The organism is Solimonas flava DSM 18980 (genome assembly GCF_000426685.1).
Classification (GTDB): domain Bacteria; phylum Pseudomonadota; class Gammaproteobacteria; order Nevskiales; family Nevskiaceae; genus Solimonas; species Solimonas flava.
On sequence record NZ_AUFV01000007.1, the window covers coordinates 1 to 230,686 of the forward strand.

Annotated in this window: 194 protein-coding genes, 4 tRNA genes, 1 other RNA gene and 1 pseudogene (1 of these 200 cut by a window edge); 135 read left to right on the forward strand and 65 right to left on the reverse strand. The window is 68.9% G+C overall.

Translation table 11 applies throughout. The features are described 5' to 3' along the window. Together K343_RS25285 and K343_RS0107480 are read left to right on the forward strand one after the other, a co-directional pair. The coding region (locus K343_RS25285; protein WP_043112297.1) for an ExbD/TolR family protein at positions 1-124 on the forward strand (124 nt) is incomplete at its 5' end. 392 nt (positions 125-516) lie between these two features. Then, complete coding sequence (locus tag K343_RS0107480) at positions 517-1,782, forward strand: D-amino acid dehydrogenase (RefSeq protein ID WP_028007535.1); 1,266 nt, start codon at positions 517-519, stop codon at positions 1,780-1,782. Positions 1,783-1,810: 28 nt separating this feature from the next. On the opposite strand, the gene K343_RS0107485 is transcribed toward K343_RS0107480, so the two are convergent. Beyond that, on the reverse strand, positions 1,811-2,776 hold the full coding sequence (locus tag K343_RS0107485) for a pyridoxal-phosphate dependent enzyme (RefSeq protein ID WP_051278037.1): 966 nt from the start codon (positions 2,774-2,776) through the stop codon (positions 1,811-1,813). A gap of 226 nt (positions 2,777-3,002) precedes the next feature. Beyond that, positions 3,003-3,087 (reverse strand) — tRNA-Leu (locus K343_RS0107490). Between the two features lie 84 nt (positions 3,088-3,171). Between K343_RS0107490 and rnr the strand changes: the two genes are divergently transcribed. The 8 genes from rnr to alr all read left to right on the forward strand — a co-directional run bounded on the left by rnr (position 3,172) and on the right by alr (position 11,047). Beyond that, positions 3,172-5,535 (forward strand): ribonuclease R, encoded by a 2,364-nt coding sequence (rnr, locus tag K343_RS21310; RefSeq protein WP_051278038.1) that lies wholly within the window; start codon positions 3,172-3,174, stop codon positions 5,533-5,535. Next, positions 5,532-6,227 carry a YiaD family glycine zipper/OmpA-like lipoprotein gene (locus K343_RS0107500; RefSeq protein WP_028007537.1) on the forward strand — a complete coding sequence of 232 codons (696 nt, stop codon included), beginning with the start codon at positions 5,532-5,534 and terminating at the stop codon, positions 6,225-6,227. Before rnr ends, K343_RS0107500 begins: the two co-directional genes overlap by 4 nt. A 154-nt stretch (positions 6,228-6,381) precedes the next feature. Beyond that, positions 6,382-7,137, forward strand: a complete 756-nt coding sequence (rlmB, locus tag K343_RS0107505; RefSeq protein WP_028007538.1) for a 23S rRNA (guanosine(2251)-2'-O)-methyltransferase RlmB — start codon at positions 6,382-6,384, stop codon at positions 7,135-7,137. Positions 7,138-7,332: 195 nt separating this feature from the next. Further along, positions 7,333-7,740, forward strand: a complete 408-nt coding sequence (gene rpsF / locus K343_RS0107510; protein WP_028007539.1) for a 30S ribosomal protein S6 — start codon at positions 7,333-7,335, stop codon at positions 7,738-7,740. A gap of 3 nt (positions 7,741-7,743) precedes the next feature. Then, positions 7,744-7,974, forward strand: a complete 231-nt coding sequence (gene rpsR / locus K343_RS0107515; protein ID WP_020648393.1) for a 30S ribosomal protein S18 — start codon at positions 7,744-7,746, stop codon at positions 7,972-7,974. Between the two features lie 12 nt (positions 7,975-7,986). Further along, positions 7,987-8,448 carry a 50S ribosomal protein L9 gene (gene rplI, locus K343_RS0107520; RefSeq protein WP_028007540.1) on the forward strand — a complete coding sequence of 154 codons (462 nt, stop codon included), beginning with the start codon at positions 7,987-7,989 and terminating at the stop codon, positions 8,446-8,448. A 110-nt stretch (positions 8,449-8,558) separates the two neighbouring features. Further along, entirely contained in the window at positions 8,559-9,935 is a 1,377-nt protein-coding gene (gene dnaB, locus K343_RS0107525; protein ID WP_028007541.1) for a replicative DNA helicase, read from the forward strand. Then, a complete protein-coding gene (gene alr / locus K343_RS0107530) occupies positions 9,932-11,047 on the forward strand; it encodes an alanine racemase (RefSeq protein WP_028007542.1) in 1,116 nt (371 codons plus the stop codon). The genes dnaB and alr overlap by 4 nt, the downstream gene beginning before the upstream one ends. Before the next feature lie 52 nt (positions 11,048-11,099). Here the strand turns inward: alr and K343_RS0107535 are convergent, their stop codons facing one another. Genes K343_RS0107535 through K343_RS0107545 form a run of 3 tightly spaced genes read right to left on the reverse strand, consistent with a single transcriptional unit; the run spans position 11,100 to position 15,283 of the window. Then, a complete protein-coding gene (locus tag K343_RS0107535; protein WP_028007543.1) occupies positions 11,100-11,771 on the reverse strand; it encodes an FHA domain-containing protein in 672 nt (223 codons plus the stop codon). Positions 11,772-11,790: 19 nt separating this feature from the next. Then, the gene (locus K343_RS0107540; RefSeq protein ID WP_051278039.1) at positions 11,791-12,612 is read right to left on the reverse strand and encodes a Stp1/IreP family PP2C-type Ser/Thr phosphatase; all 822 of its coding nucleotides are present in this window, start codon (positions 12,610-12,612) and stop codon (positions 11,791-11,793) included. A 7-nt stretch (positions 12,613-12,619) separates the two neighbouring features. Continuing rightward, positions 12,620-15,283, reverse strand: coding sequence for a CHASE2 domain-containing serine/threonine-protein kinase (locus K343_RS0107545; protein WP_028007545.1), 2,664 nt, complete (start codon positions 15,281-15,283; stop codon positions 12,620-12,622). A gap of 91 nt (positions 15,284-15,374) precedes the next feature. On the opposite strand from K343_RS0107545, the gene radA reads away from it, so the two are divergent. Then, positions 15,375-16,733 carry a DNA repair protein RadA gene (gene radA, locus K343_RS0107550; RefSeq protein WP_028007546.1) on the forward strand — a complete coding sequence of 453 codons (1,359 nt, stop codon included), beginning with the start codon at positions 15,375-15,377 and terminating at the stop codon, positions 16,731-16,733. A 10-nt stretch (positions 16,734-16,743) separates the two neighbouring features. Here radA and K343_RS0107555 read toward each other — a convergent pair whose 3' ends face one another. Together K343_RS0107555 and K343_RS0107560 are read right to left on the reverse strand one after the other, a co-directional pair. After that, positions 16,744-18,042 (reverse strand): HlyC/CorC family transporter, encoded by a 1,299-nt coding sequence (locus tag K343_RS0107555; RefSeq protein WP_043112299.1) that lies wholly within the window; start codon positions 18,040-18,042, stop codon positions 16,744-16,746. 89 nt (positions 18,043-18,131) lie between these two features. Next, positions 18,132-18,914, reverse strand: a complete 783-nt coding sequence (locus tag K343_RS0107560; protein ID WP_028007548.1) for a cytochrome C assembly family protein — start codon at positions 18,912-18,914, stop codon at positions 18,132-18,134. A gap of 63 nt (positions 18,915-18,977) precedes the next feature. On the opposite strand from K343_RS0107560, the gene K343_RS21315 reads away from it, so the two are divergent. The 14 genes from K343_RS21315 to K343_RS0107630 all read left to right on the forward strand — a co-directional run bounded on the left by K343_RS21315 (position 18,978) and on the right by K343_RS0107630 (position 31,868). Continuing rightward, positions 18,978-19,748 carry a 3',5'-cyclic-nucleotide phosphodiesterase gene (locus K343_RS21315; RefSeq protein ID WP_043112301.1) on the forward strand — a complete coding sequence of 257 codons (771 nt, stop codon included), beginning with the start codon at positions 18,978-18,980 and terminating at the stop codon, positions 19,746-19,748. A gap of 64 nt (positions 19,749-19,812) precedes the next feature. Further along, positions 19,813-21,174 (forward strand): signal recognition particle protein, encoded by a 1,362-nt coding sequence (gene ffh / locus K343_RS0107570; protein WP_020648383.1) that lies wholly within the window; start codon positions 19,813-19,815, stop codon positions 21,172-21,174. A 4-nt stretch (positions 21,175-21,178) separates the two neighbouring features. Next, on the forward strand, positions 21,179-21,694 hold the full coding sequence (locus K343_RS0107575) for a TlpA family protein disulfide reductase (RefSeq protein ID WP_028007549.1): 516 nt from the start codon (positions 21,179-21,181) through the stop codon (positions 21,692-21,694). A 266-nt stretch (positions 21,695-21,960) separates the two neighbouring features. Continuing rightward, the gene (locus K343_RS0107580) at positions 21,961-23,976 is read left to right on the forward strand and encodes a TonB-dependent receptor plug domain-containing protein (RefSeq protein ID WP_043112303.1); all 2,016 of its coding nucleotides are present in this window, start codon (positions 21,961-21,963) and stop codon (positions 23,974-23,976) included. Between the two features lie 5 nt (positions 23,977-23,981). After that, positions 23,982-24,506: a hypothetical protein gene (locus K343_RS0107585; RefSeq protein WP_028007551.1), complete on the forward strand. Its 525-nt coding sequence runs from the start codon at positions 23,982-23,984 to the stop codon at positions 24,504-24,506. Next, on the forward strand, positions 24,503-25,771 hold the full coding sequence (locus K343_RS0107590; protein ID WP_028007552.1) for a di-heme oxidoredictase family protein: 1,269 nt from the start codon (positions 24,503-24,505) through the stop codon (positions 25,769-25,771). The genes K343_RS0107585 and K343_RS0107590 overlap by 4 nt, the downstream gene beginning before the upstream one ends. A 121-nt stretch (positions 25,772-25,892) precedes the next feature. Continuing rightward, a complete protein-coding gene (rpsP, locus tag K343_RS0107595) occupies positions 25,893-26,144 on the forward strand; it encodes a 30S ribosomal protein S16 (RefSeq protein WP_028007553.1) in 252 nt (83 codons plus the stop codon). A gap of 18 nt (positions 26,145-26,162) precedes the next feature. Continuing rightward, positions 26,163-26,684 carry a ribosome maturation factor RimM gene (gene rimM, locus K343_RS0107600; RefSeq protein ID WP_051278040.1) on the forward strand — a complete coding sequence of 174 codons (522 nt, stop codon included), beginning with the start codon at positions 26,163-26,165 and terminating at the stop codon, positions 26,682-26,684. Further along, positions 26,684-27,418 carry a tRNA (guanosine(37)-N1)-methyltransferase TrmD gene (trmD, locus tag K343_RS0107605; RefSeq protein WP_028007555.1) on the forward strand — a complete coding sequence of 245 codons (735 nt, stop codon included), beginning with the start codon at positions 26,684-26,686 and terminating at the stop codon, positions 27,416-27,418. Before rimM ends, trmD begins: the two co-directional genes overlap by 1 nt. A gap of 20 nt (positions 27,419-27,438) precedes the next feature. Continuing rightward, positions 27,439-27,792, forward strand: coding sequence for a 50S ribosomal protein L19 (gene rplS, locus K343_RS0107610; RefSeq protein WP_028007556.1), 354 nt, complete (start codon positions 27,439-27,441; stop codon positions 27,790-27,792). Positions 27,793-27,984: 192 nt separating this feature from the next. Beyond that, complete coding sequence (locus K343_RS21320) at positions 27,985-28,671, forward strand: CerR family C-terminal domain-containing protein (RefSeq protein ID WP_051278041.1); 687 nt, start codon at positions 27,985-27,987, stop codon at positions 28,669-28,671. 118 nt (positions 28,672-28,789) lie between these two features. Further along, on the forward strand, positions 28,790-29,782 hold the full coding sequence (locus K343_RS0107620) for an HlyD family secretion protein (protein ID WP_245585142.1): 993 nt from the start codon (positions 28,790-28,792) through the stop codon (positions 29,780-29,782). After that, a complete protein-coding gene (locus K343_RS0107625; RefSeq protein WP_028007558.1) occupies positions 29,779-30,717 on the forward strand; it encodes an ABC transporter ATP-binding protein in 939 nt (312 codons plus the stop codon). Before K343_RS0107620 ends, K343_RS0107625 begins: the two co-directional genes overlap by 4 nt. After that, positions 30,714-31,868, forward strand: coding sequence for an ABC transporter permease (locus K343_RS0107630; RefSeq protein WP_028007559.1), 1,155 nt, complete (start codon positions 30,714-30,716; stop codon positions 31,866-31,868). Before K343_RS0107625 ends, K343_RS0107630 begins: the two co-directional genes overlap by 4 nt. 31 nt (positions 31,869-31,899) lie before the next feature. Here K343_RS0107630 and K343_RS21325 read toward each other — a convergent pair whose 3' ends face one another. From K343_RS21325 to K343_RS0107650, 4 genes are read right to left on the reverse strand one after another with little or no spacing between them, the layout of a single operon-like run. Beyond that, positions 31,900-32,880 (reverse strand): FecR family protein, encoded by a 981-nt coding sequence (locus K343_RS21325; protein ID WP_051278042.1) that lies wholly within the window; start codon positions 32,878-32,880, stop codon positions 31,900-31,902. Positions 32,881-32,885: 5 nt separating this feature from the next. Further along, positions 32,886-33,422: an RNA polymerase sigma factor gene (locus K343_RS23310; protein ID WP_051278043.1), complete on the reverse strand. Its 537-nt coding sequence runs from the start codon at positions 33,420-33,422 to the stop codon at positions 32,886-32,888. 35 nt (positions 33,423-33,457) lie between these two features. After that, positions 33,458-34,354: an alpha/beta fold hydrolase gene (locus K343_RS23315; protein WP_028007560.1), complete on the reverse strand. Its 897-nt coding sequence runs from the start codon at positions 34,352-34,354 to the stop codon at positions 33,458-33,460. Between the two features lie 7 nt (positions 34,355-34,361). Further along, a complete protein-coding gene (locus K343_RS0107650; RefSeq protein ID WP_028007561.1) occupies positions 34,362-35,591 on the reverse strand; it encodes a metal-dependent hydrolase family protein in 1,230 nt (409 codons plus the stop codon). Positions 35,592-35,792: 201 nt separating this feature from the next. On the opposite strand from K343_RS0107650, the gene K343_RS0107655 reads away from it, so the two are divergent. Both K343_RS0107655 and K343_RS24765 read left to right on the forward strand, forming a co-directional pair. Then, a complete protein-coding gene (locus K343_RS0107655) occupies positions 35,793-38,345 on the forward strand; it encodes a TonB-dependent receptor (RefSeq protein WP_154662478.1) in 2,553 nt (850 codons plus the stop codon). 14 nt (positions 38,346-38,359) lie between these two features. Beyond that, the gene (locus tag K343_RS24765) at positions 38,360-39,709 is read left to right on the forward strand and encodes an MFS transporter (protein WP_028007563.1); all 1,350 of its coding nucleotides are present in this window, start codon (positions 38,360-38,362) and stop codon (positions 39,707-39,709) included. Between the two features lie 7 nt (positions 39,710-39,716). On the opposite strand, the gene K343_RS0107665 is transcribed toward K343_RS24765, so the two are convergent. Beyond that, positions 39,717-40,727 (reverse strand): dipeptide epimerase, encoded by a 1,011-nt coding sequence (locus K343_RS0107665; RefSeq protein WP_028007564.1) that lies wholly within the window; start codon positions 40,725-40,727, stop codon positions 39,717-39,719. A 158-nt stretch (positions 40,728-40,885) separates the two neighbouring features. On the opposite strand from K343_RS0107665, the gene K343_RS23320 reads away from it, so the two are divergent. The 3 genes from K343_RS23320 to htpG all read left to right on the forward strand — a co-directional run bounded on the left by K343_RS23320 (position 40,886) and on the right by htpG (position 46,525). Continuing rightward, positions 40,886-42,556 (forward strand): serine hydrolase domain-containing protein, encoded by a 1,671-nt coding sequence (locus K343_RS23320; RefSeq protein WP_051278044.1) that lies wholly within the window; start codon positions 40,886-40,888, stop codon positions 42,554-42,556. A 76-nt stretch (positions 42,557-42,632) separates the two neighbouring features. Beyond that, on the forward strand, positions 42,633-44,570 hold the full coding sequence (locus K343_RS0107675) for a S9 family peptidase (protein ID WP_028007565.1): 1,938 nt from the start codon (positions 42,633-42,635) through the stop codon (positions 44,568-44,570). 89 nt (positions 44,571-44,659) lie between these two features. Then, positions 44,660-46,525, forward strand: a complete 1,866-nt coding sequence (gene htpG, locus K343_RS0107680; RefSeq protein ID WP_028007566.1) for a molecular chaperone HtpG — start codon at positions 44,660-44,662, stop codon at positions 46,523-46,525. Positions 46,526-46,555: 30 nt separating this feature from the next. Here htpG and K343_RS0107685 read toward each other — a convergent pair whose 3' ends face one another. Then, a complete protein-coding gene (locus tag K343_RS0107685) occupies positions 46,556-47,287 on the reverse strand; it encodes a murein L,D-transpeptidase catalytic domain family protein (protein WP_051278045.1) in 732 nt (243 codons plus the stop codon). Between the two features lie 213 nt (positions 47,288-47,500). On the opposite strand from K343_RS0107685, the gene K343_RS0107690 reads away from it, so the two are divergent. Beyond that, the gene (locus tag K343_RS0107690) at positions 47,501-49,147 is read left to right on the forward strand and encodes a L,D-transpeptidase family protein (RefSeq protein ID WP_028007568.1); all 1,647 of its coding nucleotides are present in this window, start codon (positions 47,501-47,503) and stop codon (positions 49,145-49,147) included. 84 nt (positions 49,148-49,231) lie between these two features. Further along, positions 49,232-50,167, forward strand: coding sequence for a hypothetical protein (locus K343_RS0107695; protein ID WP_028007569.1), 936 nt, complete (start codon positions 49,232-49,234; stop codon positions 50,165-50,167). A 174-nt stretch (positions 50,168-50,341) separates the two neighbouring features. Here the strand turns inward: K343_RS0107695 and K343_RS0107700 are convergent, their stop codons facing one another. From K343_RS0107700 to K343_RS0107715, 4 genes are all read right to left on the reverse strand, one after another. Then, positions 50,342-50,806 carry a C40 family peptidase gene (locus K343_RS0107700; RefSeq protein ID WP_043112304.1) on the reverse strand — a complete coding sequence of 155 codons (465 nt, stop codon included), beginning with the start codon at positions 50,804-50,806 and terminating at the stop codon, positions 50,342-50,344. A gap of 2 nt (positions 50,807-50,808) precedes the next feature. Continuing rightward, entirely contained in the window at positions 50,809-51,435 is a 627-nt protein-coding gene (locus tag K343_RS0107705) for a glutathione S-transferase family protein (RefSeq protein WP_051278046.1), read from the reverse strand. Positions 51,436-51,550: 115 nt separating this feature from the next. Next, positions 51,551-52,507, reverse strand: coding sequence for a thioredoxin-disulfide reductase (trxB, locus tag K343_RS0107710; RefSeq protein WP_028007572.1), 957 nt, complete (start codon positions 52,505-52,507; stop codon positions 51,551-51,553). 103 nt (positions 52,508-52,610) lie between these two features. Next, a complete protein-coding gene (locus K343_RS0107715) occupies positions 52,611-53,204 on the reverse strand; it encodes a peroxiredoxin (RefSeq protein WP_028007573.1) in 594 nt (197 codons plus the stop codon). A gap of 245 nt (positions 53,205-53,449) precedes the next feature. On the opposite strand from K343_RS0107715, the gene phoB reads away from it, so the two are divergent. The 3 genes from phoB to K343_RS0107730 all read left to right on the forward strand — a co-directional run bounded on the left by phoB (position 53,450) and on the right by K343_RS0107730 (position 56,914). Then, positions 53,450-54,142 carry a phosphate regulon transcriptional regulator PhoB gene (phoB, locus tag K343_RS0107720; RefSeq protein ID WP_043112364.1) on the forward strand — a complete coding sequence of 231 codons (693 nt, stop codon included), beginning with the start codon at positions 53,450-53,452 and terminating at the stop codon, positions 54,140-54,142. 79 nt (positions 54,143-54,221) lie between these two features. Then, the gene (phoR, locus tag K343_RS0107725) at positions 54,222-55,583 is read left to right on the forward strand and encodes a phosphate regulon sensor histidine kinase PhoR (RefSeq protein WP_028007575.1); all 1,362 of its coding nucleotides are present in this window, start codon (positions 54,222-54,224) and stop codon (positions 55,581-55,583) included. 98 nt (positions 55,584-55,681) lie between these two features. Then, positions 55,682-56,914 carry a GGDEF domain-containing protein gene (locus tag K343_RS0107730; protein ID WP_154662480.1) on the forward strand — a complete coding sequence of 411 codons (1,233 nt, stop codon included), beginning with the start codon at positions 55,682-55,684 and terminating at the stop codon, positions 56,912-56,914. A gap of 196 nt (positions 56,915-57,110) precedes the next feature. Here the strand turns inward: K343_RS0107730 and pstB are convergent, their stop codons facing one another. The 4 genes from pstB to pstS are packed head-to-tail and all read right to left on the reverse strand — an operon-like array spanning position 57,111 to position 60,926. Beyond that, positions 57,111-57,929 carry a phosphate ABC transporter ATP-binding protein PstB gene (gene pstB / locus K343_RS0107735; RefSeq protein WP_245585143.1) on the reverse strand — a complete coding sequence of 273 codons (819 nt, stop codon included), beginning with the start codon at positions 57,927-57,929 and terminating at the stop codon, positions 57,111-57,113. 16 nt (positions 57,930-57,945) lie between these two features. Next, on the reverse strand, positions 57,946-58,803 hold the full coding sequence (gene pstA / locus K343_RS0107740; RefSeq protein ID WP_028007578.1) for a phosphate ABC transporter permease PstA: 858 nt from the start codon (positions 58,801-58,803) through the stop codon (positions 57,946-57,948). Between the two features lies 1 nt (position 58,804). Beyond that, positions 58,805-59,842 (reverse strand): phosphate ABC transporter permease subunit PstC, encoded by a 1,038-nt coding sequence (pstC, locus tag K343_RS0107745; protein ID WP_051278047.1) that lies wholly within the window; start codon positions 59,840-59,842, stop codon positions 58,805-58,807. Positions 59,843-59,876: 34 nt separating this feature from the next. Continuing rightward, the gene (gene pstS / locus K343_RS0107750) at positions 59,877-60,926 is read right to left on the reverse strand and encodes a phosphate ABC transporter substrate-binding protein PstS (protein ID WP_028007580.1); all 1,050 of its coding nucleotides are present in this window, start codon (positions 60,924-60,926) and stop codon (positions 59,877-59,879) included. Positions 60,927-61,251: 325 nt separating this feature from the next. On the opposite strand from pstS, the gene phoU reads away from it, so the two are divergent. The 8 genes from phoU (at position 61,252) to ffs (ending at position 70,310) form a co-directional block, all read left to right on the forward strand. Then, entirely contained in the window at positions 61,252-61,968 is a 717-nt protein-coding gene (phoU, locus tag K343_RS0107755; protein ID WP_028007581.1) for a phosphate signaling complex protein PhoU, read from the forward strand. A gap of 100 nt (positions 61,969-62,068) precedes the next feature. Beyond that, entirely contained in the window at positions 62,069-62,947 is an 879-nt protein-coding gene (locus K343_RS21345; protein WP_043112308.1) for a DUF2057 family protein, read from the forward strand. Positions 62,948-63,232: 285 nt separating this feature from the next. After that, positions 63,233-64,327, forward strand: a complete 1,095-nt coding sequence (locus K343_RS21350) for a porin (protein WP_051278048.1) — start codon at positions 63,233-63,235, stop codon at positions 64,325-64,327. A 150-nt stretch (positions 64,328-64,477) separates the two neighbouring features. Further along, the gene (mrcB, locus tag K343_RS0107770) at positions 64,478-66,778 is read left to right on the forward strand and encodes a penicillin-binding protein 1B (RefSeq protein WP_028007582.1); all 2,301 of its coding nucleotides are present in this window, start codon (positions 64,478-64,480) and stop codon (positions 66,776-66,778) included. A gap of 84 nt (positions 66,779-66,862) precedes the next feature. Beyond that, a complete protein-coding gene (locus K343_RS23325; protein WP_051278049.1) occupies positions 66,863-67,435 on the forward strand; it encodes a tetratricopeptide repeat protein in 573 nt (190 codons plus the stop codon). 34 nt (positions 67,436-67,469) lie between these two features. Next, positions 67,470-69,413 (forward strand): DNA repair helicase YoaA, encoded by a 1,944-nt coding sequence (yoaA, locus tag K343_RS0107780; protein ID WP_028007583.1) that lies wholly within the window; start codon positions 67,470-67,472, stop codon positions 69,411-69,413. Beyond that, positions 69,410-70,120 (forward strand): tRNA (adenosine(37)-N6)-threonylcarbamoyltransferase complex dimerization subunit type 1 TsaB, encoded by a 711-nt coding sequence (gene tsaB, locus K343_RS0107785; RefSeq protein ID WP_028007584.1) that lies wholly within the window; start codon positions 69,410-69,412, stop codon positions 70,118-70,120. The genes yoaA and tsaB overlap by 4 nt, the downstream gene beginning before the upstream one ends. A gap of 93 nt (positions 70,121-70,213) precedes the next feature. Further along, positions 70,214-70,310: signal recognition particle sRNA small type (gene ffs / locus K343_RS23950), an RNA gene on the forward strand. Between the two features lie 239 nt (positions 70,311-70,549). Here the strand turns inward: ffs and K343_RS0107790 are convergent. The 3 genes from K343_RS0107790 to K343_RS0107800 are packed head-to-tail and all read right to left on the reverse strand — an operon-like array spanning position 70,550 to position 76,121. Beyond that, the gene (locus tag K343_RS0107790) at positions 70,550-73,654 is read right to left on the reverse strand and encodes an efflux RND transporter permease subunit (RefSeq protein WP_028007585.1); all 3,105 of its coding nucleotides are present in this window, start codon (positions 73,652-73,654) and stop codon (positions 70,550-70,552) included. After that, positions 73,651-74,793, reverse strand: coding sequence for an efflux RND transporter periplasmic adaptor subunit (locus tag K343_RS0107795; protein ID WP_028007586.1), 1,143 nt, complete (start codon positions 74,791-74,793; stop codon positions 73,651-73,653). Before K343_RS0107795 ends, K343_RS0107790 begins: the two co-directional genes overlap by 4 nt. Continuing rightward, on the reverse strand, positions 74,790-76,121 hold the full coding sequence (locus tag K343_RS0107800) for a TolC family protein (protein WP_028007587.1): 1,332 nt from the start codon (positions 76,119-76,121) through the stop codon (positions 74,790-74,792). Before K343_RS0107800 ends, K343_RS0107795 begins: the two co-directional genes overlap by 4 nt. 237 nt (positions 76,122-76,358) lie before the next feature. On the opposite strand from K343_RS0107800, the gene dnaX reads away from it, so the two are divergent. Together dnaX and K343_RS0107810 are read left to right on the forward strand one after the other, a co-directional pair. Continuing rightward, positions 76,359-78,125 (forward strand): DNA polymerase III subunit gamma/tau, encoded by a 1,767-nt coding sequence (gene dnaX, locus K343_RS0107805; RefSeq protein ID WP_028007588.1) that lies wholly within the window; start codon positions 76,359-76,361, stop codon positions 78,123-78,125. A gap of 50 nt (positions 78,126-78,175) precedes the next feature. After that, positions 78,176-78,502: a YbaB/EbfC family nucleoid-associated protein gene (locus tag K343_RS0107810; protein ID WP_028007589.1), complete on the forward strand. Its 327-nt coding sequence runs from the start codon at positions 78,176-78,178 to the stop codon at positions 78,500-78,502. An 81-nt stretch (positions 78,503-78,583) separates the two neighbouring features. On the opposite strand, the gene K343_RS0107815 is transcribed toward K343_RS0107810, so the two are convergent. The 3 genes from K343_RS0107815 to K343_RS0107820 form a co-directional block, all read right to left on the reverse strand. After that, on the reverse strand, positions 78,584-80,713 hold the full coding sequence (locus K343_RS0107815; protein ID WP_028007590.1) for a phosphocholine-specific phospholipase C: 2,130 nt from the start codon (positions 80,711-80,713) through the stop codon (positions 78,584-78,586). Next, a complete protein-coding gene (locus K343_RS24420) occupies positions 80,710-80,919 on the reverse strand; it encodes a hypothetical protein (protein ID WP_154662481.1) in 210 nt (69 codons plus the stop codon). The genes K343_RS0107815 and K343_RS24420 overlap by 4 nt, the downstream gene beginning before the upstream one ends. A gap of 661 nt (positions 80,920-81,580) precedes the next feature. Next, entirely contained in the window at positions 81,581-83,212 is a 1,632-nt protein-coding gene (locus K343_RS0107820; protein ID WP_028007591.1) for an alpha-D-glucose phosphate-specific phosphoglucomutase, read from the reverse strand. Between the two features lie 50 nt (positions 83,213-83,262). On the opposite strand from K343_RS0107820, the gene K343_RS0107825 reads away from it, so the two are divergent. Beyond that, positions 83,263-83,739 carry a DUF1249 domain-containing protein gene (locus K343_RS0107825; protein ID WP_028007592.1) on the forward strand — a complete coding sequence of 159 codons (477 nt, stop codon included), beginning with the start codon at positions 83,263-83,265 and terminating at the stop codon, positions 83,737-83,739. An 87-nt stretch (positions 83,740-83,826) separates the two neighbouring features. Here the strand turns inward: K343_RS0107825 and K343_RS0107830 are convergent, their stop codons facing one another. The 7 genes from K343_RS0107830 to K343_RS21365 form a co-directional block, all read right to left on the reverse strand. Then, positions 83,827-84,324 carry a SixA phosphatase family protein gene (locus tag K343_RS0107830; protein WP_028007593.1) on the reverse strand — a complete coding sequence of 166 codons (498 nt, stop codon included), beginning with the start codon at positions 84,322-84,324 and terminating at the stop codon, positions 83,827-83,829. Between the two features lie 94 nt (positions 84,325-84,418). Further along, on the reverse strand, positions 84,419-86,818 hold the full coding sequence (locus K343_RS0107840; protein ID WP_051278050.1) for a TonB-dependent siderophore receptor: 2,400 nt from the start codon (positions 86,816-86,818) through the stop codon (positions 84,419-84,421). A gap of 500 nt (positions 86,819-87,318) precedes the next feature. After that, positions 87,319-88,011 (reverse strand): class I SAM-dependent methyltransferase, encoded by a 693-nt coding sequence (locus K343_RS21360; RefSeq protein ID WP_051278051.1) that lies wholly within the window; start codon positions 88,009-88,011, stop codon positions 87,319-87,321. A 3-nt stretch (positions 88,012-88,014) separates the two neighbouring features. Beyond that, positions 88,015-88,329, reverse strand: coding sequence for an SCP2 sterol-binding domain-containing protein (locus tag K343_RS0107850; protein WP_028007595.1), 315 nt, complete (start codon positions 88,327-88,329; stop codon positions 88,015-88,017). A gap of 91 nt (positions 88,330-88,420) precedes the next feature. Next, on the reverse strand, positions 88,421-88,699 hold the full coding sequence (locus K343_RS0107855) for a hypothetical protein (RefSeq protein WP_028007596.1): 279 nt from the start codon (positions 88,697-88,699) through the stop codon (positions 88,421-88,423). Beyond that, the gene (locus K343_RS0107860; RefSeq protein WP_028007597.1) at positions 88,696-89,142 is read right to left on the reverse strand and encodes a PaaI family thioesterase; all 447 of its coding nucleotides are present in this window, start codon (positions 89,140-89,142) and stop codon (positions 88,696-88,698) included. The genes K343_RS0107855 and K343_RS0107860 overlap by 4 nt, the downstream gene beginning before the upstream one ends. Beyond that, positions 89,139-89,594, reverse strand: a complete 456-nt coding sequence (locus tag K343_RS21365) for a PaaI family thioesterase (RefSeq protein ID WP_051278052.1) — start codon at positions 89,592-89,594, stop codon at positions 89,139-89,141. The genes K343_RS0107860 and K343_RS21365 overlap by 4 nt, the downstream gene beginning before the upstream one ends. A gap of 74 nt (positions 89,595-89,668) precedes the next feature. On the opposite strand from K343_RS21365, the gene K343_RS0107870 reads away from it, so the two are divergent. The 6 genes from K343_RS0107870 (at position 89,669) to K343_RS0107895 (ending at position 94,427) form a co-directional block, all read left to right on the forward strand. Beyond that, on the forward strand, positions 89,669-90,292 hold the full coding sequence (locus K343_RS0107870; RefSeq protein WP_028007598.1) for a CoA pyrophosphatase: 624 nt from the start codon (positions 89,669-89,671) through the stop codon (positions 90,290-90,292). Continuing rightward, on the forward strand, positions 90,289-90,669 hold the full coding sequence (locus tag K343_RS0107875) for a MazG nucleotide pyrophosphohydrolase domain-containing protein (protein ID WP_028007599.1): 381 nt from the start codon (positions 90,289-90,291) through the stop codon (positions 90,667-90,669). Before K343_RS0107870 ends, K343_RS0107875 begins: the two co-directional genes overlap by 4 nt. Positions 90,670-90,723: 54 nt before the next feature. After that, the gene (locus K343_RS0107880) at positions 90,724-91,668 is read left to right on the forward strand and encodes a DegV family protein (protein ID WP_028007600.1); all 945 of its coding nucleotides are present in this window, start codon (positions 90,724-90,726) and stop codon (positions 91,666-91,668) included. 104 nt (positions 91,669-91,772) lie between these two features. Beyond that, on the forward strand, positions 91,773-92,564 hold the full coding sequence (gene dapB, locus K343_RS0107885) for a 4-hydroxy-tetrahydrodipicolinate reductase (protein WP_043112310.1): 792 nt from the start codon (positions 91,773-91,775) through the stop codon (positions 92,562-92,564). Next, positions 92,564-93,058, forward strand: a complete 495-nt coding sequence (locus tag K343_RS0107890; protein WP_028007602.1) for a GNAT family N-acetyltransferase — start codon at positions 92,564-92,566, stop codon at positions 93,056-93,058. The genes dapB and K343_RS0107890 overlap by 1 nt, the downstream gene beginning before the upstream one ends. A 43-nt stretch (positions 93,059-93,101) precedes the next feature. Then, on the forward strand, positions 93,102-94,427 hold the full coding sequence (locus K343_RS0107895) for an amidohydrolase (protein ID WP_028007603.1): 1,326 nt from the start codon (positions 93,102-93,104) through the stop codon (positions 94,425-94,427). A gap of 16 nt (positions 94,428-94,443) precedes the next feature. Here the strand turns inward: K343_RS0107895 and K343_RS21370 are convergent, their stop codons facing one another. Further along, positions 94,444-96,591 carry a putative bifunctional diguanylate cyclase/phosphodiesterase gene (locus K343_RS21370; protein WP_051278053.1) on the reverse strand — a complete coding sequence of 716 codons (2,148 nt, stop codon included), beginning with the start codon at positions 96,589-96,591 and terminating at the stop codon, positions 94,444-94,446. Between the two features lie 228 nt (positions 96,592-96,819). Then, on the reverse strand, positions 96,820-99,876 hold the full coding sequence (locus K343_RS21375) for a CheR family methyltransferase (protein ID WP_084615767.1): 3,057 nt from the start codon (positions 99,874-99,876) through the stop codon (positions 96,820-96,822). Between the two features lie 155 nt (positions 99,877-100,031). Between K343_RS21375 and K343_RS0107910 the strand changes: the two genes are divergently transcribed. Both K343_RS0107910 and K343_RS21380 read left to right on the forward strand, forming a co-directional pair. Beyond that, a complete protein-coding gene (locus K343_RS0107910) occupies positions 100,032-101,105 on the forward strand; it encodes a PA0069 family radical SAM protein (RefSeq protein WP_028007604.1) in 1,074 nt (357 codons plus the stop codon). 46 nt (positions 101,106-101,151) lie between these two features. Next, a complete protein-coding gene (locus K343_RS21380) occupies positions 101,152-102,597 on the forward strand; it encodes a pyridoxal-phosphate dependent enzyme (RefSeq protein ID WP_051278055.1) in 1,446 nt (481 codons plus the stop codon). 7 nt (positions 102,598-102,604) lie between these two features. On the opposite strand, the gene K343_RS21385 is transcribed toward K343_RS21380, so the two are convergent. After that, the gene (locus K343_RS21385) at positions 102,605-103,135 is read right to left on the reverse strand and encodes a MarR family winged helix-turn-helix transcriptional regulator (RefSeq protein ID WP_051278056.1); all 531 of its coding nucleotides are present in this window, start codon (positions 103,133-103,135) and stop codon (positions 102,605-102,607) included. A 133-nt stretch (positions 103,136-103,268) separates the two neighbouring features. Between K343_RS21385 and hmgA the strand changes: the two genes are divergently transcribed. The 21 genes from hmgA (at position 103,269) to pnp (ending at position 126,836) form a co-directional block, all read left to right on the forward strand. Beyond that, positions 103,269-104,573, forward strand: coding sequence for a homogentisate 1,2-dioxygenase (gene hmgA, locus K343_RS0107925; protein ID WP_028007605.1), 1,305 nt, complete (start codon positions 103,269-103,271; stop codon positions 104,571-104,573). 5 nt (positions 104,574-104,578) lie between these two features. Beyond that, a complete protein-coding gene (fahA, locus tag K343_RS0107930) occupies positions 104,579-105,886 on the forward strand; it encodes a fumarylacetoacetase (RefSeq protein WP_043112311.1) in 1,308 nt (435 codons plus the stop codon). A gap of 165 nt (positions 105,887-106,051) precedes the next feature. Then, entirely contained in the window at positions 106,052-107,188 is a 1,137-nt protein-coding gene (gene carA, locus K343_RS0107935; protein ID WP_028007607.1) for a glutamine-hydrolyzing carbamoyl-phosphate synthase small subunit, read from the forward strand. 5 nt (positions 107,189-107,193) lie between these two features. Continuing rightward, a complete protein-coding gene (gene leuE / locus K343_RS0107940; RefSeq protein WP_028007608.1) occupies positions 107,194-107,841 on the forward strand; it encodes a leucine efflux protein LeuE in 648 nt (215 codons plus the stop codon). Between the two features lie 20 nt (positions 107,842-107,861). Beyond that, positions 107,862-111,110, forward strand: coding sequence for a carbamoyl-phosphate synthase large subunit (gene carB / locus K343_RS0107945; protein ID WP_028007609.1), 3,249 nt, complete (start codon positions 107,862-107,864; stop codon positions 111,108-111,110). A 146-nt stretch (positions 111,111-111,256) separates the two neighbouring features. Further along, positions 111,257-111,733: a transcription elongation factor GreA gene (gene greA, locus K343_RS0107950; RefSeq protein ID WP_028007610.1), complete on the forward strand. Its 477-nt coding sequence runs from the start codon at positions 111,257-111,259 to the stop codon at positions 111,731-111,733. Positions 111,734-111,806: 73 nt separating this feature from the next. Then, complete coding sequence (rlmE, locus tag K343_RS0107955) at positions 111,807-112,436, forward strand: 23S rRNA (uridine(2552)-2'-O)-methyltransferase RlmE (RefSeq protein ID WP_028007611.1); 630 nt, start codon at positions 111,807-111,809, stop codon at positions 112,434-112,436. Positions 112,437-112,472: 36 nt separating this feature from the next. Further along, positions 112,473-114,413 carry an ATP-dependent zinc metalloprotease FtsH gene (gene ftsH, locus K343_RS0107960; RefSeq protein WP_028007612.1) on the forward strand — a complete coding sequence of 647 codons (1,941 nt, stop codon included), beginning with the start codon at positions 112,473-112,475 and terminating at the stop codon, positions 114,411-114,413. A 63-nt stretch (positions 114,414-114,476) separates the two neighbouring features. After that, a complete protein-coding gene (gene folP, locus K343_RS0107965) occupies positions 114,477-115,313 on the forward strand; it encodes a dihydropteroate synthase (protein WP_028007613.1) in 837 nt (278 codons plus the stop codon). Then, positions 115,310-116,647: a phosphoglucosamine mutase gene (glmM, locus tag K343_RS0107970; RefSeq protein WP_028007614.1), complete on the forward strand. Its 1,338-nt coding sequence runs from the start codon at positions 115,310-115,312 to the stop codon at positions 116,645-116,647. Before folP ends, glmM begins: the two co-directional genes overlap by 4 nt. 32 nt (positions 116,648-116,679) lie before the next feature. After that, positions 116,680-117,450 carry a triose-phosphate isomerase gene (tpiA, locus tag K343_RS0107975; RefSeq protein WP_028007615.1) on the forward strand — a complete coding sequence of 257 codons (771 nt, stop codon included), beginning with the start codon at positions 116,680-116,682 and terminating at the stop codon, positions 117,448-117,450. A 7-nt stretch (positions 117,451-117,457) separates the two neighbouring features. Then, entirely contained in the window at positions 117,458-117,814 is a 357-nt protein-coding gene (gene secG / locus K343_RS0107980; protein WP_028007616.1) for a preprotein translocase subunit SecG, read from the forward strand. 55 nt (positions 117,815-117,869) lie between these two features. Next, a tRNA-Leu gene (locus K343_RS0107985) sits at positions 117,870-117,954 on the forward strand. A 129-nt stretch (positions 117,955-118,083) separates the two neighbouring features. Continuing rightward, positions 118,084-118,160, forward strand: a tRNA-Met gene (locus K343_RS0107990). Positions 118,161-118,255: 95 nt separating this feature from the next. Continuing rightward, positions 118,256-118,711, forward strand: coding sequence for a ribosome maturation factor RimP (gene rimP, locus K343_RS0107995; RefSeq protein WP_043112313.1), 456 nt, complete (start codon positions 118,256-118,258; stop codon positions 118,709-118,711). 8 nt (positions 118,712-118,719) lie between these two features. Beyond that, positions 118,720-120,210, forward strand: a complete 1,491-nt coding sequence (gene nusA, locus K343_RS0108000) for a transcription termination factor NusA (RefSeq protein ID WP_028007618.1) — start codon at positions 118,720-118,722, stop codon at positions 120,208-120,210. 40 nt (positions 120,211-120,250) lie between these two features. Continuing rightward, entirely contained in the window at positions 120,251-122,980 is a 2,730-nt protein-coding gene (gene infB / locus K343_RS0108005) for a translation initiation factor IF-2 (RefSeq protein ID WP_028007619.1), read from the forward strand. A 47-nt stretch (positions 122,981-123,027) separates the two neighbouring features. Beyond that, on the forward strand, positions 123,028-123,393 hold the full coding sequence (gene rbfA, locus K343_RS0108010) for a 30S ribosome-binding factor RbfA (RefSeq protein ID WP_020648310.1): 366 nt from the start codon (positions 123,028-123,030) through the stop codon (positions 123,391-123,393). A gap of 9 nt (positions 123,394-123,402) precedes the next feature. Continuing rightward, positions 123,403-124,329 (forward strand): tRNA pseudouridine(55) synthase TruB, encoded by a 927-nt coding sequence (truB, locus tag K343_RS0108015; RefSeq protein ID WP_028007620.1) that lies wholly within the window; start codon positions 123,403-123,405, stop codon positions 124,327-124,329. Positions 124,330-124,406: 77 nt separating this feature from the next. Next, positions 124,407-124,676, forward strand: coding sequence for a 30S ribosomal protein S15 (rpsO, locus tag K343_RS0108020; protein WP_028007621.1), 270 nt, complete (start codon positions 124,407-124,409; stop codon positions 124,674-124,676). 45 nt (positions 124,677-124,721) lie between these two features. Continuing rightward, entirely contained in the window at positions 124,722-126,836 is a 2,115-nt protein-coding gene (gene pnp, locus K343_RS0108025) for a polyribonucleotide nucleotidyltransferase (protein WP_043112316.1), read from the forward strand. 302 nt (positions 126,837-127,138) lie between these two features. Here the strand turns inward: pnp and phaR are convergent, their stop codons facing one another. Continuing rightward, positions 127,139-127,672 carry a polyhydroxyalkanoate synthesis repressor PhaR gene (gene phaR, locus K343_RS0108030; protein WP_245585145.1) on the reverse strand — a complete coding sequence of 178 codons (534 nt, stop codon included), beginning with the start codon at positions 127,670-127,672 and terminating at the stop codon, positions 127,139-127,141. Positions 127,673-127,717: 45 nt separating this feature from the next. Continuing rightward, positions 127,718-128,638, reverse strand: a complete 921-nt coding sequence (gene gluQRS, locus K343_RS0108035) for a tRNA glutamyl-Q(34) synthetase GluQRS (protein ID WP_028007624.1) — start codon at positions 128,636-128,638, stop codon at positions 127,718-127,720. Between the two features lie 154 nt (positions 128,639-128,792). On the opposite strand from gluQRS, the gene K343_RS0108040 reads away from it, so the two are divergent. The 4 genes from K343_RS0108040 (at position 128,793) to K343_RS0108055 (ending at position 134,356) form a co-directional block, all read left to right on the forward strand. After that, positions 128,793-129,602, forward strand: coding sequence for an HAD-IA family hydrolase (locus K343_RS0108040; protein ID WP_028007625.1), 810 nt, complete (start codon positions 128,793-128,795; stop codon positions 129,600-129,602). Positions 129,603-129,688: 86 nt separating this feature from the next. Beyond that, positions 129,689-131,281, forward strand: coding sequence for an FAD-binding oxidoreductase (locus tag K343_RS0108045; protein ID WP_028007626.1), 1,593 nt, complete (start codon positions 129,689-129,691; stop codon positions 131,279-131,281). A 4-nt stretch (positions 131,282-131,285) separates the two neighbouring features. Further along, on the forward strand, positions 131,286-132,800 hold the full coding sequence (locus K343_RS0108050; RefSeq protein WP_028007627.1) for a glycerol-3-phosphate dehydrogenase/oxidase: 1,515 nt from the start codon (positions 131,286-131,288) through the stop codon (positions 132,798-132,800). Then, a complete protein-coding gene (locus tag K343_RS0108055; RefSeq protein ID WP_028007628.1) occupies positions 132,797-134,356 on the forward strand; it encodes an FGGY-family carbohydrate kinase in 1,560 nt (519 codons plus the stop codon). The genes K343_RS0108050 and K343_RS0108055 overlap by 4 nt, the downstream gene beginning before the upstream one ends. Positions 134,357-134,458: 102 nt before the next feature. Here the strand turns inward: K343_RS0108055 and queF are convergent, their stop codons facing one another. After that, positions 134,459-134,884, reverse strand: coding sequence for a preQ(1) synthase (gene queF / locus K343_RS0108060; RefSeq protein ID WP_028007629.1), 426 nt, complete (start codon positions 134,882-134,884; stop codon positions 134,459-134,461). Between the two features lie 183 nt (positions 134,885-135,067). Between queF and smc the strand changes: the two genes are divergently transcribed. Genes smc through K343_RS0108080 form a run of 4 tightly spaced genes read left to right on the forward strand, consistent with a single transcriptional unit; the run spans position 135,068 to position 142,832 of the window. Continuing rightward, a complete protein-coding gene (gene smc, locus K343_RS21390) occupies positions 135,068-138,592 on the forward strand; it encodes a chromosome segregation protein SMC (RefSeq protein WP_051278058.1) in 3,525 nt (1,174 codons plus the stop codon). Next, positions 138,589-139,320, forward strand: coding sequence for a cell division protein ZipA (locus tag K343_RS0108070; RefSeq protein WP_084615770.1), 732 nt, complete (start codon positions 138,589-138,591; stop codon positions 139,318-139,320). Before smc ends, K343_RS0108070 begins: the two co-directional genes overlap by 4 nt. 21 nt (positions 139,321-139,341) lie before the next feature. After that, positions 139,342-141,648, forward strand: coding sequence for an NAD-dependent DNA ligase LigA (gene ligA, locus K343_RS0108075; protein WP_028007631.1), 2,307 nt, complete (start codon positions 139,342-139,344; stop codon positions 141,646-141,648). Next, positions 141,645-142,832, forward strand: coding sequence for a mechanosensitive ion channel family protein (locus K343_RS0108080; protein WP_028007632.1), 1,188 nt, complete (start codon positions 141,645-141,647; stop codon positions 142,830-142,832). Before ligA ends, K343_RS0108080 begins: the two co-directional genes overlap by 4 nt. 31 nt (positions 142,833-142,863) lie before the next feature. Here K343_RS0108080 and K343_RS0108085 read toward each other — a convergent pair whose 3' ends face one another. Genes K343_RS0108085 through K343_RS0108100 form a run of 4 tightly spaced genes read right to left on the reverse strand, consistent with a single transcriptional unit; the run spans position 142,864 to position 145,137 of the window. After that, a complete protein-coding gene (locus K343_RS0108085; protein ID WP_028007633.1) occupies positions 142,864-144,015 on the reverse strand; it encodes a BamA/TamA family outer membrane protein in 1,152 nt (383 codons plus the stop codon). Then, on the reverse strand, positions 144,012-144,299 hold the full coding sequence (locus K343_RS0108090; RefSeq protein WP_028007634.1) for a BolA family protein: 288 nt from the start codon (positions 144,297-144,299) through the stop codon (positions 144,012-144,014). The genes K343_RS0108085 and K343_RS0108090 overlap by 4 nt, the downstream gene beginning before the upstream one ends. Then, a complete protein-coding gene (locus K343_RS0108095; RefSeq protein ID WP_028007635.1) occupies positions 144,296-144,598 on the reverse strand; it encodes a YciI family protein in 303 nt (100 codons plus the stop codon). Before K343_RS0108095 ends, K343_RS0108090 begins: the two co-directional genes overlap by 4 nt. Before the next feature lie 8 nt (positions 144,599-144,606). After that, positions 144,607-145,137 carry a septation protein A gene (locus K343_RS0108100; RefSeq protein ID WP_028007636.1) on the reverse strand — a complete coding sequence of 177 codons (531 nt, stop codon included), beginning with the start codon at positions 145,135-145,137 and terminating at the stop codon, positions 144,607-144,609. A 108-nt stretch (positions 145,138-145,245) separates the two neighbouring features. Here K343_RS0108100 and K343_RS0108105 point away from each other — a divergent pair, with 108 nt between their 5' ends. The 9 genes from K343_RS0108105 (at position 145,246) to K343_RS21405 (ending at position 156,690) form a co-directional block, all read left to right on the forward strand. Next, positions 145,246-145,869: an L-threonylcarbamoyladenylate synthase gene (locus K343_RS0108105; RefSeq protein WP_028007637.1), complete on the forward strand. Its 624-nt coding sequence runs from the start codon at positions 145,246-145,248 to the stop codon at positions 145,867-145,869. A gap of 195 nt (positions 145,870-146,064) precedes the next feature. Beyond that, positions 146,065-146,751 carry a site-2 protease family protein gene (locus K343_RS0108110; RefSeq protein WP_028007638.1) on the forward strand — a complete coding sequence of 229 codons (687 nt, stop codon included), beginning with the start codon at positions 146,065-146,067 and terminating at the stop codon, positions 146,749-146,751. Then, the gene (trpS, locus tag K343_RS0108115; RefSeq protein WP_028007639.1) at positions 146,748-147,755 is read left to right on the forward strand and encodes a tryptophan--tRNA ligase; all 1,008 of its coding nucleotides are present in this window, start codon (positions 146,748-146,750) and stop codon (positions 147,753-147,755) included. The genes K343_RS0108110 and trpS overlap by 4 nt, the downstream gene beginning before the upstream one ends. A gap of 5 nt (positions 147,756-147,760) precedes the next feature. Beyond that, positions 147,761-148,231 (forward strand): GNAT family N-acetyltransferase, encoded by a 471-nt coding sequence (locus K343_RS0108120; protein WP_161628866.1) that lies wholly within the window; start codon positions 147,761-147,763, stop codon positions 148,229-148,231. Then, positions 148,228-149,112, forward strand: a complete 885-nt coding sequence (locus K343_RS0108125; protein WP_028007641.1) for a segregation and condensation protein A — start codon at positions 148,228-148,230, stop codon at positions 149,110-149,112. Before K343_RS0108120 ends, K343_RS0108125 begins: the two co-directional genes overlap by 4 nt. Continuing rightward, positions 149,109-150,011: an SMC-Scp complex subunit ScpB gene (gene scpB, locus K343_RS21395; protein WP_051278060.1), complete on the forward strand. Its 903-nt coding sequence runs from the start codon at positions 149,109-149,111 to the stop codon at positions 150,009-150,011. Before K343_RS0108125 ends, scpB begins: the two co-directional genes overlap by 4 nt. Before the next feature lie 121 nt (positions 150,012-150,132). After that, entirely contained in the window at positions 150,133-151,365 is a 1,233-nt protein-coding gene (locus K343_RS24910) for a pseudouridine synthase (RefSeq protein ID WP_051278061.1), read from the forward strand. Positions 151,366-152,096: 731 nt separating this feature from the next. Then, on the forward strand, positions 152,097-153,968 hold the full coding sequence (locus tag K343_RS0108145) for an NPCBM/NEW2 domain-containing protein (RefSeq protein WP_028007642.1): 1,872 nt from the start codon (positions 152,097-152,099) through the stop codon (positions 153,966-153,968). Between the two features lie 112 nt (positions 153,969-154,080). Beyond that, complete coding sequence (locus K343_RS21405) at positions 154,081-156,690, forward strand: glycoside hydrolase domain-containing protein (RefSeq protein ID WP_051278062.1); 2,610 nt, start codon at positions 154,081-154,083, stop codon at positions 156,688-156,690. Positions 156,691-156,914: 224 nt separating this feature from the next. On the opposite strand, the gene K343_RS0108155 is transcribed toward K343_RS21405, so the two are convergent. The 3 genes from K343_RS0108155 to wrbA all read right to left on the reverse strand — a co-directional run bounded on the left by K343_RS0108155 (position 156,915) and on the right by wrbA (position 159,311). Next, the gene (locus K343_RS0108155; RefSeq protein WP_028007643.1) at positions 156,915-158,006 is read right to left on the reverse strand and encodes an Acg family FMN-binding oxidoreductase; all 1,092 of its coding nucleotides are present in this window, start codon (positions 158,004-158,006) and stop codon (positions 156,915-156,917) included. Between the two features lie 557 nt (positions 158,007-158,563). Continuing rightward, positions 158,564-158,651 (reverse strand) — tRNA-Ser (locus K343_RS0108160). A gap of 57 nt (positions 158,652-158,708) precedes the next feature. Beyond that, a complete protein-coding gene (gene wrbA / locus K343_RS0108165; RefSeq protein ID WP_028007644.1) occupies positions 158,709-159,311 on the reverse strand; it encodes an NAD(P)H:quinone oxidoreductase in 603 nt (200 codons plus the stop codon). A 267-nt stretch (positions 159,312-159,578) separates the two neighbouring features. Here wrbA and K343_RS0108170 point away from each other — a divergent pair, with 267 nt between their 5' ends. The 3 genes from K343_RS0108170 to K343_RS0108180 all read left to right on the forward strand — a co-directional run bounded on the left by K343_RS0108170 (position 159,579) and on the right by K343_RS0108180 (position 162,179). Continuing rightward, positions 159,579-160,592, forward strand: a complete 1,014-nt coding sequence (locus K343_RS0108170) for a class I fructose-bisphosphate aldolase (protein ID WP_028007645.1) — start codon at positions 159,579-159,581, stop codon at positions 160,590-160,592. Positions 160,593-160,768: 176 nt separating this feature from the next. Continuing rightward, entirely contained in the window at positions 160,769-161,314 is a 546-nt protein-coding gene (locus K343_RS0108175; RefSeq protein WP_028007646.1) for a DsrE family protein, read from the forward strand. Between the two features lie 76 nt (positions 161,315-161,390). Continuing rightward, positions 161,391-162,179 (forward strand): SDR family oxidoreductase, encoded by a 789-nt coding sequence (locus tag K343_RS0108180; protein WP_028007647.1) that lies wholly within the window; start codon positions 161,391-161,393, stop codon positions 162,177-162,179. A 25-nt stretch (positions 162,180-162,204) separates the two neighbouring features. Here the strand turns inward: K343_RS0108180 and K343_RS0108185 are convergent, their stop codons facing one another. Both K343_RS0108185 and dapE read right to left on the reverse strand, forming a co-directional pair. Next, the gene (locus K343_RS0108185; protein ID WP_028007648.1) at positions 162,205-163,212 is read right to left on the reverse strand and encodes a YheT family hydrolase; all 1,008 of its coding nucleotides are present in this window, start codon (positions 163,210-163,212) and stop codon (positions 162,205-162,207) included. Beyond that, positions 163,209-164,351, reverse strand: a complete 1,143-nt coding sequence (dapE, locus tag K343_RS0108190; RefSeq protein WP_028007649.1) for a succinyl-diaminopimelate desuccinylase — start codon at positions 164,349-164,351, stop codon at positions 163,209-163,211. Before dapE ends, K343_RS0108185 begins: the two co-directional genes overlap by 4 nt. A 94-nt stretch (positions 164,352-164,445) precedes the next feature. Here dapE and K343_RS21410 point away from each other — a divergent pair, with 94 nt between their 5' ends. Beyond that, entirely contained in the window at positions 164,446-164,970 is a 525-nt protein-coding gene (locus tag K343_RS21410) for a DUF2721 domain-containing protein (protein ID WP_051278063.1), read from the forward strand. Positions 164,971-165,059: 89 nt separating this feature from the next. Here the strand turns inward: K343_RS21410 and dapD are convergent, their stop codons facing one another. The 3 genes from dapD to map form a co-directional block, all read right to left on the reverse strand. Continuing rightward, positions 165,060-165,875 carry a 2,3,4,5-tetrahydropyridine-2,6-dicarboxylate N-succinyltransferase gene (dapD, locus tag K343_RS0108200; RefSeq protein WP_028007650.1) on the reverse strand — a complete coding sequence of 272 codons (816 nt, stop codon included), beginning with the start codon at positions 165,873-165,875 and terminating at the stop codon, positions 165,060-165,062. A gap of 165 nt (positions 165,876-166,040) precedes the next feature. Continuing rightward, positions 166,041-168,722: a [protein-PII] uridylyltransferase gene (glnD, locus tag K343_RS0108205; protein ID WP_028007651.1), complete on the reverse strand. Its 2,682-nt coding sequence runs from the start codon at positions 168,720-168,722 to the stop codon at positions 166,041-166,043. Further along, the gene (map, locus tag K343_RS0108210; RefSeq protein ID WP_028007652.1) at positions 168,722-169,504 is read right to left on the reverse strand and encodes a type I methionyl aminopeptidase; all 783 of its coding nucleotides are present in this window, start codon (positions 169,502-169,504) and stop codon (positions 168,722-168,724) included. Before map ends, glnD begins: the two co-directional genes overlap by 1 nt. Before the next feature lie 196 nt (positions 169,505-169,700). Here map and rpsB point away from each other — a divergent pair, with 196 nt between their 5' ends. The 20 genes from rpsB to pyrG all read left to right on the forward strand — a co-directional run bounded on the left by rpsB (position 169,701) and on the right by pyrG (position 192,889). Continuing rightward, positions 169,701-170,525: a 30S ribosomal protein S2 gene (gene rpsB / locus K343_RS21415; RefSeq protein WP_043112318.1), complete on the forward strand. Its 825-nt coding sequence runs from the start codon at positions 169,701-169,703 to the stop codon at positions 170,523-170,525. A 139-nt stretch (positions 170,526-170,664) separates the two neighbouring features. After that, positions 170,665-171,597 (forward strand): translation elongation factor Ts, encoded by a 933-nt coding sequence (gene tsf / locus K343_RS0108220; RefSeq protein ID WP_028007653.1) that lies wholly within the window; start codon positions 170,665-170,667, stop codon positions 171,595-171,597. A 119-nt stretch (positions 171,598-171,716) separates the two neighbouring features. Continuing rightward, on the forward strand, positions 171,717-172,442 hold the full coding sequence (gene pyrH, locus K343_RS0108225; RefSeq protein ID WP_028007654.1) for a UMP kinase: 726 nt from the start codon (positions 171,717-171,719) through the stop codon (positions 172,440-172,442). A gap of 44 nt (positions 172,443-172,486) precedes the next feature. After that, entirely contained in the window at positions 172,487-173,044 is a 558-nt protein-coding gene (frr, locus tag K343_RS0108230; protein WP_028007655.1) for a ribosome recycling factor, read from the forward strand. A gap of 22 nt (positions 173,045-173,066) precedes the next feature. Continuing rightward, on the forward strand, positions 173,067-173,795 hold the full coding sequence (gene uppS / locus K343_RS0108235) for a polyprenyl diphosphate synthase (RefSeq protein WP_028007656.1): 729 nt from the start codon (positions 173,067-173,069) through the stop codon (positions 173,793-173,795). A 19-nt stretch (positions 173,796-173,814) separates the two neighbouring features. Next, complete coding sequence (locus tag K343_RS0108240; protein ID WP_028007657.1) at positions 173,815-174,651, forward strand: phosphatidate cytidylyltransferase; 837 nt, start codon at positions 173,815-173,817, stop codon at positions 174,649-174,651. Between the two features lie 17 nt (positions 174,652-174,668). Further along, positions 174,669-175,850, forward strand: a complete 1,182-nt coding sequence (dxr, locus tag K343_RS0108245; RefSeq protein WP_028007658.1) for a 1-deoxy-D-xylulose-5-phosphate reductoisomerase — start codon at positions 174,669-174,671, stop codon at positions 175,848-175,850. Beyond that, on the forward strand, positions 175,843-177,198 hold the full coding sequence (gene rseP / locus K343_RS0108250) for an RIP metalloprotease RseP (RefSeq protein WP_028007659.1): 1,356 nt from the start codon (positions 175,843-175,845) through the stop codon (positions 177,196-177,198). Before dxr ends, rseP begins: the two co-directional genes overlap by 8 nt. Positions 177,199-177,217: 19 nt before the next feature. Beyond that, positions 177,218-179,518, forward strand: coding sequence for an outer membrane protein assembly factor BamA (gene bamA / locus K343_RS0108255; RefSeq protein ID WP_028007660.1), 2,301 nt, complete (start codon positions 177,218-177,220; stop codon positions 179,516-179,518). A 68-nt stretch (positions 179,519-179,586) separates the two neighbouring features. After that, positions 179,587-180,099 (forward strand): OmpH/Skp family outer membrane protein, encoded by a 513-nt coding sequence (locus K343_RS0108260; RefSeq protein WP_028007661.1) that lies wholly within the window; start codon positions 179,587-179,589, stop codon positions 180,097-180,099. A gap of 134 nt (positions 180,100-180,233) precedes the next feature. Beyond that, positions 180,234-181,295: a UDP-3-O-(3-hydroxymyristoyl)glucosamine N-acyltransferase gene (lpxD, locus tag K343_RS21420; protein WP_043112321.1), complete on the forward strand. Its 1,062-nt coding sequence runs from the start codon at positions 180,234-180,236 to the stop codon at positions 181,293-181,295. Continuing rightward, positions 181,270-181,755: a 3-hydroxyacyl-ACP dehydratase FabZ gene (gene fabZ / locus K343_RS0108270; RefSeq protein ID WP_043112322.1), complete on the forward strand. Its 486-nt coding sequence runs from the start codon at positions 181,270-181,272 to the stop codon at positions 181,753-181,755. Before lpxD ends, fabZ begins: the two co-directional genes overlap by 26 nt. Then, entirely contained in the window at positions 181,752-182,537 is a 786-nt protein-coding gene (gene lpxA, locus K343_RS0108275) for an acyl-ACP--UDP-N-acetylglucosamine O-acyltransferase (RefSeq protein WP_028007663.1), read from the forward strand. Before fabZ ends, lpxA begins: the two co-directional genes overlap by 4 nt. Positions 182,538-182,573: 36 nt before the next feature. Beyond that, entirely contained in the window at positions 182,574-183,125 is a 552-nt protein-coding gene (locus K343_RS0108280) for a peroxiredoxin (RefSeq protein ID WP_154662483.1), read from the forward strand. 19 nt (positions 183,126-183,144) lie between these two features. Beyond that, positions 183,145-184,293, forward strand: coding sequence for a lipid-A-disaccharide synthase (lpxB, locus tag K343_RS0108285; protein WP_028007665.1), 1,149 nt, complete (start codon positions 183,145-183,147; stop codon positions 184,291-184,293). 65 nt (positions 184,294-184,358) lie between these two features. Further along, a complete protein-coding gene (rnhB, locus tag K343_RS21425; protein ID WP_051278064.1) occupies positions 184,359-185,021 on the forward strand; it encodes a ribonuclease HII in 663 nt (220 codons plus the stop codon). Further along, positions 185,018-188,617, forward strand: a complete 3,600-nt coding sequence (gene dnaE / locus K343_RS0108295; RefSeq protein WP_028007666.1) for a DNA polymerase III subunit alpha — start codon at positions 185,018-185,020, stop codon at positions 188,615-188,617. The genes rnhB and dnaE overlap by 4 nt, the downstream gene beginning before the upstream one ends. 79 nt (positions 188,618-188,696) lie before the next feature. Next, positions 188,697-189,659 carry an acetyl-CoA carboxylase carboxyltransferase subunit alpha gene (locus K343_RS0108300; RefSeq protein ID WP_028007667.1) on the forward strand — a complete coding sequence of 321 codons (963 nt, stop codon included), beginning with the start codon at positions 188,697-188,699 and terminating at the stop codon, positions 189,657-189,659. Positions 189,660-189,830: 171 nt separating this feature from the next. Continuing rightward, on the forward strand, positions 189,831-191,135 hold the full coding sequence (gene tilS / locus K343_RS21430) for a tRNA lysidine(34) synthetase TilS (RefSeq protein WP_051278065.1): 1,305 nt from the start codon (positions 189,831-189,833) through the stop codon (positions 191,133-191,135). Positions 191,136-191,188: 53 nt separating this feature from the next. Further along, entirely contained in the window at positions 191,189-192,889 is a 1,701-nt protein-coding gene (gene pyrG / locus K343_RS21435) for a CTP synthase (RefSeq protein WP_051278066.1), read from the forward strand. Positions 192,890-193,131: 242 nt separating this feature from the next. On the opposite strand, the gene kdsA is transcribed toward pyrG, so the two are convergent. Further along, positions 193,132-193,980: a 3-deoxy-8-phosphooctulonate synthase gene (gene kdsA, locus K343_RS0108315; protein WP_043112323.1), complete on the reverse strand. Its 849-nt coding sequence runs from the start codon at positions 193,978-193,980 to the stop codon at positions 193,132-193,134. A gap of 103 nt (positions 193,981-194,083) precedes the next feature. Further along, on the reverse strand, positions 194,084-196,768 hold the full coding sequence (locus K343_RS0108320; RefSeq protein WP_028007669.1) for a M4 family metallopeptidase: 2,685 nt from the start codon (positions 196,766-196,768) through the stop codon (positions 194,084-194,086). Between the two features lie 280 nt (positions 196,769-197,048). Here K343_RS0108320 and eno point away from each other — a divergent pair, with 280 nt between their 5' ends. The 5 genes from eno (at position 197,049) to K343_RS0108345 (ending at position 200,669) form a co-directional block, all read left to right on the forward strand. Further along, positions 197,049-198,344: a phosphopyruvate hydratase gene (gene eno, locus K343_RS0108325; protein WP_028007670.1), complete on the forward strand. Its 1,296-nt coding sequence runs from the start codon at positions 197,049-197,051 to the stop codon at positions 198,342-198,344. Positions 198,345-198,359: 15 nt separating this feature from the next. After that, on the forward strand, positions 198,360-198,638 hold the full coding sequence (ftsB, locus tag K343_RS0108330) for a cell division protein FtsB (protein ID WP_028007671.1): 279 nt from the start codon (positions 198,360-198,362) through the stop codon (positions 198,636-198,638). A gap of 126 nt (positions 198,639-198,764) precedes the next feature. Beyond that, positions 198,765-199,502 (forward strand): 2-C-methyl-D-erythritol 4-phosphate cytidylyltransferase, encoded by a 738-nt coding sequence (ispD, locus tag K343_RS0108335; protein WP_043112325.1) that lies wholly within the window; start codon positions 198,765-198,767, stop codon positions 199,500-199,502. Between the two features lie 10 nt (positions 199,503-199,512). Continuing rightward, positions 199,513-199,992 (forward strand): 2-C-methyl-D-erythritol 2,4-cyclodiphosphate synthase, encoded by a 480-nt coding sequence (gene ispF, locus K343_RS0108340; protein WP_043112326.1) that lies wholly within the window; start codon positions 199,513-199,515, stop codon positions 199,990-199,992. A gap of 41 nt (positions 199,993-200,033) precedes the next feature. Then, on the forward strand, positions 200,034-200,669 hold the full coding sequence (locus tag K343_RS0108345) for a TetR/AcrR family transcriptional regulator (RefSeq protein WP_028007674.1): 636 nt from the start codon (positions 200,034-200,036) through the stop codon (positions 200,667-200,669). 13 nt (positions 200,670-200,682) lie between these two features. On the opposite strand, the gene K343_RS0108350 is transcribed toward K343_RS0108345, so the two are convergent. Beyond that, on the reverse strand, positions 200,683-201,231 hold the full coding sequence (locus K343_RS0108350; protein WP_028007675.1) for a Smr/MutS family protein: 549 nt from the start codon (positions 201,229-201,231) through the stop codon (positions 200,683-200,685). Between the two features lie 74 nt (positions 201,232-201,305). On the opposite strand from K343_RS0108350, the gene surE reads away from it, so the two are divergent. The 4 genes from surE (at position 201,306) to K343_RS0108370 (ending at position 204,358) form a co-directional block, all read left to right on the forward strand. Continuing rightward, positions 201,306-202,052: a 5'/3'-nucleotidase SurE gene (surE, locus tag K343_RS0108355; protein WP_028007676.1), complete on the forward strand. Its 747-nt coding sequence runs from the start codon at positions 201,306-201,308 to the stop codon at positions 202,050-202,052. Then, the gene (locus K343_RS0108360) at positions 202,049-202,720 is read left to right on the forward strand and encodes a protein-L-isoaspartate(D-aspartate) O-methyltransferase (RefSeq protein WP_051278067.1); all 672 of its coding nucleotides are present in this window, start codon (positions 202,049-202,051) and stop codon (positions 202,718-202,720) included. The genes surE and K343_RS0108360 overlap by 4 nt, the downstream gene beginning before the upstream one ends. Before the next feature lie 157 nt (positions 202,721-202,877). Then, complete coding sequence (locus K343_RS0108365) at positions 202,878-203,486, forward strand: DedA family protein (RefSeq protein ID WP_028007678.1); 609 nt, start codon at positions 202,878-202,880, stop codon at positions 203,484-203,486. Between the two features lie 26 nt (positions 203,487-203,512). Further along, complete coding sequence (locus K343_RS0108370) at positions 203,513-204,358, forward strand: peptidoglycan DD-metalloendopeptidase family protein (protein ID WP_051278068.1); 846 nt, start codon at positions 203,513-203,515, stop codon at positions 204,356-204,358. Here K343_RS0108370 and K343_RS0108375 read toward each other — a convergent pair. After that, positions 204,345-205,427, reverse strand: coding sequence for a fatty acid desaturase (locus K343_RS0108375; RefSeq protein WP_028007680.1), 1,083 nt, complete (start codon positions 205,425-205,427; stop codon positions 204,345-204,347). The two genes, K343_RS0108370 and K343_RS0108375, sit on opposite strands and share 14 nt — an antisense overlap. 282 nt (positions 205,428-205,709) lie before the next feature. On the opposite strand from K343_RS0108375, the gene alaC reads away from it, so the two are divergent. The 7 genes and pseudogenes from alaC (at position 205,710) to K343_RS0108410 (ending at position 214,363) form a co-directional block, all read left to right on the forward strand. Continuing rightward, positions 205,710-206,942 carry an alanine transaminase gene (gene alaC, locus K343_RS0108380; RefSeq protein WP_028007681.1) on the forward strand — a complete coding sequence of 411 codons (1,233 nt, stop codon included), beginning with the start codon at positions 205,710-205,712 and terminating at the stop codon, positions 206,940-206,942. After that, positions 206,939-208,252: a homoserine dehydrogenase gene (locus K343_RS0108385; protein WP_211226191.1), complete on the forward strand. Its 1,314-nt coding sequence runs from the start codon at positions 206,939-206,941 to the stop codon at positions 208,250-208,252. The genes alaC and K343_RS0108385 overlap by 4 nt, the downstream gene beginning before the upstream one ends. 2 nt (positions 208,253-208,254) lie before the next feature. Continuing rightward, entirely contained in the window at positions 208,255-208,875 is a 621-nt protein-coding gene (locus K343_RS0108390) for a GNAT family N-acetyltransferase (protein ID WP_028007683.1), read from the forward strand. Between the two features lie 38 nt (positions 208,876-208,913). Then, positions 208,914-209,946, forward strand: a pseudogene (gene thrC, locus K343_RS0108395) (threonine synthase); the annotation flags it as partial. A gap of 126 nt (positions 209,947-210,072) precedes the next feature. Beyond that, positions 210,073-211,764 carry a single-stranded-DNA-specific exonuclease RecJ gene (gene recJ, locus K343_RS0108400; RefSeq protein ID WP_028007685.1) on the forward strand — a complete coding sequence of 564 codons (1,692 nt, stop codon included), beginning with the start codon at positions 210,073-210,075 and terminating at the stop codon, positions 211,762-211,764. An 89-nt stretch (positions 211,765-211,853) separates the two neighbouring features. Beyond that, positions 211,854-212,276 carry a hypothetical protein gene (locus K343_RS0108405; protein ID WP_028007686.1) on the forward strand — a complete coding sequence of 141 codons (423 nt, stop codon included), beginning with the start codon at positions 211,854-211,856 and terminating at the stop codon, positions 212,274-212,276. Between the two features lie 71 nt (positions 212,277-212,347). Next, entirely contained in the window at positions 212,348-214,363 is a 2,016-nt protein-coding gene (locus K343_RS0108410) for a bifunctional 2',3'-cyclic-nucleotide 2'-phosphodiesterase/3'-nucleotidase (RefSeq protein ID WP_028007687.1), read from the forward strand. Here the strand turns inward: K343_RS0108410 and K343_RS0108415 are convergent. The 6 genes from K343_RS0108415 to K343_RS0108440 form a co-directional block, all read right to left on the reverse strand. Continuing rightward, on the reverse strand, positions 214,347-215,477 hold the full coding sequence (locus tag K343_RS0108415) for an ABC transporter permease (protein ID WP_028007688.1): 1,131 nt from the start codon (positions 215,475-215,477) through the stop codon (positions 214,347-214,349). The genes K343_RS0108410 and K343_RS0108415 overlap by 17 nt on opposite strands. A gap of 2 nt (positions 215,478-215,479) precedes the next feature. Further along, positions 215,480-218,212: a ribosome-associated ATPase/putative transporter RbbA gene (gene rbbA / locus K343_RS0108420; protein ID WP_028007689.1), complete on the reverse strand. Its 2,733-nt coding sequence runs from the start codon at positions 218,210-218,212 to the stop codon at positions 215,480-215,482. A gap of 4 nt (positions 218,213-218,216) precedes the next feature. After that, positions 218,217-219,296, reverse strand: coding sequence for an HlyD family secretion protein (locus tag K343_RS0108425; protein ID WP_028007690.1), 1,080 nt, complete (start codon positions 219,294-219,296; stop codon positions 218,217-218,219). Then, a complete protein-coding gene (locus K343_RS0108430; protein WP_154662485.1) occupies positions 219,296-220,780 on the reverse strand; it encodes an efflux transporter outer membrane subunit in 1,485 nt (494 codons plus the stop codon). The genes K343_RS0108425 and K343_RS0108430 overlap by 1 nt, the downstream gene beginning before the upstream one ends. A gap of 94 nt (positions 220,781-220,874) precedes the next feature. Next, the gene (locus K343_RS0108435) at positions 220,875-221,645 is read right to left on the reverse strand and encodes an SDR family NAD(P)-dependent oxidoreductase (RefSeq protein WP_051278069.1); all 771 of its coding nucleotides are present in this window, start codon (positions 221,643-221,645) and stop codon (positions 220,875-220,877) included. After that, positions 221,642-222,649: a quinone oxidoreductase family protein gene (locus tag K343_RS0108440; RefSeq protein ID WP_051278092.1), complete on the reverse strand. Its 1,008-nt coding sequence runs from the start codon at positions 222,647-222,649 to the stop codon at positions 221,642-221,644. Before K343_RS0108440 ends, K343_RS0108435 begins: the two co-directional genes overlap by 4 nt. A 90-nt stretch (positions 222,650-222,739) precedes the next feature. Between K343_RS0108440 and K343_RS0108445 the strand changes: the two genes are divergently transcribed. From K343_RS0108445 to K343_RS0108455, 3 genes are all read left to right on the forward strand, one after another. Next, entirely contained in the window at positions 222,740-223,660 is a 921-nt protein-coding gene (locus tag K343_RS0108445; RefSeq protein WP_084615775.1) for a LysR family transcriptional regulator, read from the forward strand. 263 nt (positions 223,661-223,923) lie between these two features. Continuing rightward, positions 223,924-224,781, forward strand: coding sequence for a hypothetical protein (locus tag K343_RS0108450; RefSeq protein ID WP_028007695.1), 858 nt, complete (start codon positions 223,924-223,926; stop codon positions 224,779-224,781). Between the two features lie 164 nt (positions 224,782-224,945). Continuing rightward, entirely contained in the window at positions 224,946-226,019 is a 1,074-nt protein-coding gene (locus tag K343_RS0108455) for an AI-2E family transporter (RefSeq protein ID WP_028007696.1), read from the forward strand. Positions 226,020-226,028: 9 nt separating this feature from the next. On the opposite strand, the gene K343_RS21440 is transcribed toward K343_RS0108455, so the two are convergent. From K343_RS21440 to K343_RS0108470, 3 genes are all read right to left on the reverse strand, one after another. Beyond that, positions 226,029-228,167, reverse strand: a complete 2,139-nt coding sequence (locus tag K343_RS21440; RefSeq protein WP_043112397.1) for an acetate--CoA ligase family protein — start codon at positions 228,165-228,167, stop codon at positions 226,029-226,031. 258 nt (positions 228,168-228,425) lie between these two features. Further along, complete coding sequence (locus K343_RS0108465; RefSeq protein WP_028007697.1) at positions 228,426-229,649, reverse strand: cysteine desulfurase; 1,224 nt, start codon at positions 229,647-229,649, stop codon at positions 228,426-228,428. Continuing rightward, a protein-coding gene (locus tag K343_RS0108470; RefSeq protein ID WP_028007698.1) for a SufB/SufD family protein crosses the window boundary here: on the reverse strand, positions 229,646-230,686 show its 3' portion. 252 nt of this gene lie beyond the right edge of the window; only the last 1,041 of its 1,293 coding nucleotides appear in the window; the start codon falls outside the window, past its right edge — the gene reads right to left on this strand; its stop codon occupies positions 229,646-229,648. Before K343_RS0108470 ends, K343_RS0108465 begins: the two co-directional genes overlap by 4 nt.

Below are 230,686 nucleotides of genomic sequence, written 5' to 3' on the forward strand. Positions count from 1 at the left end.
GCAGCCGGAATTCCACATCCGCCCGAACCGGCTGGTCGAGTACAAATACGTGGCCGCGGCGCTGGCCGACGCCCAGCGTCTGGGCGTCACCAACATCGGGCTGGTCGGTAACGAACAGCTTTAGGGAGGGTCTGAAGAAGCTCATACATCGTCGTTGCGAGGAGCCGCAGGCGACGAAGCAATCCAGCGGCGCGCCACGCAATGGGCGTCTCTGGATCGCCACGGCCGCAGCACGGCCTCGCGATGGCGAGCTTTTCAGACCTTCTTGGTTTTAGCGGGACGGGGGACCCGGTGCTGCGGGTTTCGTTGCGAAGGAAACGGGGCCCGAACGGCGGCTCTCGCAGCGCAAGGTTCTCCGGCCCCATTTTGATTCGGTGCGGCGCCCGTTGCGCCGCTCCTGCAGCAGGGCGGCGCGCTTGTGCGGCCTTGCCGGCAGGCGTGCGATGCACGGCGTGCGCGGGCTTGCGCGCTGCCGGTGACAGCTGATCGTCGGCGTCGCGGCTTGCGGAGTGTCGAATGAAAGTGATCGTGATGGGCGCCGGAGTGATCGGCGTGGCTTCCGCCTGGTATCTCGCCAGGGCCGGGCATGAGGTCGTCGTACTCGAGCGCAATGCCGGCGCGGCGCGCGAAACGAGCTTCGGCAACGGCGGGCAGATTTCGGTGATCCATGCCGAGCCGTGGGCGAATCCGGCGGCGCCCTGGAAGCTGTTGCGCTGGCTGGGCAAGGAAGACGCGCCGCTGCTGTTTCGCCTGCGCGCCGATGCGGCGCAATGGTCCTGGGGGCTGAAGTTCCTTGGCGAATGCACCTCGGCGCGCACACGGCACAACACGGTCCAGCTGTTGCGGCTGGGCCTGTATAGCCGCGAAAGCCTGCAGGCGCTGCGTGCCGAGACCGGCATCGAGTACGACCACCTCGAGCGCGGCATCCTGCAGTACTTCACGAGCGAGAAGGAATTCGCCAAGGCCGACGGCGGTGCGCAGCTGATGCGCGAACTCGGCTGCGAGCGTCTGCTGATCGACGCCGACGAGGCCGTGCGCATCGAGCCGGCACTGGCGCAGATTCGTCCGCAGCTGGTCGGCGCGACGTACAGCCGCGCCGACGAGTCGGGCGACGTGTATCTGTTCACGACCCGCCTCGCCGAGCGCTGCGCGGCGCTCGGCGTGCAGTTCCGCTACGGCGTGCGCATCCAGCGCCTGCATGCCGAGGGCGGGCGCATGCGCGGCGTCGAGTATGCCGACGAGAGCGGTGCGTATCAGGTCGAGAAGGCCGATGCCTACGTGCTGGCGCTCGGCAGCTTCAGTCCGCAGCTCGCGCGCACCGCCGGCGTCGATCTCGACATCTTCCCGGTCAAAGGCTACTCGGTGACGCTGCCGGTGCTCGAACCGGCGCTGGCGCCGACGGTCTGTCTGACCGATGAGGAGCACAAAGTGGTGTTCTCGCGTTTCGGCGACCGTCTGCGCGCGGCCGGTACGGCGGAGATCAACAGCTATTCGATGGAGCTGAATCGCGTGCGCTGCGAGGCCATCGTACGGCGCACGCTGGACGTGTTTCCCGGTGTCAGCCGCGCCGAGCTGGCGCAGTACTGGACCGGCCTGCGGCCGTCGACGCCGAGCAACGTGCCGTACATCGGCCGCAGCAAGGTCGAAGGCCTGTATCTCAATACCGGCCACGGCACGCTGGGCTGGACGCACGGCTGCGGCTCGGGCCGCGCGATCGCCGACATCATCGACGGCCGCCAGCCCGACTGCGATTTCGCGTTCTGCGGCACGGACCAGCCCTAACCGCTGCCGCGTCCAGCGGCTTGGTGCGCTACCAGGGCAGGCGATCGAGATCGACGTTGCCGCCGGTCAGGATCACGCCGATGCGGGCGCCCTGCAGGTTCAGGCGTTCGCGGTTCTCCAGCAGTGCGGCGAGCGCCACCGCGCTGCTCGGCTCGACGACGATCTTCAGGATCTGCCAGATCCGCCGCATCGCCTCGACGATCGCGCTTTCGCTGGCGGTCGCGAAGTCGTCGAGCAGCGCCTGCATGATCGTGAAGCCGTGGGCGCCGAGCGTCGTGCGCAGGCCGTCGGCGATCGTGTCGGGACTGCCGTCGCGCAGCCGCCGGCCCTGCCGCCACGAGCGGTAGGCGTCATCGGCGGCCGCCGGTTCGGTGGCGATGATGCGGATGTCCGGGCGCAGCGCGCGCGCCGCGACCGCAGTGCCGGCCATGAGCCCGCCGCCGCCGACCGGCGCGACGATCGCGTCCAGACCGGGCACGTCTTCGATCAGTTCCGCGGTCGCGGTGCCCTGTCCGGCGATCACCAGCAGGTCGTCGTGCGGGTGCACGAGGCGCGCGCCTTCGCGCGCGACCAGTTCGGCGGCCATCGCTTCGCGCGCCTGCAGCGTCGGCTCGCAGAACTGGATGCGGCCGCCGAGGCGCCGCACCGATTCGATCTTGGCCTGCGGCGCGTTGCTCGGCATCACGATCCAGGCCGGCACGCCGCGATTGCGGGCGGCGAGGCTCAGCGCGGCGGCATGATTGCCGGATGAGTGCGTGGCGACGCCGCGGCGCACGTCCTCGTCGTCGAGCGCGAACACCGCGTTGTGCGCGCCGCGCGCCTTGAAGGCGCCGATGCGCTGGAAATTCTCGCATTTGAAATGAAGCTCGGCGCCGAGCAGCGCGTCGAGCTGCGTCGAATGCAGCACCGGCGTGCGGTGCACGTAGGGGCGGATGCGCGCGGCGGCGGCCTGGATGTCGGCGTAGCGGACGGGAAGGGCGTCGAGCGGCGTCAAGGCGGGTTCCTCATGCGGGCGGATGCCTGGTGTACGCAGCGAGCATGCCAGCAGCGACCCGCATCGGGCCGCCACGCGGCCTTGCTGATGCGGCCGGCATCGAGCGCAGATCCGGCGCATGCCGGCCAGAGGAGTCGGGCGGCCGGCAAAAAACGACGGACAACAAAAAACCGCGCCGAAGCGCGGTTTTCTGCGTACGTTCCGGAAACCTCCCAGAACGCTACAATGGTGCCGAGAAGAGGACTCGAACCTCCACGGTGTTACCCGCCAGTACCTGAAACTGGTGCGTCTACCAATTCCGCCATCTCGGCATTTGAGCGGCTGCGCCTCCGCGTTTACAGACTTGCGGATGACGTCAAGGGCGCGCATTGTGGCGACGCCAACTACCTTTGTCAATGAAAAGAACGAAGTCCAAGGACCACTCCAAATCGGCGCACCGCGCCGCCCAGCCGGGCACCGCCTGGCAGACACAAGATGCCGAGTACGCGCAGGAACAGGCGCGCTACGCGGATCCCATTCCCAGCCGCAATCTGATTCTCGAGACGCTCGCCCAGCACGAGGGCCCGCTGACGCTCGACGAACTGGTCGGCGCGTTCGGGCTCGGCAAGCTGTCGCAGCAGGAGGCGCTGTCGAAGCGGCTCGTGGCGATGGTCCGCGAGGGCCAGCTGGTCGCCAACCGGCGCGGCGCCTACGGGCCGGTGACGCAGATGAATCTGATCGCCGGCGTGGTGCAGGCGCACCGCGACGGCTTCGGCTTCCTGATCCCGGATGCCGGCGGCAAGGACGTGTTCCTGGCGCCGCGGCAGATGCGTTCGCTGATGAACGGCGACCGCGTGCTCGTGCGTGTCGTCGGCCTCGATTACAAGGGCCGTCCCGAGGGCGTCGTCGCCGAGGTCATCGAGCGGGTCAGCCGCAGCGTCGTCGGGCGCCTGCACGTCGAGCGCGGCGTCTCGTATGTCATCCCGGACAATCCGCGCGTGCAGCAGGACCTGCTGATCCCGGCCGATGATCTGGCCGGCGCACGGCACGGCCAGATGGTCGTCGCCGAGATCGTCGAGCCGCCGGGCAACCGCACGCTGCCGGTCGGCAAGGTCATCGAAATCCTCGGCGAGCATCTGGCGCCGGGCATGGAGATCGAAGCGGCGATCCGCGCGCACAGCCTGCCGAACGAATGGCCGGACGCCGTCGAGCGCGAGGCCGCGGCGATTCCCGATACGGTGCAGCCGGAGCAGATCGAGGGCCGCGAGGACCTGCGCCAGCTGCCGCTGATGACGATCGACGGTGCCGACGCCCGCGACTTCGACGACGCGGTCCACGCGCGCCGCGAACGTCGTGGCGGCTGGACGCTGTGGGTCGCGATCGCCGACGTCTCCGCGTATGTGAAGCCGGAATCGCCGCTCGACAAGGAAGCGCTGCGCCGCGGCAATTCCGTCTACTTCCCGCAGCGCGTGATTCCGATGCTGCCGGAGAAGCTGTCGAACGGCCTGTGCTCGCTGAACCCCGAGGTCGAGCGCCTGTGCATGGTTTGCGAGATGCGCGTGATGCCGGACGGCGAGGTCGCCAAGTCGCGCTTCTACGAAGCGGTGATGCGCAGCCACGCGCGACTGATCTACGAAGACGTCGCGGCCATGCTCGATGAGCCGGCCGGCGAGCTTGCGCAGAAGCGCGCGACGATCGTGCCGCACCTGCAGGTACTCGACGAAGTGTTCTCGGCGCTGTTCGCGGCGCGGTTGCGGCGTGGCGCGATCGACTTCGAGTCGACCGAGACGCGCATCGTGTTCTCGGGCGAGCGCAAGATCGACCGTATCGTGCCGGTCAAGCGCAATCGCGCGCACCGGCTGATCGAGGAATGCATGGTCGCCGCCAACGTCGAGTCGGCGAAGCTGGTCGAGAAGCACAAGCTGCCGAATCTCTATCGCGTTCACGAAGATCCGGATGCGATGAAGGTGGGCACGCTGCGCGAATTCCTGGCCCTCAAGGGCCTGAGCCTCGGCGGCGGCGACAAGCCGAAGGCCGGCGATTTCGCGCGCGTGCTCGAGCAGGCCAAGACCCGGCCGGACCTGACGCTGATCCAGACCGTGCTGCTGCGCACGCTGATGCAGGCCCGCTACAGCCCGGCCAACGTCGGGCACTTCGGCCTGGCGCTGACCCACTACGCGCATTTCACCTCGCCGATCCGCCGTTATCCGGACTTGCTGCTGCATCGCGCCATCAAGCACGCGCTGATCAAGCGTCGTCTGCTGCGCCGCAAGCCCGACTTCATCTACGGCGCCGAGCAGATGGAAGCGTTCGGCACGCACTGCTCGATGACCGAACGCCGCGCCGACGAGGCGACGCGCGAGGTCGTGACCTGGCTCAAGTGCGAATACATGAGCCACCGTGTCGGCGAGGAGTTCGACGGCATCGTCAGCGGTGTCGCGCCGTTCGGATTGTTCGTCGAGCTGGAGGGTCTGTATGTCGACGGACTCGTGCACGTCGCCACGCTGAAGAACGACTACTACGAGTTCGACGATCGTGCGCACCGGCTCAGCGGCAGCCGCAGCGGCATGAGCCACGGGCTCGGTGATCGCCTGCGGGTCAAGCTGGTGCGGGTCAATCTTGACGAGCGCAAGATCGACCTCGAACTGATCCGTCAGATCTCGAAGGCGCCGGCCGCCCGGCGCGGGCCGCGTTCAGATTCGCTTCAGCCCCAGGCCAGACAATCGCGGCCGGAGAAGTCGCATTCGAAGCCGAATTCCAATCCGAGGAAACGTCGATGAAAACTGTTCGTATCGCCGTGCTCGCCGCGGTGACCGTCACGCTCGCCGCGTGCGCGACCGATGATCCGAACCGCCGCGCCAAGACCGGCGCCGTGATCGGTGCGGTCGCCGGCGGCGTGCTGGGCAATCAGGTCAGCCATGCCCGTGGCGCCCCGATCGTGGGTGCGGTGATCGGCGCGATCGCCGGCGGGGCGGCCGGCAATTACATGGATCGCCAGCAGGCGGAACTGAACCAGCAGCTCGCCGAGGAACAGCGCAACAACGAGTTGCAGATCACCAAGCTGTCCGACGGCTCGCTGAAAGTCGGCATCGCCAGCGATGTGAGCTTCGATCTCAACAGCGCCCAGCTCAAGCCGGAGGCGCTCGATACCTACGCCAAGATCGCCAACATCCTGAAGTCCTACGACAAGACGGTGATCCACGTCGTCGGTCACACCGACACGACCGGCAGCGATGAGTACAACATGCGCCTGTCAGCGAGCCGCGCGAACTCGGTGGCGACCTACCTCGCCAGCCAGGGCGTGCCGAGCCAGCGCATCCGTCAGGAGGGTCGCGGCGAGCGTGAGCCGCTGGTGCGCACCGCCGACAACGTCAACGAGCCGCGCAACCGCCGCGTCGACATCGTCATCAAGCCGGTCATCGAAGGGCAGGAGCAGCAGGCCTGGACGCCGCCGCCGTATCTCGGCGGCTGAGCAGGCGTCTGCGCCACGAAGAAAGCCCCGCCGATGCGGGGCTTTCTTCGTCGTGGCGCCCGGCGTTGTCCGCCGGGCGCGCCAGCGGATGGTCGCAGCGCGGCGCGCGAATCTGGGACAATGCCGCCCTGATCGGCAACACAAAGAGCGGCACGTGGCGAAATCGACATTGATCGGCGGCTTTCATGCGGTTCTGGCGGCGCTCGAAGACGCGCACGACAAACCCTTCGAGATCCTGCTCGCCGATACCCGTAACGACGATCGCGCCCGCCGTGTGCAGGCGCTGGCGCGGCAGTACGAGGTGCGGCTGCGCGTGGTGCCGCGCGCCGACCTCGATCTCAAGGCGCCCGAGTTGCGCCATCAGGGCGTGCTCGCCTACGTGCCGGAAAAGGCTTTCGATGCCGAGGACGCGCTCTATCAGCCGGCCGAGAAGGACCGCTGGTTCCTGGCCCTCGACGGCGTGCAGGACCCGCACAACCTCGGTGCCTGCCTGCGCACCGCCGAAGCCGTCGGGGTCAATGCCGTCATCATTCCGAAGGACCGCAGCGCCAGCCTGACGGCGGCGGCGCGGGCCGCCGCCGCCGGCAGCGCCGAGCGCGTGCCGCTGGTCGCGGTGACCAACCTCGCGCGTACGCTGGAGCGCCTGAAGGAACTCGGCTACTGGACCACCGGGCTGGCCGGCGAAGCGACGGAGACGCTCTACGAGGTCGACCTCACCGGTCCGACCGTGCTGGTCATGGGGGCCGAGGGCGAGGGGCTGCGGCGCCTGACGCGCGAGACCTGCGACCGTCTCGTGAAAATCCCGATGCAGGGCAAGACCGAGAGCCTCAACGTCTCGGTGGCCACCGCCGTGTGCCTCTACGAGGCGTATCGGCAGCGCCATCCGCCCGCGCCGCGGCGCCGCAAGTAGCCACGAGCGCCGGCTGTCGGGGCGCCGGGCGCCGGGGCGGGGCGTCGATTTCATTGCGCCAGCGGCACGATTCCCCTAATATGCGCGCCCCTCGTGCCATTCCGGTGCGGGGTTTCACTTGCTCCACCGTGACGCCGCAGCTGCGCCGGAACGGGGAGCCGCACGCAGAAATGCATGCGTCCACAAGGAGATGCGATGCGTCACTATGAGATTGTCGTCATGGTGCATCCGGACCAGAGCGAACAGGTTCCGGCCATGACCGAGCGTTACAAGAACATGATCCAGGCCGGTGGCGGCCAGGTTCACCGCCTCGAAGACTGGGGTCGCCGCCAGCTCGCGTACCCGATCGCCAAGGCGCACAAGGCCCACTACGTGCTGATGAACGTCGAGATCAACGACGCCACGCTGGCCGAGCTGGAGAACGCGTTCCGCTTCAACGACGCGGTCATCCGCAAGCTGGTGATCCGCGCCGAAGCCGCGGCGACCGAGCAGTCGCCCCTGTTCAAGGCGCCGGAAGAGGAAAAGAAGCCGGGCGAGTTCCGCTCGCGCGGTACCGACGCCGAAGGCGCGACCGAAGAAGCGAACGCCGAGGAAGGAGTCTAAGCCATGGCACAGCAGTTCTACCGCCGCAAGAAGTCCTGCAAGTTCAGCTCGGACAACGCGCCGAAGATCGACTACAAGGATCTTGCGTTGCTCAAGGGTTACATCGGCGAGAACGGCAAGATCGTGCCGGCCCGCATCACCGGTACGCGCACGCGCTACCAGCGCGAGCTGGCGCTGGCGATCAAGCGCGCGCGCTTCCTGGCGCTGCTGCCGTACACCGACAAGCACGTGTAAGGGAGCGAGCCCATGGAAGTCATTCTGCTCGAGAAGATCAAGAAGCTCGGCGACCTCGGCGAGACCGTGAAGGTCAAGTCCGGTTTCGGCCGCAACTACCTGCTGCCGCAGGGCAAGGCGCTGCCGGCGACGGAAGCCAACCGCAAGGTGTTCGAGGCCCGCAAGGCTGAGCTGGTGAAGAAGGCCGGCGACAGCATCAACGCCGCCAAGGCCCGCGCCGAGAAGCTGGCCGGCCAGACGCTGACGATCAAGGTGCTGGCCTCGGAAGAAGGCAAGCTGTACGGCTCGGTCGGCCCGGGCGAGATCGTCGAAGCCGCCGAAGCGGCCGGCCTCGACCTGAAGAAGAGCGAGATCGACATGATCACCGGCCCGATCCGCGCGATCGGCAGCTACGAGATCGCGGTGCGCCTGCACACCGAAGTCGAGACCTCGCTGACCGTGGTCGTCACCGAGGAACGACAGCAGTCTCGCTAAGACGCGATCCGCTTCGTGCTTCGTGAAACGGCCCGCCTCGCGCGGGCCGTTTCGTTTCCGTCGTCCCGCGGCCCCGTCCCGGCCGCATTCGCTGCATAATCTTCAGCCCGATGAGCACCCCTCTGAAACTCCAGCAGCAGCCGAAGGCACCGCCGTACTCGGTCGAGGCCGAGCAGTCGGTGCTCGGCGGTCTGATGCTGGAGAACCGGCATTGGGACGATCTGGCCGACAAGCTCAACGCCGAGGATTTCTACCGCGAGGATCACCAGCTGATCTTCCGCGCGATCGCCGAACTGGCCGGCAACCAGAAGCCCTGCGACTTTGTCACGCTCGCCGAGCATCTGAAGGCGCGCAGCCAGCTCGAAGCCGCCGGCGGCCTGGCCTACCTCGGCACGCTCGCCAACGACACGCCGAGCGCGGCCAACGTCCTGGCCTACGCGGAGATCGTCCGCGAACGGGCCGTGCTGCGCTCGCTGGCCAGCGCCGGCGGCGAGATCGCCGAGCTCGGCTACCGGCCCGACGGGCGCTCGTACGCGGAACTGCTCGATCTGGCCGAACAGAAGGTCTTCAAGCTGCGCGCCAAGGCCGATCGCACGAAGAACGACTATTACGCGATGCCGGGGCTGATCGACGCGCTCGAGAAGAAGATCGACATGCTGCGCTCGAATCAGGGCCAGCTCGCCGGTCTGTCGAGCGGCTTTTCCGATCTCGACCGCAGCACGACCGGCCTGCATCCGGGCGACCTCGTCATCGTCGCCGGCCGTCCGTCGATGGGCAAGACGACCTTTGCGCTCAACATCGCCGAGCACGTCGTCATGTACGAGAAGAAGCCGGCGCTCGTGTTCAGCATGGAAATGCCGGCCGAGCAGCTGGCGATGCGTATGCTGTCCTCGTTCGCGCGCATTCCGCTCGGCAAGCTGCGCAGCGGCGAGCTCGACGACCGCGACATGGACCGCCTCGTCTCGCAGAGCGGCTTCCTGCGCGAGGCGCCGCTGTACATCGACGAGACCGGCGCGATGTCGCCGCTCGACATCCGCGCGCGCGCACGACGCGTCAAGTCGCGCCATGGGCTCGGCCTGATCGTCGTCGACTACATCCAGCTGATGCAGGTGCCCGGCACGAAGGACAACCGTACCGGCGAAATCGCCGAGATCTCGCGCAGCCTCAAGGCGCTCGGCAAGGAACTCGAAGTGCCGGTGATCGCGCTGTCGCAGCTCAACCGCGGCGTCGAGCAGCGCGACAACAAGCGTCCGCGCATGGCCGACCTGCGCGAGTCGGGCGGTATCGAACAGGACGCCGACTTGTGCCTGTTCATCTACCGTGACGAGGTTTACAACAAGGAATCGCCGGACAAGGGCACGGCCGAAATCATCATTGCCAAGCAGCGTAACGGCCCGCTCGGCACGGTGCGGACGGCGTTCTTCGGTGAATTCACGCGCTTCGAGAATCTGGCGCAGGGCTACGGCGGCTTCGATCCGGGCGAATGATTCCACGCGTCACGGCGACGATCGACCTCGCGGCGATCCAACACAACCTGCGCGTCATGCGCGCGCTGGCGCCGCGGTCGCGCGTCATGGCGCCGGTCAAGGCGGATGCCTACGGCCACGGTGCGGTGCCGGTGGCGCGGGCACTGGAAGCGGCCGGCGTCGACGCGCTGGCCGTGGCCTGCCTCGAAGAAGCGATGGAACTGCGCCAGGCGCACATCATCGCCCCGATCGCGCTGCTCGAAGGCGTGATCTCGCAGGAAGAAGCCGCGCTTGCGGTCTATGAACGCCTGCAGGTCGTGGTGCACGACCACTGGCAGATCGAACTGCTCGAGGCGCTGCCGGACAGCGCGCAGCTGACGCTGTGGTTCAAGCTCGACAGCGGCATGCACCGGCTCGGTTTTCCGCTCGCCGACGTGCCGCGGCTGCGCGAGGTGCTGCATCGCCATCCGAACTGGAAGCTGGAGGGCTGGCTGACGCATCTGGCCTGCGCCGACGAACCCGGCAGCGAATTCACGCGCCGGCAGATCGAGAGCTTCGGCGCGGCGCTGGCCGGCGTACCCGGCCCGCGCTCGATCGCCAATTCGGCCGGCGTCATCGCCTGGCCGCAGGCGCGCGTCGACTGGATCCGCCCCGGGCTGGCGCTGTACGGCTGCTCGCCGTTGCCGGAGCTCAGCGCGGCGACGCTCGGCCTGCGTCCGGCGATGACACTGGAGAGCCGCCTGATCGCGATCCGCACCTTTGCCGGCGGCGAGAGCATCGGCTACAGCCGCCGCTACATCTGTCCGGAGCGGATGCCGGTCGGCGTCGTCGCGATCGGCTACGCCGATGGTCTGCACCGGGCGTTCCGCAACGGTACGCCGCTGATCGTCGACGGCCGCCGCGTGGCGCTCGCCGGACGTGTCTCGATGGACATGATCACGGTCGACCTGCGCGCCGCGCCGCAGGCGCGGGTCGGCGACGCCGTGCAGCTCTGGGGACCCGCGCTGTCGGCCGATGAAGTGGCCGCCCACGCCGACACGCTGTCGTACGAGCTGTTCTGCGGGCTCACGCAGCGCGTGCACTTCCGCCATCTGCACGGGCCCGAGGACACGCCGGCGTTCGCCGCGCACTGAGGCCGCGGCGGGGCAGGCGAGGGGCGCGCCGCGGGTTCGCGGCCGGGCGCGATCAGGCCGTGAAGAAGCTCATCTGCGTGCCGAGCAGTTCGATCGTGTCGCCGGGCTGCAGCTTGCGCGCCTGCGTGTTGATCTCCTGGCCGTTGACGAGGGCGCGCTTGCCGCCGCTGTCGCCGCCGACGTGGACGATGTAGTAGCCATCGGCGCGGCGCGTGATCGCCGCCACCTGGACGCCCGGTTTGCCGACCGTGGTCAGCGCCTTGGACAGATCCAGCTCCTTGCCGGCGTTCGGGCCGCTGGCGACGCGCAGCTTGCCGAGCAGCGGCTTGGCGGCCGCAGGGGCGGGGGCGGCCGGGCTCTGCAGCTGCGACTCGAAGGCGGCGCCGAGCTGGCCCGGACGCAGGATCATGGTCTTCTCGAAGTCATCCTCGGCGCCGGCGTCCGCTTCATAGCGCAAGCGGTTGCGGCCGATCATGATTTCGTCGCCGTGCGCGAGCGGGTGCTTGCTGATCGCGCGGCCGTTGACGAGCGTGCCGTTGGTCGATTCGAGATCCTCGAGGAACGAATCATGGAGGACGGTGATGATGACGGCGTGGCGGCCGGAGACGGCCTTGTCGTTGAGTGCGACGTCGTTGTCCGGGTGGCGCCCGATGCTGATGCGCTCGCGGTCCAGCGGAAATTCCTGCGACTGTCCGCTGCTGTCGGTGACGATGAGCTTGCCCATATGCCTTCGTGCCTAGAAATCAGAACCATTCCATCAGGCGCTCGTACCAGCGCCGGCCACGCGCGAACGACGCGTCGGCCCTCGCCAGCACGACCGAAATATTGTCTCTGCCCCCCGCATCGTTGGCGAGCTCGACGAGCCGGCGCGCCGCCGTTTCGAGGTTAGCAGTGTAGCGTTCCAGCGTTAAGCGGATGGTGTCGTCGCCGACCATGTCGGTCAGGCCGTCGGAGCACAGCAGCACGAGATCGCCGACTTCGATGGTGTCCTCGATCAGGTCGACCTGCACTTCGTTCTCGACGCCGAGCGCGCGGGTGACGATGTTCTTGCGGACCAGCCGTGTGGCGTCTTCGCGCGAGTAGTGCCCGCGTGCGACCAGCTCCTCGAGCAGCGAGTGGTCGCGGGTCAGCTGTTCGAGCGTGCCGTTGCGCAGACGGTAGAGCCGCGAGTCGCCGACGTAGGCGATCGCCAGGCGGTCGTCGTGCAGCAGGGCGACCACGATCGTCGTGCCCATGCCGGCGCATTGCGGCTGCGTCTGCGCGACCTGGTGGATCGTCGCGTGCGCGTTCTCCAGTGCGCTCTTCAGCAACATGGCCTCGCTGCTGTAGCCGCTGTGCGCGTCGACTTCGCCGCGCCTGAGCGAAGGCCAGCTGCGCTTGACGACATCGAGCACGGTGGTCACGGCGATGCCGCTGGCGATCTCGCCGGCGTTGTAGCCGCCCATGCCGTCGGCGAGCACCAGCAGGCCGATCTCCTCGTCCTCGGCGACCGCGTCCTCGTTGTTGCCGCGTACGCGACCCGGATCGCTGAGCAGCGCCGTCGCGACCTTGTCCTTGAGCGCCATCCGCGCTTCAGCCCGTCAGGCCGCCGGCGGCGGCGCGCAGGTCACGGGCGAGATCGAGGCCGCGCGCGTAGCGGCGCGCCGGCTCCTTGTCGAGCAGGCGCGCGAGAATGGCGTCGACTTCGGCGGGCAGGTCGGGGCGCAGCAGCTGCGGCGGCAGATGCGGCTCGTTCGCGATCTTGAACATCAGTGTCGCCATCGATTCGGCCTGGAACGGCAGGGCGCCGGTCAGCAATTGATACAGCGTGACGCCGAGCGAGAAAAGGTCCGAGCGGCCGTCGACCTTTTTGCCCGACAGCTGTTCGGGCGACATGTAGCTCGGGGTGCCGAGCACCAGCCCGGTCCTGGTCTTGCTGGCGTCGGTGATGCGGGCGATGCCGAAGTCCATCAGCTTCAGCGCTCGTGTGCTCTCGAGCAGCATCATGTTGGCCGGCTTGATATCGCGATGGACGATGCCGTTGGCATGCGCGTAGTCGAGCGCATCGGCGGCCTCGGCGGCGAGGCGCAGGACCTCGGCGACCGGCAGCAGATTGTTCGGCTTGGTATGCCGCGTCAGATCGTGGCCGCGGATGAACTCCATCGCGATATAGGCGAGATCGTGCTCCTCGCCGGCATCGTAGATCGACACGATGTGCGGGTGCGCGAGACGCCCGGCGGTCTCGGCTTCGCGGAAGAAGCGTTCCTTGACCCCGGCCAGCTCGTCGGGCTCGAACTCCTGAGACAGCGCCAGCGTCTTGATCGCCACCTGACGGCCGATCTTCGGGTCGCGCCCGGCGTAGACGACGCCCATTGCGCCTTTGCCGAGCTCGCGTTCGACCTGATAGCGGCCGAGCATCGGTTTTTCGAGCTGTTGCGTGGCGTCGAGCACCAGCGTGCCGCCGGGCGTCGATGCCGCATGGCTGCCGAGGATCACGGTCTCGGACAGCTTCTTGGCGCGCGACAGTTTCTGCTGCACGTCGCGGAACTCGCGCTGGAAGCCGGCGATGTACTGGTAGGCGACCTCCGCCTTGCCGAACTGGCGCTTGCGCTCGAAGTCGAGCGCGAGGTTGTAGACGAGGTCGAGCAGCTTGTCGTCGACCGGCTGCACGCGACGGAACTTCTCGAACGCCATGTCGAGCTGGCCCTGGCCCTGGAAGGCGAGGCCGAGCATGCGGTTCGACTCGGCGCTTTCGATGTCGCTGCTCTGCTTGAGGCGCTCGGTGATGTTGAACTTCTTGATGGTCATGAACAGATGGCCGACGGCGACAAACAGCGCGGCCAGCGTCAGCGGCAGCCAGAGGCCGCCGCCCACCATCAGCCCGAACTGCGTGCCGAGCAGCATCACGACCAGCGCCAGCGTCGCCAGCGCGGCGGCGGTCGCGCGCAGGCGCGGCAGCGCGAACGCGAGGTAGGCGGCAAGCAGCAGCAGCACCGCGAGCTGGGCCCAGCGCGACCAGGCCGGGCGCGTCAGGAAATCCTGCTGCAGTACGCTGGAGACGCTGTGCGCGAGCGTCAGCACCGGCGCCATCGCGGCGCCGACCGGTGTCGCGAAGCTGTCGCCGGTGCCGGCGGCGGTGGTGCCGATCAGCACGATCTTGTCGCGGTAGCGGTCCGGCGGCAGCTTGCCGGACAGCAGGTCGTAGGCCGAGTCGACCGGAAACGCCGGCCGGCCGTCGCGGTCGGCGTAGAACTGCGTATACATGCGCAGCGCCGGCGTCGTCGCGATCGACAGATCGCCCAGCTCGATGCCTTCGCCGAGGCGCACGACGATGTCCGCCGGCTTCAGGTTCAGCGCCGCCGCCGCCAGCATCAGCGACAGCGAGGGGTAGAACGCGTCGTAGTACTGCACGACCAGCGGCTCGTAGCGCACGGCGCCGTCGATGTCCGGCGTGACGTTCAGGTGTCCGATCGCACTGGCGCCGGCGCCGAGCTTCGCGATCGGCGCCTGCAGCGCGCGCGCCTGCAACGGCAGCGCGCCGACGGCGCGTGCGCCGACGCGGTCCTCGATCCGGGTCAGCGCATTGCGTTGCACGTAGTCGGGCAGCGGCGCGTCCGGCCGGCCCTGCGGGCGGCCGAGTTCGAACACCATCGGCAGTACGGTGCGGCCCTGTGCCGACAGCGCCGCGGCGAGCGCGTCGTCGCCGGCGCCGCCGGCCCTGGCGGCCGTCTCGATGCGCTCGGCGAGCGCGCCGATCAGCTGCCGGTAGTCGCGGGCCAGCGCCGACTCGCGATAGGACTTGGCGATCGCCGCGATCGTCGCGTTGCGCGGCGCGCCGTCGTCGAGCATCACGCCGAAGGTTTCGATCTCGGCCGGGATCTGCTGGCTCAGCGGCGACTGCCGCAGCTCGTCGGCCAGGGCCTGCAGGTCGTCGCTGCCGGCGCTGCGCTCGGCTTCGAGATAGAGCGCGGTGTTGCCGATCACCTTGGCGCCGCCGGCGCGCAGCCGCTCGATCAGCTGGGCCTGCAGCGTGCGCGGCCACGGCCAGCGGCCGAGGTTGCGGATCGAGGCGTCGTCGATGGCGACGATGGCGATCCGCTCGGACGGCGCGCGATCGCGCGTACGCACGCCGAGGTCGTAGGTGTAGCGTTCGAGCGACTGAAAGCTTTCGGCGAACACGCCGTATGCGAGCACGGCGAACACGACAGCAAATGCGAGCGCCGCGAACCAGTCTCTGGTCCACAGTTTTTCTTTCACCACCAAGCCCCCCGACCCGTGTGCTGCGGCGACACGAGCGACGATACTAGCGGTTCCGGACTTCGTCGTCCGCTACACGCGTCGCACTCGCATGGCCAAAGCCAAAACCCAATACGTCTGCCAGAACTGCGGTGGTACCAGTCCGAAATGGGTCGGGCAATGCCCGGATTGTGGGGCCTGGAACAGCCTGACGGAGACGATCGCGACGGCGGCGCCGAAAGTGCGCGGCGGCGGTATCTCCGGCTTTGCCGGCGGCCGCGTACAGAAGCTTGACGAGGTCGAACTGCAGGAAGAGCCGCGTGCGCATACCGGGCTCGCCGAGATGGACCGTGTGCTCGGCGGCGGCATCGTACCGGGCGCGGTGATCCTGATCGGCGGCGATCCGGGCATCGGCAAGTCGACCCTGCTGCTGCAGATGCTCGCCGAAGTGCACGGGCGCCTGCCGACGCTTTACGTGACCGGCGAGGAATCGCTGACGCAGGTGCACCTGCGCGCGCAACGCCTCGGCCTGACGCGGCTCGACCTGCCGGTGCTTGCCGAGACCGGCGTCGAGCAGATCATCGCCCAGCTGCAGGCGCTGCGGCCCGGCCTCGTCGTCATCGACTCGATCCAGACGCTGTACACCGAAACGCTCGATTCGGCGCCGGGCTCGGTGTCGCAGCTGCGCGAATGCGCGGCGCAGCTGGTGCGCTACGCGAAGTCGGCGCAGACGGCGGTCGTGCTGGTCGGCCACGTCACCAAGGAGGGCGCGATCGCCGGCCCGCGCGTGCTCGAGCACATGGTCGACACGGTGCTTTACTTCGAGCACGACCCGGGCTCGCGCTTCCGCATCATCCGCGCCGTCAAGAACCGCTTCGGCGCCGTCAACGAGCTCGGCGTGTTCGCGATGACCGACGGTGGCCTCAAGGAAGTCAGCAACCCGTCGGCGCTGTTCCTGTCGCGCCACGGCGGGCCGGTGCCGGGCAGCGTCATCACCGTCACGCGCCAGGGCAGCCGGCCGATGCTGGTCGAGGTACAGGCGCTGGTCGATCAGTCGACGATCGGCAATCCGCGGCGCGTGACGCTCGGCCTCGAAGGCAATCGTCTCAACATGCTGCTGGCGGTGCTGCATCGCCACGGCGGCATCTCGCTCGGCGACCAGGACGTGTTCGCCAACGTCGTCGGCGGCATGCGCATCCAGGAAACGGCGGCCGACCTGCCGCTGCTGGTGGCGGCGCTGTCGAGCTTTCGCAGCCGGCCGGTGCCCGGCGACTGGATCGTCTTCGGCGAGATCGGCCTGGCCGGCGAGGTGCGTCCGGTCGCCGGCGGCGAGGAGCGCCTGATCGAAGCCGCCAAGCAGGGCTTCCGGCGCGCGATCGTGCCGGAAGCGAACCGGCCGCGGCGCGGCACCAAGCTCGATCTCGACGTCGTCGCGGTATCGCGCCTCGACGAGGCGCTGGCGCAGCTTTGAGGCGCGGCGCTCAGGCGGCGCGCGGCCGGGTCGCGCTGCCGTTGCCGCCGTTCTTCGGCGGCCAGATGCGCGTGGCCTTGATGACGTTGGCGCGCGCTTCGGTGATCTCCAGCGTATAGCCGTCGACCACCACGCGGTTGCCGGTCTGCGGCAGCGCTTCGAGGTGTTCGAGCATCAGGCCGTTGATCGTCTTCGGCCCTTGCGTGGGCAGGTGCCAGTCGAGGTTGCGGTTGAGGCTGCGCACCGTCACCGAGCCGGACACGCGGTACGAGCCGTCGGCGTCGGCGTAGACGTTCTTCAGCCGTGTCGCCGGGTCCGAGGTGAATTCGCCGACGACTTCCTCGAGGATGTCCTCGAGTGTGACCAGGCCCTGGATGTCGCCGTACTCGTCGACGACGAAGCCGACCCGCCGCTTCTGGTTCTGGAAATTCAGCAGCTGCTGGTTCAGCGGCGTGCCTTCCGGCACGTAGTAGGGCTCGGTCGCCAGCGCCAGCAGGCTGTCGATGTCGAGCTTGTCCTCGGCGGCCAGGCGCACGGCACGGCGCAGATGGACGACGCCCTTGAGGTTGTCGATCGAGCCGTCGAACACCGGCAGGCGCGTGTGCTGGCTGCCGATGACGGCGTCGCGGATGCTCTCGCGGGAGTCGCCGATGTCGATGCCGACGATCTCGTTGCGCGGCACCATGATGTCCTCGACCGTCGCTTTCTCGAGGTCGATGATCGACAGCAGCATCTTCTGGTGGCGCTGCGGGATCATCGCGCCGGCCTCGAGCACCACGGTGCGCAGTTCCTCGGAGCTGAGGCTGTGCTGGGCGGCGTCCTCCGGGGTGATGCCGAACAGGCGCAGCAGGCCGTTGCTGACCAGGTTGACGGCCCAGACGAACGGGAACAGCGGCAGGCGCAGGAACCAGTAGACGTAAGCCGCCGGCAGCGCGACGCGCTCGGGATGCAGGGCGGCCAGCGTCTTCGGCGTGACCTCGGCGAAGATCAGCATGACCAGCGTCATCGCGCCGGTCGCGATCAGGATCGCCGAATCGTGCGAGAACAGCCGCGCCGTGATCACCGCGACGAGCGCCGCCGCCAGATTGTTGACGAAGGTGTTGCCGAGCAGGATCGTGCCGATCAGGCGGTCCGGGCGTCGCAGCAGGCGCCGGGCATAGCGGGCGCCGCGTTCGCCGTTCTGGGCGCGCGTCCGCAGGCGATAGCGGTTGAGCGTCATCAGCCCGGTTTCGGAGCCGGAGAAGAACGCCGATAGCGCCAGCAGGGCGATCAGCAGGCCCAGCAGGGCGGCGAGAGGTATGTCGTCCAAGTAGGATTGCGTCGAGAGGGCCGGGTCAGCGGCTTCTAGTTATCGAAGCGCGTCGGTCGCTGTCAACGGCCGCACATGAGAAAAGTGCTTCAAGTCCAATGCCGGCCTAGGATTTCTTCAAGGATCAGCTTGCTGCCGAAATACGCCAGAATCAGTGTCGCGTAGCCGGCGAGGGCCCAGCGGATCGCCGTGCGGCCGCGCCAGCCGTGCCGGACGCGACCCCACAGCAGCACGCCGAAGATCAGCCAGGCGGTGACCGACAGGATGGTCTTGTGGGCCAGATGCTGGGCCAGCCAGTCGCGGATGAACCACAGGCCGGACAGCAGCGTCAGCGACAGCAGCACGAAACCGATGCCGATCAGCTGGAACAGCAGGCGCTCCATGGTCTGCACCGGCGGCAGCGCGCGCGCCAGGCGGGTCAGCTGGCGGCGATGCAGCAGGCGGTCCTGCGCCGCCAGCAGGATCGACTGCACCGCGGCCAGCGTCAGCAGGCCGGCCGAGAACAGCGACAGCACGATGTGGATGCGGGCTTTCCAGTCGCTGACCATCGTGTCGCTGACCGGCGAAGGCCAGATGATCGCGGCCAGCGCCGCGGCGGCGGTCAGCGGGTAGACCGCCATGCCGAGCACGCGCAGTGGCTCGCGGAAGCACAGCGCCCACAGCAGCAGCGAGGACTGCCAGCTGAACATCGACAGCGCTTCGTTGAAGCCGATGGTGATGGTGCCGCCATGGAAGACGTAGCCGCTCAGCGCGATGCCGTGCAGCAGCAGTGCGAGCGGCGGCAGACTGCGCTCGAGGAGCGGTTGCGGCCATCGCCAGATCAGCAGCGCGGTGGCGACGTAGAGCGCGCCGGCGAGTACGGTCAGGATCATGGAGCGAGCATAGCATTGGCGCCCGTCGTGCTAGCATCGTCCGATCGGGTTTTCCGGAAAGCTATGCGTATCAAGATCCTCGGATGCAGTGGCGGCGTCGGTCCCGGCTTGCGGACCACCAGCCTGTTGCTCGACGAGGAAATCCTGATCGACGCCGGCACCGGCGTCGGCGACCTGACCTTGACCCAGCAGCAGCGCATTCGCCGCGTGTTCCTCACGCACTGCCATCTCGATCATGTCTGCGGCCTGGCGTTCATGGCCGACAATCTGTTCGACCGCATCGAGCAGCCGATCGTCGTGCACGCCAGCCGCGATACCCTGCAGGCGTTGCGCGAGCACATCTTCAACTGGCGGATCTGGCCGGACTTCTCGACGCTGCCGGACGAGTCGACCCCGCTGCTGCGCTGGCGCGAGGTGGCGATGGAAGAGCGCATCGATCTCGGCGAGGGGCGCACGGTCATTCCATTTCGCGTGCTGCATACGGTGCCCGCCAACGGCTATGCGATCGAGGCGCGCGGCGGCACCTTCGCATTCACTGGCGACACCTACGCCGACGATGCGCTGTGGGTGTTCCTCAACCGGCTGCCGCGGCTCGACAAGCTGATGATCGAGATCGCATTCCCGGACCAGGAAGCGGCGCTGAGCCATGCTTCGAAGCATTTCACGCCGGAGCTGCTCGGCGTCGAGCTGCGCAAGCTCGTGCATCGTCCGAAGCTGTACCTGACGCATCACAAGCCCGGAACCGAGGCGCAGATCGAGCGGGAATGCCGGCGCGCGCTGCGCGGCTGGGAATATGTCCATCTCAAGCGCGGCGACAGCATTGCGCTGAACTGAGCGCCGGCCGCCGGGCCGCGCGCCGCGCCGCTACAATAGGCCGATCCGACTTCCGTAGCCCTTCATGTTCGAAAATCTGACGACGCGCCTCGGGCGCGTGCTCGACTCCATCCGCGGCCAGGGCCGCCTGACCGAAGAGCAGATCAACGCCGCCAGCCGCGAGCTGCGCATGGCGCTGCTCGAAGCCGACGTGGCGCTGCCGGTCGTCAAGGACTTCGTCGACAAGGTCAAGGCGCGCGCGCTGGGCGTCGAGATCACGCAGTCGCTGACGCCCGGCCAGGAGTTCCTGCGCGTCGTCCAGCAGGAACTGACGGCGACCCTCGGCGGCGTCACCGAGCCGCTGAACCTGCGCGCGCAGCCGCCGGCGATCATCCTGATGGCCGGCCTGCAGGGTTCGGGCAAGACCACCAGCACCGGCAAGCTGGCGCTGTGGCTGAAGGAACAGAAGAAGAAGGTCGTCGTCGTCTCGTGCGACGTCTACCGCCCGGCCGCCATCGAGCAGCTGCGCATCGTCGCCGGCAACGTCGGCGTCGAATTCTTCCCGTCGCAGGTCGGCCAGAATCCGGTCGACATCGCCAAAGCGGCGCTCGCCGAGGCGCGCAAACAGTACGCCGACGTGCTGATCGTCGACACCGCCGGCCGCACCACGGTCGACGAGGACATGATGCAGGAGATCGCGGCGCTGCACGCCGCGCTCGATCCGGTCGAGACGCTGTTCGTCGTCGACAGCATGACCGGCCAGGACGCCGCGCAGACCGCGCGCGCGTTCGCCGATCGGCTGCCGCTGACCGGCGTGATCCTGACCAAGGTCGACGGCGATGCCCGCGGCGGCGCGGCGCTGTCGGTCCGGCAGGTCACCGGCAAGCCGATCAAGTTCCTCGGCGTCGGCGAAAAGTCCGACCGCCTCGAGGTTTTCCACCCGGACCGCATCGCCACGCGCATCCTCGGCCAGGGCGACGTGCTCAGCCTGATCGAGGAAACGGCGCGCAAGGTCGACCACGAGAAGGCGCAGAAGCTCGCCGAGAAGCTGAAAAAGTCGAAGAACTTCGACCTCGCGGACTTCCGCGAGCAGATGCTGCAGATGCAGAACATGGGCAGCATGCAGTCGCTGATCGAGAAGCTGCCGGGCGGCGCCCAGCTGCAGGCGCAGCTCAAGAACGTCGATGCCGAAAAGCAGGTGCGGCGCACGATCGCGATCATCAACTCGATGACGCCGCAGGAGCGCCGCTTCCCGGACCTCATCAAGGCCTCGCGCAAGCGTCGCATCGCCGCCGGCGCCGGCCTCGAAGTGCAGCAGGTCAATCAGCTGTTGCGCCAGTTCGAGACCACGCGCGACATGATGAAGAAGGTCGCCAGCGGCGGCATGGCGAAGATGATGCGCGGTCTCGCCGGGCGCCTGCCGCCCGGCATGATCCCCCGGCGCTGAGCCTGTGCGCCGCGCCTGGGTCGGCTTGTTGGCGGGCATGGCGCTGGCGCTCAGCGCGCCGGCGCAGGCGATCAAGATCGGCCAGCAGGCGCCGGAAGCCGCCGGCGTGGTCCTGCAGGGGCCGCAGGGCACCAAGCTCAGCGCGCTGAAGGGCAAGGTCGTCGTCCTCGATTTCTGGGCCTCGTGGTGCGGCCCGTGCATCGAGTCCATGCCGCAGATCGACGCGATCCACGGCCGTCTGAGAAAGCAGGGCTACGGCGAGCGTTTCGAAGTGCTGTCGGTCAGCATCGACCAGGAAGTCGACAGGGCACAGCGCTTCCTCAAGCTGCATCCGGTTTCCTATCCGGTGATCGTCGATCCGATCGGCATCGCCACGCGCTTCTTCGATCTCTGGCGCCTGCCGGCGACCTTCATCATCACGCCAAGCGGCGAGATCGACCAGATCTACTACGGCTTCGGCGACAGTTTCGCCGGCGACATCGAAAGCCGCGTGCTCGCGCTGCTCGGCGCGTCGCGTTAAGCGACAGCCCCTCCTGAACCCACGCTTCGCGGCGCGCGCCGGGCGGGCGCGGCTTGCCGCCGCCCGGGCATTGCGCTGGCGCATCTGCGGTTCGGGCCCTCGGCAAGCGGGCGAACGACCTATCGCGGGCCTTTGCGTTTCGTTATATAGTTAATTACATAACGACCGGTCCAACGACGCGCCGGCGCAACCGCGCAAGGCCGGCGGGCGTTCTTCGTCCCGGGCTCGGCGTCCTTGCGGAACCGAAAGACCTTGGGAGCAACGATATGAAACGGATGGTCACGGCCGGCGCGGCGCTGTGCGCGCTGTCGATGGCGGCGCAAGCGCAGCAGGATGAAATTTCGCCGTTCGCGCTCGGCGAGATCGTGGTGACGGCGCCGGGCGAGGGCGCGCCGCAGGCAGGCGGCAGTGAGGTCGATCAGGCCGAATTGCAGCGCTTCAACCGCGAGACGGTCGGGCGGGCATTGAGCCTGATGCCGGGCGTCGTCACCGGCGGTGTCGGCGCGCGCAACGAGCAGGCCTTCTTCGTGCGCGGCTTCGATCTGCGTCAGGTGCCGGTGTTCATCGACGGCATTCCGGTCTATATCTCGTACGACGGCTACGCCGACATGGGCCGTTTCAATACCTTCGACCTCGCCGAGATCCAGGTCGCCAAGGGTTTCAGTTCGGTGCTGTACGGTCCGAACACGCTCGGCGGCGCCGTCAACCTGATCAGCCGTCGCCCCGGCGCGAAGCTCGAAGGCGATGTCGGTGGCGGCCTGTACTACGACCGCGACATGAACGACGAGGGCTATCGCGCGAGCGTCAACCTCGGCAGCAACCAGGGCCTGTGGTACGCGCAGCTCGGCGGCTCGTATCTGGATCGTCGCCATTTCTCGCTGTCCGACGCTGACAGGCCGACGGCGGCCGAGGACGGCGGTGCGCGCGAAAACTCGTACAACACCGACCAGAAGCTCAACCTGAAGCTGGCGTATACGCCCAACGCGACCGACGAGTACGCGCTGAACTACGTCGTGCAGCGCGGCGAAAAGGGCAATCCGCCGTATGCCGGCAGTGCGGCCGGCGTCAGCGTGCGTTACTGGCAGTGGCCGAGCTGGGACAAGGACAGCCTGTACTACATTTCGAAGACGGCATTCGGCGATGCCTACGTCAAGGTTCGCGCCTACTACGACACCTTCCGGAACTCGCTGTTCAGCTATGACGACGCGTCGTACTCGACGATCACCAAGCGTTATGCGTTCAAGAGCTGGTACGACGATTACAGCTACGGCGGCAGCCTCGAAGCCGGCACGCAGCTGGGCGCTGCCAACACGCTGAAGGCATCCGCGCACTACAAGGCCGACTTCCACCGTGAGCACGACAACAGCGATCCGGTGCAGCACTTCGAGGATCGGACTTACTCGATAGGCATCGAGGACACGCAGCGCCTCGGCGCGCGCCTCGACGTCGTCGCTGGCGCCAGCTACGACCGCCGCGACGGCAAGCGTGCCGAGGATTACGGCAGCGCCGGCGGCCTTGCCGACTTCGAGCTCGGCAAGGCCTCGTCGTTCAATCCGCAGCTCGGGCTGTTCTACAAGACCGCGGACGACGGCAACGCCTACTTCACCGTCGCGCGCAAGAGCCGCTTCCCGACGATCAAGGATCGCTACTCGTACAGCTTCGGCACCTCAGTGCCGAATCCCGACCTGAAGGCCGAGTACGCGACGCACTACCAGCTCGGCATCGCGCAGGCCTGGCACGGCGTGCAGATCGATGCGGCGCTCTACTACAGCGATATCAGCGATCTGATTCAGGCCGTGTCCATCGATCCGTCGCGTTGCACCGACAGCGGTTCGAGCTGCACGCAGAAACAGAACGTCGGCAACGTATCGAGTCAGGGCGCCGACCTCGGCCTGCGCGGCCGGCCGCTCGCGAGCGTCGAACTCGGCGGCAACTACACCTGGCTCGACCGGCGCAATGTCAGCGACGATCCGGAGATTCGCAAAATCCGCCTGACCGACGTGCCCAGGCACAAGCTGTTCGTCTACGGGCAGTGGGATGCCACGTCTGCGCTCAGTGTGGTCGCCAGCGCCGAGTACAACGCCGATCGCCTCAACACGACGGACGGCCAGCGCAGCGTGTCCAGCTATACCGTCGCCAACCTCAAGCTGTCGGCCGCACTCGGCCGCGGCCTCAGCGTCGAGGCCGGCGCCAACAATCTGTTCGACCGCAACTACGCCTACACCGAGGGCTTTCCCGAGGCCGGCCGCAATTTCTTCAGCAACCTGAACTACCGCTTCTGAACGCCATGGCCCTTCGCACGCTGCTGCTTCGCGCTTTGCTGCCGCTGCTCGCGGTTTCCTGGATCACGGCCGCCCCGGCGGCGGCGCCCTGCGAGGGCTTCAAGTGGGACGTCGCCGATGTCCGCGCCGTCTTCGCCAGCGAGCCGCTGGCGCTGGCGGCGGGCCGCGCGCGCGACGCCGCGCCGCGGCTCGAAAGCGGCCGGCTCTACGCGCTGCAGCTGGCGCCGCAGGAAGCGGTGAGCCTGATCGCGCCGCCGGCCAAGAAGACGCTCGCCGATGGCGCCTCGGCCGGTTTGGCACGCGTGCGGATCGCGCAGGCCGGCCGTTATCGCGTCGCGCTCGACGTGCCGTTCTGGATCGACGTGCTCGCAGCGGGCCAGTCGCTGCCGTCGCTGGATTTCAACGGCGATCCGGCCTGCAGCGCGCCGCGCAAGATCGTCGTCTACGCGCTGCCGGCCGGCGAGGTCTGGCTGCAGCTGAGCGGCCATGCCGGCGAGACCGTGCGCCTGTCGGTGACCGCGGCGCCGTGACGCGCGCGCTGGCGTTCTTCGCCGCGCTGGCCTGCGGCAGAGCGGCGGCGGCCGACTTCGGCCGCCAGCCGCTCGCGGATCCGCGCGACCCGCCGGCGTATGCGCCGCTGTCGGGCGGCGAGGGCGCAAGCTACGAACTCGGACAGCGCGTGCTCAACACGCAGTGGGTCGTCGCCGGCGCGCCGCGCGCGGCGCGCATCGACGGGCTCGGGCCGCTGTTCAACATCGGCAGCTGCGACGGCTGCCACAACGACGGCGCGCGCGGCCGCGGTCCGGAAGGCGACGGCCCGGTGCCCGGTTCGCTGGTCCTGCAACTGCAGCGCGGCGCCGGGCCGGACCCGGTCTACGGTCACACGCTGAACGTGGCGGCGATCGACGGTCTCGAAGCCGAGGCCGCGGTGTCGGTGCACTACCGGGCGCGGCACGGCCGCTATCCGGACGGCGAGCGCTGGACCCTGCGCGTGCCGGCGTATCGCGTCGAGGCCCTGCGCGACGGCGCGCTGGCGGCCGACACGGTCCTGCAGCCGCGCGTCGCGCCGGCCTTGTACGGCGCCGGCCTGCTGGAGCGCATCAGCGATGCCCAGCGCCGGCGCTGGGCCGCCGATCCGGCAGCGCGTCGCGACGGCATCCGCGGCGAGCGGGCCGGACGGTTCGGTTGGCAGGGCGCCTCGGTATCGATTGCCGAGCAGACGGCGCGCGCGTTCTCGCGCGAGATGGGCCTGATGACGCGGCTGCTGCCGGCCGACGACTGCACGCCGGCGCAGACGCGTTGCCGCCTGGCGGACGGCGGTGTTCCGGAAGTCGACGATGCGCTGTTCGCGGCGGTGCTGGCGTTCCAGCAGAAACTCGCGGTGCCGGCCGTGCAGCGCCGGCCGGAGAGCGGAGAACGGGCGGGCGCCACGCTGTTCGCGGCGGCCGGCTGTGCGCTGTGCCACCGGCCGCGGGCGAGCGTGCGTCTCGACGATGGCCGCACCGTCACGATCGCCGCGTACAGCGATTTGCTGCTGCATGATCTCGGGCCGGGTCTGGCCGACCGCGACGCCGCCGGGCGGCCGCACACGCGGCGCTGGCGGACCGCGCCGCTATGGGCCGTCGGCCTCGTCCCGCGCACCGGCGTGCCGACGTATCTGCATGACGGCAGGGCACTTTCGCTGGAGCAGGCGGTGCTCTGGCACGACGGCGAGGCGGCCCGCGCGCGACTGCGTTTCGAGGCGCTCGACGCCGGGCGGCGCGGGCAGTTGCTGGCCTGGCTGGCGCGGCGCTGAGCGGCAAATTCCGCCCGCCTTGCGGAAGTGCTGGAGTTCTGTGAGGAAATCGCTAAAATACGCGGCCTTTCAGCGGCCTTAGCGGCCTGCTAGGTCGTCTAGAAAACAGGAATTTGCAAGCATGGTTACGATTCGTCTGGCTCGCGCCGGCGCCAAGAAGCGCCCGTTTTACCACGTGGTTGCCACCGAGAAGAGCAGCGCCCGCGACGGCCGCTTCATCGAGCGCCTCGGCCACTACAACCCGAACGCCAAGGGTCAGGAGCAGAAGCTCGTGCTCGACCTGGCCCGCGTCGAACACTGGACCAAGAACGGCGCGCAGCTGTCGGAGCGCGTTGCGTTCCTGGTCAAGACGGCGCCGAAGGCCGCCGCCTAAGCTGTGGAAACGCGCCGGGTGACGCTGGGCCGCGTCGCCGGCGTCTACGGCGTCAAGGGCTGGATCAAGGTGTACTCGGACACCCGGCCGGCCCAGAACATTCTGAAGTACCGCCGCTGGTGGATCGCCCGCGGCGACGGCTTCGAAGCGAAGCTGCTCGCCGGTCAGGTGCATGGCAACAGTCTGGTGGCGCAGATCAGCGACGCCAGCGGCGCACCGATCGAGGATCGCGAGATCGCCGCCGGGCTGATCGGCGCCGAGATCCAGGTCGAGCGCAGCGAGATGCCGAAGCTGCCGGACGGCCAGTATTACTGGGCCGAGCTGATCGGCCTTCGCGTCGAGAACGTTGAAGGACTGCCGCTGGGCACGGTCACCGACATGACCAGCAATGGGCCGCAGGACGTGCTGGTCATCACCGATCGCAGTGGCGACGGCGAGGATGCGACGACGCGGCTGATTCCGTTCGTCAGTCCGCAGATCGTCCGCGAGGTCGATCTGGCCGGCGGTCGCATCGTCTGCGAGTGGCAGCCGGACTGGTGATGAAGGTCGAGGTCATCACGCTGTTCCCGGAATTCGTGGAGCAGGTGACGCGGTTCGGGATGCCCCGGATCGCGGTCGAGCAGGGCCAGCTCGCGCTGTCGACGCGCAATCCGCGCGACTACAGCACGAACAAGTGGCGTCGGGTCGACGCCCGGCCGTACGGCGGCGGGCCCGGCATGGTGATGGAAGCCGAGCCGCTCGCGGCCGCGATCGACGCGGCGCGGGCATCGCTCGGAGCGGCGAAGGTTGTCTACCTGTCGCCGCAGGGCAGCCGCTTCGACCAGCGATGGGCGGAGCGCCTGAGCGCGGAGCCGGGCTTGATCCTGCTCTGCGGGCGGTACGAAGGCCTGGACGAGCGCGTGCTCGAGGCCGAAGTGGATTTTGAACTGTCGCTGGGCGACTTCGTGTTGTCCGGCGGCGAACTGGCGGCGATGGTGGTGGTCGATGCCATTGCCCGCCTGTTGCCCGGCGTGCTGGGCGACGAGCAGTCGGCGGTGAACGACTCGTTCTCCGCGGGGCTTCTGGATCATCCGCACTACACGCGGCCGGAAGTCTGGCGCGATGCCGTGGTCCCGGACGTGCTGTTGTCCGGCGATCATGCGAAAATCGCGCGCTGGCGTCGTCAGCAGGCGCTCGGGCAGACATGGTTGAAGCGGCCCGAGCTGCTCGACGGGCTGGAGCTGGACGAGGATTCAAGGGCGCTGCTGCGGGACTTCATCGCGCAGCAGCGGTAGGCACAACAGAGGTATCAGACATGCGTACGAACAAGATCATTGCCGCGGTTGAAGCGGAACAGATGAACAAGCAGGTTCCGGCTTTCAATCCGGGTGACACGGTCGAGGTCAAGGTCAAGGTCAAGGAAGGCGACCGCGAGCGTCTGCAGTCGTTCGAAGGCGTCGTCATCGCCAAGCGCAACCGTGGCCTGAACTCGGCGTTCACCGTGCGCAAGACCTCGCACGGCGAGGGCGTCGAGCGCGTGTTCCAGACCTACAGCCCGCAGGTCGCGGAGATCAGCGTGAAGCGCCGCGGCGAAGTCCGCCGCGCCAAGCTGTACTACCTGCGCAATCTGTCCGGCAAGGCTGCGCGCATCACCGAGAAGCTCGGCTAAGACGCGCTGTCCGGCCGCGGCGCGGCCGGCACCGGCCGTGATGTCGCCACGGCGGACCTTCAAAGGTCCGCCGTGGCTTTTTGTCGTCCGCGTTTTGGCGAGCGGCGCCGGACCACGCCGCGCCGGCGCTTGACCGGCCCGCGCGCCGAGCGTATTAAAGCGACTGTTTCAAACACTTGTTTGATAAAGTCGATGAATCTTCCGCGTCGCAGCGCCGCCACCCCGAAGAAGACCGCCGCCGGCGGCTCGCCCGAGGCGACGCGCGCCGCGCTGCTGCAGGCGGCGACGGCGGTCTTCGTCGCAGCCGGCTACGAGCAGGCGCGCGTGCGCGATATCGCCGAGCGCGCCGGCGCCAACGTCGCTGCGATCAACTATCACTTCGGCAGCAAGGAAGCGCTGTATCTGGAAGTGCTGCGCCGGCAGGCGAGCGAGCGCATCGAGCGCTATCCGCTGCCCGACCCGGCCAAGGCGGAAACGCCCGAAGCGGCGCTGCACGCCGCGCTGAGCATGCTGCTGAGCCGCTTCCTCGCCGACGACCAGCGCGCCTTCGTGCCGAAGCTGCTGATGCGCGAGCTGCTGGCGCCGAGCGCGGCGCTGCCGGCGATGGTGCAGGATGTCATCGCGCCGCAGTTCCGGCAGCTGTCGGCCGTCGTGGCAGCGCTGCTCGGACCGCGTGCGGACGCCGCCACGATCCAGCGCTGCACGTTCAGCCTCGTCAGCCAGTGCATGTTCTACCTGTTCGCGCGGCCGCTGGTGCAGACACTGGCGCCGCAGACCTATGACGACGGCGCGGTTGCGCGCCTTTCCGCCCATATCGCGCAGTTTTCGCTCGCCGCGCTGCGCGCGCAGCGTGAGGCCCTGGAGCGCGCCGATGCCTAGGGAAGGTCTGAATCACGCCGCCATCGCGAGGCCGCGTAGCGCCCGTGGCGAGCCGCAAACGCCCCTTGCATCGCGCGCCGCCGGATGGCTTCGTCGCTGGCGGCGCTTCGCCATGACGATGGATGAACTTCTTCGGAGGCTCCCCGGATCGTCCGCCGTCGCGGGCCTGCTGTGCCTGCTGTGCCTGCTGTGCCTGCTGGCCGTCGCCGCCTGCTCGGGTGGCGAAGGCGACCGCTACCAGGGCTATGCCGAAGGCGAGTTCGTCTACGTCGCCGCCTCGCAGGCCGGGCGGCTGGAGCGTCTCGAAGTACGACGCGGCGACGCGGTCCGCGCCGGTGCGCCGCTGTTCGCGCTCGAAGCGACGCTGGAGTCGGCCGCGCAGCGCCAGGCGGCGCAGCAGCTGTCTGCGGCGCAGGCGCAGTACGCGGATCTGCTGACCGGCAAGCGTGCCCCCGAGATCGCGGTGCTGCGCGCGCAGCTGGCGCAGGCCATGGCCGCCGACCGCAACGCTGCCGAGCAGTGGCGCCGCGATCAGGCGCTGGCCGGCAGCGGCGCAGTGTCGCTGGCCCAGCTCGACGCCAGCCGCGCCGCCGCCGAGGCCGCCGCCGAGCGCGTGCGCGAACTGCGCGACCAGCTCGCGGTTGCCGCGCTGCCGGGGCGCGAGCAGCAGATCGCCGCGCAGGCGGCGCAGGTCGAGGCGGCGCGCGCGCAGCTGGCGCAGGCGCAGTGGCGGCTCGACGAGAAGACGCTGCGGGCCGGGCAGGACGCGCAGGTCTACGATACGCTGTATCGCGTCGGCGAATGGGTGCCGGCCGGCAGCCCGGTCGTGCGCCTGCTGCCGCCGGGCAACGTCAAGGTCCGCTTCTTCGTGCCGGAGACCACGGTCGGGCGGCTGCATGCCGGTCAGAGCGTGCGCCTGCAGTGCGACGGCTGTGCGCGCGAGGTGGCGGCGACGATTCGCTACGTGGCGGGCGAGGCCGAGTACACGCCGCCGGTGATCTACAGCAACGAGACGCGCGACAAGCTGGTGTTCATGGTCGAGGCCTGGCCGACGCCTGCCGACGCCGGCGTGCTGCATCCGGGCCAGCCGCTGACGGTGACGCTGCCGTGAGCGCCGAGGCGCTGGCGATCGACGTCCAGGGCTTGAACAAGTTCTTCGGCGACAAGCACGTCGTCGCCGATCTCAGCCTGCAGGTGCGGCGCGGCGAGATCTTCGGCTTTCTCGGCCCGAATGGCAGCGGCAAGACCACGTCGATCCGCATGATGTGCGGCCTGCTGACACCGGATTCCGGCAGTGGCCGCTGCCTCGGCTACGACATCCTGCGCGAGTCCGACGCGATCAAGCATCAGGTCGGCTACATGACGCAGCGCTTCTCGTACTGGGAAGACCTGACGATTCGCGAGAATCTCGATTTCGTCGCGCGCCTTTACGAAATGCCAAACCGCCGCGCCGCCGTCGACGAGGCGCTCGAACGGCTCGGTCTCACCTCGCGCGCGCAGCAGCTGACCGGTGCGCTGTCGGGCGGCTGGAAGCAGCGTCTGGCGCTGGCGGCGTGCATGCTGCACCGGCCGCAGCTGCTGCTGCTCGACGAGCCGACCGCCGGCGTCGACCCGACCGCGCGCCGCGACTTCTGGGAGGAGTTGCACGACCTCGCCGCGCAGGGCATTTCGGTGCTCGTCAGCACGCACTACATGGACGAGGCCGAGCGTTGCCACAAGCTCGCCTACATGGCCTACGGCCAGCTGCTGGTGCAGGGTACCGCTGCCGAAGTCGTCGCCGCGCAGCGGCTGACGACCTGGGCCGTGCACGGCGAGCATCTGGGCGAGCTGTCGCAGCGCCTGCGCGAGGCGCCGGGCGTCGAACAGACCGTGGTCTTCGGCAGTGTCCTGCACGTGACCGGCGCCGACGCCGCGACGCTGGAAGCCAGCGTGCGCCGCATCGCCGGCGGCGCCGGTCTGCACGTCGAGACGGTGCCGACCAGCCTGGAGGACGTCTTCATCCACCTGATGAGCCGTGCGACCGACAACTATCAGGACCGGCCATGAAAGCCTGGCTCGCCAACTTCCGCGGCTTCTCCGCGGCGCGCTGGTGGGGGGTCGTTCTCAAGGAGTTCCTGCAGCTGCGCCGCGACCGCGTCACCTTCGCGATGATCGTCGGCATCCCGATCGTGCAGCTGGCGCTGTTCGGCTTCGCGATCAACACCGACCCGCGCCATCTGCCGACGGCGGTGATCAGCGCCGAACAAAGCGAGTTCAGCCGCAGTCTGGTCGCCGCGCTGCGCAACTCGCGCTACTTCGCGATCACCGAGGAACTGCCGGACGAGGCCGCCGGGCGTGAAGCGCTGGCCGAAGGCCGCGTGCAGTTCGTGCTCAGCATTCCGCCGGATTTCAGCAAGCGCCTGCTGCGCGGCGAGAAACCGGCCGTGCTGCTCGAGGCCGACGCCACCGATCCGACCGCGACCGGCATGGCGCTCGGCGCCGCCGAGCAGATCGCCGGCGCCGTCGCCCGCAAAGACCTGCGCGGGCCGCTCGCGGCGCTGGTGCCGGGCGAACCGCCGTTCGAGATCCGCGTGCACCGTCTCTACAACCCGGAGGGCGTGACCCAGTACAACATCATCCCCGGCCTGATGGGCGTGATCCTGACGATGACGCTGGTGATGATGACCGGGCTGGCGATGACGCGCGAACGCGAGCGCGGCACGATGGAAAATCTGCTGGCGACGCCGGTGCGGCCGCTCGAGGTGATCAGCGGCAAGATCGTGCCGTATATCGCGATCGGGCTGGTGCAGTCGACGATCATCCTGCTCGCCGCGCGCTTCGTGTTCGGCGTGCCGTTCTTCGGCAGCATCGTCGCGATCTACGTCGCCGCACTGCTGTTCATCGCCGCCAATCTGACGGTCGGCATCACGCTGTCGTCGCTGGCGATCAATCAGCTGCAGGCGATGCAGATGGCGATTTTCTATTTCATGCCGAACATGCTGCTGTCCGGTTTCATGTTCCCGTTCGCCGGCATGCCGACCTGGGCGCAATGGCTCGCCAGCGCGCTGCCGCTGACGCACTTCAACCGCCTGATCCGCGGCATCATCCTCAAGGGCAACGGCTGGGTCGAGCTGTGGCCGAACATCTGGCCGATCCTGGTCTTTACGGTCATCGTCATGGCGGTCGCCGTGCGCTTCTACCGGCGCACGCTGGACTGAAGGCGCGACCAGTCGTGGCCGCGCCGCGTGCTCAGCCCGCGGCCGGGGCGCGCCGGAACAGCAGGGTCCGGCTGCCGTCGCTGCGATGCTCGATGCCGTAGAGCTCGTGCAGTGCAAACAGCACGCTGTCGGTGTCGCCGATGCGGAACGTGCCGGAAATCGTCAGCTCGGCCAGCGCCGGGTCGTCGAGCACCAGCCGCGTGCGCGTATAGCGGTTGAGCTCGTCGATCGCGTCGTCGAGCCGGCTGTCGTCGAGCACGATCTTGCCGTCGCGCCAGGCGGTCTTGAGGCCGACCCCGGCATCGTTCTCGACCCGCGGCGGCGCCGCCGCCTCGAAGCGCGCGATCTGGCCGGCGCTGATCGATGTCGGCGGCACGACGGCCGCTTCGCGGTGGCCGCCGGCGTCGACGCGCACATGGCCTTGCAGCACCGCCACTTCGAGCGCGCCGTGCCGCTGGCGGACGTCGAAGCGGGTGCCGGTGACGACCACGCGGCGCTCGCCGGAGGCGACCACGAACGGCCGCGACGCATCGTGCGCGACATCGAAGAAGGCCTCGCCGCGCTGCAGCTCGACGCGGCGCTCGGTGCCGTTGAAGCGCAGGCGCAGCCGGGAATCGGTGTTGAGCCAGATCGTCGAACCGTCCGGCAGCGCCAGCATGCGGTTCTGGCCGACCGGCGTGCGGTACACGTCGGCCTGCTGCCAGACCAGCAGCGTCACGGCGAGCACGATGCCGGCAGCTGCCGCAAAGCCGAGCTGCCAGCGCCGCGCGGCCGGCATCGGCAGCGGCCGCTCGGCGAGCTGGCGCAGTTCGCCGCGGATGCGCGGGCTCGCCGCCAGGCCGGGGGCCAGGCCGGACACCGCCTGCAGGCGCAGGACGAGCGGACGCTGCTCCGGGTGCGCGGCGAGCCAGGCTTCGAAGGCCGCGAAATCGGCGGCCGTCGCCGTGTTCGAGCGCAGGCGCGCGATCCATTCCGGAGCGCTGCGCGGGGTTCTGTGGAAGAAGGAGCGCATGGCGGCTAGGGATCGGCGAGAAAGGGTTGCAGGCGATCGGCGCAGTGGCTCAGGGCGCGCGCCATTTCGCGCTCCACGGTGCGCGTCGTCACGCCCAGGCGGCGGGCGATCTCCGGATAGCTGAGATGCTCGAGGTGATGCAGCAGGAAGACCCGCCGCGTCGACGGCCGCAGGCCGTAGAGCGCCGCTTCGAGTTCGCGCAGACCCTGGTCCCAGTGCGCGGCCATGGCGGCGTCGGGGCTGTCGTCTTCGATGCCTTCGTCGCCGAGCGGCTCGTGCGTGTCGCTGTGACGTACCGCGTTGCGGCGGTGGCGGTCGCGCGCCACGTTCAGAGCCGTGGTGAACAGATAGCCGTGCGTCTCGCCGCGCAGCGTACCGCGCTGCTCCTGGCGCCAGATCTTCAGGAAGGTTTCCTGGATGCACTCGTCGATTTCGTCGCCGCTCTGCAGATAGCGGCGCAGGAAACGCCCGAGGTCGCGCGCGTGCGCGACGAACCAGGTTTCGACGATCGACTTGCCCTGCAGGGGTTCGTTCCCGGTCACGGGGAGGTCCGGCGAGTGTAGGGCAAGGCCGCTTTTCACGGCGCCAGCGTGTCGACGAACGCGAGGATCTGCCCGGCCAGCGCCGTCGCCGCCTCGCGACCGGTGAGGAGCGTGCCGTGCGTGGCGGCGTCGATCACCACTTGCCGGCCGTTCGCCGCCCGCGCCGCCGTCTCGCGGTGATGGCGCAGCGACGGATGCGCGTCGGCCGCCGGTGCGCGGCGGCGGCCGCGCTGGCTGGCACTGATCACGCGCAGCGGCAGCTGCGCGGGAAACGGCAGTGCGGCGAGCTCGGCCTGGATCGCCGGAATCGCGCGCAACTCGCGAATGAAGCCGGCGAGATGGCGCGGGTCGGCGATCGCCGCAAGCGCTTCGCGCCGGGCCTCGTCCGGCAGTCCGGCGACCAGCGCGGCGAACGGATGAAAGCGCCGCAGCAGGCCGGTACGGGCCAGGCCGCGCAGCACCTGCAGCAGCGGAATCAGCACCGGCAGCAGGCGTCGGTTGGCGCGGTCGAGCAGGTGCGCGTCGAGCGGCGTCGGATCGACCAGCACGAGGCCGGCCGCGCGCTTCGGGTGGGTCGCGGCGTAGTGCAGCGCGTAGAGCGCGCCGAGCGAATGGCCGACGAAGACGCAGGGGCGATCGATGCCGAGCGCGTCGAGCAGGGCGTCGAGGCGGGCGCCGACGGCGGCGGCGCTGACCGTGTCGGTCGCCCCGCTGGCGCCGAGTCCGGCGCGGTCATAGCGGATCGTCAGCGTGCGCGCGGCGAGCGGCGGCTGGACCCAGGCCCACCAGGCGCCGATCGCGCCGCCGCCGGCTTCGAGGACGATCGGCGGCAGGGCGCCGCGCGTGCCCTCGACGTGGACGTGCAGCGGCACGCCGTCGCAGTGCACCAAGCTTTCCGGCGGCGGGACGGCGGATTGGCGGTCGGAGGGCATGGCGGGCTCAGATCTGCCGCTTGTGGAAGCGGCCGGCCTTCATGATCATGGCCAGCGCGCCGCCGGCGGCGAGCGCTGCCGGATCGCGCAGCGGATCGCCGTCGACCACCAGCAGGTCGGCATGGGCGCCCGGCGCGATGCAGCCGAGGCGTCCCGGCTGCTGCAGCAGCGCGGCGTTGACGCTGCAGGCCGAGCGCAGGACGTTGAGCGGACTTTGCACCTGGCGGCGCAGCTGGAATTCGAGTTCGGTGTGCCGGTGCAGCGGGCCGATCAGGTCGGTGCCGAAGCCGATGTGCACGCCGGCCTGCTGCATGTGGTCGAGGCCGGTGAGGGCGTGTTCGGCGATGCGCGCGAGCTTGTCGAGGCTGGCCGACGGCAGGCCGAGCGCCGCGCCCTGCGCCTGCAGCGCCGCGCTGACGGCCAGCGTCGGCACGCAATAGCTGCCGTGCGCGGCGGCCAGCGCCGCGGTGTCCGCGTCGATCAGCGTCGCGTGCTCGATCGAGCGCACGCCGAGTTCGATCGCGCGGCGGATCGCGGCCAGCGGATGGCAGTGCGCGGCGACGTAGGCGCCGGCGCGCGCCGCCTCCTCGACGGCGACGCGGATTTCATCGTCCGCGTACTGGCAGCGATCGATCGGATCGGTCGGCGAGGTGACGCCGCCCGAGCTCATCAGCTTGATGTGGTGGGCGCCGCGGCGCAGTTCCTCGCGCACCGCCAGGCGCACCGCCTGCGGCCCGTCGACCACCGCCATGCCGAAGCTGCCGTGCGCGGCGCAGCCGCAGGCGGCGCCGTCCTCGTCGGCGCTGCGGAAATCGCCGTGGCCGCCGGTCTGCGACAGCACGCGCCCGCCGTAGAAGAAGCGCGGCGCATCGAGCAGGCCGTCGGCGATCGCCTGCGCCAGGCTGCGGTCGCCGCCGCCGACGTCGCGCACGGTGGTGAAGCCGCGGTCGAGCGCGTGGCGCAGGAAGCGGCTCGCGTAGTGCGCCGCGTAGCCGGCGCCGAGCCGCGCGTCGCGCGCGACGTCGAAGCTGGCCGCGTAGACGTGCACGTGCGCGTCGATCAGGCCGGGCATCAGCGTGCGGCCGCCGCAATCGATCACCTCCGCATCGCCGGCGCGCAGTGCGCCCGTCGACACCTCCTGGATCAGCCCGTCGGCGACGCGCACGGCACAGCCTTCGGCGCAATCGCCGCTGTGGCCGTCGAAGATCCGCGCGTTGCGGAACAGGATGCCCGTCATGTCTTGCCGCCCGAGTCGCTGCACTACCGATGGATACGCACGCGGGCGTGCCGACCCGACAGCTGTCGGGAAAGGCGCGGCCGGCGCGTAGACATCTGCAGCAGCGCCGTCATGCATCATCACCGGGGGGGACTCTCGATGCGCCCGCAGTCCATTGCCGTTTCGCGTCCTGCCGTCCGGCCGTTGTGGCCGGCCGGCCTGTTGTGTGTCCTCGCGATCCTTGCCGGCCTGCCGCGGCCGGCGGTCGCGCAGGCCTCGTCGTCCGCCGCCCTCGCGCAGGAGGCGCAGTTCGATCTCGACATTCCGGCCGGCAGCCTGGTCGCCGCGCTCGACGCCCTGCGCAGCCAGACCGGCGCGGCGATCGTGTATTCGCCACAGCAGCTCGCGCAGCAGAGCACGCCGGCGCTCGGCGGCCGCTACTCTGTCGCCGCCGCGCTCGGTCGTCTGCTCGACGGGACGCACTTCGTCTTCAGCGACGACGGCCGCGGCACGTTCGTCGTCAGGCCGGGCACTGCCGCATCGCCGCCGGCCGCGCCGCTGCGCAGCAGCGGCATCGAGGAGATCGTCGTCACCGCGCAGAAGCGCGAGGAGAAGGCCAAGGACGTCGCCGGCTCGCTGACCGCCCTGTCCGGCCAGGCGCTCGACAAGCTCGGCGCCAAGACGATCGGCGACTACGCCGCCTACGTGCCCGGCATGGGCTTCAACAGCGGCCAGGCGGGCCTCGGCCAGATCACGCTGCGCGGCGTCACGACCGGCGTGCAGCAATCGAGCGCGACGGTCGGCACCTATGTCGACGACACACCGTTCACGCCGTTCAGCCGCACCGCCAGCGGCACGACGCTGGTGCCTGACGTCGACACCTTCGACGTGCAGCGCGTCGAGGTGCTGCGCGGGCCGCAGGGCACGCTGTACGGCGCCGGCGCGATGGGCGGCCTGCTCAAGTACGTGACTACACCGCCGAGCTTCGCCGGCTGGCGCGGACGCGCGGAACTGGAGCCCGGCCGCACGGTCAACGCCGACGGCTGGAACTTCGGCGGCAAGGCCATGCTCAACGCGCCGCTCGGCGATGATCTGGCGCTGCGCGCCAGCGGCTTCAGCCGTCGCGACGCCGGCTTCATCGACGACGTCGGCACCGGCGCGGACGGCGTCAACCACAGCCGCTCGGACGGCGGACGTCTGGGCCTGCGCTTCGCGCCCGGCGAGCGTCTCGACGTGCGCCTGACCGCGCTGCTGCAGCGCAACGCCGCCGGCAGCGGCACCAGCGTCGACGTCGACCCCGATACGCTGCGGCCGCTGTACGGCGATCTGCAGCAGTCGCGGCAGATGCCGGAGCGCACGACGATGCGCTTCCAGGTCTACAACCTCGCGCTCAACTGGGATCTGGACTGGGCCAGCTTCGTGTCGTCGACGAGCTACGCCGACACCTCGGTCGACGCGCTCGTCGACTACTCGCAGAGCTACGGCTCGACCATCGCCCTGCTGTCGGCGCTGTACCTGCATCCGGTCGCGCAGTCGCCGCTGGTGTCGGCGTCGGCGGACGTCGGCGCGCGCAAGCTGACCCAGGAATTCCGCCTGACGTCGCCGAACAACCGCTCGCTGGAATGGATCGTCGGCGCCTTCTACACGCGCGAGACCACCGATACCGCGCAGGACATCCGCGCCTGGCTGCCGGACGAGAACGCCTTGCTGAAGCTGGCGCCGCAGATGGAGCGTCCGCTGGTGCTGTCGGTGCCGTCGCGCTACCGCGAGTACGCCGGCTTCGGCAGCATCGACTGGTATTTCACCGAGCGCATCGACCTGACGCTCGGCGCACGCTGGAGCGCCAACCGACAGTCGGCGACGCAGAACGCCTCCGGCGCGCTGTGGGACCTGACCTCGCTGCTCGCCGACGCCAGCTCGGTCGATCTCGCCGCGATCCTGGCCGCGCTGCAGGATGCGGGCGCGACCACGACCACGACCACGCACTCGTCCTCGTCGGACAACACCGCGACCTACCGCATCGCGCCGCGCTGGCGCGTGACGGACGACGTGACGCTGTACGCCGCCGCCGCCAACGGCTACCGCCCCGGTGGTCCGAACATGCAGCTCAGCCCGTCGGTGCCGGAATCGTTCGGGCCCGACTCGCTGTGGAGCTACGAGGCCGGCGTCAAGACGCAGCTGTTCGAGCGCCGGGTGTCGTTCGATCTGGCCGGCTTCTACATCGACTGGAACGACATCCAGCTCGGTTCGACGGCCGACGGCTTCTCCTACCTCGCCAACGGCGGCGCGGCGTCGAGCCGCGGCGCGGAGATGAACTTCGCGTGGCGCGTGTGGCCGAGCCTGGTGGTCGGCGTCAACGGCGCCTACACGCGTGCGCGGCTCGACGCCGATGCGCCCGACGTCGGCGGCCGTCGCGGCGACGCGCTGCCGACGGTGCCGAAGTGGAGCTATTCGATCGTCGTCGACCAGCTGCTGCCGCTGTTCGACGACTGGATGGCGAATTTCGGTGCCAGCTATCGCTATCTCGGCGCGCGCAACAGCAGCTTCGAGGCCAGCGGGAACAAGCCCAACGTCGTGATGCCTTCGTACCAGACGCTCAATTTGCGTGCCGGCCTGCTCAACGACGTCTGGGGCCTGACGCTGTTCGCCAACAACGTCTTCGACGAGCGCGGCATCGTCACCGTCGACACCAGCTTCGTGCCCGACGGCGGCGCGGCGCGCGCCAACGTCATCGTGCCGCGCACGATCGGCTTGCGCCTGTCGGCGCAGTTCTGAGCGGCGCCATTTCCATGCAAGCCTCTCAGGCCGGGCCCGGCGCGGGTCCGGCGCCGGCGCTCAGCGTCTGGCGCAAGCTCGGCTTCGGCACCGGCGCGGCCGGCATCGGCATCGGCAACGCGCCGATCAGTCTGCTGCTGCTCTTCTATCTGACCGAGATCGCCGGCCTGCCGCCGGGTCTGGCCGGCGTCGTCGTCGGTCTGCCGAAGATCTGGGACATCGTCATCGACCCTCTGCTCGGCGGCGCCGTCGACCGCCTCAGTCGCCGCCGCGGCCGCCGTGCGCCGCTGGCCTTCGTCTCGGCGCTGGCCTACGTGGTGGCGCTGTACGGCCTGTTCGCGATCCCGGACGGCCTGTCGCAGGGGGCGGTGATGGCGCTGGCGATCGCGCTGCTGATCGTCTCGTCGGTCGCGCACACTGCGTTCATGGTGCTCAAGCTGGCGCTCAGCGACGACATGAGCCCCGAGCCGCGCGCACGCACGGCGCTGCTCGCCTATTCGGGCGTGCTGTCGATGCTGCTGACGCTGGTGGCGACGGCGCTGGTGCCGTTCCTCGTCAAATGGGGCGGCGACGGGCGCGAGGGCTACGCGCGCATGGCGCTGGTGATCGCCGCCGCCGGCGCGGCGACCTTCTTCGTCTTCCTGCTGTCGACGCACCGCTATCCGGCATTGCAGCCGTACCGGAGCGGGGGCGAGCCGGCGCTGTGGCGCTCGATCCGCATGACGCTCGGCAACCGCCCGTTCTTCTGGCTGATCGGCTTCCTGATCTGTCTGGGCGTATCGAGCGGCCTGCTCAGCGCCTTCGTGCCGTACATCAACCAGTACGTGCTGCGCGGCGGCACGGCGAGCCTGTCGGTGCTCGGCTCGATCGTGCTGATCAGCACCCTGATCGCGATGCCATTCGTCACGCTGCTGGCGCGCCGCATCGGCAACACCGCGACCCTGCGTCTCAGCAACTGGATCTTCCTGGCCTCGTTCCCGCTGCTGTGGCTGGCCTCGTACGGGCCGCTGTGGGCGAGCTGGGCGGCGGTCGGCGTGTTCGGTCTCGGCGCCGGCGGCATGGCGGTGCTGCTGCAGTCCACCGTCATCGACCTCGCCAAGGCGGTGCTGCCCGGCGGCGTGGTCGTTTCGCTCGGCATCTACCTCGGCATCCTGATGGCGGCGCAGAAGCTCGGCCAGTCGGCCGGCAGCGCCGGCGCCGGCTTCGTGCTCGAACTGATCGGCTTCGTGCCGGGCCAGGCCGCGCAGAGCGACGTCACGCTGTCGGTGCTGCGCCTCGGCTACACGCTGCTGCCGTTCCTGCTCAGCCTGCTCGGCACGGTCTGCATCCGCCGCGTGCGCGTCACCGCGGAGCCGGCGGCCTAGCAGGATCTCAGGCGGCCAGCCCCCAGCCGCCGGCCTCGACCAGCGCGCCGCCGGCGTAACGCGTCGCCGGCTCGCGGTCGCGGCGCAGGAACAGCGGGCCGTCGAGATCGACCCAGTCGCAGAACTGCGCGAGCACGAAGGCCGGCGCGATCGACAGCGAGGTGCCGCCCATGCAGCCGACCATCACGCCGAGCCCGCGCGTCCGCGCCGCGGCGACGATCGCCAGTGCCTCGCTGAGACCGCCGGTCTTGTCGAGCTTCAGGTTGACGGCCTGGTAGAGCGCGGCGACGCGGTCCAGATCGGCGAGGCCCTGCAGCGATTCGTCGGCGGCGAACGGAATCGGCGAGCGGATCGAACCCAGCGCGTCGTCGCGGCCGGCCGGCAGCGGCTGCTCGATCAGCGCCACAGCGCAGCGCTGCAGCGTCGGCAGCAGCGCGCACAGATGATCCGGCGTCCAGCCCTGGTTGGCGTCGACGGTGAGCGTCGCGTCGGCGCGCGCCGCGCGTACCGCCGCGACCCGCGCTGCATCGAGCGCGCTGCCGTCGAGCTTGAGCTTGAGCAGGCCGAAGTCCGACAGCGCCGCGGCCTGCTGCGCCATCGTCTCCGGCGCGTCGACGCCGAGCGTCACCGTGGTCGGCCGCGCGCGCAGCGCGGCGAGGCCGAGACGCGTCGCCACCGCCACGCCGCTGCGCTGCGCTTCGAGATCCCACAGCGCGCAGTCGAGCGCGTTGCGCGCGCCGCCGCAGGGCAGCAGGCGTCGCGCGCCGTCGCGGTCGAGGCCGGCCTCGATTTCGTCGCGCACCGTTTCGAGTTGCGCGCGCAGGGTGTCGACGCTCTCGCCGCGGTAGTGCACGCCCAGCGCCTCGCCGCGGCCGCAGTGCGCGCCCTGGCGCAAGGTGACGACCACCACCGGCGAGCCGTCGACGACGCCGTTGCTGAGCCGGACCGGCTGCCGGAAATCCCATTGCTCGATGGCGAGGTCGAGCTGCAGAGGGGCGTGTGACGGGGAGGTGTTCATCGTGCTCGCGCGGTTTCGGAAAAGGGCTTTCTGCTGAAGCTCTACGCGCTGTCGGTCGCCGCCCCGACAGCTCGCCTGTCGGGATCGCGACCGGTGGCGCGTAGAGAAGGGACACGGGCACTGCGCCCGAGTCAGGAGGTCCGCTTTTCGTGAACGAGATGCCCGTGTCCGATCCCGCCGCGCTGCAGGCGCGGCTCGATGAGCTGTTCGCGCCGCAGAATCGCGGCGACGCGCCGGGGCTGACGGTCGCGGTCGCCCGGCAGGGCCGGATGCTTTACCGGCGCGGCTTCGGCCTGGCCAGCATCGAGCACGGCGTCGCCAACCGCCCGGCGACGCGCATGCGCATCGGCTCGACGACCAAGCAGTTCACCTGCCTGTCGGTCCTGCTGCTCGCCGAGGAAGGCCGCCTCGATCTGGATGCCGACGTGCGCGCCGTGCTGCCGGAGATGCCGCGCTTCACCGCGCCGCTGACGGCGCGCCAGCTGATGCAGCACAGCAGCGGCCTGCGCTGTCACCTGGACCTGTGGATGCTGGCGACCGGCAGCAAGGCGCGCCTGCCGGACGGCGAGCCCTACGCCCAGCTGCTGCGCCTGCGCGAACTCAACTTTGCGCCGGGCGAGCGCATGATCTACTGCAACGGCGGCTACGTGGTGCTCGCGCAGCTGATCGAGCGTCTGTCCGGGCTGTCGCTGGGCGCGTTCTTCGAGCGCCGCATTTTCAAGCCGCTGCGCATGCTCGACACCGAACTGCTGCCGCGCGACGGCCAGCTGCTGCCGGGTTGCGCCGGTCTGCACGTGCGCGCCGGCGACGGTTACGTGCGCGGCCAGATTCCGCTGCCGATGAGCGGCGACGGCGGCCTCGTCTCGACGGTCGACGATCTGCTGATCTGGCTGCGCCACATGGACGCGCCGGTGATCGGCAGCGCACGCAGCTGGGCGGCGATGCGGGCGCCGACGCGTTTCACCGGCGGCACCGAAGGCGACTACGGCCTGGGCCTGATCCGTCGGCCGTATCGCGGCGTGACGCTGCTCGGCCACGCCGGCGCGGTGATCGGCGGTCTGGCGGAATGCGTGAAGGTGCCCGAGCACGGCCTCGACATCGCGCTGCTCGCCAATCGCTCCGACGTGCCGACCGCCGAGCTGGTCAAGCGCATCGTCGATCTCGTGCTCGGCGAACGGCTCGCGCCGCCGCCGCCGCGCGCCACCGTCGCCGGCAGCGCCGCGTTCGAAGGGCTTTACTGCCATGCCTACAGCGGCCAGCTGCTCGGCGTTGTTGCCAGCGGCGAGCATCTGGCGGCGGATTTCGCCGGCCTGAAGCTGCCGCTCTGGCAGCGCGGGGATGATCTGGTCGCCGCCGGCAGCGTCGGCGATGTCGTGTTCCGGCGCCCCGCCGGCGCCGCCGATGCGCCGGGCGATCTGGACGTCATCGAATGCGGCATCGCGCAGCGCTTTCGCCGGCTCGGCGCGGCGCCGGACGCGCTGAGCGCCGGCGCGGCTGCGCTCGCCGGTCGTTACCGCAGCGCCGAACTGCCGGCCGAGGCCGAGATCTTCGAGGTCGACGGCCGCTGGCTGCTCGGCGTGCAGGCGCGCCACGGACGCACGCTGTACGCGATGACGCCGCTCGACGTCGACCTCTGGTCGATCGCACTCGCCGACGGCTCGCTGCCGTATCGCCAGCTGCTGACGGTGGCGCGCGACGGCGCGCAGGTATCCGGCCTGCAGCTGTCGTCGCTGCGCACGCGGCGGCTGGCGTTCGCGCGGGTCGGTGCCGATGCGGCGCCCTGCCTCGGCCGCGGCTGGCTCGAGGGCTTCACGTTCGCGCCGGCCTGAGCCGGCGACCGCTTCTTTCCCATTCCGAATTTCCGCGCCCCATTTCCGCGCCCAACTTCCGCACCAAGGTCCGCCCGTGACTGCCTCCGCTCCGCTGTTGCCCCGATCCCTGCTGCTCGGCAATCCGAGCCGTGCCGCGCCGCTGCTCAGCCCCGACGGCCGGCGCATCAGCTTCATCGCGCCGCTCGACGGCGTGCTCAACATCTGGATCGCGCCGGCCGACGATCCCGCCGCCGCGCGGCCGCTGACGCGCGACACCGGCCGCGGTATCCGCCAGCACGGCTGGGCGCACGCCGGCACGCATCTCTGGTATCTGCAGGACGAGGGCGGCAACGAGAACTTCCATCTGTACTCGGTGCCGATCGACGGCGGCGCCGCGCTCGACCTGACGCCGTACCCACGCGTGCAGGCGCGCATCGTCGGTTTCAGCCGCCGCTTTCCGCGCGAGGCGCTGGTGGCGGTCAATCACCGCGATCCGCGCTGGCACGACGTGCTGCGCATCGACCTCGGCGACGGGCGCACGACGACGGTTTGCGAGAACCACGGATTCGCGCAGTTCCTTGCCGACGACGCGCTGCAGCTGCGCGTCGCACTGCGCAACACCGCCGACGGCGGCCGCGACGTGCTGGTGCCGGACGGTGCGGGCTGGCGCGAGCTGTTCCATATCGGCCGCGACGACGTCATCACCAGCAGCCCGCTCGCGGTCGGGCCCGACGACAGCGGATTGCTGTACTTCCTCGACAGCCGCGGCCGCGACACCGCGGCGGCGGTGGCGATCGACGCCGCCAGCGGTGCCGTGACGGCGCTCGGCGCGCATCCGCGCACCGACGTGCTCGGCGTGGTCTTCAATCCGCAGACGCGCCGGCCCGAGGCCTACCGCACCGACGAGCTGCAGCCGGAATGGACCGTCATCGATCCCGCCGTCGAGGCCGACTTCCGCCATCTGCGCGCGCAGGCCTCGGGCGATTTCCGCATCGTCGATCGCAGCGCCGACGACCGCCGCTGGATCGTCGTGTTCTCCTGCGACCGCCTGCCCGGGCACTACTACCTGTACGAGCGCGACAGCGGCCGGCTCGCGTTTCTGTTCTCGGCGCGCCCGGATCTCGAAGGCTGGACGCTGGCGGCGATGCGCGCGGTGGCGATCGAGGCGCGCGACGGCCGGCGTCTGGTGTCGTACCTGAGCCTGCCGCCGGACGCGTCGCCGGCGGCCGGTCCGCTGCCGATGGTGCTGCTCGTGCACGGCGGACCGTGGTCGCGCGATCACTACGGCTACAACCCGGAGCACCAGTTCTTCGCCAGCCGCGGCTACGCCGTGCTCAGCGTCAACTTCCGCGGCTCGACCGGCTTCGGCAAGGACTTCGTCAACGCCGGCGATCTCGAATGGGGCGGCCGCATGCACGAGGACCTGCTCGACGCGGTCGAGTGGGCGGTGACGCAGGGCATCGCGCAGCGCGAGCGCATCGCCATCATGGGCGGCAGCTACGGCGGCTACGCCGCACTGGCCGGCCTCAGCTTCACGCCGGAGGTGTTCGCCTGCGGCATCGACATCGTCGGGCCGTCGAATCTCGAAACGCTTCTGTCGAGCTTTCCGGCGTACTGGGCGCCGCTGTTCGAGAACTTCGCGCAGCGCGTCGGCGATCCGCGCACCGAGGCCGGCCGCGCACTACTGCGTGCGCGCTCGCCGCTGCATTGCTGTGAGCGCATCGTGCGGCCGCTGCTGATCGCGCAGGGCGCCAACGACGTGCGCGTGACGCGCGCCGAGTCCGACCAGATCGTCGAGACCCTGCAGCGCAACGGCCAGCCGGTGATCTACGCGCTCTATCCGGACGAGGGTCACGGCTTCGCCAGGCCGCAGAACCGGCTGTCGTTCATGGCGATCGCCGAGGCCTTCCTGGCCTCGGTGCTCGGCGGCCGCTGCCAGCCGTACGGCGACGATCTCGGCGCTTCCAGCCTCGTCATCCTCGCCGGCGCCGAGCAGGTCGCGGCGATCAACGCGTCGGGTTGTTCAGGGTGAATTTCCGAGCCCGACGGCCCCTGGCCCTTGAAAAGATTCCGGAAAGGCCTTAACTACGCGGCCACCGAGTTCTCAGGGAGGTGATAGGAATGGCGGTCGAAAAGCGTGAATTCCAGGCGGAAGTGCGGCATCTGCTGCACCTGATGATCCATTCGCTGTACTCGAACAAGGAAATCTTCCTGCGCGAGCTGATTTCGAATGCCTCGGATGCCTGCGACAAGCTGCGCTTCGAGGCGATCGCCAGGCCCGAGCTGCTCGGCGGCGACGAGCTCGCAGTCGAGCTGATTCCCGATCCGGCGGCGGGCACGCTGACGATCCGCGACAACGGCGTCGGCATGTCGCGCGACGAGGTGATCGAGAACCTCGGCACGATCGCGCGCTCGGGCACGCGCAAGTTCATCGAGTCGCTGTCCGGTGACCAGAAGAAGGACTCGCAGCTGATCGGCCAGTTCGGCGTCGGCTTCTACTCCGCCTACATCGTCGCCGACCGGGTGACGGTGCTGAGCAAGCGTACCGACGCCGACGCGGTGCGCTGGGAATCGGACGGGCAGGGCGAGTTTTCCGTCGAGCCCTCGTTCAAGCTCGACCGCGGCACCGAGGTGATCCTGCACCTGCGCGAGGACGACAAGGAATTTCTGGAGCCGGTGCGTCTGGCGACGATCGTGCGCCGCTACTCGGACCACATCGGCCTGCCGATCAAGCTCAAGAACGACAAGGGCGAGCTCGAGACGCTGAATCAGGCGCGCGCGTTCTGGACGCGGCCGAAGTCCGAGCTCAAGGACGAGGACTACGCGAAATTCTACGAGCAGATCGCGCACGACTATCAGGCGCCGCTGGCCTGGGCGCATCACAAGGTCGAAGGCACGATCGAGTACACCTCGCTGCTCTACATTCCGTCGCACGCGCCGTTCGATCTCTGGGATCGCGAGCAGTCGCGCGGCGTGCAGCTCTACGTCAAACGCGTCTTCATCATGGACAAGGCGGCCGAGCTGCTGCCGCCGTACCTGCGCTTCGTGCGTGGCGTGGTCGACACGCCGGACCTGCCGCTGAACGTTTCGCGCGAGATCCTGCAGGGCAATCGCACGGTCGAGAAGATCCGCGGCGCGCTGGTCAAGCGCGTGCTCGATCTGCTCGACGACATGGCCGCCAACAAGCCGGACGACTACGCGAAATTCTGGGCGGCGTTCGGCGTGGTGCTGAAGGAGGGCATCGTCGAGGATGCCGCCAACCGCGAGCGCATCGCCCGCCTGTGCCGCTTCCATTCGACCGCCGCGCCGGATCAGCCGGAGGTTTCGCTCGAAGCCTACGTGGCGCGCATGCCGGCCGAGCAGGGCGGCATCTACTATCTGACTGCCGACACGCTGGCGGCCGCGCGCAGCTCGCCGCATCTGGAGGGTTTCCGCGCCCGCAACTTCGAGGTGCTGCTGCTCGTCGACCGCATCGATGAATGGGTGGTCGGCCATCTGAACGAATTCGGTGGCAAGAAGCTGGAATCGGTGTCGCGGGCGTCCAGGGATCTCGAAAGCAAGATCGAGACGCCGGACAAGGCGCGCCTCGAAGGCGAGTACAAGGACGTGCTCGAACACCTGCAGAAGACACTCGGCGAGCGCGTCGAGTCGGTGCGGCTGTCGTCGCGCCTGACCGAGTCGCCGTCATGCCTGGTGGCCGGCGAATACGCGCTGTCGCGCCGGCTCGAGGAAATGCTCAAGCGCGCCGGCGAGCAGGCGCCGTCGTCGCGGCCGATCCTCGAACTCAATCCGACCCATCCGCTGGTCGAGAAGCTGAAGGCGACCGCCGACGAGGCGACGTTCGCCGATCTCGGCGAGCTGCTGTTCGGTCAGGCGGTGCTCGCCGAAGGCGGCCAGCTCGACGATCCGGCCGGCTTCGTGCGCCGCCTGAACAAGCTGCTGCTTGGCGGCACCGGCGGCAACGCCGGCCGCATCATCGTCGGCTGAAAGACTGCGCCGCTGCCGCGCCCGCAGCGTTCAGGGCGCGGCGGCGGCGGTACGGATGAAGCTCGGCGTGCGCGTCTCGCGGCGCGCGGTGACCGTCGCGCAGTGCAGGAAGCGCGACGACGCCAGCCAGTGCGAATCCGGGTAGTACGAGAATAGCAGCTGGCCGTTCTTCATCGCGTCGATCAGCGGCCGTGCGATGCCGGCGCGCACCGCCGGGCAGCCCCAGCTGCGGCCGATGCGACCCTGCTTGGCGCCGAGCGCGGCGTCGACGTACGGAGCGCCGTGAATGACCAGCGCGCGCTGCAGCGCCAGATCGTTGACGCCCGGTTCGAGCCCGGCCAGACGCAGCGAATAGCCGTTGCCGCCCTGATAGCTGTTCAGGGTGCGGAACAGGCCGAGGCTCGACTGCAGGCTGCCGTCGCGGTTCGAGAAGCGTTCGGCGTAGCGCTCGCCGGAGTTGCGGCCATGCGCGACGAGTTCGCGGAACAGCAGCCGGCGCTCGCCGAGATCGAAGATCCACAGTCGCGGCTGTGTCGACGGCAGCGAGTAGTCGATCAGCGCCAGGCGCCGCGCGTCGCCGATCTCATCGGCCGACTGTGCGCAGCTCAGCGCGTCGAGCGCGGCCTGCAGGGCCTGCGGCTGCGCATCGGGCGCGGCGCGGTGCAGGTCGGTGTAGAGCGAGGAGGCGTCCGCGGCGTGTGCGCAGAACGGAAGCAACAGGGCAGCGCATGCGGACGCTACGGCCGATCGGAAAGACTGCATTTTCAAAACACCGTGTCTGGCGGTGCGGCTGGCGCCCGGGGCGCGACCGCAACCATGGGGGAAACAGGACGGGCATCCGGGGCGGCCATCGCGTCCGATGCGAAGATGCCGGACCGCCGGGTGCGCCTGCATGGTACCGGCTGGCGGCGGATTCGCCAAATGGACCGCGCCCGGCCGGGACGCTACCGTGACGGCCCTTCACGAGGACAGCACATGCACGGACGCGCACGCGCTCTGGCCGTCACCATCGTTTTCTTCTTCGTCTGCGCGCTGCCGGGACCGCCGGCGCGCGCCGCGGCGGCGGACGCCGCCGTGCTGGCCGACGCGCAGCAGCGGCTGGCGGCGCGCGCGGCACCGCTGCGCGCGCGCGCCGAGGCGCAGCTGGCGGCGGTGCCCGGCAGCGCCACGCCGCCGCTCGGCTTCGACGAGGCGATCGGGCTGTTCTACGACGCGCGCGGCGGCCGGCCGGCGTGGACCGATCCGCAGCGGCGCGCGGCGCTGGCGGCGGCGTTGCGCGGTCTTGCCGACGACGGCCTCGATCCGGCGGGCTACCAGCTCGCCGAGGTCGACCGCCCGGCGCCGGCGGCGTCGGGCCAGACGCTGGCCGACGACGACTGGCGGGTGACGCACAGTGCGATGCTGGCGCTGCTGCATCTGTATCGCGGCAAGGTCGAGCCCGGCACGCTCGATACGCACTGGAACTTCGTGCCGCGCGCGATCGATCCGCAAGCCGGCCTGCGCGCGTTCGCCGCGGCCGTCGACAGCGGCGATTTCGCCGGCCTGTTCGCGGCAGCGCGGCCGGCGCATCCGATCTACGCGCGCATGCGCGCGGCGCTGGGGCGGCTGCGCGCGCTCGATGCGGCCGGCGGCTGGCCGGCGATCGCGGCCGGTCCGTCGCTCAAGCCGGGCGCCGAGGATGCGCGCGTGCCGGTGCTGCGCCGGCGCCTCGCGCTCGACGGCGCGACGCTGACCGCCGACGCGCAGAGTCCGCTGTACGACAGCGAGCTGCAGGCGGCAGTGGAGGCTTATCAGGCGGCGCAGTATCTCGACGCCGACGGCGTCGTCGGTCGTGCCACGCTGCAGGCGCTGAACGTGCCGGTGGCGGCGCGCATCGCGCAGCTGCGCGCCAACCTGGAACGCGGCCGCTGGCTGCTGCATCGCGTCGACGGTGATTTCGTGCTGGTCGACGTCGCCGGCTACCGCATCGCGCTGTATCGCCACGGCCAAGCGGTGTGGCGCTCGCGTGTGCAGGTCGGCAAGCCGTACCGCAGCACGCCGATCTTCGAGTCGGCGATCAACATCGTCACCTTCAATCCGACCTGGACGGTGCCGCCGACGATCCTGCGCGAGGACGTGCTGCCGAAGCTGCGCAAGGATCTCGGCTATCTGCAGCGCAACCGCCTGCGCGTGCTCGATGCCAGCGGCCGCGAACTCGATCCGGCATCGATCGACTGGAGCCGGCCCGGCAACGTCACGCTGCGCCAGGATGCCGGCGCCGACAACTCGCTTGGCCGCGTCGCGATACGGTTCCCGAATCCGTACTCCGTCTATCTGCACGACACGCCGCATCAGGCGCTGTTCGACGTGCGGCGACGCGCCTTCAGCTCGGGCTGTATCCGCGTCGAGCGCGCGCTGGAACTCGTCGAGCTGCTGTTCGACGATCCGCAGCGCTGGAACCGCGCGGCGATCGACGCGCAGCTGGCGACCGAGCAAACCCAGAACGTTTCCCTGCCCAGGCCGGTGCCGATCCTGATCGCCTACTGGACGGTCGAGGTCGATGCCGACGGACGGGTGGCGTTCAGGCCCGACGTGTACGATCGCGATCCGGCGTTGATCGCCGCGCTCGATCGCGCACCCTGAGGCAGGGCCTGTCGGCGCGCGCTGACAGATTTCTGACATGGGCCCCGTTACCGTTGCGCCAAACCGGTCCTGCAAGGAGTTCCGATGAATCCGCGTCTACGCTTCGTTTGCCTGCTCGCCGCCGTTCTCGCCAGCGCCAGCCTGCCGGCGCGCGCCGCGTCGGTCGCCGACCGCGCCAAGGCCGTCACCACCGCTGCGCAGGGTGACGCCGACTGCAAGAAGCTCGGCGATTTCTACTGGGAGATCGGCGACGCCAAGGGCGTGCTCGCCAGCGGCGCCGTCGGCACCGAGTATTCGGCGAACAGCGAAATGAAGATCGCTTCGGCGTCGAAGTTCGTCTGGGGCGCCTACGTGCTCGAGAAGATCGGTCGCAACAACAAGCCGAGCGCCGAGCAGCTCTCGTACCTGGAGATGCGCGCCGGCTACACCAAGCTCAACCCGCTGTTCTGCATGTTCTCCAAGACTTCCGACGATTGCCTCAACAAGCGCGAGAACGGCATGCGCGTCGCTGCCGACGTCGGCAAGTTCTCGTACAACGCCGGCCATGACCAGAAGCTCGCGCAGATCCTCGGGCTCGGCGGCTACACGGCGCAGCGCATGACCGAGGAGGTCATGGGCTACATCGGCCGTGATATCAACCTTTCGTATTCGAGCCCGTCGCCGGCCGGCGGCATGCAGGGCACGCCGGCGGGATACGGCGCGTTCCTGCGCAAGATCCTGTCCGGGCAGCTGCGCATGCACGACTTCCTCGGCTACGAGCCGGTCTGCACCAAGTGCGCGAGCGCCGCCTTCAGCCCGGCGCCGTGGGCCTGGCACTACAGCATCAACCACTGGGTCGAGGACGATCCGCAGAACGGCGATGGTGCGTTCAGCAGCCCGGGCCTGATGGGCTTCTATCCGTGGATCTCCGCCGACAAGAGCACCTATGGCATCGTCGCGCGCCAGAAGCTGTCGACCAGCGCCTACGTCGACTCCGCGGTCTGCGGCCGCAAGCTGCGCGCGGCGTGGATGAAGTCCTGAGCGTACGCGCGGCGCCGGCCTGAGCGGCGGGCTGGCTTTACGCCGAAGCGGCCGGATCTGCAGCCGCAGGTCCGGCCGTTTTTGTCGGGAAGTTTCGCGCCGGCGCGCCGCGAAGAAGGCGAGCTCGGCTTGGCCTGCGGTGGCGAGCGCAGTGCGGCCGGGCTCGCCGCCGGTTCAGGGCAGCACGCGCACCGCGTCGACGAAGTGCTTCTGCCAGTAGGCGAGGTGCACGCCGGCGACGATCACCGAGCGGCCGCTCGCCGGCGCGTGCACCGCCTCGTCGTCGCCGAGATAGATCGCGACGTGATCGATGCCGCGGCCGCTGAAGCTGTAAAACAGCAGATCGCCGGGCACCGCGTCGTCGAGGTCGATCCGGCGGCCGGCGGCGTGCTGTTCGCGCGTCGTGCGCGGCACTTTCACGCCGACCTGCGCGTAGACGTACTGCACCAGACCGCTGCAGTCGTAACCGGCCGGCGTCGCGCCGCCGTAGCGATACGGCCGGCCGATCTGGCCGAGCGCTTCGAGCACGATCGCGCGCCGCGTGCCGTCATTGGCGGGGTCCGGCCGCACGCCGCCGCCGCAGGCGGCGAGCATCAGCAGCAGCGCCAGCGCCGCGCCGCGCCAGGCGGACCGGCGCATGGTCACGCTGCCTGCGGCGCCGTCTTCTGCATCGACGGGCGCTCGCTGAACTGCGCGTACCAGGCGGCGAGGGCGTCGTGGTGCTTGCGCCACTCCAGGTACGGCATGCGGAAATCCAGATAGCCGAGCGCGCAGCCGACGGTGATCTCGACCGTGGTCGGCGTCTCGGAATTCAGCTCGGCGGCCTCGGCATCGAGCTGATCGATCGCGCGGCGCATCGCCGCGATCTGACGGTCGAGGAAGACCTGATAGATGATGCCTTCGGGCCGCCGTTTCTCGTTGGTCGAGGCCACCGCCGCATCGATGATGCCCTCGGCCAGATACTGGCGGCGCAGCGCGCCCCAGCGGCGGGCGCCGCTCGGCAGCGCGGCGAGCCCGTGCCCGCGCGTGAACAGATAGCTCATGATCAGGTTCGAGTCGGGCAGTGCCTCGCCCTGCTCGGTGATCAGCACCGGCACCTTCGACAGCGGGTTGATCTTGAGGAATTCCGCCGGCGGGTTGTACGGATCGACGTCGATTTCCTCGATCTGCTCGCCGAGCCCCAGCTCCTCGATCACGGCGCGCACGCGGCGCGTGTACGGTGAGGCCAGGTTGCGATACAGCCGCATCTTGTTGTCGGTTTCGCTCATCGGCGCGCAGTCATGATACGGACCTGCGCATTATCGCCGCCGGTCTTGCGCGCACGCAAAGCAAAACGCCCCGGATCAAGGACCCGGGGCGTCGCTTGCGCAGCGTCGGTGGCGTTCAGACGGCGGCGAGCTTGTCCAGATAGCGCTCGGCATCGAGCGCGGCCTGGCAGCCGGTGCCGGCCGAGGTGATCGCCTGACGGTAGACGTGATCCATCACGTCGCCGGCGGCGAACACGCCGGGCACGCTGGTCGCGGTGGCGTCGCCGTTGGTGCCGGAGTGCACCTGGATGTAGCCGCCGTTCATCTTCAGCTGGCCTTCGAAGATCGCCGTGTTCGGCGAGTGGCCGATGGCGATGAACACGCCCTTGAGCGGCACGTCGCGGGTCGTATCGTCCTTGAGGTTCCGGACGCGCATGCCGGTGACGCCGGAGTCGTCGCCCAGCACTTCCTCGAGCGTCGAATCCCAGATGATGTCGACCTTGCCTTCGGCCTGCTTCTTGAACAGCTTGTCATGCAGGATCTTCTCGCCCTTGAACTTGTCGCGCCGATGCACGATGGTGACCTTGCTGGCGATGTTGGCGAGGTACAGCGCTTCCTCGACGGCGGTGTTGCCGCCGCCGATCACCGCCACTTCCTGGCCCTTGTAGAAGAAGCCGTCGCAGGTCGCGCAGGCGGACACGCCCTTGCCGCGGAACGACTGCTCGCTCGGCAGGCCCAGATACTTGGCGCTGGCGCCGGTGGTGACGATCAGTGCGTCGCAGCTGTACTCGCCCTGGTCGCCCTTGAGCGTGAACGGACGGCGCGAGAGATCGACCGCGTGAATGTGGTCGTAGACGAAGGTCGTCTCGAAGCGCTCGGCATGCTTTTGCATGCGGGCCATCAGATCCGGCCCCATCAGGCCTTCGACGTCGCCCGGCCAGTTGTCGACTTCGGTCGTCGTCATCAGCTGGCCGCCGACTTCCAGGCCGGTGATCAGCACCGGCTTGAGGTTGGCGCGCGCCGCGTACACGGCGGCCGTGTAACCGGCGGGGCCGGAGCCGAGGATGATCAGGCGGTGGTGCTGCGTGCTCATGGTGCGTCTCGGGTTCGGGGCTGCGATGGATCGCGGGTGCATCCGCAGATGGGGGCGGCGGCCCGGATTTCCAGAGCCGCCGCCCGCGGATGCGTTCAGCCGCTCAGAGCTGGGTGCCGTGCTTGGCCAGGTAGTCGGCGACGCCTTCGGCGGTCGCCTTCATGCCAGCCTCGCCCTTCTTCCAGCCGGCCGGGCAGACTTCGCCGTGCTCCTCGGTGAACTGCAGCGCGTCGATCAGGCGCAGGGCCTCGTCGACGTTGCGGCCCAGCGGCAGGTTGTTGACGGTGGCGCTCTGCACGACGCCGGCCTTGTCGATCAGGAAGGTGGCGCGGAAGGCGACGGCGTCCTGGTGCTCGACGCCGTAGGCGCGGGTGATCTCGTGGTTGACGTCGGCGACCAGCGGGAAGCCGACCGGGCCGATGCCGCCCTTCTCGATCGGCGTGCTGCGCCAGGCGAAGTGCGAGAACTGGCTGTCGATCGACACGCCGATCACCTGCACGCCGCGCGCCGCGAATTCCTTCACGCGATGGTCATGGGCGATGATTTCGGACGGGCACACGAAGGTGAAGTCGAGCGGATAGAAGAACAGCAGGACGTACTGGCCCTTGTAGTCGGACAGCTTGATCTGCTTGAAGCTGCCGTCGGCCATCACGGCGTTGGCCTTGAAATCGGGAGCGGGGCGGTTGACGAGCGTCATACTGGGGAATTCCTCAGGCGGCGGATGTGGAGAAACGCCCTGTGGCGGCCGGCGGGAACGGGCGGCGACAGCGCGGCCGACGCATGCTAAGCAGCGTCTTCCGATAGGTCAAAGCATTTGTTCATATTCGCCTCATAGCGGGACTCAATGCTTCATCGTGCTATCGCATTGTTTGCGGAGGCTTGTCATCGAAACGTCACCCATTGTTCATATGCTGCCGTTGTCATTAAATGGAAAGCATGTCGATGCAGGGAAAACTCATTCTGGTCGTCGATGACGAGGCGCCGATCCGCGAGATGCTGCGTTTCGCGCTCGGCCGCGCCGACTTCCGGGTCGTCGAGGCGTCTGGCGCGCAGGAAGCGCGCCTGCGCATTGCCGACGAGCGCCCGGACCTGATCCTGATGGACTGGATGATGCCGGGCATGTCCGGCGTCGAGCTGACGCGCGAGCTGAAGAGCCAGGCGATGACGCGCGACATCCCCGTCATCATGGTGACGGCGCGCGTCGAGGAAGAGGACAAGGTGCGCGGTCTCAACATCGGCTGCGACGACTACGTCTCCAAGCCGTTCTCGTATCCGGAGCTGATCGCCCGCATCCAGGCGGTGCTGCGGCGCGCGATGCCGGGCGGTGAGGAGGAGCGTCTGGCGATCAACGGCCTGGAGGTCGACGCCGCCAGCCAGCGTGTCACCGCCAAGGGCCAGCCGGTGCGGCTCGGGCCGACCGAGTATCGGCTGCTGCATTTCTTCGTCAGCCACCCGGAGCGGGTCTACACGCGCGAACAGGTTCTCGACCGCGTCTGGGGCCAGAACGTCTACGTCGAGGAACGCACGGTCGACGTGCACATCCGCCGCCTGCGCAAGGCGCTCGAGCCGTTCGGCTATGATGAAATGATCCAGACGGTGCGGGGCTCCGGGTACCGCTTCTCCGAAAAGATCTGATCACGCGACGATGACAGGGCCGGTGACAACAAGGCCGGCCACGAGTGCGCCGCAGCCGGGATCGGCGCCGCGCAACGGCGTGGCCGACGATTTTCCGTACGCCGAGCTCTGGTGGCGCGGCGTCGGCAAGCTGGCTGTCATCGCCCTGATCGGCGCCGCTGCCGGCGCGATCTTCGGCTATTCCGCGCTCGGTGCGCTGGCCGCCGTGCTGATCTTCGTGCTGCTGCAGCTGCGCCAGCTGATCCGCCTGCGCGCCTGGCTGCATGCCCCGAAGCGGCATTTCCTGCCCGATGCCGGCGGCATCTGGGGCGAGGTCTTCGACCTGCTGATCGACCTTCAGCGCAAGAACCGCAAGCGCAAGAAGAAGCTCGCGCTGATGCTGGCCGAATTCCAGGCGTCGACGGCGGCGCTGCCGGACGGTGCCGTGGTGCTCGCCGATCGCGGCGAGATTTCCTGGTTCAATACCGCGGCCCGCCAGCTGCTCGGCCTGCGCGCGCCGCAGGATCTCGGCATCCGCATTCCGAACCTGATCCGCCATCCGAGCTTCACGGAGTTCTTCGAGGCCGGCGATTTCGAGCTGGAAACCGAGGCGCCGTCGCCGATCAACCGCAACCGCATGCTGTCGCTGCGCATCATCCCGTACGGCAACGAGCAGAAGCTGCTGATCGTCCGCGACATCTCGGAGCGCCGGCAGCTGGAGGCGGCACGCCGCGATTTCGTCGCCAACGCTTCGCACGAGCTGCGCACGCCGCTGACCGTGCTGCGCGGCTATCTCGATCTGATGGAGATGGATACGCAGGGTGCCGGGCCGCTGGCCGGCTGGCGCACGCCGGTGCTGGAGATGCGCAACCAGGCGCTACGCATGGAAGCGCTCATCAACGACATGCTCAAGCTGGCGCGCCTCGAAGCCGACCGCGCGCATATGCGCGACGAGCTGTTGCAGGCGCCGACGCTGGTGGCGCGTGCGGTCGAGGAAGCCAAGGCGGTATCGAAGGGCCAGCATCGCTTCGAGCAGATGGTCGAGCCGGACCTGCTGCTGCTCGGTGGCGAGATCGAGTTCTACAGCATCATCATCAATCTGCTGACCAACGCCGTCCGCTACACGCCAGCCGGCGGGGCGATCCGCGTCAGCTGGGAACGCGCCGGCGACAGCGCACGTTTCGCCGTGGCCGATACCGGCATCGGCGTTGCGCCCGAGGATATTCCGCGGCTGACCGAGCGCTTCTACCGCGTCGACGTCGGCCGCTCGCGCGCTTCCGGGGGCACCGGCCTGGGCCTGTCGATCGTCAAGCATGCGCTCGAAGCTTTCGATGCCCAGCTCGAGATCGAGAGCGAGGTCGGCGTCGGCTCCACGTTCATCTGCCGCTTCCCGCCGCACCGCGTCCAGGACGCCGCCAGCGCCGCGCTGGCGGCCGCCGAGCGCGGCGCCGATCCGGACTGAGCCGGATCGATCCGGCCGGGCGTCGCCGTTGATCCGCCCGATCGTGCCGGTTGCAGGACGTGTTGGGCAAGGCCGCCGCAGCGGCCGAGAATGCGGGCATGCCGATGCTGCTCGACGCCCGCACCCTGTATCTGGAAATGTTCGCGACCTGCGTCGTGCTGGGCGTTGCCGAGCTCGTCTTCTACCTGCGGCGGCCGCAAAGCCACGGCGTCGGCTGGTGGGCGCTGGCCAATCTCGGCGCCGCGCTCGGCACGCTGTTGATCGGCCTGCGCGGCTACGTGCCGGCAATCTGGTCGATTGCGGTCGGTAACGCAGTGGCGGTCGCAGCGGTCGCTGCCGCCTGGTTCGGCATGCTGGCCTACGACCGGCGCCGACTGCCGCGTTGGGCCGCGGTACTGCCGGTGCTGGCGCTGTTCGCCGCGCTGGCGATTCCGTCGCCGCTCAGTGCCGACCTTGCTTCGCGCATCGTCGTCGTCGGCCTGGCGCTCGCCGGCTTCGAGCTGCTCATCGCGGCGGCGGCGGTGCGCATCGCTCGTCGCGACGGCTCGATCGCGGCCTGGATCTGCACGGTCCTGATGGTGCTGTGCGCGCTCGTCAACCTCGCGCGCGTCGTCGTGGTGCTGCGCTATGGCGCCGGCGACGACTACATGGGCCGCAACGCCCTGCATTCGCTGCTGCTGTTCGTGCTGATTCCAGCGTACGCCGGCTGGAACATGAGCCTGATGATGATGTCGATGGAGCGTACGCAACGCTCGCTGGCACGGGCCGCGCGTACCGACGCGATGACCGGCGTGCTTAATCGCGAGGGCTTTCGCGAGCAGGCCGAGGCGCGAGTCCGTGACGCGCTGCAGGCCGGACGGCCGCTGGTGATGGCGCTGGTCGACCTCGATCACTTCAAGCTCATCAACGACCGCGGCGGCCACGCCGCCGGCGACGCGGCGCTGTGCCGCTTCGCGCAGATCGCCGCCGTGCAGCTGCGCGGCCGCGACCTGCTCGGCCGCTACGGCGGCGATGAGTTCGCGATGCTGCTCGAGGACATCGACGCCGCCCAGGCCGAGCGCATCGCCGCGCGGTTGTGCCAGCGTTTCTCGGAGGCGATGCGCGGCGTGGTCGACGGCGCCAGCCCGACGCTGAGCATCGGCGTCGCCGTGCTCGAGCCGGACCTGACGCTGGACACGCTGATCGGGTTCGCCGACGTGGCGCTGTACCGCGCCAAGGCAGGCGGCCGCAACGGGGTGGCGCTGGTTCGCGACCTGCAGGCGCTGGGCGCGACGGTGCCGCCGGAGTCCCCGGCGCCGCGCCGCGACGGCGAGGCGCTGCTGTTCGACTGAGCCGGAAAGTCTGTGCCGCCGGCGTTTTCCGCCGGCGCCGCCTCGAATGCGGCCCGGTCTTGCGGCGCCGCGCGCCGGCGTCTGGCAGCGGACGCGTATTGCAGCGCAGGTCCTCCGGCACAAAAAAAGAGGCACGCGATGCGTGCCTCTGCTTGTGAATCGTCGCGCGATGCGCCGCGTTGCCGCGGCGTGGCGATCAGCCGAAACGGCCGGTGATGTAGTCCTCGGTGCGCGATTCGCGCGGCTTGGTGAAGACCTGGTCGGTGGTGCCGAACTCGATCAGCTCGCCGAGGTACATGAACGCCGAGAAATCGGCGGCGCGCGCGGCCTGCTGCATGTTGTGGGTGACGATCGCGATCGTGTAGTCGACCTTGAGCTGGTAGATCAGCTCTTCGATCTTGGCGGTCGAGATCGGATCGAGCGCCGAAGTCGGCTCGTCGAGCAGCAGCACCTGCGGGCGCACCGCCACCGAGCGGGCGATGCAGAGGCGCTGCTGCTGGCCGCCCGACAGGCCGAGGCCCGAGGCGTGCAGCTTGTCCTTGACCTCGTCCCACAGCGCCGTGCGCTTGAGCGCGTCCTCGACGCGGTCGTTCATTTCCGACTTCGGCACCTTCTCGTAGAGGCGGATGCCGAACGCGATGTTGTCGTAGATCGACATCGGGAACGGCGTCGGCTTCTGGAACACCATGCCGATGCGCGCGCGCAGCAGGTTGAGATCGGTCTTCGGGTCGAGGATGTTCTTGCCGTCGAGCAGCACCTCGCCCTCGGCGCGCTGGCCGGGGTAGAGGTCGTACATGCGGTTGAGGATGCGCAGCAGCGTCGACTTGCCGCAGCCCGAGGGGCCGATGAAGGCCGTGACCTTGCGGTCGTAGAGCGGCAGCGAAATGCTCTTCAGTGCCTTGTAGTCGCCGTAGTAGAAATTCAGGTTTCGCACGGAAACCTTTTCCTGCAGCGTTTCGGCAACGGGTTCGGTGAGCACGGTTTTCGTCAGTTCGACGTTGGGACGGGTTTGCATGTTTGCGTCCATGGTATCAGCGGTCACTGGCCCGGGGAGAAGAGAGGGTGCGGGCGATGATGTTGAGGCTGAGAACGGCAACGGTGATCAGCAGAGCGCCGACCCAGGCCAGCTGCTGCCAGTCTTCGTAGGGCGAAAGCGCGAACTGGAAGATGACGACCGGCAGGTTCGCCATCGGCGCGTTCATATTCACGCTCCAGAACTGGTTGTTCAGCGAGGTGAACAGCAGTGGCGCGGTCTCGCCGCTGATGCGCGCGATCGCCAGCAGCGTGCCGGTGATCAGGCCGGCGCGGGCGGCGCGGTAGCAGACCTTCTGGATGACCAGCCAGCGCGGAGCGCCGAGGGCGCTGGCGGCTTCGCGCAGGCTGTCCGGCACCAGCAGCAGCATGTCCTCGGTGGTGCGCACGACGACCGGCAGCACCAGGATCGACAGTGCCACGCAGCCGGCCCAGGCCGAGAAGTGGCCCATCGGCTGCACCATGATCTCGTAGACGAACAGACCGACCACGATCGAAGGCGCCGACAGCAGCACGTCGTTGATGAAGCGCACGACCGACGTGAGGCCGTTGTTGCGTCCGTACTCGGCCATGTAGGTGCCGGCCAGGATGCCGACCGGCGTGCCGATCAGGGTCGCCACCAGCGTCTGTATCAGGCTGCCGAAGATCGCGTTGAGCAGGCCGCCGCTGCTGCCGGGCGGCGGCGTCATTTGCGTGAACACCGCCAGCGACACGCCTGAGGCGCCCTTGAGGACCAGCGTCGCGAGAATCCAGACCAGTGCCACCATGCCGGCGCCGGCGGCGCCGCACGACAGCACCATTGCCGCCTGATTGCGACGCCGGCGGCGTTTGTAGAGCGTCATGCTCGAATCATTCATGTCAGTGGCCTTCCGCACGCTTCATGCGCAGCAGCAGCAGGCGGGCGCCGGCCAGGACGATGAAGGTGATGACGAAGAGAATCAGGCCGAGCGCGATCAGCGACGAGGTGTACAGCTCGCCGTCGGCTTCGGTGAATTCGTTGGCGATGCTGGCCGAGATCGTCGTGCCGGGCGCGAGCAGCGAGTGGCTGATGCGATGCGCGTTGCCGATGACGAAGGTCACCGCCATGGTCTCGCCGAGCGCGCGGCCGAGGCCGAGCATGACGCCGCCGATGACGCCGGTCTTGGTGAAGGGCAGGACCACGTGGCGGACGACTTCCCAGGTCGTGCAGCCGAGGCCGTAAGCCGATTCCTTGAGCATCGGCGGCACGGTCTCGAACACGTCGCGGGTGATCGAGGTGATGAACGGCAGCACCATGATGCTGAGGATCAGCGATGCCGTCAGGATGCCGATGCCGTACGGCGGTCCGGCGAACAGCGACGACAGTACCGGCACGTTCTCGAACGCGCCGATCAGCAGCGGTTGCACGTACTTCTGCAGCAGCGGGGCCAGCACGAACAGGCCCCAGATGCCATAGATGATGCTGGGAATGCCGGCGAGCAGCTCGATCGCGGTGCTGATCGGGCGCTTCAGGCGCGGCGGGCACAGCTCGGTGATGAAGATGGCGATGCCGATGCTGATCGGCACGCCGATCAGCATCGCGATCAGCGACGTGACGATCGTGCCGTAGACGGGAGCCGCGGCGCCGAACTTCTCGGTCACCGGATTCCAGGATTGGGTGTGGATGAACGAAAATCCGAAGGTCTTGAGCGCGGGCAGCGCGCCGTCGACCAGCGACAGGATGACGCCGGTCAGCATGACCAGCACGACGATGGCCGCGCTGCGCGTCGAAATGCGCAGGAGGCTGTCCAGCAACTTGTTACGCGCCAGCGTGGACGAGGTCCTGCCGGCAACGGCGGTGACGGCGTTATTCACGACACTCCCTGACACGCGAGCCTGTACGCAATTGTAATGTGACAGCGAGAGGAGGGGGCGCATGGCGCCCCCTCCTGTTTTCGCGACAGTCTACTTCTTACTTCGTCCAGACCGGCTTGCCGCCGTCACGGATGTTGTCCATCCAGGCCTTTTCGACCATGTCGACGACCGGCTTCGGCATCGCCACGTAGTCGAGTTCGTCGGCCATCTTGCCGCCGTTCTTGTACGCCCAGTCGAAGAACTTCAGCGCGATCAGCGAGTCGGCCGCGTTGACCGGCTTCTTGTACATGATGATGAACGTCGCGGCGGTCATCGGCCAGCTGTCGGCGCCCGGCTGGTCGGCGAGGATCAGGTAGAAGTTCTTGGTCTTCGACCAGTCCGCGTTGGCAGCGGCGGCGGCGAACGTTTCGCTGCTCGGCGAGACGATCTTGCCGTCCTTGTTCACCATCTTCGTGTACGTCATCTTGTTCTGCAGCGCGTAGGCGTACTCGACGTAGCCGATCGAGCCTTCGGTCTGCGTGACCGTGGCCGACACGCCTTCGTTACCCTTGCCGCCGATGCCGACCGGCCATTCGACCGAAGCGTCGACGCCGACGTTGACGCGCCACGATTCGCTGACCTGACCCAGGTAGTAGGTGAAGTTGAAGGTCGTGCCCGAGCCGTCCGAGCGGTGGGCGACCGCGATCGCGGTCTTCGGCAGGTTGACGCCCGGGTTCAGCTTGGCGATCGCCGCGTCGTTCCACTTGGTGATGCGGCCCTGGAAGATGTCGGCGAGGGTCTTGCCGTCCAGCGTCAGCTGGCCCGGGGCGATGCCCTTGACGTTGATGACCGGCACCACGCCGCCCATCACCATCGGCCACTGGATGGCGCCCATTTCGTCGAGCTCTTCCGGCTTCAGCGGCTTGTCGGACGCGCCGAACGTGACCGTCTTGGCCTTGATCTGCTTGATGCCGCCGCCCGAACCGATCGACTGATAATTCAGGCCGATGTTGGTCTCCTTCTTATAGGCGTCCGCCCACTTGGCGTAGATCGGATAGGGGAAGGTCGCGCCGGCGCCCGAGATATCGGCGGCCATCGCGGTGCCGGCGAGGGCGGCGCCCGCGAAGGCGAGCGACACGCGCGCGAGGGTCTTGCGGAAAACGGTCACTGGGGTGTCTCCGTTGTAGTGGATGAATCATCGTGGGTATCGATGAGCGGCGCGAGGTTAACGGCCCTGTTTTACAGTTTCGTTGCAATGTCCCGCCGGCGGCCGGATGGCGCGAGCCGGGCGACTTTATATCGCTCCGGCCGGCGTTTTCACGGAAATGCCGCCGACATGTCATTTGGCCGTCATAAACAGACCGCAGAGTGCCGCGCCTGCGCCACGCCCACCCGCCGGCGCGCCCGCCCCGCCACGCTGTGAAAACCGCGGACGGAATGTCTATAGTCACGAGCAGAGCCGCGGCTCACCAATCACCGGATCACGCAAGCACATGGACAAGCCGATTTTCCGCCAACACATTTCGAGCCAGTTCAACGCCGAGCTCGAAGACGTGCGCCAGCGCGTCATGGCGATGGGTGGCCTGGTCGAGCAGCAGATCGTCGACGCCACCACGGCGTTGATGGACCTGGATGCCGATCTCGCCGAGCAGGTCAATCTCAACGACTTCAAGATCAATCAGCTCGAGGTCTCGATCGACGAGGAATGCTCGCGCATCCTCGCCCGCCGTCAGCCGACGGCCAGCGACCTGCGCCTGGTCTACGCCGTGATCAAGACCATCACCGACCTCGAACGCATCGGCGACGAGGCCGGCAAGGTCGCGCGCATGGCCAAGGATCTGGCCGCGCAGGAGCGGATTCACGAGAACATGCGCGAGGTCCAGCACCTGTCGCGCCAGGTTTCGCAGATGGTTCGCGACGCGCTCGATGCCTTCGCCCGCATGGACGCCGAGGCGGCGCTGAACGTCGCCCGCCAGGACCGCGAGGTCGACCGCGAGTACGAAGCGCTGCTGCGCCAGTGCATCACCTTCATGATGGAAGACCCGCGCACGATCGGCCGGGTGATGGACATCATCTGGTGCGTGCGCTCGCTGGAGCGCATGGGCGACCATGCCAAGAACATTTCCGAGTACGTGATCTACTTCGTCAAGGGCAAGGACGTCCGCCACCTGTCGCTGGAGACGGTGGAAAAGGAAATCACCTCGAACTGATGGCGCGCGCGCTATCGAGGGCTTCGAAGGCTGCGGCGGTTCGCAGCCTTTTTTGTTCGGGTCGCCCGGCTTGCCGGCGGCCGCTTTTTTCGGAGTTGCCATGTTTCGTTTCGCGAAGTTGATTGCCCCGGCTCTGCTGCTGTCACTGGCGGCCTGCGCCAGTCCTCAGCTGCGTCTCTACGAGGGCGCGGCCAAGCCGGCCGCCCAGGTCGCCGTCATCACCATGCCCGAGCAGCTGGAGGTCGCCAGCATCAACGGCACCGAGGTGCCGGGCGCCAAGGGCATGTGGAGCAAGGGCGACAAGCGCCTCGAAGTCCTGCCCGGCCGCTACGAGGCCCTGATCTACTACCGCGAGGTCTGGCAGAGCGGCGACAACAGCGACGTGCTGCGTTCGCGCAGCCCGGCGCTGTTCGTGATCGATGCCCAGGCCGGGCACCAGTACCGCATCGGCTATCCGCAGCCGGCGAACTACGAGGGCGCCAAGCGCCTGGCCCAGGATTTCCAGGGGTGGGTCGATGACCAGACCGGCGGTACGCGCACGGCGTCGGTCGACAGCGGCGTGAAGTTCAAGGAAGGCGTGCTGGCCCAGGTGAGCGGTGACGGCGGCTTGGTCGCCGACCGCGGTGCGGAAGGTCCGCGCGCCGTCCAGCCGGTGCGGCCGCTGCCGCCCGCGCCGACGGTGGCGCCGGTCGCGCCGCCGGTATCGGCGGTGGCAGTCCCGTCCGTTGCGGCGTCCACTGCCGCGGGATCGGTCGCTCCGGCGGCGGGCGCCGCCGGGCGTGATTGGGTGAGTCTGATGAAGGGCTGGTGGAAGCAGGCGAGCGCCGACGAGCGCCGCGGGTTCCTGCGCTGGGTCGGCGGCGAGGACGGCAAGACCGTTGCCGGCGGCGACTGGCTGGAGACGATCAAGACCTGGTGGGCGCAGTCGGGCGACAGCCAGCGGCGCGAATTCCTGCGCTGGGTCGGCGAACAACCCTGAGCGCCGGCGGACGGCGCGAGTCCGACAAGGGCGGGTAAGCCGCGCTGAATCTCGGCTTTCGCGGCCTTCACGAACCAAGCCCCGGCATGCCCGGGGCTTTGTCATTTAAGCGTCACAAAGCTGCAAAGATTCAGTCACCAGCCGTCCCCATACTGCGCGCCGTCCGCAGAGCCATGTCGCAACGCACCTGCGCCGTGGTGCGAGGGCCGCAGGGAGTGCGGCCGAACCTGCGATGCAGTGAGCTGCGTCCAAATTCTTAATCGATATCCTGAAGGAGATGTTTGCGTGAACAAGAATCTGCTTGCGATCGCTGTGGGGGCCGTTTTCGCCATTCCGAGCGCGGCGTTCGCTGACACCAAGGTGTACGGCAAGTTCAACATCGGTCTGGACAGCCAGAAGGACGAGATCGGTCTCGACTTCAACAAGGACAAGACGGTTGCCGGCAAGGACAACACCTGGAAGTTCCGCGACAACAACAACTCCTCGCGCCTCGGCTTCAAGGGCGACCAGGATGTCGGCCTCGGCGATCTGAAGGTCATCTACCAGCTCGAATACGGCATCGATCCGGATGGTTCGGAAAACACCCCGTTCTCGGAGCGCAACATCTTCGTCGGCCTGAAGGGCGGCTGGGGTACGGTCAAGTTCGGCAAGTACGACACGCCGGTGAAGGTCGCCGGTGAGAAGGCCGACCAGTTCAACGACACGATCGGCGACGACACGAACCTGATGTCGGGTGAGACGCGCGCCAACAACATGATTCAGTACACCTCGCCGACGCTGGGCGACATGTTCTCGTTCAACGTTGCGGTCGCTCCGGGCGAAGGCCGCGCCGCTGCCGACGACAACAGCGACGTCGACAACGGTCTGGCCGACACGTACTACGCCTCGCTCGTGTTCGACATGAAGATGGTCTACGCCTCGCTCGCCTACGCCGGCAACGAAGTGTCGGGCCTGAAGGTCGACGGCTCGCCGTACGCGATCGACATCCTGCGCGCCACGGTCGCCGTCAAGCCGATCACCGACCTCGAGATCGCCGCGCTGTACCAGCAGGCCCAGGGCGTCGATCGCAAGGTCGGCGGCGTCAGCGACAACGCCAGCGACAAGCAGGACAACACCTGGATGGCGTCGGTCGGCTACTCGATCAGCGCCTTCAAGCTCAAGGCCCAGTACGGCCAGACCAAGGGCGACGCTTCGGACTACAAGCGCAAGGAAATGGCGTTCGGCGTCGACTACAAGCTGAGCAAGTCGCTCGTCTCGCAGCTGTACTACGTCGCCTACGAGCAGGACAAGCCGGTCACGCTCGGCACCGCGCCGGCGACCGAGACCATCAACAAGCCGAAGACCGACACGGTCGGCGTCGCGCTGGTCTACACGTTCTAAGCAACGCGCAGTTCCCAAGTGGTAGCAGCTCGGAGCCCGGCGCAAGCCGGGCTTCTTTTTTTTCTGAATGGAGCCTGAATCACGAGCTTGCGGCGGTTCGCCGCGGGCGGGGCGCGAAGGCCGGTCCGAATCCTCTAAACTTGCGGGCTTATGGCCGTCTCCTTCCGCTCCGTCAAAATCGTCGCGATTTCGGCGCTCGTGCTGCTGCTCAGCATCGGCGGCGTCTTCTTCGCCGGTTATCTCATCAAGCTCGACCGCGAAATCCGCGATCGCTTCGCCGGCGCGCGCTGGGCGCTGCCGGCCCAGGTCTACGCCGCGCCGCAGGAGCTTTACGTCGGTCTGCCGCTGAACGCCCGCGATCTGGTGCACGAGCTGTCCCGCCTCGGCTATCGCGAGGACGCCGAGCTGGGCATGACCGGCACCTACAGCGCCGGCGCGCAGCGCGTCGATCTGTACGCGCGCGCTTTCAGCTTCTGGGACGGCCCGCAGCCGGCGCAGAAGCTCAGCGTTACCTTCAGCGGCGACATCGTCTCGGCCGTCACCGATGCGAGCAGCGGCGAGGCCCGCGATATCGTGCGCCTCGACCCGATGCTGATCGGCAGCATCTATCCGAAGCAGGGCGAGGACCGCGTGCTGGTGCGGCTCGCCGATCTGCCGCCGCTGCTGCCGAAGGGCCTGGTCGCGGTCGAGGACCACGACTTCTACTCGCATTCCGGCGTCAGCCTCAAGGCGATCCTGCGCGCCAGCGTCGCCAATCTGCGCGCCGGGCATGTCGTGCAGGGCGGCAGCACGATCACCCAGCAGCTGATCAAGAACTTCTTCCTCAACAGCCGGCAGACCTGGAACCGCAAGTTCAACGAAGCGTTCATGGCGCTGCTGCTGGAGAGCCACTACAGCAAGGACGAGATCCTCGAGGCCTATCTCAACGAGGTGCACGTCGGCCAGGACGGCAACCGCGCGGTGCATGGCTTCGGCCTCGGCGCGCAGTTCTATTTCAACAAGCCGCTCAACGAGCTGCGCCCGCACGAGATCGCGCTGCTGGTCGGCATCGTCAAGGGGCCGTCGTACTACAACCCGCGGCGCAATCCGAAGCGGGCGACCGAGCGCCGCAATCTGGTGCTCGGCGTGTTCCGCGACGAGGGCCTGATCAGCGACGCCGACTACCAGCAGTACGTGCAGATGCCGCTCGGCGTGGTCGGCGGTCGCGGCGGCGGTGTCGAGCGCTATCCGGCGTTCGTGCAGCTGGTGCGCCGCCAGCTGGAGGCCGACTACAAGGAAGAGGATCTCACCAACGAGGGTCTGCGCATCTTCACCACGCTCGATCCGCGCGCGCAGGAGGCGCTGGAGACACGCGTCCTCGAACAGCTGCCGCTGATCGAGAAGATGCGCAAGATCAAGCCCGGCCTGCTCGAAGCCGCCGGCGCGATCACCAGCGCCGACCGCGGCGAGGTGCTGGCGCTGGTCGGCGGCCGCGACGTGCGCTTCCCGGGCTTCAACCGCGCGCTCGACTCGCGGCGTTCGATCGGCTCGCTGGCCAAGCCCTTCGTCTACCTGACGGCGCTGCAGCAACCGGACCAGTACAACCTCGAAACCGTGCTCGAGGACGAGCCGATCGAGCTCAAGCTGCCCGGCGCCGCGCTGTGGGCACCGAAGAACTACGACCGCCAGTTGCACGGTCCGCAGCATCTCTATATGGCGCTCGCGCAGTCGTACAACCTGCCGACCGTGCGCCTCGGCCTCGCGCTCGGCCCGGATGCGGTGCTCAAGACCATGCGGGCCGCCGGTTACCAGGGCGAGGCCAAGGCGCTGCCGTCGATCTTCCTCGGCGCGCTCGACGCCTCGCCGCTGCAGGTCGCGCAGATGTACGGCACGATCGCCTCCGGCGGCTTCCAGGCGCGGCCGTCGGCGATCCGCGAGGTGCAGACCAAGGAAGGCCAGCCGCTGCAGCGTTTCCCGCTGGAAGTGAAGCAGACGATCGCCGAGGGGCCGGTTTATCTGCTGACCTGGGCCATGCAGAAGGTCATGACGCTCGGCACCGGTCGCGCGGCGTACACGCAGCTGTCGCCGGACGTGGTCGTGGCCGGCAAGTCGGGCACCACCGACGACTACCGCGACGCCTGGTTCGCCGGCTTCGGTGCCGATCGGGTGACGGTGATCTGGGTCGGCCGCGACGACAACCAGTCGACCGGCCTGTCGGGCTCGTCCGGTGCGCTGCCGATCTGGTCGCGGGTGATGAAGGACCTGCACGTGCGCAGCATCGAGCCGATCCCGCCGGGCTCGGTCGAGGAAATCCTCATCGATCCCGACAGCGGGCTGCGCGCCGACGAGCACTGCTACAACGCCGTCACCGTTCCTTACCTGCGCGGCTCCGGTCCGCAGGACTGGGCGCCGTGCGCGGCGCAGGCGGAGCAGGGGCCGCTGCAATGGCTCAAGGACATTTTCGGGCACTGAGGATGGCACTCCGGCGCGCGCGGCCGCGCGCCGGGGTCCGCCGGCTACAATAGCGACGTCGACCGCTCCCCCGGATTGCTTCCCGTGCGTTCAAAGCTGATCGTTGCCGTCGCCGCCCTCGTCCTGGCGGCCTGCCAGACCACGCAGGGTACCCACCAGATCTATCCGCCGGCCTCGGGGCCGCAGGCCGAGCCCTTGCCGCCGCCGCCGGCACAGCCGGAGCCCAAGCCGCTCGAAGCGCCGGCCGTGGTCGAGCCGCCGGCGCCGCCGCTCGCCAGCTTTCCGAAGAGCGCCGAGCAGATCAGCGGCAGCGCCGTCACCGCACTGATGAAGCAGGCGCGCCAGTACCGCAGCGCCGGCCAGCCGGACCGCGCCGCCGGCGTGCTCGAACGCGCACTGCGCATCGAGCCGCGCAACTACTTCGTCTGGTCGGCACTCGGCCAGGCCTATCTCGCCCAGAAGAACTACCTGCAGGCCGAGTCGGTCGCGCAGAAGTCGAACGCGCTGGCGCGCGGCAACGTTTACGTCGCCGTCGAGAACTGGAAGACGATCGCCGCCGCCCGCGACGCGCGCGGCGATGCCATCGGCGCGCTGCAGGCTTCGGCGCAGGTCGAGGCGCTGCAGGCGCAGCTGAGCGCGGCGCCGGGCACGCCGTGACGGCCGGCCGGCCGGTCGCGCCGGCGGCGCGCGCGTGACGCCGGAGGAGATCGCCGGACTGCTCGGCGACGGCGGTCCGTTCTCGGGCCTGCCCGGCTTCGCGGCGCGCGAGCCGCAGCAGCGCATGGCGGCGGCGGTCGCCGACGCCTACGAGCGCGAGGCCGCGCTGGTCGTCGAGGCCGGCACCGGCACCGGCAAAACCTATGCGTACCTGGTGCCGGCGCTGCTGTCCGGCAAGCGCACGCTGGTCTCGACCGGCACGCGCACGCTGCAGGACCAGCTGTTTCATCGCGATCTGCCGCGCGTGCGCGATGCGCTGCGCGCGCCGGCCCGCGTCGCGCTGCTGAAGGGCCGCGCCAACTATCTGTGCCTGTACCGCATGAAGCGCGCGCGCGGCCTGCCGGCGCTGCGCTGGGCCTGGGACCGGCTGCGCGCGATCGAGGACTGGGCGCGGCGCACCGACGCCGGCGAACTGGCGGAGCTCGGACCGGTCATCGGCGAGGCGCGCGAGGACGACGGCCTGGTGCGGCAGATCACCTCGACCGCCGACAACTGCCTCGGCAGCCGCTGCGACGACTTCGAGCAGTGCTTCGTCGCGCGGGCGCGGCGCAACGCGCAGGCCGCCGATCTCGTCGTCGTCAACCACCATCTGCTGCTCGCCGACTTCGTGCTGAAGGACCAGGGCTTCGGCCAGATCCTGTCCGGCAGCGACGCCATCATCATCGACGAGGCCCACCAGCTGCCGGAACTCGCGGCCGAGTTCTTCGGCCGGCGCGTGTCGACGCGCCAGCTGCAGGAGCTCGCGCGCGACGTGCAGGCCGAGGCGCAGTTGCAGCCGGACCTGTCGGCGCTGGTCGAGGCGGCGCAGGTCTTCTCAGGCGACGTCACGCGCTTCGAGCAGCTGTTCGCCGGCCTGCCGCAGCGCCAGCCGCTGACGGCCTTCCTCGCCGACGACGAGCGCCGCCGCGTCGCCGAGCAGGTCGGCGATTCGCTGGCCGGTCTGCGCCAGATGCTGTCGCCGCTCGAGGAACGCGATGCCGAGTTCGCCGCCGCACTGGAGCGCGCCGTCGGGCTGCTCGAACGCTGGACGCATGTGCTGCGCGAGCCGCCGCCGCCCGCCGAGGCGGAGGCGGCGGCGCTGCACGAAGTGCGCTGGGTCGAGGCGCTGATCCGCGGCGGCAGCGTCAACGCGACGCCGATCGAAGTCGCCGACGATTTCCAGCGCATGCGCGAGACCTATCCGGGCACCTGGCTGTTCACTTCGGCGACGCTCGCGGTCGGCGAGGACTTCGGGCACTTCAGCCGCGCGCTCGGGCTCGACGACGCGCAGACGCTGCGCCTCGACAGCCCCTTCGATTACGCGCGGCAGGCGCGCCTGTACCTGCCGTCCGGGCTGCCGGAGCCGAACGATCCGCGCTATCCGCTGGCGGTCGCCGCCGCCGCGCAGCCGGTGATCGAGGCCGCCGGCGGCGGCGCCTTCGTGCTCTGCACCAGCCATCGCGCGCTGCGCCAGATCGCCGAGCGCCTGCGCGCCCAGCTCAAGCTGCGCGTGCTGGTGCAGGGCGATGACAGCCGCTCGGCGCTGCTCGACGCCTTCGCCGAGGACGGCAATGCCGTGCTGGTCGGCACCAGCAGCTTCTGGGAGGGCGTCGACGTCAAGGGCAGTGCGCTGCGCTGCGTGATCATCGATCGCCTGCCGTTCGCGGCGCCCGGCGATCCGGTATTCGAGGCCAAGCTCGACGCGATCCGCCGCCGCGGCGGCACGCCGTTCTTCGACCTGCAGTTGCCGGAGGCGATCGTGATGCTGCGTCAGGGCGCCGGCCGCCTGATCCGTGATCCGTCCGACCGCGGCCTGCTGATGCTTTGCGATCCGCGCATCAGCTCGAAAGCCTACGGCCGCCGCGTGCTGGCGAGCCTGCCGCGCATGCCGGTGCTGCGTGAGCTCGACGCCGTGCGAGAATTCCTGTCCACGCTATGAACCTGCTCGCGCTCGATACCGCCACCGAAGCCTGCTCCGCCGCCCTGCATGTCGGCGGCCGTACGCTGGTGCGCTTCGAGGCGACCGAGCGCGGCCATACCGCCAAGCTCGCGCCGATGGTGCAGGCGTTGATGGCGGAGGCCGGGCTCGGCTTCGCGCAGCTCGACGGCTACGTCTGCGGCGTCGGTCCCGGCAGCTTCGCCGGCGTGCGCATCGGCGTCAGCTTCGTCAAGGGACTCGCGCTCGCGCACGAGCGGCCGGTGGTCGGCGTCAGCTCGCTGGCGATGCTCGCGCAGCCGGCGATCGCCGCCGGCGCCGGGCGGGTGCTCAGTGCGATCGACGCGCGCATGAACGAGGTCTATGTCGCCGCCTATACGGCCGATGCCGACGGCCTCGCGCAGCCGCTCGGCGCGCCGCGGGTCTGCGCCCCGGCCGAGGTCGCGCCGGCCGACGCGCCGCTGGTCGCGGTCGGCACCGGCTGGCGCTACGAAGCGCTGCGTGCTGCGGTCGGCGAAGCCTGGCTGCAGTCGCTCGACGATGCGGCGTTGCCGCGCGCCGCCGATGCGCTGACGCTGGCGCTGCCGGCGTTTCGCGACGGCGGCACGATCAGCGCCGCGCAGCTGCTGCCGGTCTATCTGCGCAACAAGGTGGCGCTGACGCTGCGCGAGCAGCGCGAAGCGCGCGCCGCCAAGGCCGCCGCCGGTTGAGCGCCGGCGCGGCTGGCAGCGCCGCGTCGAATCAGGCACACTTCGCGTCCCTCGCAGGGACCTGCGGTCCGCGCGAGGCTTCGATGGTGGCCCGTGCCGGCCCTCCGCGACGGCAAACCGTGAACCCCGCCAGGCCCGGAAGGGAGCAACGGTAGCGGCGATGCCGGGTGCCGGGGTCAGCTGGTACGGGCTGCCGCCTTCGATCGCCGAAAGCTGCTTTCAGGCTTGGCGCGTTCGGCAGGCTTCTTCTGCTACGTCCTCTTCATGCTTCGGATGCTCGCCGGCAGCCGTGCTCGTCCGGGCAACGGCAGGGCGACTGGCCGTCGGCGCAACGCCGCCCGGCACTCGATCAGGCGCTCGCTTTCCTTGACTCGTGTCCGGAAAAACCGGCGCAGCAAGGCTGCTTTCTGCGCCGCGGCTACGGGACGATCAGGGCGCTGCGGTGGCGCCCGCGGCCTTGTTGGTCTTGCGCCGCTGCCAGCGCTCGCTCAGGCCCTCCATCGTCAGATAGAACGCCGGCGTGATGTAGAGCGTCAGCATCTGCGAGGTCAGCAGGCCGCCGACCACGGCGATGCCGAGCGGCTGTCGTGATTCGGCGCCGGCGCCGAGACCGAGCGCGATCGGCAGCACGCCGAGGATCGCCGCCAGCGTCGTCATCATGATCGGCCGGAAACGCACCGTGCAGGCTTCGAGGATCGCGTCGCGCGCGCTGACGCCTTCGCGGCGCCGGGCGATCGCGAAGTCGACCATGATGATGCCGTTCTTCTTGACCAGGCCGACCAGCAGGATCAGGCCGACGAAGCTGAACACGTTCAGTTCCGAGCCGAACAGCCCCAGCGCCAGCAGCGCGCCGATCGCCGCCAGCGGCAGCGCCGTGAGGATCGTCAGCGGGTGGATGAAGTGCTCGTAGAGGATCGCCAGCACCATGTAGATGACGGCGATGCTGAACAGCAGCAGCACCGGCAGGTCGACCAGCGATTTCTGGAAGGTCGCCGCGGTGCCGGCGAAGGTGCCGTTGACGTTCTCGGGCAGCACTTCGGCGGCGAGCCGCTCGATCGGGCCGGTGACGTCGCCGAGCGAAACGCCCGGCAGCAGATCGAAGCCGATCGTCACGGCCGGCAGCTGCGCGTAGTGGTTGACGGCGACCGGGCCGACGCTGCGCACCATCGTCGCCACGCTGCCGAGCGGCACGAGCCCGCCGGCGGCGGTCGGCACGTAGAGCGTGCTCAGCGCTTCGGCGTCGCGCTGGTAGCGCGGCTCGACCTGGACGATGACGTCGTACTGGTTGGTGCTGGTGTAGATCGTGCTGATCTTGCGCGTGCCGTAGGCGGCGTAGAGCGTGCGCTGGATGTCGGCGACCGAGACGTTCAACGCCGCGGCGCGGTCGCGGTCGATGCGCACGTCGATCTGCGGGTTGTTGAACTGCAGATCGCTGTTGACGTCGCGGATGCCCGGCACGCCGCCCATCTTCGCCTGCAGCTCGCGCGAGGCGGCGCCGAGCGTGTCGAAGTCGTTGCCCTGCAGCACGTACTGGTAGTTGCCGGAACCGCCGAAGCCGCCGATGCGGATCGCCGGGCGGTTCTGCAGATAGACGTGCAGCAGCGGCACCGCGCGCAGCGACTGGCGCAGCTGGGCGATGACCTCGTCGGCCGTCGCGTCGCGATCGTGCAGCGGCTTGAGGCGGATCATCAGGCGGCCGCCGTTGCTGCTCGATACGCCGCCCTGACCCTGGCCGACCGAGGATTGCACGCCCTGCACGTTCGGATTCTTCAGCACGATCGCGGCGACCTGGCGCTGCAGCTCCATCATCTCGTCGAAGGTGATGCCGTCCGGCCCCTCGACGTCGCCGGAGAACAGGCCGATGTCCTGGGTCGGGATGAAGCCGGTCTGCACGATGCGGAACGCGAACACCGTCGCCACCAGCGTCGCCGCGGCGATCACCAGCATCAGGCGGTAATGCTGCAGCGCCCAGCGCAGCGAGCGCGCGTAGACGCCGAGCGCGGCGTCGAAGGCACGTTCGGTGATGCGGTAGAAGCGCCCTTGCGGCTGCGCATGATGGTCGCCGAGGAAGCGCGCGCACAGCATCGGCGTCAGCGTCAGCGAAACGAGCGCCGACAGCAGGATGGCGATCGCCACCGTCATCGAGAATTCGCGGAACAGGCGGCCGATGATGCCGCCCATGAACAGAATCGGGATGAACACGGCGACCAGCGACAGCGTCATCGAGATCACCGTCGGGCCGATCTCGGCGGCGCCGACGCTCGCCGCGCGCGCGCCCGGCATGCCGTGCTCGCGATGGCGCGAGATGTTCTCGAGCACGACGATGGCGTCGTCGACGACGAAGCCGACCGACAGCGTCAGCGCCATCAGCGACAGATTGTCGAGCGAGTAGCCGAACAGGAACATCAGGCCGAAGGTGCCGAACAGCGAGGCGGGCAGCGCCAGCGCCGCGATCAGCGTGGCGCGGCCGTCGCGCAGGAACACGTAGATGACGCCGATGACCAGCACGATCGACAGCAGCAGCGTCAGCTTGACGTCGTCGATCGATTCCTCGATGAACTCGCTGCGGTCGAACATGATGTCGACCTTGGCGTCGCCCGGCGCCTGCTTCTCCAGCTCCGGCAGCAGCGCGCGCACCGCTTCGGCGATCGACACGGTGTTGGTGCCCGGCTGGCGCGAAACGGCGACGACGATCGACGGACGGCCGTTGAATTCGGTCGCCTGCTTGTCGTTGGCGATGCTGTCGACCGCGCGGCCGACGTCGCGCAGGCGCACCGGCGCACCGTTGCGGTAGGCGAGCACGGTGTCGTTGTAGGCGGCGGCGTCGCGCAGCTGGCCGTCGGCCTGCACCGTGTAGCTGCGCTGGGCGCCGTACAGAGTGCCGCTCGGCTGGTTGCTGTTGGCGCCGGCGATCGCGTCCGAGACCTGCAGCAGCGACAGGCCGCGCGCATTGAGCGCCTGCGGGTTGAGGTAAAGGCGCGCCGCGTATTTCTTGGAGCCGTAGACGACCACCTGGGCGACGCCGTCGACCTGCGACAGGCGGTCGGCGACGCGCGTCTCGGCGAATTCGTCGAGCTGCGTCATCGGGATCGTCGTCGCGCTCATCGCGATGAACATGATCGGCGAGTCGGCCGGGTTGACCTTGCGCAGCGTCGGGTCCTGCGGCATGTCGCTCGGCAGCTGGCGGCGGGCCTGGGCGATCGCCGTCTGCACGTCCTGCGCGGCGGCGTCGATGTTGCGTTCGAGCGCGAACTGCAGCGTGATGCGCGTGCTGCCGACCGTGCTGCTCGAGGTCATCGAGTCGATGCCGGGAATCTGCGTGAACTGGCGTTCGAGCGGCGTCGCGACCGTCGCCGCCATGGTGTCCGGATCGGCGCCGGGCAGCGAAGCGCTGACGCTGATCGTCGGGAAGTCGACATTCGGCAGTTCGGCGACCGGCAGCGAGCGGTAGGCGAAGATGCCGAACAGCACCAGCGCCACCATCAGCGTGGTGGTGGCGACCGGCCGGCGGATGAAGATTTCGGAGATGCTCACGGCCGGCCGCCCGGCTTGCCGTCCGTGTGCTGGCCGATGCCGATCACGGCAGTGCCCGGCTGCAGGTTGTGCGGGATCTTGGCGACGATCGTCTCGCCGGCTTTCAGGCCGTGCGTCACGACCAGTTCGCCGCCGACCTGGCGATCGATCGTGACGGTGCGCAGCTGGGCCTTGCCGTCGGCGTCGACCACGAACACGTACTGGCCCTCGGCGCCGGGCTGTACCGCCGATTCGGGCACCAGCAGGGCGCCATCCTCGACAGCGAGCTGCAGACGCACGGTGACGAAGGTGCCCGGCCAGAGACGGTGATCGGCGTTGTCGATCAGCGCCTTCAGCGCGACCGTGCCGGTGCTCGGATCGACGGCGTTCTCGATGAAATTGAGCCGGCCGCGCGCCAGCGGATGTTCGGCGTCGTCGCCGAGCACTTCGACCGGGACTTCGCCGCGCGTCAGTGCCTGCTGGACGTCGGCGAGCTGGCTCTGCGGCAGCGCGAACTGCACCTGCACGGTGTCGATCTCGTTGATGACGACCAGCGGCGTGCCGTCGCTGGCGCTGACCAGATTGCCGGTCTTGGCGGCGACGCTGCCGGTGCGGCCGGCGATCGGCGAGCGGATCAGCGTGTAGCCGAGATTGATCTCGGCGGTCTGCACCGCGGCCTCGTCGGCGACGACGCGGGCGGCGGATTCCTCGGCGGCGGCGCGCGCGTCGTCGTATTCCTGCGAGGTCACGTAGTCCTTCTCGGCGAGCGGCTTCATGCGCTCGAACTGCGCGCGCGCCGCCGACAGCGAGGCGCGATCGACGGCGAGCTGCGCGCGCGACTGCGCCAGCGCCGCCTGGTACGGGGCCGGATCGATCAGGAACAGCTTCTGGCCGGCGGTGACGCTGTCGCCCTCGCTGAAATAGATTTCCTTGAGCGTGCCGGCGACCTGCGGCCGCACGTTGACCGTGTGCGGGCTGACGACGTTGCCGACTGCGCCGAGCAGCACCGGCGCGGTGCCGCTGCGCACGGTCGCCAGCGCGACGGTGGCCGGCTCGTTGCCGTGCGGGCCGTGCGCGTTGCCGGTGTGGCGCGTGCGCCAGACGATCGCGGCGACGATGAGGACGAGGACGGCGACGAGCGCCAGGCGGCGAAGACTCAAGGCAACGCTCCGGTGTCGGGGCTGTCGACGGCGGCATGCAGGCCGCCGGCATCGTGGGCAAGGGTGGCGAGGGCCAGATACCAGTCGAGGAAGGCCTGGATGCGCGCGACGCGCGCCTGCGCCAGGGTCGATTCGGTGGTCAGCACTTCGAGGATGCTCGACAGGCCGTTCTTGTAGCGGGCCCGGATCGCCTCGGCGGCGCGTTCGGCGGATTCGAGCTGCACGCGGCTGGCGTCGAGGTTGCCGTACGCGGTATCGACCGCCTGATAGGCGCTCCAGACCTGCTGTTCGACCGTCAGGCGCAAGGCTTCGGTCGAGGCGCGGGCGCTGTCGAGGCTGGCGCGCGCGTCGTCGATCGCCGCGCGCAGCGCGAAGCCCTGGAACAGCGGCACGCTCAGGCTCAGGCCGGCGCTGTATTGCTCGCTGGAGCCGCGATCGACGATGCGCGTCTGTCCGGCGCTGCCGTTCAGGCGCAGCGTCGGCAGCGCGTTGCCGCGTGCGGCGCGGACCGCGGCCGAAGCGGCCTGCTCGCTGGCCTGCGCGGCGAGCAGTTCCGGACGCGCGCGGCGCGCGCGATCGAGCAGTTCGCCGAGCGACTGCGCCGGCCGCTCGATCGCGGCCTGCTCCGGGACCCAGTCGACGAGTTGCAGCGGCGTCGCCGGCGAGTAGCCGAGCGCGCCGGCGAGCGCGCCCTGGGCGATGCGATAGTCACCCTGCGCGCGTTGCTGCGTCAGCTGTGCGGCGGCGCGCGCCGCCTCGGCCTGATAGACGTCGGCGATCGTCGCCAGGCCGGCGGCGTGCTTGGTGCGAGCGGCGTCGAGATTGGCCTGCGCCTCGTCGAGCGCCTGCTGGCTGGCGTCAGCCAGCGCGGCGCTGCCGATCACGGTGTAGTAGCTGGACTCCACCGCCAGCACCACGTCCTGCAGCGTCTGGTTGAGACTGAATTCGGAGGCCATGCGCTCGGCGGCGGCGCGCTCGATGCTGCCGCCGCGCGTGCCGAAGTCGAACAGCAGATAGCTGAGGCTCACGCTCGGTCCGTAACGCGTCTGCGCCGGCACTTCGGTGCCGCCTGATGCGATCGAGCGCGAGCGCTGCGCGCTGTAGCTGGCGGTGATGGTCGGCCACCAGCCGGCGCGGGCGATGCGCTCGGCGGCCTGCGACTGCGCGAGCGTGGCCCAGGCGATGCGCGTGTCCGGATGATTGCGCAGCGCGATCGCCGTCAGTTCGGGCAGCGACAGCGGTCGCGCCGGCGGAGCCTCGGCGGCGGCCGCGGCACACGCGATGCACACGCCGATCAGGCCGGCGAGCCAGTAGGGGATCGTTTTCACGGCAGCGCGTGCAGGGAAGGTCATTCTGCGAATAGCCCCGGACGATAGCACCGCCGCGCGAACCGGAGGATAAAAGCTTTGTCAGCTTGCGGACGTGTTCGGAACCCTGGCCGGTGCGCACGCGCCGGACATGGGGCGTTCGACGGAGGGCCGGCGGCGCGCTGGTATCCCGCCCGCCGATCCGGGACAATCGGGGGCCGATTTTCTCCGTCCCGCTGTCGATCCGGACATTTCCCGATGAGCTATCTCGCACTGGCCCGCAAGTGGCGCCCGCGCCGTTTCGAAGACGTGATGGGCCAGGACCATGTCGTCAAGGCGCTGTCGCACGCATTGGCCGGCGACAAGCTGCATCCGGCGATCCTGCTGACCGGCACGCGCGGCGTCGGCAAGACCACGCTGGCGCGCATCATCGCCAAGTGCCTCAACTGCGAGACCGGCGTCAGCGCCCATCCCTGCGGCGTCTGCTCGGCCTGCCAGGAAGTCGACCAGGGCCGCTTCGTCGATCTGCTCGAAATCGACGCGGCGTCGAACACCGGCGTCGACGACGTGCGACAGATGATCGACAACGCCCAGTACTCGCCGGCGCGCGGCCGCTACAAGGTCTATCTGATCGACGAAGTCCACATGCTGTCGAAGAGCGCGTTCAACGCGCTGCTGAAGACGCTCGAAGAGCCGCCGCCGCACGTCAAGTTCATCCTCGCGACGACCGATCCGCAGAAGCTGCTGGTCACCGTGCTGTCGCGCTGCCTGCAGTTCAACCTGAAGCGCCTGCCGGTGTCGCTGATCCGCGACCAGCTCGCCAAGGTGCTCGACAATGAAGGCGTCGCCTACGAGCTGCCGGCGCTCGCCGAGATCGCGCGCGCCGCCGACGGCTCGATGCGCGACGGTCTGTCGTTGCTCGACCAGGCGATCGCGTTCTCTGGCGGTGCGCCGCTGGCGCGCGGCCCGATCGAGGACATGCTCGGCACCAGCGGCCGCGAGCGCTTGTTCGAGCTGCTGCGCGCGCTCGCCGCCGGCGACCATGCGGCGCTGTTCGCGAACCTGCAGAAGCTGGAGCAGCAGGCACCGGACTACGCCGCGCTGCTCAGCGATCTGGCCGCCTGTCTGCAGCGGCTCGCCGTGCTGCAGATGCTGCCGGCTGCGCGCAGCGATGAGGACGAGGAGGCGCTGGTCGCGCTCAAGGACGCATTCCGCGCCGAGGACCTGCAACTCGATTACCAGATTGCCGTTCACGCGCGCCGCGACCTGCCGTGGGCGCCCGATCCGCGTCTGGGCTTCGAGATGGCGGTGCTGCGCATGGCGGCGTTCCGGCCCGACGATGCGCCGCCGGCGCCGCTGGCGCCGGCCGGTGGTGCGGGCAGCGCTGCGGGCGTGCGCGGCAGCGCCGCGCCGGTTGCGGCGGCTGCGCCGGTGCGTGCAGCGCCCGCTGCGGCAGCATCGGCGGCTCCGGCTCCGGCTCCGGCTCCGGCTCCGGCTCCGGCTCCGGCTCCGGCTCCGGCTGCGGCTGCGACGGCGGGCGCGGTGGAGACGGTCGCGGCGCGCGCCACGCCGGTGTCGAGCGTCACGCCGGCTCCGGCCCTGCCGAGCGCGCGCCAGGAAGCGGCTGGCGGCGCGACGCTGACGGCGGCGCAGTGGGCGGCGCAGGTCGACCAGCTCGGCCTCGAAGGCTTCGCGCGCCAGCTGGTGCGCAACAGCGCCTGGGCCGGCCGTGACGGCGATGCCGTGCGTCTGGCGCTCGATGCGCGCGCCAAGCATCTGCTCAACGAAGAACGCCGCGCGGCGATCGAGCGCGCGCTGTCGGTGCAGCTCGGCGCGCCGGTGCGCGTTGCGATCGAGATCGCGATCGACGAGGTCGATTCGCCGGCGCAGCTGGCGGTGCAGCGCGAGGCGGCGCGCCAGCAGCAGGCCGAGAGCGCGATCTTCAACGACCCGGTCGTGCGGGCATTCCGCGAGCAGTTCGCGGCGACGATCAAGCCGGGTTCGATCCACCCGCTCGATTCCTGAAGGCACCGCCGCGCGGCGGGGCCGACTCTCAAGACTTTGGAGCCAAGACGATGATGAAAGGTGCGATGGGCAATCTGATGCGCCAGGCGCAGCAGATGCAGGAGAACATGAAGCGCGCGCAGGAAGAGATCGCGCGCATGGAAGTGACCGGTGAAGCCGGCGCCGGCATGGTCAAAGTCACGATGACCGGCCAGCACCAGGCACGCAAGGTCGAGATCAGCCCGGACGCGCTGAAGGAAGACAAGGAATTCGTCGAGGATCTCGTCGCTGCGGCGATCAATGACGCGGCGCAGAAGGTCGACGCGGCATCGAAGGCCAAGCTCGCCGCGGTCACCGCCGGCATGCAGCTGCCGCCGGGCATGAATCTCGGCCTCTGAGCCGCGGCTTCTGAGCCGGCCGCAGCCCGAAAGCGCGCCGCCGCCCCGGACTGCCGGCCGCGGCGGCGCGCTCCGTTTGCTTCAGGCGGCCGGGTCGCTGACCGAATGTGCGCCGGTCTCGATGCGGCCGGCGAAGCGGCGTGAGAATCCGCTGTCGGCGTGCGTCACGCTGAAGTCGTACCAGCGGAAGCTGTCGGCCAGCCCCCAGAGCCGGGTCTGCGTCTGGCCGGCCGCGACGTCGAGGCTCCAGCGTTCGGCGCCGAAATAGGCGTTCGGCACGATCTCGAAGCGCAGCGCCTGCGTGCCGCGGTTGTGCAGATCGAGCTGTACGCCGCCGAGCGCGAGGTCGTAGCAGACGCGGATTTCCGGGTCGACGCCGTTGCGGATCGCACGCGCGTCGCCGGCGAAGGCGCGATGCCAGCCGTTCGGGCCGAGCACCCACAGATCGTAGCGGCCGTCGTCGGCCGAGAGATCCCAGTCGTCCTGCAGGGTCTTGCCCGGCTCGACGCCGTAACGGCGCGGGATGCGGTCGAGGTGCAGGCGGTCGTAGACGTGGAACACCGCGGCGACGCGGCCGGTGTTGGCGAACAGCACCGTCAGGCGGTTGCGGATGACGTCGGCGCGTGCGGTCGCGTGCAGCTCGTAGGGCAGTGCGCGCGAGAAGCGCAGACTCTTGGGCTGTGCCGGCAGCTGCTGCTCGGTCTCGGCCGGCACCGGCACCTGCGACTTGAACTCCTGGCTGATGCGCAGGATGTCGGCGTCGGACTTGCTGCGCGTCGGCAGCGGCGGCAGGTCTTCGTCGTTCGGGTTGACGAAATTGAAGGCGGAGGTGAGGTCGCCGCAGACCGCGCGGCGCCAGGGGCTGATGTTGTCCTCGCGCACGCCGAAGCGCGCTTCGAGAAAACGCAGCACCGAGGTGTGGCTGAAGGTCTCGCTGCAGACCCAGCCGCCGCGGCTCCACGGCGAGATCACAAACATCGGCACGCGCGGGCCCGGGCCGTAGATGCGGCCGTCGCTGTGCGTCTCGCCGGCGAGGTCGATCGTCGACAGGCCGGCACGGCTGCCGTCTTCGTTCAGCGACGGTGCGCACGGCGGCGGCACGTGATCGAAGAAGCCGTCGTTCTCGTCGAAGTTGACGAGCAGCACCGTCTTGCTCCAGATCTCCGGATTCTCGGTCAGCGCATCGAGCACTTCCTGCAGGTACCAGCCGCCCTGCACCGGGCTCGACGGTCCGGGATGCTCGGAATAGCTGTCCGGCGCGACGATCCACGACACCTGCGGCAGCTTGCCGGCGTCGATGTCCTTGCGGAAATCGCTGAGCAGGTTCGGATTGGCGACGTTGCCGGCCGGCAGGGTGTTGGCGATGCCCTTGTACAGCGGATTGCCGTCGTTGTCGGCGTCCTTGTAGGCGGGGTAGGGAAAGCCGCTTGCCGCATTGCCGCGCGTTTCGTTGGCCTGCCGGTAGGTCTTGAAGCCGGCGAGCGGGTTATCGGTGAAGTTGTTCGGCAGGTTCTGGTAGAGCTTCCAGCTGACGCCGGCCTCCTCGAGACGCTCGGGATACGTCTTCCACGTATAGCCCTCGCTCGAGGCGTCGAGCGAGTCCCACTGATTGTTGATCGCCGGTCCGCCGTGCTCGCCGGCCGGGTCGTTGCTGCCGGTCCAGTGGAACAGGCGGTTCGGGTTGGTGCTGCTGTGGATGCCGCAGAAATAGGCATCGCAGATCGTGAAGGCGTTCGCGAGCGCGAACTGGAACGGCAGTTCGGCTTCCTGGTAGTGGCCCATCGACTGCGGCTGCTTGTAGGTGGGCCAGCGGCCGAGGCGGCCGTCATCCCAGGCGCCGTGCGCGTCGTCCCAGCCGTGCGGCGTGCCGTTGACGCGCTGCGCGTTGCCCTGGGTCTGATCGAGATGGTACGGCACGATGATGCGGGTGCTGCCATCCGCCTCGTAGCGTTGTTCCCAGACGCTGCGTCCGCCGTCGAGCGGTACGGTGATGCGGTCGCCGAAGCCGCGCACGCCGGGCAATGTGCCGAAGTAATGGTCGAACGAGCGGTTTTCCTGCATCAGGATGACCACGTGCTCGACGTCGCGGATGGTACCGGTGCGATTGTTGGCCGGGATCGCCAGCGCGCGGCGGATGCTGGCCGGCAGCGCGGCGAAGGCGACGGCGCCGCCGGCGAGGCGCAGGAAGCTGCGGCGGTCGGTGCGGCTCATGACAGCGCCTCCGGGGTGGGTGGGCAGGCGGTGGCCGGTACCGCTGCGCGCGAGGTGGCGCCGGCAGTGGGCTCCGGAGCGCAGTGCAATGTCGGCGGGACGGGCGCCGGCGTTTCGTCGACGTCGGAATGGCCGCCGCACGCCTGCAGCGTGCAACCGAGAACCGCGAGCGCAAGCCAGCGCTCCGGCGAATGCCGGGTCTTCATGGGATTCGCTTCCTTTCGAATGAGGCTGTGGCGCCGGCACCGCCGCCGTGGTGGTAGCGGTGCCGGAGGGCCGCGCAGTGTGCGTCCGGCGCACGGCAATTCGATGACAGCTTGTCAGGCTGCGAGGCCACTGGCGCCCTGGATGGTGACAAGTGTCAAAAAAATGGCGGATTCTGCTGGAATCCTTAAGAATTCTTAAGATTTCCTTCTTTTCTTGCGGTCTTGAAATGTTCCTCGTGATCCGGGTGGCGGAGTTCTGACGAAGTTGCGCCGTGACGGTCGGCAGTGACGGAATGCCGTCGCGGCGAAGTGCCGTGTCGCTGAAAAAATAAGGTATTCAGAGCAGAAAACGGCCGTTTTTCTACGGCAATAAATAATTTTTGACGTACTATGTGCGCCATCGGACGCAGGCTGCGTGCGTCCTGCCTTTTCCCCCAATCACATCGGCGGCTGATGTCGTGCCTTTACGCTATTACGATCAAGTCGGTAACAGGTGGCGGATCAAGCGGCGCTATGTATGGGCATTCTGGTCCGGTGCCTTCTTTCTGGTGACCGGCATCGCGCTCGGCGCAACGCTGTTCCGCTGAGCGGCAGACGCGCATGGCCCCCTGCGCGCGGCCGGTGCCGCCGCTGAGGGCGACGGGCTCGGCCCCGGATTCGCTCAGGTGATGACGTCGGGCGTCCGTCGCCCGGTCAGCTCGCTGATCCGCGCCAGCTCGTCGATCGCCTTGGTCAGCGGTGCCAGCGCTTCGGCGGGGTCCCAGTGCAGACGGCCGGCATCGCGCTGATAGCGTTCCAGGTACACGCGCAGCGTCGCGCCCTTGGTGCCGGTGCCCGACAGGCGCAGCACCGCGCGGGCGTCGTCGCCGCAGACGATGCGCAGGCCTTGCGCGGTGGCGATGCTGCCGTCGGTCTTGTCGTGATAGCTGAACTCGTCGGCGAGCGTGACCGGCAGCTCGGCGAAGCTGCGCCCGGGTAGCGTCGCCAGTTCCGACGATACGCCCTGCATCACTGCCTCGGCCTGCGGTGCGGCCAGCTCCTCGTAGTCGTGGCGCGCGAAGTAGTGGCGGCCGAAGTGCAGCCAGTGCTGGTCGGCGATCTCGCGTACCGACTTGCCGGTCGCGGCGAGCACGTTGGCCCAGGCCAGCACCGCCCACAGGCCATCCTTCTCGCGCGCATGCGACGAGCTGGTGCCGAAGCTTTCCTCGCCGCAGATCGTGACGTCGCCGGCGTCGAGCAGGTTGCAGAAGAACTTCCAGCCGGTCGGCGTTTCGTACAGGGGCACGTGCAGCGCCTTGGCGACCTGATCGGCGGCGCGGCAGGTCGGCATCGAACGGGCGATGCCCCTGACGCCGTCGCGATAGCCGGGCAGCCGCTGCAGGTTGGCGGCGAGCATCGCCAGCGAATCGCCGGGCGAGACGAACAGGCCGCGGCCAAGGATCATGTTGCGATCGCCGTCGCCGTCGCTGGCGGCGATCAGGTCCGGCGCGTCGTCCTGATAGGCGAGGTCGGCGAGATGTTTGGCGTAGATCAGGTTCGGATCGGGGTGGCCGCCGCCGAAGTCCTCGAGCGGCACGGCGTTCATCACGCTGTTGCCCGGCGCGCCGAGCATTTCGACGAAGATGCGTTGCGCGTACGGGCCGGTGACGGCGTGCATGGCGTCGAAGCGCAGGCGCGCGCCGCGCTTGAGCCAGTCGCGCAGGCGGTCGAAATCGAACAGCTGCTGCATCAGGCGGGCGTAGTCGTCGACGCTGTCGACGATCTCGACCACGCAGTCGCCGAGCGTCTGCTCGCCGCGACGATCAATGTCGATCGGCGCGGCGTCGAGCACGCGGTAGCGCGCGATCATCTTGCTGTACTCGAAGATGCGTGCTGTCAGACCTTCGCTCGCCTGGCCGCCGCCGGCGACGTTGAATTTGAGGCCGAAGTCGCCGTCCGGGCCGGCCGGGTTGTGGCTCGCCGTCAGCAGCAGGCCGCCGGCGGCCTGGCGCACGCGAATCAGGTTCGAGGCCGCCGGCGTCGACAGCAGGCCGCCCTGGCCGATGATCAGGCGGGCGATGCCGTTGGCCGCGGCGATCGCGGCGGTGGTCTGGATCGCGGCGCGGTTGTGATAGCGTCCGTCGCCCCCAATGACGAGGGTGCCGCCCCGGAGTTCGGGTACGCAGTCGAAGATCGACTGCAGATAGTTCTCCAGGTAATGCGGCTGCTGGAACACGGCGACTTTCTTGCGCAGACCCGCGGTACCGGCCTTCTGGTCGAGGTAAGGCTTGGTCTGGATGTCGCGGATCGCCATGTTCGTCGTTCTGTTTGGTTTGCTTTCGGCCGGTATCTTATAGTCCTCTCATGCAGGCTACTACGCATCTTTGCCCGTGCTGCGGCAAGCCGCGGCGCATCGCGCATCTGCTCGAGCTCTACGAGCGGAACTACCGCATGTTGCAGCGGCTGCTGCCGGCGCTCGACGGTCATGCGCCGCGCCAGCGCGTGGTCTCGCGCAGCGAGCGCGACTGTCCCCTGCATCTGGAGATTGTCGAGCGCGATCGTTACACGCAGACCTTGCGTCTGACTTACGAATTCGTCGACGAGGCCGGCGTGCGCCGGCAGCCGGACCTGTGGGTGCGCCTGTATCGCGACGCATCGGTCGCCGAAGCGCTCGAATGCAGCCAGCGCCCGCCGTGGGAGGCCGAGGACGACGCTGATCCTGCGGCGCATGCCTTCCTCTCGGCGCAGTGGCGTCGCAACCTGCTGCTCAACAAGTGGCTCGACTACCTGCTCGATCGCGGCCACGCCTTCGACGCCGCGCCGCTGCCGGAGCCGGCCTGAGCGGATCGTTGCCGGCGCTGCCGTGCCGCGTCGGTTTGCGGAATCTCGCGGCGGCGTCCTGTTGATGCCGGAGGATGCGCGCCCGGCTCAGTCACGCAGGCGTTTCGGGAACTGGTAATCGCGCAGCGCGCCGTCGTGCTCCACCAGCTGCGCCCAATGTTCGATCGGTAACGCGATCTGCGCGACCGCGCAGGTCGGCAGATCGTCGAACGGGCAGCGTGCCAGGGCGTGCGCAAGTTCGCTGAGCCCCGGGTTGTGGCCGAACAGCATGACGTGACGATCCGCGTCGTCGAAGCCGCGCACCAGGCGCAGCAGCGTCGGCAGTGCGGCTTCGTAGACGCGGGGCTGGATCAGCAGTTGATGGCCGTCGATGCCGAGGGCGTCGGCGAACAGGCGCGCCGTCGTGATCGCGCGCAGCGCCGGGCTGCTGACGATGCGGTCCGGCACGCCGAGCGCCTGGCGCGCCCACGCCGCCATGCGCGGCGCGTCACGGCGACCGCGGTCGTTGAGCGGGCGTTCGAAATCGCTGAGTTCGGGATTGTCCCACGACGATTTGGCGTGGCGGACGAGAGTGAGCAGGTGCATGGATGCGAGTATTCCGCATCGGTGACGCGCGCATCCACCGCGGCGGCGCGGAAGATCCGGTCGGCCCGGATCCGCCGCGCGGCTCGCGTTGTGCCTAGAACTGCCAGCTCAAGGTTGCGCTGACCCCGCGCGGGGCCGCGTAGTAGGACTGCGACCAGTACAGGCTGGTCAGGTACTTTTCGTCGGTGACGTTATTGAGGTTCACCGTCAGATCCATGAACTCGGTAATGCGGTAGGCGCCCATCAGGTCGAGCACCGCGTAGGCGTCCTGGCGGGTCTTGACCGGCGCGCCGCTGTACAGCGTGTCGATGCGGTAAATCTCGTCCTGCCAGCGCACGCTGGCGCCGAGCCGGAGCGCGTTGAGCATCGGCAGGCGGTAGCGGGTCGTCAGGCGCGCGGTCTTGCGGGGCACGAAGGTGCGTGCGTCTTCGCCATCCGGGCCTTCGATCTTCATCTGCGTGTAGCCGGCGCTGAGCGACCAGCCGGGCAGGATCTCGCCGACGACGTCGACTTCGAAGCCGGTCGAGGTCGCATCCCGGGCGACGTAGAACTGCCGGCCGTAGCTGTCGTAGCCGCCGGCTTCGGCGGTGTTGTTCTGTTCGACGCGGAACACCGCGAGGCTCGCGTTGAGGCGCCGGTCGAGCCACTCGCCCTTGACACCGCCTTCGAGGTTGCTGCCCTCGATCGGTTCGAGCACCTGGTGCTGCTCGTCGACTTCGGTCTGCGGATTGAAGATCTGCGCGTAGCTGGCGTACAGCGAGTAGTGCGGCGCCACGTCCCAGACGATGCCGACGTAGGGGCTGAGATCATCGGCCTGATACTGGTGCTGTACGTTGTAGCTTTCGCCCGACGTCTCGGCGTGCGTGAAGTTGGCGCCGGTCAGCAGCTTCAGCGCGTCGGCGAGGTTCCAGCGCGCTGCGGCGTAGAGGCTCTGACGGCGGTTCGCGAATTCGGCGCCGATCGAGGAGGCATCGTAGGCGTAGTGCGGGAAGCTGCCGTCCCAGCTCGCGAGATCCGGCACCGCGTCGCCGATGTGGGTGTTGTACTTCGACAACTGGCTGTTGTCGTCCTTCGACCAGCTGGCGCCCAGCATGAGATCGTGGCGGCGGCCCAGCAGCGTGAACGGGCCGCCGGCATAGACGTCGCCGATCCATTGCGTTTCGGTCGAGCTGAACTGCGAGGGGTAGCTGAACAGACCCGTGCCGTCGTTGGGGTCGGGTTCGCCGTAGACGTAGAAAAGATCGGAGTCGGCTTCCAGGCGTCGGCGCGTCAGCACGGCGGACGCCTTCCACTCCTCGCCGAGTCGCCGGCTCAGTTCGGCGAAGGCCGTCTGGTCGCTGTTGTCCCAGTACGACCAGTCGGCGGATGTGCTCGTCGAGCGATCGTAGTGGGTCGGCGTGCCGTCGCTGTGCCACAGCGGCAGCGCGCCCCACATCGGGCTGTCGGCATGCAGGCTCTGCTGCGAGAAGCCGAGCGTCAGCATCGTATCCGGAGCGAGGTCGGCTTCGACGATGCCGTAGCCGACGGTCTTGTCGCGCGAGTAGCGGTCGAGATACGAGTCCTTGTGCTCGGCGACGCCGACGATGCGGCCGCGCACGTGGCCGCCGTCGTCGAGCGCGCCGGAGACGTCGACGTCGAGGCGGCGCTGTCCCCAGGAGCCGAGCGTCGCGGCGATGTCGCCCTGCAGGCCCGCGGTCGGACGCTTGCGCACGAAGTTGATCGTCGCCGACGGGTTGCCGGTCGAGGACTGCAGGCCGTTGGCGCCGCGCAGCGCCTCGACGCGGTCATAGATCGCGACGTCGACGTCGCCCCACTGGTTGCCGTTGGCGAACGGCACGCCGATGCCATCGACCTGGAAGTTGGTGATGTCGAAGCCGCGTGCCGTGTAGTAGGTGCGGTCGGTCTCGACGCGTTCGACGTTGATGCCGGTCGCGTGCGTGAGTAGATCGTTGACGCTTTGCAGCGCGAAGTCCTGGATCTCCGCCTGTGTGATCACGCTGATCGACTGCGGCGTCTCGCGCAGCGACAGCGGCAGGCGGGTCGCGGCGCTGCTCGAACGCACGGCGTACTGATCGCCGAGGCGCCGGCCGGTGACGTGCACGACGGCGATGCCGTCGGCGTCCTCGCCGAGCTGCAGCCGATAGCTGCCGTCCGGCTGGGCGTAGGCCTGGAGGCCGGAGCCGGCGAGCAGTCGCGCCAGGTCCTCGTCCGGCGCATGACGGGCGGCGAGGCCGGCGCTTCTGCGCCCGGCGACCAGCGCAGGCGTGTACTGCAGGCGCAGGCCGGTGCTCGCGGCGTAGCGCTCCAGCGCCGTGCCCAGCGGGCCGTCAGCGATCGCCGGGCTCGCCGTCTCGGCGCCGTTTGCCGCCGGCGGTGCGGCGACGGCGATCGTCGGGATCAGCCCGATGCCGACGCTCAGCAGCAGGCCGCGCGCGGCGTCGGCCAGCGGAGCGGGGGCGAAGGTGCGGGCGGAGGCGGGGAAGGTTTGCGGCATGACGGGTCCGGATTCTTTGTGAATTTAAATAATAATAATTATCATTTGAATTAATGAAAAGGGTGACCGGACGTCCGGCTTGGCGAAGGCTGAGAACGGCCGCAGCGCTCAGCCGGATGTCAACGGGAGGAATCGGCCGGCAGTTGGCGCCGGCGTCGGGAATGCCGCGGGTTGGGGATTGGCCCTGTTCACGCCCATCGCGTCGTTGAGGCCGGCCCCGTTCCGCCACAGCGCAAAGAACGGGGAGCGACATGTACCGGGCATCCCTGAGCAACGGAGTCGTTCGCGCAGTGCACGGCCCCGCGAGGTGGCCACCGTCGTTTCATGGGGGGCTGCAGGGATGCCGTCCGGCGAGCCGCCGGGCGTGGGGCGGCCGTGCAAAGGGAAGGCGCGGGCCGCGCCGCCGGGCGATTCCCGAGAAACAGTCCGCAACGCCGCATCACGGCCAGCCAGACGAACCCGCGGCGACGCTATCGGCGTTGCTGTCGGCGTAACGGGCCCTAAGCCTCGGGCAGATAGACGTCGTAGCGCGCCTGCGTGCCGCTGATCTGGAACGCCGGCTTGCGGTCGGCGAGGAATGGCGCGGCGCTCGGTCGCTTGACGACGACGCGCAGGCGCGCGCAGGCGAGCGCCGGGGCGAGCAGCGCCGAAGCATCCGGATCGCTGCCGGTCAGCTCGCGCAGCAGCTGCATTTCCTTCTGCGGCAGGGCCTGCTTGCCGCGGTGCGGATACATGGGGTCGAGGTGTACGACATCCCAGCGCCGTCCGCTGCGCATCAGTGCGACGGCGTCGCCGGCGATCAGCTCGATGCGCGCGGCGGCCTCGTGCCAGTGCGGATCGGCGAGGGCGCGTGTGCGGGCATCCTCGAGGAGTGCGGCGAACAGGGGCTGGCGTTCGGCCATCGTCACCCGCGCGCCGAGCGCGGCAAGCGTGAAGCCGTCGCGGCCGAGTCCGGCGGTGGCGTCGAGCACCTCGGCCTGCGGATGCTTGTGCAGGCCGATCGCGCGCGGCAGCAGCTGCTTCTTGCCGGCGGCGACGCGGCGCGTCAATTCGGCGTCGGTCCAGTCACAGCGCACCGGCTTGAACTCGGGATGGTGGCGCGCGTGCAGTTCGAGCCCGCTGCTGCCGCGCTCCAGCGCAAACGAAAAACCCCGGGCCTCGGGGCCCGGGGTCGTGTCCTGCGTGTCCGACAAGACTTAGAGCTTGCTGGAGTCGAACAGGGCCGGCAGGCGCTGCGCGAGCATCAGGTCGCCCTCGACCTGCAGCTTGCCGGTCATGAACGCGGTCATGCCATTGAGTTCGCCCTTCATCAGCGCGACGAGATCGTCGTCTTCCATCGTGATCGTCACATCGGCGGTGCTGGACACGCCGTCGACGATCGAGCACGCGCCGTTCTTGACGACGGCATGGACCGGCTGCGAGCAGTTGAACTGGATCGTGCAATCGGTGCCGCTCGCCTCGGCGGCGTTGAAGGCGGACGGCAGGTTCTTCAGCAGTTCAGCAGCAGACATGAAACGCTCCGGAAATAGTGTGAGGAGGGCGCATCGTAAGCCCAGCCCGCCGCGCCGTACAACCCAAGAATGGACGAGATGGAAAGCCCGCTTACTGGTGCTGCGGCGGGGCGTCGCGCAGCGACGCCAGCAAGGCCGTGGCGAAATCGGGCGCGAGCAGCACGACGTTGATGCTGTTGCCGTGGATGCGACCCTGCGTGCGCAGCGTTGCGATCTCGGATGTGGCCAGACGATGATCGAGCACGCGGTAGTCGACGCCTTCCTCGCGCAGCGCCGCGAGCTGCTTGAAGCGGCGGAACGCGTGGCCCTTGGCGAGCCCGGCGGCGGCGTCGATCTCGCGCAGCGTCAGCCAGCCTCGGTAAGGATTCATTCCGACGTCGACAGCAGGAAATGAGCGCGCGCGATGGCGATCGGCCGCGCCGGATCGCTTTGCCAGCAGCGGATCTGCGTCTGCGCGACACGACTGCCGAGACGCGTGATCTCGCAATCCGCATACAGGTCCTCGGGGCGGCCCGACAGCAGGTAGTCGACCGCGAAGTCGATGCTCTTCGGCATGCGCTCGGCGTCGAGCTGCAGCAGCAGGTGCAGCAGCGCGGTGTTTTCCATGAACGCTGCGGTCACGCCGCCGTGCCATGCCGGCAGGCGCGGGTTGCCGACCAGACTGTCGCGGAACGGCAGGCGCAGGCGCGGCCGCTGCTCGTGCGTCTCGACCCGCATGCCGAGAAAGCGCGCGTACGGAATCAGCGCGACCAGCGGCGCGTAGTCGCCGCGTTCGCGCGCCGCGCGCCGGGCTTCAATCCAGGCGCCGCTCATGGCGCACCGCCGTGGCCGGGGCGCGGGGCGTTCGAGCGCATGAAGACCAGCTGCGCGCTGGCGATCGGCTGCCCCTCGTCGTGCTGCCAGACGGTGGCGCGGACGAAGGCGATGCTCTGCGTCAGGCGAAAGCAGCTGGTGCGGCAATGCACGGCCGCGCCGCGAAACGCCGGCCGCAGGTAATCCATGCGCAGATCGAGCGTGGCGATCGGCTCGCGCTGGCCGACGCGGGCCAGTACCGCGAGCCCGGCGGCGCTGTCGACCAGCACGGTGATGACGCCGGGATTGATGCGACCGCTCTCGCTGTCGCCGAGCCAGTCCTCGCGCCAGGGCAGGATCAGGACCGCGGCGTCGGCGCTGAGCGCGCCGACCTGCATGCCGCATTCGGCCATGTGCGGGGACAGCGCGAGATAGCGCTCGCGCAGCGCGTCGATGAAGTCGGGGTCGCTCATGGCCGCGATTCTAGGTCGAGCCCGGCGGCTCCGCTAAACTGGCGGCGATGAATGCTCCCGAACCGAACCGGCCCGTGTCTTCCCCTGAGCTTGAGCGGCGCCTGCGCGCGGCGCTGGCCGACACGCATCTGGAGACGCCGCGGCCGATCGCCACGCTCGAGACGCCGCTGCTCGACAAGCTGATTCCGGCGGCGATGCGCGCGACGCTGCGCCCGGCGGCGGTGCTGGTGCCGATGATCCGCCGCGGTGCCGATCTGCATGTGCTACTGACGGTGCGCGCGCCGAACCTGCGCACGCACGGCGGCCAGATCGCCTTTCCGGGCGGGGCCAAGGATGCCTCCGACATCACCGCCGTCGACAACGCGCTGCGCGAAGCGCAGGAAGAGGTCGGCCTCGATCCGGCGAGCGTGGAGATCGTCGGCTATCTCGACGATTTTCCGACGCTGAGCCGCTTCCTGGTCACGCCGGTGGTCGGCATCGTCGATCCCGAGCCGATGCTGTCGCTGCAGCAGGATGAAGTCGCCGAGGTCTTCGACGTGCCGTTCTCAGTGCTCGCCGATCCGGCGAGCTTCGAGCGCAAGCTGTTCGAGCGCGCCGGTTTCAAGGTTCCGATCTACGAGGTCAACTGGCAGGGTCGCCGCATCTGGGGCGCGACCGCCGGCATGCTCTGGGATCTCGCCGGGAGGATGCGCCGATGAGCGCCGACGCCGGCAAGGACGCGCTCGCCGAGGCGCTGCGCCTGCAGCGCGAGGCCGCCGGACTCGGCTTCGACTGGCGCCAGCTCGACGAGCTCTGGGACAAGCTCGACGAGGAAGTGGCCGAACTCAAGGAAGCGGCGACCCAGGGCCGCATTCGCACGCAGGAGGAACTCGGCGACGTGCTGTTCATGGCGGTGAACCTCGCCCGCCACCTCGGCGTCGACGCCGAGGCTGCGCTGGCCGGCACCAACGCCAAGTTCGCGCGTCGTTTCGAGTACGTCTGCGCCGCGCTTGAACAGCTGCCGCCGATCGGCGATCCTCGTCGACTCGACGCGATGGAAGCGCGCTGGCTCGAAGCCAAGCGCCGCGAAAAATAGAAAGCGTCGGTCACGGGCCGTCTTCGGCCCACTTGCGAGGGAGGAGGGAGCCTCATGCGCATCGGCCTTGTCGTCGATTCGGCCTGTGATCTGCCGCCGGAGTTCATCGCGCGGCACAAGATCCAGATCCTGCCGATCACCATCCACCTGGACGGTCAGGATCTGGTTGACCAGCGTGATCCCGAAACCACGCTGCGCTTCTATCGCGAGCGGCTCGGCGCCAGGGGCGACGCCGGCTCGTCGCCGTTCTCGGTCGAGCAGATCCGCGACGTGTTCCTGCGCAAGCTGGTGCTCGATTACGACTTCGTGTTCTGCCTGACCATCGCCAGCAGCCGCAGCCCGATCCACGCCAACGCCACGCAGGCTTCGTTCGCGATTCTGCGCGACTACAAGCCGATCCGTGCCCAGGCCGGCATTCCGGGGCCGTTCGCGCTGCGCGTGATCGACACGCAGAACCTGTTCGTCGCGCAGGCGATCAGCGCGGTCGAGATCGTGCGCCTGATCGAGGCCGGCACGGCGAACCCCAACAAGATCCGCGAGCGCGCCGAGTTCATCGTGCAGAACACCTATGGCTACATGGTGCCGCGCGATCTGCACTATCTGCGCGTGCGGGGCCAGAAAAAGGGCGATCGCAGTGTCGGCTGGGTCGGCGCGGCGCTCGGCACCATGCTCGACATCAAGCCGATCGTGCGCGGCTATCGCAACGAGACGGGACCGGTCGCCAAGCTGCGTCACTTCGACGACGCCTGCGCACGGCTGTTCGCCTACGCCGAGGAGCGCGTCCGCGCCGGCCTGCTGACGCCGACGCTGGGCCTGTGCTACGGCGGCGACCTTGCCGAGATGCGCGCGCTGCCGGGCTACGAGAATCTGGTGCGGACCTGCAGCGAGCACGGTGTCGAGCGCATCGAGAGCATGATGAGCGTGACCGGCGGCATCAACGTCGGGGCCGGTGCTCTGGGCCTGGCGTTCGCGGCCGAGCCGCACGAGGCCGAAATCTAGACCGGCGAGCGCGGCAGGCGGCCGCGCAGGGGATGGCGCCGGGCCGTGCTGCGGACGGCGCGGCGCGCCGCTAATCTATGCGCCCCTTTTTTCTACCGCCGACCATGACCGCTCGTCCCCGCATCGCCATTCTCGGCGCCACCGGCCGCATGGGCCGTGCCGTCGCCGCCGCCGTCGCTGCCTCGCCGCTGGTCGAGCTCGGTGCGGCATTCGAGCGCGCCGGGCACGCCGAGCTCGGCAAGCCGGTCGAAGGCAGCGAGGTGCGCATCAGCGCCGATATCGCCACCGCCGCCGCGCAGTTCGACGTGCTGATCGACTTCACCCGTCCCGAGGGTACGCTCGCCGCGCTCGAAGCCTGTGCCGTGCTCGGCAAGCGCATGGTGATCGGCACCACCGGCTTCAGCGCCGGGCAGAAGGCGCTGATCGAGGCGGCCGCGATACGTCTGCCGGTGCTGATGGCCGGCAATTTCAGCATCGGCGTCAACCTCTGCCTGAAGCTGCTCGAGGACGCGGCGCGCGCGCTCGGCGACGACTTCGACATCGAGATCGTCGAGGCCCATCACCGCCACAAGGTCGATGCGCCGAGCGGCACCGCGCTGATGATGGGCGAGGCGGTCGCCCACGGCGTCGGCCGCGATCTGGACGAGGTCGCGGTCTACGCGCGCCACGGTCACACCGGCCCGCGCGAGCGCCGCACGATCGGTTTCCAGACGATCCGCGGCGGCGACGTGGTCGGCGATCACACCGTGATGTTCCTCGGCGACGGCGAGCGCGTGGAGATCGCGCACAAGGCTTCGAGCCGCATGAACTTCGCCAACGGCGCCGTGCGCGCCGCGGCCTGGCTCGCCGGCCGCGAGCCGGGGCTCTACACGATGCGTCAGGTGCTCGGCTTCTGATGGCGACGATCACGATCCGCCCGGCGAGCGTCGCCGACACGGCACTGCTGCTGGCGCTGATCCGCGCGCTCGCCGAGTACGAGAAGCTCGCGCACGAGTGCGTCGCCAGCGAGGACAGCCTGCGCGAGCACCTGTTCGGCGCGCGGCCGTACGCCGAGGCGATCATCGCCGAGGCCGACGGCCAGCCGGCGGGGTTTGCGCTGTTCTTCCACAATTACTCGACCTTCGTCGGCAAGCCGGGCATTTACCTCGAAGATCTGTTCGTGCAGCCGGCGCGGCGCGGGCTCGGCGTCGGCAAGCGCCTGCTCGCCGAGGTCGCGCGCATCGGCGTCGAGCGTGGTTGCGGACGTTACGAATGGACCGTGCTTGACTGGAACGAGCCGGCGATCCGCTTCTACCAGAGCCTCGGCGCCGAAATGAAGCGCGAGTGGATCATCAATCGCGTCAGCGGCGCAGCCCTGAACCGGCTGGCGCAACTCGCCGGGCCGCGGTAGAACGGCAAAGCCGCCGTCCGGCGGTCCCGATTCCGGAGTCGCCATGCCGCGCCAGCGTCGCTTTGCCCTTTACGCCGCTTTCGTCGCGTTCGGTCTGGCTGCCACGGCCGCGGCGGCCGACGACGGCCTGGACGACGGTCTGGCGGCATTGATCGATCGCGCCGCGCCGGGCGTGATCGCCGACCGTCGCTGGCTGCACCAGCATCCGGAGCTGTCGAACCGCGAGTTCGAGACGGCCAAGTACGTCGCCGGCAAGCTGCGCGCGCTGAAGCTCGACGTGCAGACCGGCGTCGCCCACACCGGCGTCGTCGCCGTGCTGCGCGGCGGCCGGCCCGGTCCGGTGATCGCGCTGCGTGCCGACATGGACGCACTGCCGGTCGTCGAGGACGTCGACGTCCCGTTCAAATCGACCGTGCGCACCACCTACGACGGCCAGGACGTCGGCGTCATGCACGCCTGCGGCCACGACGGCCACATGGCGATCCTGCTCGGCGTCGCCGAGGTGCTGGCGGCGCGGCGCGGCGAGCTGCCGGGCACCGTCAAGTTCATCTTCCAGCCGGCCGAGGAAAGCGCGCCGCCCGGCGAGGAGGGCGGTGCCGAGCTGATGGTCAAGCAGGGCGTGCTGTCGCGCGAGCCCCGGCCCGAAGCGATCTTCGGCCTGCACCTGTTCGCCGGCTACGAGGTCGGCAAGGTCGGCTATCGCGCCGGCGGCATCATGGCCAGCTCCGACGATCTGCGCATCGTCGTCGACGGCAAGCAGACGCACGGCGCCGCGCCGTGGGCCGGCATCGATCCGATCGTTGCCGCCAGCCAGATCGTGCTCGGCCTGCAGACGATCGCCAGCCGGCAGATGGATGTGACCGAAGCGCCGGTGATCGTCACGATCGGCAAGATCGAAGGCGGCGTGCGCAACAACATCATTCCGGACCGTGTCGAGATGAAAGGCACGCTGCGTGCACTCGACGAGGACATGCGCCGGCAGTTGCACGAGCGCGTGCGGCGCACGGCCGAATCGACCGCCGCCGCCTCGGGCGCGCGCGCCAGCGTTCACATCGCCGAGACCCACGCCTACCCGGTGACCTGGAACGATCCGGCGCTGACGCAGCGCATGCTGCCGAGCCTGCAGCGGCAATTCGGCGCGCGCCTGTTCGAGGCGCGGCCGATGCTCGGCGCCGAGGATTTCTCGTTCTACCAGCAACAGATTCCGGGCCTGTTCCTGTTCGTCGGCGTGCGGCCGAAGGGCGCTGATCCGGCGACGTTCGCGTCGAACCACTCGCCGCGCTTCACGATCGACGAGTCGGCGCTGAAGACCGGCGTCGAGGCGCTGACGCGCCTGGCCTGGGACTACCTGCAGGGCCGCACGGCCTGAGCCGGCGCAGTGCGAGTCAGCCGGCTTGCTCCAGACGGGCGACCAGGGCCGCGAAATCCGCGGCGGGCACCGCTTCGCCATACAGGAAGCCTTGGGCGTGATGGCAGCCGCGCTCCTGCAGCATGCGCTGTTGCCGCATCGTTTCCACGCCCTTGGCGGTGACGTGGACCCCGGTGCTGTAGCCGAGCGCGATGATGGCATCGACCATCCGGTGTGCGTCGCGATCGTCGGCCATCGCGCGCACGAAGCTGCGATCGATCTTGACGTGATCGACGCCGAGTCGGGTCAGCATCGACAGACTCGTCGGCCCGGTGCCGAAGTCGTCGATGCCGAGTGTGACGCCGCAGGCGCGCAGCTTTTGCAGCACGGCGGCGCTGGCCTCCGGATTCTGTAGCAGGCTGGATTCGCTGACTTCGAGCGTCAGGGCCGCTGCCGGCAGGTCGCTGCCGTGCAGTGCCTGCCGGACGAGCGCTGGCAGCGCGTGGTGGTGGAGCTGGCGCGCCGACAGATTGAGCGTCAGCCGCAGCGGGCGCTGCATGGCCTTGCGCAGCGTCGCCGCTTCGCGGCAGGCCGTATCGATCACCCACTGAAGCAGCGGCAGCGAGAGCTGGCAGTCCTCGATGCAGTCGATGAAGGATTCGGGCATCAGCAGACCGCGCTGCGGATGCTGCCAGCGCAGCAGCGCTTCCATGCCCTCGGCGTGGAGGGCGCCGAGCGAGATCTCCGGCAGGTAGTGCAGCCGCAGCTGATGTCCGTCGATCGCGCGCTGCAGTTCATCGCGCAGGGATTCGTGCCGTTGCGACGGCTGCAGCATCGCCGGCCTGAACCATTGCGCGCCGGCGCGTCCCAGGTGCTTGGCGCGGAACATCGCGGCGTCGGCATGCCGCAGCAGCAGTGCGGCACTTTCGCCGTCCTCCGGAAACAGGGCGGCGCCGATGCTCGGCGTGACCTGGACCTGGCTGCCGTCGATCATCAGGGGCGTCGACACCGTGCGCACCAGTTCGGCGAGCATCGGGTCGAGTGCGTCGCGACCTTCGACTTCATTGAGAACCAGCACGAACTCGTCGCCGCCGAGGCGGCCGACGGTATCGGTGTCGCGCACCCCGCCGGCCAGACGCCGCGCGATGGCGACCAGAAGGTGGTCGCCGGCGGCGTGACCGAGCGTATCGTTGATGTGCTTGAAGCGGTCGAGGTCGAGCATCAGCACGGCCAGTTGGCGCCGATGCCGTTTCGCCTGGCGGATCGCGCCGTCGAGGCGCTCCATCAGCAGGGTGCGATTGGCGAGGCCGGTCAGCGGATCGCGGCTGGCCATCTGCCGAATGAAGGCTTCGCTGCGCTGGCGTTCGCTGCCGTCGTCCGCCATGTGCAGGTAGCCGATGAGGTCGCCGTCACGGCCGTGGATGGCGGCGACGCCGATGTTGACCTGCAAGGTGCTGCCGTTCTTGCGGACGTAGGTCCAAGCACCGTGTTCCGGGTGGGCGGTGACGATGTCGAAACCGGTCGGCGGCGCGTCGGTATGCGCGGCCAGTTCGGCACTGCGGCGTGCGAGGTCGTCGGGCGCGAGCAGCATCAGGTACGAATGACCGAGCAGCTCCTGGTTGTCATAGCCGAGCAGGCGCTGCGCCGCCAGATTGCAGCCGGTGATCAGTCCGTGTTTGTTGGTGGCGATCGCCGAGAACGGCAGGGTATCGAGCATGGCCTGGCGCAGTGCGCAGGCCTTGCGCAGCTTCAACGCCGATGCATGGCTCTGGCTGCGGGCGAGGTCGCAGGCGGAGATGACGGCGTAGCGTTTCGTCCCGAGCTGCAGGCGGCTGAACTGGATCTCGGTCGGTATTTCATGGCCATCCCGGTGCAAGCCGACTGATTCGACGACGCGATCGTTCGGATCAGCGCCGCGCTCATTCATGAAGCGCTCGAGCCGTTGCAGGGCTTCGGCCTGGGACCGCGGCGGAATCAGCTGCGTGATCGACTGGCCGCACAGTTCCGCAGCAGGGTAGCCGAACAGTTCGCTCAGGCGCCGATTGATCATCGTGATCTGCCCATGTCGGTCGACGATCAGTTTCGCTTCCGGCAGGGCATCGAACAGCCGCTGCAGGTCCGCTTGGCCGAGGCCGGCGGTGTCTGTCGAACGGGCACGATTTTTGTCGTGCGTCTCGGCTGTCATTGCCCCCCCTGGTGCTGCCCTGAGCCCTGAGCCAGAGAACGTCGGATGCCGCCCCGGCTGCAAGCCGGTGGCCGTTTTCATCGCGAACCGCCGGTGATCGCGCAGGCCCCGCGCCGCGCGACCGACTGTTTTTCAGCATAGGCCTGCAGGAGCCCCGGTGCGAACCCGCTGCATGGGTAAGAACTACTGAGCGGAGCTCATGAGCCGCCCAGCGGTGGGCTGGGCGAATCAACCGGGCGCGCGTTTGCCGATGGTTTCGGTCGCGGTCCAGATCAGGAACTTAGGATGTCCCTGGTGATCGGAGGCGCTGCTTTCGGACCATTGCAGCTGCAGCACGGCTCCATCACGGTGACGCCAGCCGCCGCCGCGCCGGTAAACCGTGCCGGGCCGCCGTGCAGCGAGCGCCGCGTGCAGGCTCGTCTGTTCGGACGCCGGAATCAATGGAAGATCCCAGACGCTGTGACCGTAGACTTCCTCAAAGCTGTAGCCGGAGGTTTGTTCGCAGCGCCGGTTGAAGCGCAGGATGCGCCCGTCGGGTGTCGTGATCATGATCAGCGCGTCGACGGCGTCGACGGCCGCCTGGGTCTGCTCGAATTCTTCCTGAAGCCGTTCGGTGCGCTCGGAGACCCGAAGTTCCAGCTCGCCGTTGAGCTGTTGCAAGCGCGCTTCGGCCTTCTTCTGTGCGCTGATGTCGGTGAAGGTCAGCACCGCGCCCTCGATGCGGTTGTCCGTCGTGCGGTACGGGGTGATCCGGCGCAGGTACCAGTGCTCGCTTTCGACCTGGACTTCCTTCTCGCGTGCGGCCAGCGATTCGATCGCCGCGGCCACGTCGGCGCTCAGGTCCTCATCCTCGAAGCGCCAGACGATATCGGTCAACGGCCGGCCGATATCGCCGGCGATGACGCGGAACAAGCGCGTCGACGCGCGCGTGAAGCGTTTGAGCGTGAGGTCGGCGCCGAGGAACAGGGTGGCGGTGTCGGTGCTCGCGAGCAGGTTGCCAAGATCATTGTTGGCATCTTCGAGCGAGGCCAGCTTTTCCTGCAGCTGGCTGTTGACGGTCGACAGCTCTTCGTTCAGTGACTGCAGCTCCTCGCGCGAGGTTTCGAGCTCCTCGTTGGCGGCCTGCAGTTCCTCGTTCATCGACAGGATTTCCTCGTTGGAGCCGCGCAGCTCCTCGTTGGCGTTCTCCAGCTCTTCGACGGTGATCTGCAGCTCTTCGCGCGCGCTCATGAGCTCGGTCTTGAGCTGCGCGACCAGGCCTTCATCGGCCGGGTCGGTGGCAGCCGTGCGGTGGCGCCGCGTCGCGCCCTCCGGCGGGTTGCGGAAAGTGACCAGAACCAGGTTTTCCGGCGATGGTGTCCCGACCAGCGGACGAGCGGACACCGTGACTTTCGGCAGCCCGGAGGCGCGCGTGCCGCGGCCGCTGCCCAACTCGATGCGCCGATGCTCTCGGATCGCCTTGTTGACGGCCGTGCGCACGTGGGCGCGCAAGCCGTCGCTGCACAAGGCCAGCAGATCGCGCGTCGGCTGTCCGCTCGGTTGCCGAAGGTAAGTGCCGGTGTTTCCGTGGAAATACAGCACCTCGAAATTCGGCCGCACCAGCACCGCTGCCGGCGCGTAGTCTTCGATCAGCGCGGCACGGGTCATCTCCGCGGCCGAGATCGCCGGCAACTGCGCCGCCGCCGGCAATGTGATGCGGGAGATCGGTGCCGGCGCGACCGGGAGTTCCAGGCGCAGTCGCTGGCGGTCGTACGGGCGTCGGCGGTATATGCGCCAGCGCTTGGCTACCGCTTCGAACAGATCGGCGCGGGCGCCGACCGTTTCGGACGGCCCGAGCAGCAGGTAGCCGCCGTCGTTCAAGGCGAAATGAAAGATGCCGACCAGTTGCTGCTGTACGTCGGGCTCCAGATAGATCAGGAAGTTGCGGCAGCTGAGCAGGTCGATGCGCGAGAACGGCGCGTCGCTGAGCAGGTTCTGCTGGGCGAACAGCACGGACTCGCGCAGATCTCTGCTGACCTGGTAGCGATGTTCGTCGATCTTGACGAAGTGTTGGGCCAGCCGCTTGGGGCTGATGTCGGTCAACTCGGTGTCGAGGTAGATGCCACGACGGCCGACATCGAGTGCGTCGGTTTCGAGGTCGGTGGCGAACACTTGCAGCGGATTCGAGCGCCCGGCGGCGGTGAGCTGTTCCTGCATGACGATGGCCAGCGAATAGGCCTCCTCTCCAGTGGCGCAAGCCGGCACCCAGATCCGCAGCGGCGCGTCTGCGGGTTTGTTGCGTAACAGCTCCGGGATGACCTGCGTCTCCAGCTGGCCGAACATTTCCGGGTCGCGGAAGAACTGCGTGACGGAAATCAGCAGGTCCTTGGCCAGCAGCCGCGCCTCTTCCGGCTTTTGCTGCAGCAGTGTCAGGTAGTCGGCGCCGTTGCGCAGGTGATGAAGCCCCATGCGCCGCAGCAGCCGGCGCCGCAGCATGCCCTTGCGATAGCCGCGAAAATCCAGCCGTGTCTGAGAGCGCAGCAGCGCAAGCACCTGCAGCAGCAGGTTGATGCCGACCGCAGCCTCCTTGGTGCCGTGCGCCCGGTCGGCGAACCGGTGCGCGGTATAGTCGAGCAGGGCCTTCGGCATCGCTTCCGGAGGCAGCACGTAGTCGGCGAGGCCGGTGGCGATCGCATTTTCCGGCATGTCCTTGTGCTCGGCGCTGTCCGGGGACTGCACGAGGATGACGCCGCCCTGGGCCTTGACCGCCTTGATGCCGCTGACGCCGGCGTTGCTGGTGCCCGAAAGGACGATGGCGATCGTCTGGTCCTGCAGGTCGGCGGCCAGCGAGCGAAAACCTTCGTCGATGACATTGTGCGGCCCGCTGCGCTCGATCGGTCCGTCGAGCCGCAGGATGCCGGCGCTGCTGGAGACATAGCGATTCGGCGGAATCACGTAGACATGGTTGGCGACGAAGGGCTCGCCGTCGCGCACCTCGGTAACCGGCATGCGCGTGTGCTTCTTGAGCACTTCCGACATCAGGCTTTCACGGTTCGGATCGAGATGCGGAATCAGCAGGAACGACATGCCGCTGTCGGGGGGCATCGCCTCGAAGAAGCGGATGTAGGCGCTCAGGCCGCCGGCGGACGCGGCGATGACGACCAACGGCAACGCAGTGGAGGCATCGGCATCGGATGCGGATGTGTGGGGGCTGGCCTCGGCCGGCGTGGCGCTGGCAGTCTCCGCTGGTTTCCCCAGGGCTTTCTTGCTGCGCGTTGAGGCTGGCGGTTTTTTGTTTCCGCGCATGAGTTTTTACCTCAAGTGAAGGTCGGCAGCGTACGCTCCGGCCCGATGCTTGGACAAGCGTGGGTCCGGGGTTTGTGAACGCCGTTGGCGGCGCTGCGCGGCTGGCCGCGAGGCTCGATCGGGACGACAATGGCGCCGGTCGGGATGCAACGAGCGTGGACAAGATCATCAAGGGCAGGGGTACCGCGGCGCGACCGGAGGGGCGTTTCGAATCGCGGCGCGTCGAACGCTTCGACGACGGCTGGCTGCTCGACGAAGAAGCGCTGCCGCGGCTGGCGACGACGCTGCATGCCGAGCAGGCGCGCACGATCATCGCGCGCAACGATTCGCCGGACCTGCCGTTCGCGCAGTCGATCAATCCGTATCGCGGTTGCGAGCACGGCTGCATCTATTGTTATGCGCGGCCGACGCATGCCTACCTGAATCTGTCGCCGGGCCTCGATTTCGAAACGCAGCTGTTCTACAAGCCGAACGCCGCGGCGCTGCTGGAGGCAGAGCTGCGCCGGCCCGGCTACCGCTGTTCGATGATCTCGCTCGGCGCCAACACCGATCCTTACCAGCCGATCGAGCGGGACTTGCGCATCACGCGCAGCCTGCTCGAGGTGATGGCGCGCTTCCGCCATCCGGTCGGCATCGTCACCAAGGGCACGCTGGTCGAGCGCGATGTCGATCTGCTGCAGGATCTGGCGCGCGACGGCCTGGCGATGGTCGCGGTCTCGATCACCACGCTCAAGCCCGAGCTCAAGCGCACGCTGGAGCCGCGCGCCGCCTCCGGCGCGGCGCGCCTGCGCGTGATCAAGACCTTGGCCGACGCGGGCATTCCGACGATGGTGCTGTATTCGCCGGTCATACCCTTCGTCAACGATGCCGAGCTCGAAAGCATCCTCGCCGCGGCGCACGCGGCCGGCGCGCGCCAGGCGGCGCATATCCCGCTGCGCCTGCCGTACGAGGTGAAAGACCTGTTCCGCGAATGGCTGGAAGCGCATCTGCCGCTGAAGGCCGCGCACGTGATGAGCCTGGTCCGGCAGATGCGCGGCGGCCGCGACAACGACCCGGCCTTCGGCAGCCGCATGACCGGGCAGGGCGAATACGTGCGCATCATCCACCAGCGTTTCGATCTGGCCTGCCGGCGTCTGGGCCTGAATGTCGGCGAGCGCAGCGCCTGGCTGTCGACGACGCAGTTCCGCGTACCGCCGCAGGCCGGCGATCAGCTGGACCTGGCGTTCTGAAGCGGGGCGCCCCTTATACTGGCTGCCTAAACGGGAAGGGGCTGCTATGACGGATCGCGGCAGTGTCAGGGTTCAGAATACCGGTGCGTTCTACGACGATCTGGAAAAGCTGTTGCTGCGCCAGATCGCCAGCCAGCCCACGGTCCTCGACCTGCGGCTGAAGCTGGCCGAGCTGTACTACGAGACGCGTCGGGTCGAAGCCTTTGTCAAACTGGCGCGGCAGGTTCAGACGATGATTCCGAATCTGCGACGCTCCCCGGACTGGGGGCGCATCGTCAGCATGGGGCGCATCATCGCGCTCGACGATCCGATGTTTCTCGAGGCCGAAGTCGCCGACAGGGTCGAGTACATCACCGCCAAGGCGTCCGTGGTGCGCGACTACAAGCGCATCGGCGAGGAAGAGCGTTTCCGCAAGCCGCTCGCCGCGGTCGCCGAGGCCTATGAGGCCGTGCGCAAGGATCCGCGCTTCATCGCCGAACTCGACGCCGAGTTGATCCAGAGTGCCGGCCACCCGACCTCGTTGCAGTTCGCGGCCGCGCTGTCGCGCCATGCCGGCGGCGCTCGCATCTATCTGAAGCGCGAGGATCTCAGTGCGCAGTCCTCGCATCTGCTCGCGGCGATCTACGGCCAGGCGATGCTTGCCAAGCGCATGGGCAAGAAGACCCTGGTCGGCTTCAGCACCAACGGCCGCAGCGGCGTGGTGCTCGCCTCGGTGGCGGCGCGGCTGGGACTCGATGCCGTGGTCTACATGGACAGCGGCCAGATGCAGCTGCAGGCGAGCAATCTGTTCCGCATGTGGATGATGGGCGCCCAGGTTCTGGAGGCCGGCACCGGGCCGAGCAAGACCGGCGACATCCGCAAGGAGGCCTGGGGGCACTGGGTTGCCAATCTCGGCGAATGTTTTCTGGTGATGGGACTCGATGCGGCGCCGCACCCGTATCCGATGCTGGCGCTGGAAATGGCGTCGGTGGCGGGGCGTGAATGTCGCCGCCAGCTGTATGCGATCAACAAGAAGGTTCCGGACCTGCTGGTCGCGCGCGCCGGCGACAATGCCGATGCGGTCGGCCTGTTTCCGCCATTCCTGCGCGCGACCGGCACGCGGCTGGTTTGCGTTGAAGCGCGCGACCATCTCGATGCGGCCGCCGAACGCGGCAACGGCGGGCCGCAGGCCTTGACGCTGCAGGAGCAGCAGCGCGCGGCGGTGATCCTCGAAGGCATGGATTACCCGCGCACGACGCGCGAACACGCCTGGCTGAAGGCCAGCGGCCGCGTCGAGTACGTGAAGGGTTCGTCAGCCGCGGCCAAGCGCGCGGTCTACGACCTCAGCAAGCACGAGGGCGTGATTCCGGCGATCGAGACGGCGTACGCGCTCGGCTGGGCGCTGCAGGAAGCCGCCAAGATGAGTGCCGAGCAGTCCGTCATCGTGATGGTCTCCGAGCAGGTCGACAAGAACATCTGGCAGATCGGCCGGGCCATGGGCGTGCCGCTGTAGTCCGGCTTCAGGGGCTTCGCGCCGCGCGGCCCGACGCTTTTCCGGCCACCCGCGATCCTGCGGGCTGGCCGGCCGGCGGGGCGGATTCGGCGCGCGGCAGCTGCAGCGCAGACTCAAGCCGTTCCAGTGCTTCGAGAAAGGCGGCGGCGAGGGCGGGTTCCAGCACGGCGAGCAGCTCGCGCTCGCGTGCCAGCGCCAGTGGCACCAGGGTCTCGTAGAGGCGGCGCCCGCGCGGCGTCAGTTGCAGCTGCGTCTCGCGGCCGTCGGCGGCGCCGGCCGCCACGCGTACGTGTCCCGATTCCCGCAGGAAGGCGACCGCGCGGCTGACGCGCGTCTTGTGCATGCGCGTCGAGGCGGCGATCGCCTGCGCCGTGCAGCGGCCCTCGGCGCCCAGCGTGGCGAGGATGCGCCATTCGGGAACGTCGATGCCGTAGCGCTGCCGGTAGATCTGCGCCAGATTCTGGCTGACCTCGGCGGCCAGCCGGTTGAGGCGGAACGGCAGGAAGCGCAGCAGGTGCAGTTCGGCGGCAGCGGACATCCCGGGGTTTCTCCGGTCTTGACCCGGTCAGGGTCGCTTTCTACGATGGTTGCGATCGCAACTATAGGAGCGACGCAGCGACCCGTCGAGCTCGACGAGGAGCGGCGCTGACGTCGACCGCCGGAGGAGATTCATGCCCATCGCCAGCGGTGCGCCGTACCAGAGCGGCTTCGGCAACGAGTTCGCGACCGAGGCCTTGCCCGGCGCGCTGCCGCTCGGACGCAATTCGCCGCAGCGCTGCGCCTACGGCCTTTACGCCGAGCAACTGTCCGGCACCGCCTTCACGGCGCCGCGCCATGCCAATCGCCGCTCGTGGCTGTACCGCATCCGGCCGGCGCTGGCCCATGGGGCATTCATGCCGCTGCCGCATGCCGGCATCGAGGCGCTGGCCGACGGTTTGGCCACGCCCGAGCCGTTGCGCTGGAGTCCGCCGCCGCTGCCGTCCGCAGCTACGGATTTCGTCGACGGACTCGTCGCCTACGCCGGCAACGGCGGGCCGGCGGGGCAGAGCGGCTGCGCGATCTATCTCTATGCGGCCAACCGCTCGATGCACGAGCGCTGGTTCTACGATGCCGACGGCGAGCTGCTGATCGTGCCGCAGCTCGGACGCCTGCGGCTGGCGACCGAGCTGGGCCGCATCGAGCTCGAGCCGCAGCAGGTCGCGGTGATCCCGCGCGGCGTGCGCTTCGCCGTCGAACTGCTCGACGAGGCGGCGCGCGGCTACCTCTGCGAGAACTTCGGCGCGCCGCTGAAGCTGCCGGATCTCGGCCCGATCGGCGCCAACGGCCTTGCCAATGCCCGCGACTTCGAGACGCCGGTCGCGGCCTACGAGGATCGCGAGGTCGACGGCGAGCTGATCGCCAAGTATCAGGGCCGCCTGTGGCGCGCGCCGATCGATCATTCGCCGCTCGACGTCGTCGCCTGGCACGGGCGCCACGCGCCGTATCGCTACGACCTGCGACGCTTCAATGCGATCGGCTCGATTTCCTACGATCATCCCGACCCGTCGATCTTCCTCGTGCTGCATGCGCCGAGCGACAGCGAAGGCGTCAGCAACCTCGATTTCGTGATTTTTCCGCCGCGCTGGCTGGTGATGCAGGACACGTTCCGCCCGCCGTGGTTCCACCGCAACGTCGCCAGCGAGTTCATGGGCCTGATCCACGGCGTCTACGACGCCAAGGCCGACGGTTTCGTGCCCGGCGGCGCCTCGCTGCACACCTGCATGAGCGGCCACGGCCCCGACGCGGCGACGTTCGAGCGGGCGAGCCACGCCGACCTGTCGCGCCCGGAGCGCATCGCCGACACCATGGCCTTCATGTTCGAGTCGCGGCTGCCGCTCCTGCCGGCGCGCGCCGCCGTCGATGCCCCGCATCGGCAGCGTGATTACCGCGCCTGCTGGCAAGGCCTGCGCAAGCACTTCGATCCCGCACATTGCTGATCTCCATGCTCAACGAAACGCACGCGCCGTCGCTGCGCAGCTGGGTGCCGGGCGCGCAGGCGCCCGACGGCGATTTTCCGATCCAGAACCTGCCGTTCGCGATGTTTCGCCGCCGCGGTACGGACGCGGCGTGGCGCGGCGGCGTGGCGATCGGCGAGCGGATCGTCGATCTGGCGGAGCTCGCCGCACGCGCACCGTTCGAAGGCCTTGCGGCGCAGGCCTTGCAGGCCGGCGCGCAGGCGACGCTGAACGCGCTGATGGCGCTCGGCGCGCCGGCCTGGTCGGCGCTGCGCCTGGCGTTGTCGCGCGCGCTGCGCGAGGGCTCGTCGCTGCGCGCGACGCTCGAGCCCTGCCTGCTCGCGCAGGCCGAGGCCGAGTACGCCCTGCCGGCGACGATCGGCGACTACACCGATTTCTATACCTCGATCCACCACGCGACCAGCGTCGGCCGCCTGTTCCGGCCTGACCAGCCGCTGCTGCCGAACTACCGATGGGTGCCGATCGGCTACCACGGGCGCAGCTCGTCGATCGGCGTATCCGGCCAGCGCTTCGCGCGGCCCTGCGGGCAGACGCTAGCGCCGGGCGCGGCGGCACCCACCGTCGGGCCGTCGAAGAAGCTCGATTACGAACTTGAGCTGGGCGTGTTCGTCGGCCCCGGCAATGCGCCGGGGCAGGCGGTGCCGATTGCTGAGGCCGAGTCGCACATCTTCGGGCTTTGTCTGCTCAACGACTGGTCGGCGCGCGATCTGCAGGCCTGGGAATACCAGCCGCTCGGTCCGTTTCTCGCCAAGAATTTCGCGACCACGATTTCGCCGTGGATCGTGACGCTGGAGGCGCTGGCGCCGTACCGCAGGCCGTTCATGCGCGCGGACGGCGATCCGGCGCCGCTGCCGTATCTTGATTCGGCGGCGAACCGGGCCGCGGGCGCCCTTGACATCCGCCTGCAGGTGCTGATCGAGACGGCGGCGATGCGCGCGCGCGGCGAGCCTGCGCAGGCGCTGTCCGAGACCAGTTTCCGGCATGCGTACTGGACGATCGCGCAGCTGGTTGCCCATCACAGCGTCAACGGCTGCAATCTGCGCCCCGGCGATCTGCTCGGCACCGGCACGCAGTCCGGGCCGACGCCGGGCGAAGCCGGCTCGCTGCTCGAACTGACGGCGGGCGGGCAGCGGCCGCTGACGATCGGCGGCGAGGCGCGCAGCTTCCTGGCCGATGGCGATCGCGTCGTGCTGCGCGGCTGGTGCGTCGGCGAGGGCGCGGCGCGGATCGGTTTCGGCGAGGTCGAGGGGATGGTGCTGCCGGCGCAGGGCTGAAAGGGCGGCTGCGCGGATTGCGGCCGGTCTGGGGGATTTTTTCGCGAAGTTTCGATAGACCTTGCGGCGCTGCACCAATATAATGCCGGCCTAATCCAGTACGGGGGCGCTAGACGCACGACACGCCCCCGTTTTCGTGTCCGCCTCCCAGGATTAGATCCGCCGATGACCGACTTCAAACCGGCCCTGCTTGCCCTCGCCGATGGTTCCATCTTCAAGGGCGTTTCCATCGGAGCCGATGGTCTAACGGTCGGGGAAGTCGTTTTCAACACGGCGATGACCGGCTACCAGGAAATCCTCACGGATCCTTCGTACCGCGAGCAGATCGTCACGCTGACCTATCCGCACATCGGCAACGTCGGCACCAATGCCGAGGACGCGGAGTCCGAGCGCGTGCATATCGCCGGCCTGGTGCTGCGCGAAGTGCCGCGCCGGCACAGCAATTTCCGCTCGACGCAGGATTTCCGCGAATACCTGAAGGCCAACAAGACGGTCGCGATCGCCGGCATCGATACGCGCCGCCTGACGCGCATCCTGCGCGACAAGGGCGCGCAGAACGGCTGCATCCTCGCCGGCAGCCGCATCACCGAGAAGAAGGCGCTCGACGCCGCGCGCGCGTTTCCCGGCCTGAAGGGCATGGACCTCGCCAAGGTCGTGTCGGTGACCAAGCCGTATGCGTGGACGCGCGGTTCGTGGACGCTCGAGACCAACCGCGAGACGGTGCGCGAAGGCGGCCGCTTCCACGTCGTGGTCTACGACTACGGCGTCAAGTCGAACATCCTGCGCATGCTCGCCGACCGCGACTGCCGCGTCACCGTGGTGCCGGCGCAGACCAGCGCCGCCGAGGTGCTCAAGCTCAAGCCGGACGGCGTCATGCTGTCGAACGGCCCCGGCGATCCGGAGCCCTGCGATTACGCGATCGCCGCCGCGCGCACGTTCCTCGCCAAGAAGACGCCGCTGTTCGGCATCTGCCTGGGCCATCAGATCCTTGGTCTGGCGCTGGGCGCGCAGACGCTGAAGATGAAGCTCGGCCATCACGGCGCCAACCATCCGGTCCAGGATCTGGAAACCGGCCGCGTGATGATCACGAGCCAGAATCACGGCTTCGCGGTCGACGAAGCGACGCTGCCGAAGAATGTCGTCGCCACGCACCGCTCGCTGTTCGACGGTTCCAACCAGGGTCTGCGCGTGCTCGATGCGCCAGCCTTCAGCTTCCAGGGCCACCCCGAGGCCAGCCCCGGCCCGCACGACGTCGCCGAACTGTTCGACCGCTTCGTGGGCCTGATGGCGGAAAAGCGGTAAGCCCAGTGCTCGGAATCACCGACATCGCCACTTACGTGATCGGAGTGGTGATCATCGTCCTGCTGCCCGGCCCGAACTCGATGTTCGTGCTCAGTGTGGCGGCGCGCGACGGCGTGCGCGCCGGCTATCGCGCGGCCTGCGGCGTGTTCGTCGGCGATTTCATCCTGATGCTGCTGGCGGCCGCCGGCGTCGCCTCGCTGCTGCGCGCCTATCCGCAACTGTTCTTCGCGCTGAAGTGGGCCGGCGCCGCGTATCTGGGCTGGCTCGGCCTGGCCATGCTGCGCGCGGCCTGGCGGACCTGGCATCGCGAGTCGCAGCCGCCGAGCGCAGCGCTCGCCGAGCCGGCGACGGCGCGACCGTTCCGGCGGGCGCTGGCGATCAGCCTGCTGAACCCGAAGGCGATCCTGTTCTTCATGTCGTTCTTCATCCAGTTCGTCGATCGCAGCTATCCGTATCCGGCGCTGTCGTTCGCCGCGCTCGGTGCGATCGTGCAGATCGCGAGCTTTGCCTATCTGAGCACCCTGATCCTCGCCGGTAACCGCCTCGCGGCGGCGTTCCGCGCGCGCCGGCGCTTGAGCGCCGGGGCGACCGGCGGGGTCGGTGCCCTGTTCCTGAGTTTCAGTGCCCGGCTGGCAACGGCCGCGGCCAACTAGCCCGTCAGACGAGTCGCAAGATGCCGAAACGCACAGACATCCAAAGCATCCTGATCATCGGCGCCGGTCCGATCGTGATCGGCCAGGCCTGCGAGTTCGATTATTCCGGTGCGCAGGCCTGCAAGGCGCTGCGCCAGGAAGGCTATCGCGTGATCCTCGTCAACTCGAATCCGGCGACGATCATGACCGACCCGGAGATGGCCGACGCCACCTACATCGAGCCGATCCGCTGGCAGTCGGTCGCCAAGATCATCGAGAAGGAGCGCCCCGACGCGCTGCTGCCGACGATGGGCGGCCAGACCGCGCTGAACTGCGCGCTGGAGCTGGCGCGCGAGGGCGTGCTGAAGAAGTTCGGCTGCGAGCTGATCGGCGCCAACGAGCACGCCATCGACCTCGCCGAGGACCGCCAGAAATTCCGCGACGCGATGACCGAGATCGGTCTGGGTTCGGCGCGCTCGGGCGTCGCGCACTCGATCGAGGAGGCACGCAAGATCCAGCAGGAGATCGGCTTCCCGGTGATCATCCGGCCGAGCTTCACGCTCGGCGGCTCCGGCGGCGGCGTCGCCTACAACGTCGAGGAGTTCGAAGAGATCGTGATGCGCGGTCTCGATCTTTCGCCGACCACCGAAGTCCTCATCGAGGAGTCGCTGCTCGGCTGGAAGGAATTCGAGATGGAGGTGGTCCGCGACCGCAAGGACAACTGCATCATCGTCTGCTCGATCGAGAACTTCGATCCGATGGGCGTGCACACCGGCGACTCGATCACCGTCGCGCCGGCGCAGACGCTGACCGACAAGGAATACCAGATCATGCGCAACGCCAGCATCGCGGTGCTGCGCAAGATCGGCGTCGACACCGGCGGCTCGAACGTGCAGTTCGCGATCAACCCGGCCGACGGCCGCATGATCGTCATCGAGATGAATCCGCGCGTATCGCGCTCGTCGGCGCTGGCCTCGAAGGCGACCGGCTTCCCGATTGCCAAGATCGCCGCCAAGCTGGCCGTCGGCTACACGCTCGACGAGCTCAAGAACGACATCACCGGCGGCGCCACGCCGGCCTCGTTCGAACCGAGCATCGACTACGTCGTCACCAAGATTCCGCGCTTCACGTTCGAGAAGTTCCCGCAGGCCGATTCGCGCCTCACCACGCAGATGAAGTCGGTCGGCGAGGTGATGGCGATGGGCCGCAACTTCCAGGAATCGCTGCAGAAGGCGATGCGCGGTCTCGAAGTCGGCAGCGACGGCTTCGATCCGCAGGTCGAGCCGGCGAAGGACGGCAGCTTCAGCGACGAAGCGCTGAACCGCATCCGCACCGAGCTCGCGATCGCCCGCGGGCGTCGGCTCTGGTACGTCGGCGATGCGTTCCGCGCCGGCCTGTCGGTCGCCGAGGTGCACAAGCTCAGCAAGATCGACGTCTGGTTCCTCGAGCAGATCGAGGAACTCCTGAAGACGGAAGTGGAGATCGCCGGGCAGAAGATCAGCAAGCTCGAGGCCGAGGACCTGCGTCGCTACAAGCGCCTTGGTTTTTCGGACCGCCGTCTGGCGCGGCTGATGGGCGTCAAGGAGGATTCCGTGCGCCGCGCGCGGCATCGCCTGGGCATCCGTCCGGTCTACAAGCGTGTCGACACTTGCGCCGCGGAATTCCCGACCTCGACCGCGTACCTGTACTCCAGCTACGACGAGGAGTGCGAGGCGCAGCCGAGCGCGCGCGAGAAGATCATGATCCTCGGCGGCGGTCCGAACCGCATCGGCCAGGGCATCGAGTTCGATTACTGCTGCGTGCACGCGGCACTGGCGCTGCGCGAGGATGGCTACGAAACCATCATGGTCAACTGCAATCCGGAGACCGTGTCGACCGACTACGACACCTCGGATCGCCTGTATTTCGAACCGCTGACGTTCGAGGACGTGATGGAGATCATCGACCTCGAAAAGCCCAAGGGCGTGATCGTGCAGTTCGGCGGCCAGACGCCGCTGAAGCTGGCGCGCCAGCTCGAGGCCGCCGGCGCGCCGATCATCGGCACGACGCCGGACGCGATCGACCTCGCCGAGGATCGCGAGCGCTTCCAGAAGCTGGTCGAGAAGCTCGGCCTGCTGCAGCCGCCGAACGGCACGGCGACGTCCGAGAAGCAGGCGCTGTCGGTCGCGTCGAAGATCGGCTATCCGCTGGTCGTGCGGCCGAGCTACGTGCTCGGCGGCCGCGCCATGGAGATCGTCCACGACGACGAGGATCTGAAGCGCTACATGCGCGAGGCGGTGAAGGTCTCGAACGATTCGCCGGTGCTGCTCGACCGCTTCCTCAACGATGCGATCGAGGTCGACGTCGACGCGCTGGCCGACGGCAAGGATGTCGTGATCGGCGGCATCATGGAGCACATCGAGGAGGCCGGCGTGCATTCCGGCGACTCCGCGTGCTCGCTGCCGGCGCACTCGCTGCCGAAAAAGGTGCTCGACGACATTCGCAGCCAGATCGTCAAGCTGGCCAAGGCGCTCAACGTCGTCGGCCTGATGAACACGCAGTTCGCGGTGCAGGGCGGCAAGGGCCAGGAAGCCAAGGTGTTCCTGCTCGAGGTCAATCCGCGCGCCTCGCGCACCAGTCCGTTCGTTTCGAAGGCCACGGGGCGTCCGCTGGCGAAGATCGCGGCGCGCTGCATGGCCGGCCAGTCGCTGAAGGCGCAGGGCATCACCGGCGAGATCGTGCCGAAGTACTACTCGGTCAAGGAGTCGGTCTTCCCGTTCGCCAAGTTCCCGGGCGTCGATCCGCTGCTCGGGCCGGAGATGCGCTCGACCGGCGAGGTCATGGGCACCGGCAAGCATTTCGGCGAGGCTTTCAACAAGGCGCTGCTGGCGGCCGGCATGACGGTGCCGCGCGCCGGCCAGGCCTTCATCTCGGTCCGCGACCAGGACAAGAAGAAGGCGGTCGAGCTGGCGCGACTGGTGACGAGCCGGGGTTTCAAGGTCGTCGCCACGCACGGCACGGCGGCGATGATCCGCAAGGCCGGCATCGACTGCCAGGGCGTCAACAAGGTCAAGGAAGGCCGCCCGCACTGCGTCGACATGATCAAGAACGGCGAGATCCAGTTCATCGCCAATACCACCGAAGGCAAGCAGTCGATCGAGGAATCGCGGTCGATCCGCGGCGCGGCGATCCAGCACAAGGTCTGCTACTTCACGACCATCGCCGGCGCGCTGGCGGCGGCCGTGGCGATGGAGCATCTGGACGAGCTGGACGTCAACCGCCTGCAGACCCTGCACGCCGGCCTGCGCTGATCCGCCGGCTGTGGCCCGGGCGCGCCGCCCCTGCGGGGTGGGCGGGCCCGGGCCGTGATGGTATCTTTGCGTATCCCCAGTCGGACCGAAGGTCGGCTAGCCGCCGACACGCGGTCCTTTTGTCCATTCGAAATAACGGGATAGAGATGAACAAGACCCCGATGACGCTGCGCGGCGCCGAGAAGCTGCGCGAAGAACTCCGGCACCGCAAGAGCGAACTGCGGCCGACGATCATCGCTGCCGTCGAAGAGGCGCGTTCGCACGGCGACCTCAAGGAGAACGCCGAGTACCATGCGGCCCGCGAGCAGCACGGCTTCAACGAGGGGCGGATCCAGGAGATCGAGGCCAAGCTGTCGAATGCCCAGATCATCGACCCCAAGCAGGTTGCGGCGCGCGGCAAGATCATCTTCGGCGCGACGGTGCAGCTCGCCGACGCCGACAGCGGCGAGGAAATGAACTACCAGATCGTCGGCGAGGATGAGGCGGACGTGAAGGCGGGTCTGCTGTCGGTCAACAGCCCGATCGCCAAGGCCCTGATCGGCAAGGCCGAAGGGGACTTCGTGCAGGTCGCGACGCCGCAGGGCGTGCGCGAGTTCGAGGTCGTCGGCGTGCGTTACCTCTGAAGGTCTTTCAGGCCCGGGCCTTGAAGCTGGCGATTTCGCCCGCATCTCGGCGGGCATGACTGCCGCCCCATCCATGACGCAGAAACGCCGCCCCAGTTCCGCCCGCTGGCTCGCCGAGCACGAGTCCGACCCTTACGTCCAGGAAGCGCGGCGGCTGGGCTATCGTTCGCGGGCGGTTTTCAAGCTCAAGGAAATCCAGGAAAAGGACAAGATCCTGCGGCCCGGCCAGATCGTCGTCGACCTCGGCGCCGCACCGGGCGGCTGGAGCCAGTACGCCCGGCCGCTGCTCGGCGCCAAGGGCCAGCTGTTCGCGCTCGACATCCTGCCGTTCGATCCGATCCCGGCCGTCGACATCATCGTCGGCGACTTCCGCGAGGACGCGGTCCTGCACCAGCTGGAGGCCAAGGTTGGCGATCTGTCGGTCGACGTCGTCCTCAGCGACATGGCGCCGAACCTGTCCGGCGTCGACGCCGCCGATCAGGCCGGCAGCATCCATCTGTGCGAACTGGCGCTCGAGTTCGCCAAGGCGCATCTGAAGCCGCGCGGCACGCTGCTGGTCAAGGCGTTCCAGGGCGAGGGCTTCGACGCCTACCTCAAGACGATGCGCGAGGCGTTCGAGACCGTCAGCATCCGCAAGCCCAAGGCTTCGCGGGCGCGTTCTAGTGAAGTTTATTTGCTGGCGCGCAACTTCCGTGCGGTGTAAGGTGCAATCGTCCGTAATTCCGACAGGTCTCCGACGTTGAACGATCTGGCAAAAAATCTGTTGCTGTGGGTCATCATCCTCGTGGTGCTGATGGTGGTGTTCCAGAGCTTTTCCTCGCGTTCGAGGCCGCAGTCGCCGCTCGCGTATTCCGAGTTCATCAGCCAGGTCAAGGACGGCAACGTCGGCGAGGTGACCATCGACGGTCAGGTGATCCGCGGCGAGATGAAGGGCGGTACGCCGTTCGTCTCGATCAGCCCTGAAACCGACAACAGCGCGATGGTCGGCACGCTGCTCGACAACAAGGTCAAGTTCAGCGGTTCGCTGCCGAAGGAAACGCCGATCCTGCTGCAGCTGCTGTTCAACGCATTCCCGATCCTGCTGCTGATTGCGGTCTGGGTCTACTTCATGCGGCAGATGCAGGGCGGCGGCGGCGGTCGCGGCGCGCTCAGCTTCGGCAAGTCGCGCGCGCGCATGCTCAACGCCGATCAGGTCAAGGTCACGTTCAACGACGTGGCCGGCTGCGAGGAAGCCAAGCAGGAGGTTTCCGAGCTGGTCGACTTCCTCAAGGATCCGGGCAAGTTCCAGAAACTCGGCGGCAAGATTCCGCGCGGCGTGCTGATGGTCGGCTCGCCGGGTACCGGCAAGACGCTGCTCGCCAAGGCGATCGCCGGCGAGGCGGGCGTGCCGTTCTTCACGATCTCGGGCTCCGACTTCGTCGAGATGTTCGTCGGCGTCGGCGCCTCGCGCGTGCGCGACATGTTCGAGCAGGCCAAGAAGCATGCGCCGTGCATCATCTTCATCGACGAAATCGATGCCGTCGGTCGTCATCGCGGCGCCGGTCTCGGCGGCGGTCACGATGAGCGCGAGCAGACGCTGAACCAGCTGCTGGTCGAGATGGACGGCTTCGAGGGCAGCGAGGGCGTCATCGTCATCGCGGCGACCAACCGCCCCGACGTGCTTGATCCGGCGCTGCTGCGCCCGGGCCGCTTCGACCGCCAGGTCGTCGTGCCGCTGCCGGATGTGCGCGGCCGCGAGCAGATTCTGAAGGTCCACATGCGCGCGGTGCCGCTGGCCGACAACGTCAAGCCGGAAATCATCGCACGCGCGACGCCGGGCTTCTCCGGTGCCGATCTCGCCAATCTGGTCAACGAGGCCGCTCTGTTCGCGGCGCGCGCCAACAAGCGCCTGGTCGATCACGACGATTTCGAGCGCGCCAAGGACAAGATCATGATGGGCGCCGAGCGGCGCTCGATGGTGATGTCCGAAGACGAGAAGAAGCTCACCGCCTACCACGAAGCGGGCCACGCCATCGTCGGCCTGTCGGTGCCGGAGCACGATCCGGTCTACAAGGTCACCATCATTCCGCGCGGCCGCGCGCTCGGCGTGACGATGTTCCTGCCGGAGGAGGATCGCTACAGCTACACCAAGCAGCGCCTCAATTCGTCGATCTGCTCGCTGTTTGGCGGCCGCATCGCCGAGGAAGTGATCTTCGGGCCCGAGAAAGTCACGACTGGCGCCAGCAACGACATCGAGCGCGCCACCGATATCGCGCGCAACATGGTCACCAAGTGGGGCCTGTCCGAGAAGCTTGGTCCGCTGGCCTACTCGGAGGATAACGGCGAGGTGTTCCTCGGCAAGAGCGTGACGCAGACCAAGAACGTCTCCGACGAGACGGCGCACGTCATCGACGAGGAAATCCGCTCGGTGATCGAGGCCAATTATTCGAAAGCCAAGGCCATCATCGTCGACAATCTCGACAAGCTGCACGTGATGGCGCAGGCGCTGATCAAGTACGAGACGATCGACGCCGAGCAGATTCGTCGCATCATGGCCGGGCAGGATCCGGGTACGCCGGAGAGCTGGACCGACAATTCCCGTCCGGGTGGTGGTGGACCCGCCCCGACGCCGGCGTCGCCCGCCGACCTCGGCGTGCAGCCGGCCGGTGGCCCGCCGAAGCCGGCGAGTCAGCAGACCTAGCAAAGACAAGAAGGCCGGCGAGAGCCGGCCTTCTTCGTTGCCTCCCCGATCCGCGAAGAACAGATGGTGCTGCAACTGCCGCGACGCACGCTGTCGCTCGACGCTCCGGTCGTCATGGGCATTCTCAATGTCACGCCGGATTCTTTTTCGGATGGCGGCCGGCACCGGACCGTCGGGGCCGCGCTGCAGCGTGCCCGCGAAATGATCGGGGAGGGCGCCGGCATCATCGATGTCGGCGGCGAATCGACGCGGCCCGGTTCGGCAGCTGTTGGCGAGTCCGAGGAAATCGACCGGGTCGTGCCGGTCGTCGAAGCGATCCGCCGCGAACTCGATGTCGTGATCTCGATCGACACGATGAAGCCGGCGGTCATGCGCGCTGCCTGCGCGGCCGGTGCCGAGCTCATCAACGATGTCTACGCCTTGCAGGCGCCGGGCGCGCTCGATGTCGCGCGCGAGGCGGGTGCCGCGGTGTGCCTGATGCACATGCAGGGGCAGCCCAAGACCATGCAGCAGGCGCCGCACTACGATGATGTGCTGGCCGAGGTCCGGGACTTTCTGGCCGAGCGCGTCGCCGCTTGCGAGCAGGCGGGCATCCCGCGGTCGCGGCTCTGCGTCGATCCGGGCATCGGTTTCGGCAAGCGGCTTGAACACAATCTCGCACTGCTGGCGCGCGTCGACGCGCTCGCTGCGGGGCTGCCGGTGCTGATCGGCGTGTCGCGCAAGACGATGTTCGGCGAACTGCTCGGCCGGCCGGTCGGCGAGCGCCTGCCGGGTGCGCTGGCGGTCGCGGCCATTGCCGTCTGGCAGGGGGCCGCTATAGTGCGCGTCCACGACGTCAGGGCCACGGCGGACGCGATTCGCGTCGCTCAGGCCCTGCGCGAATTCAGGAAGGCGAAGTGAGTCGTCAGTATTTCGGAACAGATGGAGTGCGCGGTCGGGTCGGTGTGGCGCCGATGACGCCCGAGTTCGCGCTCAAGCTTGGCTGGGCGGCGGGGCGGGTGCTCGCCGACGGGCACGGCGCGCGCGTGGTCGTCGGCAAGGACACACGGCGTTCCGGCTATCTCTTCGAGTCGGCGCTCGAAGCCGGATTCGCCGCGGCCGGTGTCGAAACCGATCTGCTCGGACCGCTGCCGACGCCGGGCGTCGCCTATCTGACGCGTGCGCTGCGCGCGCAGGCGGGGGTCGTGATCTCGGCTTCGCACAACCCGCACCACGACAACGGCGTGAAGTTCTTCGGGCCGGACGGCGGCAAGCTCAGCGACGAGGTAGAGCTCGAAATCGAGCGGCTGATCGACGCGCCGCTCGAGTGCGTCGCGCCCGAGCGCCTGGGCCGTGCCAAGCGTATCGACGACGCAGCCGGCCGTTACATCGAATTCTGCAAGGGCACGTTCGGCGAGAAGAACCTCAACGGCCTCAAGCTGGTCGTCGACTGCGCCAACGGGGCGGCCTATCGCGTCGGCCCGGCGATCTTCGAGGAACTCGGCGCCGAGGTCGTGGCGATCGGCGATCACCCGAACGGGCTCAACATCAATGCCGGCTGCGGCTCGACGCATCTGGGCGCCGTGAAGGCCGCGGTTCATCAGCACGGCGCCGATCTCGGCATCGCGCTCGACGGTGATGCCGACCGCTGTCTGATGGTGGATGCAGCCGGCAACGAGATCGACGGCGATCAGATCCTCTATGTCATTGCGCGCGCGCGGCTCGCGGCCGGTGAGCTCAGCGGGCCGGTGGTCGGCACGCAGATGTCCAATCTCGGACTCGAACGCGCGCTGCTTGCGCTGGGTGTCGAATTCCGTCGCGCGAAGGTCGGCGATCGCTACGTCATGGAGCTGTTGCGCGAGACGGGCGGCATGCTCGGCGGCGAAGGGTCCGGGCACACGATCTGCCTCGACAAGACCTCGACCGGCGACGGTCTGGTGACGGCACTGCAGGTGCTGGCGGCCGTCGTCGGCCAGAAGAAGCGCCTGGACCAGCTCGTCGCCGGCATGGCGAAATTTCCGCAGGTCCTGATCAACCTTCCGGTGCAGGGACGCGCGGCCGACGTGCTGGCGCAGCCCGCCGCGCGCGCGGCCGAAGCGGCCGCGCTCGAACGACTGGGGACGCATGGCCGCGTCCTGCTGCGCGCCTCGGGTACCGAGCCGCTGATCCGGGTCATGATCGAAGCTGACGACGACGCGCTGGCGCAGCGCGAAGCCCGCGCCCTGGCGGCGGCGATTGAAGCGGTGCAGGCATAAAGGCATATACGCGAAAGTTTGGGAGCAAGAAGATGGCGCGTCGCAAGATGGTGGCGGGAAACTGGAAGATGAACGGCTCGCGGGATGCCAATGCGAATCTGGTGCACGATGTGGTGTTCGACTCGAAGCGTTATCCGGACATCGATATCGTTGTCTGCCCGCCGGCGGTTTACATCGAATCGGTCGGCGCAGGGCTCAACGGCAGCAGCGTGCAGCTCGGCGGACAGAATCTCAGCGAGCAGGAAAAACCCGGCGCGTTCACGGGCGAAATTCACGGTGGCATGCTCAAGGACGTCGGCTGCTCGCATGTGATCGTCGGTCATTCCGAGCGCCGTTCGCTCTACGGCGAAAGCGACGCGCTCGTGGCCCACAAGTTCAAGACGGCGCAGGCGTGTGGCTTGCAGCCGATCCTCTGCGTCGGCGAGACGCTGGCGGAGCGGGAGGCCGAGCAGACCGAAGCGGTGCTCGCGCGCCAGCTCGGCGCAGTGCTCGAACTGGTCGGCGCCGAAGCTTTCAAGAACGCGATCATCGCCTATGAGCCGGTCTGGGCGATCGGCACCGGACGTACCGCCAGTGCCGAGCAGGCGCAAGCGGCGCATGCCTTCCTGCGTGGCCAGCTGGCGGCGGCGAATGCTAAAATCGCCAATTCAACCCGTATTCTCTACGGCGGCAGCGTCAAGGCCGACAACGCGGTGTCGCTGTTCGCGAACGCCGATGTCGATGGCGGTCTGATTGGCGGTGCGTCGTTGAAGGCGGCGGAATTCCTTTCGATCTGCGCGGCTGCGCAGTCGCTGTGTCAGTGAGTCAAGCATGTATACGATTTTGGTCATCATCCAGGTGCTGGTCGCGGTCGCGCTGGTCGGTCTGATCCTCATCCAGCACGGCAAGGGCGCCGATGCCGGCGCCGCCTTCGGCAGCGGCGCGTCGGGCACCGTGTTCGGTTCGCGGGGTTCAGCGAACTTTCTGTCGCGGACCACGGCGTGGCTGGCCACAGTGTTCTTCTGCGTGAGCCTGGCACTTGCCTATCTGGTGCACGGCCAGCGCGATCCGGGCAGCAGCTCGGTCGTCGACCGCGTGCCGGCGGCCACCAGCGAGATTCCGGGCGCCGCTCAGCCGGCTGCGCCGGTGACCGGCGAAGAAAAGAAGGCGCCGGTGGTTCCCGAGTAGAGACAAATCGAAAACGAGGCGCTAGAATTCGCGCCCCGTTGTCGTCCCTGCGTTAGCCCACGTGGTGGAATTGGTAGACACACTACCTTGAGGTGGTAGCGGCGAAAGTCATGGGAGTTCGAGTCTCTCCGTGGGCACCAAAGCAGGTCGGTTGAAGCAGTGCCGACCTGAAGTTTTTCAAAGGGCGCGCCGACCCGTTTTTTTCGGCTCGGGACAGTCGTTTGGCTTGCATACATGAGCTGGTACGGCTATACTTTTTGTCTGTCTGGTGCGGGGTGGAGCAGTCTGGCAGCTCGTCGGGCTCATAACCCGAAGGTCGTAGGTTCGAATCCTGCCCCCGCTACCAATGATTTGGCTTGAAAAAGGCCCCTTGCGGGCCTTTTTTATTGGTTTTTTGGTTTTTATCCTGTTCGCTGATTTTGGAGCGTGCCTTTGGCGGCAATGCAAGAGCGTTTAGAGCAGATTCTGGAGCCGGTGATCGAAAGCATCGGCTATGAACTGCTGCTGCTCGAGTACAGCCCAAGCCCTCGTAACGCCATGCTGCGTCTCTACATCGACGCTCCCGCCGGCATCACCATCGACGATTGCGAGCGCGTCAGCAAGGAGGTCGCCGGCGTTCTCGACGTCGAGGACCCGATCCGCAGCGCCTATCGCCTTGAAGTCTCGTCGCCGGGACTGGATCGCCCGCTCGTAAAGCCGGCGCACTTTCTGCGCTTCGTCGGTGAGCAGGCGCGTGTCCAGCTGATCGCGCCGCTCAACGGGCGCCGCCGCTATGTCGGATTCATCCGCGGCCTTGAAGGCGACACGCTTCGTCTGGAAACCAAAGAAGGCTTGGCCGAAATTCCGCTGTCCGAGATCGAACGGGCGCGGCTCGTACCGGATTACGATCAGGAGTGAAGCAAGGCATGAACAAGAACATCCTGCTGATGGTCGACGTCGTTTCCAACGAGAAGGGCGTCGAAAAAGAGCTGATCTTCCAGGCTCTCGAGGCTGCGCTCGCGTCCGCGGCCAAGGAACAGTACGGTGATGAGGCTGAGCTGCGAGTCGCGATCGATCGCGAAACCGGCGAGTACGAGACGTTTCGCCGCTGGACGGTCCTTGAGGACGACAGCGAAGACTTCGAGTTCCCCGAACGGCAGATCAAGCTGTCGTACGCGCAGAAAGAAGAAGCCGACGCGCAGCCGGGCGACGTCATCGAGCGCAAGGTCGATTCGGTCGACTTCGGTCGTATCGGCGCGCAAAAAGCCAAGCAGGTCATCGTGCAGAAAGTGCGCGAGGCGGAGCGTGCGCAGATCGTCGCCGCGTTCAAGGATCGCGTCGGTGAGCTGATCTCGGGGCAGGTCAAGCGACTGGAGCGCGGCAGCGTGATCGTCGATCTCGGCTCCAATGCCGAGGCGATCATCCTGCGCGATCACCTCATCCCGCGCGAACCGGTCCGTCCCGGCGACCGCATCCGTGGCTACCTCTATGAGGTGAGCCCGCAGGTGCGCGGACCGCAGCTGTTCCTGTCGCGCACGATGCCGGAATACCTGATGGAGCTGTTCAAGCTCGAGGTGCCGGAAATTGCGCAGGGGCTGATCGATCTCAAGGGGGCGGCTCGCGATCCGGGGCTGCGCGCCAAGATTGCGGTGCAGGCCAAGGACAAGCGTATCGATCCGGTCGGCGCCTGCGTCGGCATGCGCGGCTCGCGCGTGCAGAGCGTGTCGAACGAGTTGGCCGGCGAGCGCGTCGATATCGTGCCGTGGGACGAGAACGTTGCGCAGTTCGTCATTAATGCGATGGCGCCGGCGGAAGTCGAGACGATCGTGGTCGATGAGGAATCTCATGCCATGACGATCGGCGTCGCCGAAGAGAAGCTGGCGCAGGCGATCGGTCGTGGCGGCCAGAACGTCCGGCTGGCATCCGAGCTGACGGGCTGGGTACTCAACGTCATGACGACCGCCGAGGCGGAGTCGAAGAAGGAAGAGGAAAACCAGTCGGTGCTGCAGATGTTCATGGAGCATCTGGATGTCGACGCCGAGGTCGCGAGCGTGCTTGTCCAGGAAGGCTTCACGACGCTCGAGGAAGTCGCCTACGTGCCTGCTCAGGAAATGATGCAGATCGACGAGTTCGACGAGCAGATCGTCGAGGAACTCCGCAACCGTGCGCGCGACGTACTGCTGACCAAGGCGATCGCCAAGGCCGAGCAGCGCGCCCACGCGCAGCCGTCGTTGGATCTGCTGGCGGTCGAGGGCATGGACGAAGATACGGCTTACCAGCTTGCCGAGGCCGGAGTCGCGAGCTGCGAGGCGCTGGCCGATCTGGCGACCGACGAGCTGCTCGAGACGCTGCCGGAATTCGGCGAGGAACGCGCGTCGAAACTCATCATGGCCGCCCGCGCCAAGGCTTACGCCTGATCCGAATCAGGAAATCTGGGCTCGCGCCCGGGGAATACGGATGTCAACCGTAACTGTTCAAGATTTTGCGAAAGAGCTCAATCGTCCGGTCGACGAACTGCTCTCTCAGTTTCATGAGGCCGGCGTGTCCGTGAAGGACGCGCAGTCGGCGATCTCGGGCGACGACAAGGTTGCCCTGCTGAACTACCTCAAGCAGAAGACTGGCTTGGCGAGTGCCGCCGAGCCGCGTCGTATCACGCTCAAGCGCAAGGAAACCACCGAGCTCAAGCTGGGTGGCGGCCGTGGCGCGCCGTCGAAGACGATCAGCATCGAGGTGCGCAAGAAGCGCACGTTCGTCAAGTCGGACGAGTTGCCGGAAACGCCGGTGACGGTACCGCCGATCGCCCCGGCGGCGGCGCCGAGCCCGGTCGAAGTGGCGGAAGCGGCGGTCGAGATCGATCCGGAAGCGCAGCGCCGCGCCGAAGAAGCGGTTGCCGCTGAGAAGGAACGCCGCGAGGCGGCGGAGCGCGTGGCTGCTGAGGCGGAAGCCAAGCGGCAGCAGGAAGATCTCGAACGCAAGCAGCTTGAGGAGGCCGAGGCGCGCAAGCGGGCCGAGGCTGAAGCGGCTGCGCTGGCCAAGCGCACCGAGCACGAGCGCCTGCTCAAGGAAGATACGCTGTATCGCGAGAAGTGGGAGCGCGAGCAGGCCCGTATGCGCGCCGCCGAGAATGTGCGTCGAGCGTCCGAAGCGGCGCGCCAGATGGCAGCCCAGCAGCGTACGACGCCGCAGGCGCCGCCGGCGCGTGGTGACCGCCCGGCGGCACCGGCCGCGGCACCTGCGCCGGCGGCGCCGGGCGCCGATCGCGGTCGCGGAGGTCGTGACGACCGCGTGCACCGGCAGGAGCTGCATCTGTCGGAAGGCAAGGGCGGCAAGCGCGACAAGAAGCAGAAGAAGCCGTCGGGCCGTATCAGGATCGACAACGTGCACGGCTTTGAAAAGCCGGTTGCGCCGATCGTTCGCGAAGTGGAAGTGCCGGAAGCGATCACCGTCGGCGAACTTGCCAACCGCATGGCGGTCAAGGCGGTCGAGCTGATCAAGGTCATGATGAAGAACGGCATCATGGCGACGATCAACCAGACGCTGGACCAGGACACGGCCGCGCTGATGGTCGAGGAAATGGGCCATAAGGTGCGCATGGTCAAGGCTTCCGACTTCGAGGAAAGCCTCGAGCAGGCCGTGACCGGCGAGCAGGCCGATGGCGAGCGCGAAACGCGTCCGCCGGTCGTGACCATCATGGGCCACGTCGACCACGGCAAGACATCGCTGCTCGATTACATCCGCAAGACCCGCGTCGCGGCAGGCGAGGCGGGCGGCATCACGCAGCATATCGGCGCCTATCACGTCGAGACGCCGAAGGGGATCATCACTTTCCTCGATACGCCGGGCCACGCAGCGTTCACGCGCATGCGCGCGCGCGGTGCGCAGGTCACCGATATCGTCATCCTGGTCGTTGCCGCCGACGATGGCGTGATGCCGCAGACCAAGGAAGCGATCCAGCACGCCAAGGCCGCGAACGCGCCGATGATTGTCGCGATCACCAAGATCGACAAGCCGGAAGCTGATCTCGACCGCGTGAAGAACGAGCTGTCGAAGGAAGGCGTCATCCCTGAAGATTGGGGTGGTGACACGCAGGTGGTCGGCGTTTCGGCGTTCACCGGTGCCGGCATCGACGAACTGCTCGATGCGATCCTCGTGCAGGCGGAGGTTCTGGAGCTGACGTCGCCGGTCGATGCGCCGGCGCGCGGCAACATCCTCGAAGCTTCGGTCGAGAAGGGGCGCGGTCCGGTCGCGACGGTGCTGGTACGCGCCGGCACGCTGCGCCAGGGCGACGTCATCCTCACCGGCCCGCATTTCGGCCGCGTGCGCGCGATGTTCGACGAAGCCGGCAAGCCGGTGAAGGAAGCGGGTCCGTCGATTCCGGTCCAGGTGCTCGGCCTGTCCGGCGCGCCGGACGCGGGCGACGACGTCGTCGTGGTCGCCGACGAGCGCAAGGCGCGCGAGCTCGCGCTGCTGCGCGAGCAGAAGCTGCGCGAGCAGAAGCTGGCGCAGAATCAGGCCGTGCGCATGGAGCAGGTCTTCGCCAACATGGGCCAGGGCGAGCAGAAGTCGCTCAACATCATGGTCAAGGCCGACGTGCAGGGTTCGGCCGAAGCGATCACCGAAGCGCTGCGCAAGATCCCGAGCGAAGAGGTCAAGGTCAACGTGCTGTCGACCGCGATCGGCGGCATCAACGAGTCGGACATCGATCTGGCGATGGCATCGAAGGCGATCATCATCGGCTTCAACGTCCGCGCCGACGGCGCCGCGCGCAAGCGCATCCAGGATACGGGTGTCGACGTCCGTTACTACTCGATCATCTACGACATCATCGACGACGTCAGCAACGCGGTGTCGGGCCTGCTGGGCACTGAAACGCGTGAGCAGATCGTCGGTATCGCCCAGGTGCGCGAGGTGTTTCGCAGCTCCAAGCTCGGCAATATCGCCGGCTGCCTCGTCATCGAAGGCTCGGTGCAGCGCAATCTCCCGATTCGCGTGCTGCGCAACCAGACGGTGGTCTACGAAGGCGTGCTCGAGTCGCTGCGCCGTTTCAAGGACGACGTCGCCAAGGTCGAGGCCGGCACCGAATGCGGTATCGGCGTCAAGGACTACAACGACGTCAAGGCGGGCGATCAGATCGAGTGCTTCCAGCGCATCGAGGTTCGCCGCACGGTGCAGGCCGCAGCGGCGTAAGATCAGTGCGGAGCCGGCCGTAAAACAGCCGGTTCCGCCGCCTTTCGATGAAAGAGTATCCCCGCAAGCTTCGCCTCAATACCCAGCTCCAGAGCGAGCTGGCCTTGCTGATCCGCAACGAGCTTTCCGATCCGCGCGTCGCCGGCGTCACCGTGACGCGCGTCGATGTGTCGCCGGATCTGCGCAATGCCCGGGTCTCGGTCAGCCTCCTCGGTTCCGACGAGCAGCTCAAGGACGCGATCAAGGGGCTGGCCCATGCGGCGGGCAAGCTGCGCCACGAGCTCGGTGAGCGCCTGAGCGTCCGCTATGTCCCGCAGCTGCATTTCACGGCCGACCTCGCGATGCGCGAGGGTGATCGCATCAGCGCGCTGATCCGCGACGCCGTGCGCCGCGACGAACATCACGGCGAGTAAGCGACCTTCATGGCAGTTTCAGCGCGCCTGCCGCGGCGGCGCATTTCCGGTGTTCTGCTGCTCGACAAGCCGCTCGGGCTCAGCTCCAACGACGCCTTGCAGCGGGTCAAGCGCCTGTTCCGCGCCGAGAAGGCGGGGCATACCGGCAGCCTCGATCCGCTGGCGACCGGCCTGCTGCCGATCTGCCTCGGCGAGGCGACCAAGCTCAGCGGCGTGCTGCTCGAGTCGGACAAGCGTTACCGCGCGCGCGTTCGTCTGGGCGCGCAGACCTCGACGGGCGACGCCGAGGGCGAAGTGATCGCGGTTTCGGATCCCGCTGGGCTGACCGAAGCGCAGCTGCGCGAGGCGATGCGCGGGCTGCGCGGCGATCTCCGGCAGATTCCACCGATGCACTCGGCGCTCAAGCGCGATGGCCGGCCGCTTTACGAGCTGGCGCGACAGGGGCAGAGCGTCGAGCGCGAGCCGCGCCCGATCACGATCACCGAGCTCGAACTGCTCGATTTCAGCGGCGCCGAATTCGAGTTCGAGGTGCTGTGCTCGAAGGGCACCTACGTGCGGACGCTGGCCGAGGACATTGCGGCTGCCGTCGGACAGAAGGCCCATCTGCAGGCGCTGCGGCGTACCGGCGTGGCGCCGTTCTGGGATCGTCCGATGCTGACGCTCGAAGCGCTGCAGGCGCTCGCCGAGCAGCCCGCGGCGCTGGATGCCCACCTGCTCGGCCTGGCCGAGGCGCTGAGGCATTGGCCGGCCATTGTCGTCGATGAGGTCCGCGCCGGCGCATTGGCGCACGGCCAGCCGCAACGTATGGCGGGGCTGGTGCGCGGGCAACGTGTGGCGGTGCTCGACGGAGCCGGGCGCTTGCTCGGCCTGGCTTGCACGGATGAGGAGGGCTGGTTGCGTCCGCAGCGCTGGCTGCAGACGGACCAGGGCGGTTAACTTGTGAGAAAGCCGCCAGAAAAGCTAATATATTGGACTTTGTAAAGATCGAAGAATTGTTCCCGGAGTTGAAGGCAATGACGTTGACGGTTGAACGCAAGGCGGACGTGGTCAAGAAGTACGCCCGCGGCAAGAATGATACGGGCTCTCCCGAAGTCCAGGTGGCGCTGCTGACGGAGCGCATCAATGTGCTGGCACCGCATTTCGAAGCGCACAAGAAGGACAATCACTCGCGCCGCGGCCTGCTGAAGATGGTCAACCAGCGTCGCCAGATGCTGGACTATCTGAAGGGGAAGGACGAAGCCCGCTACAGCAAGCTCATCGCTGAGCTCGGTCTGCGCCGCTAACAAGCGGCGCAGTCGTTTTGACCGCCAGAATTCAGGGGTAGACCCATGGCAGTACCTGCCACTCCAGCCGTGCCCGTCAAAAAGACGTTCCGCTACGGCAAGCACAATGTGACGTTCGAAACCGCCGCCATCGCCCGTCAGGCGACCGCGGCGGTCATGGTGCATGTCGACGACACGGTCGTCTTCGTCAGCGTCGTCGGCAAGAAGGAAGCCAAGCCCGAGCAGGACTTCTTCCCGCTGACCGTCGACTACATGGAGCGCTTCTACGCCGGCGGCCGCATCCCCGGTGGCTTCTTCAAGCGCGAAGGCCGTCCGACCGAGAAGGAAACGCTGACCTCGCGCCTGATCGATCGTCCGCTGCGCCCGCTGTTCCCGGAAGGCTTCTACAACGAAGTCCAGATCGTGGCGATGGTGATGTCGCTGAATCCGGAGATCGACGGCGACATTCCGGCGATGCTCGGCGCCTCGGCGGCGCTGGCCCTGTCCGGCATCCCGTTCCAGGGCCCGATCGGCGCCGCCAAGGTCGGCTACAAGGACGGCAACTACATCCTCAACCCGACGGCCACGGAACTGGAGACTTCGGATCTCGAACTCATCGTCGCCGGCACCAAGGACGCCGTGCTGATGGTCGAGTCGGAAGCCAAGATGCTGTCCGAACCGGTCATGCTTGGTGCCGTCCTGTTCGGCCACGAGCAGATGCAGGCCGCGATCCAGGCGATCAACGAGTTCGCCGCTGAAGCCGGCAAGGCGAATTGGGACTGGCAGCCCGCCGACCGTTCGGTCGTCAAGGCTTTCGTCGCCCAGTTCGAAGCCGAGATCGCCGACGCCTACGGCATCACCGAGAAGCAGGCGCGCTACGCCAAGCTCGACGAGGTGGCCAAGAAGGCCAAGGCCGCCCGCGCCGCCGATGCGCCGTTCACCGAGAATCAGCTCAAGGCTGAGCTCGATGAGCTGAAGGCGAAGATCGTCCGCAACCGTATCCTCGACGGCGCGCCGCGTATCGACGGCCGCGATCGCTTCACGGTCCGTCCGCTGGCGATGTCGGCCGGCGTGTTGCCGCGTACCCACGGCTCGGCGCTGTTCACGCGCGGTGAGACGCAGGTGCTGGCGGTGACCACGCTGGGCACCGGCAAGGATTACCAGATCATCGACGCCGTCGAAGGCGAGTGGCATGAGCACTTCATGTTCCACTACAACTTCCCGCCGTACTGCGTCGGCGAGACCGGCCGCCTGAACGCGCCGAAGCGCCGCGAGATCGGCCACGGCCGCCTCGCCAAGCGCGGCGTTGCCGCCGTGATGCCGGATCTCGACAGGGAGTTCCCGTACGTCGTCCGCGTCGTCTCGGAAGTCACCGAGTCGAACGGATCGAGCTCGATGGCCTCGGTCTGCGGCGCGTGCCTCGCGCTGATGGACGCGGGCGTGCCGATCAAGGCGCCGGTGGCCGGCGTGGCGATGGGCCTGATCCTCGAGGAAGGACGCTGGGCCGTGCTGACCGACATCCTGGGCGACGAGGATCACCTCGGCGACATGGATTTCAAGGTGGCCGGCACCAAGGACGGTATCACCGCGCTGCAGATGGACATCAAGATCACCGGCATCACCGGCGAGATTATGGCCCAGGCGCTGCAGCAGGCGCAGACCGCTCGTCTGCACATTCTCGAGCAGATGGTGCAGGTGCTGCCGACGCCGCGTTCGCAGCTGTCGCCGCACGCGCCGCGCATCACCACGATCAAGATCAACCCGGACAAGATCCGCGACGTGATCGGCAAGGGTGGCGCGACCATTCAGGCGATCACCAAGGAAACCGGCACGACGATCGACATCGAGGACGACGGCACGATCAAGATCGCTGCGGTCGACGGCAAGGCGGCGGAAGCCGCAATCACGCGCATCAATGCGCTGACGCGTGATGTCGAGGTGGGCACGATCTACGAAGGCCGCGTCGCCAAGATCATGGACTTCGGCGCGTTCGTGACGATCGCGCCGGGCAAGGATGGTCTGGTGCATATCTCGCAGCTCGCCGACAAGCGCGTCGAGAAGGTCGAGGATGTCGTCAAGGAAGGCCAGACCGTGCGCGTCAAAGTGCTCGAGGTCAGCCGCGACGGCAAGATCCGCCTGTCGATGAAGTCGAGCGACGTCGGGGCCCCGGCGACGGCCTGATCGGCAGTAGAGCAAAAAAACGGCGCACTTCGGTGCGCCGTTTTCGTTTGGAGAGCCGGATTCGGCGGCGCAAAAAAGAAACCCTCCGCAGGCGGAGGGTAAGGTGCGAGAAAGGCGCGTAGCCTTTCTGGAGGAGAGCGGTTCGAATCGCCGCCGCGCGGACGATTCATGTTGCAATGCAGTATAAAAAGGGTTGACCGATCGGTCAATTAAGAATCAAAAAAATAAGGCCTTCAAGATGAAGGCCTTATCAAAGATTCAGAAAAGACGTGACGTTTTTCGTCACGGAATGACGGGGAGCCTCAGGGCAGCACGTCCTTCTGTACCTGTTCGTCGTCGCGGCCGGTACGGCGCTTGATCGCCTGGGCGCTGGCCTGGATGTTGTGCAGGAACTCCTTGCGGATCGAGCGCCAGATCGGCACCTGCCGGTCGGCCATTTCCTTGAGCACCTGCAGCGGCTGCTGGGCCTGTCCGAGCATCTGACGCAGCTGATCGGTGAAGTGCCCCTGCTGTTCCTGGAACAGGCGGGCCGACAGTTCGAGATAGCGGCCGATGCTGTTCTGCATCGGGTCGCCGTAGTAGCGAATGATGAACTCGAGCAGTTCGGTGGTGAAGATCGGGTCGCCGCCTTCTTCCTGCTCGGCGATCACCTGCAGCAGAATGCTGCGCGTGATGTCCTCGTGCGTGCGCTTGTCCTCGACGCGAAACTTCACATCCTGCAGCACGAGCTGGCGGATTTCCTCCAGCGTGATGTAGCGGCTGATGTGCGTATCGTACAAGCGCCGGTTCGGATACTTCTTGATGATGCGGACGTCGGACATAAGCACCGGATTCACGAGGCTTTGCTGCGATGCAGCGTATTGCGACGCATCATGCCAGAACTAGGGCGGGGCCTCCACCGTCTGGCGATGGGTGTCGCGCAACGCGTCTGCGTGCCAATGGGCGATGCCCCAGGTCAGGATCTCGGCGGGCGCGGCGTCGCGCAGTGCCGCGGGCGGCATCTGCCGCAGCCATCGCAGGCACAGCCAGAGATTCGCGCCGGCCTCGGCGGTATCCAGCGGCGCTGCGTGATTCTGCTTGGAAAGCTTGTGACCGCTTGCGTCGACCAGGACGGGCACGTGCGCGTAGCGAGGCGTCGGCAGCGCCAGCGCCTGCTGCAGCACGTTCTGCGCAAAGGTGGCGCCGATCAGGTCGGCGCCGCGCACGACGTCGGTAATGCCTTGCGCCGCTTCGTCGACGGCGCAGGCGAGGTGATAGCCGATGATGCCGTCGCGCCGGCGCACGACGAAGTCGCCCAGCTCGCTGGCCGCGTCGCGCTGCAGCCGCCCTTGGATGCGGTCGTCGAGGCGCAGCAGACCGTCCGGTACCGAGACGCGCAGGGCTTGATCATCGAACGCCAGGCGCAGCGTGCGGCAGGTTCCGGGATAGACGGGGCCGTCAGGGCCGGGCAAGGCGCTGGCCGCCAGCGCTGCCCGCGTGCAGCGGCAGGCGTAGAGCCAGCCTTGCGCGGCGAGGCGCGCCAGCGCCGATTCGTACTCGGCCAGGTGCTGCGACTGATAGCGGGGTGCCTCGTCCCAATACAAGGCATGCGCCTCGAGTTGGCGAAGGATTTGCGTATCGGCACCCGGTACGCAGCGCGGCCGGTCCAGATCGTCGATACGCAGCAGCCAGCGTCCGTCGTTGCAGCGGGCGTCGAGATAGCTGGCGAGCGCCGTCAGCAGCGAGCCGAGATGCAGCGGACCGCTCGGCGTCGGCGCGAAGCGGCCGCAATAGGATCCGGCGGCTGCGGAACGAGCGGTCATGTTGCGGGGTTTGGACGGTGCCGCCGTTCACAGTCGTTCCTGTCGACGCGGCAGCGTCGCATGGTACAGTAACTTCACGTTGTAGCCGTTTGAAAAACAATATGGACCCTGATGGATCTCATCGGCACTGCACCGCTGGTTCGGAGCGGCGGCCATGAGTTTGAGAGCGGTACTGTTCGACGTCGATGGCACGCTGGCGGATACCGAGGCGCTCGGCCATCGCCCTGCCTACAATCGCGCCTTTCGTAATCTCGAACTGCCGTTCCGCTGGGGTCCCAAGCTCTATCGCAAGCTGCTGAAGCAGCCCGGCGGGCGCGAGCGGCTCAAGCATTACCTGCAGCATTACCAGCCGGAACTCGGCCCCGAGACAGTCGAGGCGCAGCAGAACGTTGACGCCTGGGTCAGCAAGGTCCATGCGCTGAAATCACAGTACTTCAAGCGCTACATGCGGCATGGCCGCGTGCCCCTGCGTCCGGGCATTGCCCGCATCATGCGCGAGGCGCGCAGTTCCGGTGTGCGTCTGGCGATCGTCACCAACGCCAGCCTGAAGACCCTGAGGCCGGTGCTCAAGTACAGCATGGGGCCCGAGCTGGCGGCCGAGGTCGAGGTCATCGCCAGCGGCGAGGAAGTGCAGCGCAAGAAGCCGGCGCCGGATCTTTACCAGCTCGCCATGCGGCGGCTGAACCTTCTGCCGCACGAATGCGTCGCCCTGGAGGATTCGGAGATGGGCCTGGAGGCGGCCGCTGCCGCCGGCGTCGCGGCGGTCGTCACGATCAATCGCGACACGCTCGAACAGGACTTCACGGAAGCGGCGCTGGTCGTCAGCAGCCTTGGCGAGCCGGGCGCCCCGACGCGCGTGCTCAAGGGCCGACTCGATGGCCTGCCGTGGGTGACGCTCGACACGCTGCAGACCGTGCTCGCCGAGCGCAATCGCCCGCACGAAAGGGCTCGCGCCGCCGCCTGAGGCACCGCCGGCCGCCGCGTGGTGCAGGGCCACACGGATTGTCAGGATCGCCGCTTATACTCCGGCTCCACCGAACGGGGGCAGGTATGCGGCGCTGGAACGGCTGGGGCGACGAATCCGATCAGTACGCGCTGAGCGAGGACGCGCAGGCGTTCCTGCGCGAGCGCGTCGGCGAGGGCCGGCCGCCGCGCGACGCCGACCTTGAGACGAGTCTGCGCGCCGTGCCGCCGAGTCGGGTTGCGCCGAGCGCGCGCTTCGATGTCGCCACGCGAAGCCGCTTGCTGCACGCCCGTGGCCAGAGCTTCCCCGACTGGGTGGCGATGAAGGCCGGCCGCTTCGGCCCGGTCGCCGATGCCGTCGCGCTGCCGGCTTCTCACGCGGAGGCCGCCGAGGCGCTGGCCGAGGCGCAGAAGCTCGGCGCCATCGTCATTCCGTACGGTGGCGGCACCAGCGTCGTCGGGCATCTGCAGGTGCCGGCCGGCGACCGGCCGGTCGTCAATATCTCGCTCGAGCGCATGAACCGCCTGCAGGCCTTCGACGAGCGCTCGTTCCTCGCCACTTTCGGCGCCGGCACGCCCGGACCGCAGATCGAGGCGCAGCTGCGCGAACGCGGCTACCTGCTCGGACATTTTCCGCAGTCCTACGAGTTCTCCACGCTCGGCGGCTGGGTCGTGACGCGCTCGTCGGGGCAGCAATCGCTGCGCTACGGCCGTATCGAGAACCTGTTCGCCGCCGGTCGCCTGGCGACGCCGCGCGGCGAGTGGACGGTCGGCGGCGTGCCGGCCTCCTCGGCCGGCCCCGATCTGCGCGAGCTTGTGCTCGGCTCCGAAGGCCGGCTCGGTCTGCTGACCGAAGTCACGGCGCGCGTGCGGCGCCTGCCGCAGGCCGAGGATTTCCACGCGGTGTTCTTCCCGAGCTGGGATCTCGGCGTCGAGGCGGTGCGGGCGATCGTCCAGGCCGAGGTCCCGCTGTCGATGCTGCGCCTGTCGAACGAGATCGAAACCGAGACGCAGCTGCGCCTCGCCGGTCACGCCGAGCTGATCAAGTGGCTGCAGCGCTATCTCGGCATGCGCGGCATCGCCGGCGGCCAGTGCATGATGGTGTTCGGCGCGACCGGCACGCTCGGCGAGACGCGGCGCATGCGCCGCGACGCGCTGGCGATCGCCAAGCGCTTCCGCGGCGTGCACGTCGGCAAGACGATCGGCAAGGGCTGGGCCAAGAACCGCTTCCGCGGTCCGCTGCTGCGCAACGCCTTGTGGGAGGCCGGCTACGCCGCCGATACCGTCGAGACCGCCGTCAACTGGCCGCAGGCGACGGCGACGATGCGGGCGATCGAGGCCGCCGCCGTCGATGTGCTGCAGGGCGACAACGAACGCGTGCATGCGTTCACGCATCTGTCGCACGTCTACCGCCAGGGCTGCAGCGTCTACTCGACCTTCGTGTTCCGCTCGGCCGGCGATCCGGACGCCGATCTCGAACGCTGGCGCCGTCTCAAGCGGCGCGTCTCGGAGGCGATCGTCGCTTGCGGCGGCACGATCAGCCACCAGCATGGCGTGGGCGTCGATCATGCTCCGTACCTCGTGCACGAGAAGGGCGCGCTCGGCATCGACCTGCTGCGGGCGATGGCGCGCGAGCTCGATCCGCAGCAGATGATGAATCCCGGCAAGCTGTTCGCCTGAGCCGATGAACCGACCCGCGCTGTCCGAGCTCGCCGGGCGCTACGACCTCGTCGTCATCGGCGGCGGCATCACCGGCGCCGGCGTGTTCCGCGAAGCCGTGCGCAGCGGCGCGCGCGTGCTGCTGGTCGAAGCCGGCGATTACGCGTCGGGTACCTCGTCGGCGTCGTCGAAGCTCGTCCACGGCGGGCTGCGCTACCTCAAGAGCGGGCAGTGGCGCCTGACGCGCGAATCGGTGCGCGAGCGCCAGCGCCTGCTGCGCGAAGCGCCGGGGCTGGTGGCGCCGCTGCCGTTCGTGATGCCGATCTACGCGGACCGTCCGCCGGGCCGCTGGCTGATGCAGATCGGCTTGCGGCTCTATGACGCGATGGCCGGCGTGCGCCGTTCGGCCTGGCTCGGCGCCGAGGCCGCGCTGGCGCGCGAACCGACGCTGCGCCGCGAGCAGCTGCGCGGCGCGATGCTCTACGAAGATGCCCAGACCGACGATGCGCGTCTGGTGCTGCGCCTGATCGTCGACGCCGTCGCGGCCGGCGGCACAGCGATCAACTACACCGAAGCCCGGCTGCGGCGTGACGGCGCCGGTGTCGCCGGCGTGACGCTGCGCGACGTGGCCGGCGGCGGCGAGCGCGAGATCGGCGCCGCCATGGTCGTCAACGCGACCGGCGCCTGGGCCGATCGCCTGGACGGGGCGCCGCCCGGCGCGCCGAAGCTGCGGCCGCTGCGCGGCAGCCATCTGCTGTTCTCGGCGCAGCAGCTGCCGCTGCGGCAGGCGGTGTCCTGGCTGCATCCGCGCGACGGCCGGCCGGTGTTCGCCTACCCCTGGGAAGGCGCGATCCTGTACGGCACGACCGATCTCGATCACGACGACGATCTCGCCCAGCCGCGGCCGACCGCCGCCGAGCTCGCCTACCTGATCGAGGGACTGCAGGCGCAGTTTCCGGATCATCCGCTGCAGGCACACGAGGCGCTGGCGACTTACGCCGGCGTGCGCCCGGTGGTGGCCGGTGGCCAGGCCGATCCGTCGAGCGAGTCGCGCGAATCGGCGCTGTGGACCGCGCCTGGTCTGGTCGGCATCACCGGCGGCAAGCTGACGACCTTCCGGGTCACCGCGCGCGAGGTGCTCGAGGCCGCCGCCCGCCAGCGGCCGAGCCTGCGGCCGGCATCGGCGACACCGCTGTTCGAGGCGCAGGCCGGCGATCGGCTCACGGCGCGCTATGGCCGCGCCGGCGCCGCCGCGATCGGCGCCGCGCCCGAGGCTGAGCGGCTGCCGCTCGGCGATACCCCGTACTGCCTTGCCGAGCTGCGCTGGGCGCTGCGGCACGAAGCGGTGCTGCATCTCGACGACCTGCTGCTGCGGCGCACGCGCCTCGGACTCGTCAGCCCGCGCGGCGGCGAGGCCCTGTACGCGCCGATCGGCGCGCTGTGCCGCGAGGTGCTCGGCTGGGACGAGACGCGCTGGCTGCGCGAGTGCGAGCGCTATCGCACGATCTGGCGTACGCGGCACGCGCCGCCGCCGCCATGAGCGGCGCGCGCTGCATTCTCAGTCTCGACGTCGGCACGCAAAGCGCGCGGGCGCTGCTGTTCGACGCGCAGGGCGAGCTGCTGGCGCGCGCGCAGCAGGTGTTCGAGCCGACCTACCAGTCGCCGCAGCCGGGCGCTGCCGAGCAGGACCCGGAGGTCTACTGGCAGGCACTGGTCGCCACCTGCCAGGAGTTGTGGCGCGGCGGCGCGCGGCCGGCCGACGTGGCGGCGCTGAGCCTGACCACGCAGCGCGCCACCGTCGTCTGCGCCGACGCCGGCGGACGCGTGCTGCGCCCGGCGATCCTGTGGCTCGACCAGCGCCGGGCGACGCAGCCGCCGGTGCTGAGCGTCGCCTGGCGCGCCGCATTCCGCGCGATCGGCGCGAGCGCGCTGATCGCGCACTTCCAGCGCGAGGCCGAGGCCAACTGGCTGGCCGAGCACGAGCCGGCGCTGTGGCGCGAGACCGCGCATTTCCTGCTGCTGTCCGGCTGGCTGAGCTGGCGGCTGTGCGGCCGCTACGTCGACTCCGCGGGCAGCCAGGTCGGCTTCCTGCCGTTCGACTACAAGCGCCAGACCTGGGCACGGCCCGCCGACTTCAAGTGGCAGGCGCTCGCCGTGCGCCGCGAGCAGCTGCCGGAGCTGGTCGCGCCCGGGCGTCCGCTCGGAACGCTGACGGCCGCAGCGGCCGCGGCGCTGGGCCTGCCGGCGGGGCTGCCGCTGATCGCCGCCGCCGCCGACAAGGCCTGCGAGGTGCTCGGCTCCGGCGTCGTCGAGCCCGACGTCGCCCAGCTCAGCTTCGGCACCACGGCGACCATCAACACCGTGCAGCCGCGTTACGTCGAGGTGCAGCGTCTGGTGCCGGCGTACCCGGCGGCGCAGCCGGGCGCCTGGAACACGGAAATCCAGATCTACCGCGGCTTCTGGATGGTGAGCTGGTTCAAGCGCGAGTTCGCGCTGCACGAGCAGCGTCTCGCCGACGCGCGCGGCGTGCCGGTCGAGGCCCTGTTCGACGAGCTGGTGCGCACGGTGCCGCCGGGGGCGATGGGCCTGACGCTGCAGCCGTACTGGTCGCCGGGCGTGCGCGAGCCCGGCCCGGAGGCCAAGGGCGCGATCATCGGCTTCGGCGACGTGCACACGCGGGCGCACTTCTATCGCGCGATCCTCGAGGGCCTGGTCTACGGGCTGCGCGGCGGTTGCGAGCAGATCGAACGCCGGCTGCGCCGGCCGATCCGGCTGCTGCGCGTCGCCGGCGGCGGCTCGCAGTCGGACGCGGCGATGCAGATCACCGCCGACGTCTTCAACCGCCCGGCCGAACGGCCGCAGATCTACGAGACCTCGGGCCTGGGCGCGGCGATGAACGCCGCGGTCGCGCTCGGCTGGCACGCCGACCACGCCGCGGCGGTGCGGACGATGGCGCGCGTCGGCCGCCGCTTCGAGCCCGATCCGGATGCGGCGCGGACCTACGACGCCCTGTATCGCGAGGTCTACTGCCGCATGTACGGGCGGCTCCGGCCGCTGTATCGCAGCATTCGCCGCATCACCGGCTACCCGCCCTGAGCGACGGGGCGGGCAGGTCCGGACGGCGTCGGGATCTGCAATAAGGTCCGCCGCCCGGCTGCGCAGCGGACGGCGGACGTTCTGCGGCCGTGGCCGGGGCGCTCAGGCCGGCGTCTGGCCGGCGCCGGTCGGGTCGACGTGCCAGGCCGGCGGCGGCAGCTCGCCCTTCCAGCCTTTCTTGCGGTGCTCGGCGGTGACGTGCGTGTAAATGCCGCCGCGCACGTTGAAGACCGCCGTCAGGCGCAGGTAGCGCGGCGCGATCGCCTTGACGATGTCGTCGACGATCTGGTTGGTGACCGCCTCGTGGAAGCAGCCCTCGTTGCGGAAGCTCCAGATGTACAGCTTCATCGACTTCAGCTCGATGCACTTCTTGTCGGCGACGTATTCGAGGTACAGCGTACCGAAGTCCGGCTGCCCGGTGATCGGGCACAGACAGGTGAATTCGGGCATGCGCATGCGGATGCACGAGTCGCGCTGCGGCGCGGGGTTGGCGAAGGTCTCCAGCTTCTTGCTGGCTTGGGTCGTCATGGGATGGGGTTTCCGGAGTTTCTAGGGGGCGGCGCCGTGCCGCGGCGGGCCGCTGTCACGGCAGGGCGCCTAATTTACACTAGCCCCATTTACACTAGCCCACCGTGTCCGCTGGCCTCGCGATGGCCGTACGCCAGGACGGGAAGCACACCGGCCGGCGACGGCCTCAAGACCAGACCATCAATGCGACTTTCGGGTATCAAACTCGCCGGGTTCAAGTCGTTCGTCGACCCGACGCATCTGCCGCTGCCTTCGAACCTGACGGGCGTCGTCGGGCCGAACGGCTGCGGCAAGTCGAACGTCATCGACGCCGTGCGCTGGGTGCTCGGCGAGACGAGCATGAAGAACCTGCGCTCCTCGGACGCCGAGGACGTGATCTTCAACGGCTCCAAGACGCGCAAGCCGGTCGGCCGCGCCTCGGTCGAGCTGATCTTCGACAACTCCGACGGTTCGGTCACCGGCAATTACGCCGCCTACGCGGAAATCTCCGTGCGCCGCGAGCTGACGCGCGACGGCAGCTCGCAGTACTTCCTGAACGGCCGCAAGTGCCTCAAGCGCGACGTCACCGACCTGTTCCTCGGCACCGGCCTCGGCGGCAAGAACCAGTACGCGATCATCGAGCAGGGCATGGTCTCGCGGATGATCGAGGCCAAGCCCGAGGAACTGCGGCAGTGGCTCGAAGAGGCGGCCGGCATTTCCAAGTACAAGGATCGCCGCAAGGAGACCGAGTCGCGCATCAAGCAGACGCGCGAGAACCTGGCGCGCCTCAATGACCTGCGCGCGGAGATTACGCAGCGCCTCGAAGTGCTGACCCGGCAGGCCGCCAACGCCGAGAAGTACCGCGAGTTCAAGACCCAGGAACGCCAGCTGCGCGCCGAAATCCTGGCGCTGCGCGCCCGCCAGTTCGAGGCGCAGAGCCAGGCGCACGAGACGGCGATCACCGAATTCGAGGCGGCGCTGGAAGCGGCGCGCACGCGCGTCAGCCGCGCCGGCGAGGCGCGCGTCGCCGCCGAGATCGAGCAGCGCGTGCAGGCGCAGAAGCTGGGCGAGGAGCAGAGCACGGTCTACGCCGCCGAGGCTGCGCTGGCGCGCCAGGAGCAGAGCCTGCAGCACGCCCGCGAACTGCAGCAGCTCAAGGCGCGCGAGCTCGACCAGCTCAACCGCCAGCTCGCCGAGATCGAGGCGCGCGAGCTGCGCGAGCGCCAGCGTCTCGACGCGGCGGCGCGCGAGCTGGTCGAGCTCGAACAGCAGGCGCAGCTGGCCGAGGAGCATGAAGCCGGCGCCCAGGGCGCGCTGATCGAGGCCGAGGACGACGCCCAGGCCGAGCAGCGCCGCTGGGACCACTTCCAGCAGGACGCCGAGACGCCGCTGACGCAGACCGAGGCGGAGCGCGTGCGCGTGCAGCAGCTGGAGCGCGCGCGCTTCCAGGGCGAGGAGCGTTTCAGGCGGCTCGAGAACGAGCTGGCGGCGCTCAACATCGGCCCGGTGCAGCACAGCCTGAACGAGGCCGACCACGAGCTGCGCACGCTCGGCGACGAGCTGCAGCAGGCCGAGGCGCGTCTGCAGCTGATGGACGAGACGCTGCAGGCGCTGCGCGACGAGCGCACCGCGGCCGAGACCGCGCTGCACGAGACGCGGCAGTCGCTGCAATCGGCGCGCGGCCGCGTCGCCTCGCTGGAGACGCTGCAGCAGGCGGCGCTGCGCCAGGACGATGCCGAGCTGAACCAGTGGCTGCGCCAGTACCAGCTCGCCGATGCGCCGCGCCTGGCCTCGGCGCTGCAGGTCGAGAGCGGCTGGGAGGCGGCGGTCGAGCAGGTCCTCGAAGGCCTGCTGCAGGCGCCGCTGGTCGCCGGCCTCGACGAGCGCCTGCGGGCGATCCAGGGCGGGCCGAAGGCCGGCATCGCGCTGCTCGGCGAGCAGCAGGGTCAGGGCGGCGGCGGATTGGCCGCCAAGGTCACGGGGCCGCAGGCGGTGCTCGACTGGCTCGCCGGCATTCGCATCGCCGCCGACGCGGCCGAGGCCGAAACCATCGCCCGCACGCTGGCGCCCGGCGAGTCGGTGATCACCGCCGACGGCCTGTGGCGCGGCCGGCTCTGGGTCCGCTACCCGAAGCGCGGCGACGACCGCAGCGGCGTGATCGCCCGCGGCCAGCTGCTCAAGCAGCTCAAGGCGCAGGTCGAGGAACAGCAGCAGCAGGTGCTCGAGCGCGAGCGCGTGCTCGGCGAGCTGCGCGGTCGTACGCATGCGATGGAGCAGGAGCGCCGCGACGTTTCCTCGAAGTTCGATCAGCTGCGTCACCGCCAGGCGCAGAAGATGGCGTTCCGGCAGTCGCAGGCGGTACGCCTGGAGCAGATGCAGTCGCGCGTGCAGACGCTGACGCAGGAGGTCGAGGCGCTGCGCGAAGCCCGCGAGCAGCAGGGCCGCGAACTCGACGAGTCGAAGACGCGGCTGGTCTTGCTCGAACAGATCGCCCAGGAGTTGCGCGACAAGCGCGCCGACATGCAGCAGACGCTGCAGCGCAAGCGCGATCTCGTCGGGCGCGCGCGGCTGGCCCTGCAGCAGGCGCAGCAGGCGCGCGGTCAGCTGCAGGTCAATCTCGCCGGCCGGCGCAGCGCGCAGTCCGCGCTGGAGCAGTCGCTGAAGGATCTGGCTGCCAATCGCGAGGCGCTGCTGATGCGCCGGGCGGAAGAGGAAGAGAAGGCGGCCGAGCTCAACGAGCCGCTGACCCAGCACGCCGAACACGTCGAGCAGGCCCGCGCCCGGGTCGGCATGGCGCGCGAGCAGCTGCGCGCGCTGCGCGAGGCCGCGGCCGCGGTCGACGCCGCGCTGCAGGCGGCGGTCGAGGCGGCGCGCGCCGCCGAACTCGAAAAGGATGCCGCCGTCGAGAAGCTGCAGCAGGCCCGTCTGGAGTTCGAGAACCTGCGCGCGCATCGCCAGAGCCTCGAGGAGCAGATCCGCGAAACCGGCTTCGAGCGTCAGGCGCTGTTCGACGGACTCGATGCCGACGCCACGCTGCCGAACTGGGAAGAGAAGCTGGCGACGACCGTGCGCCGCATCGAACGCCTCGGCGCGATCAATCTGGCGGCGATCCAGGAATTGGAGGAAGCGCAGGGGCGCGAGAAGTATCTCGCCGAGCAGCACGACGATCTGCACGGCGCGCTGGAGACGCTCGAGGAGGCGATCCGCAAGATCGACGCCGAGACCAAGGAGCTGTTCAAGCAGACCTTCGACAAGGTCGACGGCGTGTTCCGCGACCGCTTCCCGAAGCTGTTCGGCGGCGGCGAGGCCTATCTCGAACTGACCGACGACAACCTGCTCGAAACCGGCGTGCGTGTCATGGCGCGGCCGCCGGGCAAGCGCAACTCGACGATCCACCTGCTGTCCGGCGGCGAGAAGGCGATGACCGCGGCGGCGCTGCTGCTGGCGCTGTTCCAGCTCAATCCGGCGCCGTTCTGCCTGATGGACGAAGTCGATGCGCCGCTCGACGACGCCAACGTCGGCCGCTTCTGCGAAGTCGTCCGCGAGATGTCGCAGAACGTGCAGTTCATTATCATCACGCACAACAAGATCACGATGGAGCTCGCTCAGCAGCTGCACGGCGTGACCATGCAGGAGCCCGGCGTCTCGCGGCTCGTCAGCGTGGACATCGAGCAGGCGGTCGAGCTGACCTCACAGACCGAGAACCAACAGGCAGGAACGGGGACATGAGCGCGTTGCAGTGGGCGTTGCTGGTGTTGGGAGCAGCGGCGGTCATCGCCATCTACATCACCAGCCGGCGCGGCGAGAAGCTGCCGAAGGACTGGACGCCGCCGGGCGCCGGCGGGCCAGCGGTCGGCCGTGCGCCGAAGCTGCCGGCCCAGGACCAGATGGACATGTTCTCCAGCAAGGGCGAGTTCGACGAGTTCGGCGTCGGCAAGCCGCGCAAGCGCGTCGAGCCGGGCCTGGGCGAAGGCGAGACCGCGCCGTTGTTCGACTCGCCGTCGACGCGTGCCGAGCCGGCCCTCGAAGCGCCGAAGAAGGTGTTCGAGGAGAAGATCATCACGCTGCTGATCGCCGAGCGCGAGGGCACGGCGATCTTCGGGCCGAAGATCCATCAGGCGCTGGCCAGCCAGGGCCTGCAGTACGGCGATCGCAAGATCTATCACCGCCTGCTCGGCGAGCAGCCGGTGTTCTCGGTCGCCAGTCTGATCAAGCCGGGCACGCTCGATCCGGCCGAGCAGCAGAGCTTCTCGACACCGGGCCTGACCGTGTTCATGGTGCTGCCGAACGATGCCAAGCCGCGTGCGGCGCTGGACGATCTGGTCGCGACCACGCGCGCACTTGCCGAGCAGCTCAATGCCGAGGTCTTCGACGCCAACCGCCAGGTCTTCACGGCCGAGGCGCAGCGCGTGCTCGCCGCCGAAGTCGACGCGTGGACCAAGCGCAACGGCCTGTGAGTCGCCGCCGCCGGGAGCGCCGTGAACGCGACTGAGTCCGAGCGCCGCCGCATCGAGGCGCTGCGCGAGCAGCTCGACGCGCACAATTACCGCTACTACGTGCTCGACGATCCGAGCGTGTCGGACGCCGAGTACGACGCGCTGTTCCGCGAGCTGCAGGCGCTGGAAGCGCAGCATTCGGACTGGGTCACGCCGGATTCGCCGACGCAGCGCATCGGCGGCGTGGCGCTGAAGGAGTTCGCGCCGGTCCGCCACCGCCTGCCGATGCAGTCGCTGAACAACGCCTTCAGCGAGGACGAGCTGCGCGACTTCGATCGCCGCGTACGCGAGGGACTCGGCCGCAGTGAGGTCGACTACGTCGCCGAACCCAAGCTCGACGGCCTGGCGGTGTCGCTGATCTATCGCGACGGCGCGTTCGTGCAGGGCGCGACGCGCGGTGACGGCGAAACCGGCGAGGATGTCACCGCCAACCTGAAGACGATCCGGGCGATCCCGCTGCGGCTCAAGGGTGCGGCGCCGGCATTGATCGAGGTGCGCGGCGAGGTCTATCTGCCGCACGCCGGTTTCCGGCGCATGAATGAGGAAGCGGCGGCGCGCGGCGACAAGCTCTACGTCAATCCGCGCAACGCCGCCGCGGGCAGCCTGCGCCAGCTCGATCCGCGCCTGACCGCGCAGCGGCCGCTGTCGTTCTACGCCTATGCGGTCGGCTATGCCGAAGGCTGGCGGGCGCCGGCGCGCCACGCCGAAATCCTCGCGCAGCTGCGCGCCTGGGGACTGCCGGTCTCGAATCTCATCCAGCCGGTGCACGGCGTCGACGGCTGCCTGGCGTACTACGCGGCGATGCAGGCGCGCCGCGCGCGGCTGCCGTTCGACATCGACGGCGTCGTCTACAAGCTCGACGATCTCGCCGGCCGCGATGAGCTTGGCTCGGTCGCGCGCGCGCCGCGCTGGGCGATCGCGCACAAGTTCCCGGCCGAGGAAGCCGAGACGGTGCTCGAGAACGTCGACTTCCAGGTCGGCCGCACCGGCGCGCTGACGCCGACCGCGCGGCTGCGTACGGTGTTCGTCGGTGGCGCCAACGTCAGCAACGCGACGCTGCACAACATGGACGAGGTCGCGCGCAAGGACGTGCACATCGGCGACACCGTGATCGTGCGCCGCGCCGGCGACGTCATTCCGGAGATCAAGGGCGTGGTGCTCGCCAAGCGGCCGGCCGATGCGCGTCCGGTGGTGATGCCGAAGCATTGCCCGGTCTGCGGCTCCGACGTGCGCAAGGATCCGGATGGCCCGATCTACCGCTGCGTCGGCCGCCTGGTCTGCAAGGCGCAGCTGCAGCAGCTGCTGCAGCATTTCGTCTCGCGCCGCGCCGCCGACATCGAGGGCATCGGCGAAGCGCTGATCGCCGAGCTGGTCGAGCGCGAGCGCCTCAAGGCGCCGGCCGATCTCTACACGCTGCAGGTCGCCGACGTCGCCGTGCTCTACAAGGCCGCCGAAGTCGCGCCGGCCAAGGTCATCGATGCGATCGCCGCGCGCCGCGAGCTGTCCTTGCCGCGGCTGGTCTACGCGCTCGGCATTCCCTCGGTCGGCGAGACCACCGCCAAGGATCTGGCCCGGCATCTCGGCAGCTTCGCGCGCGTACGCGAGGCGCTGCCCGACGTGCTGATGCTGGTCGACGGCGTCGGCGCCGCCGCCGCCGAGGAGATCCGCTGGTTCTTCGCCGACCGCCACAATGCGCACGCGGTCGACGCCTTGCTGCGGCATGTGACGATTATCGAGGAGCATCCGGTCTCGGCCGAACTCGCGTCGCGCTGTTCGCTCGGCTGGCTGCTGGCCAGCCAGCAGATCAAGGGCCTGGGCCCGGTCAAGGCCGACAAGCTGGCGCAGGGCTGCGCGACGCTGGACGAGGTGCTGGCGCGCGTCGACCACGAGCTGGCGCTGGCCCGCCTGCTCGACGACAAGACCGCTGCCGAGGTGCGCGAGTGGTTCGCGCATCCGCAGCATCGCGCGCACGCCGCCGCGTTGGAGCGCCAGCTGCGCGCATTCGGGCTGATCGGCGAGGGCGCCGTACAGGCCGTCGCCGCCGGCGAGGGCCCGCTGTCGGGCAAGACCTTCGTGCTGACCGGCACGCTGCCGGTGCCGCGCGACGAGGCCAGCGCGCAGATCGAAGCGGCCGGCGGCAAGGTCAGCGGCTCGGTGTCGAAGAAGACCGATTACGTGGTCGCCGGCGACGAGGCCGGCTCCAAGCTCGCCAAGGCCGAGCAGCTCGGCGTCGCGATCCTCGACTACGAAGGGCTGCAGCGGCTGCTGGCCGGCGAGCACGGCGCATGAGTCTGAGCGCTGATCTCGCCGCGTGGAATCCGGGCGGCCAGGCGCTGGCGCAGCTGGCCCGGCACCCGCTCGGCTCGACGTTCGCGGTGCTGGCGGCGGCGCTGACGCTGGTCGTCGTGCTGCACGCGCTGGCGCGCACGCTCGACAGCGGACGCTATGCCTGGCAGCGGCGCATGCGCGCCTGGCTCGGCATCGCCGAAGGGCGGCGCATCCTCGAACTGCGCTGGCTGCTGGTAATCTTCCACTTCTTCCTGTGGCAGTTCGTCGCCTACCTGATGCTGCACATCTGGGGGCTGCGCGACGAGGCCGAGGGCCTGCTGCGGGCGCTGTTCTCGAGCGGCATCAAGCTCGGCGGCGTGCGCGTCGTGTTCGGCAAGCTGCTCGCCGGCACGCTGCTGTTCATCGTCCTGTTCACGTTCACGCGCTGGCTCAAGCGCAAGCTCGAGGACGACTGGCTGGTGCGCGCCGGCGTCGAGCCGAGCACGCGCGACGCGGCGGCGACTCTGTTCGGCTACGTGACCTTCATCGTCACCGCGCTGATCGGCCTGTCGTACGCGGGGCTCGATCTCAGCAATCTGGCGATCGTCGCCGGCGCGCTGTCGGTCGGCATCGGCTTCGGCCTGCAGAACATCGTCAGCAATTTCGTCTCGGGCCTGATCCTGCTGTTCGAGCGGCCGGTGCGCACCGGCGACTACATCAGCGTCGGCGGCTGCGAGGGCGTCGTGCGCCGCATGCGCATACGCGCGACCGAGCTGGAGACCGGCGATCGCGAGACGGTCATCGTGCCGAATTCGAACCTGCTGTCGAATCCGGTGATGAACCGCAATCTGCGCACGCGCGCCGGCCGCGTGGTGCTGCCGGTCGGCGTCGCCTACGGCAGCAAGCCGGAGCAGGTGCGCGAGCTGCTGCTGAGAGTTGCCGCCGCGAGTCCGCAGGCGCTCGCCGAGCCGGCGCCGCTGGTCCTGTTCACGAACTTCGGCGCCAGTTCGCTCGATTTCGAACTGACGGTGTGGATCGGCGACGCCGACGCGAAGGGGCGCATCGCCAGCGATCTGCGCTTCGCGATCGTCGCGGCCTTCGCCGAGGCCGGCATCGAGATGCCGTTTCCGCAGCAGGACGTGCACATCCGCTCGCTGCCGCCGCAGCAGGCCGGCGCGCCGCAGGCGGGTGTCGATTCGCGCTGAACGCGCGCCACGCAAGGCGCGCCGACCGGCGCTAGAACGCTTCGCCGACCTGGAAGTAGACGCCGCTGCTGCCGCGGCCGACGCCGAGATCGAGGCGCACGTTGACGCGCGGCTTGAACATGAAGCGGTAGCCGGCGCCGTAGCTCGGCAGCCAGTGCTCGCCGAGATCGCTGACGCGCGGTGCCAGCGTGCCGGCGCCGGCCCACAGCGTCATGCCGTGGCGCCAGGCCAGCTGGCGGCGCCATTCGAGCTGCGTGCTGAGCACGTCGCGGTCGCGATAACGCCCGTTGTAGTAGCCGCGCATGCGTGCGTCGTCGCCGAGCGTCGCCAGCATGTTCCACGGCACGGCGCCGGCGCGGAAATCGCCGTAAAGCTCGAAGGCCAGCGTGTTCTTCGCGTCGAGCGCGAGGTAGTGCCCGTAGCGGGCATTGAACACCGTGAAACGGCGCTCGCTGCCGAAGGCCGGCTCGTAGACGGCGTAGTCGACGCTCAGGGCGTGGCCGCGTGCCGGGTTCGGCACGAAATCGCGGGTGTCGTTCAGCAGATGCGCGCTGAGGCCCGAGCTGAACACGGACGGTCCGTCGGCGGTGTCGTGGATCGCGTGGCCGGCGCCGTCGTCGAGCGCGGCGGCGTGCAACTGGTTCACGCTCCAGCCGAGGCCGGCCCAGGTCGACGGCGCAACGCGCGCATAGGCTTTCGGCCACAGCTCGAACGAGCGCGCGGTGTAGCCCTGCGAATGGTCGTCGCGGCCGGCGGCGTAGCCGATGCCCCAGTACTCGTCCGGCTGGTTCTTCAGCGCGCCGTCGACGAACAGGCGCCAGCGGTCGCCGGCGAAGAAGCTGTAGTTGTCGAAGCTCAGGCCGAACAGGCCGCTGACGCTGACGTAGCCGGTCAGCGTCAGCGACGACAGCGGCGTGTCCGGCACTTCGCGATCCGGACGGTACAGGCCGACCAGCGCGACGCCGACGCCCAGGCTCGTCTCCGGCATGTAGAACGGGCCGGGCAGCATGCCCCAGTCGATCGGCTTCGAAGGATCGAGCGCGTCGCCGCCGCCGAGCGAGGCGAGCAGTTCGTCGATGCGCGCGCGATCGGGCCACCAGGCCGCGGAGGCCGGCGTCGCCGCGCCCGCGTCGCCGAGCGCGAGCAGAGCGGCGGCGACGGTGCGGCGGGCGCTGCGGCTCAAGCGCGCTCGCCGGCCTGCGCCGCTTCGTCCGGCGTGCGGGCGCGGATCGACAGCGCGTGAATGTCGCGGGCCATCAGCGCGCCGAGCGCGGCGTAGACGGCGCGATGCCGCGCGACCGGCGTCATGCCCGCGAACGCGGCGGCGACGATGTCGACGCGGAAATGGCCGGCGCCGCTCGCCGCTCCGGCATGGCCGGCATGCGCGGCGCTGTCGTCGTCGACCTGCAGCGACGCCGGCGCGAAGGCCGCGACCAGGGCGGCGCGGATCTGCTCGCTGCGATTCACTTCGGCAGGGTCTTGACGAAGGGATAGACCTCGACCCGCTCATAGACGCCGGCGTGCACGAAGGGGTCGTCCGCCGCCCAGGCCTGGGCGGCTTCGAGACTGTCGAACTCGGCGATCACGACGCTGCCGGAGAAGCCGGCCTCGCCCGGATCGGCGGCGTCGATGCGCGGGCGCGGGCCGGCGATCACCAGGCGGCCTTCGTCCTGCAGCGCGACCAGGCGCGCCAGATGCGCGGGACGGTGGGTGCGGCGCCGGGCGAGGCTGTCGGCGGCGTCGTTCGAGATGATGGCGTAAAGCATCGGGCGGCTCATTGCTGGGGGAGGTAACGCTTCAGGAACGGCGCGTGGCCGATCAGGAAGACGAACATCAGCGCCGTGAAGCCGAAGGTCTTGAACTTGACCCAGGTCGCTTCCGAGAAGTTGTAGGCGACATACAGGTTCAGCACGGCGCAGCCGGCGAAGAACACCGCCCACGCGAAATTCACCTTGCGCCAGACCGGATCGGGCAGCTGGATCGTCTTCTGCGGCAGGCGCGCGAGCAGCACCTTGTCGCCGATCACATGGCTGCCGAGCAGCGCCAGCGCGAACACCGCGTAGACGACGGTCGGCTTGAACTTGATGAAGCTGGCGTCATGCACGTACAGCGTCAGGCCGCCGAGCACCAGCGCGACCAGCGCGGTAATGAAGTGCGCCTTGTGCAGGCGCTTCTCGCGGAACCAGTACCAGGCGACCAGCGCGAACATCGCGACGATCAGCACGGCGGTGGCGACATAAATGCCGTAGGCGGCGTAGGCGCCGAGGAACAGCAGCGCCGGCAGGAAATCGAGGAAGGCGTTCATCGCCGTCATTGTAGCCGCTGCCGCTGCCGCTGCCGCTGCCGCGCCGCGCCCAGCGCCGAGGCGGACGGTGGTTCTACAATACGTCTCCACTGACTCGCGGAGGACGCCATGGCCGAATGGCTTGAGCTGCATCCCGTCAACCCGCAGAAGCGCCTGCTCGGGCAGGTGGCGCAGCGCATCCGCGAGGGCGCCGTCGTCGCGTACCCGACCGATTCCTGCTACGCGCTCGGCTGCCATCTCGACGACAAGGACGCCGCCGACCGCCTGCGCCGCATCCGCGACTTCGACCGCCATCACCAGTTCACGCTGGTCTGCCGCGACCTGTCGGAGATCGCCACCTACGCGCGCGTCGACAACCGCCAGTTCCGCCTGCTCAAGCAGCTGACGCCGGGTCCGTACACCTTCATCCTGGCGGCGACCAAGGAACTGCCGAAGCGCGTCGCCCACGAGAAACGCAAGACGATCGGCATTCGCGTGCCGGAGCACGTCATCGCCCAGGCGCTGCTGGAGACGCTCGGCGAGCCGCTGATCTCGTGCACGCTGCAGTTCCCGGGCGAGGACGAGCCGGTCAACGCGCCGGATGACTATCGCGAGCGGCTCGACCGCGAGGTCGACATCGTCATCGACGGCGGGCCCTGCGGCACCGTGCCGACCACGGTGCTGGACCTCAGCGAGGAAGGCGTGCGCCTGGTCCGCCAGGGCAAGGGCGACGTCGCCGCGCTCGGCCTCTAGGCCAGCGCCGAAAGCGTTCACGCATCGTCGCGGCGCGGCGCCGTCGGCAACGCAGCCATCCAGCGGCGCGCGACGCCGGCGGCATCTGCGGATCGCCACCGCCGCCGCGCGATCTGGCGATGACGGCGTGATTCAGACCTGCGCCGGCGTCGCGGCCGCGAGCGGGGCGGGGCGTCGCCCCGATATAATCAGCGCATGCCGATCGAACTCTCGCTGGTCCAGAAGATCGCCGTCTGGGCCATTCCCGTCATTTTCGCGATCACCGTGCACGAGGCCGCGCACGGCTATGCGGCGCGCGCGCTCGGCGACCGCACCGCGCAGATGCTCGGCCGCCTCAGCCTGAACCCGATCCGGCACATCGATCCGGTCGGCACGATCCTCGTGCCCGGCCTGCTCCTGCTGCTCGGCGGCTTCCTGTTCGGCTGGGCCAAGCCGGTGCCGGTCGACTACCGCAATCTGAAGCATCCGCGCCGCGACATGGCGCTGGTCGCCGCCGCCGGCCCGCTGTCGAACGGCCTGATGGCGATCGGCTGGGGCCTGCTGCTGAAACTGGCGCTGGTCGTCGGGTCCGCCGACGGCATCTGGATGGGCCTGCGCTACATGGCGGTCGCCGGCATCATCATCAATCTGGTGCTGATGGTGCTGAACCTGCTGCCGCTGCCGCCGCTCGACGGCGGCCGGGTGCTGACCGGCCTGCTGCCGGCGCGCGCCGCCTACCAGTACGCCAAGCTCGAGCCCTACGGCATGTTCATCCTGCTCGGCCTCGTGCTCATTCCCGGCCTGCTCAGCGCCATCATGTTCTGGCCGCTGGCGATCGCCGAATCCACTCTTTACGCACTGCTCGGTCTCAATGCGAGCAGCGCCCTGATGCCCGGCACATGACCCCTCCGAATCCGAAACCCGTCGTCCTCTCCGGTATCCAGCCGTCCGGTCGCCTGACCCTCGGCAACTATCTCGGCGCCCTCAAGAACTGGGTGCCGCTGTCCGAGCAGTACGACTGCTACTACATGCTGGTCGACCTGCACGCGATCACCGTGCGCCAGGACCCGGCGGTGCTGCGCGAGCGCTGCTACGAGTTCCTCGCGCTGTATATCGCCTGCGGGCTCGATCCGGCCAGGAACACCCTGTTCGTGCAGAGCCATGTGCCGGCGCACGCGCGCCTGTCCTGGGTGCTCAACTGCTACACGCAGATGGGCGAGCTGAACCGCATGACGCAGTTCAAGGACAAGAGCGCCAAGCACGCCGACAACATCAACGCCGGCCTGTTCGATTACCCGGTGCTGATGGCGGCCGACATCCTGCTCTATCAGGCCAAACAGGTACCGGTCGGCGACGACCAGAAGCAGCATCTCGAACTGACGCGCGACGTGGCGCTGCGCTTCAACAATCTCTACGGCAACGTCTTCACCGTGCCGGAGCCGATGATCCCGCCGGTCGGCGCGCGCATCATGGGCCTGCAGGACCCGACCAAGAAGATGTCGAAGTCGGACGACGCCGAGACCAACGCGCTGTACCTGCTCGATCCGCCGGACGTGATCACGCGCAAGCTCAAGCGCGCCGTCACCGACCTCGGCAACGAGATCCGCTACGACATCGCCGAGAAGCCGGGCGTGTCGAACCTGATGTCGATCCTCGCCGCCGCCAGCGGCGAGTCGTTCGAGGCCATCGTCGAGCGTTACAACGGCCAGGGCTACGGCAAGTTCAAGCAGGCCTGCGCCGACGCCGTCGTCGCCTGCCTGGAGCCGGTGCAACAGAAGTACCGCGAGGTCCGCGACGACATCGACGGCCTGCGCAAGGTGCTGCGCGCCGGCGCCGAGGCGGCGTCGGCGAAGGCCGACGCGACGCTGATGCGCGTGCACGACGTGCTGGGCTTCATCCCCGAGTGAATGCGGTGCTGCCGATCCGCGCCGACGACCTGCGTCTGATCGCCATCCTCGAGGGTGGCGAGCCGGCGTTCCGCGCCACTGAGCCGACGCCGCTGGTGCAGGACGTGCTCGACGGCACGGCGCGGCTCTACGCGGTGGAAGGCTTCGAGCCGCCGTGGATCGGCTATCTGGCGCTGGCCGGCGGCGAGATCGTCGGCGCCTGCGCCTTCAAGGCGCCGCCCTGCGACGGCAAGGTCGAGATCGCCTGCTACAGCTTCCCCGGCCATGAAGGTCAGGGCGTCGCCACGGCGATGGTGCAGAAGCTCCTCGCACTGGCCTGGCAGGCCGCGCCGGCGCTGATCGTCTGCGCGCAGACCGGCTCGCACGAAAGCGCGGCGACGCGCGTGCTGCGTAAGCTCGGCTTTCGCTTGCGCGACAGCCTGCGCGACCCGCACGATGGCATCGTCTGGCACTGGGAACGGGACGCGTCGGCATGAGCGAGCACGAGGCGGAGCAGGAACAGGAGCAGGGCGCGGCGCCGGCCGAGGCGCACGCCGATGCCGGCCGCATGCCGAAGGTGCACGGCCATGCGCTCGACAAGATGCCGGAGGATCTCTACATCCCGCCGGACGCGATGGAAGTGTTCCTCGACGCCTTCGAGGGCCCGCTCGATCTGCTGCTGTACCTGATCCGCAAGCAGAACCTGAACATCCTCGACATTCCGGTTCTCAAGATCACCCAGCAGTACATCCAGTACATCGAGCTGATGCGCGACATGAAGCTCGAACTGGCTGCCGAATACCTGGTGATGGCGGCGCTGCTCGCCGAGATCAAGTCGCGCATCCTGCTGCCGCGGCCGCCGCCGGAAGAAGCGCAGGAGCAGGGCGATCCGCGCATGGAGCTGGTGCGCCGCCTGCAGGAGTACGAGCGTTTCAAGACCGCCAGCGAGGAGATCGAGAAGCTGCCGCGCATCGGCCGTGATTTCTTCCTCGCGCAGGCGCGGCCGGAGGTGATTCCGACCACGACGCAGCTGCCGATGCCGACGTTGCGCGAGCTCGTGCTCGCGTTCCGCGACATCATGGAGCGCGCGGCACTGTTCAAGCATCACGAAGTCTCGCGCGAGCCGCTGTCGGTGCGCGAGCGCATGACGCACATCCTCGCGCGCATCCAGGAAGGGCCGAAGCGGCTCGACCAGCTCGTCGATCCGGAGGAAGGCCGGCTCGGCGTCGTCGTCTGCTTCCTCGCGATCCTTGAAATGGCGCGCTCGGCGATGCTCGATATCGAGCAGCAGGGGCCGTTCGCGCCGATCCTCGTCATGCCGGCGCGGCCGCGGCCGGACGCGATCGAAGAAGAAACCGAACCGGAGTCGCCGACGTGAGCGAAGCCACCGATCCGCAGGTCGATCTCGACATCCAGAACACCGCCGACGAGCGCATCGCCCAGCTCGATCGCATCCTCGAAGCGATCCTGCTCGCTTCCGAACAGCCGCTGCCGACCGAGCAGCTGCAGCGCATGCTCGCGCACGATCTCGGCGTGACCAAGAAGGATGTGCGCGAGGCGCTCGCCAAGCTCGCCGAGGACCTCGCCGCGCGCGCCGCCGAGCTGGTCGAGGTATCGAGCGGCTGGCGCATCCAGGTCCGGCGCGAATACGCCGAGTGGGTCGGCAAGCTCTATCAGGAAAAGCCGCCGCGCCTGTCGCGCGCGCTGCTCGAGACGCTGGCGCTGATCTGCTACCGCCAGCCGATCACGCGCGGCGAGATCGAGGACGTGCGCGGCGTCGCGCTGTCGCCGAACATCATCCGCACCTTGCTCGACCGCGGCTGGATCCGCGAAATCGGGGTCAAGGAAGTGCCGGGCCGTCCGTCGCTGTTCGGTACCACGCATCAGCTGCTCGACGATCTGAACCTGCGCACGCTCGACGACCTGCCGTCGCTGCCGGAGATCAAGGACCCGCAGCAGCTCGAGACCGCGCTCGCGCGTTTGGGCGAGCAGCTGCACGAAGGGCACGCGCTCGCGGCGCCCGCGGCCGACGGCGAGGCCGAAACCGAGGCGCCGGCGGATGAAGCGACCGACGCGGCGGCCGAAGCGACGGATGCGCCCGTCGAGACGCCGGCCGACGACGCCGTCGAATCGGCCGGCGTGGACGAAGCCGACCGTGGCATCGAGTCGGCGCCGGTCGACACGCCGGATTCGCTGAACGAGGGCGATGCCGAGTCGATCGAGAGGCCGTCGGCGGACGACGACAACCCGGACGAGTCCGAGCGCGACGAGCGCTGAGAACCCCGACGCGGCCCGCTCGCCGGACCGCGTCTTCGCATCGCCGCCAGGTGGCGCGATGTCTTTCGCCCGCTGGCGCGCATGGCGCCGCGGCATCATCGGAACGTCGGGAGGACGTGCCATGAGTGAACGTATCCAGAAACTGCTCGCGACCGCGGGCGTGGCCTCGCGCCGCGAGATCGAACGCCTGATCGACGAGGGCCGCATTCTCGTCAACGGGCAGCCGGCCGAACTCGGCCAGAAAGTCGATCACGAGGACCACATCCGCGTCGACGGCAGGCCGGTGTCGCTGAAGGCCAAGGCCGAGCCGGCGCGCGTGCTGATCTACAAGAAGCGCGTCGGCGAGCTGGTCACACGCGACGATCCGGAAGGGCGCCGCACCGTATTCCGCAAGCTGCCGAAGCTCGAATCCGGGCGCTGGATCGCGATCGGCCGCCTCGACATCAACACCTCGGGCCTGCTGCTGTTCACCAATCACGGCGAACTCGCGCGGCGCCTCACGCATCCGAGCTTCGAGATCCCGCGCACCTATGCCGTGCGCGTGCTCGGCACGGTCGACGAGGATGTCATCGCGCGCTGGAAAGCCGGCGTCGAGCTCGATGACGGCAAGGCGCGTTTCGAGCGCGTCGAGCCGGGCGAGAACGAGGACGGCGAGGGTGCCAACCAGTGGTTTCACGTCAGCGTGCGCGAGGGCCGCAACCGGCTCGTGCGCCGCCTGATCGAATCGCAGGATCTGCAGGTCAGCCGCCTGATCCGCATCAACTACGGCCCGATCGAACTCGGACGCGGCATCAAGTCCGGCACTGCGCGCGAGGCGACGCCGGTCGAGCTGCTGGCTCTGCTCGACGCCGTCGGTCTCAGCGAAGCCGAAGCCGGGATTGAAACCAAGCGCCGCCCCGGACGCGGCCAGCCGCCGAAGCGGCCGGCACCGCGGACCGCGGCGCGCGGCGAACCCGAAGGCAAGCGGCGCGAGCCCGGCGCAGGCCGCGGCACGCGGGCGCGCAGCGAAGAACGCGAAGAACGCCGCGAACCGCGGGCCGCCGAGCGGCGCGAGGTGCGCGAACCGCGCGAAGCGCGAGGCCGGAGCCGGCCCGCCGCGGAACGCCAGAGCCGCTCCACGGCAGAGCGCCAGAGTCGGCCCACGGCGGAGCGCCGGAGCCGATCCACGACGGAACACCAGAGCCGGTCCACGGCGGAGCGCCAGACGCCGGCGCCCCGTACCGACCGTGCCGCGCCGCGCAGCGGCACGGCGCGGCGCGGCGAGTCCCGTCCGGCGCCTGCCGGTGCGCGCCCGACGCGTCCGTCGCGACCGGCGCCGCGCGGCGGCAAACCCGGCCGCTCGCGTAGCCGCTGAGGAATCCCATACATCGTCATGGCGAGGGAGCCGCAGGCGACGAAGCCGTTCAGCGGCGCACGAAACAAGTCGCGTCCCTGGATCGCCGCGGCCGCTGCGCGGCCTCGCGATGACGGGGTTTTTCCGATCTTCCCCAAGGCCTGTGAATGCCAATAGCGTCGCTGTGGCCGTGAAGGAAGATCTGAATGCAGTCCCTGTTCCGTCATGGCGAGGCGCCGTAGGCGACGAAGCCATCCAGTAGTGCCCTGCGCAAGCGATGTCTCTGGATCACCACGGCCGCTGCGCGACCTCGCAATGGCGAGCGTTTTCAGACCTTCCCTGACAGGCTCTAGTCGGAACCGCGCGCTGCCGCGTCGGCCGACGACAGCGCCTGGCGCCAAGTAGCGGCGCAGCGAAGTGTCGCTCGTGCGCTGGCCGCAAGCGGCGAAGGCCGTCGTTCAATCGAGGATCTGCAGGGCTGCGTCGCGCTCTTGCGCGCGGTGCGTGACGGACGTCGGCTGTCTGGCGATCGCCATCGGGATGTCATTCGCGCCGACTAGCATCCGCCGGATACGCGACACGGCCTGAGTTCCCACCGGAAAGAGTCTCCGGCGACGGTCTCCGAGGCCCGGCTTCGCGCTGACTTCCAGCCTCGCTTGCCCATCGACGCCTTCGCGAAGGCGGGTCGCAGGGCTGCGCGATGCCGGCGTTATCGACGACAAGGGGACAAGGGGAATATGCATTCGAGCCGAATGACGGGCGTGATCGTTTTCACCGCCTTCACGATGCTGGGCTGCGGCAGAAGCGACAGCCCGGCGGTCGACGCCGTCGATGCCGTCGACGGTACGTACAAGCGCGCGCCGATGGGCTGGAATTCATGGAACTACTTTCGCTGCGACGACCTGAATGAGACCGCGGTCCTCGCCCAGGCGCAGGCCCTGGTCGATTCCGGTCTGATCGACGCCGGCTATCGCTACGTCAATCTCGACGACTGCTGGATGGATGGTCGGGATGCGGACGGGGCGCTGCGCTCGAACCAGGACAAGTTCCCCGACGAAGAGCAGGTGCAGAGCGACGGCACGATCGTCGTCGTGCCCGGCATGAAGGCGCTGGCGCAGAAGATTCATGCGCTGCACAGCCGGAAAAATCCCGAACTGAATCTGCTGTTCGGCCTCTACGAATCGCCGAGCTTCTTCGGTCGGACCTGCGCGGGCATGGACGGATACGCCGGCGGCGTCGGCAGCTATCTGCATGAAGAGCAGGATGCCCAGAGCTTTCAGGACTGGGGCGTCGACTACCTCAAATACGATTCCTGCGGCAGCTTCACGGCCAGCTACGGCGTCATGCACGACGCTCTGCTCAAGGCGCGGCAACGCAACATCGACGCGAACGCCGCCGACGCCGGCGAGCGGCCGACGCAGCCGATCTTCGTGAGTGCCGATCCGCTGGCGCTCGAGGGTTTCTGGAGCGGACAGTGGTACAGCCCGCTCGTGCCGTTCCCGGCTCGGACCGTGTCGAATGCCGCGCGTGTTTCCGAGAACGTCGGTAAGAGCTGGTCGACGATCGCGGACAGCATCTACTACGCCCACGCCAACGCCAGCTACGTCATCGGCCCCGCCTACTTCAACGATCTGGACATGCTTCAGGTCGGCAACGCGTCCGACGAGGCGTACTGGCTGGACGCGCAAAAGACGCAGTTTGCGATGTGGGCCATGTTCCTCAGTCCGCTGCTGGCGGGCAATGATCTGTCCAGCCAGTCGAGCGAGACGCTGGAGATTCTGTCCAATCGCGAGATCATCGCGGTCAATCAGGATCTGCTGACGCTGTCGCCCGCGCTCGACGTGCCGGCCTCGCTCGCGGCCAATGCCGCCAATGGCCATTCGCTCACGGAAATTTCCGCCCAGCCGGAGGGTGTCCTGCAGGTGTGGAAACGTCCGCTGTCCGCATCGGGCGAGTGGGCGGTGGCCATGGTGAACGGCACGACGTCCGCGGCCGACATCAGCGTCGATCCGGCCCGTCTGGGCTTCGAAGGCGCGGTGACGGTCCGCGACCTGTGGACGCATACGCAGGTCGGCAACATGACGGGCGCCTATACCGCGAAAGCCGTGCCGCCGCACGGCACCGCCATCTTCGTCATCAAGGGCAAGGAGCGCGCTTTCGACGGCGTCATCTCGCTGGGTTCGGAGCCGATCGAAGCGCTGGTGACCACCTCGACGCTGGATCCCCTGAAGTCCGACGGGCTCTATCGGAATCAGGCCGTCGGCGGCGGCTCGCTCCAGCTCGGGGGCACGAGCTACGAGCAGGGCATCGCGGTCAATGCATTGGCCAACATCGTCTATCGGCTCAACGGCCGGTGCTCGACGTTCAGTAGCGTCGTCGGCGTCGACGACAAGGGAAGAACGCGGCTGGGGCTGGCCGGATACGCGCAGTTCGAGGTCTGGGGCGACGGCATCAAGCTCTGGGACAGCGGCGTCATGAAAAACGGCGATCAGCCCCTGCGCATCGACGCGCTCGACATCCGGGGTGTCACCACGCTGGTCCTGCACGTCGGCGACGCCGATCACGGGCTTGACGGCAGCCACGCCGACTGGGCCGATGCGACGCTGAGCTGCGGCGGCGGCTGATCCGATCGTTCCCCCTTCTTCAGGGGAACGCGGCCGGCGTTCAGGAAAGGAGGCTGCAACATGTGGCCGCTAGAGTGCGCGGTCATTTCCACGGTGATGGGTGAATCCAGCGATGCCGCATTTGCGCTTGCATGCCTTGATCGCCGCATCGCTCCTCGCGGCGGTGCTGGCCGCCTGCGGTTCGTCCACGTCGGCGCCTGCGGCCGGGGCGGGCGGGGCGACGACGGGGGGCGATACGCCCGCGTCCGACATTCCGCTGGACGCCGCCGCGTATGTAGACCCTTTCGTGTCGACCGCCGACGACTACGGCCAGGATCTGCCCGGGGCCTACGTGCCGAACGGACTGGCCAAGGTCAACCCGATGTCCTGGCCTTATCGCGCGCACAGTGGATACAACTATCCGATTCCGGAAATCGCCGGCTTCACGCACACCAATCTGGATGGCGTGGGCAGCAGCGGCGGCGGCGGGGATCTGCTCGTCGCGCCGATGAAGGGGGCTTATCTCGGCAGCAAAAGACCGCTGCTGCTTGGCGACCCGGCAGGCGATCTCGGTTCACTTCCGTACGCGGCGTATGCGAAGTTCTTCAGCCATCGCGCCGAAACCGCGCGGCCCGGCTACTACCAGGTCAAGCTGCTGGACGCGAACCCGGACCTCTCCAGCCTGAGCGGCCTGCTGCCGGGGGCCATCGATGCCGAGATGACGGCGGATACGCGCAGCGGCTGGGACCGCTACCGTTTTCCGGATACGGCCACCACGGCCAGCCTGATCGTCGACCTGTCGTCCAACTTCCATCGGCGCCTCCATGCCACGGTGGACGTCAGCACCCTGCCTGACGGCAGGATCGGCCTGCAGGGCCGGCTGGACGGAAACTTCTACACCTCCGACTACACGCTCTACTACTACGCCGAAACGACCGCGCCGGCGGCCTCGGTGCGCACCTGGGGCCCCGATGGCGCGCTGTCCGGCGCCGGCAGCCAGAGCGGCACCGACGTCGGCGTGATCCTGCAGTTCGACACCCGCGCCGACAAGGTCGTCGGCCTCAAGATCACGCTGTCGCCGATCAGCGCCGAGCAGGCCCGCATCGACCAGGCCAAGGAACTGGGCAGCCGCACGTTCGACGAGGTGCGCGCGTCGGCCTATCAGCAGTGGAACGATCTGCTCGCGCGCGTCCGCGTCACGGCGTCGAGCCGCGCCGATCCGGACGGCACGCTGCAGAAGCTGTTCTATACCCATCTGTACAAGATGTTCGGCACGCCGGTGAACGCCACCAGCACCACCGGGCTTTATAGGGGCGTCGACGGGCAGATTCGCGAAGCCAGCGCTTATGTCCACTACGACGGCTTCACGACCTGGGACGACTACCGCAAGTACGCGGTGATCGCGCTGGTGGCGCCGCAGCGCTACGCCGACATGACGCGTTCGATGGTCGATCTCTTCGCCGACCTCGCGCCGACCGGCCAGACCGATCCTGCGGCCCTGGTCCAGGCGGTGCCGACCGTGCGCTTCGAGCGCTCCGCCGTCGTGATCGCCGATGCGGTGGCCAAGGGGGTGGAGCTGCCGCGCCTGGCCGAGGCCTATCCGGCGCTGAAGGCGTTCTCGAACGGTTTGTGGGACGAGGACAACACCCGGCTCGGCTATTTCCCCGGCCAGGTTTCCGATCTGCTCGGCACCGCCTACGACGACTGGGCCATGTCGCGCATCGCCCGGGCGCTGGGCAAGACGTCCGAAGCCGATGCGCTAGCGCAGCGCGCCACCCGCTATCGCAACATCTTCAACAGGGACGGCTGGACCTCGCCCCGCGGCACGCGGATCGGCCTGCTGTGGCCGAGGGCGGCCGACGGCAGCTGGAACGAGATCGATCCGGAGGCTTTCGGCCCCGACGGGCTCTACCAGGGCACCCTGTGGCAATACAACTGGTACGACACGGCGGACCTTGGCGGCCTGATGCAGCTGATGGGAGGTCAGGCGCCGTTCGCCGAAGCGGTCAGCTTCTTCTTCGGAGAGCAGGCCCCGGAAGACTGCAGCCGGATGCTGCATTCGAACGCCAATGAAGTCGATCTGATCGGCGCCTACCTGTTCGACTACGCCGGCAAGCCCAGCCGTACCCAGTACTGGGTGCGGCAGATCTTCGGCGGGAGTTCCTGCAATCGCTATATCGCCTCCGGGGACGCTTTCCCTTACGCGCTGACCCGCAACGGCGAATACCTCACGCCGCGGAAAATGGAGGTTTACCGGCTTCAGCCGGCGGGCTTTCTGCCCACCATGGACAACGACGCCGGCACGATGTCGTCGATGTTCGTGGCCGCGGCGCTCGGCCTGTTCCCCGCGTCGCCGGGTTTCGATACCTACGCGATCGGCTCGCCGTTCTTCGATCGGGTGACCCTGCCGACCGCGGATGGCGGAAGCTTCACCATCGCCGCCAAAGATGTCTCGCCGGACGCCTACTACATTCAGTCGGCGCAGCTCGGACCCTGTCCGCTGCAGCGCAGCTGGATCCGGTACGCCGACATCGTCTCCGGAGCGTCGCTGGATTTCGCCATGGGCTCCGCCGCTTCGGACTGGGCCGAGGACGGCGCGTTGCCGCCCAGCCTCAGCGACAGCCTGCCCGTCGAAGGCTGGGCGCCGCGCAGCGAGGCCGCGAGCCCGGCCTGTCCGCAGCTGCGATCAGCGCGGGCCACGCTCCTTGCCGTCGCCGGTGCCGGCATGCCGCTGCTGCGCTGAAGGGCCGCGGGCGGCCGCCGTACCCGACGAGCGGCGAGGGCGCATTCGGAAAATCTCGAATTTCTAAAGCATCAGAGCGCCGAAGGCGCTCCAATATTTTTGTGGCGGGCCGAGAGCGATGAAACGGAGAACTACGTCTACGCCATGGCCCTCTAAATTGCTTGTCCGACAAGGTTGGCAGACCGCTCGTTCATGCTCATCAGCGGTATCGTCGCTTGCCGTTGCTAGACCAGAACGGTGTTCACGGGGCGCCGGGGCGAGAAGGGCAGCGTCGGGCCGTAGCCGAAGCGCATGACGATATCGGGCCGCATTCCGCGTTCCCCGATCAGCGCCGCCAATTCAGGCCGCAGCCGCGCGATCTCGACAGGCTGGTTGATGAAGGCGTGCTTGAGGCCGGAAGCAGTCGCGGCAAGCGCGAAACGCTGGCAGGCGCGCCCCACTGCGATCCAGTGCGCTTTGTCCTCGCGCTCCGCCAGAAAGATCGCGATACCCGCCGAGGAGTCGATCTGGCGCGCATATTTGTCGTTTTCGGCGCTGGCCGTGAAGAACGTGTCAAAGGCGAGATCGCCGAGAAATTCTGGCAGCACCGGATTGCCGCTTGCGGCCGAGAACAGGCCGTCACCGGACACCATGGCGCTGCGCGGATTGAACCGCAGCCATCGTTTCAGCTCGGCCATGAAGGCCGCGTCGGCCATCTGTGCATCGTTGCCGGCGACGACCAGATCCCGCACCTGATTGATCCGCGCGCGGTCGGTAAGCAAGACGAGACGCACACCCGGCGTTTCGGCGGACTGTCGAAGTGACTCGATATCCGCTGCAGGCACCGAGCGCCCGTCATATTCCGCCCGGGTGGATTGCCGCCTGGGGATGGCGGTAAGCAGCGGATGCGGACGGGCTTCAGCTCTGGAGAAGGAATAGCGGACGCGCTCGCCTCCAGCATCCGTTTCCAACTGCCCGGGCCGTCCGCTCGCGCTGGCGGCGATCAGCAGATTCTCGGCTGCACATCCGAGACTGACGCAGAGGTGATGATTGTCGGGATCGACGACCGGTGTGGTGCGGGAGAGGTCGGGCAGAATGTCGATCGTGCTTTCCCCGACGCGAAACTGCCAAGGCTGCGCATTGTGGCCGTTGGCGGCAAGCGTCGCGTAGCGGATGATGTCGACGATGTCCGGGTTGGCAGGCATCGGGACGCGAAGGCTGCCTGTATAGGTGTCGAAGTCACCCATCGAACCCACGGCCGACCGCCAGCCGGCGGTGCCACCGCCAGCCAGTACGAGTGCACCGCCTACGCCAACGAGTATGTCTCGCCTTCTCATGCCGGCCCCCTTCACCGCCATGTTATGCGGGGCGGCGCGACGGGCGGTTGACGTCGGTCAAAAGACCGACGCGCGGATACGCTGCCATCGACGCCACCGTCGGCCTGCGCGCTGATGACGATACCTGCTTAGGAATATGCCCTGATCGGGGCACGAGATCGGCCAGCCGATCACCGCCTCAATCGCCTCTATGACGCCGTAGAGGCGGTTCACTCGACTCGGCCGAATCCGCCCTTTTCGATCGCGTCGTCGGGGCTCATGGCGATTTGGGAACAGGCGCGCGCCGATGCGGCCAGGAGCGAAGTCATGCTCCAAAGCTCGTCGCATCACGCCCTTGCAGGCGCGGCCGTGCGCGAACTGGCGACTGAAACACGCGGTCGGCTCCGGCTCGGAAAGGGCGGCTATCGGTGGGACCACGTCCGCGCTTCCGCCCTGCGCATTGAGGTTGCCGACGACGCATTTACATCAAAGGGAGCAAAGGCCCCCTGCTGAGCATGCTTGTGGCCGCAAAAGGAGAGAAATCGGCGGGAATCGGCGTTGCCGGTTTTGTTCCGAAGTGGCGGAAGGGGTGGGATTCGAACCCACGGATGGTTGCCCATCGCCGGTTTTCAAGACCGGTGCATTAAACCGCTCTGCCACCCTTCCGTTGCGCGGCGCGCGGATTGTACATGCGCGCCGCGCGAGGTCACGAGCGGGCACGCTTCAGTCGAACTGCTTGACCGCGATCTGCGCGACGTGCCTGCCCTGGAAGCGCGCCATGCCGAGTTCCTGTTCGCTGGGCATGCGCTTGCCGTCGCCGCCGGCGATCGTCGAGGCGCCGTACGGGCTGCCGCCCTTGATTTCGTCGAGCCCCATCTGCGCGGCGCAGCTGTACGGCAGGCCGACGATCATCATGCCGTGGTGCAGCAGGTTGGTGTGAAAGGTCAGCAGCGTGCTTTCCTGGCCGCCGTGCTGCGTCGCGCTCGAGGTGAACACGCTGCCGATCTTGCCGATCAGCGCGCCCTTGGCCCACAGGCCGCCGGTCTGGTCGAGGAAGGTGCGCATCTGGCCGGTCATGTTGCCGAAGCGCGTCGGCGTGCCGAACAGGATCGCGTCGTAGCCGGCCAGTTCGTCGACCGCCGCGACCGGCGCGGTCTGATGCAGCTTGGCGCCGATCTTGGCGAGGACGTCCTCGCTCATCGTCTCGGGGACGCGCTTGAGGCTGGTTTCCACCCCGGCGACTTCGCCGGCGCCGGCGGCGACGGCCTGCGCCATCGCTTCGATATGGCCGTAGAGGCTGTGATAGAGGACGAGGATCTTGGCCATGCGGGCGCTCCGGCGTGTCGAGGGATGGAGCCCCAGCTTAATCCGGCGCGGGGGCGCCGGCGACCGCCATCGGCCGCGGCGTCGCGGGTGGCGGCTGCGTGCGCGGCGGCACGGACACGGCTCGCGGTTTGCGGCAGTCTGGCCCCTTCCGGCAGCCGCGCGCCGCCGACGGGCCGGAAAGTGAATTTGGCATGCCCTTCCTCTAAACTTCTGGCCCCTGACCGGGTTGGGCCGGGACACGGAATACACAGCGGAGCATTGGAACTTATGAACGAGAAGTTGTTGAACGAAACCGCGCTCGCCATGGTCGCCCCGGGCCGGGGAATCCTGGCCGCCGACGAGAGCACGGGCACGATCGAGAAGCGCTTCAAGAGCATCAACATCGAGAACACCGAAGCGCATCGCCAGGCGTACCGCGACATGCTGTTCACGACCCAGGGCTTCGAGCAGTACACCTCGGGCGTGATCCTGTTCGAGGAAACGCTGTTCCAGAAGGCGCTCGACGGCACGCCGTTCCCGCAGCTGCTCGCCGCCAAGGGCGTGATCCCGGGCATCAAGGTCGACAAGGGCGCCAAGGACCTCGCCGGCGCGCCGGGCGAGACGGTCACCGAAGGCCTCGACGGCCTGCGCGAGCGCCTCGTCAAGTACCGTGAGGCCGGTGCCCGCTTCGCCAAGTGGCGCGGCGTCATCACCATCGGCAACGGCATTCCGAGCGACTACTGTATTCACACCAACGCGCACGCGCTGGCCCGCTACGCGGCGCTGTGCCAGGAAGCCGGCATCGTGCCGATCGTCGAGCCGGAAGTGCTGATGGACGCCGACAACACGATCGAGGTCTGCGAGGACGTCACCAACCGTACGCTCGAAGCGGTGTTCGTCGAACTCGGCAAGCAGAAGGTCCTGCTCGAAGGCATGGTGCTCAAGCCGAACATGGTCATCTCGGGCAAGAAGTGCCCGGTGCAGGCCGATCGCCAGACGGTCGCCGCCGCCACGCTGCGCACGCTCAAGCGCCACGTGCCGGGCGCGGTGCCGGGCATCGCCTTCCTGTCGGGCGGCCAGTCGGACGAGGACGCGACCGCGCACCTCGACCTGATGAACAAGATGGGTCCGCTGCCGTGGAAGCTGACGTTCTCGTACGGCCGCGCCCTGCAGGCCGCGGCGCTGAAGGCCTGGGGCGGCAAGAACGCCGATGCCGGCCGCGTCGCGCATCTGCATCGCGCGCACATGAACGGCCTCGCCGCGCTCGGCAAGTGGGACGCCGCGCTCGAAAAGGCGGCCTGAAGCCGGTCCGCGCCGGCGCTCGCTGAAGCGCCGTGACGACGCCCGCCGCAGCCGATGCGGCGGGCGTTTCTTTTGGGTTGCTGTTCTTCTGGCCGCGGCGGCGCGCGCGTTTGCCGTGTGCCGGCGGCGGCGGGATCATCGCGTCGTTCGACGCCATCACGAGCAGGTGACTTTCCATGCGATCGAGGATTCACACAGCGCTGGCGCTCATGGCGCTGGCGTTTGCAGGCAGCACCGCCGCCGCGCCGGCAGCCCCGGTCCCGGCGATCGCCGGCTACGGCCGGATCCAGGACATTCCCGGCGCCGCCTACGTGCCGGATGCGCATGCGCACTACAAGGTGGTGTTCACGCTGACGCAGGGCGCCAAGGCGCCGGAGGAGGTCAATCCCTCGCTCGATCGCGTCGCTCGCACCGTCAATCTCTACACCGCGTCCGGCGTGCCGCTCGATCATCTGCATTTCGTCGCGGTGCTGTCCGGGGCGGCGACGCCGCTGGTGCTCGATGCCGCGCACTACCGTGAGAAGTTCGGCGTCGACAATCCGAACCTGCCCTTGCTCGCCGCGCTGCGCAAGGCTGGCGTCGACGTTGCCGTCTGCGGTCAGGCGGTCGCCGGCTGGGGCTTCGCGCCGGACTGGCTGTCGGCCGACGTGACGCTGGCGCTGTCGGCGCTGACCACGGCGACGATGCTGCAGCAGCAGGGCTACGCGCTGATGCCGTTGTAGCGACGGGGCCGGATTTGCGCGCAGGCGGACGGCGTGCGCCGTGGCAGACTGCGCGCCTGACATTCGGAGACGCTGCATGACGGACCTGGCGGGCAAGACGATCTGGATCACCGGCGCCTCGAGCGGCATCGGCGAGGCGATGGCGGTGCTCGCCAGCAGGCAGGGCGTGAAGCTGGTGCTGAGCGCGCGGCGTGTCGACGAGCTCGAACGCGTGCGCGCCGCCTGCGCCGATCCGGCGAAGGTCGCCGTGCTGCCGCTCGATCTGACGCAGTTCGACGCCGAGGCTGCGCGGGCCGCGGCCGAGGCCTGCTTCGGGCCGATCGACGTGCTCGTCAACAACGCCGGCATCTCGCAGCGCAGCCTGATGCTCGACACTTCGATGGACGTCTACCGGCGCATCATGGAGCTGGATTTCTTCGCGACGGTGGCGCTGACCAAGGCCGTGGTGCCGGGCATGCGCGCGCGCGGCGGCGGACACGTCGTGGTCATCAGCAGCGTGGTCGGCAAGATGGGCACGCCGCTGCGCACCGGCTATGCGGCCGCCAAGCACGCGCTGCACGGCTTCTTCGAATCGGCGCGGGCCGAGCTGTGGCGCGACCAGGTGCGCTTCACGCTGGTCTGCCCCGGCTTCATCCGCACGGAAGTGTCGCGCAACGCCATCACCGGCGACGGCGGCCGGCACGACCGGATGGACGATGCGCAGGCCAAGGGCATGGACGCGCAAACCTGTGCCGCGCGCATCTGGGCCGGCGTTGCGCGCAATGCCGAAGAGCTGTACGTCGGCCGCGAACAGGCCGCGATCTACCTGAAGCGCTGGGCGCCGGCGCTGGTCTCGGCGCTGGTCAAGCGCGCCAAGGTGACCTGAAGGCCGGGCCGGCGCGCGCCGGCGTTCAGCGCGGCGCGTCGAGCAGTTGCAGCACGCGGCGCTCGGCCCAGGTCGCGCCGGCGATCGCGTCGAAAAAGCCGCAGTGCCCGCCGTAACGGGTGAGATCGAAGGCGCGCAGCGCGCCCTGCGCGCGCAGGCCGGCGAAATCGGCGACCGGGATCACCGGATCGTCGGCGGCGGTGATGATGGCCAGCGGCGTCGGCGAGGCATAGAGCTGCGCGGCGTCGAGCGTATAGGCGGCGAAGTAGGGATCGAGCGCGCCGTACTCGGTATGGCGTTCGGCGAAGTGGCGGGTGATCGCGACCAGGCTGCGCTCGCCGAGCAGGTGCGCGACCTCGAGTTCCGGCCAGGCCGCTTTCTTCGCCTGCACGGTCTTGCGCCATTTGCCGGTGAAATACCAGCGGAACAGCGTCGGCCCGTCGTCGATCGCCTGCATCGTCGCGCGCGGATTGATCGCCGGCGAGATGCCGATCGCCAGGCGCGGGTGCACGCCGGCGGCCGGTCCGTGCAGGCCGACGCGCAGCGAGAAATTACCGCCGAGCGAGAAGCCGATGACGTACAGCGGCGCGTCGGCCGCGCGCACCGGCGCCGCGGCGATCGCGCCGAGCACCTCGGCGATGCGCGCCGAATGGAAGAACTCGCGGTTCAGGTGGTGCGTGCCGCCGTGGTCGCGCAGGTTCAGGCGCAGCACGTCGAAACCGGCGGCGTAGACCGTGCACGCCATCGAATACAGATAGCTCGATGCGTGGCTGCCTTCCCAGCCATGGATCAGCACGACGCGGCCGCGCGGCGGCGCGGCCGGCGCCTGCGGCGACCAGTAGGCGGCGAGCCGCACGCCGTCGCCGGCATCGAGCAGCAGCGGCTGGCAGGCGGCTTCCATGCGGCCGTCGCGCGCCAGCCAGCGGCGCCGGCGCGGACTCTTGGTCGCGAGGATCGACTGGATCTGCGGATGGCGCAGCAGCCACGGCGGACGGAAGGCGACGTCCGGCGCGGCGTGCGGATCCGTGCTCACAGCAGGCGCTCGAGCACGCCTTCGTAGATGCGGCTGAGGCGGTCGAGATCGTCGACGCGCACGTGCTCGTTGATCTTGTGGATGCTGTCGTTGACCGGGCCGATCTCGACGGTCTGCGCGCCCCAGGGCGCGAGGAAGCGCGCATCGGAGGTGCCGCCGCCGGTGAACAGCAGCGGCGCGGCGATGCCGGTGACGTCGGCGATCGACGCGCGGGCGGCGTCGACCAGCTCGGCCTCACGCGTCAGGAACGGCTCGCCGGACAGCCACCAGTCGGCTTCGTAGCGCAGGCCGTGGCGGTCGAGGATCGCGCCGACGCGCGCTTTCAGGTCCTCGGCGTTCGATTCGGTGCAGAAGCGGAAGTTGAAGACCAGGTCGGCGTGGCCGGGAATGACGTTGCTCGCGCCGGTGCCGGCGTGCAGGTTCGAGACCTGGAACGAGGTCGGCGGGAAGTGCGCGTTGCCCTGATCCCAGACCGTCGCCGTCAGCTCGGCGAGCGCCGGCGCGAGGCGGTGGATCGGGTTCTCGGCCTTGTCCGGATAGGCGACGTGGCCCTGCTTGCCGAGCACGCGCAGATTGCAGCCGAGCGAGCCGCGGCGGCCGATCGTGATGCGATCGCCGAGGCGTTCGGCGGCGGTCGCCTCGCCGACGATCGCGTAGTCCGGCCGGAGGCCGCGCGCCTTCAGCACCTCGACGACGTGGCGCGTGCCGTGGCGGGCGCTGCCTTCCTCGTCGCTGGTGATGAGAAAGGCGAGGGTGCCGCGCAGCGCGCGGCGCGCCAGCAGGCGTTCGGCGGCGACCACCATCGCCGCGAGCCCCGACTTCATGTCGGCGGCGCCGCGGCCGTAGAGCACGCCGTCGCGGATCTGCGGCTCGAACGGGTCGCTGAGCCAGGCCTCGCGCGGGCCCGGCGGCACGACGTCGGTGTGGCCGGCGAGGATCAGCAGCGGGCCGCCGTTGCCGAGCGTCGCCCACAGGTTGGTGACGCCGCCGGCGTCGATCGCTTCGAGCGTGAAGCCGAGCCGCGCCAGACGCTCGCCGATCAGCGCGCAGCAGCCGGCGTCGTCGGGCGTCAGCGAGCGGCGCGCGATCAGCGCGCAGGTGAGGTCGAGTACGGCGCGCGCCGCCACATCGTCAGCCATTGCAGGGTCAGTCCGGGAAAAGTCGCGGAATTCTAGCCCGCTGCTGCCGCGCGCGCCGCTCGTGGATAATGCGGCGTCCCTGTGGAAGCCGGCCATGGAAGAAACTCAAATCGCGGAGATTGCCCACACGATCCAGGTCTCGGTCGCGCCGGTGTTCCTGCTGACCGGCGTCAGCGCGATGCTCGGCGTGCTGACCAGCCGGCTGGCGCGCATCGTCGACCGCGCGCGCAAGCTGGAGGCGGAAATGCTGACGGCGCCGCCCAGGCGCGTGCCGGGTCTGCGCAAGGCCTTGCACCAGCAGGCGCGCCGCGCGCGACTGACCAATCGCGCGATCACGTTCTGCATCGGCTGCGCGCTGCTGATCAGCAGCGTCATCGTCGTGCTGTTCGTCGGTACGTTCTCGCGCTGGAACCTGTCGGCGCTGATCGCCGGCCTGTACGTCGCGGCGATCGCGTCGCTGATCGGCGGCCTGTTCTGTTTCCTGCGCGAGGTGCAGCTGGCGACGCGCTACCTGCGCATCGGCGAGTTCGATCCGGAGCAGATCGTCGGCGGTACTGGCGGTACTGGTGGCGGTACCGGCGGCACCGAAGGCGGCGCGCCGACGCAGCGCGCGCCGTGAGCGCGGCCTGAACGAAAGCCTGAGCGGGCTTCGATGAGGGCGCGCCGGACGCGCGCGGCGGCGGGCCGCCCGCGTCCGGCGCCGGGCGATTACAGATCGCGCAGCAGGGCGTTGATGCCGACTTTCTTGCGCGTGTTCTCGTCGACGCGCTTGACGATCACCGCGCAGTTCAGGGTGTACTTGCCGCCGGCCTTCGGCAGGCTGCCGGCGACGACCACGGCGCCGGCCGGCACGCGGCCATAGCTGACGGTGTCGGCTTCGCGGTCGTAGATCGGCGTCGACTGGCCGATGAACACGCCCATCGAGATCACCGCGCCCTTCTCGACGATCACGCCTTCGACGATCTCCGAGCGCGCGCCGATGAAGCAGTCGTCCTCGATGATGGTCGGCGCCGCCTGCAGCGGTTCGAGCACGCCGCCGATGCCGACGCCGCCGGACAGGTGCACGTTGGCGCCGATCTGCGCGCAGGAGCCGACCGTCGCCCAGGTATCGACCATCGTGCCGCGGCCGACGTAGCCGCCGATGTTGACGTAGCTCGGCATCAGGATCGCGCCCGGCGCAATGAATGCGCCGCGGCGCACCGCCGCCGGCGGCACGACGCGCGCGCCCTGAGCGGCGAAGTCCTTCGCGCTCCAGCCGGCGAACTTCAGCGGCACCTTGTCGAAGCCGGACAGCGCGCCCATCTCGATCGGCGCATTGTCGTGCAGGCGGAAATACAGCAGCACCGCCTTCTTCAGCCACTCATTGACCTGCCAACCCGAGGCAGTCGGCTCGGCAACGCGCGCCTCGCCGCTGTCGAGCAGCGCGATCGCGCGCTCGATCGCCTGCTGCACCGCCGCGTCGTTCTTGTCGAACTTCTCGCGATTGTCCCAAGCCGCTTCGATGGTGTTCTGCAGGGTGGTCATCGGTGGTTTCTCTCGTTGTCGTTTGTTCGTTGTGATTTGCTTTGAAGCTCTAGGAGACTCGTGAGTCAGCGTCGCGAGCAGGGTCGAGGCCGCGCTCCCCGCGCACAGCTGTGCCAAGGCACAGCGAGCACGGAGAGCGCGGGATCGGCCCGCGCAGCAGCTGAATCACGCCGTCTCCGGGCGATCGAGGGTGCGGACCAGCACCTCGCGCAGGCCGTCGAGCGTGTCCTCGTCGGTGATCGGCCGGTGCATGCGGTCGGTCACGTAGAAGACGTCCTCGGCGCGCTCGCCGATCGTGCCGATCTTGGCGGCGTCGAGCAGGATGCCGCGTTTCTGGAACACGCGGCCGATGATCGACAGCAGGCCCGGCCGGTCGGCGGTGACGAGTTCGAGCACGGTGCGCCCGCGGGCGTCGTCCTGGCTGAAGTGCACGTGCGTCGGCGTGTTGAAGTGGCGCAGGCGCTGCGAGCGGCGGCGGTTGACGTCGATCGTCGAGACTTCCGGGTCCGACAGCACCTTGCGCAGCGCCGTGCGGATCTCGTCGAAGCGGATCGGCTGCGTGATCGGCGTGTTGTCGCCTTCCATCACCATGTACGAGTCGAGCACGAAGCCGTCGTGCGTGGTGTGCAGGCGCGCGTCGAGGATGTTGAGGCCCAGGCGCGCGAGTACGCCGGTCGACAGGCCGAACAGGTGATCGCGGTCGCGCGTGTAGATGAATACGCTGGTGCCGCGGCCGACGACCGCGCCGACCAGCACCAGCGGCAGATCGGCCTCACCCGCCTTGATGATCGCCGGCAGATGCCAGGCCAGTTCCTCGGCCGAATGGCGCAGGAAGTACTCGTGGTCGAAGCGCGTCCAGACGGCTTCGGCCTGCTCGCGGGTGATGCCCTGCGGTTCGAGCAGCGCCAGCGCCTTGGCGCGGATCTCGGCGCTGCGCTCGTTGTCGCTGAGCGGATTGTCGAGGCCGCGTTCGAGCGTGCGTACCGTCAGGTTGTAAAGCTCCTTGAGCAGCGAATCGCGCCAGGCGTTCCACAGCGCCGGGTTGGTGCCGCGGATGTCGGCGCAGGTCAGCAGGTAGAGGTAGTCCAGGTGCAGGCGGTCGCCGACCGTGCGCGCGAACTCGGCGATCACCGCCGGATTGCTGATGTCCTGCTTCTGCGCGGTCAGCGACATCAACAGGTGGTTCTGCACCAGCCAGCGCACCAGCGCCGCGTCGCCATGCGACAGGCCGTGGTCGAGGCAGAACTGCTCGGCTTCCTGGGCGCCGATGTCGGAATGGTCGCCGCCGCGGCCCTTGGCCATGTCGTGCCAGAAGGCGCCGAGGTAGAGCAGCTCCGGCTTGGCGAGGCGGTCCATGACCTGGTTGCAGAACGGCAACTCGTCGCGGAAGCGCTGCATCGCGAAGCGGCGCGCGTTGCGCACCACGTAGAGGATGTGCTCGTCGACGGTGAGCGTGTGGAACAGGTCGTACTGCATCAGGCCGACGATGCGGCCGAAGGCGGGCAGGTAGCGGCCGAGCACGCCGTAGCGGTTCATGCGGCGCAGGTTGCGCGTCAGGCCGCGGCCCTCGCGGAACATCTCGATGAACAGCGAGCGCGCCTGCACCGACTGCCGCACGGCATCGTTGAGCAGGCGGCTGTCGCGCAGGATCAGGCGCAGCGTCTGGGCGCGGATGCCTTCGATCTTCGGATGCTGCTGCAGCAGCAGGAAGGCTTCGATCAGCGCCCACGGATAACGCTGGAAGACGTCGTCGGCGCGTGCCTCGAGGTAGCCGTTGCGGATCTGGAAGCGCGGGTTCAGCGCGGTCGGTTCGCCGCCCTGCGCCGGATGCACGATCGCTTCCTCGAACAGCTGCAGCAGCATGTCGTTGAGGCACGACAGCGACTTGATCGTGCGGTAGTACAGCTGCATGAACTGCTCGACCGCCATGTTCTTGTCGTCGTCGCGGTAGCCGAACAGCTCGGCGACCTTGATCTGATGGTCGAACAGCAGGCGGTCCTCGTGGCGGCCGGTCAGCATGTGCAGCGCGAAGCGCACCCGCCACAGGAAGTCCTGGCCGGCGAACAGCTCGTCGCATTCCTGCTTGGTGAGAAAGCCGCGCTCGCGCAGCTCGCCGAGCGTCTGCGCGCCGAAATAGCGCTTGGTGACCCAGCCGATCGTGTGGATGTCGCGCAGGCCGCCCGGCGACTCCTTGACGTTCGGTTCGAGCTTGTAGCCGGTGTCGTCGTACTTGCGGTGGCGCGCCGCCTGCTCGGCCTTCTTGGCCTCGAAGAATTCCTTGACCGGCCAGATCCTGTCCGGGGTCAGCGCCGCCTGCATGTCGCGGAACAGCGACTCGTCGCCGGTCAGCAGGCGCGCCTCAAGCAGGTTGGTGATGACGGTGATGTCCTTCTCGGCCTCGGCGACGCATTCGCCGACCGTGCGCACGCTCTGTCCGACCTCGAGCCCGATGTCCCAGCCGAACGCGGTCATCTGTTCGAGCGCGCTGCGATGGCGCTCGAGGGCGTCGTCGCGGTGCAGCAGCAGGATGTCGATGTCCGAATGCGGCAGCAGCTCGCCGCGGCCGTAGCCGCCGACCGCGACCAGCGCTAGGCCGCTGGCCCCTTCCGGCAGGAATTTGTGCCAGGACGCGCGCAGCACCTCGTCGACCAGGTGGGCGCGGGCGTGCACCAGCGAATCAGCCGGAAAGCCCTCGTGGAACAGGCTGTAGAGGCGGTCGCGACCCCAGTTCAGCGTGTCGCGGAACGCGGTGATCGAGTAGCCGCCCTGAGCCAGCCGCGAGCGGATGCGCGGGGCGCTGAAGATGCTGGCGGCTTCTTCCTCCGCCAGGTCGATCTCGGCGCCCATCACATCGCCCCGTCGCGCAGCGTCAGCACTTCGTAGCCGCTTTCGGTGACGAGGATCGTGTGCTCCCACTGCGCCGACAGCGAGTGGTCCTTGGTGACGACGGTCCAGGCGTCCGGCAGCAGCTTCACGTCCGCCTTGCCGGCGTTGATCATCGGTTCGATCGTGAAGGTCATGCCCGGAAGCAGTTCAAGACCCGTGCCAGGTCGGCCGTAGTGCAGGACCTGCGGGTCTTCGTGGAAGCCGCGGCCGATGCCGTGGCCGCAGTATTCACGGACCACCGAGAAGCCGCGCGATTCGGCATATTTCTGGATCACGGCGCCGATGTCGCCGAGGCGGGCGCCGGGGCGGACCTGGCGGATGCCCTCGATCATCGCCTCGTGCGTGGTCTCGCAGAGCCGGCGGGCGAGGATGCTCGGCTCGCCGACGTAGTACATGCGGTTGGTGTCGCCGTGCCAGCCGTCCTTGATGACGGTGACGTCGACGTTGAGCACGTCGCCCTTCTTCAGGACCTTGGGCCCCGGGATGCCGTGGCAGACCACGTGGTTGACCGAGGTGCAGATCGACTTCGGGAACGGCGGGCGGCCGTTGCCGCCGCCGTAGTGCAGCGGGGCGGGGATGCAGTCGAGCTTGTCGACGATGTACTCGTGACAGATCCGGTTGAGCTCGTCGGTCGTCACGCCGGGCTTGACGTAGGGTTCGAGGATCATCAGCACTTCGGCGGCGGCGGCGCCGGCCTCGCGCATCTTCTGCTGTTCCTCGGGGGTCTTGATCGTAACGGCCATCTCGCCTCGGTGCCCGAGCCGCCGCGCGCAGCGGCAAACTCATTGTTTTCAAAGGGGCGCTATGGTATAAAGCGCGCCCTTCAAAGGCAATCGCAACGCGGTCGCCCTTGAGGAAATCCACTCGCGCCATTCCCAGGTGCCCGCCCGTAGGCGGTGCCCCGGCGCGATTTGCCACAACCTGACGGAGTCTCAAATCATGGCGGATATCACCATGCGCCAGCTGCTCGAGGCGGGTGCCCACTTCGGCCACCGCACGCGCTACTGGAACCCGAAGATGGATCAGTACATCTTCGGCAGCCGTAACCGCATTCACATTATCAACCTCGAGCAGACGCTGCCGATGCTGAAGGACGCCTGCTCCTTCGCCGGCAAGCTCGCCGCCAACGGCGGCCGCATCCTGTTCGTCGGCACCAAGCGCGCCGCGCGCGAGACGGTCGAAGAAGAGGCCAAGCGCGCCGGCATGCCGTTCGTCAACCAGCGCTGGCTGGGCGGCACGCTGACCAACTTCAAGACCGTGAAGACCTCGATCAAGCGTCTGGTCGAGATGGAAAAGCAGGTCGATGACGGTTCGATCAACCGCCTCAACAAGAAGGAACAGCTGCTCTTCACGCGCGAGATCGAGAAGCTGCGCAAGTCGCTCGGCGGCATCAAGGAAATGCCGAGCCTGCCGGACTGCCTGTTCGTCATCGACACCGGTTACGAGAAGAACGCGGTGCTCGAGGCCAAGAAGCTCGGCATCCCGGTCATCGCCGTCGTCGACTCGAACAACGATCCGAGCCTGGTCGACTGCGTGATCCCGGGCAATGACGACGCCACCCGCGCGGTCAAGGTCTACGCGCAGTGCATCGCCGACGCCATCATCGAGGCGCGTGGCGCCAACCCGGTGCCGTTCCGCACCGTCGAGGAGCCGGTCGAGGCCAGCGACGAGCGTCAGGCCCCGCGCAAGCCGCGTGGCGCGCCGCGTGGCGGCAAGCCGGGCAGCGGCGACCGTCAGGGTCGCGGCGGCCGTCGCGGCGAGTAAGCGGCATGCGTCGGCCGCGGCCCGGTGCCGCGGCCGCAGCGCCCGGCGGTCGCCGCACGCGGCCGGCCGGGCCTTGCCGTTCCACGGGGCTGGCCCGCATGAGCCGACCCCTCCGTACCTCTAGCATCCAGGACATCCCATGAGCACTCCCATCACTGCTGCCCTCGTCAAAGAGCTGCGCGACCGTACCGGCGCCGGCATGGGCGACTGCAAGAAGGCGCTCGAAGCCACCGCCGGCGACCTCGACAAGGCCGCCGAGAAGCTGCGCATGGACGGCGCCGCCAAGGCCGACAAGAAGGCGGGGCGCACCGCCGCCGAAGGCGTGCTGGCGATCGCCGGCAACGACCAGGCGATGGCCATCGTCGAGCTGAACAGCGAAACCGACTTCGTCGCCAAGGGCGACGAATTCCGCACCCTGGCGCGCCTCGTCGCGCAGGCCGCGCACGCCCACAAGCCGGGCGACACCGAAGCGCTGGTGCGCCTGCAGTCGGGCGAAGCGACCCTCGACGAGCACCGCCGCGGCCTGATCGCCAAGCTCGGCGAGAACATGACGATCCGCCGTTTCGCGATCGTCGAAGCCGCCGGCGGCCCGCTGGTGACCTACCTGCACCCGGGCGACAAGATCGGCGTCATCGTGGCGATGGAGTCGGGCGACGCCGAACTGGCGCGCGACCTGGCGATGCACATCGCGGCGATGAACCCGCGTTACCTCGACGCCGCCTCGGTGCCGGGCGACACCATCGAATCCGAGCGCAAGGTCATCGAGGCCGGCGTCGCCAAGGAACAGGAAGAGGCACGTCTCGACGCCGAGGAAGCCGGCAAGCCGTTCAAGGCCAAGCCGGCCGAGATCCTCGCCAAGATGATCGACGGCCGCATCAACAAGTTCATCGGCGAGATCACGCTGCTCGGCCAGCCGTTCGTCAAGAACCCGGACGAGACGGTCGAGAAGCTGCTCAAGGCCAAGAACGCCAAGGTCGCGCGCTTCGTGCGCTTCGCGGTCGGCGAGGGCATCGAGAAGCAGCAGACCGACTTCGCCGCCGAGGTCATGGCGCAGGCCGGCATCAAGGCCTGATCCGCGCTAAGATCCGCGCGACGCGCTGTCATCCAAGGGGCCCCGGAAACGGGGCCTCTTTTTAAGTACCATGCGGGCGGTGCGACGCCGCCCGTCCCACGACCGCCAAGTAGCCCGCCATGAGCACGCAGCCCGCTTACCAGAGAATCCTCCTCAAGCTGTCCGGTGAAGCGCTGTTGGGTGACCAGCAGTTCGGCATCTCGCCGGAGGTCACGGCTTTCCTGGCGCACGAGATCAAGGCGGTCGTCGATATCGGCGTGCAGGTCGCGCTGGTGGTCGGCGGCGGCAACATCTATCGCGGCGAGCGTCTGGCGCGCGCCGGCATGGACCGTGTCACCGGCGACCAGATGGGCATGCTGGCGACCGTCATCAACGCGCTGGCGCTCCAGGACGCCATCGAGCGCGTCGGCGGCATGCAGGCGCGCGTGCAGTCGGCGATCCGCATCAACGAGGTCTGCGAGGACTTCATCCGCCGCAAGGCCGACCGTCACCTCGAAAAGGGCCGGGTCGTCGTCTTCGCGGCCGGTACCGGCAATCCGTTCTTCACGACCGACTCGGCCGCCGCGCTGCGCGCGATCGAGATCGAGGCCGACCTGATGCTGAAGGCGACCACGGTCGACGGCATCTACACCGCCGATCCGAAGAAGGACCCGGAGGCCAAGCGCTACGACGAGCTGACCTACGACGAGGCCCTGCACAAGCGGCTCGGCGTGATGGACCAGACGGCGATGGTGCTGTGCCGCGATCACGGCATGAAGCTTCGCGTCTACGACATGGATCGCCCCGGCGCGCTGCTGAAGATCGTCACCGGCGACATGACGATCGGCACGCGCGTCAACCGCTGAAATCCCAAGAACCCAGGCCGTAAGCTGCTTTTCGGAGTCTGCAGATGCTGAACGACATCAAGAACGACGCGACCAAGCGCATGACCAAGTGCGTCGACGCCCTGAAGAACGAACTGGCCAAGCTGCGCACCGGTCGCGCCAATGCGGCGCTGCTCGACCACATCCGCGTCGACTACTACGGCTCCGAAGTGCCGCTGTCGCAGGCCGCGCAGATCACCGTCGAAGACGCCCGCACGATCGTCATCCAGGCCTGGGAGAAGGGTTTGGTCAGCGTCATCGAGAAGGCGATCATGACCTCGGACCTGGGCCTGACGCCGAATACCGCCGGCCAGACGATCCGCATCATCATCCCGCCGCTCACCGAGCAGCGCCGCAAGGATCTGGCCAAGGTCGTCAAGGGCGAGGCCGAGAACGCCAAGGTCGCGATTCGCGCCGTGCGCCGCGACGCCAACCAGGCGATCAAGGATCTGGTCAAGAACAAGCAGATCTCGACCGACGACGAGAAGCGCGGCGAGGCCGACGTCCAGAAGCTGACCGACCAGTACGTCGCCAAGATCGACGAACTGGCTGCCGCGAAGGAAAAAGAACTGCTGTCGATGTGAGGTGCCGGCCGCAGTCAGCGCCATGACGCGCGTTTCCTCGAAGTCCGGCCCGGCAACGCCCGGCCTGCCGCGCCACGTCGCGATCATCATGGATGGCAACGGCCGCTGGGCGCAGGCGCGTGGCCAGCCGCGGCCGTTCGGCCATCAGGCCGGCGTCAAGGCGGTGCGCAGGATCGTCGGCGCCGCGCGCGACCGTGGCGTCGAGGTGCTGACGCTGTTCGCGTTCTCGCAGGAGAACTGGAAGCGTCCGCCGCTCGAAGTGCGTCTGCTGATGGAGCTGCTGATGACGGTGCTCGAACGCGAGCTGCCGGATCTGCAGGCCAACGGCATCCGCCTGCGCGTGATCGGCGAGCACTCCGGTTTCAGCGCGGCGCTGCGCGCCCGCATCGCCGAGGCCGAGCAGCTGACGGCGCGCAATCCGGTGATGACGCTGGTCGTCGCGGTTGGTTACGGCGGCCAATGGGACATCGTGCAGGCGGCGCAGCGCGTCGCTGCGCGCGGCGAGGCGATCACGCACGATGCGCTCGAAGCCGAGCTGGTCACCGCCGAGTGGCCGGCGCCGGAGCTGCTGATCCGCACCGGCGGCGAATACCGGATCAGCAATTTCATGCTCTGGCAGCTCGCCTACAGCGAACTGTATTTCACCGACGTCCTGTGGCCGGATGCCGACGCGCAGCTGTTGGACGATGCCCTGCGCTGGTACGCTGGCCGCGAGCGCCGCTTCGGCGGCGTACCGCCAACCCAGGCCTAGCGCCGAAGAGAAAGCCGACATGCTGATGCAACGCGTCCTCACGGCGCTGATTCTGCTGCCGCTGCTGCTGGCCCTGGTCTGGTTCGCGCCGACGCCGTGGCTGTTCCTGGTGCTGAGCGGCGTCGGCCTGATCATGGCCTGGGAGTGGACCGCGTTCATGGGCTGGGCCGGCCGCACGCCGCAACGCCTCGGCTATCTGGCGGCGACCGCCGCGGTGCTGGCCGCGACCTGGTACAGCCCGATCAACGGGCCGTGGCTGGGCTATGCGCTGGCGCCGGTCGTGCTGGTCTGGTTCCTGATGCCCTTGCGTCTGCGTGCCTACGCGCACGGCGGCGCCGACGGTGGCCATCGCATCGCCACGCCGTGGATGATGGCCGGCGGGCTGCTGATGATCGCCAGCAGCCTGATTTCGGTCGCGGCCCTGCACGGTCTGGCCAACGGCCCGCTGAAGCTGCTGTTCGTGCTGTTCCTGGTCTTTGCCGCCGACACCGGCGCGTACTTCGCCGGCCGCCGCTTCGGCAAGCGCAAGCTGGCGCCGGCGATCTCGCCGGGCAAGACCGTCGAAGGCGCGCTCGGCGGCCTGGCGTTGTGCGCGGTCTGGGCGCTGGCGGCCGGCAGCTGGGTGTTCGGGCTGCGCGAGCCGGGCGCGATCGCCGCACTGGTCGGCCTGTCGCTGCTCGTCGCCGTGATCTCGATCGTCGGTGATCTGACCGAATCGATGTTCAAGCGCAGCGTCGGCCTCAAGGACAGCGGGCACATCCTGCCGGGCCACGGCGGCATTCTCGATCGCGTCGACAGCATCGTCGCCGCGCTGCCGACGATGGTGCTCGGTCTGCGCCTCTGCGGTCTGGCCTGAGGCGCGACGCGGACGTGATCCAGAAACTCGTCGTCCTCGGTGCGACCGGCACGATCGGCCGCAATACCCTCGATCTGGTGCGCCGCCACCCGCAGCGCCTGCAGGCCTACGCGCTGAGCGCGAATCGCGACGTCGAGGCGCTGGCTGCGCTGTGCATCGAGTTCCGTCCGCGCCACGCGGTGATGGCGGATGTCGCGTCGGCCGAGGCGCTGCGCGCGCGGCTCGCCGCCGCTGGCGTGCCGACCACGGTGCACGGCGGCGGCGCCGCGCTGGCCGCGATCGCCGCCGACGCCGAGGCCGACCAGGTGATGTCGGCGATCGTCGGCGCCGTCGGCCTGCTGCCGACGCTGGCCGCGGTGCGCGCCGGCAAGCGCGTGCTGATCGCCAACAAGGAGCCGCTGGTGATGGCCGGCCGGCTGCTGATGCGCGAGGCCGAGGCCGCCGGCGCGACGCTGATCCCGATCGATTCCGAGCACAACGCGATCTTCCAGTGCCTGCCGCCGGACAGCCGCTGCGGACGCGCGCCTGCGCATGTGCGGCGGCTGATCCTGACGGCCTCGGGCGGGCCGTTCCGCGAGACGCCGCTCGAAGCGCTGGCGGCGGTCACGCCGCAGCAGGCGGTGCGCCACCCGAACTGGGTGATGGGGCCGAAGATCTCGGTCGACTCGGCGACGATGATGAACAAGGGCCTGGAGCTGATCGAGGCGTCCGTGCTCTACGATCTGCCCGACGCGCAGCTCGACGTCGTCATCCACCCGGAAAGCGCGATCCACTCGCTGGTCGAGTACGTCGACGGTTCGATGCTGGCGCAGCTCGGTCACGCCGACATGCGCGTGCCGATCGCGCACGCGCTGGCCTGGCCGGAGCGCTGGGAATCCGGCGTCGGCGGCCTGGATCTTGCAGCGCTCGGGCGCTTCCGTTTCGAGGCAGCCGACTTGCAGCGCTTCCCGTGCCTGGGCCTGGCCCGCGCGGCGCTGCGTGCCGGCGGCGACGCGCCGAATGTATTGAACGCGGCTAATGAAGTCGCTGTCCAAGCCTTTCTGGAAGGGCGTCTTTCGTACCCGGGGATCACCGAAGTGATAGACAGAACGCTGGCGGCTGCCGCGCGACGCACCGCGTCGCCGGCCGAGGACCTCGACGCGATCCTCGCGGTCGACGCCTGGGCGCGCGCCGTGGCGCAGGAGGCGGTCGGTGCTTGATTTTCTGTGGTCGGTCGGCGGTTTCATCGTCACGATCGGCGTGCTCGTCGCGTTCCACGAGTTCGGACACTACTGGGTCGCGCGCCGCTGCGGCGTGAAGGTGCTGCGCTTCTCGATCGGCTTCGGCCGGCCGCTGTGGACGCATCGCGCCAAGGACGGCGTCGAGTGGGTGCTGTCGGCGGTGCCGCTCGGCGGCTACGTCAAGATGCTCGACGAGCGCGAGGGCATCGTCGCGCCCGCCGAGCGGCCGTACGCCTTCACGCAGGCTGCGGTCGGCAAGCGCATGGCGATCGTCGCTGCCGGCCCGCTGTTCAATTTCGCGCTGGCCGTGCTGCTGTACTGGTGCGTGTTCGTGATCGGCGTGCAGGGCATGAAGCCGCTGATCGCCGATCCGGCGCCGAATTCGGTCGCCGCGCAAGCGCATCTGGCTGCCGGCGATGAGGTGACGATGGTCGCCGGCGAGCCGGTGCCGACCTGGAACGAGCTGCGCACCGAAATCATCGAGCGTGCGCTCGACAAGGGCCCGCTGCCGCTGACCGTGAAGTCCGCCGACGGCACGCTGCGCTCCGTGGTGCTGCCGCTGTCCGGCGTGCGCGTCGACCCCGAGTTCCTGTTCGAGGACCTCGGCCTGCACCCGTATCAGCCGAAGCTGCCGCCGATCCTCGACACCGTGCAGGCCGGCAGCGCTGCCGCCGCCGCCGGCTTCGAGCCCGGCGACGAGCTGCTGAGCTACAACGGCACACCGGTCGACTCCTGGCAGCAGTGGGCGATCTGGGTGCGCGCGCATCCCGACGAAGTCGTCAAGGTCCGCCTGCGGCGTGCCGGCGCGGAACGCGAGGCCACCGTGATCCTGGCGCGCGTCGAGGAGGGCGGGCAGACGATCGGCCGCTTCGGTGCCAGCGTGGCGAACCCGGGGGACTTGTGGCAGGATTTGCGCGCCGTCAGCCAGTCCGGGCCGCTCGAGGCGATTCCGCGAGCCGCATCCGAGACTTGGCGGATGTCGGTGCTGACCGTGCGCATGTTGTGGCGCATGGTGACCGGGGAGATTTCGGTCAAGAACGTCAGCGGGCCGATCCAGATCGCTCAGGTCGCGGGCTACTCGGCGCAGGTCGGGTGGATCGCGTTCCTCAGTTTCATGGCGGTGGTCAGTGTCAGTCTCGGCGTGCTCAATCTGCTGCCGGTGCCGGTGCTCGACGGCGGCCATCTGCTGTACTACGGCGTGGAGGCTCTGAAAGGTTCGCCGCTTTCCGAGCGAGCGCAGGAAGCGGGACAGCGCATCGGCCTGAGCTTGCTGGCCCTGCTGATGGGACTCGCGTTTTACAACGACATCGTGCGCCTGCTGAACTGACAGAAAAGAAATAGAGCCGGTGAAAAGACTCAAGACTTCCAAGACGGCCATCGCGACGGCTCTGGCGGCTCTGGCGCTGACCGCGCGGGCACACGCCTTCGAGCCCTTCAAGATTTCCGAGATTCGCGCTGAGGGCCTGCAGCGCCTCGAGATCGGCACGGTGCTGACCTACCTGCCGCTGTCGACGGGCGACGAGCTGAACAACTCGACGTCGCGTCAGGCGATTCGCGCCCTGTACGGCTCCGGCCTGTTCCAGGACGTGCAGCTCGAACGCGACGGCAACGCGCTGGTCGTCAAGCTTCAGGAACGGCCGGCGATCTCGACCTTCAAGATCGAAGGCAACGAGAAGATCGGCGGCGACGAGTTGAAGAAGTCGCTGAAGGACCTCGGCCTCGCCGACGGCGAACTGTTCCGACGCGATCTGCTCGACCAGGTGGAGCAGGAGCTGCGCCGCCAGTACTACGCCAACGGCTACTACGACGTCGGCATCGAGACCAAGGTCACCGAAGAGCCGAACAACCGCGTGTCGCTGAACATCAAGGTCACCGAGGGTTCGGTCACCAAGATCACCGACATCAACATCATCGGCAATCATGTGTTTCCGACGGATGAACTGCTCAAGCAGTTCGACCTGAAGACCACCAACTGGATGCCGTTCCAGAAGAGCGACCGCTACTCGAAGCAGTCGCTGTCCGGCGACCTCGAGAAGCTGCAGTCCTATTACCAGGACCGCGGCTACCTGAAGTTCTCGGTCGATTCGGTGCAGGTCGCGCTGACGCCGGACAAGAAGGCGATCTACATCACCATCAACGTCACCGAAGGCGAGGTCTACAAGGTCAAGGACCGCCGCTATTCGGGCAATACGATCCTCAACGAGCGCTACCTCGAGGCGCTGACGACAACGCAGGCCGGCGAGACCTTCTCGCGCAAGCAGGCGACCGACTCGTCGGACCGCATCGAGGCGGCGCTGTCGGACATCGGCTATGCCTTCGCCAAGGTCACGCCGGTGCCGGAAGTCGACGAGGAAAAGAAGGAAGTCTCGCTCAACTACGTCATCGATCCGGGCAAGCGCGCCTACGTGCGCCGCATCAGCTTCGTCGGCAACTCCGGCACCAACGACGAAACGCTGCGCCGCGAGATGCGCCAGCTCGAGGCGGCGCCGTTCTCGAAGTCCTCGGTCGAGCGTTCGCGCGTGCGTTTGGCGCGTCTGCCGTTCATCGAGGAGGCCGAGGTCGACACCAAGCCGGTGCCGGGCAGCGACGATCTCGTCGACGTCAGCTTCAAGGTCAAGGAGCGTCCGCCGGGCTCGGTGCAGTTCGGCGTCGGCTACTCGGGCTCGCAGGGCTTCCTGATCACCGGCCAGGTGACGCACACCAACTTCCTCGGCACCGGCAACCGCATCGACCTGCAGGCGCAGAACAATGCGATCTCGCAGGCGATCAGCCTGTCGTGGACCGATCCGTACTTCACCGAGGACGGCATCAGCCAGTCGATCTCCGCGTACTACCGCAAGTCGGAGTCGGTGATCCGCTACTCGTCCGGCTTCAATACCAACACGGTCGGCGCCAACCTGACCTACGGCATTCCGCTGTCGGAGTTCATCACGCTGCGCGCCGGCTTCGGCGTCGAGGACGTCGCCGTGCAGACGTTCCCGACCTCGAGCTCGGACGAGATCCTCAAGTTCGTCATCAACAACGGCACGCAGTTCTTCATCTACCAGGCGCGCACCGGCATCAGCTACGACTCGCGCAACCGCACGTTCTTCGCGACGCGCGGCGCGCTGCATGCGCTGACGATGGACCTCGCGCTGCCCGGCGGCGATCTCGAGTACTACAACCTCAGCTACCGCGCGCAGCAGTACATCCCGCTGTTCTGGAAGTTCACCGCCGAAATCAACGGCTCGGTCGGCCTCGTCGATTCGTACGGCAGCTCGGACGTGCCGCCGTGGGAGAACTTCTTCGCCGGCGGTCCGCGCACGGTGCGCGGCTACAAGGACGGTTCGCTCGGGCCGCGCGACAATCCGTACAACAACCCGTTCGGCGGCAAGCTGCGCACCACGGCGCAGACCAATCTGATCATCCCGCTGCCGGTCGAGAGCGATGGCAAGTCGACGCGTCTCGAAGCGTTCTGGGACGTCGGCAACGTGTTCCAGGAGCCGGGCGACTTCGCGATCAGCGACCTGCGCCAGTCGGCGGGCATCGCGTTCTCCTGGTTCACGCCGTTCCTCGGCCTGCTCGACCTGAGCTACGCGTTCCCGCTGAATCCGAAACCGGGTGATGATCAGGATCGCTTCCAGATCACGTTCGGTTCAGGCTTCTGACGGTTGCCGTTTTCCCGGATTCCGCCATTTCCCGTTTCACCGCTGCAACACAGACACGAGAGAAAGACATGATTCGCAAGTTGATCGCCGTCACCGGCGTTGTGCTCGCCGTCACCGCGCTGCCGGCGCTGGCCGACATCAAGGTCGGTTCGGTGCGTTCGGCGGAACTCGCCGAGAAGGCGCCGCAGTTCAAGGCCATGCAGGACCAGCTCAAGGCGCAGTTCGAACGCCGCCAAAACGATCTCGAGGCCGAGGCCAAGAAGCTGCAGGATGACGGTCGCGCGTTCCAGAAGGAGGCCGATCTGCTGGCGCCGGCCGACCGCGCCAAGAAGGAGAAGGACCTGACGACGCGCCGCATCGACCTCGAATCGAAGGGCCGTCAGCTGCAGGAAGACTTCAACAAGGCGCGCCAGGAATCGTTCGCCAAGGCGATGGGTCAGGTGAAGAACGTGATCGACGCCGTCGCGCGCGAGAAGAACCTCGACCTGATCGTCGAGAATCCGGTTTACGCCAAGCCGGAAGTCGACGTCACCGACGACGTGCTCAAGCGCCTGCAGGCTGCTCCGGCCGCCGGCAAGTAAAGTTTCTCGCATCGGCGCCCGCACGGCGCCGGTCCGTGGCGGTTCCGCGACGGCCTGCCTTGCGCAGGCCGTCGCCGTTTGCGCCCCCCGGGCGGATGCGTAAGCTTCGCACTCCCCACGAGCCCGATTCCCTCATGGCCACATTCACTCTCGAAGAACTGGCGCAGCGCTTCGGCCTGGCGCTACGCGGCGATCCGGCGACGGCGGTGTCCGGCGTCTGCGGCCTGTCGCCCGGCAAGCCCGGCTGCCTGAGCTTCCTGTCGAATCCCAAGCTGCGCGGCGAGCTGGCCTCGACTGCGGCGGCCGTCGTCATCGTCCATCCGCGCGACGCCGACGCGCTGGTCACGGCCGGTCTGATCGCGCCGGATCCGTATCTGGCCTACGCGCGCATCGCCGTGCTGTTCGATCCGGACCGCGATTTCGAGCCCGGCGTGCATCCGGCGGCGGCGCTCGCGGCCGACGTCGTGCTCGGCGACGGCTGCCACGTCGGTGCCGGCGCGGTGATCGAGGCCGGCGCGCGGCTCGGCGCCGGCGTCTACGTCGGCCCCGGCTGCATCGTCGGCCGCGAGGCCGTGCTCGGCGACGGCACGCGCCTGGTGGCGCGCGTCTGGGTCGGTCCGCGCGTGCGCGTCGGCGCGCGCTGCCAGATCCATCCGGGTGCGGTGCTCGGCTCGCGCGGCTTCGGCAACGCGCGCGGGCCGAAGGGTTGGGAGGAAGTGCCGCAGCTCGGCAGCCTGATCGTCGGCGACGACGTCGAGATCGGCGCCAATACCTGCATCGACCGCGGCGCGATCGACGACACCGTGATCGAGAACGGCGTGCGTCTCGACAACCTGATCCAGATCGCCCACAACTGCCGCATCGGCGCGCACACCGCGATCGCCGCGCACACCGGTATCGCCGGCAGTACCCGGGTTGGCAGCCGCTGTATGATTGGCGGCGCCGTGGGCATCAACGGCCACATCGAAATTGCCGACGACGTGATCGTCCTTGGCCGGGCTATGGTCACGAACTCGATCCGCCAGCGCGGCGTGTACGGCTCCGGCCTGCCGCTCGACGACGCCCGCGAGTGGCGCAAGACCGTGGCGCGGGTGCGGCGCCTCGGCCGCTTCGAGGATCGCCTGAAGGCGCTGGAGCGACATCTTCGTATCACCGCCGGAACACAGGACGATGACGACAACAACGACATCCTTTGATATCTGCGAAATCCTCAAGCTGTTGCCGCACCGCTATCCGTTCCTGCTCGTCGACCGCGTGATCGCGATCGACGAGGAGAAGATGACGCTGACGGCGATCAAGAACGTCACCTACAACGAGCCGTTCTTCCCGGGCCACTTCCCGGGGCTGCCGACGATGCCGGGCGTGCTGCAGATCGAGGCGCTGGCGCAGGCCAGCGGGCTGCTGGCGATTCACCGCTCCGGACTGCGTGCCAAGGATGGCCTGGTGCTGTACTTCGCCGGCATCGACAACTGCCGTTTCAAGCGCCCGGTGATCCCCGGCGATACGCTGACCTTCCACGTCGAGCTCGAGAAGAACAAGCGCGACATCTGGAAATTCCACACGCGCGCAACGGTCGGCGACGAACTCGCCAGCGAGGCGGATCTGATCTGCGTGCTGCGCACGGTGAGCTACGACACCGAAGGGTCGGCGGCATGACGGCGCGTATCCATCCGACCGCGATCGTCGATCCGAAGGCCGAACTGCACGAGACGGTCGAGGTCGGCCCGTACAGCATCATCGGTCCCGGCGTGACGGTCGGCGCCGACACCTGGATCGGCCCGCATGTAGTGCTGCGCGGGCCGATGACGATCGGCCGCGGCAACAAGATCTTCCAGTTCGCCTCGCTCGGCGAGATCTCGCAGGACATGACCGCCAAGCCGGACGATCCGACGCGCGTCGAGATCGGCGACGGCAACACGATCCGCGAGTACGTGACGATCCAGCGCGGCACGATGAAGGAGCGGGACGGCCTGACGAAAGTCGGCGACCGCAACTGGATCATGGCGGCGGTGCACATCGGCCATGACAGCATCGTCGGCAGCCACAACATCCTCGCCAACAACACCTCGCTCGCCGGCCACGTGCTGCTCGGCGACTATGTCGGTTGCGGCGGCTATACCCTGATCCACCAGTACTGCCAGATCGGCAATCACGTCTTCACCGGCGGCGGCAGCGTCATTACCCGCGACGTGCTGCCGTTCATCATGGTGCAGGGCCACCCGGCCGAGGCGCGCGGCATCAACGCCGAGGGTCTGCGCCGGCGCGGCTTCGCGGCCGAGGACGTGGCGGCGATCAAGGACGCCTACAAGCTGGTCTTCCTGTCCGGCCAGACGATGGACAAGGTCAAGCAGGAGCTGGCGCAGATGGCATCCGCTTCGGCGCATGTCGCGTATATGCTGGCGTTCATCAACGGCTCGAAGCGCGCGCTGCAGCGCTGAAGGGCCACCGTCGGCGAATCTCGCGAGGAGCGTGTCATGCGGATCATCAAACGGCTGTGGATCGTGATGGCGCTGGTGCTGGCGCTGCCGGCCTGGGCGGCGCTGCAGGTCGGCGCCAGTGCGCCGGATTTCTCGGCGCCGGCCTCGCTGGCCGGCAAGGACTATGCGTTCTCGCTGGCCGAGGCGCTCAAGCAGGGGCCGGTCGTCGTCTACTTCTATCCGAAGGCCTTCACCAAGGGCTGCACGGTCGAGGCGCATCTGTTCGCCGAGGCGATGGACCAGTACAAGGCGCTCGGCGCGACGGTGATCGGCGTGTCGAACGACGAGATCGACACGCTGCACAAGTTCTCGCTGACCGAATGCGGCGGCAAGTTCCCGGTCGCCGCCGACAGCGACGGCAAGATCATGAAGGCCTACGACGCCAAGCTGCCGTTGGTGAACTACGCCAGCCGCATCTCGTACGTCGTCACCCCGGACGGCAAGATCCTCTACGCCTACAGCGCGATGGATCCGAGCCAGCACGTCGGCAACACGCTCAACGCGATCAAGCAGTGGAAGGCGCAGAACGCCGCCGCGCCGGCGCCGTGAGCGGCGCGCGCCCGTCCTGATGGCCGCACCGAAGATCGCCCTGGTCGCCGGCGAGATGTCCGGCGACCTGCTCGGCGCGGCGCTGGTGACGGCGCTGCGCGCGCGCCTGCCGGCGGCACACTTCTATGGCGTCGCCGGGCCGCGCATGCAGGCCGCCGGTGTCGAGCCGATCGCCTCGATCGAGCAGCTGTCGGTGATGGGCATCGCCGAGGTCCTGCCGGCGCTGCCGCGCATCCTGCGCCTGCGCCGCGCGCTGATCCGGCGCCTGTCGGCCGATCGGCCCGACGTGCTGATCGGCATCGACGCGCCGGACTTCAATCTCGGCGTCGAGCGGCGTTTGCGCGAGCGCGGCATCCGCACCGTGCACGTCGTCAGCCCGACCGTCTGGGCCTGGCGCGCCGGCCGCGTCAAGACCATTGCCCGCGCGGTCGAGCGCATCCTCTGCCTGTTTCCGTTCGAGCCGGCGTTCTACGCCGCGCGCGGGGTTTCCGCCGACTACATCGGCCATCCGCTCGCCGACCAGCTGGACGCCTCGGTGACGACGGCGCAGGCGCGTGCCGGGCTCGGCCTGCCGGCCGGCGGCCCGGTCATCGCCGTGCTGCCGGGCAGCCGCGGTTCGGAGCTGAAGTATCTGGCCGAGCCGTTCGCGCGCGCCGCGCGCCTGATCGCCGCGCAGGTGCCCGGCGTGCGCTTCGTGACGCCGCTCGCCAAGCCGGCGCTGCGCGCACCGATGGAAGCGGCGATCGCCGCGCACGCCGCCGGCTTGGCCTGGACCCTGCTCGACGGCCAGTCGCGCGAGGCGATGCAGGCGGCCGACGCGGTGCTGATCGCCTCCGGCACGGCGACGCTCGAATGCCTGCTGCTCGGCCGGCCGATGGTCGTCTCGTATCGCGGCTCGCCGCTCACCGCCTGGCTGCTGCTGAAGGCGGGCCTGCTGAAGACCCGGTACGTCAGCCTGCCGAACCTGCTCGCCGACGAGGCGCCGGTGCCGGAGCTGTTGCAGGACGACGCCACGCCGGAGCGGCTCGCCGCCGCCGTCATCGAGCTGCTGGCGCCGGGCGGCGCGCGCGCGCGCCAGCTCGCCGCTTTCGATCGCGTGCGCGCAACGCTGTGCTGCGACGCCGCGGCGCGGGCCGCCGAGGTCGTCGCCGGACTGCTTGGCGCCTGAGCGTTCGCGGTTTCGCCATTTCGTCAAGCCTGTCATCGCTGCCGCGAGCGCCTAGAATTCCGCGCATGCCACGCCGCGTCTCCATCGCTTCCTATCGGGTGCCGCTCGTCGCCGGCCTCGACGAGGCCGGGCGGGGCTGCCTAGCGGGGCCGGTCTACGCCGCCGCCGTGATCCTCGACCAGCGCCACGGCATCCGTGGCCTCGACGATTCCAAGAAGCTCAGCCCGGCCGAGCGCGAGGCCTTGTTCGATCGCATCCGCGAGCGTGCGGTCGCTTTCGCGATCGCGCGCGCCGAGATCGAGGAGATCGACCGCCTCAACATCCTGCACGCCTCGATGCTGGCGATGCGCCGGGCCGCCGAGGCCCTCACGCCGGCGCCGCTGCACTGCCTGGTCGACGGCAACCGCCTGCCGGTCTGGAACTTCAGCGCCGAGGCGGTCGTCGAGGGCGATGCGATCCATGCGCCGATCATGGCGGCGTCGATCCTCGCCAAGGTCGCCCGCGACCGCGAGATGCAGCGGCTCGACGCCGAGTATCCCGGCTACGGTTTCGCCCGCCACAAGGGCTACGGCACGCCGGACCATATGGATGCGCTGCGCCGGCTCGGCGTCTGCGCGCTGCATCGCATGAGCTTCGCGCCCTGCGCGCAGCGCGGGCTGTTCGGCGCGGTGCCGGACGAGGGCGCCCTGCCGCCGGATCTGCTGCCGCCGGACGAGGTCTGCGCATGAGCGGGACCGGCGACGCCGTGCGCTTCGTGCACCTGCGCGTGCATACCGAGTTCTCGCTGACCGACAGCGTCGTGCGCGTCGAGCCGCCGAAGCGCAAGGGCGGCGGCGTCGGCGCGACGCTGGTGTCGAAGGCCGCCGAGCTGGGCTTTCCGGCGATCGCCATCACCGACCAGAACAATCTGTTCGCGATGGTGAAGTTCTACAAGTCGGCGGAGGGCGCCGGCGTCAAGCCGGTCATCGGCTGCGACGTCTGGCTGGAGCCCGCGGCCGGCGGCGATGCCCCCGAGCGCCTGACGCTGCTGGTGCAGGACGATAGCGGCTACCGCAACATCGCCAAGCTGCTGTCGCTGGCGTACACGGACGGGCAGGGCAAGGGCTCGCCGCTGGTGACGCGCGCCTGGCTGCGCGAATACGCCGGCGGACTGATCGCGATGTCCGGCCGCGATGGCGCGATCTTCCGTGCCGCGCTGGCGGACAATGTCGCGGCCGCGCGCGAGGCGCTGGCCGAGCTGCAGGCTCTGTTCCCGCAGCGCCTGTATCTGGAAATCTCGCGTTGCGGACGCACCGGCGACGACGAATGGGTCGACGCCGCGGTCGCGCTGTCGCGGCACGAGCAGGTGCCGCTGGTCGCGACCAACGACGTGCGCTTCCTGACGCGCGAGGAATTCGATTCGCACGAGGCGCGCGTCTGCATCGCCCAGGGCCGCGTGCTCAACGATCCGAAGCGGCCGCGCGACTACAGCGAAGAGCAGTACCTGAAGTCGGCCGACGAGATGGCGGCGCTGTTCGCTGACATCCCCGAGGCGCTGGCGAATTCGGTGGAGATCGCGCGGCGCTGCTCGCTGACGCTGAAGTTCGCGCCGCCGTACCACCTGCCGAACTTCCCGGTGCCGGACGGCTACGACACCAACTCCTGGCTGCGTCATCGCGCCGAGGAGGGCCTGCGCGAGCGCTTCGCGATGATCACGCTCGCGGCGCCGGAGGCGGAGTACTGGAAGCGGCTCGACTACGAGCTCGGCATCATCGAAAAGATGGGCTTCGCCGGCTACTTCCTGGTGGTCTCCGACTTCATCGAGTGGGCGAAGACGCACGGCTGCCCGGTCGGCCCGGGTCGCGGTTCGGGCGCCGGTTCGCTGGTCGCTTACGCGATCAAGATCACCGACCTCGATCCGCTGCCGTACAACCTGCTGTTCGAGCGCTTCCTCAATCCGGAGCGCGTGTCGATGCCGGACTTCGACGTCGACTTCTGCATGGACAACCGCGACCGCGTGATCGAGTACGTCACGCACAAGTACGGCCGCGAGCGCGTCGGCCAGATCATCACTTACGCGACGATGGCGGCGCGCGGCGTGATCCGCGACGTCGCGCGCGTGATGGGCCACGGCTACGGCTTCGCCGATTCGATCGCCAAGCTGATTCCCGGCACGCCCGGCGCGACGCTGGTCGACGCGCTCGATTCGGTGCCGGAACTCAAGCAGCGCTACGACGCCGAAGAGGACACGCGCGCCGTCATCGACATGGGCCTCGCGCTCGAGGGCGTGACGCGCGGCGTCGGCGTGCACGCCGGCGGCGTCGTCATCGCTCCGCAGCCCTTGAGCGACTACACGCCGATGTACTGCGAAGCCGGCGGCGCCGGCATGCGCACGCAGTTCGACATGAAGGACCTGGAGTCGGCCGGCCTGGTGAAGTTCGACTTCCTCGGCCTGAAGACGCTGACGGTGATCCAGGAGGCGGTCGTCAACATCGAGAAGAGCTCGGGGCGCAGCATCGAAGTGCTCAAGCTGCCGATCGACGATGCCGAGACCTATGCGCTGTACGCGAGCGGCGATACGACCGCGGTGTTCCAGATGGAATCCCCGGGCATGCAGCGCGCCTCGAAGGACCTCAGGCCGGACACCTTCGAGGACATCATCGCGCTCGTCTCGCTGTACCGTCCGGGTCCGATGGAGCTGATTCCCGAGTACTGCGCGCGCAAGCGCGGCGACGCGCCGGTCACCTATCTGCATCCGGACATGGAAGTCGTGCTGCAGCCGACCTACGGTATCTTCGTCTATCAGGAGCAGGTGATGCAGATGTCGCAGCGCCTGGCCGGCTACACGCTCGGCGGCGCCGATCTCCTGCGTCGCGCGATGGGCAAGAAGATCAAGGCCGAGATGGATAAGCAGCGCGAGGTCTTCACCTCGGGCGCGATCGGACGCGGCGTCGATGCGGAAATCGCCACGCAGGTCTTCGACCTGATGGACAAGTTCGCGAACTACGGCTTCAACAAGTCGCACGCCGCCGCCTACGCGCTGGTCTCGTACCAGACCGCGTGGCTGAAGACGCACTATCCGGCCGAGTTCATGGCGGCGGTGCTGTCCTGCGAAATGCAGCACACCGACACGATCGTCACCATGCGCGAGGAGTGCCTGCGCATGGGCCTGACGATGCTGCCGCCGGACGTCAACACCAGCTACTTCCGCTTCACCGTGCCGGGGCCCGGCGCGATCCGCTACGGCCTGGGCGCGATCAAGGGCGCCGGCGAGGCGGCGCTGGAGGGCATCATCGCCGAGCGCGAGCAGAACGGACCGTTCAAGGATCTGTTCGATTTCTGCAAGCGCGTCGATACCAAGAAGGCCAACAAACGCGTACTCGAGGCGCTGATCTGCTCGGGGGCGATGGATGGCTTCGGCCTGAACCGGCCGTCGCTGATGAAGACGCTGCCGAAAGCGCTGCAGCTGGCCGAGGCGGCGGCGGCCAGCGCCGATTCCGGGCAGAACGACCTGTTCGGGCTCGGCGGCGGCGCCGCCAAGCAGGAGCGCCAGGTCGAGCCGGATCTGGAGACCGACTGGTCGCAGCGCGAACTGCTGGCGCGCGAGCGCGAGACGCTCGGCTTCTATCTGTCCGGCCATCCGATCGAGGCCTACGGCGAGATCGTCGAGCAGGTCTGCAGCGGCCGCCTGCACGAGCTGATCCAGCAGCACGCCGTGCCGCAGCCGGTCGATGCCAAGGGCAAGCCGATCTGGCAGCCGCGCACCAAGCTGATGTTCGCCGCCTGGGTGCGCGATCTGCGCTTCTTCAAGGGCGACGGCCGCGGCGGTGCCAGCTACAAGCTGACGCTCGAGGACCGCTCCTCGCAGCTGGCGACCTGGATCGATGCCGACAAGTGGTCGAAGTACGCGCCGTTCGTGAAACCGGACCAGCTGGTCTTCGCGATCGCCGAGATCGGTCTGTCGCCGGCCCGCGAAGGCCGCGATCCGGAGCCGCGCCTGTACGCGCCGGAATTCCTGTCGCTCGACGACGTGCTGCGCGATTACGCGACGCGCCTGCTGCTCGACTGGCGGCGTCCGCCAAGCGAGGTGCTGGCGCTGCGCAAGCGCCTGACGCCGCTGCGCGACGGGCAGACCACGGTGGGCATCCGTTATCGCGGCACCAGCGCGGCCTGCGAGCTCGAATTCGGCGCCGACTGGAAGCTGCGCCTCAACGACGACACGGTCGTCGCGCTGCAACAGTCGCTCGGCGCCGATTGCGTTAAAGTTCAGTACAAGCGCTTCCAGCCGCCGATCCCGGAACGGCGTTTCGCCTCGGCCGGCGGCGGCAGCTTCGACGACGAATAGGGTTTGCGGCCCGCCGGGCTGCGCGTGGTGCGAAACGACAGGAGCCGGCGCCGGGGCGCGGGCCGCAGGACGAGAGACGATGAACCTGAATTATCTGGACTTCGAACAGCCGATCGCCGAATTGCAGCAGAAGATCGAGGAGCTGCGCTTTGCGACGACCGGCAGCGGCGTCAACCTGACCGAGGAGATTGCGCGCCTCGAGGTCAAGAGCCGCCAGCTCACCGAGAACGTGTTCGCCAAGCTGACGCCCTGGCAGGTCGCGCAGCTGGCGCGCCATCCGCAGCGCCCGTACGCGCTCGACTACGTCAAGAACCTGTTCACGGAATGGGATGAGCTGCACGGCGACCGTCACTTCGCCGACGACCCGAGCATCGTCGGCGGCGTCGCCCGCCTGGAAGGGCGCGCCGTCGTCGTGCTCGGTCAGCAGAAGGGCCGCGACGCCAAGGAGCGCGTCTACCGCAACTTCGGCATGCCCAAGCCGGAGGGCTATCGCAAGGCGCTGCGCCTGATGAAGCTCGCCGAGAAGTTCAACCTGCCGATCCTGACCTTCATCGACACGCCGGGCGCCTACCCGGGCATCGGCGCCGAGGAGCGCAACCAGTCCGAGGCGATCGCGCGCAACCTGTTCGAGCTGTCGAAGCTGCGCACGCCGGTGCTGGCGACGGTGATCGGCGAGGGCGGCTCGGGCGGCGCGCTGGCGATCGGCGTCGCCGACCACATCATGATGCTCCAGTACAGCATCTACTCGGTGATCTCGCCGGAAGGCTGCGCGTCGATCCTGTTCAAGGACGCCGGCCGTGCCCCGGAAGCCGCCGAGGCGATGCGCATCACCGCGCCGGATCTGTTCGAGCACAAGCTGATCGACGAAATCGTGCCGGAACCGCTCGGCGGCGCACACCGCGATCCGGCGGCAATGATGACGACGATCCGCCAGAAGCTGATCGCCAACCTCGAACGTCTGCGCCACACGCCGATGACGCAGCTGATGGCGGCGCGCTACCAGCGGCTGATGTCGTACGGTTCCTACGAAACCCTCCACTGACGATGTGAAACCGGCGCGCCGCGCACACCGCGCACACCGCGCACGCCGGGCGCACGTCCGCGCCGCGCGCCGCGACGCCCGCACGGCGATGCGCGTTGCCGCGCGTCCGCTTGCGCTCGCGGCTGCCACTGGGGCATCGCCGGTGCCGCCGACCGGCGGCGGGCGCGCGCCGTGAAGCTTGACCTTCCCGCGCTCGCGCCGCGCGCCCGTGTCTGGGTCGCATACAGCGGCGGACTCGATTCGACGGTACTGCTGCACGCGCTGCACGCGCAGGGCGTGCCGAACCTGCGCGCGGTGCATGTTCATCATGGCCTGCAGGACGCCGCCGACGACTGGGCGCGCGCGGCGCGGCGCACCTGCCGCACGCTCGGCGTGCCCCTGCGCGTGTGCCGCGTACGGGTCGTCGCCGCCCGCGGCGAGGGGCCCGAGGCGGCGGCGCGCGCGGCGCGCTACGCCGCGTTCGGCGAGCTGCTGCGCCCCGGCGATCTGCTCGTCACCGCACATCACCGCGACGATCAGGCCGAGACCGTGCTGCTGCGGGCGCTGCGCGGCACCGGCATCGCCGGCCTGGCAGCGATGCCGGTGCTCGCACCGTTCGGTCCGGCGCGGCTGTGGCGCCCGCTGCTCGATCGCGGCCGCGACGAGCTGCGCCGTTATGCCGAAGCGCAGAGGCTGGCGTGGATCGACGATCCGCACAACGCCGATCCGCGCTACGCGCGTTCTTACCTGCGCCGCGAGATCGTGCCGCGGCTGCTCCGGCACTGGCCGCAGGCGCTGCCGAGCCTGGCCCGGCTCGCCGCGCGGGCGGCCGAGGCCGAGACGCTGGCGGCCGAACTCGCCGAGCTCGATCTGGCGCGCGTGCGCGTCGGCGACGGCTGCTCGGTCACCGGCCTGCTGGCGCTGCCGGCGCTGCGCCGCCGCAACGCCCTGTACCACGCCTGGATCGCGCGCGGCTGGCCGGCGCCGTCGGAGCTGCGGCTCGCGCACCTCGAACGCGAGGTGCTGCGCGCGCGCATGGACGCGCAGCCGCGCTTGCGCCACGAGCACGGCGAGCTGCGCCGCTACCGCGATCGACTCTACTGGCTCGATCCGCTGCCGCCGCCGCCGGATGGCGAGCGGCCCTGGCCGCTGCGCCGGCGCTCCGTCGCGCTGCCGGCCGGCCTCGGCCGGCTGCGGCTCGCACGGGCGCCGGCGATCGCGTTGCGGCTGCGCTTCGCGCGCGGCGGCGAGCGGCTCAGGCCGGCCGGCGACGCGCATACGCGCACGCTCAAGCAGCTGTGCCAGGCGGCGGGGCTGCCGCCCTGGGTGCGCGAACGCATGCCGCTGCTGTACGAAGGCGACGAGCTGATCGCCGTCGCCGGCTACTGGCGCAGCGCGCGCGCGGTCACGCTAGGCCTTGATCCGCAATGGGAAACCGCGCTGCCGGGGGCCGCCGTCGAGAGCGTTTGCACGGCGTTGGGCACTCACCCGCGTTGAGTGGGCGCCGTCCGCGGCGTAAAATTGCAGAAACCCACCGCTTCTAAACTCCCATGCCCGACGCGCCGCATCAGACGCGATTTGTATTTGTGACCGGGGGCGTGGTGTCCTCGCTCGGTAAAGGCATTTCTGCCGCTTCGCTGGGTGCCGTCCTCGAGTCGCGCGGACTCAAGGTCAGCATGATCAAGCTCGATCCCTACATCAATGTCGATGCAGGGACCATGAGCCCGTTCCAGCATGGCGAAGTGTTCGTCACCGAAGACGGCGCCGAAACCGACCTCGACCTCGGTCACTACGAACGCTTCCTGCGTGGCAAGACCACGCGCTATTCGAACGTCACCACCGGCCAGATCTACCGCAACGTGCTCGACAAGGAGCGCCGCGGTGATTACCTGGGCAAGACGGTGCAGGTGATCCCGCACATCACCGACGAGATCCAGGCGGCGATCCGCCGCGGCGCCGCCGGCGCCGACATCTGCATGGTCGAGATCGGCGGCACGGTCGGCGACATCGAGTCGTTGCCGTTTCTCGAAGCGATCCGCCAGATGGCGGTCGAGCTCGGTCGCAAGGACTCGATGTTCCTGCACCTGACGCTGCTGCCGTACGTGAAGGCGTCCGGCGAGCTGAAGACCAAGCCGACGCAGCACTCGGTCAAGGAACTGCGCGGCATCGGCATCCAGCCGGACGTGCTGATCTGCCGCACCGAACGGCCGATTCCGGATGCCGAGCGGCGCAAGATCTCGCTGTTCACCAACGTGCCGTACCAGTCCGTGATCGCAGCGATCGACATGGACGACATCTACAAGATTCCCGGCTGGCTGCACCAGCAGAATCTCGATCAGATCGTCGTCGATCACTTCGGCCTCGATGCGCGGCCGGCCGATCTGTCGGCCTGGGAGCGCGTCGTCGACGCGCGCCAGAAGGCGGACATGGAAGTGCAGGTGGCGATGGTCGGCAAGTACGTCGATCTCGCCGACGCCTACAAGTCGCTGAACGAGGCGCTCGCGCATGCCGGCCTGCACACCGGCACGCGCGTGAAGATCCGCTATATCGAATCGGAAGCGGTCGAGACGCAGAGCGCGCGCATCCTGCAGGGCATGGATGCGATCCTCGTGCCCGGCGGCTTCGGCGAGCGCGGCGTCGAGGGCAAGATCATGGCGGCGCGTTTCGCGCGTGAGAACAAGATCCCGTATCTCGGCATCTGCCTCGGCATGCAGGTCGCGGTCATCGAGTACGCGCGCAATGTCTGCGGCCTGCCGCGCGCGCATTCGACCGAATTCGATCCGAAGACGCCGGACCCGGTGATCGGCCTGATCACCGAGTGGCAGGACGAGACCGGCCACACGCAGCTGCGCGACGAGCGCTCGGACAAGGGCGGCACGATGCGCCTCGGCTCGCAGGCCTGCCGCCTGCGCGCCGGCAGCAAGTCGCGCGCGATGTACAACGCCGAGATCATCCGCGAGCGTCACCGCCACCGCTACGAGTTCAACAACAACTACAAGCCGGTGCTGATCGAGAACGGCATGGAACTCGTCGCCGAGTCGGCCGAGAACGAACTGGTCGAGATGGTCGAGCTGCCCAACCATCCGTTCTTCGTCGGCTGCCAGTTCCACCCGGAGTTCACCTCGACGCCGCGTGACGGGCACCCGCTGTTCGAGGGCTTCGTCAAGGCGGCGCGCGAGCATCATCTGGCGCACCAGCCGGTACAGAGCGCCCCGGCGCCGGCCGCGGCTTCGAGCGCGAAAGTCGCCTGAAGCAGCACACAACGGGCAGGAAAAAGGCCGGCGCAAGCCGGCCTTTTTCTTTGGCAGCGAGCGGTGCCAGCGAGCGGTGCGGCGGCGCGGTGCCTTTGGGGAGGTTCTGAATCAGGTCGTCAGCGCCAGGCCGGGCGGCGGCCCAGGTGATCCGGAGGCGCCACGGGCGTCGTGCGCCGCCGGCTTGCTGGGTCGCCTACGGCGCCGCGCCGTGACGAGGCATGCGCTTTTCCGGAGCTTTCTTAGCGGATTTCCAGCGGCGCGAAGCCTTTCACCAGCTCGTCGAGCGCCTTGAGCTGGGCGAGGAACGGTTCCAGCTTGTCCAGCGGCAGGGCGCTGGGACCGTCGCATTTGGCCTGGTCGGGATTCGGGTGCGCTTCGAGGAACAGGCCGGCCAGGCCGACGGCGAGGCCGGCGCGCGCCAGGTCGAGCACCTGCGAGCGGCGCCCGCCGGACGCGGCGGCGCCGGGGTCGCGCTGCTGCAGCGCGTGCGTCACGTCGAAGATCACCGGCAGGCCGCCGGTGGACTTCTTCATGACGCCGAAGCCAAGCATGTCCACCACCAGATTGTCGTAACCGAAGCAGGTGCCGCGATCGCAGAGGATGATCTGCTCGTTGCCGGCCTCGCGGAACTTGTCGACGATGTTGCCGACCTGGCTCGGGCTGAGGAACTGCGGTTTCTTGATGTTGATGACGCGGCCGGTCTTGGCCATGGCCACGACCAGATCGGTCTGCCGTGCGAGAAAGGCCGGCAGCTGCAGGACGTCGACGACTTCGGCGACCGGCGCCGCCTGCCAGGGCTCGTGCACGTCGGTGATCAGCGGCACGCCGAACTCGGCCTTCACCGCTTCGAAGATGCGCAGGCCTTCTTCGAGGCCGGGGCCGCGATAGGAGTGGATCGACGAGCGGTTGGCCTTGTCGAAGCTGGCTTTGAAGACGTAGGGAATTCCCAGTTTGCGCGTGACGCGCACGTACTCGGCGGCCGCCTGCAGGGCCATGTCCTTCGATTCGAGGACGTTGACGCCGCCGAAAAGGACGAACGGCGCCGCGTTTCCGACGGCGATGTTCTGAATATGGATGGTCGCGGGCATGTTCTCGTCTGATGGCAAAACGTGCGGCAGTGTCTGCGACGCATCGTGAGGCGTCAACGAAAGAAGGCCGGCGAGCGCCGGCCTTCTTCGTGACGGGCTTGCCTCAGATGGCCGCGCGCCGCGTGTGTCGCCAGCCCAGCGCCGCGAGCAGGGCCAGCAGGTCGAGGCCGAGCAGGCTGCCGCCGCCGCCACCCGAGCCGCCGGTGGTCGTGCCGCCGGTCGTCGTACCGCCCGTGGTCGAGCCGCCGGTCGTGCCGCCGGCGTCCTTGGCGCAGGCGTAGATCTGCGTGTCGTCGACGTACCAGCCGAGGTTGCCGCCGCAGCCGTCGTTGCCCCATTCCCAGCGGAACACGATCTTGTCGCCGGCCTTTGCGCCGAGCTTGGCGATGTCGACGATGGTCTTGCCCCAGCTGCCGGTCACTTCGCCCTGATCCGATCCGCTCCACGCCACCTGGCTGGCGAGCGGATTGGTGTTGTTGCCGGAGAGGCCCAGCGGATCGGGCACGCCCTCGATGATCGGCGCGTCCGAAAAGGTGCTGCTGTGCGGGCCGTAGACGAAGGCCTCGGTCGGCACCACCGCGAAGTCGCCGCCGTTGACGCTGAACTTCAGATTGCCGCCGTCGTAGCCGGCCTCGGCCTGCATGAAGTGCGAGAACGTCAGGAAGCTGGCGTCGTCGGCCAGCGTGATATCCGGGCTGTCCATCCAGTGCGAACCTGACTGGTCGCCGCCGCTCGCGCAGGTGCCGCCGGTGTTGTCGGCGGCGAACGCGGCGTGGCCGCTGTGCGGCGCCGGCAGCTCGCCGCTGAGCGCGAACTGGAAGTCGGCCGGCTCGCTGTCGCCGGTGAAGTTCTTGCCGCGCGTCCAGCCCTGCGGGAAGCTCGCGCCCTCCCAGTTCTCGCTGAGCACGGCCTGCGCCGAGCTGCCGCTCGGGCACAGCGACGGCGCGGCCGCTTCCGGCGCGATCACCGGCTGGTAGCCGCACTTCTGGGCGACGCTCTGGGCCGGGGTGTCGCCGCTGGCCGGTTTGCCGCGGAATTCGACGGCCAGCGTCGCCGTATGCACGGCGTCGCAGTCGGCGGCGCTGATCTTCTCTTCGGAAACCTTGCCGAACACATCGTTGAGCGGCTCGCCGATCAGTTCCTGGCAGGACTGTTCGAGCGCGTCGGCGTGCTGAGCGAAGTTCGTGGTCGGCGTCTGATGGTGGGTTTCGGCCTGGAAGTAGATGTGCGCGGCCTTGATCAGGCCGATCTTCGGGATCGTGTAGCCGTTGAACTCCTTGCCGTCGACCAGCATCGCGTAGGCGTGGTTGGCGACGCCGGAATTGGTGTGCACGCCGCCGTTGTCGGAGGCGCCGCAGTAGTAGTTCTCGGACGTGATCACGCTGCCCGGCGACGGCGTGCTGAGCAGCGGCAGGTTGAGGCCCAGCAGGCGCACATTGACGCCGAAGTTGTCCGGATCCCACATGTCGCGCAGCAGCAGGCCGGCGGCCACCTCGCTCATGTCCTCGCCCAGCACCCAGCGGCTGCCGCCGTTCTCGAAGTAGTCGCCTTCCTTCAGCGTGATGCCGAGCGTGCCCTCGATACCGTTCACGAGGTCGTAGGTCTCGCCGAAGATGTCCGAGTAGGCCTCGTTGAGCGCGCCCGACTGGTACTGGTAGACGAGGCCGTGCGTGTACTCGGTATAGGCGTGGCTCCACTCGTGGCTGACCACGTCGTCGGCATCGAAACCCGGGCAGTAGTTCGTCGAAGTGCCGTCCCAGTACGCGTTCGGGCAGTTCTGGTTGACGAGATAGACGCTGCGCTGCACCTGCTCCTCGGGCGGTGTCGCGCCGTCGTCGTAGCCGTCGCGGCCGAACAGGTTCTTGTAGAGCAGCCAGGTGCCGCCGGCGAACACGTAGAGGTTGTTCTGCGGCAGGTCGAGCTTGCGCGCCGAGCCGGTGACGTCGCCGGCGAACGGCGGATCGGCCGGGGCCAGGGCGCTGCCTTCGGTGAGGATCGGCGGCACGCTCATCGTCGGCGTGTAGATCTTGCGGTTGAGGACGCCGTGGATCTCGTTGATGCGGTTCAGCAGCGCACCGCTGTCGGCATCGACGATCACGCGCTCGCGGATCGCCGCGCCCGGCTCGCCCTTCACCATCACCTCGTAGGCGAGATGGTTGCGGCCCGGCACGCCCTGCAGCAGGCCGTCGCGATAGATCATCAGCCGGCTCGATTCGACCGACAGCGCCGCGTCCGGATGCAGCTTGCGGGCGGCGGCGAGGCCGCGCTCGCGCAGCGCCGCGACCGACAGCTTCGGCGTCGTCGACAGGCCGTCGAGGTCGTCGATGAAGACGCCGTTGCTGCCGATGATGCCGGCGTCGTTCATGTGCACGACGACGCGCGCGCCGAACACCGGCAGGCCTTCATAGACCTGATCGAGATGGACGTGCGTGTTGCCGTTGCCGTCGCGCGACACGCGGCGCGCCAGTAACTCGGTGACTGGGCTCTTGATGCCGTGCAGGCCGCCGTAGACCGACAGGAAGAACTGCGCGCGATCGACCGGGGCGCTGCCGCGGCCGGCGTCGGCCATCAGCGGCACGCCGCTGCGGGCGTGCACGGCGCTGTACTGGTCGGCGCTGATGCGCGCCTCGCTGAGGCGGTCGCCGGTGTTGCCGCGCAACTGGGCGAGCAGCTGGCTGCGGTCGGTGCTGCTGCGGTCCGGCGTCGCCTGGGCAAGGCTGCTGGCCGCCAGCAGCGCGAACGCCAGGACGCGCGGACCCGCCGGCAGGCGAGCCGTATAAGGTTTCATCGATGTATCCCCCATAGAACACGAAAAGCGGTAGCGCGGAAAATGGCGATCTTCCTTCCCCAGAAAGATCCCTTGGGCCGTCCCTGGCGTACCCAACTCCCTGGCGGCGAGCGTAGCGGACGCGTGCGTCCGCGCGCTATCGGGGAAAAACTGTGCGTGTCAGCCCAGCGCCTACAAAACACCCTGTTCCAGGGGTGCGCGGCGGTGCCGTTCATGACGGGACTGGGCGTGCAGGCTAGAATTGACGATCTTTACCACTCAGCCGGAGTTCGTTCTCCCCATGTCGAAGATCGTCAAAGTCACCGCCCTGGAAATCATCGATTCGCGCGGCAACCCGACCGTCGAAGCCGAAGTCGAGCTGGAATCCGGTGCGGTCGGCCGTGCGGCGGCGCCGAGCGGCGCTTCGACCGGGAGCCGCGAGGCGGTCGAGTTGCGCGACGGCGCGCCGAAGAAGGGCAAGGCCCGCTATCTCGGCAAAGGCGTGACCAAGGCGGTCGCCAACGTCGAAGGTCCGATCGCCAAGGCCGTCAGCGGCCTCGATGCGCAGGAGCAGGCGCTCGTCGACCACACGATGATCGAGCTCGACGGCACCGAGAACAAGTCCAAGCTCGGCGCCAACGCGATCCTCGCGGTGTCGCTGGCGACCGCCAAGGCCGCCGCCGAGGAGAACTTCCTGCCGCTGTTCCAGTATCTCGGCGGCATTTCCAGCGTGACGCTGCCGGTGCCGATGATGAACGTCATCAACGGCGGCGCCCATGCCGACAACAACGTCGACATCCAGGAATTCATGATCCTGCCGGTCGGTGCGCCGAGCTTCTCCGAAGCGCTGCGCTACGGCTCGGAGATCTTCCACACGCTCAAGGGCGTGCTCAAGGCGCGCAAGCTCAACACCGCGGTCGGCGACGAGGGCGGTTTCGCCCCGAACCTGCCGTCGAACGCCGCGGCGCTCGACTGCCTGATCGAGGCGATCGAGAAGGCCGGCTACAAGCCGGGCAAGGACGTCTACCTGGGTCTGGATGTGGCGTCGAGCGAGTTCTACGAGAAGGGCAAGTACAACCTGCACGGTGAAGGCAAGTCGTTCACCAGCGAGCAGTTCGCCGACTTCCTCGCCGGCATCTGCGCCAAGTACCCGGTCATCTCGGTCGAGGACGGCTGCGCGGAGGGCGACTGGAAGGGCTGGAAGTACCTGACCGAGAAGCTCGGCAACAAGGTGCAGCTGGTCGGCGACGATCTGTTCGTCACCAACACCAAGATCCTCGCCGAAGGCATCATCCGCGGCGTCGCCAACTCGATCCTGATCAAGCCGAACCAGATCGGCACGCTGACCGAGACGCTGGAAGCGATCCAGATGGCGACCGACGCCGGCTACACCAGCGTCGTCAGCCATCGCTCGGGTGAGACCGAGGATGCGACGATCGCCGATATCGCGGTCGGCACCACCGCCACGCAGATCAAGACCGGCTCGCTGTGCCGCTCGGACCGCATGGCCAAGTACAACCAGCTGCTGCGCATCGAGCGCAAGCTCGGCAAGCGCGCCCGCTACCCGGGCGCCGGCGCGTTCCCGATCGTGCTGTAAGGCGCCGCCTGCGGCATGGCCCAGCGCGCCGTCCTCGCCGTCCTCGCCGTGCTGCTGCTCGCGCTGCAGTGGCGGCTGTGGGTCGCCAATGGCGGCGTCGCCCACACGCATCGGCTCAAGGGCGAGGTGGCGGCGCAGCAGGCCGAGAACGAGCGCCTGCGTGCGCGCAACGCCACGCTCGACGCCGAGGTTCAGGATCTGAACTCCGGCGTCGTCGCGATCGAGGGCCGTGCGCGCACGACGATGGGCATGATCAAGGAAGGCGAGACCTTCTATCTTGTCGTCCAGCCGTAAGCGCATGCCGTCCGTTCTTTCCTGGCGTCGCGGCGCCGGCGGTTTCGACCGCCGGTTGCCGCTGGCGTTGTCGTGCGTCGTCGTGCCGCCGAGCCTGATCCCGGTCGGCAGCTTGCGGAGCCGGCGATGAGCGCCGCCAACCGGCCGGGGCCGCCCGCGGTGCCGCGTTACTGGGCGGTGGTGCCGGCGGCCGGCGGCGGCACGCGCATGGGCGGCGGCCGGCCGAAGCAGTACCTGCCGCTGCGCGGGCGCACGCTGATCGAGTGGTCGCTGGCGCCGTTCCTGCAGGCGGAATGGATCGACGGCATCGTCGTGGTGCTGCCGCGCAGCGACAGCGAGTTCGCGCAGCTGCCGATCGCGCGCCATCCGCGCATCGTCACCACCAGCGGCGGCGCCGCGCGTGCCGAGTCGGTGCTGGCGGGGCTGGAGGCAGTCGCCGAACGCACCGCGCGCTTTCGCGAGGTCTATGTGCTCGTCCACGACGCCGCGCGGCCCTGCGTGCAGGCCGGCGACATCGACCGGCTCTGCGAGGAGGCCGACGACGAGCACGGCGGCATCCTGGCGCTGCCGGTCACCGACACGCTCAAGCGCGCCAACAAGCAGAGCCGTATCGCCGAGACCGTCGACCGCGCCTTCTACTGGCGCGCGCAAACGCCGCAGATGTTCCGGCTGCAGACGCTGCGCCAGGCGCTGCAGGCCTGCGCCGAGCGCGGCCTCGAAGTGACCGACGAGGCCGGGGCGATGGAGCGGGGCGGTTACAAGCCGCGCCTCGTGCGCGGTCGCGAATCGAACATCAAGGTCACCTATCCGGAAGACCTGCAGCTCGCCGAGTTCTGGCTGCAGCAGCAGGCCGGGCGTTCCTGAGGTATCGACGATGAAGCTGCGCATCGGTCACGGTTACGACACGCACCGCCTCGAAGCGGGCGAGGGCGTGCATCTGGGCGGCGTGTTCATTCCGTGCGCGTACCGCGTCATCGCGCATTCCGACGGCGACGCCATCATCCATGCGCTGTGCGACGCGCTGCTCGGCGCGATCGCCGGCGGCGACATCGGCAAGCTGTTCCCGGATCACGACCCGCAGTATCGCGGCATCGACAGCCGGCGCCTGCTGACCGAGGTGATGCGGCGCGTGCACGCCGCCGGTTACGCGGTCGTCAATGCCGACGTGAGCCTGGTCGCCCAGGCCCCGCGCGTGTCGGCCCATACCGACGCAATGCGCGAGCAGCTCGCCGCCGGCCTCGGCGTCGACGTCGGCTGCGTCAATGTCAAGGCGACGACCAACGAAGGCATGGACGCGATCGGCCGCAAGGAAGGCCTCGCCGCGCATGCCGTGGTGCTGCTGCAGGGCGCGTAGCGCCGCTTGCGACGGCTTTCGGCGCGGACCTACACTGAGCCATGTTGCAAGCCGCAGACCGCAAGCCGCGCCGCAGGCCGCGAGGCCAGCCCGATACCCGCTCGGCGATCCTCGGTTGCGCCGAGCAGCTGTTGCAGCGGCGCGGCTTCAATGGTTTCAGCTATCAGCACATCGCGACGCAGCTCGGCCTGCGCACGGCGGCGATCCATTATCACTTTCCGACCAAGGACGACCTCGGCGTCGCGTTGGTGCGTCGCTACCGCGAAAGCTTCCAGAACTGGGTGCGCGAGCTGGAGTTCGACGCCGACGCGTGGACGCGCCTGCAGGCCTACTTCCGCATTTATCTCGAGCATCTGGAGACCGACGAGGGGCGCCTGTGCCCGGGCGGCGTGCTCGGCGCCGAGTTCGGCACGCTGTCCGACACGATGCGGGTCGAGGCGCGGCTGCTGATGCGCGAGATCTACGCCTGGCTGGTGCTGACGCTGGAAGAGGGGCGGCGCGAGGGCAAGCTGCGCTTCCAGGGCGACGCTTACGACAAAGCGGTGGAAGTCGGCGCCGCGCTGCAGGGCGGCCTGCAGATCGCGCGCCTCGCCGGCGCACAACGTTTCCGGCAACTGCTCGGCCAGCTCGAACTCGAGCTGACCGGCCGCAAGCCGCAAACCGGGCCGCTGCCCTGAACGGCCGCGTGCGCTACAGCGCGCGCACCAGCACGTAGACCGCGCCGGTGCCGCCGTCGACGGCGCGCGCCGAGCAGTAGGCGAGCACGTCCTTGCGGCGCCGCAGCCAGCTGCCGAGCAGAGCCTTGATGACCGGGCCGCTGTTCGGCGAGCCGTTGCCCTTGCCGTGGATGATGCGCACGCAGCGCTGGTCGCGGTGATGGCAGCGGGCGAGGAACTGCGCGACGGCGAGCTTGGCGCGATCGCGGTTGAGGCCGTGCAGGTCCAGCTCCGCTTCGATCCGGTAATGCCCGCGGCGCAGGCGGCGCATCACCGCGTCCTGCACGCCAGGCGCGCGGTAGAGCAGGGTGTCGCCGCTCTCGATTTCGTCGGGTTCGGCGTCCAGCAGCGAGCGCAGCGCTTCGAGCTCGTCGGCCTGGCGCTGGCGCGGTTGCGGTACCGGTGCTGGCGCGTCGGCGCGAGCGGACACGCGCGGCGACGGCGGCTGCAGGCGCACGCCCTGCATCGCCAGGCGGAACAGCGCGGCATCGTCGGAAGAGGCGTCAGGAGCGTCGTCGGTCACGGTTCGGTCACGAAGGCAGGCCGTGGTCGCCAGATCATATCCGCTAAACTGTCGCCGACCATCCGCTACGCCCCATGAAAATCCTGCTTTCGAACGATGACGGCTGCCACGCGCCAGGCCTGGTGTGCCTGCGCGAGCAGCTGCGGACCCGCCACGAGGTCCAGGTCGTCGCGCCCGACCGCAACCGCAGCGGCGCCAGTAACTCGCTGACCGTGCTCAATCCGCTGCGCGCGCTGCGCCACGACGACGGCACGATCTGCGTCGACGGTACGCCGACCGACTGCGTGCATCTGGCGCTGAACGGCCTGCTCGACTTCAAGCCGGACATCGTCGTCTCCGGCATCAACGCCGGCGCCAACCTCGGCGACGACACCCTGTACTCGGGCACCGTCGCCGCAGCGATGGAAGGCCGCCACCTCGGCTATTCGGCGATCGCGGTATCGAACGTCTCGCATTCGCCGGAGCACTACGAGGCCGCCGCGCGCGTCGTGCTGCGCCTGCTCGAACAGGTCGAGCGCGACCCGCTGCCCGGCGACACCATCCTCAACGTCAACGTGCCGGACCGGCCGTTCGAGGCGCTGCAGGGTTTCGAGGTGACGCGCGCCGGCAACCGCCACCGTGCCGAGGAAGTGCTGAAGTCGCGCGATCCGCGCGGCCGCACGATCTACTGGATCGGCGCCGCCGGCGCCGAGGCCGACTGCGGGCCGGGCACCGATTTCAACGCGGTCGCCAACGGCCGCGTGTCGATCACGCCGCTGCTCGTCGATCTGACGCGGCACAGCATGCTCGAGCGCGTCGGCCGCTGGGCGAGCAGCCTGTGACGCCGCGTGCGCAGACGCCGCGGCCGGCGGTCGGCGCGATCGCCAGCGCGCGGACGCGCCTGCTCGACGAGATCCGCGCCGCCGGCGTGCAGGACCCGGCGGTGCTGGCTGCCGTCGCCAAGGTGCCGCGCGAGCAGTTCGTCGACGACGCGCTGAAGAACCGTGCCTACGAGAACAACGCGCTGCCGATCGGCCATGCGCAGACCATCTCGCAGCCGGTGGTCGTCGCCTACATGACGCAGGCGCTGACGCAGGGGCGGCGGCCGCTCGAACGTGTGCTCGAGGTCGGTACCGGCAGCGGCTACCAGACCGCGGTGCTCGCCGAACTGGTCGGCACGCTGTTCACGGTCGAGCGCATCAAGGCGCTGTCGGAGCAGGCGCGCGCGCGGCTCGCCGCGCTCGGCTGCCGCAACGTGCACTTCGGCTATGCCGACGGCATGAACGGCTGGCTGCCGTACGCGCCGTACGACGGCATCCTCGTCACCGCCGGCGCCGAGCGCGTGCCGCCGGCGCTGCTCGAGCAGCTCGCGCCGGGCGGGCGCCTGGTCATTCCGGTCGGCCCGCAGGGCCGGCAGACGCTCAAGCTCGTCGAGCGCCGCGGTTCGGCGTTCCGCGAGCAGGATCTGGGCTGGGTCAGCTTCGTGCCGCTGCTGTCGGGCAAGGTCTAGGCCGTGCCCCGGCAATATCGAGACGCGAAACGGCGGCTTGGCGCATGTAGTGGCCGCGCCCGCGGGCTGCGGCATGCGCTGCGACGCGAGCCGTCCGTTTCATCTTGTTCCGCTGCAGGCGGGGCAGGGGACTAGGTTCAGGGAGGAACCGTTACGCATGCACGTCTTCACCGCTTGGGTCGAGCAGTACGTCGCGCATCTGGGCTACGTCGAGATTTTCTTCCTGATGGCGCTGGAGTCGAGCCTGTTCCCGGTGCCGTCGGAGCTGGTGATGATTCCGGCCGGCTATCTGGCCCGGCGCGGCGAACTCGACCCGGCGCTCGCGGCGCTGTCCGGCGGCGCCGGCTCGCTGCTCGGCGCCAGCATCAACTACGCGCTCGGCCGCTATGCCGGGCGCGCGTTCCTGCTGCGCTACGGCCGCTGGTTCCTGATCGACGAGCGCAAATACCATGAGGCCGAGCGCCTGTTCCTGCGCAATGCCGTGTGGGCGACCTTCGTCGGCCGTTTCATTCCGGTGATCCGCCATCTGATCTCGCTGCCGCCGGGCGTGTTCGGCATGCCGCTGGCGCCGTTCATGCTCGCCACCGCGATCGGCGCGACGCTGTGGTGCGCGGTGCTGGTCAGCATCGGCTACTGGTTCGGCGAGTCGGCGGCGCAGGCGATGCGGCATTATTCGGACGAGATCGGTGTCGCGGCCCTTTTGCTGTGCACCGTGTTTGTGCTGAGATTCCTGTTGAAGGGCCGCAAGACCACCGCCGGGCGCTAGCGTCCGGCCGACCACGGACCGTCTGCATGAGCCATTTCGCCAAGACCCGCTACGCGGGCCCGCTGCTCGCCGTGCTGCTGCTGCAGGGCTGCGCCGGCTGGTCGTCGTGGGAGGACGGCAAGAAGAAGCGCGATGTCGGACCCGTGGTGCCCGAGCGCATGCCGGGTCCGCAGGAGTACGTCGTGCAGCGCGGCGACACCGTGTTCGGCATTGCCTTCCGCAACAGTCTCGACTACCGGGAGCTGGCGCGCTGGAACGACATCGGCGGCGATTACCTGATCCGTCCCGGCCAGATCCTGCGCCTGCGGCCGCCGCGTGGCCCGGCGGTCGCCGTGGCGCGGCCGCAGCAGCGCTTCCAGACCGATCAGATGCAGTCGCGGCCGATCGAGGACGCCAGCACGGCCGGCGCCCAGGCGGTCACCGCCGACACGCCGCCGCCGGCCGTCGCGCCGCCGCCCCCGCCGCCGCCGAAGCCGGTCGATCAGGTCGGCGGCTACAGCTGGGGCTGGCCCGTCAACGGCGCCGCGGTCGTGCGCGGCTTCGGCCAGCAGGGCAGCAAGGGGGTCGATTTCAGCGGCGTCGTCGGCCAGCCGGTGCTCGCTGCCGCGCCCGGCCGCGTCGTCTACAGCGGCAACGCGCTGAAGGGCTACGGCGAGCTCGTCATCATCAAGCACGACGACGTCTACCTGTCCGCCTACGGCTACAACCGCACGCGCTACGTCAAGGAAGGCGACATCGTCACCGCCGGCCAGCCGATCGCCGAAATGGGTCTCGGCCCCGAGAACAAGCCGCTGCTGCACTTCGAAATCCGCGAGAAGGGCCAGCCGATCAGCCCCGCGCAGAAGCTGCCGGCCCGGGTCAGGGCGCCGTAGCCGGCAGCGGCGCTTCGCTCGGGCGGCCGGCGAAATCGGTCCAGCGGTTCTGTTCCAGGTCGTACAGCGCGCAGCGCTGCGCGGTGTCGAAGTACCAGCGCCACGAGAAGTCCTGCACGACGATGTGCTCGGGCAGTGCCGCTTCGAGGCGGCGCTGCGCCTCCGGCAGGCCGTACAGCGGGATGCCCATGTCGACGTGGTGCGCGGTGTGCTCGAGGATCTGGTGCAGCGCGGCGCCGAGGCCGAACGGCAGGCGCAGGTGCACCGTGGTCGACACGAACGGCACCGACTTCGCCCAGTTCTCCTTGTCGGCGTACCAGCGGATGCGCGGATGCGTGTGGTGCACGTAGACGACGAAGCCGACCAGCATATTCCAGGCGAGGAACGGCACGACGAAGCCGACCAGCACCAGCCACCAGGCCGCCTGGCCGGTGGCCTGCGCGGCGAGCACGAGGCCGCCGATCCACAGCAGCGCCGCGGCGCTGACCAGCAGGTTGTCCCAGAGGAAGGCCGGGCGCCGCGCCTTCATGTAGCGCTGGCTCGGGAACATCATGCGCAGCCACCAGATCTCGATCAGGTAGTAAAGGCCCGGCGCCCAGCCGCTGCGGTACAGGCGTTCGAGCCGGCGGCGCCAGCGCGGCAGCGCGCGGTACTCCGCCGGCGTCAGCGGCGCCCAGACGAAGTCGAAGCCCTTGAGGTTGGTGTAGCCGTGGTGGACGACGTTGTGGCCGACCTCCCAGAGGCTGTAAGGGGTCAGCGACGGCAGGAACACGAGTCGGCCGAGCCAGCGGTTCAGGCGGTGGCTGTCGGTCAGCGCCTGGTGGCAGGCATCGTGGCCGATGATGAACAGGCGGCCGATGACGAAGCCTTCGGCGACGGCGAGCAGCAGCTGGGCGATCGGCGACTCGACGCGCACGATCGCCACCAGCAGCGCGGCGAACAGCAGCAGGTCGAAGCCGCTCAGGAGCAGGGCGCGCAGCGTGCTGCGCGAGCGGAATTCCTGCAGCCAGCCGCGGATGACCTGGCGCTGCGGAATCTCGGACGGGGCGAGGCGGGGACGGCGTGACATCGGTAGGGGAGTCGGTGCACACCCAAAGACGGGCGGCCCGATGCTAGGGAGCCCTCCCCGGGCCTCCCCTGACGCAGATCAAGGCGAAAGCGGGCCGGCTGTGCTGGGCAAGCGGCGGCAAAAGACCGCCGCCAGGCCGCGCAAATCCAATTCCGACAAGGGTTTGACGACGGTTTTTCGCTTGCGGGGAAACCCCCAACTTGCTTTAATACCGCCCCCGTTTTTGGGCTCCGTCCGGAGCGCGTCACCCCCGCTGTTCCCCTTCATCCATCCAGGAATCCCGTGAAAACCGTCTTCCCGCGCATTCAGCGCTTGCCGCCTTACGTCTTCAACATCGTCGGCGATTTGAAGAAGGCTGCCCGAGCTCGCGGCGACGACGTCATCGATTTCTCGATGGGCAACCCCGACCAGCCGACGCCCAAGCACATTCTCGACAAGCTGGTCGAGGCCTCGGTGCGCGGCACCGACTCCGACTACGTCAAGCCCGAGCTGCACGACGAGGACGGCACGCACACGCACCGCTACTCGGTGTCCAAGGGCATCCCGCGCCTGCGCCGCGCGATGGCGCGCTGGTACAAGACGCGCTACGACGTCGACCTCGATCCGGACAGCGAAGTGATCGCCACGATCGGCTCGAAGGAAGGCCTCGCGCACCTGGCGTTCGCGACGCTCGGCCCCGGCGACGTGGTGCTGGTGCCGAACCCGGCGTACCCGATCCACCCGTACGGCGTGGTGCTGGCCGGCGCCGACGTGCGCCATGTGCGCATGACGCCGGACGTCGATTTCTTCGAGGAGCTGCAGCGCGCGATCAAGGAATCGTGGCCGGCGCCGAAGATGCTGATCCTGAACTTCCCGGCCAACCCGACGACGCATTGCGTCGATCTCGAATTCTTCGAGAAGGTCGTCGCGATCTGCCGCGAGCACGAGATCTGGCTGGTCCACGATCTGGCCTACGCCGACATCGTGTTCGACGGCTACACCGCGCCGAGCGTACTGCAGGTGCCGGGCGCCAAGGACATCGCCGTCGAGTTCTTCACGCTGTCGAAGAGCTACAACATGCCGGGCTGGCGCGTCGGCTTCATGGCTGGCAACCCGACGCTGGTCGCGGCGCTGGCGCGCATCAAGAGCTATCTCGACTACGGCATGTTCACGCCGATCCAGGTCGCCGCGATCGCCGCGCTCGAAGGCCCGCAGCAGTGCGTCGCCGAGATCCGCCACATGTACGAAGTGCGCCGCGACGTGCTCTGCGAAGGCCTCAACGCCGCCGGCTGGAAGGTCGACAAGCCCAAGGCGACGATGTTCGTCTGGGCCGAGATTCCGGAGCCGTTCAAGCACCTCGGCTCGCTGGAGTTCTCCAAGCGCCTGATGGAAGAGGCCAAGGTCGCGGTCTCGCCGGGCATCGGCTTCGGCGAATACGGCGACACGCACGTGCGCTTCGCGCTGATCGAAAACGAGCAGCGCACCCGCCAGGCGATCCGCGGCATCAAGAAGATGCTCAAAGAGGCCAAGGCATGAGCGTGGCTCCGATCCGCGTCGGTGTGATCGGCCTGGGCACGGTCGGCCAGGGCGTGCTGCGCCTGCTGAAGGACAACGCCGCCGAAATCACGCGGCGCGTCGGCCGGCCGCTGCTCGTCACGCACGCCGCGGCGCGCGATCCGGCCAAGCCGCGCGACTGCGACCTGTCCGGCGTCAGCGTCGTCACCGACCCGATGACGGTCGCGCGCGAGGCCGACGTCGACATCGTCGTCGAGCTGATCGGCGGCATCAGTCCGGCGCGCGAGCTGATCGAGGCCGCGGTCGGGCGCGGCAAGCCGGTCGTCACCGCCAACAAGGCGCTGCTCGCCGAGGACGGCAACCGCGTGTTCGCCGCGGCGCGCCGCGGCGGCGTCAGCATCGCCTTCGAGGCGGCGGTCGCCGGCGGCATTCCGGTCATCAAGGCGATCCGCGAGGGTCTGGCCGGCAACCGCATCGAGCGCCTCGCCGGCATCATCAACGGCACCTGCAACTACATCCTGACGCAGATGCAGGAGAAGGGGCAGAGCTTCGCCGACGCGCTGCGCGACGCGCAGCGGCTCGGCTACGCCGAGGCCGATCCGACTTTCGACATCGAGGGCCTCGACGCTGCGCACAAGCTGACGATCCTCGCCAGCATCGCCTTCGGCATGCCGCTCGACGCCGCGTCGGTGACGACCGAGGGCATCACGCGCGTCACGCCGCAGGACATCCAGATCGCGCAGGTGTTCGGCTACCGCATCAAGCTGCTCGGCATCGCCAAGCGCGGCGATGCCGGCGTCGAACTGCGTGTGCATCCGACGCTGGTGCCGGAGACGTCGCTGCTGGCCAAGGTCGACGGCGTGCTGAATTCGGTGCTGGTGCGCGGCAACGCGGTCGGCGAGGTCGGCCTCTACGGGCGCGGCGCCGGCGGCGACGCGACGGCGTCGGCGGTGATCGCCGACCTCGTCGATCTGGCGCGCGGCCTCGGCGCCGATCCGAGCCACGCGGTGCCGGCACTGGCCTTCCAGCCGGACGCCGTGCAGCCGCTGCCGGTGCTGCCGATGTCGGCGGTCGCCAGCGCGTTCTACCTGCGCCTGAAGGTCGCCGACGAAGCCGGCGTGCTGTCGAAGCTGACGACGATCCTCGCCACGCACGACATCAGCGTCGAGGCGATCCTGCAGCGCGAGCCGCAAGGCAATGAGGACGCGCACGTCGCGCTGATTACCTCGGTGGTCCGCCAGGAACGCTTCGATCACGCGCTGGTCGAGATGCTGCGCCTGCCGTTCGTGCGCGAAGGCGCGGCCTGCCTGCGCGTCGAGAAGTTCGACTGACGATGGCCGCTGCCGCGCCGCCCGACCTGTCGCCGCGCACGCTGACCGGCCGTCACGTGCGCCTCGAGCCGCTGCGGGACGCACATGTCGAGGCGCTGGCCGCGGCCGGCGCCGCGCCGTCGATCTGGACCTGGTTCCCGCAGGACTTCGGCACGCCGGCGGCGATGCGCCGCTTCGTCGCGCAGGCGCTGGCCTGGCAGCAGGCCGGCACCGCGCAGGCCTTCGTGCAGGTCGATGCCGCGAGCGGCGCCGTGGTCGGCAGCACGCGTCTCGCGCAGATCGACGCCGCGCACCGCCGCGCCGAGATCGGCTGGACCTGGCTGACGCCGTCGGCGCAGCGCAGCGCGATCAACACCGAAGCCAAGTACCTGCTGCTGCGCCACGCCTTCGAGACGCTCGGCCTGATGCGCGTCGAGTTCAAGACCGACAGCCTCAACGAGAAATCGCGCCGCGCCCTCAAGCGCATCGGCGCGACCGAGGAAGGCGTGTTCCGCCGCCACATGCTCACCGAGTCGGGCCGCGTCCGCGACAGCGTCTGGTTCAGCGTCGTCGACGTCGAATGGCCGGCGGTACGCGCCCACCTCGAACAGCTGCTGGCGCGGCCGTACCGCGACGCCGCCTAGCCCTCATCCGATTTTCCGCCGTTCCACCGAGACCCGACGTGACCCGTTATACCGGTTTGATCGAACACTACCGCAGCCGCCTGCCGCTGGCTCCCGAAGCGCGCGCCATCTCGCTCGGCGAAGGCCGCACGCCGCTGATCAAGCTCGAGAACCTGCCGGGCAAGATCGGCTTCGAGGGCGAGCTGTACGTGAAGTTCGAGGGCCTCAATCCCACGGGTTCGTTCAAGGACCGCGGCATGACGGTGGCCGTTACGCAAGCCGTCCATGAAGGCGCGAAGGCCATCATCTGCGCCTCGACCGGCAACACCTCGGCGGCGGCCGCCGCCTACGCGGTGCGCGCCGGCGTCACCGCCTTCGTGCTGATCCCGGAAGGCAAGATCGCGCTCGGCAAGCTCGCGCAGGCCGTCGTGCACGGCGCCGTGGTGATCCAGATCCAGGGCAACTTCGACGACGGCATGCGCCTCGTCAAGGAGATCGGCGAGACCACGCCGGTCGCCATCGTCAACTCGATCAACCCGTATCGCCTGCAGGGCCAGAAGACCGCGTCGTTCGAGATCGTCGAGGCGCTCGGCCGCGCGCCGGACTTCCACTGCCTGCCGGTCGGCAACGCCGGCAACATCAGCGCGCACTGGATCGGCTATTCGGAAGCCGCCGGCGTCGCCACCGCGATCAGCCCGCATCACGCCGAAGGCCGCTTCCTCGACCGTCCGCTGACCCACGCGCGGCCGCGCATGGTCGGCTACCAGGCCTCGGGCAGCGCGCCGTTCATGCGCGGCGGTCCGGTCAAGGACCCGGAGACGGTCGCCACCGCGATCCGCATCGGCGACCCGCAGTCCTGGGATCTGGCCTGGGCGCTGCAGAAGGAATCGAACGGCTGGTTCGACGAGTGCAGCGACGCGGCGATCCTCGCCACGCAGAAGCTGCTCGCGGCCAGCGAAGGCGTGTTCTGCGAGCCGGCCTCGGCGGCCTCGCTGTGCGGTGCGCTCGCCGACATCAAGTCCGGCAGGATCCCGCAGGGCTCGACGGTGGTCTGCACGCTGACCGGCAACGGCCTCAAGGATCCGGACATCGTCATGAAGGACGGCCTCAAGGATCTGATCCAGGTGCCGGCCGAGCGCGGCGCCGTCGAGAAGGCGCTGCTCGCGCGCCTGCAGCCCTGAGCGCGCGCCGCCGCGTGCGCGCGGGACCGCCGCCGGCATGACGCCGCCGCGGATCGAGCGCCGTCCGCCGGGCGCCGTCGAGGCGCTGCCGGCGTCGCTGCATCCGGTGCTGCGCCGCCTCTACGCGGCGCGCGGCGTCGCCGCCGCCGAACTCGAACTGGAGCTGGCGCGCCTGCTGCCGCCGGCCGGACTGCGCGGCATCGACGCCGCCGTCGCGCTGGTGGCGCAGACGATCGCCGCCGGCGAGGGCATCGTCATCGCCGGTGACTACGACGCCGACGGCGCGACCGGCGTCGCCGTCGCCGTCGCCGGTCTGCGCGCGCTCGGCGCGCCGGCGGTCGACTACGTGGTGCCGGACCGCTTCCGCATGGGCTACGGCCTGTCGCCGGCGCTGGCCGAGGCCGCCGCCGCGACCGGTGCGCGCCTGCTGATCACCGTCGACAGCGGCATCGCCAGCGTCGCCGGCGTTGCCCGCGCCAGGGCGCTCGGCCTGCGCGTGGTCGTCACCGATCACCATCTCGCCGGGCCGGAGCTGCCGGCCGCCGACGCGATCGTCGATCCGAACCAGCCGGACTGCGCGTTCGCCTCCAAGCATCTCGCCGGCGTCGGCGTGATGTTCTACCTGCTGCTCGCGCTGCGCGCGCAGCTGCGCCGCGACGGCGCCTTCGCGTCTCGCGCCGAGCCGAACCTCGCCGAGCTGCTCGATCTGGTCGCGATCGGCACCGTCGCCGACGTGGTGCGCCTCGACCACAACAACCGCATCCTCGTGCAGCAGGGCCTGGCGCGCATCCGCGCCGGTCGTGCGCGGCCGGGCGTGCGCGCGCTGCTGCAGGTCGCCGGCCGCGACGCGCAGCGCATCGGCTCGACCGATCTCGGTTTCGTGCTCGGTCCGCGCATCAACGCCGCCGGCCGTCTCGACGACATCCGCACCGGCATCGAGTGTCTGCTGGCGCCGTCGTCCGAGGCGGCGCTGCCGCTCGCGCAGCAGCTCGACCGCTTCAACCGCGAGCGCCGCGAGATCGAAGCGCAGATGCGCGAGGAAGCGCTGCTGCTGGTCGAGGGCAGCGACGCGACCGGCGTCTGCGTGTTCCAGGACGACTGGCACGAAGGTGTCGTCGGTCTGGTCGCCTCCAAGCTCAAGGAGCGCCTGCACCGGCCGGTGATCGCCTTCGCGCGCGCCCAGGACGGCGGGCTGCTGAAGGGCTCGGGGCGCTCGATCGCCGGCCTGCACCTGCGCGATGCGCTGGTGCGGCTCGACGCGCGCCATCCGGGCCTCGTGCTGCGCTACGGCGGCCACGCGATGGCCGCCGGCCTGAGCCTCGCCGAGGCCGACTACGCGCGCTTCGCGCAGGCTTTCGACACGGTCTGCGCCGAGCTGCTCGACGACGACGCGCTGGCCCGCGTCGTGCACACCGACGGCGAGCTGGCGCCGGCCGAACTCGATCTCGACACCGCGCACGCGCTCGAACGCGCCGGGCCCTGGGGCCAGGGCTTCGCCGAGCCGCTGTTCGAAGGCACGTTCCGCGTGCTCGGCCATCGCGTGCTCAAGGAGCAGCACGTCAAGTACCGTCTCGCGAGCGCCGGCGGCGCGGCGCTGTCGGCGATGCACTTCGGCGGCATCGAGCAGTTGCGCGCCGCCGGCAGCATGCGTGTAACGTACCGGCTCGCGATCAACCGCTGGCAGGACAGCGAGAGCCTCGAACTCTATATCGTCGACGTTTGCGAATGAGCGGCGGAGCACGGAACTCATACGCCGGCGCGCGGATCGAACAGGCGTATCGGACGACAGGACCCTCGGCGGTCACGAGCGAAGACGACATGCGGCACGACAAGGCGCAATCGCGGCACCGGCACTGGCGTCGCCTCGCGCGGCTGGTGTGGCTGTCGCCGATGCTCGGCGCCAGCGCCGCGCTCGCGCAGGGCTCGCTGTCGCTGAACCGCGACGCGCTCGTCGAGCAGGCCCGCAGCGCGGCGCGCGAGACGGTGGAACGCGAAAACGAGGACGAGGCGCAGATGCCGACCGTGGTCGTGCGTCCCGACGGCTATCTCTACGAATCCGACCGCCAGCTCGACGACGTCAAGCACAAGCTGCCCGGCGCCGACGATGCGGCGCGCACCAAGCTCGATCTGGTCGACCGCACGCAGCGCTACTTCGAGCGGCGCCAGGATCCGAACGCGATCGCCGAGGATACGCAGAAGACCATGCTCAAGGTCTTCGAGCCGGCCAACAACAATCCGTGACCGCGCGCGCCGGCCGGGTTCCGGCACGGCCGCTGCTTGCCAAAGTCGACCTGCCCGAGCCGAGGCCCGTCATGTCACGCCGACCTTCCGTCCTGCCGATCGCCGCGCTGCTGGGTGCCGCGCTGCTCGCGGCCTGCCGCGCCGCGCCGCCGGCCGCGGCGCCGGAGCCGGCCGACGGCAGCACCTTGCCGCTGGCGCTGCTCGAAACCACCGATCTGCACAGCAACATCCTCGGCTACGACTACAGCCGCGACGCGCCCGATCCGACGCTCGGCTTCGAGCGCGTGGCGACGCTGGTCGCGCAGGCGCGCGCCGAGTATCCGAACACGATGCTGTTCGACGCCGGCGACACGATCCAGGGCACGGTGCTCGCCGAGTACCAGGCGCGCGTCGCGCCGCTGCCCTGCGACGAAGAACTGGCGATGTACCGGGCGATGGACGTGCTCGGCTACGACGGCGGCACGATCGGCAACCACGAGTTCAATTTCGGCCTGCCGTATCTGGCGCAGGTCACCGGCACGCCGATGCCGGCCGCCGGCACCGACGCGCGCCGCTGCGCCGGCCCGCATTACCCGCTGGTGCTGTCGAACGTCGATGCCGAGCGCGACGGCACGCCGCTGTACCGGCCGTGGGTGCTGCTGACGCGGACCTTCAGCGCGCGGCGTCCGGACGGCGGCACGCAGCCGGTGACGCTGCGCATCGGCCTGCTCGGCTTCACGCCGCCGCAGATCGTCAACTGGGACCGCGCCCATCTGCAGGGCCGCGTGCGCGTCAGCGGTGTCGTCGAAGCGGCGCAGCGCTGGCTGCCGGCGCTGCAGGCGCAGCATCCGGATCTCGTCGTCGCGCTGATCCACGGCGGCCCGGACGCGGCGCCGTACAGCGGCGATCTGGAGAACGCCGCCTGGCATCTGGCCGGCGTGCCGGGCATCGACGCGATCCTGATGGGCCACATGCACCAGCCGTTCCCCGGCGCGTTCGCCGCGCTGCCGGACGTCGACGCGCGGCGCGGCCGCATCCGCGGCGTGCCGGCGGTGATGGCCGGCTTCTGGGGCCAGTACCTCGGCCTCGTGCATCTGCACCTGCGCCGCGACGGCGGCCAGTGGCGCCTCGACCGTGAGGCGGCCTACAGCGAGCTGCGGCCGATCTGCCGCACCGCGCAGGACTGCGTCGCGCCCGACGCGCGCATCGCGCCGCTGGTGCGCGTCGCGCACGAGGGCGCGGTCGCCTATCTGCGGGCGCCGATCGGCAGCGTCAGCCTGCGGCTCAGCTCGTACTTCGCCGAGGTCGGCGACAGCTCGACGCTCGCCGTCATCAATACCGTGCAGCGCGATTACGTGCGCGACTGGATCGCCCGCGAGCATCCCGAGTGGCGCGACGAGCCGCTGCTGTCGGCCGCGTCGGCGTTCAAGACCGGCTACGCCGGCGCCGCCGACTACACCGACATCGCGCCCGGCGCGGTGAGCCTGCGCAGCGCCGCCGATCTCTACCCGTTCAGCAACCAGATGATGGCGGTGCGCATCGACGGCGCGACGCTGAAGCGCTGGATGGAGCTGAGCGCGCAGCGTTTCAACCGCATCGATCCGGCCGGCAGCGCGCCGCAGGCCTTGTTCAACGAGCGCTTTCCCGGCTTCAACTTCGACCAGTTCGCCGGCGACGGCCTGCACTACGTCATCGACCCGAGCCGGCCGGTCGGCGCGCGCGTCACGGCGTTGATGATCGACGGCAAACCGGTCGGCGAGCGGCAGATGCTGATCGTCGCCACCAACAGCTATCGCGCCGCCGGCAGCGCTGCATTCCCGGCGCTCGACGGCAGCCAGACCGTGCTGGCTGCGCCGGACACGGTGCGCGAGCTGATCGCCGACTGGCTGCGCCGGCATCCGCAGCTGCAGCGCGCGCAGCTGCTGTCGCGCGCCTGGCGCTTCGCGCCGCTGCACACGCGTGCGCCGCTGACTTTCGTCTCGGCCGGTGGCAAGGCGGCACTGGCGGCCGAGGCCGGACTGCGCGGCGTGCGTCCGCTACAGGATCTCGGCGACGGTCGTGCGCGCTACGCGATCGAGCTGGACGCCGTGCCTATGCCATCCGGCTGATGCTGCCGCGGAAGCGGCGCAGCGACAGCGTGAACAGCACCGAGCCGATCAGCGCGAGCGCGAGGAACGGCTTCCAGACCACCGAAATGCCGGCGCCGCGGTAGAGGATCGCCTGACCGAGCTCGACGAAGTGCGTGGTCGGCGCCAGCAGCATGAGGTCCTGCACGAAGCGCGGCATGCTCTCGCGCGGGGTCTGGCCGCCGGACAGCATTTCGAGCGGGATCATGGTCAGGATCAGCAGCAGGCCGAACTGCGGCATGCTGCGCGCGAGCGTCGCCATGAAGATGCCGAGCGAGGTGGTCGCGAACAGGTGCAGGCAGGCGCCGGCCAGGAACAGCGCGATCGAGCCCTCGATCGGCACCTGCAGCAGGCCGCGCACGACGACGTTCAGCGAGATCGCCGCCGCCAGCAGCACGACCACGCCCATCGCCCAGACCTTGGCGAGCATGATCTCGGTCGGCGTCACCGGCATCACCAGCAGATGCTCGATGGTGCCGTGCTCGCGTTCGCGGATCAGCGCGGCGCCGGTCAGGATGATCGACAGCATGGTGACGTTGTTGATGATCTCCATCAGGCCGCCGAACCAGGATTTCTCCAGCGCCGGGTTGAAGCGTGCGCGCAGCGCCAGATCGACCGGCGGCACGCTGCTGGCGCGGTAGTGCTGCGTGAACTCGCTGATCTCGCCGAGCACGATCTGCTGCACGTAGCCGCTGCCGGTGAAGGCCTGGCCCATGCGCGTGGCGTCGACGTTGAGCTGTACGCTGGCGCTGCGGCCGGCGAGCACGTCGCGCTGGAAATCCGGCGGAATGTCGAGCGCGAACGTGAAGCGGCCGGCGTCCATGCCGCGGTCCATCTCGCCGATCGAGATCATCTGCGGCGCGGTGAACTGCGGTGGGTAGAAAGCGGAGACGATGCGCGAGGACAGCGGCGAGCCGTCCTCGTCGACGATCGCGATCGGGGCGCCGTGCAGCGTGTCCGGCATCGCCGTCGCCGCGGTATAGATCGCGAAGCTGAAGGTGTAGACGATCAGGAACAGCATCATCGGATCGCGCCACAGGCTCCACAGCTCCTTGACGCCGAGCCGGTAGACGTTGGCGAGATGGCGCGTGCGCATCGTCAGCGCTCCTGCTTGCGCAGCAGCGCGACGGCGGCGCCGAGGATCACCGGCACCGCCAGCAGCATCGGGATGAAGTTGGCCTGCACGTCGTGCAGCGCCAGGCCCTTGCTGAACACGCCGCGGCTGATGATGAACATGTGCGTCGCCGGATAGACCTCGCCGATCAGGCGGCCGACGCCTTCGAGCGAGGACACCGGGTTGATCAGGCCGGCGAACTGCACGGTCGGGATCATCGTCCCGATCATCGTGAAGAACATCGCCGCGATCTGGCTGCGCGTCAGCGCCGACGACAGCAGGCCCATGCTGGTGGCAATGCCGCTGAACACCAGCGCCGCGAGCAGCAGGGTCGGGTAGCTGCCGGTGATCGGCACGCCGAACACGGTGACCGCGAGCAGGCTCATCAGCAGGAAGTTCAGCATCGCCAGTGCAACGTACGGCAGCTGTTTGCCGAGCAGGAATTCGAAGCGCGTGACCGGCGTGACGTAGAGGTTGACGATGGAGCCGAGCTCCTTCTCGCGGACCACGGCCAGCGCCGTGAGCATCGCCGGCAGCATCAGCAGCAGCATCGGGATCACCGCCGGCACCATCGCCGGCAGGCTCTTGACGTCCGGGTTGTAGCGGAAGCGCACCTCGACGCCGAACGGGCTGTCCGTCGAGGTGCCGAGCCGATCGCGCGCCTGTTCGGCGAGCCATTGCTGGTGCAGGCCCTGCACGTAGCCCTGCACGGTCTCGGCGCGCTGCGGCATCGCGCCGTCGATCCAGGCTGCGATCTGTACCTTGTCGCCGCGCATGACGTCGCGGCCGAAGCCCGGCGGAATCTCGATCGCCAGCGACAGCTCGCCGCTGCGCATGCGGCGGTCGAGCTCGGCGTAGTCGGCGATCGGCGCCTGCTCGCTGAAGTAGCGCGAACCGGCGAGGTTGAGCGCGTAGTTCTGGCTCAGCGTGGTCTGGTCGCGGTCGAGCACCGCGTAGCGCAGGCTCTCGACGTCGAGGCTGATGCCGAAGCCGATGACGAACATCAGCACCAGCGAGCCGCCGAGCGCCATCGTCGCGCGCACCGGATCGCGCTGCAGTTCCAGCGCCTCGCGCCACAGATAGCTGTACATGCGCTGCAGGCTGAAGCGGCGATGGCGCGCCGGCTGCGGCGCCGACGGGCGCGCGCCGGCCGCCGCCGAGGCGTCGGGCGCGGCGCCGCCGCCGGCTTCGAGCAGATAGCCGATGAAGGCATCCTCGAGCGTGTCCGCGCCGCGCTTGGCGACCAGCGCCGCCGGCGTGTCGCTGTCGAGCACGCGGCCGGCGTGCATCATCGAGATGCGGTCGCAGCGCTCGGCCTCGTTCATGAAGTGCGTCGAGATGAAGATCGTCACGCGATCGCGGCGCGACAGCTCGATCAGCAGGCGCCAGAAGTTGTCGCGCGCGATCGGATCGACGCCGGAGGTCGGCTCGTCGAGGATCAGCAGTTCCGGCTTGTGTACCATCGCCACCGCCAGCGACAGGCGCTGGCGCATGCCGAGCGGCAGGCGCTCCGGCAGGCTCGCCTGCACGTCCTGCAGGCCGAAGCGCGCCAGCATTTCGGCGACGCGCGCCTCGATCTGCGCTTCCGGTACGTGGAACAGGCGCGCGTGCAGCACCAGGTTCTGGCGCACGTTGAGCTCGCCGTACAGCGAGAAGCCCTGCGACATGTAGCCGACGCGGCGACGCGTCGCCAGATCGCCGGACTCGACGTGCGCGCCGAGCAGCCAGGCCTCGCCCTCGCTCGCCGGCAGCAGGCCGGTGAGCATCTTCATCGTCGTGGTCTTGCCGCAGCCGTTGGAGCCGAGGAAGCCGAAGATCTCGCCGCGGCGGATGCGGAAGCTGACGTGGTCGACGGCGGTGAAGTCGCCGAAGCGCATCGTCAGCTCGCGTGCCTCGATGGCGATGTCGTCCTCGCCGTCGGCCGGCAGCGGCGGAATCTCCACCGGCCGGTAGTCGCGTTTCTTCTCGTCCGGCAGCAGGCGGATGAACGCGGCTTCCAGCGAGCGGCTGGCGGTGCGCGCCAGCAGTTCGCGCGGCGCGCCGGTCGCCAGCACGTGGCCGTCGTCCATCGCCACCAGCCAGTCGAAGCGCTGCGCCTCGTCCATGTACGCGGTCGCGACCAGCACGCTCATGCCCGGCCGGCCGCCGCGGATGCGCGCGATCAGCTCCCAGAACTGGGCGCGTGCCAGCGGGTCGACGCCGGTCGTCGGCTCGTCGAGCACCAGCAGGTCGGGGTCGTGGATCAGCGCGCAGCACAGACCGAGCTTCTGTTTCATGCCGCCGGACAGCTTGCCGACGGGACGCGCCAGGAACTCGTACAGGCCGGTCGCGCGCGTCAGCTCGTCGATGCGCCGCCGCCGCTCGGCTGCGTCGTGGCCGAACAGGCGCGCGAAGAACTGCAGGTTCTCCTCGACCGACAGCGTCGGGTACAGATTGCGGCCGAGGCCCTGCGGCATGTAGGCGATGCGCGGGCAGACCGCGTCGCGATGCCGTTTCTGCGCCATGTCGCCGCCGAGTACCTCGACGCGGCCGTCCTGCACGGCGCGCGCGCCGGCGATCAGCGCCAGCAGGCTCGATTTGCCGACGCCGTCGGGGCCGATCAGGCCGACCATGCGGCCGGCCGGCAGTTCGAGGTCGACGCCGTCGAGCGCCGCGGTCTTGCCGTAACGCAGGCGCACGCCCTGCAGGCGCGCGACGGTCGGCGCTGCGTCGCTCATGACGTCAATCCAGAACCTTGACGTCGAGCCGGGACGGCCACGGTGCCTGCGGGTCGATGCGCACCCAGGCGACGCCGGGCAGGCCGGTCTTGACCTGGTTCAGATACTTCTGCAGCAGGCTGCGCGGGATCTGCGCCTTGACGCGGAACATCAGCTTCTGGCGCTCGCTTGCCGTTTCGACGGTCTTGGGCGTGAACTGCGCGGCGCTGGCGACGTAGGAGATCGTCGCCGGGATCACCAGATTCGGCGCGGCGTCGAGCACGATGCGCGCCTCGCTGCCGAGCGCGACGCGGCCGGCGACCGTCTCCGGCAGGAAGAAGGTCATGTAGACGTCGGACAGGTCGATGAGGTTCAGCACCTTGCCGCCGGCGCCGAGCACCTCGCCGGGCTGGGCGACGCGATACTGCACGCGCGCGTCGCGCGGCGACTTGAGGGCGCTGTCGGCGATGTCGACGTCGATGCGCGCGACCGTCGCCTCGGCGGCCGTCACCGCCGAGCGCGCGCCGGTGACCTGCGCGCGGGCGGCGTCGACGGCGGCCCGCGCGGCGCTGGCCTGGGCGCGCGTGGCGGCGAGCGCGGCCTGCGCGCCGCGCTCGCGGGCGCGGTCGTCGTCGAGTTCCTGCTGCGAGGACGCGCCTTCGCGCGCCAGCGTTTCCGAGCGCGCGAGGCGGCGCTGCGCGGCGTCGAGTTCGCTTTCGCGCTGGTGGATCAGCGCCTGCTGCGCGGCCAGATCGGCCTGCTGCAGCGCGACCTGCGCCTCGGCGGCGCCGACCGCGTAGACCGCGCGCAGGCGGCTGGCCTGCGCCTCGTCGCGTTGCGCCTGCAGCGATTGCACGTCCATCTGCGCCAGCACCTGTCCGGCGCTGACGAAGTCGCCCTCGCGCACCAGGATGTCGGCGACCCGGCCCGGCAGCTTCGGCGCGATGTCGATCTCGGTGGCCTCGATGCGGCCGTTGCCGCTGGCGAAGCCGGCGCTGTCGCTGTCCGACTGCAGCCGGGTCCAGACATACAGCGCGATCGCGAGCACGACGACGACGGCTGCGGCGGGCACGGCCGCCTTCTTCAGGAGGGGAGGAATCTCGATCACGGAGCGGCCTCGGCGGCGGAGCGGGCGGAAGGATCATCGGTGGCACCGCCACCGAGCGCGGCATACAGCGCGACCTCGCTCGACAGCAGCGCGCGGCGCGTCTGCACCAGCGCCTGCTGCGCCGACAGCAGGTCGCGCTGCGCGTCCAGCACTTCGAGGTAGGGCGAGGCGCCGTTGTCGTAGCGCAGCCGCGCCAGCCGCGCGCGCTCGGCCTGCGCGGCGAGCGTCTCGCGCTGGATGCGTACCTGCTCGGCGAGCCAGCGCCGCGCCGACAGCGCGTCGGAGACTTCGCGGAACGCGGTCTGCACGGTCTTTTCGTAATCGGCGACGGCGAGGTCGCGGCGCACTTCGGCCAGATCGAGGCCGGCGCGCCGCCGGCCGCCGTCGAAGATCGGCAGCGCCAGCGTCGGCACGAAGGTCCACGCGCGGCTGCCGGAATCGAACAGGCCGTCGAGTTCGGCGCTCGCTGTGCCCCAGGTGCCGGTCAGGGCGATGCGCGGGAAGAACGCCGCGCGCGCCGCGCCGACATTGGCGTGCGCGGCGCGCAGGCGGTGCTCGGCGGCCATGAGGTCGGGACGGCGCGTCAGCAGCGACGACGGCAGGCCCGGCGGCAGGCCGGCGAGCACCGCGCCGTCGTCGAAGCCGCGCTCGCTCGGCGCCAGCTCGATCGTGGTGCCGGCCAGCTGCTGCAGCGCATGGGCCTGACTGGCGCGGGCCTGCTCGAGCTGGGCGCTGAGCGACTGTGCCTGGTTGAGCAGCGTTTCGACCTGCGTCAGGTCGAGCTTGGAGATCGCGCCGACCTCGTAGCGCCGCTTGAAGATGCGGAACGATTCCTGGCGGCTGTCGATGGTCTGCCGCGTCAGCGTCAGACGTTCGTCGAGTTCGCGCAGCTGCAGGTAGCCGTCGGCGAGCTGCGCGATCAGCGACACGCGCACGCCGTGCTGCGCCGCCTCGGTCGCCAGATAGTCCTGCAGCGCCGACTGCTTGAGATTGCGCACGCGGCCCCAGAGATCGAGCTCCCAGCTGCTGATGCCGACATAGGCTTCGTTGTCGCCGCCGACGACCGGCTGGCCGCTCACGTTCAGATCGCCCGGCGTGCGCGCCCGCGCCGCCTGCGCGCCGACGGCGATCGTCGGCCACTGGTCGGCGCGCTGGATCGCGTAGGCCGCGCGCGCTTCCTGCGTGTGCAACGCGGCGATGCGCAGGTCGCGGTTGTTCGCCAGCGCGATGCGGATCAGGGCCTGCAGCTGCGGGTCGGTGAAGTAGCGGCTCCAGCCCGGTTCGGCGCCGTCGTCGCTCGCCGCGGCTGCCGCTTCCTGCGGGTAGGCGGCCGGCACCGGCGCCGCCGGTCGCTCGTAGCGCGGCGACAGATCGACGCAGGCGGCGAGCGCGCCGACGAGCGCGCCTGCCGCACCGAAACGGCACAGGCATGCGCGGCTGCGCGCGGCACCGCAACGGAACGAGGCTGGCAAGCGTGGCATCGGAAACTCCCTGTGTGATCAGCATAGGGGTTTCGCCGTTCTGCGCCCTTGATCCAGCGCAAGGGCGTGCGGCCCGGCGCGTCGGCGCCGGGCCCTAAAGCGTCTGTCCGTTGTCGGCGCGCACGATCTGGCCGGTCAGCGACCGGGCGTCGAGCAAGGCGCAGATCGTGTCGGCGATGTCCTCGGCGCTGGAGATGCGCTGCAGCGGCAGATCGCCGGACAGCTGCCGCATCTTGTGCTCGTGTCCGGCCCACCAGCGCGTCGCGACCGCGCCAGGCGCGATGCCGTTGACGCGGACCTCGGGCGCCAGGGCGCGGGCCAGTGCCCGCGTCAGGCCGTGCACCGCGGCCTTCGAAACCGCATACGGCATCGACGAGCCGTAGCCGGTTTCGCCGGCGATGCTGCCGACGTTGACGATGGCGCCGCCGGCGGCGCGCAGGTACGGCGCGGCAGCGCGGCAGCAGTGGAAGGTGCCCTTGACGTTGACGGCGATCAGGCGATCCCAGGTGTCGTCCGCGATCGCCTCCAGATCGTCGAACGGCAGCTGCTGGGTGATGCCGGCATTGTTGACGAGATAGTCGAGGCCGCCGAAGCGCGCGACCACGTCGGCGACCAGGCGTCGCGCCTGCCGGTCGTCGGCGACGTCGGCGCGAATGGCGAGCGCGTCGCCGCCGGCGCGCCGCGCCTGCTCGACGGTCTCGTCTGCGTCGGCTTCGCTTTTCGAGTAGACCACGGCGACGCGGCAGCCGGCCGCGGCCAGGCGCAGGCTGACGGCGCGGCCGATGCCGGTGCCGCCGCCGGTGACGATCGCGGTCCTGGCGGGCGCGGGCGCGGCCGGCGCGTGGCTGGAGCTGGATGCGTTCATGGCCGCAGCAGGATCGCGCCGCTGCTCTCGCCGCTTTCGAGCCGGCGATGGGCCTCGGCCGCCTGCGCCAGCGGCAGCACGGCGCCGATGTTGGCGCGCAGGCCTTCGCGCAGCTGCTGCAGCGTCGCCAGCGCGCCCTCGCGGTAGAGCGCCGGCTCGCTCATGAAGCGGAAGACGCCGGGCCGCGACAGCGCGATCGAGCGCGCCGGCCCGAGCAGCGAGAGATCGAGCGGGCCCGGATCGCCGGCGACCTGGCCGACGCTGGCGACCATGCCGTACGGCCGCACCGTGGCCATCGTCCGCGCCAGCGTCGGACCGCCGATGCCGTCGATGGCGTAGTCCACGCCGCGACCGTCGGTCAGCGCCTGCACGGCGGCGACGAAATCCTGCTCGCGGTGCAGCACGGCGTGGTCGAGGCCGTGCTGCGTCGCCAGCGCTGCCTTGCCGGCACTGCCGACCGTGCCGATCACGCGCGCGCCGAGGCGCTTGGCCCACTGCACGAGCACCAGCCCCAGTCCGCCGGCGGCGGCATGGACCAGCAGCGTGTCGCCGGCTTTCAGCGGACGGACGTAGTGCAGCAGCATGTACGCGGTGATGCCGCGCAGCAGCAGGCTGGCGGCAGCGTCGGCGTCGATGTCGTCGGGCAGCGCGATCGCCCGCGCCGCCGGCAGGTTGCGGGCGCTGCTGTAGGCGCCGGCCGGCGGTCCGGCGTAGACCACGCGCTGTCCCGGCCGCAGCGTCTCGACGCCCGCGCCGACCGCCTCGATGACGCCGGCCGCCTCGACGCCGAGCACGGCCGGCAGCTGCGGCAGCGCGTAAAGGCCGGTGCGGTGGTAGACGTCGACGAAGTTGACGCCGATCGCGCTGTGGCGGACGCGCACCTCGCCGGCGCCCGGCGGCGGCAGTTCGATCCGGCGCTGCGCCAGCGTCGAGCGATCGCCGTATTGCGCGATGCAAATCTCACGGACTTCGGGAGCAGCGGCGGAGTGGGGAAGGGTGTTCATCGTCGAGCCTCGCGTCAGGAACATCAGGGACGAGGCGCAGCGTAGTGAGGGTGCCGTTGCACAGGAATTCGGCAAAAGCGAACATTCGCTGTGCAAAAAAACACGGACATCGCCGCCGCGTCCCGGCACCTGCAATGGGACGACATCCGCTATTTCCTGGAGCTGGCGCGAGCCGGCAGCCTGTCCGGCGCGGCCCGTCGCCTGGCCGTCGAGCATTCGACGGTCGCGCGGCGTGTCGAGGCTCTGGAGCAGCGCCTCGGCGTGCGCCTGTTCGACCGCCTGGCGAAGGGCTGGTCGCCGACCGCCGAAGGCGAAGCCCTGCTCGCGCAGGCCGGCCGGCTCGACGACGAGGCCCAGGCGTTCTCGCGGCTCGCGCTCGGCGTGGCCTCGCTGCAGGGCACCGTGCGGGTTTCCGCGCCGCCGGCGCTGGCCAGCCATCTGCTGGTGCCGAGCCTTGCCGAGCGGCGTTCGCAATGGCCGAACATCGAACTGGAAATGGTCGGCGAAACCCGCGACGCGAACCTGGCGCGCCGCGAGGCCGATCTGGCGATCCGCATGTCGCGGCCCGACGCGCCGGGGCTGGTCGCGCGCCGCGTCGGCGAGATGGGCTACGGGCTCTACGCGCGGCCGGGCTACGCCGACCGGCCGCGCGACGCCTGGGAATTCCTCGGCTACGACGAAAGCCTCAGCCGCGTGCCGCAGCAGGCCTGGCTCGATCAGCAGCTGGCCGGACGTCGCATCGTGCTGCGCAGCAACGATCTCGCCGCGCTGCTGCATGCGGCGCGCGCCGGGCTCGGCGCCGCCGTGCTGCCGCATTTCCTGACGCACGGCGACGCGGCGCTGGCGCCGCTGCCGGGTCCGGCCTGTCCGACGGTGCGGCCGCTGTGGCTGGTGATGCACCCGGACGTGCGGCGTTCGCCGCGCGTGCGCTTTATGGCCGACCTGCTGGCGTCACTGATCGGCGAGGCGCAGCCGCGGCTGTCGGGCACGGCGCGCGACGCGTCGTCCTGAAGCGCCGTCGTTCGCGCCGCCGCGCGAGCGCGGGCCCGGCGCCGCAGATGCCGAGCACGAGGCGCGCGCCCTGCCGCGCCGCCGCGCGCGGGCCCGGCGGCGACGTTCGCATGCGGCCGGCGAGCGCCGCACAGGTGGGCCGCAGGAGCGCGCCGCACGGTCTAAGCTACGCGCCCCGTCCGCCCGTCCGCCCGTCCGCCCGTCCGCCCGTCCGCCCGCCGCGCCGCGCGCGTTTCCCGTTTCCCCGGTCCGATTTCCTCGCCATGTTCCATATCGCTCTCGCGGTCGCCTGCAGCGTGCTGGTGTCCGTGCTGCTCAAGCTCGCGCCGCGCGGCCGGCTTGATATCCCGCAAATGGTTGCGGCGAACTATGTCGTGGCGGCGCTGCTCAGCTCGGTGCTGCTGCGGCCGGCGGCAGCAGCGCCGGCGCCGCCGGCGACGCCGTGGCCGGAACTGATCGCGCTCGGCGTGCTGCTGCCGGCGATCTTCCTCGCGCTCGGCGCGTCGGTGCGGCATGCCGGCATCGTGCGCTCGGACGTCGCCCAGCGCCTGTCGCTGCTGCTGTCGCTGCTCGCCGCATTCACTGTGTTCGGGCAACCGGCGACGCCGCGGCTGCTGCTCGGCATCGCGTTCGGCCTGCTGGCGCTGCTGGCGCTGGTCTGGAAGGACGGCCGCGGCGCGGCCGGCGACGGCCATGGCGCCTGGTTCTATCCGCTGCTGGTATTCGCCGGGCTCGGCGCGATCGACGTGCTGCTCAAGCGCGTCGCGGCGGCCGGTCTGCCGCTCGGCGAATCGCTGCTGCGCGTGTTCGCGCTGGCCTTCGTCGTCGCGGCGCTGATCGCCGGCGGGCGGCGCTGGCGCGGCGGGCCGCCGCTGACGGTGCGCAGCCTGATCGCCGGGCTCGCGCTCGGCGCGCTCAACTTCGGCAACATCCTCTTCTACCTGCGCGCGCACCGCGCGCTGGCCGACGATCCGGCGCGCGTGTTCACGGCGATGAATCTCGGCGTCGTCGCGCTCGGCACGCTGGTCGGCCTCGTCGTCTTCCGCGAGCGCCTGAGCCGCGTCAACTTCGCCGGTCTGGCGCTGACCGTGCCGGCGATCGTGCTGCTGGCGGCGCGCTAGCGTCCGGCCGGGCGCGGCATGCTCGGCGGCGATGATGCCGGCCCTGCGCGTCGCGCGGCGGCGCCGCGGCGCGACCGGGCGGTGTCATGGCGCCCGCGCGACGATGCCGCATAATCGGCCGGCCGGCGCTTTCCAGGCTCCCCTCCATCACGGAACAACCCTTCGTGGCGAACGCTGACGTCCTTCGTTTCGAGCAACTGGCGCGCATGGCGCTGGCACTGCTGCTCGTGCTGGTCTGCTGGTTCGTGCTGCGGCCGTTCCTGTCGGCGATCCTGTTCGCGGTCGCGATCTCGGTGTCGACCTGGCCGGCCTACGTCTGGCTGCTGCGCCGGCTCGGCGGACAGCGCACCATTGCCAGCCTGCTGGCCTGCGTGGTCGTCGCGCTGGTCGTGATCGTGCCGACGGCGATGCTGGTCATCTCGCTCGGCGACGCGGCGCTGTGGCTGCTGAAGCTGATCGAGGAATGGCGAACCTCGGGGCCGCCGGAGCCGCCGGCCTGGCTCGGGCACATCCCCTTGCTCGGCGAGCCGCTGCGCGCCTGGCTGCACGGGCTCGGCTCGGGCGGCGACCGCATCGCCGAACTGGCCGGGCGCTTCGTCGATCCGGCGCGGCGGCTGGCGCTGCTCGGCGGACGCGCGCTCGGACTCGGGCTCGGCCAGGCGCTGTTCTCGGCGCTGCTGCTGTTCTTCCTCTACCGCGACGGCGTGGCGCTGGCGGCGGCGCTGCGCGCCTTCGCCCTGCGCATCGCCGGCGAGCGCGGGCGCACGCTGCTGGAGATCGCGCAGCGCACGGTGACCGGCGTGATGTTCAGCGTCATCGGCACCGCGCTGGCGCAGGCGATGGTGGCGACGATCGGCTTCGCGATCGCCGGCGTGCCGAATCCGTTCCTGCTCGGCGCGCTGACCTTCGTGCTGTCGATGGCGCCGGTCGGGCCGCCGCTGATCTGGGGCGCCGCCGCGTTCTGGCTGTTCCGTCAGGATCAGCCGGGCTGGGCGCTGTTCATGGTCGTCTACGGCTTCTTCGGCATCAGCTCGGTCGACAACGTCATCAAGCCGTTCCTGATCAGCCGTTCGAGCCATCTGCCGTTCGCGCTGACCTTCATGGGCGTGATCGGCGGCGTACTGGCGTTCGGCGTCGCCGGCGTCTTCATCGGGCCGACGGTGCTGGCGCTGGCGCTGCACCTCGGACAGGCGCTGTTGTGGATGCAGGACGAGCGGCCGGCCGGCGACGAAGGCTAGCGCGGTCCTTCAATCCGGCGGCGCGGCGACCCTGACCCGCGCGTCGAGGGCGAGCACGCCGCGCGCGTCGGCCAGCAGCGGATTGATGTCGAGCTCGCCGATCTGCGGATGCGCGGTGACCATCGCCGCGACGCGGAGCAGCACGTCGACGATGCCGTCGAGATCGGCCGGCGGCTGGCGGCGCAGGCCCTGCAGCTGCTTGTAAATGCGCGTGCGCGCGATCTGTGCGCGGGCCAGCGCGGCGTCGAGCGGCAGCAGCTCGATGGCACTGTCCTGCTGCACTTCGACGGCGATGCCGCCGTGGCCGAACATCAGCAGCGGCCCGAAGCTCGGATCGCGCGTGACGCCGACGATCAGCTCGAAGGCCTGCGGGCGTCGCACCATGGCCTGCACGGTGAAGCCGGCGAGTTGCGCGTCGGGACGCGCGGCGCGTACGCGTTCGAGCATCGCTGCCGCTTCGCGGCGCAGCGCGTTGGCGTCGGCCAGACCGAGGGCGACGCCGCCGACGTCGGTCTTGTGCGTGATCTGCGCCGAGCGGATCTTCAGCGCGACCGGATAGCCGATCGCCGCGGCCGCGGCGACCGCCGCGTCGACGTCGGCGGCGATGCGCAAGGCCGGCACCGGGATGCGCCAGGCGCCGAGCAGGCGGTCGACCTCCTCGCTGTCGAGCCATTCGCGCGCGGCGCCGAGCGCGCCGTCGATGGCGCGGCCGGCGGCGCTGGTGTCGATGTCCGTGTACGGCTGCGCGACGACCGGCGCCTGCACCGCATCGCGGCGGCGGCGGTACTGCACGCGCTGCATGAAACCGCGCACGGCTTCTTCGGGGGTTTCGTAGCCGGCGATGCCGGCCTCGACGAGCACGCGCCGCGCCGCTTCCGCCGAATGCCGGCCGAGCCAGCAGCCCAGCACGTTGCGATCGTCCCGCTGCGGCTGCGCCTGCGTCACGACCTCGGCAACGGCCTGCGCCGCCTGCAGCGGATGCCCGACCGCGGTCGGGCAGTTGATGACCAGCACGGCGTCGACGTCGGCATCGTCGAGCAGCGCGGCCAGCGCTTCGCGGTAACGCGCGCTCGACGCGTCGCCGATGATGTCGACCGGATTGCCGTGGCTCCAGGTCGGCGGCAGCGCCGCGTCGAGGCGCGCCAGCGTCTGCGGCGCCAGTGTCGCGAGCCGGCCGCCGGCGTCGGCGAGCGCATCGCTCGCGAGCACGCCGGGGCCGCCGCCGTTGGTCAGGATCGCCAGGCGTTCGCCGCGTTGCGCGCCGGTGCAGGCCAGCGTCTGCGCCGCGTCGAACAGGTCGAGCGTGTCGCGCACGCGCAGGATGCCGGCGCGCCGGAACGCCGCCTCGTAGGCGGCATCGGCGCCGGCGAGTGCGCCGGTGTGCGAGGCCGCGGCCTTGGCGCTTTCGGCGCGGCGGCCGGCCTTGATCGCGATCACCGGCTTGTTCAGCACCGCCGCGCGCGCGGCCTCGATGAAGCCGCGCGCTTCGCGCAGACCTTCGATGTAGAGCAGGATCGCCTGCGTGCCCGGTTCGTCGGCGAGGTAGCGGAGCAGGTCGGCGAAGTCGACGTCGGCCATGTCGCCGAGCGAGACGAGCTGCGAGAAGCCGATGCCGCGCGGGGCGGCCCAGTCGAGCAGGGCGGTTGCCATCGCGCCCGACTGGCTGACGAAGGCGAGCCGGCCGGGTGGCGGCAGCAGCTGCGCGAAGCTGGCGTTGAGGCCGATCGCCGGCGCCTGCAGGCCGAGGCAGTTCGGTCCGATCAGGCGGGCGCCGTGCGCCCGCGCCGCATCGACGGCGGCGCGTTGCAGCGCCTTGCCCTGCTCGCCGAGTTCGCCGAAGCCGGCGGTGATGACGACGATCGCCCGCGTGCCGCGCGCGCCGAGCGCCGCGATCAGGCCGGGCACCGTGGCCGGCGGTGTGGCGATGACGGCGAGCGCCGGGGTCTGGGGCAGGCTCGCGACGTCGGCGTAGACCGGACGTCCGCCGATCTCGGTGTGACGCGGATTGACGAACATCACCGGCCCGGCGTAGCCGCCGTCGAGCAGATTGCGCGCGGCCAGCGCGCCGACCGAGCCGGGCCGGGTCGAGGCGCCGATCAGTGCGACCGAGGCGGGGCGGAAGAAAGCGTCGAGAGCGTCGTGCGACATCAGCGATCCTTGCAGGCGATGGACGTCTGCGTCGCGGATTTTCACGCGCGCATGCGCCGCCGCTGTCGACAGCACCGATCCGGCCGCCGCCTGGCGGCGGCATGCGGCGAAGACACGGAAAGGGTGGACAGCGTGCGCCAAGCCTAGCGCCGCGGGCCGCGCCGCATCTTGATCTTGGTCAGCCGTGCGCTCGCGCGCCGTGCGGCGCGCCGGTCCGGCGGCCGGCGCGCGCGGGCGCCGGTGCCGCCCGGCGCGTCGTCACGAGAACAGCTTGTGCACCTTCATCAGCGCGGCGTAGAGCTGATCGATGTCGTCCGCGCCGTTGTAGACGGCGAGCGAGGCGCGCGCCGTCGCCGGCACGCCGAAGCGTTCCATCAACGGCATCGTGCAGTGGTGGCCGGTGCGGATCGCCACGCCTTCCAGATCGAGGATGGTGCCGATGTCCTGCGGGTGTGCGCCGTCCATCACGAACGACAGGATGCCGGCCTTGTGCGGCGCGGTGCCGATCAGGCGCAGGCCCGGCACTTCCTGCAGGCGCTGCGTGCCGTATTCGAGCAGCGCGTGCTCGTGTGCGGCGACGCGTTCGACGCCGAGCGCGTCCAGCCACTCGATCGCCGCCGCGCAGCCGACCGCGCCGGCCATGTCCGGCGTGCCGGCCTCGAACTTGTACGGCACCTCGTTCCAGGTGCTGCCGCTGAAGGCGACGGTGCGGATCATGTCGCCGCCGCCCTGCCACGGGTCCATCGCTTCGAGATGCTCGCGCTTGGCGTACAGTGCGCCGAAGCCGGTCGGGCCGTAGAGCTTGTGCGCCGAGAATGCGTAGAAATCGACGTCGAGCGCGCGCACGTCGGTCGGCAGATGGGCGATGCCCTGGGCGCCGTCGACCAGCACCGGCACGCCGCGCGCATGCGCCTCGCGCACGATGTCGGCGATCGGGTTGATGGTGCCGAGCGTGTTCGAGATCTGCGCGACGGCGACCAGCCGGGTCCGCGGCGAGAACAGCCGCAGCCACTCCTCGAAGATCAGCGCGCCGCGGTCGTCGACCGGCGCGGCGACGGTCTTCGCGCCGGCGAGCTGCCAGGGCACGATGTCCGAGTGGTGCTCCATGCCGGTCAGCAGCACTTCGTCGCCGGGCTGCACACGCGGCTGCAGGTAGCTGCGCGCGACCAGGTTGATGCTCTCGGTGGTGCCGCGCGTGAAGACGATCTGCTCGCGCGGCGCGTTGAGGAACGCCGCGATGCGGTCGCGCGCGCCCTCGTAGGCGAGCGTCGCGCGCTCGGCGAGCTCGTGCACGGCGCGGTGCACGTTGGCGTTCGAGGTGCGGTAGTAGTGGTCGATCGCCTGCAGCATCGCCTCCGGCTTCTGCGTCGTCGCCGCGTTGTCGAGGTAGGCGAGGCGCTTGCCGCGCGCCTTCTGCGTGAGGATCGGGAATTGCGCGCGGATCGCGTCGAGATCCAGCGGCTGCGGGGCGGCAGCGTTCATGCGGCGGCTCCGCTCAGCGTCGCTTCGGAAAGATCGAGGCCGGCGCCGAGCCGCGCCGTGATGCGGCGCGCCAGGCGCAGGCGCAGCGCCACATGCGGCACGCGCGCCAGCACGTCGTTGATGAAGCTGTAGATCAGCAGTGCGCGGGCCTGCGCTTCCGGCACGCCGCGCGCGCGCAGGTAGAACACCGCCGCATCGTCGAGCTGGCCGCAGCTGGCGCCGTGCGCGCACTTGACGTCGTCGGCGTAGATCTCCAGTTCCGGCTTGGCGTCGATCTCGGCGCCCTTGGCCAGCATCAGATTGGCGATGCGCTGTTCGGAATCGGTCTTCTGCGCGCCGCGCTGCACGACGACGCGGCCGTTCAGGATCGCCTGGCTCGGGCCGAAGCCGAGGCCGCGGAACCACTGGCGGCTGGTGCCGTGCGGCGCGGCGTGGTCGATCTCGTACTGGTTGTCGAGGTGCACGCGGCCGTCGGCGCCGAACAGGCCGGACAGCTCGGCATGCGCGCCCGGCGCGGCGAGCTTGACGCGCCAGTCGCTGCGGATCAGCGTGCCGCTCGCTTTGGCGGCTGCGGCTTCGCCGGGGATCGGATCCGCGGTTTCACAGGGCAGGTCGACGTTGACGACGTCGAGCCGCGCGTCGCGGCCGACGTCGGCCGCGGTCTGCAGCCAGTGCGTCGTGCCGCGGGCTTCGTCCTGCACGCGCACCAGCGTCAGCTGCGCGCCTTCGGCGAGTTCGATCGACAGGCTCTGCGTCGAGAAGCGCGTGGCGCCCGGCAGACCGATGTTCTGGACGATGAGCAGCGCCTGCGCGCCGCGCTCGAGGCGGATGCGGTGGGCGAGGTGGAACATCTCGCCGGCCTCGCGGGCGTCCGATACGCTCAGCACGTGCAGCGGGCGGTCGAGCCGCACGTCGCGCGGCACCGTCAGCTGCAGGCCCGGCGTCGCGAAGGCGCGGTGCAGACCGGCGAGGCCGGCATGCGCATCGAGGCTCGGCAGCGGCGCCGGCGCGGCGGCGTCGTTCAGCGCGCGGCCGTT

Coding starts and splice junctions, on each gene's coding strand:
- K343_RS0107480 (WP_028007535.1), top strand. CDS start 517: ATGAAAGTGATCGTGATGGGCGCCGGAGTGATCGGCGTGGCTTCCGCC.
- rnr (WP_051278038.1), top strand. CDS start 3,172: ATGAAAAGAACGAAGTCCAAGGACCACTCCAAATCGGCGCACCGCGCC.
- K343_RS0107500 (WP_028007537.1), top strand. CDS start 5,532: ATGAAAACTGTTCGTATCGCCGTGCTCGCCGCGGTGACCGTCACGCTC.
- rpsF (WP_028007539.1), top strand. CDS start 7,333: ATGCGTCACTATGAGATTGTCGTCATGGTGCATCCGGACCAGAGCGAA.
- rpsR (WP_020648393.1), top strand. CDS start 7,744: ATGGCACAGCAGTTCTACCGCCGCAAGAAGTCCTGCAAGTTCAGCTCG.
- rplI (WP_028007540.1), top strand. CDS start 7,987: ATGGAAGTCATTCTGCTCGAGAAGATCAAGAAGCTCGGCGACCTCGGC.
- dnaB (WP_028007541.1), top strand. CDS start 8,559: ATGAGCACCCCTCTGAAACTCCAGCAGCAGCCGAAGGCACCGCCGTAC.
- alr (WP_028007542.1), top strand. CDS start 9,932: ATGATTCCACGCGTCACGGCGACGATCGACCTCGCGGCGATCCAACAC.
- K343_RS0107535 (WP_028007543.1), bottom strand. CDS start 11,771: ATGGGCAAGCTCATCGTCACCGACAGCAGCGGACAGTCGCAGGAATTT.
- K343_RS0107540 (WP_051278039.1), bottom strand. CDS start 12,612: ATGGCGCTCAAGGACAAGGTCGCGACGGCGCTGCTCAGCGATCCGGGT.
- radA (WP_028007546.1), top strand. CDS start 15,375: ATGGCCAAAGCCAAAACCCAATACGTCTGCCAGAACTGCGGTGGTACC.
- K343_RS0107560 (WP_028007548.1), bottom strand. CDS start 18,914: ATGATCCTGACCGTACTCGCCGGCGCGCTCTACGTCGCCACCGCGCTG.
- K343_RS21315 (WP_043112301.1), top strand. CDS start 18,978: ATGCGTATCAAGATCCTCGGATGCAGTGGCGGCGTCGGTCCCGGCTTG.
- ffh (WP_020648383.1), top strand. CDS start 19,813: ATGTTCGAAAATCTGACGACGCGCCTCGGGCGCGTGCTCGACTCCATC.
- K343_RS0107580 (WP_043112303.1), top strand. CDS start 21,961: ATGAAACGGATGGTCACGGCCGGCGCGGCGCTGTGCGCGCTGTCGATG.
- K343_RS0107585 (WP_028007551.1), top strand. CDS start 23,982: ATGGCCCTTCGCACGCTGCTGCTTCGCGCTTTGCTGCCGCTGCTCGCG.
- rpsP (WP_028007553.1), top strand. CDS start 25,893: ATGGTTACGATTCGTCTGGCTCGCGCCGGCGCCAAGAAGCGCCCGTTT.
- trmD (WP_028007555.1), top strand. CDS start 26,684: ATGAAGGTCGAGGTCATCACGCTGTTCCCGGAATTCGTGGAGCAGGTG.
- rplS (WP_028007556.1), top strand. CDS start 27,439: ATGCGTACGAACAAGATCATTGCCGCGGTTGAAGCGGAACAGATGAAC.
- K343_RS21320 (WP_051278041.1), top strand. CDS start 27,985: ATGAATCTTCCGCGTCGCAGCGCCGCCACCCCGAAGAAGACCGCCGCC.
- K343_RS0107620 (WP_245585142.1), top strand. CDS start 28,790: ATGGATGAACTTCTTCGGAGGCTCCCCGGATCGTCCGCCGTCGCGGGC.
- K343_RS0107630 (WP_028007559.1), top strand. CDS start 30,714: ATGAAAGCCTGGCTCGCCAACTTCCGCGGCTTCTCCGCGGCGCGCTGG.
- K343_RS21325 (WP_051278042.1), bottom strand. CDS start 32,880: ATGCGCTCCTTCTTCCACAGAACCCCGCGCAGCGCTCCGGAATGGATC.
- K343_RS23315 (WP_028007560.1), bottom strand. CDS start 34,354: ATGCCCTCCGACCGCCAATCCGCCGTCCCGCCGCCGGAAAGCTTGGTG.
- K343_RS0107650 (WP_028007561.1), bottom strand. CDS start 35,591: ATGACGGGCATCCTGTTCCGCAACGCGCGGATCTTCGACGGCCACAGC.
- K343_RS24765 (WP_028007563.1), top strand. CDS start 38,360: ATGCAAGCCTCTCAGGCCGGGCCCGGCGCGGGTCCGGCGCCGGCGCTC.
- K343_RS0107665 (WP_028007564.1), bottom strand. CDS start 40,727: ATGAACACCTCCCCGTCACACGCCCCTCTGCAGCTCGACCTCGCCATC.
- K343_RS23320 (WP_051278044.1), top strand. CDS start 40,886: ATGCCCGTGTCCGATCCCGCCGCGCTGCAGGCGCGGCTCGATGAGCTG.
- htpG (WP_028007566.1), top strand. CDS start 44,660: ATGGCGGTCGAAAAGCGTGAATTCCAGGCGGAAGTGCGGCATCTGCTG.
- K343_RS0107685 (WP_051278045.1), bottom strand. CDS start 47,287: ATGCAGTCTTTCCGATCGGCCGTAGCGTCCGCATGCGCTGCCCTGTTG.
- K343_RS0107690 (WP_028007568.1), top strand. CDS start 47,501: ATGCACGGACGCGCACGCGCTCTGGCCGTCACCATCGTTTTCTTCTTC.
- K343_RS0107695 (WP_028007569.1), top strand. CDS start 49,232: ATGAATCCGCGTCTACGCTTCGTTTGCCTGCTCGCCGCCGTTCTCGCC.
- K343_RS0107700 (WP_043112304.1), bottom strand. CDS start 50,806: ATGCGCCGGTCCGCCTGGCGCGGCGCGGCGCTGGCGCTGCTGCTGATG.
- K343_RS0107705 (WP_051278046.1), bottom strand. CDS start 51,435: ATGAGCGAAACCGACAACAAGATGCGGCTGTATCGCAACCTGGCCTCA.
- trxB (WP_028007572.1), bottom strand. CDS start 52,507: ATGAGCACGCAGCACCACCGCCTGATCATCCTCGGCTCCGGCCCCGCC.
- K343_RS0107715 (WP_028007573.1), bottom strand. CDS start 53,204: ATGACGCTCGTCAACCGCCCCGCTCCCGATTTCAAGGCCAACGCCGTG.
- phoB (WP_043112364.1), top strand. CDS start 53,450: ATGCAGGGAAAACTCATTCTGGTCGTCGATGACGAGGCGCCGATCCGC.
- K343_RS0107730 (WP_154662480.1), top strand. CDS start 55,682: ATGCCGATGCTGCTCGACGCCCGCACCCTGTATCTGGAAATGTTCGCG.
- pstB (WP_245585143.1), bottom strand. CDS start 57,929: ATGCAAACCCGTCCCAACGTCGAACTGACGAAAACCGTGCTCACCGAA.
- pstA (WP_028007578.1), bottom strand. CDS start 58,803: ATGAATGATTCGAGCATGACGCTCTACAAACGCCGCCGGCGTCGCAAT.
- pstC (WP_051278047.1), bottom strand. CDS start 59,842: ATGCGCCCCCTCCTCTCGCTGTCACATTACAATTGCGTACAGGCTCGC.
- phoU (WP_028007581.1), top strand. CDS start 61,252: ATGGACAAGCCGATTTTCCGCCAACACATTTCGAGCCAGTTCAACGCC.
- K343_RS21345 (WP_043112308.1), top strand. CDS start 62,069: ATGTTTCGTTTCGCGAAGTTGATTGCCCCGGCTCTGCTGCTGTCACTG.
- mrcB (WP_028007582.1), top strand. CDS start 64,478: ATGGCCGTCTCCTTCCGCTCCGTCAAAATCGTCGCGATTTCGGCGCTC.
- tsaB (WP_028007584.1), top strand. CDS start 69,410: ATGAACCTGCTCGCGCTCGATACCGCCACCGAAGCCTGCTCCGCCGCC.
- dnaX (WP_028007588.1), top strand. CDS start 76,359: ATGAGCTATCTCGCACTGGCCCGCAAGTGGCGCCCGCGCCGTTTCGAA.
- K343_RS0107810 (WP_028007589.1), top strand. CDS start 78,176: ATGATGAAAGGTGCGATGGGCAATCTGATGCGCCAGGCGCAGCAGATG.
- K343_RS0107815 (WP_028007590.1), bottom strand. CDS start 80,713: ATGAGCCGCACCGACCGCCGCAGCTTCCTGCGCCTCGCCGGCGGCGCC.
- K343_RS24420 (WP_154662481.1), bottom strand. CDS start 80,919: ATGAAGACCCGGCATTCGCCGGAGCGCTGGCTTGCGCTCGCGGTTCTC.
- K343_RS0107820 (WP_028007591.1), bottom strand. CDS start 83,212: ATGGCGATCCGCGACATCCAGACCAAGCCTTACCTCGACCAGAAGGCC.
- K343_RS0107825 (WP_028007592.1), top strand. CDS start 83,263: ATGCAGGCTACTACGCATCTTTGCCCGTGCTGCGGCAAGCCGCGGCGC.
- K343_RS0107830 (WP_028007593.1), bottom strand. CDS start 84,324: ATGCACCTGCTCACTCTCGTCCGCCACGCCAAATCGTCGTGGGACAAT.
- K343_RS0107840 (WP_051278050.1), bottom strand. CDS start 86,818: ATGCCGCAAACCTTCCCCGCCTCCGCCCGCACCTTCGCCCCCGCTCCG.
- K343_RS0107850 (WP_028007595.1), bottom strand. CDS start 88,329: ATGTCTGCTGCTGAACTGCTGAAGAACCTGCCGTCCGCCTTCAACGCC.
- K343_RS0107855 (WP_028007596.1), bottom strand. CDS start 88,699: ATGAATCCTTACCGAGGCTGGCTGACGCTGCGCGAGATCGACGCCGCC.
- K343_RS0107860 (WP_028007597.1), bottom strand. CDS start 89,142: ATGAGCGGCGCCTGGATTGAAGCCCGGCGCGCGGCGCGCGAACGCGGC.
- K343_RS21365 (WP_051278052.1), bottom strand. CDS start 89,594: ATGAGCGACCCCGACTTCATCGACGCGCTGCGCGAGCGCTATCTCGCG.
- K343_RS0107875 (WP_028007599.1), top strand. CDS start 90,289: ATGAGCGCCGACGCCGGCAAGGACGCGCTCGCCGAGGCGCTGCGCCTG.
- K343_RS0107880 (WP_028007600.1), top strand. CDS start 90,724: ATGCGCATCGGCCTTGTCGTCGATTCGGCCTGTGATCTGCCGCCGGAG.
- dapB (WP_043112310.1), top strand. CDS start 91,773: ATGACCGCTCGTCCCCGCATCGCCATTCTCGGCGCCACCGGCCGCATG.
- K343_RS0107890 (WP_028007602.1), top strand. CDS start 92,564: ATGGCGACGATCACGATCCGCCCGGCGAGCGTCGCCGACACGGCACTG.
- K343_RS0107895 (WP_028007603.1), top strand. CDS start 93,102: ATGCCGCGCCAGCGTCGCTTTGCCCTTTACGCCGCTTTCGTCGCGTTC.
- K343_RS21370 (WP_051278053.1), bottom strand. CDS start 96,591: ATGACAGCCGAGACGCACGACAAAAATCGTGCCCGTTCGACAGACACC.
- K343_RS21375 (WP_084615767.1), bottom strand. CDS start 99,876: ATGCGCGGAAACAAAAAACCGCCAGCCTCAACGCGCAGCAAGAAAGCC.
- K343_RS21380 (WP_051278055.1), top strand. CDS start 101,152: ATGACGGATCGCGGCAGTGTCAGGGTTCAGAATACCGGTGCGTTCTAC.
- K343_RS21385 (WP_051278056.1), bottom strand. CDS start 103,135: ATGTCCGCTGCCGCCGAACTGCACCTGCTGCGCTTCCTGCCGTTCCGC.
- hmgA (WP_028007605.1), top strand. CDS start 103,269: ATGCCCATCGCCAGCGGTGCGCCGTACCAGAGCGGCTTCGGCAACGAG.
- fahA (WP_043112311.1), top strand. CDS start 104,579: ATGCTCAACGAAACGCACGCGCCGTCGCTGCGCAGCTGGGTGCCGGGC.
- carA (WP_028007607.1), top strand. CDS start 106,052: ATGACCGACTTCAAACCGGCCCTGCTTGCCCTCGCCGATGGTTCCATC.
- carB (WP_028007609.1), top strand. CDS start 107,862: ATGCCGAAACGCACAGACATCCAAAGCATCCTGATCATCGGCGCCGGT.
- greA (WP_028007610.1), top strand. CDS start 111,257: ATGAACAAGACCCCGATGACGCTGCGCGGCGCCGAGAAGCTGCGCGAA.
- rlmE (WP_028007611.1), top strand. CDS start 111,807: ATGACGCAGAAACGCCGCCCCAGTTCCGCCCGCTGGCTCGCCGAGCAC.
- folP (WP_028007613.1), top strand. CDS start 114,477: ATGGTGCTGCAACTGCCGCGACGCACGCTGTCGCTCGACGCTCCGGTC.
- tpiA (WP_028007615.1), top strand. CDS start 116,680: ATGGCGCGTCGCAAGATGGTGGCGGGAAACTGGAAGATGAACGGCTCG.
- secG (WP_028007616.1), top strand. CDS start 117,458: ATGTATACGATTTTGGTCATCATCCAGGTGCTGGTCGCGGTCGCGCTG.
- rimP (WP_043112313.1), top strand. CDS start 118,256: ATGCAAGAGCGTTTAGAGCAGATTCTGGAGCCGGTGATCGAAAGCATC.
- nusA (WP_028007618.1), top strand. CDS start 118,720: ATGAACAAGAACATCCTGCTGATGGTCGACGTCGTTTCCAACGAGAAG.
- infB (WP_028007619.1), top strand. CDS start 120,251: ATGTCAACCGTAACTGTTCAAGATTTTGCGAAAGAGCTCAATCGTCCG.
- rbfA (WP_020648310.1), top strand. CDS start 123,028: ATGAAAGAGTATCCCCGCAAGCTTCGCCTCAATACCCAGCTCCAGAGC.
- truB (WP_028007620.1), top strand. CDS start 123,403: ATGGCAGTTTCAGCGCGCCTGCCGCGGCGGCGCATTTCCGGTGTTCTG.
- rpsO (WP_028007621.1), top strand. CDS start 124,407: ATGACGTTGACGGTTGAACGCAAGGCGGACGTGGTCAAGAAGTACGCC.
- pnp (WP_043112316.1), top strand. CDS start 124,722: ATGGCAGTACCTGCCACTCCAGCCGTGCCCGTCAAAAAGACGTTCCGC.
- gluQRS (WP_028007624.1), bottom strand. CDS start 128,638: ATGACCGCTCGTTCCGCAGCCGCCGGATCCTATTGCGGCCGCTTCGCG.
- K343_RS0108040 (WP_028007625.1), top strand. CDS start 128,793: ATGAGTTTGAGAGCGGTACTGTTCGACGTCGATGGCACGCTGGCGGAT.
- K343_RS0108045 (WP_028007626.1), top strand. CDS start 129,689: ATGCGGCGCTGGAACGGCTGGGGCGACGAATCCGATCAGTACGCGCTG.
- K343_RS0108050 (WP_028007627.1), top strand. CDS start 131,286: ATGAACCGACCCGCGCTGTCCGAGCTCGCCGGGCGCTACGACCTCGTC.
- K343_RS0108055 (WP_028007628.1), top strand. CDS start 132,797: ATGAGCGGCGCGCGCTGCATTCTCAGTCTCGACGTCGGCACGCAAAGC.
- queF (WP_028007629.1), bottom strand. CDS start 134,884: ATGACGACCCAAGCCAGCAAGAAGCTGGAGACCTTCGCCAACCCCGCG.
- smc (WP_051278058.1), top strand. CDS start 135,068: ATGCGACTTTCGGGTATCAAACTCGCCGGGTTCAAGTCGTTCGTCGAC.
- K343_RS0108070 (WP_084615770.1), top strand. CDS start 138,589: ATGAGCGCGTTGCAGTGGGCGTTGCTGGTGTTGGGAGCAGCGGCGGTC.
- K343_RS0108080 (WP_028007632.1), top strand. CDS start 141,645: ATGAGTCTGAGCGCTGATCTCGCCGCGTGGAATCCGGGCGGCCAGGCG.
- K343_RS0108095 (WP_028007635.1), bottom strand. CDS start 144,598: ATGCTTTACGCCATCATCTCGAACGACGCCGCCGACAGCCTCGCCCGG.
- K343_RS0108100 (WP_028007636.1), bottom strand. CDS start 145,137: ATGAACGCCTTCCTCGATTTCCTGCCGGCGCTGCTGTTCCTCGGCGCC.
- K343_RS0108105 (WP_028007637.1), top strand. CDS start 145,246: ATGGCCGAATGGCTTGAGCTGCATCCCGTCAACCCGCAGAAGCGCCTG.
- K343_RS0108110 (WP_028007638.1), top strand. CDS start 146,065: ATGCCGATCGAACTCTCGCTGGTCCAGAAGATCGCCGTCTGGGCCATT.
- trpS (WP_028007639.1), top strand. CDS start 146,748: ATGACCCCTCCGAATCCGAAACCCGTCGTCCTCTCCGGTATCCAGCCG.
- K343_RS0108125 (WP_028007641.1), top strand. CDS start 148,228: ATGAGCGAGCACGAGGCGGAGCAGGAACAGGAGCAGGGCGCGGCGCCG.
- K343_RS24910 (WP_051278061.1), top strand. CDS start 150,133: ATGAGTGAACGTATCCAGAAACTGCTCGCGACCGCGGGCGTGGCCTCG.
- K343_RS0108145 (WP_028007642.1), top strand. CDS start 152,097: ATGACGGGCGTGATCGTTTTCACCGCCTTCACGATGCTGGGCTGCGGC.
- K343_RS21405 (WP_051278062.1), top strand. CDS start 154,081: ATGCCGCATTTGCGCTTGCATGCCTTGATCGCCGCATCGCTCCTCGCG.
- K343_RS0108155 (WP_028007643.1), bottom strand. CDS start 158,006: ATGAGAAGGCGAGACATACTCGTTGGCGTAGGCGGTGCACTCGTACTG.
- wrbA (WP_028007644.1), bottom strand. CDS start 159,311: ATGGCCAAGATCCTCGTCCTCTATCACAGCCTCTACGGCCATATCGAA.
- K343_RS0108170 (WP_028007645.1), top strand. CDS start 159,579: ATGAACGAGAAGTTGTTGAACGAAACCGCGCTCGCCATGGTCGCCCCG.
- K343_RS0108175 (WP_028007646.1), top strand. CDS start 160,769: ATGCGATCGAGGATTCACACAGCGCTGGCGCTCATGGCGCTGGCGTTT.
- K343_RS0108180 (WP_028007647.1), top strand. CDS start 161,391: ATGACGGACCTGGCGGGCAAGACGATCTGGATCACCGGCGCCTCGAGC.
- dapE (WP_028007649.1), bottom strand. CDS start 164,351: ATGGCTGACGATGTGGCGGCGCGCGCCGTACTCGACCTCACCTGCGCG.
- K343_RS21410 (WP_051278063.1), top strand. CDS start 164,446: ATGGAAGAAACTCAAATCGCGGAGATTGCCCACACGATCCAGGTCTCG.
- dapD (WP_028007650.1), bottom strand. CDS start 165,875: ATGACCACCCTGCAGAACACCATCGAAGCGGCTTGGGACAATCGCGAG.
- glnD (WP_028007651.1), bottom strand. CDS start 168,722: ATGGGCGCCGAGATCGACCTGGCGGAGGAAGAAGCCGCCAGCATCTTC.
- map (WP_028007652.1), bottom strand. CDS start 169,504: ATGGCCGTTACGATCAAGACCCCCGAGGAACAGCAGAAGATGCGCGAG.
- rpsB (WP_043112318.1), top strand. CDS start 169,701: ATGGCGGATATCACCATGCGCCAGCTGCTCGAGGCGGGTGCCCACTTC.
- tsf (WP_028007653.1), top strand. CDS start 170,665: ATGAGCACTCCCATCACTGCTGCCCTCGTCAAAGAGCTGCGCGACCGT.
- pyrH (WP_028007654.1), top strand. CDS start 171,717: ATGAGCACGCAGCCCGCTTACCAGAGAATCCTCCTCAAGCTGTCCGGT.
- frr (WP_028007655.1), top strand. CDS start 172,487: ATGCTGAACGACATCAAGAACGACGCGACCAAGCGCATGACCAAGTGC.
- uppS (WP_028007656.1), top strand. CDS start 173,067: ATGACGCGCGTTTCCTCGAAGTCCGGCCCGGCAACGCCCGGCCTGCCG.
- K343_RS0108240 (WP_028007657.1), top strand. CDS start 173,815: ATGCTGATGCAACGCGTCCTCACGGCGCTGATTCTGCTGCCGCTGCTG.
- K343_RS0108260 (WP_028007661.1), top strand. CDS start 179,587: ATGATTCGCAAGTTGATCGCCGTCACCGGCGTTGTGCTCGCCGTCACC.
- lpxD (WP_043112321.1), top strand. CDS start 180,234: ATGGCCACATTCACTCTCGAAGAACTGGCGCAGCGCTTCGGCCTGGCG.
- fabZ (WP_043112322.1), top strand. CDS start 181,270: ATGACGACAACAACGACATCCTTTGATATCTGCGAAATCCTCAAGCTG.
- lpxA (WP_028007663.1), top strand. CDS start 181,752: ATGACGGCGCGTATCCATCCGACCGCGATCGTCGATCCGAAGGCCGAA.
- K343_RS0108280 (WP_154662483.1), top strand. CDS start 182,574: ATGCGGATCATCAAACGGCTGTGGATCGTGATGGCGCTGGTGCTGGCG.
- lpxB (WP_028007665.1), top strand. CDS start 183,145: ATGGCCGCACCGAAGATCGCCCTGGTCGCCGGCGAGATGTCCGGCGAC.
- rnhB (WP_051278064.1), top strand. CDS start 184,359: ATGCCACGCCGCGTCTCCATCGCTTCCTATCGGGTGCCGCTCGTCGCC.
- dnaE (WP_028007666.1), top strand. CDS start 185,018: ATGAGCGGGACCGGCGACGCCGTGCGCTTCGTGCACCTGCGCGTGCAT.
- K343_RS0108300 (WP_028007667.1), top strand. CDS start 188,697: ATGAACCTGAATTATCTGGACTTCGAACAGCCGATCGCCGAATTGCAG.
- pyrG (WP_051278066.1), top strand. CDS start 191,189: ATGCCCGACGCGCCGCATCAGACGCGATTTGTATTTGTGACCGGGGGC.
- kdsA (WP_043112323.1), bottom strand. CDS start 193,980: ATGCCCGCGACCATCCATATTCAGAACATCGCCGTCGGAAACGCGGCG.
- K343_RS0108320 (WP_028007669.1), bottom strand. CDS start 196,768: ATGAAACCTTATACGGCTCGCCTGCCGGCGGGTCCGCGCGTCCTGGCG.
- eno (WP_028007670.1), top strand. CDS start 197,049: ATGTCGAAGATCGTCAAAGTCACCGCCCTGGAAATCATCGATTCGCGC.
- ftsB (WP_028007671.1), top strand. CDS start 198,360: ATGGCCCAGCGCGCCGTCCTCGCCGTCCTCGCCGTGCTGCTGCTCGCG.
- ispD (WP_043112325.1), top strand. CDS start 198,765: ATGAGCGCCGCCAACCGGCCGGGGCCGCCCGCGGTGCCGCGTTACTGG.
- ispF (WP_043112326.1), top strand. CDS start 199,513: ATGAAGCTGCGCATCGGTCACGGTTACGACACGCACCGCCTCGAAGCG.
- K343_RS0108345 (WP_028007674.1), top strand. CDS start 200,034: ATGTTGCAAGCCGCAGACCGCAAGCCGCGCCGCAGGCCGCGAGGCCAG.
- surE (WP_028007676.1), top strand. CDS start 201,306: ATGAAAATCCTGCTTTCGAACGATGACGGCTGCCACGCGCCAGGCCTG.
- K343_RS0108365 (WP_028007678.1), top strand. CDS start 202,878: ATGCACGTCTTCACCGCTTGGGTCGAGCAGTACGTCGCGCATCTGGGC.
- K343_RS0108370 (WP_051278068.1), top strand. CDS start 203,513: ATGAGCCATTTCGCCAAGACCCGCTACGCGGGCCCGCTGCTCGCCGTG.
- K343_RS0108375 (WP_028007680.1), bottom strand. CDS start 205,427: ATGTCACGCCGTCCCCGCCTCGCCCCGTCCGAGATTCCGCAGCGCCAG.
- K343_RS0108385 (WP_211226191.1), top strand. CDS start 206,939: ATGAGCGTGGCTCCGATCCGCGTCGGTGTGATCGGCCTGGGCACGGTC.
- K343_RS0108390 (WP_028007683.1), top strand. CDS start 208,255: ATGGCCGCTGCCGCGCCGCCCGACCTGTCGCCGCGCACGCTGACCGGC.
- recJ (WP_028007685.1), top strand. CDS start 210,073: ATGACGCCGCCGCGGATCGAGCGCCGTCCGCCGGGCGCCGTCGAGGCG.
- K343_RS0108405 (WP_028007686.1), top strand. CDS start 211,854: ATGCGGCACGACAAGGCGCAATCGCGGCACCGGCACTGGCGTCGCCTC.
- K343_RS0108410 (WP_028007687.1), top strand. CDS start 212,348: ATGTCACGCCGACCTTCCGTCCTGCCGATCGCCGCGCTGCTGGGTGCC.
- K343_RS0108415 (WP_028007688.1), bottom strand. CDS start 215,477: ATGCGCACGCGCCATCTCGCCAACGTCTACCGGCTCGGCGTCAAGGAG.
- rbbA (WP_028007689.1), bottom strand. CDS start 218,212: ATGAGCGACGCAGCGCCGACCGTCGCGCGCCTGCAGGGCGTGCGCCTG.
- K343_RS0108430 (WP_154662485.1), bottom strand. CDS start 220,780: ATGCCACGCTTGCCAGCCTCGTTCCGTTGCGGTGCCGCGCGCAGCCGC.
- K343_RS0108435 (WP_051278069.1), bottom strand. CDS start 221,645: ATGAACGCATCCAGCTCCAGCCACGCGCCGGCCGCGCCCGCGCCCGCC.
- K343_RS0108440 (WP_051278092.1), bottom strand. CDS start 222,649: ATGAACACCCTTCCCCACTCCGCCGCTGCTCCCGAAGTCCGTGAGATT.
- K343_RS0108450 (WP_028007695.1), top strand. CDS start 223,924: ATGTTCCATATCGCTCTCGCGGTCGCCTGCAGCGTGCTGGTGTCCGTG.
- K343_RS21440 (WP_043112397.1), bottom strand. CDS start 228,167: ATGTCGCACGACGCTCTCGACGCTTTCTTCCGCCCCGCCTCGGTCGCA.
- K343_RS0108465 (WP_028007697.1), bottom strand. CDS start 229,649: ATGAACGCTGCCGCCCCGCAGCCGCTGGATCTCGACGCGATCCGCGCG.